This window comes from Nonomuraea sp. NPDC049309 (assembly GCF_043196965.1).
Classification (GTDB): Bacteria; Actinomycetota; Actinomycetes; order Streptosporangiales; family Streptosporangiaceae; genus Nonomuraea; species Nonomuraea fastidiosa.
Genome location: NZ_JBICSH010000004.1, coordinates 125,956 through 355,875 on the forward strand (window position 1 = coordinate 125,956; position 229,920 = coordinate 355,875).

The 229,920-nt window shown below is 71.5% G+C and carries 196 protein-coding genes, 1 tRNA gene, 1 other RNA gene and 1 pseudogene (2 of these 199 cut by a window edge); 96 read left to right on the plus strand and 103 right to left on the minus strand.

All coding sequences use genetic code 11. From position 1 onward, the window contains the following. On the plus strand, positions 1-2,732 hold the 3' portion of the coding sequence (locus ACGFIM_RS25715; RefSeq protein WP_393204443.1) for a vitamin B12-dependent ribonucleotide reductase. The gene continues 112 nt to the left of window position 1, outside the view; only the last 2,732 of its 2,844 coding nucleotides appear in the window; its start codon lies beyond the left edge, outside the window; it ends in the stop codon at positions 2,730-2,732. Positions 2,733-2,820: 88 nt separating this feature from the next. Here ACGFIM_RS25715 and ACGFIM_RS25720 read toward each other — a convergent pair whose 3' ends face one another. The 3 genes from ACGFIM_RS25720 to ACGFIM_RS25730 form a co-directional block, all read right to left on the minus strand. Beyond that, positions 2,821-3,675 (minus strand): glycerophosphodiester phosphodiesterase, encoded by an 855-nt coding sequence (locus ACGFIM_RS25720; protein WP_393204446.1) that lies wholly within the window; start codon positions 3,673-3,675, stop codon positions 2,821-2,823. Positions 3,676-4,417: 742 nt separating this feature from the next. Further along, the gene (locus ACGFIM_RS25725) at positions 4,418-4,852 is read right to left on the minus strand and encodes a pyridoxamine 5'-phosphate oxidase family protein (RefSeq protein ID WP_393204448.1); all 435 of its coding nucleotides are present in this window, start codon (positions 4,850-4,852) and stop codon (positions 4,418-4,420) included. Positions 4,853-4,922: 70 nt separating this feature from the next. Then, positions 4,923-5,324, minus strand: coding sequence for an ester cyclase (locus ACGFIM_RS25730; RefSeq protein WP_393204451.1), 402 nt, complete (start codon positions 5,322-5,324; stop codon positions 4,923-4,925). Positions 5,325-5,361: 37 nt separating this feature from the next. On the opposite strand from ACGFIM_RS25730, the gene ACGFIM_RS25735 reads away from it, so the two are divergent. Continuing rightward, on the plus strand, positions 5,362-6,573 hold the full coding sequence (locus tag ACGFIM_RS25735) for an amidohydrolase (RefSeq protein WP_393204454.1): 1,212 nt from the start codon (positions 5,362-5,364) through the stop codon (positions 6,571-6,573). Positions 6,574-6,632: 59 nt separating this feature from the next. Continuing rightward, complete coding sequence (locus ACGFIM_RS25740) at positions 6,633-7,718, plus strand: PrsW family intramembrane metalloprotease (RefSeq protein WP_393204456.1); 1,086 nt, start codon at positions 6,633-6,635, stop codon at positions 7,716-7,718. Positions 7,719-7,759: 41 nt separating this feature from the next. Here ACGFIM_RS25740 and ACGFIM_RS25745 read toward each other — a convergent pair whose 3' ends face one another. After that, positions 7,760-9,100 carry an MFS transporter gene (locus ACGFIM_RS25745; RefSeq protein ID WP_393204459.1) on the minus strand — a complete coding sequence of 447 codons (1,341 nt, stop codon included), beginning with the start codon at positions 9,098-9,100 and terminating at the stop codon, positions 7,760-7,762. A gap of 54 nt (positions 9,101-9,154) precedes the next feature. Between ACGFIM_RS25745 and ACGFIM_RS25750 the strand changes: the two genes are divergently transcribed. Further along, positions 9,155-9,739: a winged helix-turn-helix transcriptional regulator gene (locus ACGFIM_RS25750; protein WP_393204462.1), complete on the plus strand. Its 585-nt coding sequence runs from the start codon at positions 9,155-9,157 to the stop codon at positions 9,737-9,739. Continuing rightward, positions 9,708-10,328, plus strand: a complete 621-nt coding sequence (locus tag ACGFIM_RS25755) for a pyridoxamine 5'-phosphate oxidase family protein (RefSeq protein WP_393204465.1) — start codon at positions 9,708-9,710, stop codon at positions 10,326-10,328. The genes ACGFIM_RS25750 and ACGFIM_RS25755 overlap by 32 nt, the downstream gene beginning before the upstream one ends. A 254-nt stretch (positions 10,329-10,582) precedes the next feature. On the opposite strand, the gene ACGFIM_RS25760 is transcribed toward ACGFIM_RS25755, so the two are convergent. Then, a complete protein-coding gene (locus tag ACGFIM_RS25760; RefSeq protein ID WP_393204468.1) occupies positions 10,583-10,753 on the minus strand; it encodes a hypothetical protein in 171 nt (56 codons plus the stop codon). A gap of 450 nt (positions 10,754-11,203) precedes the next feature. Next, positions 11,204-11,653: a hypothetical protein gene (locus ACGFIM_RS25765; RefSeq protein ID WP_393204471.1), complete on the minus strand. Its 450-nt coding sequence runs from the start codon at positions 11,651-11,653 to the stop codon at positions 11,204-11,206. A gap of 185 nt (positions 11,654-11,838) precedes the next feature. Here ACGFIM_RS25765 and ACGFIM_RS25770 point away from each other — a divergent pair, with 185 nt between their 5' ends. Continuing rightward, positions 11,839-12,090 carry a hypothetical protein gene (locus ACGFIM_RS25770; RefSeq protein WP_364066995.1) on the plus strand — a complete coding sequence of 84 codons (252 nt, stop codon included), beginning with the start codon at positions 11,839-11,841 and terminating at the stop codon, positions 12,088-12,090. Between the two features lie 191 nt (positions 12,091-12,281). On the opposite strand, the gene ACGFIM_RS25775 is transcribed toward ACGFIM_RS25770, so the two are convergent. The 7 genes from ACGFIM_RS25775 to ACGFIM_RS25805 all read right to left on the minus strand — a co-directional run bounded on the left by ACGFIM_RS25775 (position 12,282) and on the right by ACGFIM_RS25805 (position 23,254). Continuing rightward, on the minus strand, positions 12,282-13,973 hold the full coding sequence (locus tag ACGFIM_RS25775; protein WP_393204475.1) for an ABC transporter family substrate-binding protein: 1,692 nt from the start codon (positions 13,971-13,973) through the stop codon (positions 12,282-12,284). A 30-nt stretch (positions 13,974-14,003) separates the two neighbouring features. Next, the gene (locus tag ACGFIM_RS25780; protein ID WP_393204478.1) at positions 14,004-16,034 is read right to left on the minus strand and encodes a dipeptide ABC transporter ATP-binding protein; all 2,031 of its coding nucleotides are present in this window, start codon (positions 16,032-16,034) and stop codon (positions 14,004-14,006) included. Continuing rightward, entirely contained in the window at positions 16,031-16,942 is a 912-nt protein-coding gene (locus ACGFIM_RS25785) for an ABC transporter permease (protein WP_393204481.1), read from the minus strand. Before ACGFIM_RS25785 ends, ACGFIM_RS25780 begins: the two co-directional genes overlap by 4 nt. Continuing rightward, positions 16,939-17,925, minus strand: coding sequence for an ABC transporter permease (locus ACGFIM_RS25790; protein WP_393204484.1), 987 nt, complete (start codon positions 17,923-17,925; stop codon positions 16,939-16,941). The genes ACGFIM_RS25785 and ACGFIM_RS25790 overlap by 4 nt, the downstream gene beginning before the upstream one ends. A 339-nt stretch (positions 17,926-18,264) precedes the next feature. After that, positions 18,265-20,616 carry an AAA family ATPase gene (locus ACGFIM_RS25795; RefSeq protein WP_393204487.1) on the minus strand — a complete coding sequence of 784 codons (2,352 nt, stop codon included), beginning with the start codon at positions 20,614-20,616 and terminating at the stop codon, positions 18,265-18,267. A 64-nt stretch (positions 20,617-20,680) separates the two neighbouring features. Further along, the gene (locus tag ACGFIM_RS25800) at positions 20,681-21,577 is read right to left on the minus strand and encodes a haloalkane dehalogenase (RefSeq protein WP_393204490.1); all 897 of its coding nucleotides are present in this window, start codon (positions 21,575-21,577) and stop codon (positions 20,681-20,683) included. A 15-nt stretch (positions 21,578-21,592) separates the two neighbouring features. Beyond that, complete coding sequence (locus tag ACGFIM_RS25805; protein WP_393204493.1) at positions 21,593-23,254, minus strand: hypothetical protein; 1,662 nt, start codon at positions 23,252-23,254, stop codon at positions 21,593-21,595. A 310-nt stretch (positions 23,255-23,564) separates the two neighbouring features. Between ACGFIM_RS25805 and ACGFIM_RS25810 the strand changes: the two genes are divergently transcribed. From ACGFIM_RS25810 to ACGFIM_RS25825, 4 genes are read left to right on the plus strand one after another with little or no spacing between them, the layout of a single operon-like run. After that, positions 23,565-25,094: an MFS transporter gene (locus ACGFIM_RS25810; RefSeq protein WP_393204496.1), complete on the plus strand. Its 1,530-nt coding sequence runs from the start codon at positions 23,565-23,567 to the stop codon at positions 25,092-25,094. Between the two features lie 35 nt (positions 25,095-25,129). Then, the gene (locus ACGFIM_RS25815) at positions 25,130-25,864 is read left to right on the plus strand and encodes a DoxX family protein (protein WP_393204499.1); all 735 of its coding nucleotides are present in this window, start codon (positions 25,130-25,132) and stop codon (positions 25,862-25,864) included. Between the two features lie 49 nt (positions 25,865-25,913). Beyond that, positions 25,914-26,522: a hypothetical protein gene (locus ACGFIM_RS25820; RefSeq protein WP_393204502.1), complete on the plus strand. Its 609-nt coding sequence runs from the start codon at positions 25,914-25,916 to the stop codon at positions 26,520-26,522. After that, on the plus strand, positions 26,506-27,078 hold the full coding sequence (locus tag ACGFIM_RS25825; protein ID WP_364066975.1) for an OmpA family protein: 573 nt from the start codon (positions 26,506-26,508) through the stop codon (positions 27,076-27,078). The genes ACGFIM_RS25820 and ACGFIM_RS25825 overlap by 17 nt, the downstream gene beginning before the upstream one ends. A gap of 7 nt (positions 27,079-27,085) precedes the next feature. On the opposite strand, the gene sthA is transcribed toward ACGFIM_RS25825, so the two are convergent. Then, the gene (sthA, locus tag ACGFIM_RS25830) at positions 27,086-28,495 is read right to left on the minus strand and encodes a Si-specific NAD(P)(+) transhydrogenase (protein WP_393204506.1); all 1,410 of its coding nucleotides are present in this window, start codon (positions 28,493-28,495) and stop codon (positions 27,086-27,088) included. Positions 28,496-28,555: 60 nt separating this feature from the next. On the opposite strand from sthA, the gene ACGFIM_RS25835 reads away from it, so the two are divergent. Then, positions 28,556-29,386, plus strand: coding sequence for a PhzF family phenazine biosynthesis protein (locus ACGFIM_RS25835; RefSeq protein WP_393204509.1), 831 nt, complete (start codon positions 28,556-28,558; stop codon positions 29,384-29,386). Here ACGFIM_RS25835 and ACGFIM_RS25840 read toward each other — a convergent pair. The 6 genes from ACGFIM_RS25840 to ACGFIM_RS25865 all read right to left on the minus strand — a co-directional run bounded on the left by ACGFIM_RS25840 (position 29,376) and on the right by ACGFIM_RS25865 (position 34,353). Beyond that, positions 29,376-30,251, minus strand: a complete 876-nt coding sequence (locus ACGFIM_RS25840) for a biotin-dependent carboxyltransferase family protein (RefSeq protein ID WP_393204512.1) — start codon at positions 30,249-30,251, stop codon at positions 29,376-29,378. The two genes, ACGFIM_RS25835 and ACGFIM_RS25840, sit on opposite strands and share 11 nt — an antisense overlap. Then, complete coding sequence (locus ACGFIM_RS25845) at positions 30,248-30,865, minus strand: allophanate hydrolase subunit 1 (RefSeq protein WP_393204515.1); 618 nt, start codon at positions 30,863-30,865, stop codon at positions 30,248-30,250. Before ACGFIM_RS25845 ends, ACGFIM_RS25840 begins: the two co-directional genes overlap by 4 nt. Then, positions 30,862-31,617 (minus strand): LamB/YcsF family protein, encoded by a 756-nt coding sequence (locus ACGFIM_RS25850; RefSeq protein WP_393204518.1) that lies wholly within the window; start codon positions 31,615-31,617, stop codon positions 30,862-30,864. Before ACGFIM_RS25850 ends, ACGFIM_RS25845 begins: the two co-directional genes overlap by 4 nt. 29 nt (positions 31,618-31,646) lie before the next feature. Beyond that, positions 31,647-32,417 (minus strand): thioesterase family protein, encoded by a 771-nt coding sequence (locus tag ACGFIM_RS25855; protein WP_393204520.1) that lies wholly within the window; start codon positions 32,415-32,417, stop codon positions 31,647-31,649. Positions 32,418-32,428: 11 nt separating this feature from the next. Further along, the gene (locus ACGFIM_RS25860) at positions 32,429-33,919 is read right to left on the minus strand and encodes a hypothetical protein (RefSeq protein WP_393205878.1); all 1,491 of its coding nucleotides are present in this window, start codon (positions 33,917-33,919) and stop codon (positions 32,429-32,431) included. A gap of 209 nt (positions 33,920-34,128) precedes the next feature. Further along, positions 34,129-34,353 (minus strand): hypothetical protein, encoded by a 225-nt coding sequence (locus ACGFIM_RS25865; protein ID WP_364066965.1) that lies wholly within the window; start codon positions 34,351-34,353, stop codon positions 34,129-34,131. Positions 34,354-34,507: 154 nt separating this feature from the next. On the opposite strand from ACGFIM_RS25865, the gene ACGFIM_RS25870 reads away from it, so the two are divergent. From ACGFIM_RS25870 to ACGFIM_RS25880, 3 genes are all read left to right on the plus strand, one after another. Continuing rightward, complete coding sequence (locus ACGFIM_RS25870) at positions 34,508-35,077, plus strand: HhH-GPD-type base excision DNA repair protein (protein ID WP_393204523.1); 570 nt, start codon at positions 34,508-34,510, stop codon at positions 35,075-35,077. Positions 35,078-35,332: 255 nt separating this feature from the next. Continuing rightward, positions 35,333-37,426 carry a SpoIIE family protein phosphatase gene (locus ACGFIM_RS25875; protein WP_393204526.1) on the plus strand — a complete coding sequence of 698 codons (2,094 nt, stop codon included), beginning with the start codon at positions 35,333-35,335 and terminating at the stop codon, positions 37,424-37,426. Between the two features lie 242 nt (positions 37,427-37,668). Beyond that, entirely contained in the window at positions 37,669-39,327 is a 1,659-nt protein-coding gene (locus tag ACGFIM_RS25880) for an RNA polymerase sigma factor (protein ID WP_393204529.1), read from the plus strand. Between the two features lie 510 nt (positions 39,328-39,837). Here the strand turns inward: ACGFIM_RS25880 and ACGFIM_RS25885 are convergent. After that, positions 39,838-40,578 carry a YaaA family protein gene (locus ACGFIM_RS25885; RefSeq protein WP_393204532.1) on the minus strand — a complete coding sequence of 247 codons (741 nt, stop codon included), beginning with the start codon at positions 40,576-40,578 and terminating at the stop codon, positions 39,838-39,840. Positions 40,579-40,666: 88 nt separating this feature from the next. On the opposite strand from ACGFIM_RS25885, the gene ACGFIM_RS25890 reads away from it, so the two are divergent. The 9 genes from ACGFIM_RS25890 to ACGFIM_RS25930 all read left to right on the plus strand — a co-directional run bounded on the left by ACGFIM_RS25890 (position 40,667) and on the right by ACGFIM_RS25930 (position 51,216). Then, complete coding sequence (locus ACGFIM_RS25890) at positions 40,667-41,368, plus strand: GNAT family N-acetyltransferase (protein ID WP_393204535.1); 702 nt, start codon at positions 40,667-40,669, stop codon at positions 41,366-41,368. A gap of 347 nt (positions 41,369-41,715) precedes the next feature. Next, positions 41,716-42,951: a sensor histidine kinase gene (locus ACGFIM_RS25895; protein ID WP_393204538.1), complete on the plus strand. Its 1,236-nt coding sequence runs from the start codon at positions 41,716-41,718 to the stop codon at positions 42,949-42,951. After that, positions 42,948-43,622, plus strand: coding sequence for a response regulator (locus tag ACGFIM_RS25900; protein ID WP_393204541.1), 675 nt, complete (start codon positions 42,948-42,950; stop codon positions 43,620-43,622). Before ACGFIM_RS25895 ends, ACGFIM_RS25900 begins: the two co-directional genes overlap by 4 nt. Positions 43,623-43,842: 220 nt before the next feature. Further along, positions 43,843-44,646, plus strand: coding sequence for an alpha/beta fold hydrolase (locus ACGFIM_RS25905; protein WP_393204544.1), 804 nt, complete (start codon positions 43,843-43,845; stop codon positions 44,644-44,646). A gap of 48 nt (positions 44,647-44,694) precedes the next feature. Next, positions 44,695-45,807 (plus strand): DUF3500 domain-containing protein, encoded by a 1,113-nt coding sequence (locus ACGFIM_RS25910; RefSeq protein WP_393204547.1) that lies wholly within the window; start codon positions 44,695-44,697, stop codon positions 45,805-45,807. 135 nt (positions 45,808-45,942) lie between these two features. Then, positions 45,943-47,781, plus strand: a complete 1,839-nt coding sequence (locus ACGFIM_RS25915) for a gamma-glutamyltransferase family protein (protein WP_393204550.1) — start codon at positions 45,943-45,945, stop codon at positions 47,779-47,781. Then, positions 47,778-48,602, plus strand: coding sequence for a YoaK family protein (locus ACGFIM_RS25920; RefSeq protein ID WP_393204553.1), 825 nt, complete (start codon positions 47,778-47,780; stop codon positions 48,600-48,602). Before ACGFIM_RS25915 ends, ACGFIM_RS25920 begins: the two co-directional genes overlap by 4 nt. Beyond that, the gene (locus ACGFIM_RS25925) at positions 48,599-49,999 is read left to right on the plus strand and encodes an MFS transporter (RefSeq protein WP_393204556.1); all 1,401 of its coding nucleotides are present in this window, start codon (positions 48,599-48,601) and stop codon (positions 49,997-49,999) included. The genes ACGFIM_RS25920 and ACGFIM_RS25925 overlap by 4 nt, the downstream gene beginning before the upstream one ends. Next, on the plus strand, positions 49,996-51,216 hold the full coding sequence (locus tag ACGFIM_RS25930; RefSeq protein ID WP_393204559.1) for an FAD-dependent monooxygenase: 1,221 nt from the start codon (positions 49,996-49,998) through the stop codon (positions 51,214-51,216). Before ACGFIM_RS25925 ends, ACGFIM_RS25930 begins: the two co-directional genes overlap by 4 nt. 476 nt (positions 51,217-51,692) lie before the next feature. Here the strand turns inward: ACGFIM_RS25930 and ACGFIM_RS25935 are convergent, their stop codons facing one another. Further along, positions 51,693-51,923 carry a hypothetical protein gene (locus ACGFIM_RS25935; protein WP_393204562.1) on the minus strand — a complete coding sequence of 77 codons (231 nt, stop codon included), beginning with the start codon at positions 51,921-51,923 and terminating at the stop codon, positions 51,693-51,695. A gap of 247 nt (positions 51,924-52,170) precedes the next feature. On the opposite strand from ACGFIM_RS25935, the gene ACGFIM_RS25940 reads away from it, so the two are divergent. Then, a complete protein-coding gene (locus tag ACGFIM_RS25940) occupies positions 52,171-54,237 on the plus strand; it encodes a type IIA DNA topoisomerase subunit B (protein ID WP_393204565.1) in 2,067 nt (688 codons plus the stop codon). Positions 54,238-55,382: 1,145 nt separating this feature from the next. Here the strand turns inward: ACGFIM_RS25940 and ACGFIM_RS25945 are convergent. Next, a complete protein-coding gene (locus ACGFIM_RS25945; protein ID WP_393204568.1) occupies positions 55,383-55,877 on the minus strand; it encodes a beta-class carbonic anhydrase in 495 nt (164 codons plus the stop codon). 138 nt (positions 55,878-56,015) lie between these two features. On the opposite strand from ACGFIM_RS25945, the gene ACGFIM_RS25950 reads away from it, so the two are divergent. Next, positions 56,016-56,333: a hypothetical protein gene (locus ACGFIM_RS25950; RefSeq protein ID WP_393204571.1), complete on the plus strand. Its 318-nt coding sequence runs from the start codon at positions 56,016-56,018 to the stop codon at positions 56,331-56,333. A gap of 349 nt (positions 56,334-56,682) precedes the next feature. On the opposite strand, the gene ACGFIM_RS25955 is transcribed toward ACGFIM_RS25950, so the two are convergent. After that, positions 56,683-57,246 carry a thioredoxin family protein gene (locus ACGFIM_RS25955; protein WP_393204573.1) on the minus strand — a complete coding sequence of 188 codons (564 nt, stop codon included), beginning with the start codon at positions 57,244-57,246 and terminating at the stop codon, positions 56,683-56,685. A gap of 35 nt (positions 57,247-57,281) precedes the next feature. On the opposite strand from ACGFIM_RS25955, the gene ACGFIM_RS25960 reads away from it, so the two are divergent. Beyond that, positions 57,282-57,665: a VOC family protein gene (locus ACGFIM_RS25960; RefSeq protein ID WP_393205881.1), complete on the plus strand. Its 384-nt coding sequence runs from the start codon at positions 57,282-57,284 to the stop codon at positions 57,663-57,665. Between the two features lie 124 nt (positions 57,666-57,789). On the opposite strand, the gene ACGFIM_RS25965 is transcribed toward ACGFIM_RS25960, so the two are convergent. Then, the gene (locus ACGFIM_RS25965; RefSeq protein ID WP_393204576.1) at positions 57,790-60,297 is read right to left on the minus strand and encodes a DNA topoisomerase (ATP-hydrolyzing) subunit A; all 2,508 of its coding nucleotides are present in this window, start codon (positions 60,295-60,297) and stop codon (positions 57,790-57,792) included. 509 nt (positions 60,298-60,806) lie between these two features. Between ACGFIM_RS25965 and ACGFIM_RS25970 the strand changes: the two genes are divergently transcribed. Further along, positions 60,807-62,921, plus strand: coding sequence for a RecQ family ATP-dependent DNA helicase (locus ACGFIM_RS25970; protein ID WP_393204579.1), 2,115 nt, complete (start codon positions 60,807-60,809; stop codon positions 62,919-62,921). Between the two features lie 13 nt (positions 62,922-62,934). Here ACGFIM_RS25970 and ACGFIM_RS25975 read toward each other — a convergent pair whose 3' ends face one another. Continuing rightward, positions 62,935-63,828 carry a carbohydrate kinase family protein gene (locus ACGFIM_RS25975; protein ID WP_393204582.1) on the minus strand — a complete coding sequence of 298 codons (894 nt, stop codon included), beginning with the start codon at positions 63,826-63,828 and terminating at the stop codon, positions 62,935-62,937. A 181-nt stretch (positions 63,829-64,009) separates the two neighbouring features. On the opposite strand from ACGFIM_RS25975, the gene ACGFIM_RS25980 reads away from it, so the two are divergent. The 4 genes from ACGFIM_RS25980 to ACGFIM_RS25995 all read left to right on the plus strand — a co-directional run bounded on the left by ACGFIM_RS25980 (position 64,010) and on the right by ACGFIM_RS25995 (position 69,946). Continuing rightward, positions 64,010-66,658 (plus strand): GNAT family N-acetyltransferase, encoded by a 2,649-nt coding sequence (locus ACGFIM_RS25980; RefSeq protein ID WP_393204585.1) that lies wholly within the window; start codon positions 64,010-64,012, stop codon positions 66,656-66,658. A gap of 121 nt (positions 66,659-66,779) precedes the next feature. Next, a complete protein-coding gene (locus ACGFIM_RS25985) occupies positions 66,780-67,370 on the plus strand; it encodes a DUF5998 family protein (RefSeq protein WP_364066920.1) in 591 nt (196 codons plus the stop codon). A gap of 633 nt (positions 67,371-68,003) precedes the next feature. Next, positions 68,004-69,119, plus strand: a complete 1,116-nt coding sequence (locus tag ACGFIM_RS25990; RefSeq protein WP_393204588.1) for an alkaline phosphatase family protein — start codon at positions 68,004-68,006, stop codon at positions 69,117-69,119. After that, positions 69,116-69,946, plus strand: a complete 831-nt coding sequence (locus ACGFIM_RS25995) for a sulfurtransferase (protein WP_393204591.1) — start codon at positions 69,116-69,118, stop codon at positions 69,944-69,946. The genes ACGFIM_RS25990 and ACGFIM_RS25995 overlap by 4 nt, the downstream gene beginning before the upstream one ends. A gap of 46 nt (positions 69,947-69,992) precedes the next feature. On the opposite strand, the gene ACGFIM_RS26000 is transcribed toward ACGFIM_RS25995, so the two are convergent. The 4 genes from ACGFIM_RS26000 to ACGFIM_RS26015 form a co-directional block, all read right to left on the minus strand. After that, on the minus strand, positions 69,993-72,449 hold the full coding sequence (locus ACGFIM_RS26000; RefSeq protein ID WP_393204593.1) for a CHAT domain-containing protein: 2,457 nt from the start codon (positions 72,447-72,449) through the stop codon (positions 69,993-69,995). Between the two features lie 35 nt (positions 72,450-72,484). Beyond that, positions 72,485-72,931: a hypothetical protein gene (locus ACGFIM_RS26005; RefSeq protein ID WP_393204596.1), complete on the minus strand. Its 447-nt coding sequence runs from the start codon at positions 72,929-72,931 to the stop codon at positions 72,485-72,487. After that, the gene (locus ACGFIM_RS26010) at positions 72,928-73,464 is read right to left on the minus strand and encodes an RNA polymerase sigma factor (RefSeq protein ID WP_393204599.1); all 537 of its coding nucleotides are present in this window, start codon (positions 73,462-73,464) and stop codon (positions 72,928-72,930) included. The genes ACGFIM_RS26005 and ACGFIM_RS26010 overlap by 4 nt, the downstream gene beginning before the upstream one ends. A gap of 72 nt (positions 73,465-73,536) precedes the next feature. Further along, entirely contained in the window at positions 73,537-74,565 is a 1,029-nt protein-coding gene (locus ACGFIM_RS26015) for a S8 family serine peptidase (protein ID WP_393204602.1), read from the minus strand. A gap of 174 nt (positions 74,566-74,739) precedes the next feature. On the opposite strand from ACGFIM_RS26015, the gene ACGFIM_RS26020 reads away from it, so the two are divergent. Continuing rightward, positions 74,740-75,234 carry a DUF3145 domain-containing protein gene (locus tag ACGFIM_RS26020; protein WP_364066907.1) on the plus strand — a complete coding sequence of 165 codons (495 nt, stop codon included), beginning with the start codon at positions 74,740-74,742 and terminating at the stop codon, positions 75,232-75,234. 230 nt (positions 75,235-75,464) lie between these two features. Here ACGFIM_RS26020 and ACGFIM_RS26025 read toward each other — a convergent pair whose 3' ends face one another. From ACGFIM_RS26025 to ACGFIM_RS26065, 9 genes are all read right to left on the minus strand, one after another. Then, a complete protein-coding gene (locus ACGFIM_RS26025; protein ID WP_393204606.1) occupies positions 75,465-76,889 on the minus strand; it encodes an acyl-CoA carboxylase subunit beta in 1,425 nt (474 codons plus the stop codon). Next, on the minus strand, positions 76,890-78,122 hold the full coding sequence (gene fabF, locus ACGFIM_RS26030) for a beta-ketoacyl-ACP synthase II (protein ID WP_393204610.1): 1,233 nt from the start codon (positions 78,120-78,122) through the stop codon (positions 76,890-76,892). 53 nt (positions 78,123-78,175) lie between these two features. Next, positions 78,176-78,415 (minus strand): acyl carrier protein, encoded by a 240-nt coding sequence (locus tag ACGFIM_RS26035; protein WP_364066901.1) that lies wholly within the window; start codon positions 78,413-78,415, stop codon positions 78,176-78,178. A 77-nt stretch (positions 78,416-78,492) separates the two neighbouring features. Then, a complete protein-coding gene (locus ACGFIM_RS26040; RefSeq protein ID WP_393204613.1) occupies positions 78,493-79,449 on the minus strand; it encodes a beta-ketoacyl-ACP synthase III in 957 nt (318 codons plus the stop codon). Beyond that, positions 79,446-80,342 (minus strand): ACP S-malonyltransferase, encoded by an 897-nt coding sequence (locus ACGFIM_RS26045; protein WP_393204616.1) that lies wholly within the window; start codon positions 80,340-80,342, stop codon positions 79,446-79,448. The genes ACGFIM_RS26040 and ACGFIM_RS26045 overlap by 4 nt, the downstream gene beginning before the upstream one ends. A gap of 103 nt (positions 80,343-80,445) precedes the next feature. Next, positions 80,446-81,570: a PucR family transcriptional regulator gene (locus ACGFIM_RS26050; RefSeq protein ID WP_393205884.1), complete on the minus strand. Its 1,125-nt coding sequence runs from the start codon at positions 81,568-81,570 to the stop codon at positions 80,446-80,448. 114 nt (positions 81,571-81,684) lie between these two features. Beyond that, complete coding sequence (locus ACGFIM_RS26055; protein WP_393204619.1) at positions 81,685-82,116, minus strand: DUF350 domain-containing protein; 432 nt, start codon at positions 82,114-82,116, stop codon at positions 81,685-81,687. Between the two features lie 66 nt (positions 82,117-82,182). Beyond that, positions 82,183-83,328 carry a glutathionylspermidine synthase family protein gene (locus tag ACGFIM_RS26060; protein WP_393204622.1) on the minus strand — a complete coding sequence of 382 codons (1,146 nt, stop codon included), beginning with the start codon at positions 83,326-83,328 and terminating at the stop codon, positions 82,183-82,185. 3 nt (positions 83,329-83,331) lie between these two features. Beyond that, the gene (locus ACGFIM_RS26065; protein WP_393204625.1) at positions 83,332-83,943 is read right to left on the minus strand and encodes a hypothetical protein; all 612 of its coding nucleotides are present in this window, start codon (positions 83,941-83,943) and stop codon (positions 83,332-83,334) included. 128 nt (positions 83,944-84,071) lie between these two features. Here ACGFIM_RS26065 and ACGFIM_RS26070 point away from each other — a divergent pair, with 128 nt between their 5' ends. Continuing rightward, entirely contained in the window at positions 84,072-85,094 is a 1,023-nt protein-coding gene (locus tag ACGFIM_RS26070) for a PHP domain-containing protein (RefSeq protein WP_393204628.1), read from the plus strand. A gap of 577 nt (positions 85,095-85,671) precedes the next feature. Further along, positions 85,672-86,400 carry a helix-turn-helix transcriptional regulator gene (locus ACGFIM_RS26075; RefSeq protein ID WP_393204630.1) on the plus strand — a complete coding sequence of 243 codons (729 nt, stop codon included), beginning with the start codon at positions 85,672-85,674 and terminating at the stop codon, positions 86,398-86,400. Between the two features lie 389 nt (positions 86,401-86,789). Here ACGFIM_RS26075 and ACGFIM_RS26080 read toward each other — a convergent pair whose 3' ends face one another. From ACGFIM_RS26080 to aceE, 3 genes are all read right to left on the minus strand, one after another. Next, on the minus strand, positions 86,790-87,527 hold the full coding sequence (locus ACGFIM_RS26080) for a maleylpyruvate isomerase family mycothiol-dependent enzyme (RefSeq protein WP_393204633.1): 738 nt from the start codon (positions 87,525-87,527) through the stop codon (positions 86,790-86,792). A 10-nt stretch (positions 87,528-87,537) separates the two neighbouring features. After that, positions 87,538-89,058 carry an alpha/beta hydrolase gene (locus ACGFIM_RS26085; RefSeq protein ID WP_393204636.1) on the minus strand — a complete coding sequence of 507 codons (1,521 nt, stop codon included), beginning with the start codon at positions 89,056-89,058 and terminating at the stop codon, positions 87,538-87,540. A 188-nt stretch (positions 89,059-89,246) separates the two neighbouring features. Continuing rightward, positions 89,247-91,994 (minus strand): pyruvate dehydrogenase (acetyl-transferring), homodimeric type, encoded by a 2,748-nt coding sequence (gene aceE / locus ACGFIM_RS26090; RefSeq protein WP_393204639.1) that lies wholly within the window; start codon positions 91,992-91,994, stop codon positions 89,247-89,249. 1,399 nt (positions 91,995-93,393) lie between these two features. Between aceE and ACGFIM_RS26095 the strand changes: the two genes are divergently transcribed. The 8 genes from ACGFIM_RS26095 to ACGFIM_RS26130 all read left to right on the plus strand — a co-directional run bounded on the left by ACGFIM_RS26095 (position 93,394) and on the right by ACGFIM_RS26130 (position 97,575). Then, on the plus strand, positions 93,394-93,576 hold the full coding sequence (locus ACGFIM_RS26095; RefSeq protein ID WP_393204642.1) for a DUF1918 domain-containing protein: 183 nt from the start codon (positions 93,394-93,396) through the stop codon (positions 93,574-93,576). Between the two features lie 23 nt (positions 93,577-93,599). Further along, positions 93,600-93,995: a secondary thiamine-phosphate synthase enzyme YjbQ gene (locus tag ACGFIM_RS26100; RefSeq protein WP_393205887.1), complete on the plus strand. Its 396-nt coding sequence runs from the start codon at positions 93,600-93,602 to the stop codon at positions 93,993-93,995. 117 nt (positions 93,996-94,112) lie between these two features. Beyond that, on the plus strand, positions 94,113-94,544 hold the full coding sequence (locus ACGFIM_RS26105) for a DUF3052 domain-containing protein (protein ID WP_364066875.1): 432 nt from the start codon (positions 94,113-94,115) through the stop codon (positions 94,542-94,544). Between the two features lie 35 nt (positions 94,545-94,579). Further along, positions 94,580-95,035 carry a peroxiredoxin gene (locus tag ACGFIM_RS26110; RefSeq protein WP_393204645.1) on the plus strand — a complete coding sequence of 152 codons (456 nt, stop codon included), beginning with the start codon at positions 94,580-94,582 and terminating at the stop codon, positions 95,033-95,035. Between the two features lie 84 nt (positions 95,036-95,119). Beyond that, positions 95,120-95,401, plus strand: coding sequence for a hypothetical protein (locus ACGFIM_RS26115; RefSeq protein WP_393204648.1), 282 nt, complete (start codon positions 95,120-95,122; stop codon positions 95,399-95,401). 226 nt (positions 95,402-95,627) lie between these two features. After that, positions 95,628-96,569 (plus strand): ROK family protein, encoded by a 942-nt coding sequence (locus ACGFIM_RS26120; protein WP_393204651.1) that lies wholly within the window; start codon positions 95,628-95,630, stop codon positions 96,567-96,569. 17 nt (positions 96,570-96,586) lie between these two features. Beyond that, positions 96,587-96,658: transfer RNA gene (locus ACGFIM_RS26125), tRNA-Val, on the plus strand. Positions 96,659-96,840: 182 nt separating this feature from the next. Beyond that, positions 96,841-97,575, plus strand: coding sequence for a polysaccharide deacetylase family protein (locus tag ACGFIM_RS26130; RefSeq protein ID WP_393204654.1), 735 nt, complete (start codon positions 96,841-96,843; stop codon positions 97,573-97,575). A gap of 19 nt (positions 97,576-97,594) precedes the next feature. Here the strand turns inward: ACGFIM_RS26130 and ACGFIM_RS26135 are convergent, their stop codons facing one another. After that, positions 97,595-97,855, minus strand: a complete 261-nt coding sequence (locus tag ACGFIM_RS26135; RefSeq protein WP_393204657.1) for a hypothetical protein — start codon at positions 97,853-97,855, stop codon at positions 97,595-97,597. 81 nt (positions 97,856-97,936) lie between these two features. Here ACGFIM_RS26135 and ACGFIM_RS26140 point away from each other — a divergent pair, with 81 nt between their 5' ends. Continuing rightward, on the plus strand, positions 97,937-98,392 hold the full coding sequence (locus ACGFIM_RS26140) for an NUDIX domain-containing protein (RefSeq protein ID WP_393204660.1): 456 nt from the start codon (positions 97,937-97,939) through the stop codon (positions 98,390-98,392). Positions 98,393-98,436: 44 nt separating this feature from the next. Here ACGFIM_RS26140 and ACGFIM_RS26145 read toward each other — a convergent pair whose 3' ends face one another. Continuing rightward, positions 98,437-99,150, minus strand: coding sequence for a LysR substrate-binding domain-containing protein (locus ACGFIM_RS26145; RefSeq protein ID WP_393204663.1), 714 nt, complete (start codon positions 99,148-99,150; stop codon positions 98,437-98,439). Positions 99,151-99,204: 54 nt separating this feature from the next. On the opposite strand from ACGFIM_RS26145, the gene ACGFIM_RS26150 reads away from it, so the two are divergent. Further along, positions 99,205-99,624: a DUF5997 family protein gene (locus ACGFIM_RS26150; protein ID WP_393204666.1), complete on the plus strand. Its 420-nt coding sequence runs from the start codon at positions 99,205-99,207 to the stop codon at positions 99,622-99,624. An 82-nt stretch (positions 99,625-99,706) separates the two neighbouring features. Here the strand turns inward: ACGFIM_RS26150 and ACGFIM_RS26155 are convergent, their stop codons facing one another. Both ACGFIM_RS26155 and ACGFIM_RS26160 read right to left on the minus strand, forming a co-directional pair. Beyond that, positions 99,707-100,264, minus strand: a complete 558-nt coding sequence (locus ACGFIM_RS26155; protein ID WP_393204669.1) for a 1,4-alpha-glucan branching protein — start codon at positions 100,262-100,264, stop codon at positions 99,707-99,709. Between the two features lie 9 nt (positions 100,265-100,273). Then, entirely contained in the window at positions 100,274-100,570 is a 297-nt protein-coding gene (locus ACGFIM_RS26160) for a hypothetical protein (RefSeq protein ID WP_393204672.1), read from the minus strand. Positions 100,571-100,863: 293 nt separating this feature from the next. On the opposite strand from ACGFIM_RS26160, the gene ACGFIM_RS26165 reads away from it, so the two are divergent. After that, positions 100,864-101,595, plus strand: a complete 732-nt coding sequence (locus ACGFIM_RS26165) for a hypothetical protein (protein ID WP_393204675.1) — start codon at positions 100,864-100,866, stop codon at positions 101,593-101,595. Between the two features lie 417 nt (positions 101,596-102,012). Here ACGFIM_RS26165 and ACGFIM_RS26170 read toward each other — a convergent pair whose 3' ends face one another. Next, positions 102,013-103,092 carry a hypothetical protein gene (locus ACGFIM_RS26170; protein WP_393204678.1) on the minus strand — a complete coding sequence of 360 codons (1,080 nt, stop codon included), beginning with the start codon at positions 103,090-103,092 and terminating at the stop codon, positions 102,013-102,015. Between the two features lie 401 nt (positions 103,093-103,493). Between ACGFIM_RS26170 and ACGFIM_RS26175 the strand changes: the two genes are divergently transcribed. Continuing rightward, on the plus strand, positions 103,494-103,985 hold the full coding sequence (locus ACGFIM_RS26175) for a hypothetical protein (protein WP_393204681.1): 492 nt from the start codon (positions 103,494-103,496) through the stop codon (positions 103,983-103,985). Further along, on the plus strand, positions 103,982-104,602 hold the full coding sequence (locus ACGFIM_RS26180) for a hypothetical protein (protein ID WP_393204684.1): 621 nt from the start codon (positions 103,982-103,984) through the stop codon (positions 104,600-104,602). Before ACGFIM_RS26175 ends, ACGFIM_RS26180 begins: the two co-directional genes overlap by 4 nt. A 256-nt stretch (positions 104,603-104,858) precedes the next feature. On the opposite strand, the gene ACGFIM_RS26185 is transcribed toward ACGFIM_RS26180, so the two are convergent. Then, entirely contained in the window at positions 104,859-105,836 is a 978-nt protein-coding gene (locus ACGFIM_RS26185) for an aldo/keto reductase (RefSeq protein ID WP_393204687.1), read from the minus strand. Positions 105,837-105,953: 117 nt separating this feature from the next. Between ACGFIM_RS26185 and ACGFIM_RS26190 the strand changes: the two genes are divergently transcribed. Further along, on the plus strand, positions 105,954-106,454 hold the full coding sequence (locus tag ACGFIM_RS26190) for a GNAT family N-acetyltransferase (RefSeq protein WP_393204690.1): 501 nt from the start codon (positions 105,954-105,956) through the stop codon (positions 106,452-106,454). Positions 106,455-106,519: 65 nt separating this feature from the next. Here the strand turns inward: ACGFIM_RS26190 and ACGFIM_RS26195 are convergent, their stop codons facing one another. After that, positions 106,520-106,810 (minus strand): hypothetical protein, encoded by a 291-nt coding sequence (locus tag ACGFIM_RS26195; RefSeq protein ID WP_393204693.1) that lies wholly within the window; start codon positions 106,808-106,810, stop codon positions 106,520-106,522. Between the two features lie 202 nt (positions 106,811-107,012). Here ACGFIM_RS26195 and ACGFIM_RS26200 point away from each other — a divergent pair, with 202 nt between their 5' ends. The 6 genes from ACGFIM_RS26200 to ACGFIM_RS26225 all read left to right on the plus strand — a co-directional run bounded on the left by ACGFIM_RS26200 (position 107,013) and on the right by ACGFIM_RS26225 (position 115,378). After that, complete coding sequence (locus tag ACGFIM_RS26200) at positions 107,013-108,323, plus strand: MFS transporter (RefSeq protein ID WP_393204696.1); 1,311 nt, start codon at positions 107,013-107,015, stop codon at positions 108,321-108,323. Between the two features lies 1 nt (position 108,324). Further along, positions 108,325-110,337, plus strand: a complete 2,013-nt coding sequence (locus ACGFIM_RS26205; protein ID WP_393204699.1) for a molybdopterin oxidoreductase family protein — start codon at positions 108,325-108,327, stop codon at positions 110,335-110,337. Beyond that, on the plus strand, positions 110,334-111,728 hold the full coding sequence (locus ACGFIM_RS26210) for an FAD-dependent oxidoreductase (RefSeq protein ID WP_393204702.1): 1,395 nt from the start codon (positions 110,334-110,336) through the stop codon (positions 111,726-111,728). The genes ACGFIM_RS26205 and ACGFIM_RS26210 overlap by 4 nt, the downstream gene beginning before the upstream one ends. Continuing rightward, positions 111,725-114,148 (plus strand): nitrite reductase large subunit NirB, encoded by a 2,424-nt coding sequence (gene nirB / locus ACGFIM_RS26215; protein WP_393204705.1) that lies wholly within the window; start codon positions 111,725-111,727, stop codon positions 114,146-114,148. The genes ACGFIM_RS26210 and nirB overlap by 4 nt, the downstream gene beginning before the upstream one ends. Beyond that, on the plus strand, positions 114,145-114,552 hold the full coding sequence (gene nirD / locus ACGFIM_RS26220) for a nitrite reductase small subunit NirD (RefSeq protein ID WP_393204708.1): 408 nt from the start codon (positions 114,145-114,147) through the stop codon (positions 114,550-114,552). Before nirB ends, nirD begins: the two co-directional genes overlap by 4 nt. Before the next feature lie 292 nt (positions 114,553-114,844). Continuing rightward, on the plus strand, positions 114,845-115,378 hold the full coding sequence (locus tag ACGFIM_RS26225) for a YybH family protein (protein WP_393204711.1): 534 nt from the start codon (positions 114,845-114,847) through the stop codon (positions 115,376-115,378). Positions 115,379-115,800: 422 nt separating this feature from the next. On the opposite strand, the gene ACGFIM_RS26230 is transcribed toward ACGFIM_RS26225, so the two are convergent. After that, positions 115,801-116,073: a hypothetical protein gene (locus tag ACGFIM_RS26230; protein ID WP_393204714.1), complete on the minus strand. Its 273-nt coding sequence runs from the start codon at positions 116,071-116,073 to the stop codon at positions 115,801-115,803. A 543-nt stretch (positions 116,074-116,616) separates the two neighbouring features. Here ACGFIM_RS26230 and ACGFIM_RS26235 point away from each other — a divergent pair. Next, positions 116,617-117,399, plus strand: a complete 783-nt coding sequence (locus tag ACGFIM_RS26235; protein ID WP_393204717.1) for a hypothetical protein — start codon at positions 116,617-116,619, stop codon at positions 117,397-117,399. 102 nt (positions 117,400-117,501) lie between these two features. Here the strand turns inward: ACGFIM_RS26235 and ACGFIM_RS26240 are convergent, their stop codons facing one another. Further along, on the minus strand, positions 117,502-118,161 hold the full coding sequence (locus ACGFIM_RS26240; RefSeq protein WP_393204720.1) for a FadR/GntR family transcriptional regulator: 660 nt from the start codon (positions 118,159-118,161) through the stop codon (positions 117,502-117,504). 62 nt (positions 118,162-118,223) lie between these two features. Then, positions 118,224-119,471, minus strand: a complete 1,248-nt coding sequence (locus ACGFIM_RS26245) for an ADP-ribosylglycohydrolase family protein (RefSeq protein WP_393204723.1) — start codon at positions 119,469-119,471, stop codon at positions 118,224-118,226. A 72-nt stretch (positions 119,472-119,543) separates the two neighbouring features. Between ACGFIM_RS26245 and ACGFIM_RS26250 the strand changes: the two genes are divergently transcribed. Then, the gene (locus ACGFIM_RS26250) at positions 119,544-121,466 is read left to right on the plus strand and encodes a Xaa-Pro dipeptidyl-peptidase (RefSeq protein ID WP_393204726.1); all 1,923 of its coding nucleotides are present in this window, start codon (positions 119,544-119,546) and stop codon (positions 121,464-121,466) included. Positions 121,467-121,525: 59 nt separating this feature from the next. Here ACGFIM_RS26250 and ACGFIM_RS26255 read toward each other — a convergent pair whose 3' ends face one another. From ACGFIM_RS26255 to ACGFIM_RS26275, 5 genes are all read right to left on the minus strand, one after another. Further along, entirely contained in the window at positions 121,526-123,451 is a 1,926-nt protein-coding gene (locus tag ACGFIM_RS26255; protein WP_393204729.1) for a hypothetical protein, read from the minus strand. A 66-nt stretch (positions 123,452-123,517) separates the two neighbouring features. Continuing rightward, positions 123,518-124,726, minus strand: coding sequence for an FAD-dependent oxidoreductase (locus ACGFIM_RS26260; RefSeq protein WP_393204732.1), 1,209 nt, complete (start codon positions 124,724-124,726; stop codon positions 123,518-123,520). After that, complete coding sequence (locus tag ACGFIM_RS26265) at positions 124,723-125,448, minus strand: hypothetical protein (protein ID WP_393204735.1); 726 nt, start codon at positions 125,446-125,448, stop codon at positions 124,723-124,725. The genes ACGFIM_RS26260 and ACGFIM_RS26265 overlap by 4 nt, the downstream gene beginning before the upstream one ends. A gap of 77 nt (positions 125,449-125,525) precedes the next feature. Next, entirely contained in the window at positions 125,526-125,732 is a 207-nt protein-coding gene (locus ACGFIM_RS26270) for a hypothetical protein (protein ID WP_393204738.1), read from the minus strand. A gap of 829 nt (positions 125,733-126,561) precedes the next feature. Further along, positions 126,562-127,299, minus strand: coding sequence for a hypothetical protein (locus ACGFIM_RS26275; protein WP_393204741.1), 738 nt, complete (start codon positions 127,297-127,299; stop codon positions 126,562-126,564). Positions 127,300-127,521: 222 nt separating this feature from the next. Between ACGFIM_RS26275 and ACGFIM_RS26280 the strand changes: the two genes are divergently transcribed. Further along, positions 127,522-128,784 carry a Scr1 family TA system antitoxin-like transcriptional regulator gene (locus tag ACGFIM_RS26280; RefSeq protein WP_393204744.1) on the plus strand — a complete coding sequence of 421 codons (1,263 nt, stop codon included), beginning with the start codon at positions 127,522-127,524 and terminating at the stop codon, positions 128,782-128,784. Positions 128,785-129,665: 881 nt separating this feature from the next. After that, complete coding sequence (locus tag ACGFIM_RS26285) at positions 129,666-130,490, plus strand: SAM-dependent methyltransferase (RefSeq protein ID WP_393204747.1); 825 nt, start codon at positions 129,666-129,668, stop codon at positions 130,488-130,490. A gap of 109 nt (positions 130,491-130,599) precedes the next feature. Here ACGFIM_RS26285 and ACGFIM_RS26290 read toward each other — a convergent pair whose 3' ends face one another. Next, positions 130,600-131,418 (minus strand): DUF4253 domain-containing protein, encoded by an 819-nt coding sequence (locus ACGFIM_RS26290; protein WP_393204750.1) that lies wholly within the window; start codon positions 131,416-131,418, stop codon positions 130,600-130,602. A 109-nt stretch (positions 131,419-131,527) separates the two neighbouring features. On the opposite strand from ACGFIM_RS26290, the gene ACGFIM_RS26295 reads away from it, so the two are divergent. Next, a complete protein-coding gene (locus ACGFIM_RS26295; RefSeq protein ID WP_393204753.1) occupies positions 131,528-132,106 on the plus strand; it encodes an HAD family hydrolase in 579 nt (192 codons plus the stop codon). Positions 132,107-132,470: 364 nt separating this feature from the next. Here the strand turns inward: ACGFIM_RS26295 and ACGFIM_RS26300 are convergent, their stop codons facing one another. Then, positions 132,471-133,601 carry a TIGR03118 family protein gene (locus ACGFIM_RS26300; protein ID WP_393204756.1) on the minus strand — a complete coding sequence of 377 codons (1,131 nt, stop codon included), beginning with the start codon at positions 133,599-133,601 and terminating at the stop codon, positions 132,471-132,473. A 111-nt stretch (positions 133,602-133,712) separates the two neighbouring features. On the opposite strand from ACGFIM_RS26300, the gene ppgK reads away from it, so the two are divergent. Next, positions 133,713-134,435 carry a polyphosphate--glucose phosphotransferase gene (gene ppgK / locus ACGFIM_RS26305; protein WP_393204759.1) on the plus strand — a complete coding sequence of 241 codons (723 nt, stop codon included), beginning with the start codon at positions 133,713-133,715 and terminating at the stop codon, positions 134,433-134,435. A 128-nt stretch (positions 134,436-134,563) separates the two neighbouring features. On the opposite strand, the gene ACGFIM_RS26310 is transcribed toward ppgK, so the two are convergent. Further along, complete coding sequence (locus tag ACGFIM_RS26310; RefSeq protein WP_393204762.1) at positions 134,564-134,995, minus strand: MarR family winged helix-turn-helix transcriptional regulator; 432 nt, start codon at positions 134,993-134,995, stop codon at positions 134,564-134,566. A 58-nt stretch (positions 134,996-135,053) separates the two neighbouring features. On the opposite strand from ACGFIM_RS26310, the gene ACGFIM_RS26315 reads away from it, so the two are divergent. From ACGFIM_RS26315 to ACGFIM_RS26325, 3 genes are all read left to right on the plus strand, one after another. Then, the gene (locus ACGFIM_RS26315) at positions 135,054-135,413 is read left to right on the plus strand and encodes a VOC family protein (protein WP_393204765.1); all 360 of its coding nucleotides are present in this window, start codon (positions 135,054-135,056) and stop codon (positions 135,411-135,413) included. Positions 135,414-135,591: 178 nt separating this feature from the next. Beyond that, positions 135,592-139,545 carry an ATP-dependent RNA helicase HrpA gene (hrpA, locus tag ACGFIM_RS26320; RefSeq protein ID WP_393204768.1) on the plus strand — a complete coding sequence of 1,318 codons (3,954 nt, stop codon included), beginning with the start codon at positions 135,592-135,594 and terminating at the stop codon, positions 139,543-139,545. 112 nt (positions 139,546-139,657) lie between these two features. Then, complete coding sequence (locus tag ACGFIM_RS26325; protein WP_393204771.1) at positions 139,658-140,311, plus strand: HAD family hydrolase; 654 nt, start codon at positions 139,658-139,660, stop codon at positions 140,309-140,311. 33 nt (positions 140,312-140,344) lie between these two features. Here ACGFIM_RS26325 and ACGFIM_RS26330 read toward each other — a convergent pair whose 3' ends face one another. The 7 genes from ACGFIM_RS26330 to ACGFIM_RS26360 form a co-directional block, all read right to left on the minus strand. Further along, positions 140,345-140,668, minus strand: a complete 324-nt coding sequence (locus tag ACGFIM_RS26330) for a DUF5709 domain-containing protein (RefSeq protein ID WP_393204774.1) — start codon at positions 140,666-140,668, stop codon at positions 140,345-140,347. Between the two features lie 107 nt (positions 140,669-140,775). Continuing rightward, positions 140,776-142,320 (minus strand): gamma-glutamyltransferase family protein, encoded by a 1,545-nt coding sequence (locus tag ACGFIM_RS26335; protein WP_393204777.1) that lies wholly within the window; start codon positions 142,318-142,320, stop codon positions 140,776-140,778. Between the two features lie 34 nt (positions 142,321-142,354). Further along, complete coding sequence (locus ACGFIM_RS26340) at positions 142,355-142,666, minus strand: MerR family transcriptional regulator (RefSeq protein ID WP_364066789.1); 312 nt, start codon at positions 142,664-142,666, stop codon at positions 142,355-142,357. 62 nt (positions 142,667-142,728) lie between these two features. Beyond that, positions 142,729-143,160, minus strand: coding sequence for an Hsp20/alpha crystallin family protein (locus ACGFIM_RS26345; RefSeq protein WP_393205890.1), 432 nt, complete (start codon positions 143,158-143,160; stop codon positions 142,729-142,731). A 215-nt stretch (positions 143,161-143,375) separates the two neighbouring features. Then, entirely contained in the window at positions 143,376-144,629 is a 1,254-nt protein-coding gene (locus tag ACGFIM_RS26350; protein ID WP_393204781.1) for an MFS transporter, read from the minus strand. Between the two features lie 105 nt (positions 144,630-144,734). Then, the gene (locus tag ACGFIM_RS26355; RefSeq protein WP_393204784.1) at positions 144,735-146,468 is read right to left on the minus strand and encodes an ABC transporter ATP-binding protein; all 1,734 of its coding nucleotides are present in this window, start codon (positions 146,466-146,468) and stop codon (positions 144,735-144,737) included. A 115-nt stretch (positions 146,469-146,583) separates the two neighbouring features. Continuing rightward, on the minus strand, positions 146,584-147,741 hold the full coding sequence (locus tag ACGFIM_RS26360) for a PucR family transcriptional regulator (RefSeq protein WP_393204787.1): 1,158 nt from the start codon (positions 147,739-147,741) through the stop codon (positions 146,584-146,586). A 106-nt stretch (positions 147,742-147,847) separates the two neighbouring features. On the opposite strand from ACGFIM_RS26360, the gene ACGFIM_RS26365 reads away from it, so the two are divergent. After that, positions 147,848-149,941, plus strand: a complete 2,094-nt coding sequence (locus ACGFIM_RS26365) for a M6 family metalloprotease domain-containing protein (protein ID WP_393204790.1) — start codon at positions 147,848-147,850, stop codon at positions 149,939-149,941. A gap of 61 nt (positions 149,942-150,002) precedes the next feature. Here the strand turns inward: ACGFIM_RS26365 and ACGFIM_RS26370 are convergent, their stop codons facing one another. Then, positions 150,003-150,875: a hypothetical protein gene (locus tag ACGFIM_RS26370; protein WP_393204793.1), complete on the minus strand. Its 873-nt coding sequence runs from the start codon at positions 150,873-150,875 to the stop codon at positions 150,003-150,005. 64 nt (positions 150,876-150,939) lie between these two features. Between ACGFIM_RS26370 and ACGFIM_RS26375 the strand changes: the two genes are divergently transcribed. After that, positions 150,940-151,743 carry a tyrosine-protein phosphatase gene (locus ACGFIM_RS26375; RefSeq protein WP_393204796.1) on the plus strand — a complete coding sequence of 268 codons (804 nt, stop codon included), beginning with the start codon at positions 150,940-150,942 and terminating at the stop codon, positions 151,741-151,743. Positions 151,744-151,848: 105 nt separating this feature from the next. Here the strand turns inward: ACGFIM_RS26375 and ACGFIM_RS26380 are convergent, their stop codons facing one another. From ACGFIM_RS26380 to ACGFIM_RS26395, 4 genes are all read right to left on the minus strand, one after another. Then, the gene (locus ACGFIM_RS26380) at positions 151,849-152,901 is read right to left on the minus strand and encodes a Gfo/Idh/MocA family oxidoreductase (protein ID WP_393204799.1); all 1,053 of its coding nucleotides are present in this window, start codon (positions 152,899-152,901) and stop codon (positions 151,849-151,851) included. Positions 152,902-152,946: 45 nt separating this feature from the next. Continuing rightward, positions 152,947-153,846, minus strand: a complete 900-nt coding sequence (locus tag ACGFIM_RS26385; protein WP_393204802.1) for a proteasome assembly chaperone family protein — start codon at positions 153,844-153,846, stop codon at positions 152,947-152,949. A gap of 342 nt (positions 153,847-154,188) precedes the next feature. Next, the gene (locus ACGFIM_RS26390; RefSeq protein WP_393204804.1) at positions 154,189-155,205 is read right to left on the minus strand and encodes a hypothetical protein; all 1,017 of its coding nucleotides are present in this window, start codon (positions 155,203-155,205) and stop codon (positions 154,189-154,191) included. A 143-nt stretch (positions 155,206-155,348) separates the two neighbouring features. Next, positions 155,349-157,448, minus strand: coding sequence for an ATP-binding protein (locus ACGFIM_RS26395; RefSeq protein ID WP_393204807.1), 2,100 nt, complete (start codon positions 157,446-157,448; stop codon positions 155,349-155,351). A 441-nt stretch (positions 157,449-157,889) separates the two neighbouring features. Here ACGFIM_RS26395 and ACGFIM_RS26400 point away from each other — a divergent pair, with 441 nt between their 5' ends. From ACGFIM_RS26400 to glpK, 3 genes are all read left to right on the plus strand, one after another. Continuing rightward, positions 157,890-158,333 carry a GNAT family N-acetyltransferase gene (locus ACGFIM_RS26400; RefSeq protein WP_393205893.1) on the plus strand — a complete coding sequence of 148 codons (444 nt, stop codon included), beginning with the start codon at positions 157,890-157,892 and terminating at the stop codon, positions 158,331-158,333. Between the two features lie 525 nt (positions 158,334-158,858). Then, positions 158,859-159,665, plus strand: a complete 807-nt coding sequence (locus ACGFIM_RS26405) for an MIP/aquaporin family protein (RefSeq protein WP_393204810.1) — start codon at positions 158,859-158,861, stop codon at positions 159,663-159,665. Positions 159,666-159,674: 9 nt separating this feature from the next. Beyond that, entirely contained in the window at positions 159,675-161,186 is a 1,512-nt protein-coding gene (gene glpK, locus ACGFIM_RS26410) for a glycerol kinase GlpK (RefSeq protein WP_393204813.1), read from the plus strand. A 72-nt stretch (positions 161,187-161,258) separates the two neighbouring features. Here glpK and ACGFIM_RS26415 read toward each other — a convergent pair whose 3' ends face one another. From ACGFIM_RS26415 to ACGFIM_RS26425, 3 genes are all read right to left on the minus strand, one after another. After that, positions 161,259-162,107, minus strand: coding sequence for an ABC transporter permease (locus ACGFIM_RS26415; protein ID WP_393204816.1), 849 nt, complete (start codon positions 162,105-162,107; stop codon positions 161,259-161,261). Next, positions 162,104-164,869: a CocE/NonD family hydrolase gene (locus ACGFIM_RS26420; RefSeq protein WP_393204819.1), complete on the minus strand. Its 2,766-nt coding sequence runs from the start codon at positions 164,867-164,869 to the stop codon at positions 162,104-162,106. The genes ACGFIM_RS26415 and ACGFIM_RS26420 overlap by 4 nt, the downstream gene beginning before the upstream one ends. Positions 164,870-164,972: 103 nt before the next feature. After that, a complete protein-coding gene (locus ACGFIM_RS26425) occupies positions 164,973-165,380 on the minus strand; it encodes a PaaI family thioesterase (RefSeq protein WP_393204822.1) in 408 nt (135 codons plus the stop codon). Between the two features lie 216 nt (positions 165,381-165,596). Between ACGFIM_RS26425 and ACGFIM_RS26430 the strand changes: the two genes are divergently transcribed. Both ACGFIM_RS26430 and ACGFIM_RS26435 read left to right on the plus strand, forming a co-directional pair. Further along, positions 165,597-166,400: a class I SAM-dependent methyltransferase gene (locus tag ACGFIM_RS26430; RefSeq protein WP_393204825.1), complete on the plus strand. Its 804-nt coding sequence runs from the start codon at positions 165,597-165,599 to the stop codon at positions 166,398-166,400. Positions 166,401-166,481: 81 nt separating this feature from the next. Then, the gene (locus ACGFIM_RS26435) at positions 166,482-167,666 is read left to right on the plus strand and encodes a hypothetical protein (protein WP_393204828.1); all 1,185 of its coding nucleotides are present in this window, start codon (positions 166,482-166,484) and stop codon (positions 167,664-167,666) included. Between the two features lie 10 nt (positions 167,667-167,676). Here ACGFIM_RS26435 and ACGFIM_RS26440 read toward each other — a convergent pair whose 3' ends face one another. Beyond that, complete coding sequence (locus ACGFIM_RS26440) at positions 167,677-168,711, minus strand: copper resistance D family protein (RefSeq protein WP_393204831.1); 1,035 nt, start codon at positions 168,709-168,711, stop codon at positions 167,677-167,679. Then, positions 168,708-169,361 (minus strand): copper resistance protein CopC, encoded by a 654-nt coding sequence (locus ACGFIM_RS26445; protein WP_393204834.1) that lies wholly within the window; start codon positions 169,359-169,361, stop codon positions 168,708-168,710. The genes ACGFIM_RS26440 and ACGFIM_RS26445 overlap by 4 nt, the downstream gene beginning before the upstream one ends. A 52-nt stretch (positions 169,362-169,413) precedes the next feature. Here ACGFIM_RS26445 and ACGFIM_RS26450 point away from each other — a divergent pair, with 52 nt between their 5' ends. Then, on the plus strand, positions 169,414-170,184 hold the full coding sequence (locus ACGFIM_RS26450) for a class I SAM-dependent methyltransferase (RefSeq protein ID WP_393204837.1): 771 nt from the start codon (positions 169,414-169,416) through the stop codon (positions 170,182-170,184). Between the two features lie 57 nt (positions 170,185-170,241). Here ACGFIM_RS26450 and ACGFIM_RS26455 read toward each other — a convergent pair whose 3' ends face one another. Together ACGFIM_RS26455 and ACGFIM_RS26460 are read right to left on the minus strand one after the other, a co-directional pair. Further along, positions 170,242-170,841, minus strand: coding sequence for a TetR/AcrR family transcriptional regulator (locus ACGFIM_RS26455; RefSeq protein ID WP_393204840.1), 600 nt, complete (start codon positions 170,839-170,841; stop codon positions 170,242-170,244). Between the two features lie 162 nt (positions 170,842-171,003). Beyond that, on the minus strand, positions 171,004-172,344 hold the full coding sequence (locus ACGFIM_RS26460; RefSeq protein WP_393204843.1) for an ATP-binding protein: 1,341 nt from the start codon (positions 172,342-172,344) through the stop codon (positions 171,004-171,006). A gap of 158 nt (positions 172,345-172,502) precedes the next feature. Here ACGFIM_RS26460 and ACGFIM_RS26465 point away from each other — a divergent pair, with 158 nt between their 5' ends. Genes ACGFIM_RS26465 through ACGFIM_RS26475 form a run of 3 tightly spaced genes read left to right on the plus strand, consistent with a single transcriptional unit; the run spans position 172,503 to position 176,191 of the window. Further along, positions 172,503-173,669 carry an acyl-CoA dehydrogenase family protein gene (locus ACGFIM_RS26465; RefSeq protein ID WP_393204845.1) on the plus strand — a complete coding sequence of 389 codons (1,167 nt, stop codon included), beginning with the start codon at positions 172,503-172,505 and terminating at the stop codon, positions 173,667-173,669. Further along, complete coding sequence (locus tag ACGFIM_RS26470; protein ID WP_393204848.1) at positions 173,666-174,688, plus strand: acyl-CoA dehydrogenase family protein; 1,023 nt, start codon at positions 173,666-173,668, stop codon at positions 174,686-174,688. The genes ACGFIM_RS26465 and ACGFIM_RS26470 overlap by 4 nt, the downstream gene beginning before the upstream one ends. Continuing rightward, positions 174,689-176,191 (plus strand): AMP-binding protein, encoded by a 1,503-nt coding sequence (locus tag ACGFIM_RS26475; protein WP_393204851.1) that lies wholly within the window; start codon positions 174,689-174,691, stop codon positions 176,189-176,191. It abuts the gene before it with no gap. A 307-nt stretch (positions 176,192-176,498) separates the two neighbouring features. Here ACGFIM_RS26475 and ACGFIM_RS26480 read toward each other — a convergent pair whose 3' ends face one another. The 3 genes from ACGFIM_RS26480 to ACGFIM_RS26490 form a co-directional block, all read right to left on the minus strand. After that, the gene (locus tag ACGFIM_RS26480; protein ID WP_393204854.1) at positions 176,499-177,929 is read right to left on the minus strand and encodes an Nramp family divalent metal transporter; all 1,431 of its coding nucleotides are present in this window, start codon (positions 177,927-177,929) and stop codon (positions 176,499-176,501) included. A gap of 64 nt (positions 177,930-177,993) precedes the next feature. After that, on the minus strand, positions 177,994-178,773 hold the full coding sequence (locus ACGFIM_RS26485; RefSeq protein ID WP_393204857.1) for a GNAT family N-acetyltransferase: 780 nt from the start codon (positions 178,771-178,773) through the stop codon (positions 177,994-177,996). Between the two features lie 162 nt (positions 178,774-178,935). Then, positions 178,936-179,478, minus strand: coding sequence for a DinB family protein (locus ACGFIM_RS26490; RefSeq protein ID WP_393204859.1), 543 nt, complete (start codon positions 179,476-179,478; stop codon positions 178,936-178,938). Between the two features lie 90 nt (positions 179,479-179,568). Between ACGFIM_RS26490 and ACGFIM_RS26495 the strand changes: the two genes are divergently transcribed. The 3 genes from ACGFIM_RS26495 to ACGFIM_RS26505 all read left to right on the plus strand — a co-directional run bounded on the left by ACGFIM_RS26495 (position 179,569) and on the right by ACGFIM_RS26505 (position 182,898). Beyond that, entirely contained in the window at positions 179,569-180,528 is a 960-nt protein-coding gene (locus tag ACGFIM_RS26495) for a helix-turn-helix transcriptional regulator (RefSeq protein ID WP_393204862.1), read from the plus strand. Positions 180,529-181,204: 676 nt separating this feature from the next. Next, positions 181,205-182,128 carry an alpha/beta fold hydrolase gene (locus ACGFIM_RS26500; protein ID WP_393204865.1) on the plus strand — a complete coding sequence of 308 codons (924 nt, stop codon included), beginning with the start codon at positions 181,205-181,207 and terminating at the stop codon, positions 182,126-182,128. Positions 182,129-182,274: 146 nt separating this feature from the next. Further along, positions 182,275-182,898 carry a TetR/AcrR family transcriptional regulator gene (locus tag ACGFIM_RS26505; RefSeq protein WP_393204868.1) on the plus strand — a complete coding sequence of 208 codons (624 nt, stop codon included), beginning with the start codon at positions 182,275-182,277 and terminating at the stop codon, positions 182,896-182,898. A gap of 355 nt (positions 182,899-183,253) precedes the next feature. Here the strand turns inward: ACGFIM_RS26505 and ACGFIM_RS26510 are convergent, their stop codons facing one another. The 3 genes from ACGFIM_RS26510 to ACGFIM_RS26520 form a co-directional block, all read right to left on the minus strand. Then, positions 183,254-184,357 carry a M20 family metallopeptidase gene (locus tag ACGFIM_RS26510; RefSeq protein ID WP_393204871.1) on the minus strand — a complete coding sequence of 368 codons (1,104 nt, stop codon included), beginning with the start codon at positions 184,355-184,357 and terminating at the stop codon, positions 183,254-183,256. Between the two features lie 324 nt (positions 184,358-184,681). Then, positions 184,682-185,707 carry a dipeptidase gene (locus ACGFIM_RS26515; RefSeq protein ID WP_393204874.1) on the minus strand — a complete coding sequence of 342 codons (1,026 nt, stop codon included), beginning with the start codon at positions 185,705-185,707 and terminating at the stop codon, positions 184,682-184,684. A gap of 210 nt (positions 185,708-185,917) precedes the next feature. After that, positions 185,918-187,369, minus strand: coding sequence for a flavin-containing monooxygenase (locus tag ACGFIM_RS26520; RefSeq protein WP_393204877.1), 1,452 nt, complete (start codon positions 187,367-187,369; stop codon positions 185,918-185,920). 102 nt (positions 187,370-187,471) lie between these two features. Here ACGFIM_RS26520 and ACGFIM_RS26525 point away from each other — a divergent pair, with 102 nt between their 5' ends. From ACGFIM_RS26525 to rnpB, 4 genes are all read left to right on the plus strand, one after another. Beyond that, the gene (locus ACGFIM_RS26525) at positions 187,472-188,272 is read left to right on the plus strand and encodes a Nif3-like dinuclear metal center hexameric protein (RefSeq protein WP_393204880.1); all 801 of its coding nucleotides are present in this window, start codon (positions 187,472-187,474) and stop codon (positions 188,270-188,272) included. A gap of 2 nt (positions 188,273-188,274) precedes the next feature. Next, the gene (locus ACGFIM_RS26530; RefSeq protein WP_393204883.1) at positions 188,275-189,015 is read left to right on the plus strand and encodes a zinc ribbon domain-containing protein; all 741 of its coding nucleotides are present in this window, start codon (positions 188,275-188,277) and stop codon (positions 189,013-189,015) included. Further along, on the plus strand, positions 189,012-190,277 hold the full coding sequence (locus ACGFIM_RS26535) for a bifunctional RNase H/acid phosphatase (RefSeq protein ID WP_393204886.1): 1,266 nt from the start codon (positions 189,012-189,014) through the stop codon (positions 190,275-190,277). The genes ACGFIM_RS26530 and ACGFIM_RS26535 overlap by 4 nt, the downstream gene beginning before the upstream one ends. Positions 190,278-190,368: 91 nt before the next feature. Continuing rightward, positions 190,369-190,759: RNase P RNA component class A (rnpB, locus tag ACGFIM_RS26540), an RNA gene on the plus strand. A gap of 218 nt (positions 190,760-190,977) precedes the next feature. Here the strand turns inward: rnpB and ACGFIM_RS26545 are convergent. From ACGFIM_RS26545 to ACGFIM_RS26560, 4 genes are all read right to left on the minus strand, one after another. Beyond that, on the minus strand, positions 190,978-191,625 hold the full coding sequence (locus ACGFIM_RS26545) for a class I SAM-dependent methyltransferase (protein WP_393204889.1): 648 nt from the start codon (positions 191,623-191,625) through the stop codon (positions 190,978-190,980). 222 nt (positions 191,626-191,847) lie between these two features. After that, the gene (locus ACGFIM_RS26550) at positions 191,848-194,133 is read right to left on the minus strand and encodes a SulP family inorganic anion transporter (protein WP_393204892.1); all 2,286 of its coding nucleotides are present in this window, start codon (positions 194,131-194,133) and stop codon (positions 191,848-191,850) included. Between the two features lie 78 nt (positions 194,134-194,211). Then, the gene (locus ACGFIM_RS26555; RefSeq protein ID WP_393204895.1) at positions 194,212-195,783 is read right to left on the minus strand and encodes a hypothetical protein; all 1,572 of its coding nucleotides are present in this window, start codon (positions 195,781-195,783) and stop codon (positions 194,212-194,214) included. Positions 195,784-195,982: 199 nt separating this feature from the next. Continuing rightward, on the minus strand, positions 195,983-196,558 hold the full coding sequence (locus ACGFIM_RS26560; protein WP_393204898.1) for a YbhB/YbcL family Raf kinase inhibitor-like protein: 576 nt from the start codon (positions 196,556-196,558) through the stop codon (positions 195,983-195,985). Positions 196,559-197,144: 586 nt separating this feature from the next. Here ACGFIM_RS26560 and ACGFIM_RS26565 point away from each other — a divergent pair. After that, complete coding sequence (locus ACGFIM_RS26565) at positions 197,145-197,666, plus strand: PH domain-containing protein (RefSeq protein WP_393204901.1); 522 nt, start codon at positions 197,145-197,147, stop codon at positions 197,664-197,666. Beyond that, the gene (locus ACGFIM_RS26570; protein ID WP_393204904.1) at positions 197,663-199,414 is read left to right on the plus strand and encodes a PH domain-containing protein; all 1,752 of its coding nucleotides are present in this window, start codon (positions 197,663-197,665) and stop codon (positions 199,412-199,414) included. Before ACGFIM_RS26565 ends, ACGFIM_RS26570 begins: the two co-directional genes overlap by 4 nt. A 542-nt stretch (positions 199,415-199,956) precedes the next feature. Here the strand turns inward: ACGFIM_RS26570 and sepH are convergent. Together sepH and ACGFIM_RS26580 are read right to left on the minus strand one after the other, a co-directional pair. Further along, a complete protein-coding gene (gene sepH / locus ACGFIM_RS26575; protein ID WP_393204907.1) occupies positions 199,957-202,524 on the minus strand; it encodes a septation protein SepH in 2,568 nt (855 codons plus the stop codon). A 160-nt stretch (positions 202,525-202,684) separates the two neighbouring features. Next, entirely contained in the window at positions 202,685-203,632 is a 948-nt protein-coding gene (locus ACGFIM_RS26580) for a protease inhibitor I9 family protein (protein WP_393204910.1), read from the minus strand. 113 nt (positions 203,633-203,745) lie between these two features. Between ACGFIM_RS26580 and ACGFIM_RS26585 the strand changes: the two genes are divergently transcribed. Then, positions 203,746-204,567: a hypothetical protein gene (locus tag ACGFIM_RS26585; RefSeq protein ID WP_393204913.1), complete on the plus strand. Its 822-nt coding sequence runs from the start codon at positions 203,746-203,748 to the stop codon at positions 204,565-204,567. 76 nt (positions 204,568-204,643) lie between these two features. On the opposite strand, the gene ACGFIM_RS26590 is transcribed toward ACGFIM_RS26585, so the two are convergent. Genes ACGFIM_RS26590 through ACGFIM_RS26600 form a run of 3 tightly spaced genes read right to left on the minus strand, consistent with a single transcriptional unit; the run spans position 204,644 to position 208,000 of the window. Continuing rightward, a complete protein-coding gene (locus ACGFIM_RS26590; protein WP_393204916.1) occupies positions 204,644-205,924 on the minus strand; it encodes a D-arabinono-1,4-lactone oxidase in 1,281 nt (426 codons plus the stop codon). Positions 205,925-205,969: 45 nt separating this feature from the next. Further along, positions 205,970-206,743 carry a polysaccharide deacetylase family protein gene (locus ACGFIM_RS26595; RefSeq protein WP_393204918.1) on the minus strand — a complete coding sequence of 258 codons (774 nt, stop codon included), beginning with the start codon at positions 206,741-206,743 and terminating at the stop codon, positions 205,970-205,972. Between the two features lie 54 nt (positions 206,744-206,797). Next, positions 206,798-208,000, minus strand: a complete 1,203-nt coding sequence (locus ACGFIM_RS26600) for an MFS transporter (protein ID WP_393204921.1) — start codon at positions 207,998-208,000, stop codon at positions 206,798-206,800. Positions 208,001-208,093: 93 nt separating this feature from the next. Here ACGFIM_RS26600 and ACGFIM_RS26605 point away from each other — a divergent pair, with 93 nt between their 5' ends. Next, positions 208,094-209,296, plus strand: coding sequence for a lytic transglycosylase domain-containing protein (locus tag ACGFIM_RS26605; protein ID WP_393204924.1), 1,203 nt, complete (start codon positions 208,094-208,096; stop codon positions 209,294-209,296). A 60-nt stretch (positions 209,297-209,356) separates the two neighbouring features. Here ACGFIM_RS26605 and ACGFIM_RS26610 read toward each other — a convergent pair whose 3' ends face one another. After that, positions 209,357-210,307 (minus strand): ferrochelatase, encoded by a 951-nt coding sequence (locus ACGFIM_RS26610; RefSeq protein ID WP_393204927.1) that lies wholly within the window; start codon positions 210,305-210,307, stop codon positions 209,357-209,359. Positions 210,308-210,318: 11 nt separating this feature from the next. Between ACGFIM_RS26610 and ACGFIM_RS26615 the strand changes: the two genes are divergently transcribed. Together ACGFIM_RS26615 and ACGFIM_RS26620 are read left to right on the plus strand one after the other, a co-directional pair. After that, entirely contained in the window at positions 210,319-212,340 is a 2,022-nt protein-coding gene (locus tag ACGFIM_RS26615) for a S9 family peptidase (RefSeq protein ID WP_393204930.1), read from the plus strand. After that, complete coding sequence (locus ACGFIM_RS26620; RefSeq protein ID WP_393204933.1) at positions 212,340-213,128, plus strand: inositol monophosphatase family protein; 789 nt, start codon at positions 212,340-212,342, stop codon at positions 213,126-213,128. The genes ACGFIM_RS26615 and ACGFIM_RS26620 overlap by 1 nt, the downstream gene beginning before the upstream one ends. Positions 213,129-213,188: 60 nt before the next feature. On the opposite strand, the gene ACGFIM_RS26625 is transcribed toward ACGFIM_RS26620, so the two are convergent. Continuing rightward, on the minus strand, positions 213,189-213,353 hold the full coding sequence (locus ACGFIM_RS26625; RefSeq protein WP_364067252.1) for a hypothetical protein: 165 nt from the start codon (positions 213,351-213,353) through the stop codon (positions 213,189-213,191). 264 nt (positions 213,354-213,617) lie between these two features. On the opposite strand from ACGFIM_RS26625, the gene ACGFIM_RS26630 reads away from it, so the two are divergent. From ACGFIM_RS26630 to ACGFIM_RS26645, 4 genes are all read left to right on the plus strand, one after another. After that, positions 213,618-214,271 (plus strand): response regulator transcription factor, encoded by a 654-nt coding sequence (locus tag ACGFIM_RS26630; protein WP_364067254.1) that lies wholly within the window; start codon positions 213,618-213,620, stop codon positions 214,269-214,271. Positions 214,272-214,309: 38 nt separating this feature from the next. After that, positions 214,310-215,578: a sensor histidine kinase gene (locus tag ACGFIM_RS26635; protein ID WP_393204937.1), complete on the plus strand. Its 1,269-nt coding sequence runs from the start codon at positions 214,310-214,312 to the stop codon at positions 215,576-215,578. A gap of 308 nt (positions 215,579-215,886) precedes the next feature. Beyond that, complete coding sequence (locus tag ACGFIM_RS26640) at positions 215,887-216,186, plus strand: DUF4193 domain-containing protein (RefSeq protein WP_020542847.1); 300 nt, start codon at positions 215,887-215,889, stop codon at positions 216,184-216,186. Between the two features lie 93 nt (positions 216,187-216,279). Beyond that, positions 216,280-217,107 carry a hypothetical protein gene (locus tag ACGFIM_RS26645; protein WP_393204940.1) on the plus strand — a complete coding sequence of 276 codons (828 nt, stop codon included), beginning with the start codon at positions 216,280-216,282 and terminating at the stop codon, positions 217,105-217,107. A gap of 106 nt (positions 217,108-217,213) precedes the next feature. On the opposite strand, the gene paaK is transcribed toward ACGFIM_RS26645, so the two are convergent. Next, positions 217,214-218,521, minus strand: a complete 1,308-nt coding sequence (gene paaK / locus ACGFIM_RS26650) for a phenylacetate--CoA ligase PaaK (protein ID WP_393204943.1) — start codon at positions 218,519-218,521, stop codon at positions 217,214-217,216. A gap of 10 nt (positions 218,522-218,531) precedes the next feature. Next, the gene (gene paaI / locus ACGFIM_RS26655) at positions 218,532-218,900 is read right to left on the minus strand and encodes a hydroxyphenylacetyl-CoA thioesterase PaaI (protein WP_393205896.1); all 369 of its coding nucleotides are present in this window, start codon (positions 218,898-218,900) and stop codon (positions 218,532-218,534) included. A 206-nt stretch (positions 218,901-219,106) separates the two neighbouring features. On the opposite strand from paaI, the gene ACGFIM_RS26660 reads away from it, so the two are divergent. The 3 genes from ACGFIM_RS26660 to ACGFIM_RS26670 are packed head-to-tail and all read left to right on the plus strand — an operon-like array spanning position 219,107 to position 223,041. Continuing rightward, complete coding sequence (locus tag ACGFIM_RS26660) at positions 219,107-220,054, plus strand: MBL fold metallo-hydrolase (RefSeq protein WP_393204946.1); 948 nt, start codon at positions 219,107-219,109, stop codon at positions 220,052-220,054. Further along, complete coding sequence (locus tag ACGFIM_RS26665; protein ID WP_393204949.1) at positions 220,051-221,589, plus strand: FAD-dependent monooxygenase; 1,539 nt, start codon at positions 220,051-220,053, stop codon at positions 221,587-221,589. Before ACGFIM_RS26660 ends, ACGFIM_RS26665 begins: the two co-directional genes overlap by 4 nt. 18 nt (positions 221,590-221,607) lie before the next feature. Next, positions 221,608-223,041 (plus strand): trehalose-6-phosphate synthase, encoded by a 1,434-nt coding sequence (locus tag ACGFIM_RS26670; RefSeq protein ID WP_364067268.1) that lies wholly within the window; start codon positions 221,608-221,610, stop codon positions 223,039-223,041. On the opposite strand, the gene ACGFIM_RS26675 is transcribed toward ACGFIM_RS26670, so the two are convergent. Beyond that, a complete protein-coding gene (locus ACGFIM_RS26675) occupies positions 222,974-223,258 on the minus strand; it encodes a DUF4235 domain-containing protein (RefSeq protein WP_393204952.1) in 285 nt (94 codons plus the stop codon). The genes ACGFIM_RS26670 and ACGFIM_RS26675 overlap by 68 nt on opposite strands. A 107-nt stretch (positions 223,259-223,365) precedes the next feature. Here ACGFIM_RS26675 and valS point away from each other — a divergent pair, with 107 nt between their 5' ends. Further along, entirely contained in the window at positions 223,366-225,858 is a 2,493-nt protein-coding gene (gene valS, locus ACGFIM_RS26680) for a valine--tRNA ligase (RefSeq protein ID WP_393205899.1), read from the plus strand. A gap of 53 nt (positions 225,859-225,911) precedes the next feature. On the opposite strand, the gene ACGFIM_RS26685 is transcribed toward valS, so the two are convergent. From ACGFIM_RS26685 to ACGFIM_RS26700, 4 genes and pseudogenes are all read right to left on the minus strand, one after another. Further along, on the minus strand, positions 225,912-226,271 hold the full coding sequence (locus tag ACGFIM_RS26685) for a hypothetical protein (RefSeq protein ID WP_393205948.1): 360 nt from the start codon (positions 226,269-226,271) through the stop codon (positions 225,912-225,914). A gap of 110 nt (positions 226,272-226,381) precedes the next feature. Next, positions 226,382-226,525: pseudogene (locus ACGFIM_RS26690) on the minus strand (transcriptional regulator); the annotation flags it as partial. Positions 226,526-226,593: 68 nt separating this feature from the next. Further along, positions 226,594-227,565 (minus strand): DUF6351 family protein, encoded by a 972-nt coding sequence (locus ACGFIM_RS26695; protein ID WP_393204955.1) that lies wholly within the window; start codon positions 227,563-227,565, stop codon positions 226,594-226,596. Beyond that, on the minus strand, positions 227,562-228,794 hold the full coding sequence (locus tag ACGFIM_RS26700; RefSeq protein ID WP_393204958.1) for a DUF6351 family protein: 1,233 nt from the start codon (positions 228,792-228,794) through the stop codon (positions 227,562-227,564). Before ACGFIM_RS26700 ends, ACGFIM_RS26695 begins: the two co-directional genes overlap by 4 nt. 376 nt (positions 228,795-229,170) lie before the next feature. Between ACGFIM_RS26700 and ACGFIM_RS26705 the strand changes: the two genes are divergently transcribed. Further along, positions 229,171-229,920: the 5' portion of an AI-2E family transporter gene (locus tag ACGFIM_RS26705; RefSeq protein ID WP_393204961.1), read on the plus strand. The gene runs 930 nt beyond the window's last position; the window shows 750 of its 1,680 coding nt (coding positions 1-750); its start codon is at positions 229,171-229,173; its stop codon lies beyond the right edge, outside the window.

The window sequence follows — 229,920 nt, forward strand, 5'->3', positions numbered from 1 at the left end:
AGTGGGAGCGCCGGGACGTCGTCATGACGAACTGGCGCGACGGGTCGGTCAACTTTGAGCAGCGAGGTGTCGAGTTCCCCGACTTCTGGTCGATGAACGCGACCAACATCGTGACGACCAAGTACTTCCGTGGCGCCGTGGGCACGCCGCAGCGTGAGTGGAGCCTCAAGCAGCTCATCGACCGGGTCGTCGGCGTCTACACGAAGACGGGGCTCGAGCACGGTTACTTCGCCAGCGACGAGGACGCCGAGATCTTCGACCATGAGTTGAAGTACGCGTTGGCGCACCAGATATTCGCGTTCAACTCGCCGGTGTGGTTCAACGTGGGCACGCAGTCGCCGCAGCAGGTGAGCGCGTGCTTCATCCTCTCCGTGGACGACACGATGGAGTCGATCCTGGAGTGGTACAAGGAAGAGGGTGTGATCTTCAAGGGCGGCTCCGGTTCGGGTGTGAACCTGTCGCGGATCCGTTCCTCGAAGGAGTTGCTGTCGAGCGGCGGCACGGCCAGCGGGCCGGTGTCGTTCATGCGCGGCGCCGACGCGTCGGCGGGGACGATCAAGTCCGGCGGTGCCACCCGCCGGGCCGCCAAGATGGTCGTGCTCGACGTCGATCACCCCGACATCGAGGAGTTCATTGAGACGAAGGCGCGCGAGGAGGACAAGATCCGCGCGCTGCGCGACGCCGGGTTCGACATGGACCTCGGCGGCAAGGACATCGTCTCGGTGCAGTACCAGAACGCCAACAACTCCGTCCGCGTCTCCGACGAGTTCATGCGCGCGGTGGAGAACGGCGGCGAGTTCGGCCTGCGCGCCCGCCTGACCGGTGAGGTGATCGAGAAGGTCGACGCGCGGACGCTGTTCCGCAAGATGGCCCAGGCCGCCTGGGAGTGCGCCGACCCCGGCATCCAGTACGACGACACGATCAACGACTGGCACACCACCCCCGAGACCGGCCGCATCACCGCGAGCAACCCCTGCAGCGAGTACGTCCACCTCGACAACTCCTCCTGCAACCTGGCCAGCATCAACCTGCTGAAGTTCCTGCAGGACGACGGCTCGTTCAACATCACCGACTTCGTCAAGCTGACCGAGCTGATCATCACCGCGATGGACATCTCGATCGTCTTCGCCGACTTCCCGACGGAGAAGATCGGCGAGACGACGCGGGCGTACCGGCAGCTCGGCATCGGCTACGCCAACCTCGGCGCGCTGCTGATGGCGACCGGCCACGCCTACGACTCCGACGGCGGCCGGGCGGTGGCGGCGGCGATCACGTCGCTGATGACGGGCGTGTCCTACCGGCGCAGCGCCGAGCTGGCGAGCGTGGTGGGCCCGTACGAGGGCTATGCCCGCAACGCCGAGCCGCACAAGCGGGTCATGCGCAAGCACGCGGCGGCCAACGACGACCTGCGCACGATCGGCACCATGGACGCCAAGATCCACGCCGAGGCGACGCGCCAGTGGTCGGAGTGCCTGAAGCTGGGCGAGAAGTACGGCTACCGCAACGCCCAGGCCAGCCTGCTGGCCCCCACGGGCACGATCGGCCTGATGATGGACTGCGACACGACCGGCATCGAGCCGGACCTGGCGCTGGTCAAGTTCAAGAAGCTCGTCGGCGGCGGCTCGATGCAGATCGTCAACCAGACGGTCCCGCGGGCGCTCAAGCAGCTCGGCTACCAGCAGGAGCAGATCGAGGCCATCGTCGAGTACATCGCCGAGCACGGCCACGTCGTCGACGCCCCGGGCCTGCGGCCTGAGCACTACGAGGTGTTCGACTGCGCGATGGGCGAGCGGGCGATCGCTCCCATGGGGCACGTCCGGATGATGGCGGCCACGCAGCCGTTCCTGTCCGGCGCCATCTCCAAGACCGTCAACCTGCCCGAGTCGGCCACGGTCGACGACATCGAGCAGGTCTACCTCGAGGGCTGGCGGCTCGGCCTGAAGGCTCTCGCGGTCTACCGCGACAACTGCAAGGTCGGCCAGCCGCTGTCGGCCGGCGACAGCGCGAAGAAGCAGGAGCAGAAGGCCGAGCCCGAGGTCAAGGTCGTCGAGGTCAACCGGCCGACCCGCCGCCGCATGCCCAACCAGCGGCCGAGCACGACCACCCGCTTCACAGTGGGCGGTGCGAAGGGCTACATGACCGCCTCGTCCTACCCGGATGACGGTCTCGGCGAGGTCTTCCTCAAGATGTCCAAGCAGGGCTCGACGCTGGCGGGCGTCATGGACGCCTTCTCGGTGGCGATCTCCATCGGCCTCCAGTACGGCGTGCCGCTGGAGACGTACGTCAGCAAGTTCGTCAACATGCGGTTCGAGCCGGCCGGGATGACCGACGACCCGGACATCCGCATGGCCACCTCGGTGATGGACTACATCTTCCGCAGGCTGGCCCTCGACCACCTGCCGTACGAGGAGCGGGCGGCGCTCGGCATCTTCTCGGCGGCCGAGCGGGCGGCGCAACAGCGTGGCGAGGACCCGGCGGCGCTGCAGGAGACGGTCGACCCCGAGGCGCTCGCCCAGTCGGCTCCGATCGAGTCGGCTGCCGCCGCGGCTGCCGCTGCCGCTGAGCCGAAGGTCGAGAAGGAGCCGCCGGCCGTCAAGCAGGAGCTGACGCTGGAGAGCCACCGGCGCTTCACGGCGGACGCGCCGCTCTGCATGACCTGCGGCACGAAGATGCGCCCCGCGGGCAGCTGCTACGTCTGCGAGGGCTGCGGCTCGACCAGCGGCTGCAGCTGATCTGGTGAGTGCGGCGGTCGTGTAACGAGCGCATGACAAGAGGGCCCGGATTCCGATCCGGGCCCTTTGTCGTTGCGTGGGCGGTGGCTCAGGAGTCGAGGTATGAGCGCAGCACGTCGGGCTTGTTGGAGATGATGCCGTCCACGCCGTACGTCACCATCCGCCGCATGACGTCGGGGTCGTCCACCGTCCAGGTGAAGACGTCCATGCCGAGCTTGTGGACCTGGCGGACGTACGCGGCCGTCACTTCGCCGTACGGCGGGTTGATCTGGTCGGCGAACGTGGCCAGCCCCGGCAGCTCACCGGTGGACGGTGTGCCGAGCAGCCCGATCGGCACCTGCGGCATCAGGCGCGCGAAGCGGCGCATGGAGTTCCAGTCGAACGACTGCACCACCAGCCGCCCCGGCGCCAGCCAGGAGGAGTGCCGGCGCAGCTCGGCGGCGATGCGGGCTTCGATGCCCGGGTAGAGGCCCGGGGACTTGACCTCGAGCAGCAGGCCGAGGCCCTCGCCTTGCATCTTCTCCAGCGCCTCGCCCAGCGTGGGCACGGGCTCTCCCTTGTACTTGCCGGACTTCCAGGAGCCGGCGTCGAGCTCGCGGATCTGGGCGAGGGTGAGGTCGCCGACGTTCCACGGAGCGAGGTCCGGGAAGCGGCTCTCCACGTCGGTGGTGCGGGTCAGCGTGGTGTCGTGCATCAGGACCAGGTGGTGGTCCTTGGTCTCCTGAACGTCCAGCTCGAACATGTCGGCGCCCTGGTCGGCGGCCAGGCGGAGGGCGGCGAGGGTGTTCTCCGGCGCGTACGCCGAGGCGCCGCGGTGGGCGACGGCGGTGACCGCCGCCGCGGCGCTCTCCACCTCGTTCGTCGTGGCCGCGGTGGGGGCGGAAGGGGCGAGGAAGGTGAGGGACAGTGAGGCAATGGTCAGCACGGCGAGCCGCTGAATCATGGGTCTCCTCTGGTGGGAAGAGATGACGACTCGACGGTGACAAGATCTTGTGACTTCGAGTTGAGGGGAGAGTAACCCAGCGGTGCCGCACGGATGAGCAATAAACGCGCGGATCGAAGGTAAAGAATTCGGCGGGTCGGCTGGCCTCGCGGGCGGTCCGCGCGGCATACGCCACATACTGCGCAAAGGGGTTGGGGTGGTGGGGGTGGCGTTCCGGGGGAACGGCGCACGCGGGTGTTTCCGGGTGAACGGCAACGCGCGGGTGGTTCTGCGCGAACGGCAACCCGTGGGCGGTTCTGTATGACCGGCGGCATGCGGTGGTGTTCTGTGTGGACGGCGGTGTGCGGGGCGGTTCTACGCGAACCCCGCGGCATGCGGGCGGAACGGATAGGCGTGTTGGTTCTGGGCCGACCGTGACATACGGCCGTTTCTGCTGCGAAGCCGCCTGCATGCCCCGGGCGCCGGATCATGCGCCGCGCAGCGCCGTCCCGCGCAAGCCGGGCATGCGGGACGATCCGCTGGGTGGTGGAGTGGTTCGGCGGGTGTGGCGTTCCGTGGAAGCCGGGCGTGCGGGGCGATCTGCTGGGTGGTGGAGTGGTTCGGCGGGTGTGGCGTTCCGTGGAAGCCGGGCGTTCGGGGCGATCTGCTGGGTGGTGGAGTGGTTCGGCGGGTGTGGCGTTCCGCCCGAATCGGGTGTGCGAGGCGGTCCGCTCGGACGGTGACTTTCCCGGCGAGGCGGGGGTCAGCCGACGGGGAGGGATGTTCCGTACAGGCGGGTCACGCGGATCCTGATCACGAGGCGCTGGTCCGCGACCACCTGCCGCAGGAACGCCTCCTCCCGCCCCGGCCCCGAGACGGCGGACGGCGGCTGCATGGCCAGCAGCTCCCTGCCCACCTCGTCACCCGGCTCGGTGCTCACCGGCGACAGCTCGGCCTCCCCCTCGGCCACGACGAAGGCCCTGAAGTCGTCGCTCGCGACGTACAGCGCGCAGCGCGGGTCCTTATGGAGCAGGCGCACCTTGAGGAGCCCGGCGCTGGTGGAGATCCGGATGACGCGCTGCCGGGAGTCCCAGGTGTAGGCGACGGTGGACAGGTGGGGGTGGCCACTGCTCTGGTTGGCGGCCAGCGCGCCGAAGCGGTGCGCGGCCAGGAGATCGGACAGCTGCTCGTCTCGCATGGACTGAGGCACCGGACCGTACTTCTCCGCCATTCACCGACCCATCGGCTAGATAAGAGGAAATATCACCCTATATCGAAATGCCGAGTTGCCGGCTGAAGGCCCGAAAGTCGGAGATCACCCAGTATTCGGCGAATCGCCCCTCCCGCGCCCGCAGGATGTCGTGCCCGCTGAAGGCCACCCCCGTGCCCTCGGGCGCCGTCGCCCCGGGCAGCCCGCCCCGGTAGACCCCCGCGAACGTCCACCGCGCCGCCACGAGATCGCCGTCCACGATCGGCCCCACGTCGAGGGTCAGCTGCACACCGGCGAACGGCTCGTGCGCCTGCCGCAGCGCCTCGGCGAGCCCTTCGGGCCCCGAGACGTCCATGCCGGGCCAGTGACCGATGAAATCGGGGGTGACCAGCTCGCCGGTCAGCGCGAAGTCGCCGTTCCACAGCTCCAGGAGCCATCGTCGGTACAGGTCGGCCAGCATACGTCCCCTCTACCCGGTGACCTGTAGGTTACGACTCATGAACCTCGCCATTACCAGTGGATACGTTGTGCCCGTCGACGGCGACCCCATCGACGGAGGAACCGTCCTCATCCAGGACGGCAAGATCGCCGCCGTCGGCCGCGACGTCGAGATCCCCGAAGGCACCCGCGTCGTGGACGCCGCGGGCCGCTGGGTCCTGCCCGGCTTCGTGGAGGCCCACGGCCACCTCGGCGTGCACGAGGAGGCCGAGGGCTGGGCGGGCCAGGACACCAACGAGATGACCGACCCCAACGGCGCCCGCCTGCGCGCGCTCGACGCCATCAACCCGGCCGACATGGCCTTCGGCGACGCGCTGTCCGGCGGCGTGACCACCGCCGTGATCAAGCCGGGCTCCGGCAACCCCATCGGCGGCCAGACGGTCGCGGTCAAGTGCTGGGGCAGGACGGTCGACGAGATGCTGATCAAGGAGCCGGTCAGCGTCAAGAGCGCGCTCGGCGAGAACCCCAAGCGCGTCTACGGCGACCAGAAGAAGCTGCCCTCCACCCGCCAGGGCGTCGCCGCGGTGATCCGCGACGCGTTCATGAAGGCACAGGACTACAAGGCGAGGAAGGCCGCCGCGGCGGACGAGGGCAAGCCGTTCGACCGCGATGCGACGCTGGAGACCCTGGTGCGCGTGCTCGACGGCGAGCTGCCCTGGTGCCAGCACACCCACCGTGCCGACGACATCGCCACCGCGCTGCGGCTGGCCGACGAGTTCGGCTACCGCCTGGTGATCAACCACGGCACCGAAGGCCACCTGCTGGCCGACATCCTGGCCGAGCGGAACGTCCCGGTCATCATCGGCCCGCTGTTCACCAGCCGGTCGAAGGTCGAGCTGCGGGAGCGCTCGCTGCGCAACCCCGGCATCCTCGACCGGGCCGGCGTCGAGGTGGCGATCACCACCGACCACCCCGTGGTGCCCATCCACTTCCTCGTCCACCAGGCCACGCTGGCGGTCAAGGAAGGGCTCGACCGGGCCGCCGCCCTGCGCTCGATCACCGTCAACCCGGCCCGCATCATGGGCATCGACGACCGGGTGGGCGCGCTGCGGCCGGGGCTCGACGGCGACGTGGTCATCTGGGACGGCGACCCGCTCGACGTGATGAGCCGCGCGGTGCAGGTTTTCATCGCGGGCCGGGAAGTGTATTCGTACGCAGACGGCGAATCCGTGGTGGCAGATCCTTATTACCGGGAATCGAGCGACCGTTAAGCGTGGGTGACGGCCGGGGCGCATAGCCGGTCGGGGAGACGGGAAGAGAGGGCACCACCATGACTGCTCCGCTGCTCGCCCAACGCCCCAGCAAGGCCCTGCTGATCGGGCTTGTCGCCTCCGGTCTCCTCGCGCTCATCGTGCTCGCGGTGATGCTGCACGCCGGCGGTCCCGTCGGGTTCGGCCTGTCCGCGCTGCTGGGCCTCGCACCCCTTCCGGTGCTCCTCGCGGCCGTGCTCTCGCTGGACAGGCTCGAGCCCGAGCCGAAGCTCAACCTGGCCTTCGCCTTCGCCTGGGGCGCGGGGGTGGCGATCGTGGCGGGCATCGCGCTCACGCTCGCCGGCCAGGAGCTGTTCACCAGGGCCGGCTACACCGCCGCGACCGTCCGCGACGTGGGCTCCATCGTGCTGGCCCCGGTGATCGAGGAGGCGCTGAAAGGCTCCGCTCTGCTGCTGCTCCTGCGCAGGCGCGCGGAGATCGACGGGCTGACCGACGGCATCGTGTACGCCTCCATGACCGGCCTCGGCTTCGCCACCGTCGAGAACGTCGGCTACTACCTGCTGGCCTTCGGCGAGGACGGCCCCGGCGCGGCGGTGCAGCTCTTCGTGATGCGCGGCCTGATCGACCCGCTCGGCCATCCGATCTACACCTCGATGATCGGTCTCGGCATCGCGTACGCGCTGACCCGGGGCACCGCGGGCAGGTACGCCGCCATCCCGCTCGGCTACCTGGGCGCGGTCTTCCTGCACGGGCTGTGGAACGGCGCGGCGAGCACGGGGTCGCTGAACGTGCTCGGCGGGGCCTACCTGGTGATCATGGTGGCGCTGATCGCGCTGATCGTGGTGACCGTCAACGAGCGCCGCCACCTCATCGGGAAGATGGCCTACTACCTGCCCACCTACCAGGCCACGGGGCTGATCAGCGACGCCGACCTGCGCATGCTCACCACGCTGTCCACGCGCAAGGCGGCCCGCAAGTGGGCGAGGAAGGCGGGGCTCGGCCGGGCGATGAGCGACTACCAGCACGCGGCTACCGAGCTGACCATGCTGCACATCAGGGCCGAGCGCAAGAGCATGGACCCGGCGCGCTTCGCGGCCGAGCGCGATGCGTACCTGACGGCGATGGCCAGGTCGCGCCGCTGGTGAGTGTCAGGCCCGGACGAGCGGCGCGGCGGGCGCGGGCGGCGTCAGGTCCGGACGAGCAGGACGGCGAGTGCGGTGAGGCCGGTGAGCAGGATGGCGGCCGTCACCGCGACCGCCGTGCCCTGCGACAGGCCGAAGGCCGCCACCGCGGCCGCCATGCCGGCCGCGCCCAGCGACGAGCCGATGTACCGCGCGGTGTTGTTGGCTCCCGAGCCCATGCTGACCCGGTGGGCGGGCACGCTCTCGACCGCCAGGTGGGTGATGGAGGAGTTGATCAGCCCAGAGCCCGTCCCGCTGATCGCGACGCCCGCCACGACCAGCGGCAGCGACAGCGAGGTGGCCAGGCTGAGCAGGCAGGTGTAGCCGGTCGCGCTGAGCGCCAGGCCGAGCGCGAACCGTCCGGCGGTGCGCAGGCGTACGCGGGTGGACAGCAGCGACGTGACGAAGGACATCCCGGCCCAGACCGCGAACAGCCAGGCGGTGTCCAGCGCGGTCAGCCCGTACGAGGCCTGCAGCAGCGTCGGCAGGTAGCTGAACAGCCCCACCACCGCCGTGCCCACGATCACGGCGCCGCCGGTCGCGACCAGGAACAGCGGCCGCCGGAACAGCGCCATGTCGAGCAGCGGCTCGGCCCTGCGCAGCTCGACGGCGACGAACGCGGCGATCAGCACCGCGGCCGCCCCGAACGCCTGCACCACGATGGGGCGCGACCAGCCGAGACGCCCCTCGGTCACGCCCGCGACCAGCGCGGCCAGGCCGAGAGTGAGCAGCACCACGCCGGGCACGTCCGGCCGGCGCGGCGCGGGCGCGCGCGACTCGTCGAGCGCCCTGGCCGCCAGCACGGTCAGGGCCAGCGCGGCGGCGGCCGTCAGCCAGTAGACCGCCCGCCAGCTCATCGCCGTCGCGACCAGGCCGGACAGCAGCGGTCCCGCCATCGTGCCGAGGCCGATCATGGCGCCGTACCGGCCGGTCGCCCGCACCCGGGCGGCGCCGGTGGGGAAGGCGTGCCCCACGATGCCCAGGCTGGCGGCCAGCATGGCCGCGCTCGCCCCGCCCTGCACCAGCCTGGCCAGCACGAACGTCACCACGCCTGGACTCGCCGCGGCCGGTACGCTCGCCGCGGCGAGCACCCCGCTGCCGATCACCAGCACCCTCCTGCGCCCGTAGTCGTCCGCGAGCCCGCCCGCGACCAGCAGTAACGACGACAGCCCGAGCGCGATCGAGCCGAGGATCCACACCGGCCCGGTCGGGCCGGCGTCCAGCGACCGTGCGATCTGGGGCAGCGTCACCATCGGCGAGGAGAAGTTCGTCATGGCGAGGAACGGAGCCGACGCCGCCACGGGGAGCGTCCAGCGCCGGGGAACGGCCGCCCAAGGTTCGGTCATTGAACTCACACCGCGCACCGTAACACGGTTCGATGATTGAACTAACATGGGGGCGTGGCGCTCGGTAAGGACTACGCAGGTCAGGACTGCTCGCTGGCCAGCGCGCTGGAAGTGATCGGGGAGCGGTGGACGCTGCTCGTCGTCCGCGACGCCCTGTACGGCGTGCGCCGCTTCGCGGACTTCCAGGCCCACCTCGACATCCCGAAGGCCGTGCTGTCCCAGCGCCTGTCCGCGCTGGTCGCCGCCGGCGTCCTCGAACGCCGCCGCTACCAGGACGCGCCGCCGCGCCACGAGTACGTCCTGACCCCGATGGGCCGCGAGCTGTGGCCGCCCGTGCTGGCGCTGATCGGATGGGGTGAGCGGCACCTGTCCGAGCGCGGCCCGCGCCGGCTCTTCCACCACGTGGCCTGCGGCACCCGCCTCGATCACGCTTCCCGCTGCCCGGCCTGCGACCGCACGGTCCCGCTCGAGGAGATCGAGATCCGTCCAGGCCCCGGCCTGCGCCACGACGCCAGGCAGGACCCGGTCAGTCGCGCCCTACGAACCCCACATCGGATGCTTTCTCCCATTTCTGAAAAGATTGGGGAAACCCCCGAAGGGAGATCACATGACGTGGACGGAGATCGAGTCCGAGGCTGAGCTGCGCGAGCTGCTGGGGGAGGTCAAGCCCCGGGCCGCCACCAAGGACCGGCCCCGCCTGCACCAGCGCGACCGAGAGTGGCTGGCGGCCTCGCCGTTCTGCCTGATCGCGACGTCCGACGACACGGGCGCCTGCGACGTCTCGCCCAAGGGCGACCCGGCGGGATTCGTCCACATCATCGATGACGCCACCATCGCCATACCGGACCGGCCGGGGAACCGCAGGGCCGACGGATTCCGCAACATCCTGAAAAATCCGCACGTTGGGCTGATCTTTTTGATTCCGGGGCGGAACGAGACTCTCCGCATCAACGGTCGCGCCCGGATCGTCCGCGAGGCCCCGTTCTTCGATGAGATGACCGTCAAAGGCCACCGGCCGCATCTCGCGCTCGTCGTCGAGATCGAGCAGATCTTCCACCACTGCCCCAAGGCGTTCCTGCGTTCGTCGCTGTGGAAGCCGGACACCTGGAACCCCGATGCGCTGCCGTCACACGCGCGGATCATCAAGGACGTGCAACCTGTGGAGGAGACGCTCGAAGAGCTCGAGCACTACTACGGTGAGTCGTACAAGGAGCGCCTGTACGGCTGAATCGGGGCCTGCACGGCTGAGCCGGAAAGGCGCCTGGACGGGTGATTCGGCCTGCACGGCTGATCCGGAAGGGCGCCTGGACGGGTGATTCGGCCGGTGCGGCTGATCCGGAAGGGCGCCTGTACGGCTGGATCGAAGGGTGTCTGAGCGGTAAGGCGAAGACCGCTTGGAGCAGCCTGGGCGGCTGGAGCCGCCGCCGTGCGGTCCGGGCCGGCTCTCGGCCCGGACCGCGGTGACGTCGGCGAACGGAGGTCTCAGGCGGCGGGGGTCGGCCCGCCCGGGAAACGGATGACGTTCCTGCCGGTGTAGGCGCGCAGGTCGACGACCTTGGCATCGGCAGGTGGCCTGCGACGGCGATCCGCCGACCGGATGTCGCGGATCTTGTGCCTGGCAACAGCTGGCGGCACCACCACAAGCCTCTTCATCGTGAGCCCCCCGTGATAGTCCTGTTACCTATGTTATCTACAGATACCCCCGTAAGATCGGTGTAAGGAGCAAGTCAGTAGGGAAGGCGGCGACCCGCCGGTGACCGCAGGTCGAGCTCCAGCGCCGGCCGGGGGCGCCGCTTGGCCGACTTCGTGACTCTGACGCGTTTCATGGTGTTTCCCCCTTCCGAAGCGCGTCCTTTCTCCTTGACGTCCGTGTGCCGCGCCGCGCCGGCGACGCGATGACGGCCCCTTGCTCGCCGCCATGCGCGCCAACCTAATCCGGGCTTGTCCGCTCGCTCAACGTATTTCTACGAAGACGGCAGGATCTCCTCGGCGGGTGAACGGTCGCGGCGAATGCTGATTTGTGCGAAAGCGGGGGACCGGCGCGTCTCGCGCGTCCCTCTTCCGCACCCTACCCCTGACGCGCCGCCTCATCATCCCTGGTCGTCAGCCCTGGCAGTTGCCCCACGACTTGCGGCCGCCCCACGCGGTGACGTGGTTGCCGGGGTCGCGCGTCCAGCCGCTGTAGCGCACGCACTTCCAGGCCCCGTCGAGGTGGCCGGTCTCGGCGTAGTAGCGGTAGCGCTGGACGTCCTCGCTCCGGCCGCCGCCGCGCACCTCGAGGTAGGCGCCGGTGGTCGTGCGGGCGCCTACGTAGGCGGTCTTGATGGCGGCCACGCAGTTCTTGCCGGTGCGCTTGTTGTACATCAGGTAGACGTGGCCGAACACGGCTCCGCGCGAGGTCTTCATCGCCCGATGGCCGTCCTTGACGCGGTTGAAGCCCTTGCCGCAGACGCGTTCGGGGGTGTACGCGGCCGAGGCGGCGTACGCGGGGGCGGGAACGGCGGCGATCCCGGCGGCGGCGAGCGTGGCCGCGATGATCGTTCGGGTCAGCACGAAGAGTCCTTCTGCGAGGTGAGCATGAGCAAGGACGATCTTTACTGCGCTCTGACCGAAATTTCAACCGAAACGATCGGATGCCCGGCATGCCGGAAGTGGTGGTGAACAGCCGGAATAGGAGGCGCTCTCGGGGAAGGGGGACCAGGTGACCGGGTAAGGGACCGGAGCTTGAGGGGATCACCATGGCCGTCTGCGAGACCTGCGGAAACGACTACGACATGGCCTTCGAAGTGCGCGCGCAGGGAGCGGTGCACACCTTCGACTGCTTCCAGTGCGCGATCGAGGCCATGGCGCCGATCTGCGAGCACTGCGGCACCAAGGTCATCGGGCACGGCGTGCAGTCGGGCGAGCACTGGTACTGCTGCGCCCACTGCGCCCGCCAGGAGGGCACTCAGGGCATCGTCGACCGCGTGATGGCCGGCACCGCCACCTGACCCCGCCGCGAGCCGGTCCACCTGGCCGAGGAGCGCGGCCGCATCGCCACGCCGCCCGGGGAAGGAGCCGCCGGCATGCCACGCCGCCGCGCCCGGGACGAGCGCGGCGGCGCGACGAGGCACGGCCGGAGTCAAGCGGCGGAGCTCGACGGTGGCGTCCGGCCGGAGCGCCGAAATCCGGCGGCCGGGGGTCAGGCGGTGAAGCCGATGTCCTCGTACTGGAGGTCGAAGAAGCCGCGCGCCCCCACGTTGGCCAGCGTCGCGCGGACGGCCACCATCTGCGGGCGCTGGTAGAGCGGCAGCACGTTCACCAGCGGCCAGAGCAGCTTGTCGGCCTCGTTGGTGAGCGCGCGGGCCTGCGCCGGGTCGAGGCTCTGCGCGGCCCGGCTCATCGCCTGGTCGATCTCCGGCGACCCGGACCGCCCGAAGTTCGCATTCCAGTTCTTGCCGTTCGTCGCGTTCGCGTAGATGCCGTAGCTGCTGGACACCGGGAACGGCGTCCCGATGTACGCGAACGGGGTGATGTCGAAGTTGCCGGGGATGACGTACTTGGTGAAGAAGTCGTCGCTCGGCACCGCCTTGATGGTGAGCTTCACCCCGATCTGCGCGAGCATGCTCTGCGCCAGCTCGCCCTCGGCCTTGCTGATCTGCACCCCCGACGGCACCACGAACCGCAGCTCGAGCGTCCTGCCCTGCTTCTGCCTGACCTGGCCGTTCAGCTTCCAGCCCGCCGCGTCGAGCAGCTGCTTGGCCTTCTCGGGGTCGTAGACGCCGAGCTCGCCGGCGTTGTCCTGGTAGCCCTCCTGGGTGTTCATGAAGAAGTGGTTGTTCAGCACGGTGATCGGCCAGTCGAGGCCCTGCAGGTCGGACTGCGCGATGGCCTGACGGTTGATGCCGAGCTGGATGGCCTGGCGGACCCGCACGTCGCTGAGAAGCGCGCTGGAGCCGTTGAAGGTGAAGTGCCGGAAATCGGGGCCGGCGGCCGTGCGCACCTGCGCGCCCGTGGTGGCCTTGGCCCGCGCGTAGTCGGGCGCGGACGGGCCGATGTCGATGATGTCCAGCTCGCCGTTGCCGAACGCGCTGATCAGCGAGTCCTGCTCGGAGGCACGGAAGATGATCCGGTCGAGCTTGGCCCGCCGGCCCCACCAGTTGTCGTCGCGTACCAGAGTGATCGTCTTGGCCGTCTGGTCGAACCCGCCGAACTTGAACGGGCCCGCCGTCACCGGGATCTTGTTCAGCCACGCGGTGTTGAACGACTCGGGATCGCGGTTGGTCGAGGCCGGCAGCAGCGGCCCGAACAGCGCCTGCCAGTCGCCGAACGGCCGCTCGAACGTCACCACCACCTCGTAGTCGTCCTTGCCCCGCGCGACCTTCTCGATGTCCTGATAGCCCGTGGAGGAGACGATGCGGTAATCGGGGTCGCGCCCGTTGAGCGCCTGCCACTGGGCGCGGTAGTCGGCCCACGTGATCGGCTTGCCGTCGGACCACCTGGCCTTCGGGTTGAGCCGGTACGTCACCACCTGCTTGGGCTTCTGGCTGGTCACCCGGGCGTCGAGCACGTAGTCGGTGTCGACCGAGATCTCCGCCTTCTCGTTGGAGACGAACGGCCCCGGCAGCAGCGCGTTGCTGACCACCGCGGCCATCGCGAGGTTGCCGTCGACGTGGTTCCTGTTCCACTGCGTGGGGAACTCGTTGATGCCCCAGCGCAGCGTCCCGCCGTCCTTCACCTTCTCGCGCGGCTGCGGGTTGATGTCGTACCCCTTGAGCTCCCGATCGTCCCCGGCGCCGTCCATGCCCGCGCTGTTGCCCCATTGATTGCCGCAGCCCGCCAGCAGCAGCGCAGCCGCCATGGCGGCCGACACGAGTCGACGTGATCGTTTCATCGAACGTATCCCTCCCGGATCGAGCGAGGTCTAGACGACTTCGCGCCTGTCTGCGTAGTGGCAGGCCGCCCCCTGGTCCTCGTCGCCCAGCATCCGCACCTCGGGCTCGACCTCGACGCAGAGCCTCCGCTCCGCGTCGGTCAGCTCGGCGCGGAACTTGGGGCACCTGGTGCGGAAGCGGCAGCCCGAGGGGGGATGGGCGGGGCTCGGCAGGTCTCCTTCGAGGAGGATCCGCTCGCGGGAGCGCTCGCGTACGGGGTCGGGGAGGGGGATCGCCGACAGCAGCGCCTGTGTGTACGGATGCATCGGCGCGCCGTAGACCAGCTCGACCTGCCCGATCTCGGCGATCCTGCCGAGGTACATCACGGCCACCCGGTCGGCGATGTGCCGCACCACCGCGAGGTCGTGCGCCACGAACAGGTACGACAGCCCGAGCCTGGTCCGCAGCGAGTCGAGCAGGTTGATCACCCCGGCCTGGATGGACACGTCGAGCGCGGAGACCGGCTCGTCCAGCACCAGCAGCCGGGGCTCCAGCGCGAGCGCCCTGGCGATGGCGATGCGCTGGCGCTGGCCGCCGGAGAAGTCCTGCGGGTAGCGGGCCGCGTGGGAGGGGTCGAGGCCCACGAGCGCGAGCAGCTCCCCGACCCGGCGCGCCGGATCGGGCCTGCCGTGGGTGCGCAGCGGCTCGGCCAGGATGTCGTGGACGGTCATGCGGGGGTCGAGCGAGGCCAGCGGGTCCTGGAAGACGACCTGCATGTCGCGGCGGATCTCGTTGCGCTCGGCCCTGGTGAGCCTGGCGGTGTCGTGGCCGAGCACGACGATGCGGCCCTCCTGGGGCGCGGCCAGCTCGAGTATCTGCGTCAGCGTGGTGGTCTTGCCGCTGCCCGACTCGCCGACCAGGCCGAACGTCTCGCCCTGCCGGATGTCGAAGCTGACCCCCGCCACGGCGTGCACGGTGCCCACCCGCCGCTTGAAGATCGCGCCCTTGAGCAGGGGATAGTCCTTGACCAGGTGGCGTACCTCCAGCACCGTGCGCTCGCCGCGCACCGCCAGGTGGGCGCCCTCCTCGGGGGCCGCGTGCCGGCCCGGCGGCCTGGGGTGCACCTCCTGCCAGCGGATGCACGCCGCACGGTGGCCATCGCCGACGTCGAACAGCGGCGGCTCCGCCTTCTCGCACTCGTCGATGCGCATCGGGCAGCGCGGTGCGAACGGGCAGCCGGGCGGCAGCTCACCCGGCGACGGCGGGTTGCCCTCGATGGGCGTCAGCGGCCGGCGCGCGCCCATGTCGACGCGCGGTATCGAGCCGAGCAGCCCCACCGTGTACGGCATCCGCGGCCGGTAGAACACGTCGTCCACGCCGCCCACCTCGACGGGGCGGCCCGCGTACATGACGAGCACCCGGTCGGCGAAGCCGGCCACCACCCCCAGATCGTGGGTGATCATGATGATCGCGGCGCCGGTCTTGGCCTGCGCCCGCTTGAGCACCTCCAGCACCTGCGCCTGGATGGTGACGTCGAGCGCCGTCGTCGGCTCGTCGCAAATGATCACATCGGGGTCGTTGGCGATGGCCATCGCGATCATCACGCGCTGCCGCATGCCGCCGGAGAACTCGTGGGGAAAGGCGAGGGCCCGCTCCGACGGGTGGGGGATGCCGACCAGGTCGAGCAGCTCGACGGCCTTGATCAGCGCGGTCTCCTTGCTGACCCGCTGGTGGACGCGGACGGCCTCGGCGATCTGGTCGCCCACGCGGTAGACCGGGGTGAGCGCGGACAGCGGGTCCTGGAAGACCATCGACATGGTCTTGCCGCGGAAGGAGTTGAGCGTGCGCTCGGGGGCGCCGATCAGCTCGCGGCCGTGCAGGCGGACCGAGCCGGTGACCCGCGCGCCAGGCGGCAGCAGCCCCATCACGGCGGCGGAGGTGACCGACTTGCCGGAGCCCGACTCGCCGACGATGCCGAGCACCTCGCCGGGGCGTACGGCGTAGCCGACCCCGCGCACGGCGGGCACGCCGCCGAACGACACGGTGAGGTCGCGCACCTCCAGCACGGGCTTCGCCGTCATCGCTCGCTCCGCGACGAGGAGGGGTCGAACGCGTCGCGCAGCGCGTCGCCGACGAGGTTGACCGCCAGCACCGTGATCACCAGCAGGCCGGCCACGAACCAGAACGTCCACGGCGCGTAGACCGCGGTCTTGGAGCCGTCGGCGATGAGCGTGCCGAACGACACGTCGGGCGGCTGGATGCCGAACCCGAAGTACGACAGCGAGGTCTCGGTGAGTATGGCGCTGCTGACGTTGAGCGTGGCGTCCACGATGAGCAGCGAGGACATGTTGGGGATGACGTGGCGGAAGATGATCCGCACCGGCGGCACGCCCATGTAGCGCGCGGCCTGCACGTACTCGCGCTGCTTGATCGAGATGGCCATGCCCCGCACGATCTTCGAGGTCACCATCCACAGGAACAGCGCCAGCATGATCACGAAAAGCGGCCACTGGCCCGCGCCGAACAGCGGCGACAGGATCGCGAGGATGAGGAACGCCGGCAGCACGAGCAGCAGGTCGGTCACCCAGCTCAGCGCCCGGTCAGTCCAGCCCATGAAGTAGCCGGCGAACGCGCCCACGATCGCTGCCAGCGCCGTGGACACCAGCGCCGCCAGCAGCCCCACCACCAGCGACTTCTGCATGCCGCGCAGGGTGACGGCGAAGACGTCGGCGCCCGTTTGGAGCGTTCCGAACCAGTGGCGCGCCGACGGCGGCTGCAGGAACGCGGTGAAGTCTTTGTCGGTGTACGTCCACGGGCTGAACAGCGGCCCTGCGAAGGCCAGCAGGAACATCAGCGCGAGCACCGCGAACCCGATGCGCCCCTGCGTGGAGGCGAAGAAGCGCCTGGACACCACGCGCGCCCTGGACGGCGCCCTGACGACCGTGCCGTCGGACAGCTCTTCCGCGAGCTCCTCGTCTGACAGCGTCATCCGGCCCGCACCCTCGGGTCGAGCGCGGCGTGCAGCAGATCGGCGGCCAGCGAGGCGCACAGCACGGCGACGGCGGCCAGCAGTGAGATGGCGGCGACGGTGTTGACGTCGTTGCTGAAGATCGAGTTGATGAGCTGCTCGCCCAGGCCGTGCCAGCCGAAGATCTTCTCCGTGAACGTGGCGCCGGTCAGCAGCGCGCCGAAGGTGAACGCGAAGTAGGTGACCACGGGGATCATGGCGGTGCGCAGCGCGTGGCGGGTCAGCGCCTTGCGCCTGCTCAGCCCCTTGGCCCTGGCCGTGCGGACGAAGTCGGCGCCCAGCACGTCGAGCATCATGTTGCGCTGGTAGCGGCTGAACACCGCGATCAGCCCGACCGACAGCGAGATGGTCGGCAGCACCAGGTGTTGCAGCCGGTCCGCCACCTGGCCCCAGAAGCCGGTGGTGAGCCCGTCGCTGTATTCGCCGCTGACCAGCAGCAGCGAGCGGCCGAACACGTTCTCGTTGGCCCACGACGCCACCAGGATCAGCATGTTGGCCAGCACGACCACGGGCACCGCGAGCACCAGGAACGACAGGCCGGTGGAGAGCCGGTCGAACCAGCCGTACTGGCGGACCGCGGCCAGCGCACCGGTCGCCACGCCGAGCAGGCTGCCGCACACCAGGCCGAGAATGACCAGCCGGAACGTCACGCCCATGCGGCGCTTGATGTCGTCGTTGACCGGCGCGCCCGCGACCGTCTTGCCGAAGTCGCCGCGCAGCACCCCGGACGCCCAGGTCGCGTACCGTTCGATCAGCGGCGTCTTGTCGTTGAGGTTGAGCGCCGTGAGCTGGGCGTCGACGACGGCGGGCGGCGGCTTGGGAGTGCGGTCGGCGTAGTTGGAGCGCGGGTCGAGGGCCACGGCGGCCAGGAGGTAGGCGAGACTGGCGGCCACGATCACGAGCACGGCGTAGTTGAGCAGCCTGCGGGCCAGGAACCCCGCCATCGCCCTCCCCTCCTACGCAGCCGAACGTGCCGACACGCCACCGAATGTGGCCCATCGTAGTCATATTGCTACACGAAGTGAGGTGGTGGCGCACCTGATGCGCCAAAAGAAGTCGGCCCATCGGGCCGGCGTCAGGGACCGGGGGCAGGTCCTCCAGCGCCCTGCGAAGGACGGCGCCGGGCGGCACCGGGGGAGGGGCCACAGCCTCAGAGGCGGGAGGGCGGATGTGCGGCGCCACGGGCTACGGGTGGGCGGACGAGCGGCGGTGAGGGCCACGGGCGAGGCAAGACGAGCGGCGCCGGGCGGGTATGGGCGTGTGGGCGGACGAGTGGCGCCGGGTCAGCGGCCGGCCAGTTCGTCCACGGCGGTGCGGACGTCCTCGCCGGTGATCGTGGTGAGGTCGGCGGCGCTGGCGGATCCGCCGCGCGCGGCGTGGGCGGCGAGCCGCACGTCGCGGCGCATCGCCGCGCGCTCGAACAGCGAGCGGGCGAAGCGGCCGTTGCCGAGTCCGTCGATCAGCCGCTCCTCGCACACCCAGGCGAACACCTCGTCGAGCCTGCTCAGCGCCTCCTCGTCGAAGGTGTCGCCGGCCTGCTCGGCGAGCAGCACCGCGATCTGCCGCAGCTCGGCGGGGGTGTAGCTGGGGAAGGCGACGCGCTGGTTGAAGCGGCTGGCCAGGCCGGGGTTGGTGGCGAGGAAGGCGTCCATCTCGCGCTCGTAGCCGGCCAGCACGATGACGAGCCGGTCGCGGTCGTCCTCGGCGCGCTTGAGCAGGGTCTGCACGGCCTCGGCGCCGAACGCGTCGCCGCCCTGGTAGCCGGGGTTGACCAGGCTGTAGGCCTCGTCGATGAAGAGCACGCCGCCGAGCGCCCTGTCGATCAGCTCGTTGGTCTTGATCGCGGTCGCGCCGAGGTGCTGGCCGACCAGGTCGGCGCGGTGGGCCTCGACGACGTCGGGCCTGGCCAGCAGGCCGAGCGCGGCGAAGATGCGGCCGAGCACGCGGGCGACCGTGGTCTTGCCGGTGCCGGGCGGCCCGGTGAAGACGAAGTGGCGCATCTGCTGCGGCGTGGGCAGGCCGCGCTCCTGGCGCATCCTGGCGACCTGGAGCTGGGCGGCGATGGCGTGCACCTGCCGCTTGACCGGGGCGAGGCCGGCCATCCTGTCGAGGTCGGCGAGCGCCTCCTCCAGCGTGGGCGTGGCGACGTAGCCGCGGAAGCGGGCGGTCAGCTCCTCGAACGCCTTGGTGACGTCGGCCGTGGTGGTGGTGACGAGGTCTTCGGTGGTCGGGGTGCCGCCCGCGCCGACCACGCGCACGTCGCGGGCCTGGGCGGCGGCCTCGACCAGGCTGCGCGCGAAGCGGGCGTTGCCCAGCTCGTCGACCAGGCCGCGGCGGTGGACGTCCTCGTAGAGCCCGAGCAGCACGCGCCGGGTCTCGGGCGTCATCGTGTCGCCCCTGCGCCGCTGCAGCAGCTCGGTGACCTCGACGAGCTCGGCGGGGGAGTAGCCGGGGAAGCGCACGCGGGTGGCGAACCTGCTGGCCAGGCCGGGGTTGCTGGACAGGAACGCGCTCATCTCCTGCTCGTAGCCGGCCAGGATGATGATCAGCCGGTCGCGGTCGTCCTCGGCGCGTTTGAGCAGGGTCTGCACGGCCTCGGCGCCGAACCTGTCGGGCTGCCCGTCGGATGAGTTGATCAGCGCGTACGCCTCGTCGATGAAGAGCACGCCGCCGAGCGCCCTGTCGACGAGCTCGTTGGTCTTGATCGCGGTCGCGCCCAGGAACTCGCCCACCAGGTCGGCCCGCTGCGCCTCGACGACGTAGGGGGTCTCCAGCAGGCCGAACGCGTAGAAGATCTTGGCGAGCGCGCGGGCGACGGTGGTCTTGCCGGTGCCGGGCGGGCCGACGAAGACGAAGTGCCTGGTGGGACGGCCGGTGGAGTAGCCGGCCTCGGCGCGCAGGCGGCCGGCCTCGATGGAGGCGGCGATGGAGCGCACCTGCTCTTTGACCGGCGCGAGGCCGATCATGCTCTCCAGCTCGGCGAGCGCCTCCTCGACGGAGATCTGCGGGGGAGCGGCCTGCCTGTCCTGCGGAGCCTCGGGGCGGCCCTCGCGCGCCCTGACACGGACCTGCTGCTCCTCGGCCGCGGCGGTCTCGGCCCTGACCCGGCGGGCCAGCAGGAACCGCTGTACGAGCACGGCCGCGGCGGCGGCGTACGCCACCCAGACCGCGATCGTGTCGGAGACGAGGCCGACGGCGGCGGCGAGCACCCCTGCGGGCACGAGCGCCATCAGCGTGGTCACCCACGGCGTCACCCAGCGGATCAGGTGGGCCGCCCCCGCGACGGGCAGCGACAGCGCGACCATGAGGTGCACCGTGCCCGCACCGGGCGGGAACAGCCTGCCGAACGCCTGCGGTGCCAGCGCCACCCAGCCGGCGACGACCAGCGCGGTGGCGGCGGCCCTGGGGAAGCGCATGGTCAGCGCCACGAAGGCGAGCAGCAGCAGCGCCAGGGGGAAGGTCTGCAGGAGGTCCCAGCCGAGCGCGGCACCGACGCCCATCGCGGCCACGAGCACGACCGCGTAGGCGACCCGGCGCACGGCCGGGGGAATCTGGAAATAACGCAGCCGAACCTTCTCGAACAGATCCCGCGCCACGGCCCTCCCCGCGGTCTGGGTCCTGCCGGACTCACGCATCACGCCTCCCCGGTCCGCCCCCGGTTATACCGCACCGGGCCGACGGTTGGGCGGTCCTGACACGCTAGGTGGAGGTCACGAAACGGGCGATGTGCCGGCCGAGCTCGGCACCCGCGTCTTCTTGCAGGAAGTGCCCCGCGCCCTTGATCTCGGGATGCTCCAGGCCGGAGGCGCCGCGCAGCGATCTGCGGAGAACGGGCGCCATGCCGCCGGTGATCGGATCGCTGTCGGAGAACGCCACCAGCACCGGGCGGTCGAGCGTGGTGAGGATCTGCCAGGCAGCGCGGTTGGCGGGCGCCGCGGGGTCGTCGGGCGAGGTGGGCACCAGGCCCGGCATGGCGCGCGGCCCCGCCTTGTACGACTCGTCGGGGAACGGCGCGTCGTAGGCCGCCCGTACCTGCGGCGGCAGCGTCGTCGTGCAGCCCGCCTGGATGAGCCTGGCGATGTCGAGCACGGGCGCCTTGCGCACGGTCTCCCTGAAGCGGTGCCAGACCTTGGGCATGGGATTGTCACCGGTCGGCAACCCCGTGTTGGCCGCCACGATCCTGGCCACCCTGGCGGGGTGCTCGGCGGCCAGGCGCAGCCCGATGAGGCCGCCCCAGTCCTGCCCGACGATGGTCACGCCGGTCAGGCCGAGCGCGTCGTACAGCAGTGCCCTGGTCCACTCGACGTGGCGGGCGTAGGTGTGGTCGGCCGGCTCCGCGGGCTTGTCGGAGCGGCCGAAGCCGATGAGGTCCGGCGCGATCGCCCGCAGGCCTGCCGCCGCCAGCTCGGGCATGACGTGCCGGTAGAGGAACGACCAGCTCGGCTCGCCGTGCAGCAGGACGACCGGCTCGCCGCCGGCGGGGCCGGCCTCGACGTACGCCATCCGCAGGCCGTCGCCGACCTCGGCGTAGCGCGGCTCGTAGGGGAAGTCGGGCAGTCCGGTGAAGCGCTCATCAGGGGTGCGCAGAATCCGCATAGAACAATATTCTCATCAGCGCCGCTGGTGCCGGCCGGGGAACTCGCCCACCAGCACCTCCTTGGGCGTCACCCACAGCACGTCGGAGCTCGGCTGCGCCACACCGCGCACCTCCACCCAGTACCGGCGCTGCGTCGGATCCGAGACGAACACCGCCACCCTGGGGTCCTCCTCGATGGCCCGCCACGCCTCGGTCTCGGCGATCAGCCGCAGCTCGCCCGACGAGGTGACACCGGCCACCGCGCCCGCCACCCGAGGGCCGAGCGCGTCGCCGTACGACAGCACGATGCTGCGCGCGTAGGAGAAGGTCTGGCGGACCTGCGCGTCCAGCGGAACCGAGGGCTCCGCGCCCATCGGCAGGTCGCACATGAGCAGCGCTGACCGCCACGGGCCAGAGCCGCCGCGCCACCAGGCGAGCAGGGCGCGCCCTGCGTACACCGCGGCCGTCGCGAGCAGCGCGCCGAGGCCGATCCGCCACGGCCAGGCCTGCCCCAGCAGCCCGCCCGCCGCGCACCCCGCCGCGCCCAGCACCACCAGCGCCGCGGCCGCCGGCAGGGCGCGGTCGCCGTGCCCCCGTGCCCGCAGGTAGCCCCGCACCATCGGGTACGGCACCGCCACCGCGGCCACCGCCGCCCGCGGCTCCACCGCCAGCGCGCCGCCCACCAGCGCCACCAGCACCGTCCACGTCCTGCCGAGCACGATCCACAGCAGCACGCCCGTGTTGCGCCTGGCCGTGCCCTCGGTCGCGCGCGCCGGCAGTGTCGCGGCCAGCGCAAGGAGCGGCCGCCCCCGCCACGTCTCGGCCAGCGCCCTGACCGCGGCCAGCGCCGGCCAGCTCAGCACCACGTAGCCGGCCAGCCCCGCCCAGATCGGGTCGAAAGCCGGCGGCAGGCCCGGCACCGCGCCCAGCAGCAGCCAGGCCCCGAACGCCGGGACCGCCAGGACCGCCGACACCACCGACACCCCGAGCCAGGGATCGCGGCACAGCATCGCCCTCGCGTACGCCCACGGCGCCGCCCGCCGCGCCTGCCTGACGGTCAGCGGCACCAGCAGCGCCAGCACCGCGAACCCGCCGAGCCGCGCCTGCGCGCCCCTGTCGAACAGCAGCGCGGCGGCGGCCACGGCCAGCGTGGCGATCGCGAGGAGCAGCCTGACCTGGCGCGACCACACCTCAAGCGCCCGCCTGGCCCGCCCGGTCTCGCGGTGCGCGACCGGCCACGCCGGGTCGTGATGCGCGCGCGGCGGGTCCCAGCGCACCAGCGCCAGGCCCAGGTTGACGCGCGCCTGCGGGTCGCCGGGGTCGATGGCGAGGGCCGCACGGTACGAGCGCGCGGCGCGTACGTGCTCGCCCCGCAGCAGCGCGAGGTCGCCGAGCATGACGGCGGGCGAGGGCTGCTCGGGCGCGAACTTCCGGGCGAGCGCCGCGTGCTCGACGGCCTCCTGCCAGCGGCCGGGGATGCGGCGCAGCACCGAGGCGAGGCGCAGCCTGGCCGGCCACGAGCCCGGCGAGAGCTCCACGGCGCGCCGGGCGGCGGGCAGGGCGTCGGCGTCGCGGCCGAGCCGCTCGTGGGCGAGGCTGATGAGCCGCTGCGGCCACTCGGCGGTGGGCTCGCGGTCGGCGGCGTAGCGCGCGGCGTCCAGCGCGGATTCGGGACGGCCGGCGTTCAGCCTGGTCACGGCCTCTGCGCACCATTCGCGGGAGGACCGGCCGGATGGTTCGGTGGTGCTGTCACGTCCGTCGGTCCCCACACGTCCCATGATCGGCTGTTCACCGATCGATGGATAGATCCAGACATATGGCTCTATCTCTCTAGAGAGGCCCGGCCTGGCCGTGGATCGTCCGATACCGCTATGACAAGTGCCTGACATGGCCTAAGCTGCCACGCAAGCCGAGCGCCGGAGCCACGACACCCCACCGCGGCTTCGCCGCCGTCGATCGAACAGCACGTGCGGGCCTTGTGAATCGGATCGGCCTGCAAGGAGGCCCATGACCGTCACACAGGCCGCACCCGTCGTACGCGCCGCCGACCGGGACCCCCGAGACCGCCGGTGGTCCATCCTGGTGCTGCTCTGTCTGAGCCTGCTGCTCATCACGGTCGACGCGACCGTCCTGCACATCGCGGTGCCGGCGCTGACGGCGGCGCTCGAGCCCTCCGCGGTGCAGCTCCTGTGGATCATCGACATCTACTCGCTGGTCGTCGCGCCACTGCTGATCATGTTCGGCACGCTGGGCGACAAGTACGGGCGTAAACGGCTGGTCCTGTGGGGGTTCGCGCTGTTCGGCGCGGCCTCGGCGGGCGCCGCGTTCGCCCCGACCCCGCTGGCGCTCATCCTCGCCAGGGCGCTGCTCGGCATGGGCGGCGCGATGATCATGCCGGCCACGCTCTCGCTGATCCGCCAGGTCTTCACCGACCGGCGCGAGCGGGCCATCGCGCTCGGCGTCTGGAGCGCGGTCGCCGCGGCAGGGGCCGCCGTCGGCCCGCTCATCGGCGGCGTGCTCGTCGGCATCTGGTGGGGCGCCGTCTTCCTCATCAACGTGCCGATCCTGCTGGTGCTGCTGCCCGCCGCCGTACGCCTGCTGCCCGAGTCGCGCGAGCGCCCCGACCGGCCGTGGGACGTCGCCAGCGCGATCCTGTCGGTGCTCGGCATCCTGGCCCTGGCCTTCGGGCTGAAGGAGGCGGGATCGGGCAGCCTCATGCCGATGTGGGCCGCGATGCTGGTGTTCGCGTCCGGGCTGGGGCTGCTCGCGGCGTTCGTCCACCGGCAGACGCGGCTGCGCGAGCCGTTCCTGCAGATCGGGCTCTTCAAGCGGCGGCCGTTCACCACCGGCGTCGCCGGGGTGCTGCTCGGCGTTTTCGCCCTGGTCGGGCTCCAGCTCATGCTCGCCCAGTACCTGCAGCTCGTGCTCGGCGACAGCCCCGTACGCGCGGCGCTGCGCATGCTGCCGCTGGTCGCCTCGGCCATCGCGGGCGGCCTGGCCGCCGCCCACATCCTGCCGAAGATCGGCATGCGCGCCACCATGAGCGGCGGCCTCGCCCTCGTCGCGTTCTCCCTGTCCCCCACGCTGACCTGGGGCGTGGAGCGCCATCCCGTGATGCTCGCGTGCTGCTTCATCGGCATCGGCTTCGGGGTGCAGGTGGCGCTGCTCGCCGCGTCCGACACGATCATGGCGGCGGCGCCCGAGTCGCAGGCGGGCGGCGCGGCGGCGATCGAGGAGACCGCCTACGAGCTGGGCGCCGGGCTCGGCGTGGCCGTGCTCGGCACGATCACGACCATCGTCTACGCCCCCGGGCTCCCGCCCGTACCCGGCGTGCCGGAGAGCGGCATGGACGAGGCCCGCCAGTCGCTGGCCTCGGCCGCCCACGTCGCCGAGCAGATCGGCGGCCAGACGGGCGGCGCGCTGCTCGACGCGGCCCGGTGGGCCTTCGTCAACGCCCTGCACACGACCGTCGTCGTGAGCGTCGTCCTGCTCAGCCTGACCGCCGTGCTGGTGGCCATGCTGCTCCGCCGTGATTGAGGTGTGCCATGTCCCGATCAGGGCAGACATCTACCGTGAGACAGGCGCTCCGTGACCTCGCCGCCCTGGTCGCCCGCTTAGGCGTGGGCGGGATCTTCTTCTCCAACGGCTGGGCCAAGCTCGAAGACGGCCTGAAGATCACCGGCGCGAAGTTCATGGAGCAGGGCGCGCCCGCCCCCGGCGCCTGGGCCACGGTCACCATGCTCTCCGAGCTCATCGGCGGCGCGCTGCTCATCGCGGGCCTCGCCGTCTCCATCACGGGCCTCGTGCTCTTCGCCGAGGCGCTGGCCGTCTTCCTGATCGCGCCGCCGCTCAACCCCATCACGCTCAACGAGCTGATCCTGCTCGCCGCGGCCTCGCTGCTGCTCGCCGTGGTCGGCGCCGGACGGGTGTCGGTCGATCACATGGTCGTCATCAGGCGCAGGGAGTCGGAGGCGGCCGACGAGTTCGCCGCCGACACCGAGGCCGACCGCGTGATCGCCGCGCTCAAAGGGCCGGAGACGCCCCAACCGCCCGAGCCGGCCGGCAAGCCCGCCGAGCCCGCCGCCACACCGGCGAAGGCCCGTACGTCCGACGAGCCCGCCGCCAAGGCGCCCGCGAAGGCTCCAGCCGCGGACCGGGCAGCCGACGAGGACACCGCGCCGCACCCCAGGCCGGGCGCCGCCGCCAAGGATCAGGGCGACGGCGGCGAGGGCACGCCGTCCCCCGGCGACACGCTCGTGGCCGGGCGCAAGAAGCCCGCGCCGCGCAAGAGCCGCCCCTCCGGGTGATCCCGAACCCCTGGGGTTCCAGCCCGCGCGCCATTAGACTCCCCGACACATGAGACCGATGAAGATCCTCGCCCTTGTCGCGCTGGCCGTCTCGTTAACGGGTTGCCAGGCGGGCGGGCTCTTCTCGCAGGAGCCCAAGCCGGCTGCGGCCCAGTCCGCGAACGACACGGCCGCCCAGCAGACGGCCCAGGCACGGCAGCCCGCTCAGAAGCCGGCGCAACCTGCCGCCCCGACCTCCACCGCACCGCCCGACAAGGTGCTGGCGAGCAGGGAGGGCTCGTTCGATCACGCCAAGTTCACAATCGACATCGTGCAGCTGCTGCGCCGTGAGCGCTTCGTCACCCTCACCTTCACCGCCACCGTGCTGGAGACGAGCGACCCGCTCGGCTGGCAGGTGAACAACGCCTTCGCGGCCACGCCCAGCGGGAACCCGACGATCGACGGCGTCTACCTGGTGGACGTCAAGAACGCCAAGAAGCACCTGGCGGCGGTGGACAGCGAGGGCAAGTGCGTGTGCAGCCGCATCCACGCGTTGTTCCTCAACAAGGACGAGAGCGCGGTGTTCTCGGCCACGTTCGCCGCGCCGCCGCCCGACGTGACGACCGTGGACGTGCACATCCCGAACGTGGGGACGCTGTCCGATGTTCCGATCTCTTAGCGCCGCCGCGCTGGCCCTGCTGCTCGGCGGCGCTGCCGAGCCGACCCAGCCGCCGCTCGCGGGGGAGACCCCGGTCAACGCGCCGGTCCTCGACATCGACCCCAGGACCCTCGACGTCAGCGGCAAGGTGCTCGACATCACCGAGCGGACCTCCAACCTGGACGAGTCGGTGACGAACGAGACCAGCGGCCGGCAGCGGACGATCATCGTCGCCGCCGACGTGCTGTTCGCCTTCGACAAGGCCACGCTCTCCGGCAAGGCCAAGAGCCGCCTCGACCAGGCGGCCGACGTACTGAAGAAGGAGGCGCAGGGCAAACCCGTCTCGATCGACGGCTACACCGACTCCAAGGGCTCCGACTCCTACAACCTCGACCTGTCCAAGCGGCGGGCCGAGGCGGTGCGCGACAAGCTGGCCGAGCTCGTGCCCGGCGTCCAGTTCAGCGTGGCGGGGCACGGCGAGGCCGACCCCGTCGCGCCGAACACCCTGCCGGACGGCAAGGACAACCCGGAGGGGCGCGCCAAGAACCGCCGCGTGGAGATCTCCTTCACGAAGTGAGCGGGGCTCACATGCCGGCGGTGAGGCGGGCGACCGTGCGCATCTTGTTCATCGCGTCCAGCGCCGCCACCTTGTACGACTCCGCCAGCGTCGGATAGTTGAACACCGCGTTGACCAGGTAGTCGATGGTGCCGCCGCACCCCATCACGGTCTGCCCGATGTGCACCAGCTCGGTGGCTCCCGTACCGAAGACGTGCACGCCGAGCAGCCGCCGGGTCTCGGGGGAGACCAGGAGCTTGAGCATGCCGTACGAGTCGCCGATGATCTGCCCTCTGGCCAGCTCCCGGTAGCGGGAGACGCCCACCTCGAACGGCACCTTGTCGCGGGTCAGCTCGTCCTCGGAGCGGCCGACGAAGCTGATCTCGGGGATGGTGTAGATGCCGATGGGCGGCAGCTCGGCGAGGTCGCCCGCGGGCTCGCCGCAGGCGTGCTGGGCGGCCAGCCTGCCCTGCTCCATCGAGGTCGCGGCCAGGGCGGGGAAGCCGATCACGTCGCCGACGGCGTAGATGTGCGGCACCTCGGTGACGAAGTTCTCGTCCACCTTGATCCGGCCCCGGTCGTCGGCGGTCAGCCCGGCGGCCTCCAGGCACAGCTCGGCGGTCTTGCCCTGGCGGCCCGCCGAGTACATGACGCAGTCGGCGGGAATGATCTTGCCGCTCTCCAGCAGGGTGAGCGCGCCGCGCGGCCGCCGCTCGACGGCCGCCACGTTCTCGCCGAACCTGAAGGTGACCGCGAGGTCGCGCAGGTGGTACTTCAGCGCCTCGACGATCTCCAGGTCGCAGAACTCCAGCATGCGGTCGCGCCGCTCGACCACCGTCACCTTGGTGCCGAGCGCGGCGAACATGGAGGCGTACTCGATGCCGATCACCCCGGCGCCCACCACGACCAGCGTCTCGGGGATCCGGTCGAGCCGCAGGATCGCGTCCGAGTCGATGATCGTCTTGTCGTCGAACTCGACGCTGCCGGGACGGGCCGGCGAGGTGCCGGTCGCGATCACGATCTTGTCGGCGGTGACCTTCTTCTCCTCCTGGCCCTCGCCGGTGATGCCGATCGTGTGCGGGTCGAGGAAGCGGCCGGTGCCCTGCAGCACGGTCACGTGGTTGCGGGCGAGCTGGCTGCGGATCACCTGGATCTCGCGGCCGATGACGTGCTGGGTGCGCATGCCGAGGTCGGCGACCGTGATCTCCTCCTTGACGCGGTAGCTCGCGCCGTACAGCTCGCGCTGGTTGAGCCCCGTCAGGTAGAGGACGGCCTCGCGCAGCGTCTTCGACGGGATCGTGCCCGTGTTGATGCAGACGCCGCCGATCATGTTCCGTTTCTCGACCACCGCCACGCGCCTGCCGAGTTTCGCGGCCGCGATGGCCGCCTTCTGACCGCCGGGTCCCGAGCCCAGGACCACCACATCGAAGTCCGCCACGCCGTCCAGTGTGCGGGCGGGACATCCGGCCGAAAAGCCCCTTCTGGAAGACTCCTGGGTATGGCTCGCAGATTCGCGCAGGTGGACGTCTTCTCCGACACTCCGTACCTCGGCAACGCACTCGCGGTGGTGATCGACGGCGAGGGGCTCAGCACCGAGGAGATGCAGCGCATCGCCAGGTGGACGAACCTGTCCGAGACCACCTTCCTGCTGCCGCCGGACAGCCCCGAGGCCGACTACCGGGTCCGCATCTTCACCCCCGACCAGGAGCTGCCGTTCGCCGGGCATCCCACGCTGGGCTCCTGCCACGCCTGGCTGGAGGCGGGCGGCGAGCCCCGCACGAAGGGGCAGGTGGTGCAGGAATGCACGGCCGGGCTGGTCACGCTGCGGATCACCGACGACGGCCTGGCCTTCGAGGCGCCGCCGCTGGTCCGCTCGGGCCCGGTGGACGAGGAGCTGCTCGGGCGGGTGGCCGCCGCGCTCGGGGTGGAGCGCGGCGACATCGTGGCCGCCGAGTGGGCCGACAACGGGCCCGGCTGGATCGGGGTGCTGCTGGCCGACGCCGAGCGGGTGCTCGCGCTGCGGCCCGGCACGATGCCGCAGGCGGTCGGCGTGGCGGGGCCGTACCCCGAGGGCTCGGAGTGCGCGTTCGAGGTGCGGGCGTTCTTCCCGCAGAACGGCACCACCATCGAGGACCCCGTCACCGGCAGCCTGAACGCGTCGCTGGGGCAGTGGCTGCTGGGCAGCGGGCGGGCGCGCGCCCCCTACGTCGCCTCCCAAGGCACCGTGATCGGCAGGCGGGGCCGCGTGCGCATCTCCGCCGACGAGGAGGGCCGGGTCTGGGTGGGCGGCGCGGTCACGACCTGCGTCACCGGCGGCCTCATCCGCTGAGCCGCTGCGCGAGCGCGAACCGTACCCGGTCGCCGGGCCGCAGCTGCGCGGCCACCGGCAGGTCCGCGCTCAGCACCACCGCGATCACCGGGTAGCCGCCCGTGGGCGGATGGTCGGCGAGGAACACGATCGGCTGCCCGCTCGGCGGCACCTGGATCGCCCCCGTGACCATGCCCTCGCTCGGCAGCTCGCCCTGCCTGGCCCGCGCCAGCTCCGCTCCGAGCAGCCGCACGCCCACGCGGTTGCTGTCCTGGCTCACCTCGTACGGCCGGTCGCACAGCACCTTCAGCGCGCCGGGCTCGAACCAGTCGTCGCGCGGCCCAGGCACCACCCGCAGCACGGGCGGCCGCGGCGCGGGCAGCGGCGCCTGATCGACGGTGATCATCCCGTCGGGCACGCCGACCGGCAGCACCGTGCCCGCCCGCAGCGGCGGCGGCCCCAGCCCGGACAGCGAGTCGGTCGACCTGCTGCCGAGCACCGGCTCGACCGCGATACCGCCGCGCACCGCCACGTACGTGCGCAGGCCGGCAGAAGGCAGGCCGAAGCGCAGCTCGGCGCCCGCCGGCACCCAGAACGGCGCCCCCATGCCGGGCCGCACCCGCGCCGCTTGAGGCCCGCCCGCCGCGCGCACCTCCAGCGGCGCGCCGGTCACCGCCACCCAGGCCGCGTCGGCGAAGCGCAGCCTGGCCCCGCCGAACGTCAGCTCGATCCCCGCCAGCCGCTCGGCGTTGCCGACGAGCCGGTTGCCCAGCCGCAGCGCGGGCGCGTCGGCGGCGCCCGAGCACGGCACTCCCAGATGCGCGAACCCCGGCCGCCCGAGATCCTGGACCGTCGCGTACGGTCCCGGCGCCACGACCTCGATCATGCCGCCTCGAACCGCACCCGGGTGCCGGGACGGAACAGCGACGGCGGGTCGGCCGTCACGTCCCACACCTTCACCGATGTCCGCCCGAGCAGCCGCCACCCGCCGGGCGACGCCGTCGGGTAGACCGCGGAGTACGGCCCCGCGATCGCCACCGATCCGGCGGGCACCGACGTGCGCGGCGTGTCCAGCCTGGGCATCTCCAGCACCGGATCGAGGCCGGTGAGGTAGGCGAAGCCCGGGGCGAACCCCAGCCAGCCCACCACCAGCTCGCGCCCGGTGTGCCGGGCGATCACCTCGTCGACGGAGATCCCGGCGAGCTCGGCCACCGACTCGAGGTCGGCCCCGTCGTAGACCACGGGGATCGTCACCAGCGGCCGCTCGGGCTCGTCGCCCGCCGCCGCCCTGCCGCTCTCCTCGCGCACGACCGACTCAAGGCGCGCCCGAAGCCGTCCCTGATCGGCCCCGGGCGCCACCACCAGCACCGTCTCGGGGCCCGGCACGATCTCCACCACGCCCTCGGGACGCCCGGCCCGCAGCGCCGCGTCCACGCGGTGCGACAGCTCCAGCGATCCCGTCTCCACGAGCAGCCCGTGCTCCCCGGCCGTCCTGATCACGCGAACGCCTGCAGGACCACTCCGGCGGCCAGCAGCGCGTCGCGCACCCCCTGCGCCAGCCGGACCGCGTCAGGCGTGTCTCCGTGGACGCAGATGGACCGCGCGGAGATCTGCACCGGACTGCCGTCTACGGCCGTCACAGAGCCTTCCAGGGCCATTTGGCGGGCACGTGCGGCCACCGCCTCGGCGTCGTGGACGACCGACCCGGGCTCGCGGCGCGGCACCAGCGTCCCCAGCGGCGTGTACGCCCGGTCGGCGAACGCCTCGTTGACCGTCGGCACGCCCTCCGCCGCGGCCACCTTGTGCACCACGGAGCCGGGCAGCGTCAGCACCGGCAGCGAGGGGTCGTAGTCGGCCACCGCCTCCACCACCGCCGTGGCCTGCGCCTCGTCGCGGCAGATCCGGTTGTAGAGCGCGCCGTGCGGCTTGACGTAGGAGACCCGGCCGCCCATCGCCCTGGCGATGCCGTCGACGGCGGCGAGCTGGTAGAGCACCTCCGCGCACAGCTCCTCGGGCTCGACCTCCATCTCCCTGCGCCCGAAGTGCGCGAGGTCGCGATAGGACACCTGCGCCCCGATCGCCACCCCGCGGTCCACGGCCGCCGCGCACGTGCGCCTGATCGTCACCGGGTCGCCCGCGTGGAACCCGCAGGCCACGTTCGCGCTCGTGACGATGTCCAGCAGCGCGAGGTCGTCGCCGAGCCGCCAGATGCCGAAGCCCTCGCCGAGATCGGCGTTCAGGTCGATCACCATGCCACCCACCATGCCACCCATCATGGTGGCTACGCCTGCCTCGGCGCGACGAACAGCGTCTGGCTGGCCGCGCCGATCTCCCCCATCTCGTCATAAAGGGTGCTTCTGGTGAGGCCGCGGCCGGACGGGCCGTGCACGGTCGCGGAGTCCATGCACACCCATTCCCCGGTCGCGGCGCGGAACAGCGAGATCGTCAGATCGACGTTCACGAACAGGTGGGTGCGGAAGCCGAGCGCGGCGCTGATGCCGTTGCCGCTGTCGGCGAGCAGCGCCACCCGTTCGAACGGGGCCGGCTCCTCGCCCTCCACCAGCGGCACCCGCGGCCTGGCCCACACCGTCGCCGGACCGGCCTGCACGGGGCTCCCCGCGACGAAGCGCCACTCCATCGCGCGGCCGTAGCCGAAGTCGGAGGCGATCCAGGAGTCGTCGGCCGGCACCGAGCCCGGCGGGGCGGGCGCGTCCGCGGCGCCCGTGGGGGAGGTCTCGGCGGCGCGGATCCGCCACAGGGAGGCCCTGACGTACTCGCGGCCCTCCGACGACACGCTCGCCGACAGGCACTGCACGCGCTTGCCGTCGCGTACGACGTCGGTCCGCACCTCGAGCTCGGCCACCGGAACCGGCGCGAACACGTCGGCGGCCAGCCTCGACGGCTCCAGCCCGGGGCGCGGCGCGGTCTGCGCCAGCTCGTGCGCGATCAGCGCGGCGACGGGCCCCATGTGCTGCGTGCGCGGGTCCCACGGCCCCTGGGTGTGCTCGGACGCGAGGTAGCGGCCGCGGGCGAGCCGCCGGTAGAACGCCATAGAGGAAAACTCTAGAACTCGTCGGGGATGTCCGCGATGTCGTCGAGCGCCGCCGCCAGCTCGTCGGGGTGGCCGCCGATCCGCTCGACGATCTCGATCAGGACGTGGAGCACGTCGTGGCGGTCGTGGCCGAGATCGAGCAGCCGCTGCGCCGCCTCCCAGAGCTGCGGCGGATCGCCGTCCCACAGCCGGCTCGCGATCTCCTCGTGCCAGGCCAGGTGCTCCTGGTCCATGCCCGTGTCGTGGTCGATCTCGAGTAACGTGCGGCGGTCGGCGGGGTCCGCCGGGTCGAGCCTGTCGAGCTCGATGCCGTTGTGCGTGCCCTGCAGGTAGGGGAAGGCGAAGGCCCGCCTGGCCAGCGCCGACAGGTCGCCGTCCGGCAGCAGCCGCTCCAGCAGCGCCCGGTCGAGCCCGAACGTCGTCGGGTCGCGGTAGGCCTCGGGGAACTTCCCTATCGCCTCCCACACCGCGTCGAGCGTGGCCTTCAGCCCCTGCTCGGGCAGGCCCGTGCGGCGCGCGGCGAAGCGCACCCACGCCGCCAGCACGTGCGGCATCGCCTCCTGCTCCGCCTCGCTCAGCATCACCTTGCGCGGCAGCCAGTCGAGCAGGAACGTCTCGCACTTGATCGGGCTCACCCGCAGCGGCCGGTTGAAGTCCTGGTCGCAGCCGTAGTCGATGATGTGGTCGGCGCAGCGCGAGGCCGCGGAGGGGTCGGACAGGTGCTCGGCGTCGTCGGAGGCCAGGAACTCCGCCGCCAGCATGGCCCGCCGCTCCCTGCTGTAGGGGGCCTCGCTGTGCAGCGGCGCGGGCCGCTTGCGCCCGGGGGGCAGCGCCTTCAGCCTCGCCCTGGCGAAGGCGTGGTAGGCGCTGTAGCTGTCGCTGACCGGCGGCGGCGTCTTCGGCTCCCTGGTGGCCTTCATCGCCGACTCCAGCAGCGCCCTGGCCTGGTCGGGCTCGATCTCCTCGAAGATCAGCAGCGGGTTGTCCTCCGCCTCGGCCCTGGCCTGCTCCAGCAGCTTGTCGACCTGCGAGGAGACCCAGGCGTCGCGGGCCATGCCGTTCATGTTGTAGTCGACCACCAGGACCAGCGCGTGGCGGTCGATCGGCTGGTCGCTGTCGTTCCACCGGTAGGCGAAAGTGCAGATCACGGTGTCCTGGTCGCCGTAGGCGTCGCGCGAGACGTAGCAGCCGGCCGGCTTGACCGCGCCCACCCGGTCGGCCCAGCCGGGGCGGGCCACGCCCGACTCCATCATCGCCAGCGCCGCGCCCTCGGCCTTGGCGCCCTGGCGCGCGGTGCCCAGGTAGGCCAGGCAGATCAGCAGGGTCAGCGAGGCCGGGGTGCCGGCCTTGGCGGCGTAGTCGACCAGCCCCTCCCCGAGCACCTGCTCGACGTCGCCGCCCCTGACGCGCCTGCCCCACCAGGCGCCGATCATGTCGGAGACCATCAGCTCCGCGTCGAGGGGAGTGCGTACGGCCAGTAGTTCACGAGCCGCCTGCAGCATCTCCTTGAACACGTCGTCAGGAGGAGTGCTCTCCCCGGGAACTCGTCGGTGTCGGCGCACACCCTCACTCTCTCGTATTCCGGGCGCGGACAGTACGGAGAACACGGCCCGGTGACCTCGATGTTATCGGCGATGGCGAGCGCGCAGGGACACGCCGATCAGGACACTTCGCGCCACGCCTGCCTCGTTCCGCGCGCCTCGCCCGCCTTTCAGCGGTGGCCGCGCGGCGGCGGCGCGGAGTTGACGATCGCGAGCAGGTGCTCGCGCGCGATGCGTTCCACGATCTCGGGCGTCGCCGAGATGCCCAGATGCTGCGCGCACGCGCACACGTCGGCCACGCATCGGTCGATCGTGTCCACGGGCACGGTCAGGAACTCTTCGGCCAGCCTGTGACTGACCGGCTCCCGCAGGAACCGTGTGGCCAGAGCGAGCATAGGAGTGAGATTCCTCTGGAACCCCAGGGGCAAACCCCCAGGAATGTCTGCAGGGCGACTTGCGCTCTCATTTCACCTTTTCTCGGGCGTGTGTCAAGGCTCCCTGGAGCCTGTGTTCACTTCACCCGGCGGGCTTTCATGCGAAGCTGTCTCCATGCGCATCCAGCTCGCCCAGCGGAGCGAGGCCGACGAGCTCCTCGGCCGCAGCCCGTTCGCCTTGCTCGTCGGCATGCTGCTCGACCAGCAGATCCCCATGGAGTGGGCGTTCACGGGGCCGCACACGATCTCCGAGCGGCTCGGGCACGACCTGACCGCCGAGGAGATCGCCTCCTACGACCCCGAGGCGTTCGCCGCCCTGCTCGCCGAGAAGCCGGCCGTGCATCGCTACCCCAAATCCATGGCGGCCCGCATCCAGGCGCTGGCTGCCTATATCGTCGAGCACTACGACGGAAGGCCGGAGAACATCTGGGCCGACGCAGCCGACGGTCAAGAATTGGTGAAACGACTCATGGCCCTGCCGGGATACGGCAAGCAGAAGGCCCAGATCTTTTCGGCATTGCTGGGCAAGCAGCTGGGCGTCCAGCCACCAGGCTGGCGGGAAGCAGCCGGACTCTACGGCGAGGAGGGGTCGTACCGGTCGGTGGCCGACGTGGTCGACGCCGACAGCCTGGCCCGCGTGCGGGCGGCCAAACAGGAGGCCAAGCGCGCGGCCAAGGGCCAGTAGGGGCCCAGAGGCCGTGGCGGGGATCCGCCTCGGCGATCTGGCGCTGTAACCTGATCTTGCTGCGCAATGTGGAGCGACTTTGACAGGATGCGTAGACCCTAGAGGCGACAGGGCCGCGGCGGGGGCTTCCGTCCGTACATGCCCATCGTCGATGATGTACTGCAGGATCCGGTCGCCCGGAGCTGCGCTACGCCGATACACAGTTATGGAGATGTGCCGCGTGGGAGACCCTGGCACGCGACGGAGGTGCGGACCATGAGCGCCGAGACCTCCGTTCCCCGTCCCCGGGAGTCGGATGTGGACATCTCAGACTCCGCCCTCTTCAAGGGCCTGCTGTCGGAGGCCGAGTTCGCCTTCGCGTTCTTCGACGCCGAGGGCCGCATCCAGCGGGTCAACGACGTCTTCAGCGACGTCGTCAACGTGCCCGTGGACCGCATGCTCGGCCGGCAGCCGGTCGAGGTGCTGGCCGCCGACCTCGCCCAGATCATCACGCACGCCGTGCAGGCGGTCATCGAGGGTGACGCGCCGGTCACCGAGGGTCGCGTCCGCGTGCGCACCGCCGAAGGCGACACGCGGCACTGGTCGCTGTCGTTCTCGCCGGTCCACGACGACACGGGCGAGCTGCGCGCGATCGCCCTGATCGGCCTCGACGTGACCGAGAGCCGCCAGACCGAGGAGGCGCTGCGCCGCAGCGAGGAGCGCTACCGCTCGCTCGTCGAGGCGCAGTCCCAGCTCGTCTGGATCACCTCGCCCACCGGGGCGGTGATCGAGGACGCGCCGCAGTGGCGCGCCATCACCGGCCAGGGCCTGGAGGAGTACCTCGCCAACGGCTGGCTCGACGTCGTGCACCCCGAGGAGCGGCAGCAGACCGAGGAGGCCTGGCGCGAGGCGCTGCGCGGGCGCACCATGTTCGAGTGGAACTACCGGGTGCGCACCCGGGCCAGCGGCTACCGCCACTTCGAGGTGCGGGCCGTGCCGATCATCCGCCATGGCAGGGTGGTCGAATGGGTCGGCGCCAACACCGACGTCACGCCGCAGCGCGAGGCCGAGGAGATGCGCGGCAGGCTCACCGACCAGCTCGGCGCCGCCGCCCTGCGCACCGCCCGGCTGCAGGGCGCCACGGCCATGCTGGCCGAGGCGCTGACCGTCGAGCAGGTCGTCCAGGTCATCATCGACGTCGGCCGCACCGCCCTGGCCGCCGACCGCTCCGCCGTCGCGCTGCTCGACACCGACCGCGCCGCGCTCAAGCTGATCAACGGCGAGGGCATCATGGAGGCGTCGGGCGCCACCGGCGACGAGATCCCGCTGTCGCACTCCAACGTGATGACCATGGCGGTCAACAGCCGCCGCCCGGTCTTCGCCGAGTCGCCCGAGTCGCTGAAGGCCCAGCTCCTGGAGGCGGGCGGCGACGAGGAGATGCTGGAGCAGTTCCTCGCCCAGGGCGACGAGCAGGCGTGGGTCGGCCTGCCGCTGCTGGCCGCCGGCCGGGCGCTCGGCGCGCTGCGCTTCTCCTTCACCCGCCCGCAGAAGATCTCCCAGGAGGACGGCGTCTTCCTGGAGGCGCTGGCCGGCCAGTGCGCGCTGGCGGTCGAGCGGGCCACCCTGTTCGAGCGCGAGCACCGCACCGCCGAGACGCTGCAGCGCAGCCTGCTGCCCGACCGCCTGCCGGTGGTCAAGGGCCTGGTGCTGGCCCAGCGCTTCCGCTCCGGCAGCCGCCACGTCCAGGTCGGCGGCGACTGGTACGACGCGTTCGTGCTGCAGGACGGGCGTGTCGCGGCGGTCGTCGGCGACGTCATGGGCAAGGGCGTCAAGGCGGCGGCCGGCATGGGCCGCATCCGCAACGCCATGCGGGCGCTGGCGCTGACCAACCCGCCGCCCGCGGCCGTGCTCACCGGGCTCGACCGCGTCTTCGAGGCGACCGAGGAGGAAGAGCAGGTCACCACGCTCGCCTACATGGTGGTCGAGCCGGTCACCGGCGAGGGCACGCTCGCCATGGCCGGTCATCCGCCACCCGTCCTGGTATCGCCGCAGGGCACGGCGATTCTCTGCGACGCCGAGCCCGGCACTCCGCTAGGCTGGCCGACCAGCCGTCGGCAGTTCAGGTTCGTGGTGCCGCCAGGCCACACCGCCGTGCTCTACTCCGACGGCCTCGTCGAGAACAGGAAGCGGGGGCTGGATGCGGGACTCGCAGAGCTTTGCAGTGTTGTGACCGAAGCGCCGCCGGAGGTGGTGAGCAGTCCTCACATGCTGCTGGACTTCCTGGTTGACCGGATGTTGTCTGGATATGAACAGGATGATGACGTTACCGCGCTCGCAATTCACGTCCCGCCGGCCACGAAGAGTGACTGAATGAAACAGTCATAACGGTTGCTTTCGGGTATCAGTGGCCCGCTTACGTACGCACTACTGTCTTGGTCGGCCTAGGGTGGAGGTCAACCGCCGGGAGGTGGCCGTATGGATCGCGGGGCCGTGTCACAATGCTGTGCAGGTCCGTCGCGGTCCGCACGGCCTCACCGATCTCCGAGAGAGGCAACAGCCCCCCAGCGGGCATCTGGGTCCATAGTCGCCACGCGTTCGTTCGAGAGGTGTTCGTGTCGCCTGCAAGTTCGACTCGCTCGAAGCCACAAGAGCTGAACGAGCCCGTCATTCAGCGACTGCTCGAGCGTGGGCGCTCGCAGGGTTTCCTCGAGTCTGAGGATGTCCGTCAGGCCTTCGAGGAGGCGGACATCCCCATGTCGCACGCCGCCGCGTTCTTGCGGAACCTCAGCAAAGAGGGCGTGACCGTGGTGGTGACCGCCGCGGATTCGGCTGCGCCGAAGAAGTCTCGTCCAGCAAAGCGCCGCACCGCCGCCCCCGTCAAGACCAAGACGGCGGCGGCCGCAAAAGAGCAGCAGCCCGAGACCGTGACCGCGGTCGTGGGCACCGCTGAAGCCGAGCCGGCCGCCAAGAAGGCGGCCCCTGCCAAGAAGGCCGCTCCGGCGGCGAAGAAGGCCGCGGCATCCGCCGCCGCCAAGAAGGCCGAGCCGAAGAAGAACGCTGGGCCTGCCGAGAGCAAGACCAAGGCGCCCAAGACGACCGACGTCCCGCGCGCCGACGCCGATGACGACGAGGACCTCGAGCTCGACGGCGACGTGGTGCTCGACGACCTCGAGGACATCGACGTCGACGACGAGATCGTGGCCGACGACGACGCCGAGGCCGACGCTGACGACGACGCCGACGACGACGACGCGTCCAAGGCCGCCGGGTCCGCCGAAGAGAAGAACGAGGACGAGGTCCTCATCCTCTCCGACGACGACGATGACGCGCCGGTCGCCCAGGTCGCCGCCGCCGGCGCCACCGCCGACCCGGTCAAGGACTACCTCAAGCAGATCGGCAAGGTCCCCCTGCTCAACGCCGAGCAGGAGGTCGAGCTGGCCAAGCGCATCGAGGCCGGCCTGTTCGCCGAAGAGCAGCTGGGCAGTCCCGAGGCCGAAAACCTGCCGGTCGACGTCAAGGCCGAGCTGGAGTGGATCGCCGAAGACGGCCGCCGCGCCAAGAACCACCTGCTGGAGGCCAACCTCCGGCTCGTGGTCTCGCTGGCCAAGCGCTACACCGGGCGCGGCATGCTGTTCCTCGACCTGATCCAGGAAGGCAACCTGGGCCTCATCCGGGCGGTCGAGAAGTTCGACTACACCAAGGGCTACAAGTTCTCCACGTACGCCACGTGGTGGATCCGGCAGGCGATCACGCGTGCCATGGCCGACCAGGCGCGGACCATCCGCATCCCGGTCCACATGGTCGAAGTGATCAACAAGCTGGCCCGCGTCCAGCGGCAGATGCTGCAGGACCTCGGCCGCGAGCCCACGCCGGAAGAGCTGGCCAAGGAGCTGGACATGACGCCCGAGAAGGTCGTCGAGGTCCAGAAGTACGGCCGCGAGCCCATCTCCCTCCACACCCCGCTGGGCGAGGAGGGCGACAGCGAGTTCGGCGACCTCATCGAGGACTCCGAGGCCATCGTCCCGGCCGACGCCGTCAGCTTCACGCTGCTGCAGGAGCAGCTGCACTCCGTTCTCGACACGTTGTCGGAGCGCGAGGCGGGCGTCGTGTCGATGCGGTTCGGCCTCACCGACGGTCAGCCGAAGACGCTGGACGAGATCGGCAAGGTCTACGGGGTCACCCGTGAGCGCATCCGCCAGATCGAGTCCAAGACCATGTCGAAGCTGCGTCACCCGTCCAGGTCGCAGGTCCTCCGCGACTACCTGGACTGAACCTTCCCCCGGGGCCCCGCCGGTGGTGGCCCCGCCTGGGCGTGCCAGACGCCCCGCCGGATTCCGCATCCGGCGGGGCGTTCCGGCTTTCTGGCGCCCTGGCCCGATGGCTGCCCCTTCCGGGGGTGCTGCGGCTCCGCTTCCGTGATGCCGCGGCACACCCCAGCGCGGCCGCACAGCGGCCACCCCGGTGCGGCGCGCCGCCAGGGGCGTGCCGTTCTGGTCGGCCGGCCCGCTCACTGCCGGTCGCTGCTGCGGTGAAGCGGGGCCGCGCTCCCGCTTGTCGCGCCTTGCCGCGCCAGTGCCGGACATCGCGTGGTGGGCGCCGGCGGGGAGAGGAGCCGTGCGTCGCTTTCCGCGCCGCGAAACCTCCGCGAGCAGGGGCTTCGCCGAGACGGAGTGACCCGGTCCGCGTCCACGGACCGGAAGCGGCCGCAAACCGGGAGCGGCGCGGACACGCGCGGGCCGGGGCTGCGGACGGGGTGTGGGCGCGGACGGGCCGGGGCGGGCTCAGGTGGAGACGTGCACGTCCAGGACCCAAGGGCGGGTGGGGCGGGCCGGAGCCGTCAGGTGGGTGGCGTAGCCGAGGGTGTCGAGGAGTTTGGCCAGCTCGTCGGGGGTGGACGGCTCGGCGGGCTGGTGCAGGAGCGCGCGGGCGATCTCGCCCCGGGTGGCCTTGGCCATGTGGCTGACGACCTTGCCGTCCCTGAACACGCGTACCGTCACCGAGCGCGACCCCGGCTGCCAGGCCCCCGCGTACGTGGCCGAACGCAGATCCACCACCAGCCCCGCCAGCCGGTCGAGCTCCTTGGAGATCACCGGACGCCAGAAGGCGGCGAGACCGCCGAGCGGCGGCAGGTTGACGCCCATAGACAGGCGGTAGGGCGGAATGCGGTCTGTGATCTTCACCACACCCCACAGGCCGGAGAAGATCAGCAGGCTCTCCTCGGCCCGCGCCCGCGCCTCGCCGTCCAGGGTCGCCAGGCCGAGGTTGTCGTACAGGACGCCGGTGTAGAGGGCGCCGGCGGGCAGGGTGGGCGCGGTCGCCAGCGCGAGGTTCTTGTCCAGCTCGCCTGCGAGGCCCGGCGTCAGGCCCAGCACATCGAGGGCGTCGCGGCGCTTGGAGGCGCGGACGAGAGCGTTCATCACCCGCTTGCGTGCGGAGCCGAGCGAGGGGAACGACAGCTCGCCCACGGGCGGGCCGTCGCCCTGCGGCGCCTTGCCCTCGGACGGCGGCAACAGGATCAGCACGGTCACCTAGCCTATTGGCCCTGGCAGGGGCGCCTGTCAGAAGGGGCTCCCGGCGCGCGGGCGGAAGGTGCGTCGCTAGGCTGCGCGGGTGGATTTCGATCTGCTCGTTCATCAGGCGTGGCCCGCGTACGAGGTACGGGCGTACGAGGGCTGGCTGCTGCGGTACGCCGGCGGGATCACCAAGAGGGCGAACTCCGTGCTGGCGCTGGAGCGCCCGTCCGATCTGGGGCGGGCGATCGGGGCGGCCGAGGACTTCTACCGCGAGCGCGGGCAGCGGTGCGTGTTCTCGGTGGGCCCTGGCACCATGCCGGGGCTGGACGAGGAGCTGGAACGCCGGGGATACGAGGTGGTCGATCCCACGGTCATCATGTCGGGGAGGCCCAAGGGCGAGCCCGCCCCCGAGGTCAGGATCGAGGAGCGGCCCTGGCCGGGCTGGCTGGAGACCTGGTGGTCCGTGGACGGCCGGTACGCCGCCGGCATCGTGGCGGCCGAGCGGATCTGCACCGGCGTTCCGGCCTGGTACGCCGCGTACGAGGAGGGCGGCCGGGCGCTGGCCGTCGGCCGGGCCGTCCCGCAGGGCGAGACGCTCGGCGTCTACTGCATGGCCACGCTGCCCGAGGCCCGGCGCAGGGGACTGGCGAGGACGGTGCTGCGGGCGCTGGTGGCGCACGCGGGCGGCGGCCCCGCGTACCTGGTGGTGACCGAGCGGAACGAGGGCGCGCAGACCCTCTACCGCGGCGAGGGCTTCACCGCCGCGGGCCGCTACCACTACCGCGCGGCCCCTTCCTGACCCGCACCCCCTACCCCGGTATCACCACGGTCCGGCTCCCCGGTATGACGACACGGCGGCGACCTCCCCGTTAGCCTTCGCCCCCGAGGGATCCGCAGGCCGGCAGCGAGGGGGGAGACAGGGATGCGTCCGTACGAGACGGCCCCGTCCACCGCGGGCGGTGATCCCGCCCCGATGCCGTGCGAGGTCGCGGGGCGAGGGCGGCCGCAGGCGCCGTCTCACGCCGCAGCCCACCGGCGCCCGCCGCCGCACGCGCGCCGCCGCCGGCCGGGGAGCGGCGGGAGAGAGGCAGGGGAGAGGCCGAGCCCGGCCCATGCCCGTCCGAATCCGGGTCTTAGGCTGTGTCCATGACCTCGGAGGTCACAGGTCCGCGCGCGGTGGTCGCGGGCTCGCCGCGCCGGTGGGTACGGCTGCTGCCCGCCGTCACCGCGCTCGTGCTGGGCGTCTGCCTGCTGCCGGCCACCGGCATCCTGCTCACCGAGTTCTACGACCTGATGGCCGGCGTCGGTGCCGTGCTGACCATCACGCAGATCGCGCCGCTGCTCCTCGCCGTCGTCCGGCCGCTGCCGGCCTGGGGCGTGATGTTCGCCGCCGACGTGGCCGGGGCGCTCATCCTGCGCGGCGCGGGCGTCCCCGAACACCTGATGTGGCCGTTCCCGTCCACGGTGATCATCGCCCACACCGCGGTCTGCCTCGCCCTCGGCCTGAGCGAGCGGAGCCGGACGCTGCTGCTGGTGTGGACGGCCACGGCGGTCGCGAACGTGACGCTGCTGTTCTTCGCACCGCACGGCGTCGAGGCGAGGAACCTGCTGTTCACCGTGCTCGGCGGGGCCGCCCTGCTGGTCGGCGGCGTGCTGCGGGAACGCGCCGAGGTGCGGCGCAGACTGGTCGAGCAGGAGACGATCAGCGAGGCCGAGCGCGCCCGGCGCACGCTGCTGGAGGAGCGGGCCAGGATCGCCCGGGAGCTGCACGACGTGGTGGCGCACCACATGTCCGTCATCACCGTGCAGGCCGACACCGCCGAATACCGCCTCGACCGGCTGCCGCCGGACGTGCGGGAGGAGTTCACGAGCATCGCCGCGACCGCGCGCAACTCGCTCGGCGAGATGCGGCGCCTGCTCGGCGTCCTGCGCAGCAGCGAGGAGACGCACGAGGAGCTCGCGCCCCAGCCGAGCCTGGCGCAGATCGGGCAGCTCGTGGACGCCACCGCGCGGGCGGGCGTGCCGGTGGACTTCGTCCCCTGCGACGCGGAGGTGCCCGCCGCCGTCGGGCTGTCCGCGTACCGGATCGTCCAGGAGGCTCTCGCGAACGTCGTGCGGCACGCACCGGGCGCGCGCACGCAGGTCTGCCTGTCGGTGCCGGAGCCGGTCGACGGCGCCAGGCGGCTGGACGTCCTCATCGTCAACGGCCCGCCGCCCCGGCCGCCCGCCGCGCCGCTGGAGTCGAGCAGCACCGGACACGGGCTGGTCGGCATGCGCGAGCGGGTGCGGCTGGTCGGCGGCACACTCGAGCTCGGACCGCTGCCCGGCGGCGGCTTCCGGGTGGCCGCACGGCTGCCCTTGAGCGAAGAGGACTCCACGTGACGACACGCGTCATCATCGTCGACGACCAGGCCATGGTGCGCGCCGGTTTCGCGGCGCTGCTGAACGCGCAGGGCGACATCGACGTGGTGGGCGAGGCGTCCGACGGCGCGGAGGGCGTGGAGCTGAGCCGCCGCACCCGGCCCGACGTCGTGCTGATGGACGTGCGGATGCCCGTGATGGACGGCCTGGAGGCCACCCGCCGGCTGCTTGCGCCCCCGCCGGGGGTGACCCACCGGCCGCGCGTGCTGATGCTGACCACGTTCGACGTCGATGACTACGTCTACGAGGCGCTGCGGGCCGGTGCGAGCGGCTTCCTGCTGAAGGACGCGCAGCCGGGCGACCTCGTCGCGGCGGTCCGCATCGTCGCCCAGGGCGACGCGCTGCTCGCCCCGTCCGTGACGCGCCGGCTCATCGCGGAGTTCGCCAGGCAGCGTCCTGTGGCCCGCGGCACGTCCGCGCAGCGGCTGAAAGAGCTGACGGAGCGCGAGACCGAGGTGCTGACCCTCGTGGCGCGCGGCCAGTCGAACCAGGAGATCGCCCAGACCCTGGTGCTGGCCGAGCAGACCGTCAAGACCCACGTCAGCCGCATTCTCACCAAGCTCGACCTGCGCGACCGCGCCCAGGCCGTGGTCTTCGCCTACGAATCCGGGCTGGTGACTCCGGGCGAGTAGCGCGCCCGCACGCCACCCCCTACTGCGGTATCTCCGCTTTTGGCTCCCTGGTATGACGCGGCGGGCGCGGCCGTCGCCGCAGACTCCTAGTCAACCTTTTGAGCCCATCCCCCAGGTGAACGGGGTTCTTCCACGTCTCGGCTCGAAGGTGAACGCCTGTCGCGCACCGGGCCGACGTCCGGCTCCCGCGACCTGACGCCATCACCCAGGAGGTTCCGCAGTGCCACCGCAGGACGACACGACCGCACCCGCCGACACGGAGACGAAGATCGTACGGGCGGGTGACCTCGAGGTCGGGGTCATCGAGAGCGGGTCCGGCGTGCCGCTCGTGCTCGTACACGGTGGAGAGAGCGATCGCACTCAGTTCACGGCGCTGCGGTCCCACTTCGGCCCGGGCATCCGGGTCATCTCGTACGACCAGCGCGACTCGGGCATCACCGTCAACCCGCCGCGGCCGTACACGATGTCCGATCTCGGCGACGACATCGTGGCCCTGCTGGACGCACTGGACCTGCCGAAGACGCACCTGCTGGGCACGTCGTTCGGCGGTGCCGTGGCGCAGCACGCCGCCCTGCGGCACCCCGAGCGGATCGAGTCCCTCATCCTGGTCGCCACCGTACCGAGCTGGGCCGTGCAGAGCGGGGTGGCCGCGGAGCTGCTGTCCCTCAGTTACGAGGAGCGGCAGCGCAAGGCGCTCGACCTCTTCTTCACCCCCCAGGGCCAGGGCGTGCCGGGCGACCGGATGAAGGTGCTCGTCAAGCGCACGCCCGAGCAGAACGCCCGCCGTGAACAGGTCATCCGGGAGCACGAGGTCCGTGACCGGCTGCCGGAGATCGCCATGCCCACCCTCATCATCCACGGCTCGGACGACCAGGTGGCCCCGTTCGCCGCCGCGCAGGTGATGGAGACGGAGATCCCGAACGCTCAGATGCGGGTCATCGAGGGCGGACGCCACGCGATCGCGTCGGAGTTCCCCGACACGGTCGCGCGGTGGGTGCGCGAGTTCATCGGGGTGGACTCGTGAGCACCGCCGCCGGGCCCCGGCGCGTTCCAGAACGCAAGGAGATGCAGCATGACTGACGCGGCCCGCGAGGTTGCGGACCAGATGGCCAAGGCGGCCGGGGAGTGGATCGACTCGCTGGACGCCGAGCAGCGCGCACTGGGCGTGGGACCGGTCCCGGGCGCGGGGGAGGCGTCCGAGGCCGAACGCACCCGCTGGTACTACACGCCCACCGACCACGGCGGCCTGACGTTCTCCCAGCAGCGGCCGGCCCAGTACCGCATGGCGATGCGGCTGCTCGCGAGCGGCCTGTCGGAGGCCGGGTACAACACGGTCGCCACCGTCATCGGCCTGGAGAACGTGCTCGACCGCGTCGAGGACTTCTCGGTGTACTGGGGCCGCGAGCGCTCCCGCGACCCCGGCATGTACTACCTGCGGGTCTTCGGCGAGCCCGGCGGCAGCGAGCCGTGGGGCTGGCGCTTCGGCGGCCACCACATCTCGGTGAACTTCCTCGTGATCGACGGGCGGGTGGCCGCGAGCACGCCGCTGTTCATGGGCGCGGACCCGGCCGCCTCGCCGCTGCTCGGCGGCGCGCTGCTGCGCCCGCTGGGAGCGCCCGAGGACCTGGCCGGCGAGCTGGTCCGCTCTCTGTCGCCCGACGCGGCCAGGCAGGCCATCCTGCTGCCCCGGCCGCCGTACGACGTCGTGGCGGGCAACAGCCCCAAGGTCGACGACCGCCTGATCAAGCGCCGCGAGCTGTGGCGTCCCGAGCAGAACGTGCCGGAGCGCCCCGACCAGCCGCACACCCTCCTGGACGACGAGGAGCGGCGCAAGGTGTCGCTCACGCCGCCGCTCAAGGGCGTGCCCGCATCCGAGCTCGACTCCGGGCAGCGCGAGCTGCTGCGCGCCCTGCTCGGCACCTATCTCGGCCGGGTGCAGGACGGCATCTCCCCGCTGTCGCGCTACGACGACCCGGCGCAGCTCGACGCCGTGCACTTCGCCTGGGCCGGCTCGACCGAGCCCGGCGCGCCGCACTACTACCGCCTGCACGGTCCGCGGCTGCTCATCGAGTGGACCAAGGTCCACCGGGGCGCCAACCACTCCCACGCCGTGTGGCGGGACCCGGAGACCGACTTCGGCGGCGACGTGCTCGCCGAACACCACGCCGCGCACCACGCCTCCTGATCCCCGGAGTCCCGAGCGCTCCCGAACCCCCGATCCGGCACGTGACCCCCGTCCCGCGTGTCCACCCCCCTCACGGCCTGAGCCCCCGCGCGCGCCCACGCCACGGGGCCGGGCCGGCACGTACCCCAGCCACCCGTGCCCCCGGAACGGAAGGTCACCATGGCCGGTCAGCACCACGAACCGACCGACGCACCGCCTCACCAGACCCGCCCCACGCTGCGCGGACTCTTCGGCATGGCCGCATCCACCCACTGGCTGGCCTCCGCGACCGCCCAGTCCGTGCTGGAACGCGGCGGCAACGCCTTCGACGCCGCCACGGCGGGCGCGTTCGTGCTCCACGTGGCCGAGCCCCACCTCAACGGCCCCGGCGGCGACCTCGTCGCCGTGCTGGCCACCGCCGACGACCCCGCCCCGCGCGTGCTGGCCGGCCAGGGCCACGCCCCGCGCGCCGCCACCATCGAGCACTTCCGCGCCGAAGGGCTCGACCACGTTCCGGGAGCGGGCGCCCTCGCCGCCGCCGTCCCCGGCGCCGTCGACTCCTGGCTGTGGCTGCTCACCGAGCTCGGCACCTGGGAGCTCGACGACGTCCTCGCCTACGCCATCGAGTACGCCGAGCGCGGCGTGCCCGTCGTCCCCCAGCTCGCCCGCACCCTGGCCACGGTCGAAGACCTCTTCCGCGACCACTGGCCGACCTCGTACGCGCTGTGGATGCCCGGCGGCCGCGTCCCGCACCCGTACAGCACCATCACCAACCCCGTCTACGCCCGCACCCTGCGCCGGCTGATCGCCGAAGGCACCGGGATGACGCGCAGGGCGCGGATCGAGTCCGCGCGCCGCGCCTGGCGCTCCGGGTTCGTGGCGACCGCCGTGGAGCAGGCCGCCGCCGTGCCGCACCGGCACTCGTCGGGCACCGACCACGCCGGGGTGATCACCGCCGCCGACTTCACCGACTTCGAGCCCTGGCTCGAACCCGCCGTCACCGCCTCCTTCCGGGGGATCACGGTGGCCAAGGCGGGCCTGTGGACCCAGGGGCCGGTGCTGCTGCAGGCGCTCACCATGCTCGACCACTTCGACGACGCGCGGATCGACCCGTCGACCGCCGAGGGCGTCCACACCATCACCGAGGCGCTCAAGCTGGCCATGGCCGACCGGGAGGCGTACTACGGGGACCTCGATCCGGCGGACGCCAAGAAGGTGCTGGGCCGGCTGCTGTCCCCCGAGTACGCCAAGGAACGCGCCGGGCTGATCGGGCCGGCCGCGTCCACCGAACTCCGGCCCGGCGACATCGGCGTCCGGCGGCCGTACACACCGCCTCTGGAGACGCGCCGGCCCGAGGCGCGGGCCGGCGGCGTGGGCGAGCCCACCGTGCAGCAGACCGGGGAGACCCGGGGGGACACCTGTCACATCGACGTCGTCGACCGCTGGGGCAACATCATCTCCGCCACCCCGTCCGGCGGCTGGCTGCAGTCCTCCCCGGCCATACCCGAGCTCGGCTTCGCGCTCGGCACGCGGCTGCAGATGTCGTGGCTCGACCCGGCCGCGCCCTCATGCCTCGTGCCCGGCCGCCGCCCGCGGACGACGCTGACGCCGACCCTGCTGCTGCGCGACGGCGCACCCGTGGCCGCACTCGGCACGCCCGGCGGCGACCAGCAGGACCAGTGGCAGCTCATCTACCTGGTCCGCACCCTCGCCCTCGGCATGGACCCGCAGCAGGCGATCGACGCCCCCGCGTTCCACACCACCGCCGTGCCGAGCTCGTTCTGGCCGCGCACCTGGACGCCGGGCGGGCTGGTGATCGAAGGGCGCGTGGACCTGGCGATCGTGGACGAGCTGCGCCGCAGGGGCCACGACGTCACCGTCTCGGGGCCGTGGAGCCAGGGCCGGCTCTCGGTCGTCACCCGCGACCCGGACAGCGGCGTCCTGGGCGCGGCGGCGAACCCGCGCGGCGCGCAAGGCTACGCGGTGGGCCGATGAGCGGGGCGGCGACGGTGGTGCGGCGGGTCTCGCTGCCCGGTCTGATGCTGGCGCTCACGTTCGCGACGGGCGTCGTGGACGCCGTCGGCTACCTGCGGCTCGACCAGGTGTTCGCGGGCAACATGACCGGCAACGTGGTCATCCTCGGCATGGCCGCCACCGGCACGACGGACCTGCCGGTGCTCGGCCCCGCCCTGGCCCTCGTGCTCTTCCTCGCCGGCGCGGCACTGGGCGGGCGGGTGCTGCGCACCTCCGCATCCGGCTGGGACGCCCGGTGCACGGGCCTGCTGACCGGCGTTGCGCTGATCCTGGGCCTGGCGGCGCTCGTCCTGGCCACCGTGGGGGCGGACGCCGTCACCGGCCTGCGCCCCGCGACCGCCTCTTCGCTCGCGCTGGCCATGGGGATGCAGGCGGCCACGGCCCGCCACCTGGCGGTCAAGGACGTCACCACCGTCGTCGTCACCTCCACGCTCACCGGGCTCGCCGCCGACTCCCGGCTGGGCGCCGCCCGTTCCCAAGGCGCGCTGCGGCGGGCCGCCGCCGTCGCCTGGATCATCATCGGCGCGGCGGCCGGCGCGGCGCTGTGCCAGGTGCACGAGGGCTTCGCGGTCGCGGTGGCGGCGCTCGTCGTCCTCGCCGTCAGCGTTCTCGGCCACCTTGCCGCCCGGTCCGATTCCCACCCGGTGCCGGCCACGACACGACAGGCCACCTCTCCGGCGGACGACGCCGCGTCCGCACGGCCGGTGGCGCGTACGGACAAGGGCGTCCCGCGTGCCACCGGCCCTCATCTCGCCCGGCATCAAGGGAAAGGACGCCCATGACCACACCCCCCACCGCCCCGCCGGTCCGCATGAGCAAGGCCGCCGTGGCGGCGCTCGCGATACTGGCCGTCGCCATGGGCTCGCTGGAGTCCGTCGTGGCGCCGACGCTGCCACTCCTGCAACGCGAGCTGAACATGACCCCGACCGAAGGGGCGCTGCTCAACATCGTGCTCGCCATCACCGGCGCGCTCGTCGCCCCGATCGCCGGCAAGTTCGGCGACCGCTACGGCGGCAAGCGGGTCCTGATGCTGCTGGCGGCCATCGTCGCGCTGGGCGGTCTGACCTCCGCCCTCGCGCCCAACCTGCCGGTGCTCCTGATCGGTCAGATCCTGCAAGGCGCGATGGTGGGCTCGCTGCCCCTGTCGGTCATCGTGCTGCGCAAGCACCTGCCGCAAGGCGAGGCCAAGGCCGCCATCGGGCTGGTCAGCGGCATGCTGGTCGGCGGGTCGATGGTGGGGCTGCTGGTCGCCGGACCGGTGGCGGAGTCGCTCTCCCGGCACTGGATGTTCGCGCTGCCCACCATCGTGATCATCGCGGTCACCCTGCTGACGAACAAGCTGCTGCCCGCCGACGCGCCCGGGACCTCGGACGGCTCGCGCCTCGACTGGCCCGGCCTGCTGCTGCTCTGCGGCGTCCTGTGCACCCTCATGCTCACGCTGATCCTGGCCGCCGACGCGGGCTCGCAGCCGCTTCCGTTCATCGCGCTGGTCGTCGTGCTCGCCGCCTTCGTGACCGGGTGGATCGCCGTCGAACGCCGCGCCGCCGCGCCCATGATCGACCTGCGGATGCTGGTCCGCCCCGTGGTCTGGAAGTCGTGCGTGGTGACGTTCGTGATCTGCCTCGGCACCGCGAACGGCGCCTACCTCGTGCCCCAGCTTCTCGACGTGTCGGGCGACGGATACGGCTTCGGGCTGTCCGCCACCGCGATCGGCCTCATCCTCCTGCCGGGCGCGGTCGCCTCGACGCTGGCCGGGCCGCTCGGCGGGATCGGCGAGCGGCGTTTCGGCCCGCGCACGATGACCTTCGTCTCGACCGTCATGATGGCCGTCGCCCTGCTCGGCCTGGCCGTCGCGCACGACGAGCTCTGGCAGGTCACGCTCGGCAAGGCGCTGATCGCGCTGGCCAACGGCCTGTGCGTCACGGCCATGATGACCAGCGTCGCCTCCTTCGTCGCCGAGAACGAGACCGGCATCGCCACCAGCGTCATCCTGCTGGCCCGCGTCACGGGCGGGGCCGTCGGCGGCATGCTCGGCGGCGCGCTCCTCACCGCTCAGATTCCCCCCGGCTCACACGTGCCGGCCGAGTCCGGCTTCGTCACCGGCTTCTTCATCGCAGGCATGACCGCGGCGCTGTGCCTGTTCGTCGTCCGCACTATGAACAAAGGAGTCAAGGCATGACACTCACCGATGCATCCGGCAGCGGCCGTATTTCGCCCGCCCGTAGCGTCCTGGTGTCGGGGGCCAGCATCGCGGGCCCCGCCGTGGCGTACTGGCTGAAGCGCTACGGCTTCGAGGTCACCATCGTCGAGAGGGCGCCCGCCCCGCGCGGCGGCGGCTACGCCATCGACATCCGCGGGACCGCCATCAACGTCGTCGAGCGCATGGGCCTGCTGCCCTGGCTGCGGGACGTGCAGGTCCACGTGGACCGGAGCACCTTCGTGGAGAACGACGGCGACGTGGTGGCCACCCTGAGCACGGCGGCCGTCACCGGCAGCGTCGCGGGGCGGGACCTGGAGATCCGGCGCGGCGACCTGACCGAGGCGCTGGTCTCGACGGTCCGCGACGACGTGGAGTTCATCTTCAACGACTTCATCGTCGCCCTGGACCAGACCGACCACGGGGTCGACGTCACCTTCAAGTCGGGGACCAGCCGCACCTTCGACCTGGTCGTCGCCGCGGACGGCATGCACTCGCACACCCGCGAGCTGGTCTTCGGCCCCGAGCAGCCGTTCCACCGCTACATCGGCTACTGCTTCGCCATCTACACCATCGACAACATCCTCAACCTCAAGGATGAGATCGTGATGTGGAACGATCCCGGCAGGGCCGCGGCCCTCTACGCGGCGAAAGGCGAGGTGAACGCCATGCTCACCTGGGCGCAGCCGGAGACGCCGTTCCACGCCTTCGGCGACGTGCAGGCCCAGCGCGAGCTGATCACCGAGGTCTTCTCCGGTGCCGGCTGGAAGGTGCCGGAGATGGTGGCCGCCCTGCAGAGCGCGGACGACATCTTCTTCGACGCGGTCGCGCAGATCCGCATGCCCCGCTGGACCAGCGGCCGCGTCGCGCTGGTCGGCGACTCCGCGCACGCGCCGTCGTTCCTCACCGGGCAGGGCACCAGCACGGCCCTCGTCAGCGCGTACATGCTGGCGCTCTCGCTCGCGCGCGCCAACGGGGACCACGTGGAGGCCTTCGCCGCGTACGAGCGCGACACCCGCGGCTTCGTCACCGCGAACCAGGACCTGGTGGGCACCGGCCGCGCCACCCTCATGCCGACCACCGCCGAGGAGCTGAGGAAGCGCGACGAGAGGCTGCGCAGCCTCAGCGAGCTGCCGCCCACGGAGGGCAACCCCGTGCACTCCTCGCTCGTCCTGCCCGAACCCTACGCCGGCCGGTGACCACCCCGCCTCCCGGGGCGCGCGCCGGGATCCCCGGCTCCCCGGCAGCGCCGAGCGCTCCGGGGCGGTGCCTTCCCCGTGCCGGATGCGCTCTGAGGCGAAGGCGTCGCCTTCGGCCGACGCTTGTCCGGGTGCTGGGCGTGGTCTGGGGGCGGGGCGCCGTGGCGGGCGCCAACGACGCCGCCCGCCGCAGCCGCCACCGTCCCTCGGCCGCGCCCGCCACCCGGGCCTCCCAAGCCCCGTCCCGGGCCCCCACCGGCGGCCTCCGGTCGCCCGGGACGGCTTCTCTCCTCGGCACAGGCGCGGACGAACGCGGTCGCGGACCGGGCCGCACGAGCCCGTATCCGCGCGGTCGCCGCGTGGTGACGGAGAGCACCGGGTGGCGGGCATCAGAAAGCACGACGGCGACTCCGAGCGGACCCGGAGTCGCCGTCGTGCGTTTCGCTATGTGGTTATCTCACACGACCAGCGCCCTATCAGCGCTCGTCGTTGGGGGCGGTTGCAGGGGTTTCGCTGAGCCGGGCCGACTCGTCCACGATGTCGGCGCCCTTTTCGCGCAGCGCTGCGATGTGCTGACGCCCATGGTGAGCGCAGAACAGCAGCTCCCCACCCACAGGCAGGGTCGCGCGAATGTAGGCCTGGGCGCCGCAGCGGTCGCAGCGGTCGAGGGCCGTCAGCGGCTTAACGGGGGCGAGAGCTCCAGTCACGTATCGCCTTTCGTGTCACCCTCGCCGGAGCGAGGATCTGGCGTCAGTCACTTGGAACAACATCTAACCGGACGTGGACGTTCCCAACCGCCCCCTCGCTACGCCCAGAGCGGAATGTGCCCGAAAGTAATGTCGATCAGCCCGTTGGTAACGGCAAACGAGCGGCCATGGCAAGCTTGTACGCGCGCGTGCGGCGAGAACGGTAGGCTACGCACACGTGTTCGATGACTAGGCCAGGGGAGCGGAAGTGACGCTAGTGGAGGCGGGTTACACGGCTCGTCACCTGTCGGTGCTCGAAGGTCTCGAGGCCGTCCGCAAGCGCCCGGGCATGTACATCGGGTCCACCGACAGCCGCGGGCTCATGCACTGCCTCTGGGAGATCGTGGACAACGGCGTCGACGAGGCGCTGGCCGGCTACTGCGACCGCATCGAGGTCGAGCTCTACGCCGACGGCTCGGTGGAGGTCCGCGACAACGGCCGGGGCATCCCCGTCGACATCGAGCCCAAGACCGGCCTGGCCGGCGTCGAGCTCGTCTACACCAAGCTCCACGCGGGCGGCAAGTTCGGCGGCGGCTCCTACGCCGCGTCCGGCGGCCTCCACGGCGTGGGCGCCTCCGTGGTCAACGCCCTGTCGGCGCGCCTCGACGTCGAGGTCGACCGCGACGGGCGGGTCCACGAGATCAGCTTCAGGCGCGGTGTCCCCGGCATCTTCGACGGCGACGGGCCCAAGGCCAAGTTCAAGAAGAAGTCCGGCCTGCGCGTCGGCGACACGATCCCCAAGAACGTCACCGGCACCCGCGTCCGCTTCTGGGCCGACAGGCAGATCTTCCTCCCCGACGCCGAGATCTCCCTCGACGAGATCCACGTACGCCTGCGCCAGACCGCCTTCCTCGTCCCCGGCCTGACCCTGGCCGTCTACGACAGCCGGCACGAAGAGCGCACCGAGGAGGAGTTCCGCTTCGACGGCGGCATCTCCGAGTTCGTCGAGTTCCTGGCCCGCGACGAGCCGCTCTGCGAGGTGCTGCGCCTGCAGGGCGTCGGCCACTTCCACGAGACCGTGCCCGTGCTCGACGAGCAGGGCCACATGACGCCCACCGAGGTCCAGCGCGAGCTGAGCGTCGACGTGGCGCTGCGCTGGGGCAAGGGCTACGAGTCCACCGTGCGCTCGTTCGTCAACGTCATCGCCACCCCCAAGGGCGGCACCCACCTGACGGGCTTCGAGCGCGGCCTCGTCCGTACGATCAACGAGGTGCTGCGCGAGACCCGCCTGCTCAAGAACGGCGACGACCCCGTCACCAAGGACGACATCTCCGAGGGCCTGACCGGCGTGGTCACGGTCCGGGTGCCCGAGCCGCAGTTCGAAGGGCAGACCAAGGAGGTGCTCGGCACCTCCGCCGCCACCCGCATCGTCTCCCACGTCGTCTCGCGCGAGCTGAAAGAGCTGTTCACCAACCCGCCGCGCGGCTACAAGCAGCCGCTCAGGTCGGTGCTCGAGAAGATCGTCGCCGCCGCCAAGGCCCGGATCGCCGCCCGCGAGCACCGCGACAACCAGCGGCGCAAGAGCGCGCTGGAGAACTCCGCGCTGCCCGCCAAGCTGGTCGACTGCCGCAGTGACGACGTCGACCGCAGCGAGCTGTTCATCGTCGAGGGCGACTCCGCGCTCGGCACCGCCAAGCTGGCCCGCGACTCCGAGTTCCAGGCGCTGCTGCCGATCCGCGGCAAGATCCTCAACGTCCAGAAGGCGTCCGTGAGCGACATGCTCAAGAACGCCGAGTGCGCGGCCATCATCCAGGTCGTCGGGGCCGGCTCCGGCCGGACGTTCGACATCGACTCCGCCCGCTACGGCAAGGTCATCCTCATGGCCGACGCCGATGTCGACGGCGCCCACATCCGCTGCCTCCTGCTCACCCTCTTCCACCGCTACATGCGGCCCATGGTCGAGGCCGGGCGCGTCTTCGCCGCCGTGCCGCCGCTGCACCGCATCGAGCTGATCAACCCCGGGCGCGGCAAGGAGAAGTACATCTACACCTACTCCGACGCCGAGCTGCAGAAGGTACTGCGAGACCTGGAGCGGCGCGGCAAGCGCTGGAAGGACCCGGTGCAGCGCTACAAGGGTCTGGGCGAGATGGACGCCGACCAGCTCGCCGAGACCACGATGGACCCGCGCCACCGCATCCTGCGCCGCGTCCGCATCGAAGACGCCGAGGCGGCCGAGCACATCTTCAACCTGCTGATGGGCAGCGAGGTCGCACCGCGCCGCGAGTTCATCGTCAACAGCGCGGCCGAGGTCGACCGCGACCACATCGACGCCTGACACCGGCGCGATCGACGTATCCGGCCCATCGGACCGGCCGGCTCGCCCGCGTCGGCCGGGTCGCCCGAGTCGGCTAGACCGTCTGGGGCGGCTGGATCGTCGTCTGGGTTGGCTGGGTTGCCGGGGTTGGTCGGGTTGTCCTAGTCGGTCGGATCGCTTGGGTCTGTCGGGCTGCCGGGTTGGTCACATCGTCTGGGGCGGCCAGGTCGTCTGGGTTGGCTGGGTTGCCGGGGTTGGTCGGGCTGTCCTAGTCGGTCGGATCGTCTGGGTCGGCCAGGTTGCCCGGGTCGGCTGGGCCGTCCGGTGCGATCCGGTCGGCCGGTCCGCTTAGCCACTCCGGCGCGCCAGGGCGAGCCGGGCGGCGCGACCCGGCGTGGTCCGAGGTCGCCCAGCGGGCGGGGGTGCGAGTGGCGCCACCGGTCAGCACGCCGAGCAGCTGTGGGTGCGCTCCTTCGCGCCACCCACGCCTCCCGCCTCCCGCGCCACCCACGCCTTCCGCCTCCCGCGCCTCCCGCGCGTCGTGCGCCCCGCGTCGCGTCTTCCGCGTCGTGATCTTCACGGCGCGTCTTCCGCGTTGCGCCCTCCGCGTTGTGTCTTCCGCGTCGCGCTCACCGCGTTGCGTCTTCCGTGTTGCGCCTTTCGCGTCGTGTCTTCTGTGTTGTGCTTCTTGCGCTGTGCCTTCGCGCTGCCCCCTTCGTGTCGTGCGGACGCGCGCTGCCCCTTTCGTGTCGTGCCCAGCGCGTTGCGCCCTTCGTGTGGTGCTCTTCGCGTCGGGTGTCTCGTGGTGCCCCGTCGCGGCCGGCACCTCGTCGCGCCTGCCCCGCTGCGGTGGCAGCCGGCTGGTGCCTGTCGCGGTGGGCGATCGGGCAGATTGCGGGCGGGCGCTCGCTCCGAGCGGCCTACAGCCGGGGCGGGAGGTTCTGCCGGTCCCGGCCGGAGGTGAGCGCGTCGCCGGGCCGGGTCGCGACGCTCGGCGAACCGGTTGAGCTGACCATCGGCCCGCAGGCCCGTAAGCAAGGGGGTGGGAGGGGCTCAAGAGGTCTGTGGGGCGTTTTGGGGCCCGTATGAGAGAACTTGGCCGACCCCGGCTTGTGCGGCGCGCTCGGGCCGCCTCAGGGGCGTGCCGGAGCCCTTCAGGGCGGCTGTCAGTCGGGGTACGGCGTCAGCAGGCCGGTGTGCACGTCGTAGATGGCGCCGGCCACCGGCATGTCGGCGGGCAGGAACGGCGTGCTGGCGATCCTGGTGAGGTCGTGGCGGAGGGCGGCGGCCTGGTCAGGGACGGTGTGGAACTCCAGGCTGCGGGTGTCCACCCCGTGGGCCTGCGTGAGCTCGTGGACGTCGGCGTCCGTCACCTTCGTCATGCCGCAGTCGGTGTGCGGCATCACGAGCACCCGCTCCACGCCGAGCAGGTAAACGGCCAGCACCAGAGTGCGCAGGACGTCGTCGGTGACGCGGGCGCCCGCGTTGCGCAGGATCTTGGCGTCACCGGGCTTGAGACCCAGCAGCCCGAGCGGGTCGATACGGGAGTCCATGCACGTGACCACGGCCAGCCCGCGGGCCGCACGGCCAGTCAGGTTGGAGGCGCCAAAGGTTTTGGCGAACGCGGCGTTGGCGGCGTATAGGTCGTCGAACGCACTCATGCCGCAAATAATCTCGCACTACTGAAAAGTCATGTCCGCGGGGGTGCGACTGGCCGTACTTGGCAAACGTCCCACGAAAGAGCCTCACTTTGAGTGATGATGTCGTAGCCGTACGTACGTCACCGAAGAAGGTTTGTCGTGAGTAGGTCAGAATCGCTCGCCGCGTACCTCCGTGCTCAAGCCCGGCGTCGCCTCGACCGCGTGGAGTCCAGGGACGAGGGGCGGAACGCCAGGTGCGCGCTCGCGCTCCTCGACGCCGCCGCCTACGCGGCCACCCTGCCTGACGACGACCCGCTGATAGTGATGCTCGACCAGGCCGGTTGCTTCGGCCCGCTGGGGTGCGAGGAGTTCGATCCTGGCGAGGCCGGCACCAAGGTGATCCGGCACTGGGAGGGCGGGGAGCCGCACGACCTGCTGCTCGCCCTGCCCGCCGCCATCGCCGCCGCGGCCTCCTAACAGGGCTGCTGCGCTTTCGGCACTTCCACGTCTGGTTCCGCGTCGTCGTCATACGCCGAGCCCCCGCGTTGCCGTCCTTCACCGGGCACAGCGTCGCGGGGGGCTCGGCGGTATGGGGTTTCGCCTCGCGAGGTTCGGTGGTACGGGCGGTTCCATGTCTTGCGGGGGCTCGGCGGTCACGCCCACGTGCCGGGGTGGAGGCCACACCCACATGCCGGGATGGAGCGGTTGCGGTCGCGTGCCGGGGTGGGGCGGCGTGCCCGCGTGGCGGCGTGGGGTCGTTGTGCTCGCGTGGTGGCGTGGGGCGGGCGTGCCGGTGTGAAGCGGCCGCGTGCCGGAATGAGCGGAGTCAGGCGGGCTCGTTGCCCGGCTTCCACTTGATGCCGCAGCCGATCGACGGGTTCTGCTCCTGCGGCACCGGCTTGCCCTCGAGCACGGCGTCGATGGCGGCCCGCAGCGACGCGCCGGTCACCGGCTCCTTGTTGCCCGGCCGCGCGCTGTCGAACTCGCCCCGGTAGACGAGCCGCAGGTCGGCGTCGTACAGGAAGAAGTCGGGGGTGCAGGCGGCGCGGTAGGCCTTGGCCACCTCCTGGGTCTCATCCAGCAGGTACGGGAACGTGAACCCCGCACGCTGCGCCTGCTCGGCGAGGTGTGCGGGATCGTCGTCCGGGTAATTCACGCTGTCGTTGCTGCAGATGGCGACCATCGACAACCGCGCGCCGTAGTCCTTGGCCAGCGCGCCGATGCCGTCTTCGATGCGCCGCACGTACGGGCAGTGGTTCGACAGAAAGGCGATGAGCGTGGCGGGCGCGCCTTCGAGGTCCTTCAGTGAGACGCTGCCTCCGTCGATGGCGGTCAGGTCGAAGGCGGGCGCGGGAGTGCCGAGCGGAACCATGAACGAGTTAGCAGCCATGGCATCCATTGTCATCATGGAGAGGCGGGACAGTGATGGGTGGTATCGCCGCGTTCAGGACCACCGTGGTCGATTGCCCGGACCCTAGGGGGCTGGCGGAGTTCTACTCCCGGCTGCTGGGCTGGCCGATCACCGCGGCGGACGACGAATGGGTGGTCGTCACCGACGGCGGGTCGCCGTTCCGGCTGGCGTTCCAGCTCGCCCCCGATCATGAGCCGCCGGACTGGCCGGGAGGTTCGCGCCCGCAGCAGATGCACATCGACGTGACCGTGACCGACCTGGACGAGGCCGAACGTCAGGTGCTCGCGCTGGGGGCGCGCAAGCACGAGCACCAGCCGAGCGAGGACGGCTCCTTCCGCGTGTTCCTCGACCCGGCGGGCCACCCGTTCTGCCTCTGCGCCGACTCGGCGGCCGACTGACCTGCGCGAAGCGGGCCGGGGCATCGGGACTGTGCCTGCCTGGACGAGGGGCCGGCCTCCGCACATCGCGAGAGGCCGGCCTCACGTCTCCGCGCCCGCGAGCCTCTGAGCCCCGCCTGCTCGGCTACTCCTCGCCGGATGCGGCCGTCTGCTCGGTGCCGGAGCCGCCGGGCAGAGCCTCGGGGCCGGAGGCCAGCGCGCCGCCGATGGCGCCGATGGTGTGGGTCAGGCGCACGCCGGAGCCGTCGCGGCGGCCCAGCTCGCCGGGCAGCGGCACCGGCTTGCCCACCGCCGAGACCGCCTTGGCCGGGGCCGGGCCCGCCCAGGCCAGCAGCAGGACGTCCTCGCCCTTGAGGAACCGCTGGGCGCGGACACCGCCCGTGGCGCGGCCCTTGGGCGGGAACTCGGCGTAGTCGGAGACCTTGCCGCCGCCCACCTGGGTGCCGGGCAGCGCCGTGGAGGAGCCGGCGATGGTGACCACGTGGGCGGGACGCTCGGGATCGACGGAGCCGAACCAGATCACCCGTGCGCCCTCGTCGAGCCGGATGCCGGCCATGCCGCCCGCGGGCCGGCCCTGGGGGCGTACGAGGGAGGCGGGGTAGCGCAGCAGCTGCGCGTTGGAGGTGATGAACACCAGGTCGTGTGACTCCGACACCAGCTCGACCGCGCCCACGACGCGGTCGCCCTCCTTCAGCGTGATCACTTCGAAGTCGTCGCGGTTGGCCGGATAGTCGGGCACCACGCGCTTGACCACGCCCTGGGCGGTGCCGAGCGCCAGGCCGGGACTCTCGGGATCGAGCGAGCCCAGCCCGACCACCTTCTCGTCGGGTTCGAGCGAGACGTACTCGGAGACCGGATGCCCGCCCGACAGCGACGGCGGATCGTCCGACGACGGCAAGGCGGGCAGATCGACCACCTGAATGCGGATCAACCGGCCGTGCGAGGTGATGACGCCGACCTCGCCGCGTACGGACGTGCGCACGGCGCTGACCAGCACGTCGTGGGCCGACCGCCGGCCGTCGCCGGGCAGCGGCGAGGCGTCGGCGGTGCGGGCCAGCAGGCCGGTCGAGGACAGCAGCGCCAGGCACGGGTCGTCGGCCACCTGCAGCTCGGTCACCGGGGTGCGGGTCACGCCCGGCGACTCCAGCAGCTCGGTGCGGCGCGGCGTGCCGTACTTCTTCGCGACGTCGGCCAGCTCGCTGGAGACCACCTGGCGCAGCTTGGTCTCGGAGGAGAGGATCTCGTTGAGCTTGGCGATCTCGTCGGTCAGCGTCTCCTTCTCCCGCTCCAGCTCCAGCTTGTCGTAGCGGGTCAGGCGGCGCAGCGGCGTGTCGAGGATGTAGGACGCCTGGATCTCGGTGAGGTCGAAGACCTCCATCAGGCGGGTGCGCGCCTGGGCGGAGTCGTCGCTGGAGCGGATGACCTGGATGACCTCGTCAATGTTGAGCAGCGCGATGATGAGGCCGTCGACCAGGTGGAGGCGTTCCTCGCGCTTGCGCCTGCGGAACTCCGAGCGGCGGCGCACGACGTCGAGCCGGTGGTCGACGTAGACCTGCAGCAGCTCGCGCAGCCCGAGCGTGCGGGGCTCGTCGTCGACCAGCGCGACGTTGTTGATGCCGAACGTCTCCTCCATCGGCGTGAGGCGGTAGAGCTCTTCGAGCACCGCCTCGGGGATGAAGCCGTTCTTGATCTCGATGACCAGCCGCAGGCCCTTGTGGCGGTCGGTGAGGTCCTTCAGGTCGGCGATGCCCTGCAGCTTCTTGCTGGTCACCAGCTCCTTGATCTTGGCGACCACGCGCTCGGGGCCGACGTTGTACGGCAGCTCGGTGACGACGATGCCCTTGCGGCGCGGCGTGATCTGCTCGATGGAGCACTTGGCGCGCATGCGGAACGTGCCGCGCCCGGTCTCGTACGCGTCGCGCACGCCCTGCAGGCCGATGATCTGGCCGCCGGTCGGCAGGTCGGGACCCGGCACGAACTTCATCAGCTCGTCGAGCGTCGCGTCGGGCTTCTTGATGAGGTGGCGGGCGGCGGCGACGATCTCGCCGAGGTTGTGCGGCGCCATGTTGGTGGCCATGCCGACCGCGATGCCGCTGGTGCCGTTGACCAGCAGGTTGGGGAAGGCCGACGGCAGCACGACCGGCTCGGTCTCCTGGCCGTCGTAGTTGGGCTTGAAGTCGACCGTCTCCTCGTCGATCGACTCGACCATCAGCATCGCCGCGGGGGCCAGCCGCGCCTCGGTGTAACGCATGGCGGCGGGCAGGTCGTCGGGCGAGCCGAAGTTGCCGTGGCCGTCGATGAGCGGCAGGCGCATCGAGAACGGCTGGGCCAGGCGGACCAGGGCGTCGTAGATCGCGCTGTCGCCGTGGGGGTGCAGCTTGCCCATGACGTCGCCGACGACGCGCGAGGACTTCACGTGGCCGCGGTCGGGCCGCAGGCCCATCTCGTTCATCGAGTAGAGGATGCGCCGCTGGACCGGCTTGAGGCCGTCGCGAGCGTCGGGCAGCGCCCGCTGGTAGATCACCGAGTAGGCGTACTCGAGATAGCTCCTGCGCATTTCAGAGGAGACGTCGATGTCGACGATCCGCTCCTCGAAGTCCTCGGGCGGGGGTGCTGTCGTGCGTCGGGCCATCGTATGCTGCGCGGCTGCCTCGGCCGTCGCGCCGAGGGAAAGCGCATCCTCCTTCTGTTCTTGTGCTCCAACCGTAGCCGTCAGCCCGCTGGAGAAGCGTCAGACCGGCGTGCGAGGCGGCGATGCGACCCGCCTTCCGGCGCCGCGCGCGGGCGGCGGGCCGGCGCGGCCACGCGGCCGGAAGGGGTGGGGACGTCTTCGCCTATGGCAGATGATCGCACGAGCCAGGTCGTCCGTGCCGTATCCATGGTGTCGCTCACGCTCGGGCTGCCCGGGGAGAAGATGGCGTCGACCATCATGCCGAGGCTCCGATCCTACTCGATCCGTACGAGTTATCGCAGACTTGTTCGAGCGGCGCTCTCCCTGACCGAGCAGTCGCTCGGCCTGACATCCGGTCCGCCGGACGCCGCCGCATGCACCGCGTCACGGGCGACCCCTTCCCCGAGCGCGCCGCGTCCGGGTGACGGGATCGGCGAATTCCGTCGCCCGGAGCTGGTAACAAGGGAGGCATGATTGATGCCCCCGACGCCGCGATGCTGCGGGAAGAGGCCGAAGAGCGGCTGCAGGCCCTGGCCGGCGAGCACGCCAGGCTCCGCGACGACCAGTGGGCCGCCATCAAGGCCCTGGTGCTCGACCGCCGCAGGGTGCTCGTCGTGCAGCGCACCGGCTGGGGCAAGTCGGCCGTCTACTTCGTGGCCACCGCGCTGCTGCGCGAGCTGGGCGAGGGCCCCACCGTGATCGTCTCGCCGCTGCTCGCGCTCATGCGCAACCAGATCGCCGCCGCCGAGCGCGCCGGCATCAAGGCCGTGACGATCAACTCCGCCAACCCCGAGGCGTGGGAGGAGATCTACGGCCAGGTCGCCGACGGCATGGTCGACGTGCTGCTGGTCAGCCCCGAGCGGCTCAACAACCCCGACTTCCGCGACAACGTCCTGCCCGAGCTGGCCGAGAGCGCCGGGCTCGTCGTCGTGGACGAGGCCCACTGCATCTCCGACTGGGGCCACGACTTCCGCCCCGACTACCGCCGGCTGTCCACGCTGTTCGCGCAGCTCCCGCCCGGCATCCCGGTGCTCGCCACCACCGCCACGGCCAACGCCCGCGTCACCCGCGACGTCGCCGAGCAGCTGCGCCTGCCCCCCGAGCTGCGCGGCGAGGACGACGACACGCTCGTCCTGCGCGGCCCGCTGGAGCGCGACAGCCTCCACCTGAGCGTCGTCCGGCTGCCCACCGCCGAGCAGCGGCTGGCCTGGCTCGCTCAGACGCTGCGCGAGCTGCCCGGCTCCGGCATCGTCTACACCCTCACCGTCGCCGCCGCCCACGAGATCGCCGGCTACCTGCGCGACCAGGGCTTCGAGGTGGCCGCCTACTCCGGCCAGACCGAGCCGTCCGAGCGGCTGGCCGCCGAGGAGGCGCTGCTCGGCAACAAGATCAAGGCGCTGGTCGCCACGAGCGCGCTCGGCATGGGCTTCGACAAGCCCGACCTCGGCTTCGTCGTCCACGTCGGCGCGCCGCAGTCGCCGGTCGCCTACTACCAGCAGGTCGGCAGGGCCGGGCGCGGGGTCGAGCGGGCCGAGGTCATCCTGCTGCCCGGCGCCGAAGACCGCGAGATCTGGGCGTACTTCGCCTCGCTGGCCTTCCCGCCCGAGCCCGTCGTCCGCGCCACGCTGAAGACGCTCGAGGAGCGCGGCGTCATGTCCACCCAGGCCCTGGAGTCCGCGGTCGATCTCAGCCGGGGCAGGCTGGAGATGATGCTCAAGGTGCTCGACGTCGAAGGCGCCGTACGCCGCGTCAAGGGCGGCTGGGAGGCCACCGGCGCGCCGTGGGAGTACGACACCGAGCGCTACACCCGCATCGCCGCCGAGCGCCGCGCCGAGCAGGAGGCCATGCTGGCCTACCTCACCACCACCGAGTGCCGCGAGCAGTTCCTGCGCCGCCACCTCGACGACGACACCGCCACGCCCTGCGGCCGCTGCGACAACTGCACCGGCAGGCACCGCTCCACCGAGATCGCCGCGCAGGCCGTCGAGACCGCGCGCGAGCGCCTCACCAGGCCGGGCGTCGAGATCGAGGCCCGCAGGCAGTGGCCCACCGGCATGCCCGACCTGTCCGGGCGCATCAAGCCCGAGCTGGGCGCCGAGCCCGGCAGGGCGCTCGGGCGGCTCACCGACATCGGCTGGGGCAACCGGCTGCGCGAGCTGCTCGCCGGCGACGACGCCCCCGTGCCCGACGACGTGTTCGCCGCCGTGGTCAAGGTGCTGTCGGCGTGGGAGTGGAAGGAGCGGCCCGTCGCGGTGGTCAACGTGCCGTCGGCGAGCCGGCCGAAGCTCGTACGCGGGCTGGCCGAGCGCCTCGCGCAGGTGGGGCGGCTGGCCTATCTGGGAGAGCTGGGCTACCGCGCGGGCTCGCCAGGGCGGCAGTACAACAGCGCGCAGCGGGTGCAGGCGATCAGGGCCACCCTCGCCATGCCGAAGGATCTCAGCGCCGCGATCGGGCGGTGCGGCGGGCCCGTGCTGCTGGTGGACGACCGCGTCGACACCGGCTGGACCATGACGCTGGCCGCGGCTCAGGTGCGCCACGCGGGCGCGCCCGCGGTGCTGCCGCTCGCGCTCGCCGTGACCAGCTGAGCGCAGGGGCCTTTCAGAACGGCGGGCGGGCGCCCAGGTGCAGGATCGCCTTGGACGCCAGCCTGCAGCCCGAGGCCAGCGCCTCGGCCGGGGGCTTGCCCTCCAGCCACGGCGGCAGGAACCCGGCACAGAACGCGTCACCGGCCCCCGTGCCGTCGACGACCTTCTCGACCGGCTCGGCGGCCACCCGCACGGGGTCGGGGCGGCCGTTGCTGAACCACAGCGCGCCGTCGACGCCCATCTTGATCACGACCTGCGGGAACCACGCCGTGAGCACCTTGGCCGCCGCCTCGGCCTCGTCGCGGCCGGTCAGCACCTTGGCCTGGTCGACGTTGGCGAACAGCAGCTTCGCGCCGTTGGTCCACTCGAGGAACGGCTCGGCGCCCGTACGCTCCAAAGGAGCCGCCGAGGCGCAGTCGACCGAGATCGACATCCCGGCGTGGCGCGCCATGTCGAGCGCCGCGAGCCCGGCCTCGCGCGAACCCTCGTTGATCAGCGTGTAGCCCGACAGATGCAGGTGGGAGCCCTGGGTGAACAGGTCGCGCGGCAGGTCCTCGGGCGACAGGGCGGCGTTGGCGCCGGGGTCGGACAGCATCGTGCGCTCGCCCTTGTGGGTGACCAGCACCACGCACGTGCCGGTGGGACGCTCGGGGTCCATGACGAGCCGGGCGTCGACGCCGTAGCCCATGAGTTCCATGTCGCGGTTACGACCCGTGATGTCGGCGCCTCTGCGGCCGATGAAGGCCACCTCCGCGCCCTCGACGGCCAGCCAGGACGAGATGTTCGCCCCCGAGCCTCCGCCGTGCATCGTCACGATCGCCGGGGTGTCGCTCGCCCGGGCGAGCGCATAACGGGCGCGCGCGACCGCGTCGGTCATGAGATCGCCCACCACGACGACCCGCGTCATGATGTCACCACCTTGCTGCCTACAGATCGAGCCTGGCCACGGCAAAACGCCACCGCAAAACTAACAGCTTCCGGGCTGCTCGTGGGGCGTACCCCATGACCGGGCAGGAGTCGATGCACAAGCGTTGCCCAATGGGGCCCCAGCGTCTTGACATGTGGGATCCGGGTTTACGCTCGTGTCTGTGGAGGCACAATATCCGGCCCACTGGGAGGCCGATGTCGTCCTTGCCGACGGAGGCACCGCGCACGTGCGGCCCATCAAGCCCGCCGACGCCGACCGCCTCCGTTCCTTCTACTCCCGCCTGTCCGACGAGTCGATCTACTTCCGCTTCTTCGGCCCGCGCCCCCGGCTCTCCGACCGCGAGGTCGAGCGCTTCACCAACGTCGACTACGTCAACAGGGTCGCGCTGATCGCCACCATCGGCACCGAGATGGTGGCCGTCATCCGCTACGACCGCACGGGACCCGCCGAGGCCGAGGTGGCCTTCCTCGTCGAGGACGCCCACCAGGGCAGGGGAGTGGCGTCCGTGCTGCTCGAACACCTGGCGGCCACCGCGCGCGAGCGCGGCATCGAGCGTTTCATCGCCGACGTGCTGCCCGCCAACACGCGCATGATGGGGCTGCTGCGCCAGGCCGGCTACACGGCGCAGAGCCAGTTCGAGGACGGCGTCGTACGCATGACGCTCGACCTCACCCCCACCGAGACCTCCGCCGAGGTCACCGCCGCCCGTGAGCACCGCGCCGAGTCGCGCTCGATCGCCCGGCTGCTCACCCCCGGCTCCGTCGCGGTCATCGGCGCCTCGCGCGAGCCCGGCGGCGTCGGCCAGACCGTGCTGCGCAACCTGCTGGCCGCCGACTTCTCCGGCCCCGTCTACCCCGTCCACCGAGAGGTGCGCGCGGTGGCGGGCGTGCGCGCGTACCCGAGCGTGACCGCCATCGACGACAAGGTCGATCTCGCCGTGGTCGCCGTGCCCGCCGAGGGCGTCATCGACATCGTCAAGGAATGCGCGGAAAAGGGCGTGCACGGCCTGGTCGTGGTCTCGTCCGGGTTCGGCGAGACCGGGCCCGAGGGCAGGGCCAGGCAGGACGAGCTGGCCCGCATCGCCCGCTCCTACGGCCTGCGCGTCGTCGGCCCCAACTGCCTCGGCATCGCCAACACCGACCCCGCCGTCAAGCTCAACGCCACGCTCGCCGCCACCGTCCCAGGCCGGGGCAACGTCGGCTTCTTCAGCCAGTCGGGCGCGCTCGGCACCGCGCTGCTCCAGCGGGTCGCCCAGCGCGGCATGGGCATCTCGACGTTCGTCTCGGCGGGCAACCGCGCCGACGTCTCGGGCAACGACCTGCTGCAGTACTGGGAGGAGGACGACTCCACCGAGGTCATCCTGCTCTACCTGGAGTCGCTCGGTAACCCGCGCAAGTTCACCCGGCTGGCCAGGCGCATCTCCCGGCGCAAGCCCGTCGTGGTGGTCAAGAGCGGCGGCACGCCGTCCGGCCACTCGGCCGCCGAGCTGGGCCTGCCCGACTCGGCGATCAGCTCGCTGTTCGAGCAGGCGGGGCTGATCAGGGTGGACGACCTCATCCAGCTCTTCGACGTGGGGCAGCTGCTGGCGTACCAGCCGCTGCCCGCCGGCCCGCGGGTCGCGCTCGTCACCAACTCCGACGCGCTCGGCCTGCTCGCCGCCGACGCCTGCCAGGCCGCCGGCCTCGAACCCCGCAAGCCCGTCAACCTCGGGCCCGCCGCGGGGCCCGGCGAGTACGGCGCCGCGCTCGCCGGCGAGCTGGCCTCGGACGAGGTGGACGCCGCCGTCGTCATCTACATGCCGCCGATCCCGGGCAGGACCGATGAGGTGGCCGCCGAGCTGCTGCGCGTCTCCCGAGACTCCGGCAAGCCGGTGCTCGCCACGTTCGAGGGGCATCTCGGCATGCACCCGGCGCTGCGCGTCCCCGGCGACGAAGGGCCCGCGCGCGGGTCCATCCCGTCGTACGCCGCCCCCGAGGAGGCCGTACGCGCACTCGCCCACGTCGTCCGCTACGCTCGCCGCCGCGCCCAGCCGGTGGCCCCGCCGCCCGAGCTGACCGGCATCGACACCGAGCGGGCGCGGACGCTGGTCCGCGAGACGCTGGCGGGCACCGCGCCCGAGACCCCGCCCGGCGGGTTCGCCCAGCCGGGGCCGCCCGTCGAGATCGACGCGGCCGAGCTGCTGTCCTGCTACGGGCTCGAGGTCTGGCCCGCCGAGGTCGTCCGCTCGCCCGATGAGGCGGTGGCCGCGGCCGAACGGCTCGGCTGGCCGGTCGTCGTCAAGGCGGCCGACCCCGCGGCCTCGCGGCGGGCCGGCACCGTACGCCTCGGGCTGACCGGCCCCGACATGGTCCGCCACGCCTACGCCGAGCTGGTGCGCGAGCACGCGGAGCTGGCCGTGCAGCGGATGGCGCCGCAGCCCGCGGTGCCGACCGTGGTCGGGGTGATCGAGGATCCGGCGTTCGGGCCGGTGGTGTCGTTCGGGCTGGGCGAGGTGACCGCGCGGCTCCTCGCCGACCAGAGCTTCCGCCTCGCGCCGCTCACCCGCGAGGACGCCTCCGACCTGATCCGGTCCGTACGCGCCGCGCCGCTGCTGTTCGGCCAGTACGGCTACCCGCCCGTCGCGGTGGACGCCCTGGAGGACCTGCTCGTACGCGTCGGGCGGCTCTCCCACGACCTGCCCGAGGTGGCCAGGCTCGACCTCGACCAGGTGCTCGTGGGGGAGTCGGCGGTGGTGATCCTCAGCGCCCGCGCGACCTTGCGCACCCCGGCGGGCCCGCGGCTCGACGGCGGGCCGCGCCGGCTGTCGTGATCTCACGTCAGCCCTGAGCGAAGGGGAGGGGCCGAGTGCCCGCTGATGACCCGGCAAAAGACGTTAGAGAGCGTTACATCCGGCGGGTGAGTGCACTGCCGGTCCCTGGCAGGATGGAGCCATGAGGGAAACCCGAGTCTCAGCCGCGGGCCTGCGCGACGCGATCGAGCGCAGCGGCTACTACCCCGACCTCGTCACCGATGCGGTCGAATCCGCGCTGGGCAAGGAGGCCGTGACCGCGTTCGTGGTCCACCACGAGGCGACCTTCGATCCCGCGATGGAGGTGCGCCGCCACGTCACCGTGCTGGTGCTGACCGCGACCCGGCTGCTCGTCTGCCACACCGACGAGCACCCCGCGGTGGAGGGGGTCTCGGCGTCCCACGCCTCCACCACCACCGAGGCGGTGCGGCTGAGCCGCGTCCAGTCGGTCGCCGTCACCCGTGTCGTGCCCGACCCCGCCTCCTACGTGCCCGGCGTCCCTCCTACGGAGGTGACGCTCACCATCGGCTGGGGCGCCATCTCCCACGTCGATCTCGAGCCCGCCACCTGCGGCGACGAAAACTGCGAGGCCGACCACGGCTACACCGGCGCCATCACCGCCGACGACCTGTCGCTGCGGGTCAGCGAGGCCGCCGACGGTCCCGAGGCGGTCTCCCACGTCCTCGCCTTCGCCAAGGCCCTCTCCGAAGCCACCGCCCGCGCCACCGCCTGACTCCGCCCGCGCGCATCCTCCCCACCCGCCTGAGCGCCTCCGGCCGCGCGCCTGAGTGTCTCCGGCCGCGCGCCCATCACCCGCGCCCGCTCCGCCGCGTGTCGTACCACCACCCCCGCGCGGTGCCACCCCCGCGTGGTGCCGCCTGCGGTGTTGCCTGCGCGTGGTGCCGCCCGCGCGCTGTCGCGCGCCCGGACTCGTGTGGGGTGCCCGCGCCGGTGCTTGTTCGTGCACGCGTTCACGAGCGGAGCCATGGCCGGCGCTGGTGCTCGTGCGGGAGATGCGGGGTGGTGCCCGCGCCGCGTGTCCGGGGGTGTTGCCCGCGCCGCGCCCGTGCTCGCGTCGCGCCACCCCGTGTGCCGTGCCGTCCGTGCGCGGTCGCGTGTACGCCCGTCATGCCGTTAAGGCGCCGTGCTGCCCGCGCCCCCCGCTGAGCGACGCCAGCCCGGTGAGCTACGCCAGCCCGGTGAGCGCCCCTGGCTCGCTGAGGGTGCCGGTCCGGTGCGTGGGCCGGTCTCGTGGAGTGTCGTCCCGATGAGCGCGGGGCTGGCTGGTCGTGCGGCGGAGCCTGCGCTGCTGAGGGGTGCCGCGGAGCGCCGGGTGGGTGATCGGGGCGGGGCTAGACTGAGGGGCATGCTGGTGCCCGGATACGGCGGCGCGTCGCTGGCCGACCTGCCGGGCTCCCTGCTGGCCGCGCTCGGGCTGCCGGAGCCCAACCCGCTCGGCCTCGATGCCGCCGACCGGGTGTGCCTGTTCCTGGTCGACGGTCTCGGGGCGGAGCTGCTCGACGCGCACCCCGAGCGGGCTCCGTTCCTGGCGGCGCACCGTACGTCCAGGACGCTCAGCGCCGGGTTCCCCGCCACCACCGCCACCAGCCTGTGCACCCTGGGCACCGGCCTGACGCCCGGCGAGCACGGCATGGTGGGCATGCTGCTGGCCGTGCCCGGCACCGGAGCCATGCTCAACTGCCTGCGCTGGACCTTCCCGGGCGACGAGCCGATCGACCCCGAGGCGTGGCAGCCGGCCGCCACCGTCTACCAGCGCGCCGCCGCCGCGGGCATCGAGCCGGTCTACGTCGCCCCCGCCGAGCTGGAGGGCACCGGCCTGAGCCGGGCCACCTTCCGCGGCGTGCGCCACGTGGCGGCGGACTCGGTCGAGGACCGGGTGGCGCGGGTCCACGAGGTGCTGCGTGAGCGCCGGCGTTCCCACGTCACCGTCTACTACGGCGACCTCGACGCCGCCGGCCACATGCACGGCTGGGGCAGCGACGAGTGGCTGCGGCAGCTGGAGATCGTGGACGCCATGGCGAGCCGCCTGGCCGAGGGCCTGCCGCCCGGCTCCGCCCTCTACGTCACCGCCGACCACGGCATGGTCAACGCCACCGAGAAGATCGACGCGGAGAGCGTCCCCGAGCTGGCGGAGGGGGTGGCGATGCTGGGCGGCGAGGCCAGGGCACGCCACGTCTACACCCTTCCCGGGGCCGCTGGTCAGGTGCTCGACGCCTGGCGGGAGACGCTGGGCGACAAGGCATGGGTGGTGTCGCGTGAGGAGGCGGTCGAGTCGGGCTGGTTCGGCCCCCGCGTACGCGCATCGTGGCTCGCCCGCATCGGCGACGTCGTGGCCGTCCCCCGCACCGACCTGGCCATCACCGCTCCCGGCAGGCACCCGGTCGAGGCGCGGTTCGTCGGTTACCACGGCTCGCTGACGGTCGCAGAACAGCACGTCCCGCTCTTGGAGGTACGCCCGTGACAAGCCCGCTCATCACACCCGCCGCGCTCGCGGAGCTCGCCGGCCGTGGCGAGGTCACCGTGCTCGATGTGCGCTGGCGGCTCGGCGGGCCGCCCGGCATCGAGTCCTACCGCGAGGGTCACATCCCGGGCGCCGTCTACTGCGACCTCGACACCGACCTGGCCGGCCCGCCCGGCACCGGCGGGCGGCATCCGCTGCCCGGTGCGGAGGCGTTCCAGAGCGCGATGCGGCGGCTCGGCGTCTTCGACGGCCGTCCGGTGGTCGTGTACGACGACGCGGCCGCCACGGTCGCCGCCCGCGCCTGGTGGACGCTGCGCTACTTCGGCCATCAGAACGTCCGCGTGCTCGACGGCGGCCTGCCCGCCTGGATCGCGGCCGGTCACCCGGTCACCAAGGAGGTGCCCGCGCCGGTCGAGGGCGACTTCACCGCACGGCCCGGCGGCATGCCGATGCTGTCGGCCGACGAGGCGGGCGAGCTGGCCGGGCGCGGCGTGCTGCTGGACGCCCGCGCCGCCGAGCGCTACCGCGGCGAGGTGGAGCCCGTCGATCCCGTGGCCGGGCACGTCCCCGGTGCGGTCAGCGCCCCGACCACCGACAACGTCGGCCCCGACGGGCGCTTCCTGACGCCCGATGAGCTGCGGTCGAGGTTCGCCGGGCTGGGCGTCGGCGAGGGGACGCGGGCGGGCGCGTACTGCGGCTCCGGCGTGACGGCCGCGCACGAGGTGCTGGCGATGGAGATCGCGGGCCTGCCGGCGGCGCTGTACGTCGGCTCCTGGTCCGACTGGGTCAGCGATCCGAACCGCCCCGTCGCCACCGGCACCGGCTGAGCGGCGCCTGGCTCCGCTCGGGGCGTCTGGCCTCGGAGGGCTGGGCTCAGTAGAGCGGGAAGTCGCCGGCGCCGAAGCAGACGAAGCCGGCCTCGCCGGTCTTGGCCGCCGCGCACGCCAGCGCCGCGTCGGGCGCCTGCCCGGCCGCGAGGAGCTCGTGGAAGGCGCTCATCACCGCCCGTGCCTCCTCGTCGCCAATCGGCACCATGCCGGCGATCACGCACGACGAGCCTTTCGCCAGGAACGTCCCGGGCAGGCCGAGCGGCGCGCCCTCCATGGGCGTCCGCGACATCCCGGAGTTGCACGCCGACAGCACCACCAGTCCCGGCGTCCGGGGCAGTTCAAGCAGGTCGTACGCCATGAGCGCGCCGTCCTCCAGCGTGATGCCCGATCCCAGCGGGGTGCGGGCGTGGAACGTCCCGTGCGCCGCCAGGTGGACGACGTCGGCCGTGGACAGCGCCTCCCGCACCGGCCCCACCCGCCCCTCGGTGAGCCGGCCGCCGGGGTGGCAGCCCACGACGTGGGCCACCTCGGCGCGGGCGTGCTCCAGCTCCGGCCCCGCCGCGGCCACCACCACGGGCGGACTCCCGGCCGGGCGGGCGGCCGCGTCGGCCTGCGCGTGGGCGCCGCCGCGACGGGCGGCCGCGTGCGCGTGGGCGCCGGCGCGGGTCCGCAGCCAGGCGGCGGTGCCGGCGGCCACGCTCACCGGGCGTTCGCGCAGGGCGGGCAGCGCGCCCCAGGGAAGCTTGTGCAGGGCCGCGACCGGCACGATGACGAGCGGCCGATCACCGAGGTCGGCCAGGAGAGGCCGCAGGGCGAGCTCTTCGAGCGCGACGGCGGCCGCCTCGGTGTCGTGGCGCCGGGTCGGGCGGCGCAGGGCGTACCGCAGGCGCAGGATCGCCTCGCCGACCTCCTGCAGGTCGCCGATCCGCCGCAGCAGCAGGTGCCGCTCGGTGATCACGACGGCGAGCAGCGTGCCGCGGTCGGCCACGTACTCGACCAGAGCGCCCTGCCCCAGCTCCGCCCGCACCCGGTCGGGGTCGGGGAGCGCGCTCGCGCAGGCGGGGGAGGCGACGGCCCGCCAGCGTTCCGCCCACTCGAACACGGTGCCCGCGCTGCCCTCCCGTACGGCCAGCTCCAGCCCGAACGCCGCCAGCCGCTCACCCGACCTGGCCGCGTGCGCGCGCAGCGACGGGTCGTCGAACCCCTCCACGCGCCCGCTCACCTCGGCCAGCCCGTCGCGTACGGCGGCGAAGGCCCCGGCGGGGTCGTCCAGGAGCGCCGACTTGAGCGCGAGCGCGTGCCGGCGCACCGTTCCCGGGATCAACGCGGCCCGCACCGTCTCGCAGCCCGGCGCCCGTCCGGCCGCCTCGGTGAGGTGGGTGAGCTGGTCGAGGGCCGTGCGCCGGTCGTTCAGGGCGAGCGCCGTCTCGGCCGCGACCAGCCGCAGCGCCGCCGCGACGGCGACGTGCGCGTCGCACTCCTCCAGCTCTCCGGCGCACTCGACCAGCTCCCTGAGCAGCTCGCGGGTGGCCGGCCCGAGCGCCAGCCGGGAGCGCAGCACCACCTCCCTGGCCAGCGGCAGCCACGTCGTGCGCTGCTGCGCCGCGAACTCGGCGGCGGCCTGCTCGGCCACCTGCAGGGCCCGGTGCGGGTCTCCGGTGAGCAGCTCCACCTGGGCGAGCTTCAGCCGCGCCTCGGCCAGCGCCACCAGCGCCCCCGACGCCTCCAGGTCGGGTACGGCGAGGTCCAGCATCGCCCTGGCCTCGCCCGGCTGGTTCACCGCCAGGAGGGCGTCGGCGAAGTCGGCCCGCATCGTGGCCAGCCGTTCAGGGAAGCCGAAGAGGGCGTCCTCGGCCTCGTGGTAGTGCGTGAAGGCGGCGGCGAGGTCGCCGCGGCGTACGGAGAGAAAGGGCAGGTTGGCGGCGGACAGCCGGGCGAGGTGCCGCAGCCCGGCCTCCTTGGCGATGCGCAGGCATTCGGTGAGGTCGCGCAGCGCCGCGTCCCAGTCGCCCCGGTACGAGTGGATGAGCCCCCGGTTGAGCAGCCCGCCGGCGAGGAACCTGCGGTCGTCCATCGTGCCCGGCGCGTCCGCGAGCGCCCGTATCGCGCGGTCGCAGGACGCGATGGCCTCCTGGTGACGGCCCAGCCGGGCGAGCGCGACCGCGCGCTGCGTGTCGAGCTTGGCGCGGTCGATCGGCGACAGGTACGCCCGGGCCAGGGCGGCCACGCGCAGCGCCTGGAGCGGCCGGCCGCGCTCGGTGCGTACGGTCACCAGCGACAGCCGCGCCTGCGCGACCCGCTCGGGCGGAGCGTCCGGCAGGGCGATGGCCTCCAGCAGGTGGCGTTCGGCGCTCTCCAGGTCGCCCAGCTCGCGCGCGGCCAGCGCCATCGACCGCAGCGCCACGGCCTCGGCCTCGGGACACCCCTCGCGCTGGGCGGCCTCCCTGATGGCGCCGGCGGCCCGCAGCGCGTGGTCCGGCTCGTCCAGGGAACGCGTCATCGCGTCCTCCGCCGCCTGGACGAGCGGATGAAGGGTCAGGGGCGGATGCGCACCCACGTGGTCTGTACGGGCGCGTGCCCCGGCCGGTGGCACACCACGCTCAGCCACCCGGGCGGCAGGCCCGTGGCGACGAAGTGGCCGGTGGGGGCGATGCGCCGGGTCAGGGTCAGGTGCGGGGACCGTACGTCGACGAGCGCGCCGTCGCCGGGGTAGGGGGAGATGTGACCGGCGACGTCGATGAGCCCGTCGCCCTCGGTCACCTCCAGGTCGAACGTGAGGCCGGCGGCGATGAACCGCACCAGATGGGAGCTGTCGCTGTCGCGCACGCTGCGGATCGCGGCGGACTCGGTGTGGGCGGCGGTCACGGCCATCGGGACCCGGAGCCGGTAGGCGTCACGTGCGGCGGCGGACACGTGACCCGGGATCGGGTCGTTCCCGGCGGCCAGCCGGAGGGCCGCCAGGAAGTACTCGTCGTTGATCATTGCGCTGTCTCCTGTAGTGAGAGCAGAGTGCGCAGTTTCTCCAGGCAGCGAGCCTTGGTCGGCCCGACGCTGCCGTCGGGCAGCCCGAGCCGTGACGCCACCTGCTGGTTGCCGACCTCGTACGCGACAAGTTCCAGGATCGAGCGGCAGGGTTCTTGGAGTGTGGAGACCGTCTTCCAGAGCCGGCGCCGCCCGTCGGCCTCGAGCACGGCGGCGGCCGGGTCGGGCTCGTCGACCGGCTCGGTCACGGAGACGAGAGGCGGCTCCTTGCGCTGCATGGCAAGGGCCTCGCGACGAACGGTGGTCACGAGCCAGCCGCCCACGCTCGCCGGTTCCCTGATGTCGTGCAGATGCTGCAGCAGGCGGAGCCAGGCGCCCTGGACCGCGTCTGCGGCGTCGACCGGGCTCAGGCCGCAGGCGCGGGCCACCGCCCACATGCGCGGCCCGTACCTCGCTTCGAGCTCGTCCCATGCGGCCCGGTCGCCCTTGGCCGCGGCCGCGAGCAGCTCCGCTGGATCACGCAGATCCCGCATACGGCCTCCTTCCGCCCGGCTCGGGGAGGCGATCATGCCTCCCCGTGATGGTCCGGGGACTGAGCGTAAACTCTACAGACTCGCCGGGAAGAGGACCCCCAGATCCTGAATTTGCGGGGTCGCCTCGGAGTTCAGCAGGCCATCGATCCACTGCCGTGCGGGCTCGGTCTTGGCGGCGTCGGCGATGGCTCCGGCCACCAGCGCCGTGGCGAACGACGTGCCGCTCCACGCCGCGTATCCCTCGAAGTCGCCGGTGTGCAGGTAGCTGCTGGTCAGCCAGTCGCCCCGGGCGCAGGCGTCCACCCACGTGCCGTAGCCGGAGTAGGGGGCCCGGCACAGCTGGGAGGCGTCCACGGCGGCCACGCCGACCACGAAGGGCAGGGCCGCGGGCCAGAACGGCCGGTCGGACGCGGTGTTGCCGGCGCAGGCCACGGTCACCGTGCCCACCGGCGTGGCCCCCAGCGCGGCGATGGCGTCCGACAGCAGGGGCGGTGGCCGGTCGTCGAAGGTGTAGCCGCCGAACGACAGGTTGAGCACGTGGGGCGGGCGTTCCCGCATGCGGTGCAGCGCGCGGACGACGGTCGCCTCGTCGGTCACGCCGTCGCCGTCGAGCACCCGGTGCACGCGCAGCGACACGCCCGGGGCGCGCCGGGTCAGCAATCCGGCGATGAACGTGCCGTGGCCCGCCTGCTGGCCCTCCATGGCGTCGGCATCCTGAGGGCCGAGCCTGGCGTACCAGCCGCTGCCCGCCCACCACGGGTGCTTGGCCACGCCGGTGTCGAGCAACCCCACGACGACGTCGGTGCGCGGCCGGTGATGCGGCCGGTAGCCGATCGGGGGCGTGGGGAAGGGCCGTGAGGCCGGGCCGCCGAAGAACAGCGGCTGGCCGCGGAAGACGTGGTTGGGGGAGGCGCGCAGGCCTTGGTCGCGCAGCTCGGCGGTGAGCTCGCACGGATCGACGCCGTCGGCCAGGTGGACGACGCAGACGCCGTCGGCCTCGGAGACCGCCTGGGTCCATCGGCTCGCGGCGGACAGCGCACTGCGGTCGGTCAGCACCTGACGTGGGCGGACGAACGCCTCCCCGACTGATTGGATGTCCATGAGCCGGTATCTTTCCTTGGGAGGCGACCTGTCACCCGCCACTTCCGCACCAAGTTGGTATGGCCCCCCTCTGGTGCCGAATAGCGACCGACGGTAGTCTCTCCCTAGTCACTTGTGATCATCCCGGGACGAGGCCGTTGGGGAAGGCGCACCTCGTACCGAACGGGAGGTCCGGTGTCTGCTCGTGGCGTTCTTTACGTCCACTCGGCTCAGCCCGCGCTGTGCCCTCACATCGAATGGGCAGTCGCGGGTGTCCTTGGCGTGCCCGTAGACCTGACGTGGACTCCGCAGCCCGCCGCGCCCAATGTCGTGCGGGCCCAGGCGGAGTGGGAGGGACGGCCTGGCATCGCGGCGGCCATCGCCTCCTCCCTCATGGGTTGGCAGCGCCTCAGGTTCGAGATCACCGAGGATGCCTCACCCGGGGTCGACGGCTCCCGCCATGCCTACACGCCGTCGCTCGGCCCGTTCACGGCCGTGATCGGCGCGAACGGCGACATCATGATCCCTGAAGACCGGCTGCGCACCGCGATGATGATGGCCGCGCAGGGGCGGTGCGTGCTCGAAGACGAGCTGGACAAGCTGCTGGGCCGGCCGTGGGATGAGGAGCTGGAGCCGTTCCGGTACGCCGGGGACGGCGCGCCCGTCAGGTGGCTGCACGCGGCCGTGTGATCGCGGGGGGCGAGGCGGCCGGGGTGCGAGGGAGGCTCCCCGCGCGCCCCGCCCCGCCGCCTGGCGCGTGACGAACGCCGGTCAAACGCCTGTGACACGTAGGAGAACCCTGATCAGTCTGAAGAGCGCCTGCTGCTCGTAGAGAGCGCCTGTGAAAGACGAACGAGGCCCCGCACCGTCCTTCCGGTGCGGGGCCTCGTTCGTTTCGCTTCAGAGCGGCTTGGGAGCCCTCACAGCGGGATGTTGCCGTGGGCACCCCTGGCCGGCGTGGCCTGGGCGAGCACCTTGGCGATCGCGCCGCGCGTCTCCGCGGGCTTGATCACCTCGTCGATGACGCCCAGCTCCTGGGCCCTGACCAGACCGCCGGCGAGCTGCTTGTGCTCCTCGGCCAGGCGCTGCTCCAGCTCGGCCCGCTCCTCCTCGGGGACGGCGGCGAGCTCGCGGCGCTTGAGCACGCGCACCGCGGCCACCTCGCCCATGACCGCCACCTCGGTGGTCGGCCAGGCGAAGACCTTGGTGGCGCCGAGCGCGCGGGAGTTCATCGCGATGTACGCGCCGCCGTACGCCTTCCTGGTGATCAGCGTGACCCGCGGCACCGACGCCTCGGCGAAGGCGTGCAGCAGCTTGGCGCCGCGCCGGACCACGCCGTCGTGCTCCTGGCCGACGCCGGGCAGGTAGCCGGGCACGTCCACCAGCACGACCAGCGGCACACCGAACGCATCGCACATGCGGACGAAGCGGGCGGCCTTCTCGGCGGAGGTCGCGTCGAGGCAGCCGCCGAGCCGCATCGGGTTGTTGGCGATCACGCCGACCGTGCGCCCGCCCATGCGGCCGAGCGAGGTGACGATGTTGGGCGCCCACTTGGGGTGCAGCTCCAGGCCGGGCTCGTCGAGCAGGCCGTTGACCAGCGGCTTGACGTCGTAGGCGCGGCGCGCGGACTCGGGCAGCAGGGACGAGAAGTCGACCTCGCCGATCTCTCCGAGGCGGATGCGGCCCTGGTGGCCGAGGAGCGTGGCGAGCTTGCGCGCCTTGACGAAGGCGTCGGTCTCGGTCTTGGTGACGATGTGGGCCACGCCGCTGCGCTTGGCGTGCGGCTCCGGCCCGCCGAGCGCGGCGGCGTCGACGCTCTCGCCGGTGACGCTGCGGACGACGTCGGGGCCGGTGACGAAGATGCGGCCGGTGTCGGCCAGGATGACGAGGTCGGTGAGCGCGGGACCGTAGGCGGCGCCGCCTGCGGCGGGGCCGACCACCACGGAGATCTGCGGCACGATGCCGGACGCCTTGGTCATGGCGGTGAAGACCCGGCCGACCGCGTGGAGCGACTCGACGCCCTCGGTGAGGCGGGCACCGCCGGAGTGCCAGATGCCGATGATCGGCACCCGCTCGCGGACGGCGACGTCGTAGGCGTGCACGATGTGCTCGCAGCCCTCGCCTCCCATGGCGCCGCCCTGGACGCGGGCGTCGCTGCAGAACGCGACGACGGGGACGCCCTCGACGCGGCCCGTGGCGGCCAGCGCGCCGCTGTTGTCCTGGGGCGTGATCAGCCGCAGCGAGCCCTCGTCGAGCAGCGCGGTCAGGCGGACGACGGGATCGCGGGGATCAGCGGGCTCCTGATCGGAGCCCTCGCTCACCACCCGGTTGTCGAGCACGGTCATTTAAGCCCCCTTAAAGACGACGGCCACGTTGTGACCGCCGAACCCGAACGAGTTGTTGACCGCGGCGATATCGCCGGCAGGCAGCTCGCGGTTCGCCTCGTGGACGAGGTCGACCTCGATGCCGTCGTCGAGGTCGTCGATGTTGATCGTGCGCGGGACGATCCGCTCGTGCAGCGCCTTGATGGTGAAGACCGACTCGATGCCGCCGGCTCCGCCGAGCAGGTGTCCCGTCATGGACTTGGTGGAGGTGACGAGCGGGTGGCTGCCGATGGCCTTGGCGATGGCCTGCACCTCGCCGACGTCGCCTGCCGGGGTCGAAGTGGCGTGGGCGTTGACGTGCTTGACGTCGATGCCGGAGATGTCGGCGTCCGTGAGCGCCATCGTCATCGCCATGATCTGGCCGCGGCCCTCAGGCTCCGGCTGGGTGATGTGGTGCGCGTCGGCGGAGTAGCCGACGCCCGCGCAGTAGGCGTAGATGCGCGCGCCGCGCGCCTTGGCGAACTCCTCCGACTCCAGCACGACGACGCCCGCGCCCTCGCCCAGCACGAAGCCGTCGCGAGCGCGGTCCCACGGGCGGGAGGCGCCCTCGGGGTCGTCGTTGCGGGTGGACATGGCCCGCGCGGCGGCGAAGGCGGCGATGTTGAGCCCGTGGATGGCGGCCTCGGTGCCGCCCGCCACGACCACGTCGGCGCGGCCGGCCCTGATCATGTCGAGCGCGTAGCCGATGGCCTCGGCGCCGGACGCGCAGGCCGACACCGTGGCGTGCACGCCCGCCTGGGCGCCCAGGTCGAGCCCGACCCAGGCGGCCGGGCCGTTGGGCATGAGCATCGGCACGGTGAACGGCGACAGCCGGTTCCATCCGCGCTCGCGGTAGGTGTCGTAGGCCGACAGCGTGGTGTTGATGCCGCCGATGCCGCTGGAGACCACGACGCCCAGCCGCTCGGGCGCCACCTCGGGGGCGCCGGCGTCCTGCCAGGCCTCGCGGGCGGCGACCAGGGCGAACTGCTCGCTGCGGTCGAGCCGCCGGGCCTCGGGCCGCGGCAGCACCTCGGTGGGATCGACCGCGGCCGTCCCCGCGAACTTCACGGGGACGGTGTCGACCCAGTCGGTCTCCAGGGTCTTGACGCCCGACCGACCGGCGAGGAGCGCCGACCAGGTCGAGGTGACGTCTCCACCGACGGGCGTCGTCGCGCCAAGCCCGGTGACGACGACACGTACCCGGTTCGCACTCACGTTTCGCGCTCCTTGCTGGTCAGTGATCGGTTGATCGATGAAACAATCCGAGGTCAGCCCTGGATGAAGTTGAGGACGTCCTTGACCGTCTTCAGGTTCTTGAGCTGGTCGTCGGGAATCTCGACGCCGAACTCGTCCTGGGCGGCCACGGCGATCTCGACCATGGACAGGGAGTCGATGTCGAGGTCGTCCACGAAGCTCTTCTCGGGGGTCACCTCCGAGGCCGGAATGCCGGTGATCTCGTTGATGATCTTGCCGAGGCCTTCGAGGATCTCCTGCTCGGTGGCAGCCATGTCGCTAGTTCTCCTTTGATTTCCTGGGTTCTGTACGGGCGATGCCGCACAAGTCTGGAAGGGCGAGCGGGACCCCGTCAGGGGATCTCGATCACCTGTCCGGCGTACGTCAGACCCGCGCCGAAGCCGAGCACCAGCGCCAGGCCACCCGACTGCACTTCGCCGCGCTCCAGCATGCGCGAGAGCGCGAGCGGGATGGAGGCGGCCGAGGTGTTGCCGGCGTGGACGATGTCGCGGGCGATGACGGCCTTGTCGGCGCCCAGCTTACGGGCGATCGACTCGACGATGCGCAGGTTGGCCTGGTGAGGCACGAACGCGGCGAGCTCCGACGGATCGACGCCGGCGCGCCGGCAGGCCTCGAGCGCCACCGGGTGCAGGGCGGTGGTGGCCCACCGGAAGACGGTCTGGCCCTCCTGGTGGAGGCTCTCGTTGCGGTTTTTGACGTAGATGGCGTCGGCCTTGTCGCCGGCGCTGCCCCACACGACGGGGCCGATGCCGGGCGTCTCGGCCGGGCCGACGACCGCCGCGCCGGCGCCGTCGGCGAAGATCACGGCCGTGGAGCGGTCGGTCCAGTCGACCCACTGCGACAGCTTCTCGGCGCCGATGACCAGGACGTGCTTGGCCGAGCCGCCGCGCACGGCGGCGCTCGCGGTGCCGAGCGCGTAGCAGAAGCCGGCGCAGGCGGCGTTGATGTCGAAGGCGCCGGGCGCGGTGATGCCCAGGCGGTGCGCCACGACGGCCGAGGCGTTGGGGATCTGGGTCTCCATCGTGCAGCTCGCCACGATGACGAGGTCGATGTCGTCGGGCGTCAGGCCGCTGGCCGCGAGCGCCTTGCCGCCGGCGATGGTGGCCATGTCCTCGACGGTCTCGGCGGGGGAGGCGATCCTGCGCTCCTTGATGCCGACCCGGGACTGGATCCACTCGTCGTTGGTGTCCATGGTCTTGGCCAGGTCGTCGTTGGTGACGACGTTGGCCGGCTGGTAGTGGCCGAAGGCCAGCACCCTGGCGCCGGGAACGATGTCGGGGATCTTCATGGGATCAGCTCCCTGGCCGCTTCGAGGTCGTCGGGGGTCTTCAGCGCCACGGTGCGCACGCCGCGCAGCCCGCGCTTGGCGAGGCCGGTCAGCGTGCCGCCGGGCAGCAGCTCGATCATGTCGGTCACGCCGAGCGCGGCCATGGTCTCCATGCAGGAGTCCCACCTGACGGGGCTGCTCACCTGCTTGACCAGCTTCTGCAGGAACTCGGCGCCGCTCGCGACGGCCTGGCCGTCGGCGTTGGACAGCAGCGTGACCTCGGGGTCGGCGGGCTCGACGGCCTCGGCCGCGGCGCGCAGGCTCTCGACCGCCGGTGCCATGTGGTGGGTGTGGAACGCTCCCGCCACCTTCAGCGGGATGAGGCGGGCGCGGGCCGGCGCGTCCTCCTTGAACGCGGCGAGCTGCTCGAGCGTGCCGCCCGCCACGATCTGGCCGGCGCCGTTGATGTTGGCGGGGGTCAGGCCGTGCTTTTCGATGGCCGCGAGCACGTCGGACTCGACGCCGCCGAGCACCGCGGTCATGCCGGTCTCGGTGACGGCGGCCGCCTTGGCCATGGCCTTGGCGCGCTCGCGGACGAGGGCCAGCGCCTGCTCGGGGGTGAGCACCCCGGCGAGCGCGGCGGCGGCGAACTCGCCGACGCTGTGGCCCGCCAGCACGTCGGGGCGCGCGCCGAGCACCTCGGCGGCGGCCAGCGCGGCGGCGACGAGGAGCGGCTGGGCCACGGCGGTGTCGCGGATCTCGTCGGCCCCAGCGGTGGTGCCGTAAGCGATCAGGTCGAGCTCTACGACGTCGGACCAGGCGCCGAGCCGGTCGGCGAAGCCGGGCAGCTCGAGCCAGGGAGTCAGGAAGCCCGGTGTCTGGGCACCTTGGCCCGGGGCGACGAGTACAAGCACAAAAACCACCTTGCCCTGTAGAACTTCGACACGCGGATAGAGATCCGTACGAACTTTGTCCGGGGTGATTTGTAGGTTCCCTACAGTGGGAGTTTCGGCGGCATTACGTTAGCGATCGCCATGTTTCGGCGTTTTCGGACAGCCTGCCGAGGATGAGACCCACCTGCAGAGTGAACGCCGAGCGGCCCTCGGTCGGCTGGTAACCGGTCAGCTCGGTGATCTTCTTGAGGCGGTAGCGCACGGTGTTGGGGTGGACGAACAGCAACCGCGCCGTCGCCTCCAGCGAGGTACCCTGCTCCAGGTACGTCGCCAGCGTGTCGAGCAGCGGCGTGCCGGCCAGCGGCAGATAGACGTTCTCGATGAGCTGCTGCCTGGCATCGGCGTCGCCGTCGAGCGCCCGCTCGGCCAGCAGGTCCTCGGCGTGCACCGGCCGGGGCGCGTCGGGCCAGCCGCAGGACGCCTTGAGCCCGGCCAGCGCCGCCCTGGCCGACCTGGCGGCGGCGTGCAGGTCGGGCACCTCGGGCCCGATGACGATGGGGCCCACCCCGAACCTGGACACGACCTGCTTGGCGGCGTCGTTGGCGTTGCTCGCCCCGCCCACGATCACGATCAGCCGGTCGGCCTGGACCCCGGCCAGCAGGTCCATGCCGATGCGCCGGCCCTTCTCGCGCAGGCCGTCGATGACCGCGCGCGGGTCGCCGTCGGGCGCGTTTCCGGCGATGACCACCACGGGGGAGGAGGTCCAGCCGAGCGCGGCGGCCCAGGAGTGCAGGCCGTCGTCCACCTCGCCGCGGACGAGCGCGTCGACGATCAGCGCTTCGAGCCGGGCGTCCCACGAGCCTCTGGCCTCGGCCTCGCGGGCGTAGACCTGGGCGGCGGCGAAGGCGACGTCGCGCGTGTAGCGCAGCATCGCCTGCTGGAGCTGGTCCTCGCCGCCGGGTGCGGCCAGCTCGTGGGTGCGCGCCTCGACGACCTCGACGACGACCCTGACGACGTCGACGGTCTGCTGGAGCGAGATGGAGCGCTTGAGCTCGCGCGGTGCCGTACCGAAGAACTCGATGCTGGGCGTGGGACGGTTCTCGCCGGCGTGCTGGAACCATTCGACGAACGCCGCGATGCCGGCCTGGGCCACCAGCCCCACCCACGAGCGGTCCTCCGCGCTGAGCGCGCGGAACCACGGCAGCTGCTCGTCCATGCGCGCCATCGCCGCGGTGCCGAGCGCGCCCATGGCGCGCTCGAGCCTTCGTGTGGTGTCCTCCCGGGTCCGGTCTCTCACGACTCCTAGAGTGCCAGGTCCCCCGGATGTCCGGAACGGCGGTCCGCGCCGCGGCGGGATGGCGGATCAGATGACCGCGACCGCCGTGATCAGGCCGATCGCGACGTGCGTGGTCGCGAGCAGCCGGGCGCCCGGCTGCAGCTCCGGCTCCTTGACGAGCTCCCGGACGGAGACGCCGACGACCTTGTCGAACAGCAGCATCGCCAGCGTCTGGACCACGATGCCGACCAGGCCGAACACCGCCGTCCTCGCCAGCCCTTCGGACAGCAGGCCGCCGGACGCCCAGATGGAGGCGGCCACGATGAGGCCGATCGCGATCATCGCGGAGGTGGCGAGCAGGGTGGCGTTGGGGTTGCGCTCGGAGCGGATGACCTGGCTGAGCTTGCCCGGCGTGGCCAGGTCGATCACGTAGAAGCCGATGATCATCAAGATGACGCCGACGGCGGCGTACGCGGCGATGGTGCCCGAGCCACGGGCGAGGTTCTCAAGGAGGGTCACTGCAGTTCCATTCGAACAAAGAACACGGGTCGGGACAGGTCAGTCAGCTCAGTCAGCTCGGTCGGCTCAGCCGGCGATGCGGTGCGGGACGAAGGAGGAGGTGTCGTCGGTGATGTAACCGGTCGTCTCCCTGATGCCGAGCCCGGCCGCCGCGTCGGCGACCACCCAGGCGCCCAGCACCGGCCGCTGCCCATCGAACACCGGCAGCGGCTCGAAGCCCTGATGCACGTAGCCTTCGCGGCCGTACATGCCGGGCGTCTCCTGGACGCCGTCCGGGGTCACGATGCGCATCGACGCGCCCTCCCTGCCGAGCAGCGGCTTGGAGATGAACGAGGTCAGCTCGCGCGGCCCGTCGAGGTAGGCGGGCAGCAGGTTGGGGTGGCCCGGGTTGAGCTCCCACAGCACGGCCAGCAGCGCCTTGTTGGACAGCAGCACCTTCCACAGCGGCTCGAGCCACGTGCCGTAGCGTACGGCGTGCCGGCCGAACTCGTCGGTCAGCATCCACTCCCACGGGTACAGCTTGAACGTCGAGCGCATCACGCGGCCTTCGACGTCCACGAAGCAGCGGTTGAGCGGATCCCAGCCGATGTCCTCCATGGCGATGGCCACGGTCTCGATGCCCGCCTGCTCGGCCGTCTCCTGCAGGTAGGCGACGGTCATGGCCTCCTCGCCGGTCTCGTCGGCGTTGGTGAAGGCGAAATGGGTGGGGCCGGGCGGCAGGCGCAGCTCGCGCCAGCGGTCGATGAGCCGCTCGTGCACCGAGTTCCACTGGTCGTCGCCGGGGAAGACGTCCTGCAGCCAGAACCACTGCACGACCGAGGACTCCACCAGCGACGTGGGCGTGTCGGCGTTGTACTCCAGCAGCTTGGCCGGGCCGGTGCCGTCGTAGCGCAGGTCGAAGCGGGCGTACAGGTGGTCGTCGCGGCGCTCCCACGAGCGGGCGACCGCCTCCCAGGCCCACTCGGGGATGGCGAAGTCGGCGAAGCGGCCGGTGGCGACCACGTGGTCGGCGGCCTGGAGGCACATCTGGTGCAGCTCCTCGACCTGGCTCTCCAGCTCTTCGACCTCGTCCATGGAGAAGACGTAGTGCACGGACTCGTCCCAGTACGGGCGGCTCAGCCCGGCCGGGTGGGCGGCGCGGTGATAGGCCAGGCCGTGGCCCTCGATGATCTTCTCCCAGCCCTCCCTGGGCGCGGAGTGCTCGCGGCGCATCGCTCAGCTCCCGGTGCCCCAGCCGCGGCCGCCGAAGCCGCCTCGCTGGATCGACTTGCCGCTCCTGCTGTTGATGGTCACGTTGGACGGCTTGAGCGTGGTGCCGTCCATGACCCGGTTGCCGATGCGGCGGCCGCCGTAATACCAGACGTACGCGCCGTGGGAGCCGGTGTAGGGGCGGCCGTGGCCACCGTGGTAGTCATCGTCGTCGTAGTAGCGATAGCGGGTCGAGGACCCGTCGTCGTCGCAGTAGGAGTCGTCCACGACCAGGTAGCCGTCGGCGGACGCGGAGCTCGCGGGGCTGGCCGTGAGCGGCGCCCCGCCGTCGGTCGGGGTGGGGGAGGAGCTCGCCGATGAGGTCGGGGAGGGCGTCGGGCTGGAGCTCTCACCGGAGGCCGTCGGTGTGGGGGAGGCCGTCGGGGTGGCCGTGAAGTCGCCGTAGCCGGGTGGCGGGTCGCCTTCCAGCAGAATGCAGTCGGCCGTGACCTGCTCGTCGTCGTCGACCGCCGCGCAGTAGCCCACGACCATCACCGACAGGACGCCGAGAACGGTCAACGGGATCACTTTGGACGACTTGCGTGGCGGTTGCTCGGACGCCTTCGACGGCTGTGGCATGAAACTCCTGCTTTCCTGAGCCGATCACACTAGCGGCGGCCCTTGCCCCCGATCAATGGTTCCCGGCAGATTTGCCCTGTTCAGAGTTGGTGCTCCCAGTCTTCGCCCTGCTGGGTAGGACTGGACGCATGGATCCCGTCGAGGCCCTGCGCGAGATCGCCTTTCTCCTCGAGCGCGCGGGTGAGCCCCCGTACCGCGTGCGTGCCTTTCGCCGCGCCGCCGCGGTGATCGACGAGCTGTCCCCGCAAGAGCTCGCCCGTCTCACCCGCGACGGCGGGCTCGGTGGTCTCCCCGGGATCGGGAAGGTCACCGCCCTCGTGGTCAACGAAAGTGTCAATGGTCAGGTTCCTACTTATTTGCGGCGATTGCGAGCGACTGCGGACGTTCAGCTCGACGAGGAGACCGCCCGGCTGCGGGCGGCGCTCAAAGGCGACCTGCACAGCCACTCCGACTGGTCGGACGGCGGCTCGCCGATCGAGGAGATGGCGAGGGCCGCCATGGCGCTCGGGCACGACTACTGGGCGCTGACCGACCACTCGCCGCGCCTCACCGTCGCCAAAGGGCTCTCGGCCGAGCGGCTGGAGCAGCAGCTCGACGAGGTGGCCGCGCTCAACGAGCGGCTCGCGCCGTTTCGGATCCTGACCGGCATCGAGGTGGACGTGAACCCCGACGGCTCACTCGACCAGAAGCCCGAGCTGCTCGACCGGCTGGACGTCGTGGTCGCCAGCGTGCACTCCCACCTGCGCATGGGCTCCGACGACATGACCCGGCGCATGGTCACCGCCATCGCCGATCCCCGCGTGGACGTGCTCGGCCACTGCACCGGGCGCATCGTCCAGGCCGGCGGCAGGCGCGGGGCCAGGCGGCCCGAGTCGGAGTTCGAGGCCGAGCTGGTCTTCGAGGCCTGCCGCCGGTTCGGGGTCGCGGTCGAGATCAACTCGCGGCCCGACCGGCTCGATCCGCCCAAGCGGCTGATGCGGCTGGCGTACGAGATGGGCTGCCTGTTCGCGATCGACTCCGACGCGCACGCGCCGGGGCAGCTCGACTGGCAGCGCTTCGGCTGCGAACGGGCCGCCAGATGCGGCATCGAGGCGGAGCGCATCATCAACACCTGGCCGCTCGACCGCCTCCTGGAGTGGACCCGCACCTGACCCGCACCGCCCGGCGCGGTGAACGCGCACTCGGCTCACCTGGTGTGGTGGACGTGCCCGGCTCGGCCTGGTGCGGTGGACGCGCCGGGCTCGCCTGGTGCGGTGAATGCGCCTGGCTCGCCTGGTGTGGGCGCGCACCTGGCCCGTCCGTTCCCGGCCGCGGGCGCCTGGTCGCCCGCCCTGCGCACGCCGCGCGTCTCCGCCGCCGCCTCGCCCGCTGGACCGGGCGCGCCTTCGCGCGGAAGATCCGCCTCTCGTCACGTGGAGGGAGAAGCCGGGCGGCGCTCGCCTGAAGCGCCGTGCTCCTCTTCGATGGAGGGGGCTCTGGCGGCGCGCTCCGACGAGACGGAGGTGCTTCAGGGGTGGGCGGGGTGCTCCGGTGGGACGGAGACGTTCCGGCGTAGCGGTGGCGCTTCGGGGGTGGCGGGTGCTCTGGCGGGACGGAGGCGTTCCGGCGGTTGCGGGGTGCGCTGGCGGTGGCGGTGGCGTGAGAACTCTATGGCGGCGGGGTTATCCGGGCGTCGCGAGGCCGCCGCGAGGCACGCGATTGTCGGTGGTGGCGCGTAGCGTTCCGGCTGTGAACCGTACCGACCGGCTCTACGCGCTCGTCGAAGAGCTGCGCGCCATCGCGCCCCGCTGCCGCTCGGCCCGCGAGCTGGCCGAGCGGTTCGAGGTGAGCGTGCGCACGATCGAGCGCGACATCACCGCGCTGCAGGAGTCGGGCGTGCCGATCTACGCCGAGCCTGGCCGCAAGGGCGGCTACGCCATCGACAGGAAGGTGTCGCTTCCCCCGCTCAACTTCACGCCCGCCGAGGCCGTCGCCATCGCGGTGGCGCTCAGCAGGGCGGGCGACCAGCCGTTCGGCCGCCAGGCCCGCAGCGCGTTACGCAAGGTGGTGGCCGCCATGCCGGGCCCCGAGGGCGAGCTGGCCAGAGAGCTGGCCCGCCGCGTGCTGCTCGCCAGGCCGCGCTCGGAGCCGGGTGAGGAGATCCGGCCGCTGGGCGGCGAGGGCATCTCCAGGGCCATCGAGGAGGCGCTGCTGCGCCGCCGGGTGCTCAGGCTCGACTACGCCGACGCCAAGGGCGCGCTGACCACGCGCGACGTCGAGCCCGGGGTGTTCCTGGGCGGGCGCGGCGGGTTCTGGTACCTCGTGGGGTGGTGCCGCCTGCGCGACGACGTACGCGTCTTCCGCCTCGACCGCATCGCGTCCGCCACCGTCACCGCAGAGCGCTGCCCCGACCGGCCTTTGGAGGGTTTCGCCACCGATGTGCCCGAGATGGTCGTCCACGGCACCGTGCTCGACTGATTATCCGAGAATATTGTCGAAAACACCGACATAGGGTTGTCGCCTTCGCCGGTGATCGTGGTCCTGTCCGCACCCCCGAGGAGACGACGGCGTCCATGAACCTTCATCCCAGGTGATCATCCGCTCGCCGGCCGGGGAAAAGCGCCTTCCCCGCAAGATCCCGGCTCGGCGAGCGGGCCGCCCCGCGGCACGGGGCGGGTCACCCGTCGCCCTGGACACGCCGCCGATCGCCGAGCGGCGGCGCGTCCAGGGCCCCGCCCCGGCGTCTCCGGCCGGCCTCCGAACCGGACGGCCCCGGGCGACCGCTCACGGCCACCGTGGGGCCGTCTTCTGGGCGGCGTCCGGCGGTGGTCGCCTTACAGGACGGCGTCCGGCAGCCGGCGGTCGTCCTACAGGCCGGCGGCCGACAGCCAGCGGCCGAGGAGGGCGCGGTCGCCGTGCACGGTGAGCGCGTCGGGGGAGCGGCGGTTGTAGAGCACGAGCAGCAGATCGCGGACCGGCCCGCGCAGGGCCACGTCGCCCTTGGCGTGCCCGCGCTCCCACGTGATCTTCCCGGCGGGGCCCTGCGTGATGGTCCACTCGCCGTCGGCGTCGCTCGCGTGGAGGTGGATCGTGGCCCCCTCCGCGTCGAGCTCGGCCAGCGCTTTGGTGACCCAGCGGGCCTCCGGCAGGTTGTGCAGGAGCTCCTCGATGCCGTCGATCGCGGTCTCCGCCGGGAACTCCGGCTCCACGCCGAGCGCGAGCTCGACGTCCGCCCGGTGCACCAGCAGCTCGAAGAACATCCGGCGCGGCCACCATGAGGCCCGCTTGTCCGGGCCCCACGTCCACACGGCCATCGACGGGTCGGTGGCGCGCAGCGTCTCCAGCATCTCGGCGGCTCCGGCCGCCAGCCACGCCGCGTCGCCGTGGGCGCCCTCCGGCAGCCCGGCGGGCACCTGGAACGACCAGATCCGCTCCTGCACCTGGTTGCGCAGCACGTGCACCGTCCAGCGGTGCATCTGCCCGACGTGGGTGACCACGTCGCCGACCGTCCAGCCGGGGCAGGTCGGCACCGGCACCGTCAGGTCGTCCGCCAGCGCCGCCAGCCTGGCCGTCTCGGCCTCGATCTGAGCGAGGTAATCAGTCACCGCACCTACATTAGGCGGCCGGGCAGGTCGTGCCCTCCTGCGGCATCTTGCCCTCGATCAGGTACGCGTCCACCAGACCCTGCACGCACTTGCTGCCCGACAGGTACGCCCCGTGACCCTCGCCCTCGTACGTCACCAGCGTCGCGGTCTTGAGCTGGGCCGTCAGCTTCGGCGCCCACTCGTACGGCGTGGCCGGGTCGCCCTTGCCGCCCACCACCAGGATGGGCGCGGAGCCGGTGGCGTCCACATGCCGCGCCTCGTCGCTGCCCTCGACCGGCCAGATCGAGCAGAGCCCGCCCGAGCCTTCGCTGCCGAACAGCGGCGAGATCTTCAGCGCCGCCGCCTCGGTGCGCCGCAGCGTCGCCTCGTCGGGTCGTTCCGCGGTGTCGACGCAGGTGATGGCGGGGAAGCTGGTCATCTGCGTGGAGTACTCGCCGTTCGGGTCGCGTCCGGTGTAGGAGTCGGCGAGGTAGAGCAGCGCGTCGCCGCGCCCCTTGAGCGCCTCGCTCAGCGCCCGCTCCAGGAACGGCCAGGTCAGCTCCGAGTAGAGCGCGGCGGCCACGCCGGTGGAGGCCAGGCCCTGGGTGAGCGCGCGGCCGCCCACCTGCAGCGGCTTGGTGGTGAGCTGGTTCATCAGCCGGGTGACGTTGGCGTCGGCCTCGGCCTCGGTCTTGCCGACCTCGCAGTTGCCCTCGGCCACGCACGCCTTCAGGAAGCTCTCGTACGCCTTCTGGAAGCCGCGCGTCTGGGCGATGGTGCGCTCCTCGAACGTGACCGTCGGGTCGAGCGGCGCGTCCAGCACCATGCGGCCGACGTTCTTGGGGAACAGCGTGGCGTAGACGCCGCCGAGCTGGGTGCCGTACGACATGCCGACGTAGTTGAGCTTCGGGTCGCCCACCGCCTCGCGGATGCGGTCCATGTCGCGGGCGGCGTTCACGGTGCCGACGTACGGCAGGATCTTGCCGGAGTGCTGCTGGCAGAGCGCGGCGAACTCCTTGTTGGCCGCGTCGGTCGCCCGGCGGGTCTCGTCGTTCGCGGGTAGCGTGTCGAGCGCGGTGAACCGGTCCATCTCGGCGCCGTCGCCGCAGCGCACGCCCGAGCTGCGCTCGACGCCGCGCGGGTCGAAGCTGACCAGGTCGTAGTGGGCGCGCAGCGCGGTCAGCGCCTTGGCGGCCTGGTCGAGGGTGTCCACGCCGGACGCCCCCGGCCCGCCGAAGTTGAACACCATCGAGCCCAGCTTCTTCTTGCCCGTGGCGGGCAGCTTGATCAAGGCCAGCTCGATCTTCTCGCCGTCGGGCTTGGCGTAGTCGAGGGGCACCGCGAGCTTGCCGCACCGTACGGACTTGTCCTGGGCGGCGGGAGGTTCGCCGTCGGGACGTTTGATGTCGGTGCACGGACCCCAGGCGATCGAGCCGGACCCGGCGGCGGGCGCGGGGCTGGACCCGTCACGAACCTCGGAGGCTGGCTGGGCCGGCACGGTGGAGCAACCTGCGGCCGCCAGGACCAGGGCGGCGGCGATAACGCGACGCATGACGAAACTTCCCCTCACATCTCTTCAGGGGGAAGTAGTGCCCACAATACGGCAACCTGCACCAATGGCGGGTGAGGCGGCACGCACCCCTCCTGAACGTGCCGCCTCACCCGCCCGACGGGCGGACGGCAGAAGATGACGGCGCTCCCGCGAATCATGTCTCACGGGAGCGCCGGACGCGGGACGGCTCAGACGCCCATCGACTGGGTGTCGTTGCTCTCCGCGCCGCCCGCCTCGGTGACGCCGTTCTTGAGGTGGTAGCGGGCGATGGCCTCGCGCAGCACCTCACCGTCGAGCTCGCCCCGCTTGACCAGGCTGTTCAGCACGGCCAGCGTGATCGAGGCGGCGTCGACGTGGAAGTGCCGGCGCAGCGCCGAGCGCGTGTCGGACAGGCCGAACCCGTCGGTGCCCAGCGAGGTCCAGTCGCCCGGGACCCATTGCGCGATCTGGTCCGGCACGGCCTTCATGTAGTCGCTGACGCCCACGAACGGGCCCTGCGCCTGCGACAGCACCTGCGTGACGTAGGGGACGCGGCGCTCGGCGTCGGGGTTGAGCAGGTTGTGCTCGTCGCACCTGAGCGCCTCGCGGCGCAGCTCCGACCACGACGTCGCCGACCACACCGCGGCCGACACGCCCCAGTCCTCGGCGAGCAGCCGCTGCGCCTCCATCGCCCACGGGCCGGCCACGCCGGAGGCCAGGATGTTGGCCTTGGGGCCCTCGGTCTGCGGGCCGTCGGCGAACTTGTACAGGCCCTTGAGCAGGCCCTGCACGTCGATGCCCGGCGGCTGGGCGGGCTGCAGGTAGGGCTCGTTGTAGACGGTCAGGTAGTAGAAGATGTCCTCCGGCTGGTCGCCGTACATCCGCCGCAGGCCGTCCTTGACGATGTGGGCCAGCTCGAACGCCCACGACGGGTCGTAGATGACGGCCGCCGGGTTGGTCGAGGCGAGCAGCGGCGAGTGGCCGTCCTCGTGCTGCAGGCCCTCGCCGTTGAGCGTGGTGCGGCCCGCGGTGGCGCCCAGCAGGAAGCCGCGGCCCATCTGGTCGCCCATCTGCCACATCATGTCGCCGGTGCGCTGCCAGCCGAACATCGAGTAGAAGATGTAGACCGGGATCATGTGCTCGCCGTGCGTGGCGTAGGAGGTGCCGGCCGCGATCGCCGAGGCCATCGAGCCCGACTCGCTGATGCCCTCGTGCAGGATCTGGCCCTGCACGGCCTCCTTGTACGACAGCAGCAGCTCGCGGTCCACCGCCTCGTACGTCTGCCCGTGCGGCGAGTAGATCTTCGCCGTCGGGAACATGGCGTCCATGCCGAAGGTCCGGGCCTCGTCGGGGATGATCGGCACGAACCGGTGGCCGATCTCCTTGTCGCGCATGAGGTCCTTCAGCAGCCGTACGAACGCCATCGTGGTGGCGACCTGCTGCTTGCCCGAACCCTTCTGGAAGGTGGAGTAGACGTCGTCGCCGGGCAGCTTGACCGGCTTGGCGCGGACCACCCGCTTGGGCAGCACGCCGCCGAGCGCCGCGCGGCGCTCCTTCATGTACTGGATCTCGGGGTCGTTCTCGCCCGGGTGGAAGTACGGCGGCAGGTCCGCCTCCAGGGCCGAGTCGGGGATCGGCAGGTAGAGCCGGTCCCTGAACTCCTTCAGCTCGGCCTTGGTGAGCTTCTTCATCTGGTGGGTGGCGTTGCGCGCCTCGAAGTCCTTGCCCAGCGTCCAGCCCTTGATGGTCTGGGCGAGGATCACCGTCGGCTGGCCGACGTGCTCGCGGGCCGCCTTGAACGCGGCGTAGACCTTGCGGTAGTCGTGGCCGCCGCGCGACAGCTTGCGGATGTCGTCGTCGGACAGGTGCTCGACCATCTTGCGCAGGCGCGGGTCGGAGCCGAAGAAGTGCTCGCGGATGTAGGCGCCCGACTCGACGGAGTACGTCTGGAACTGGCCGTCGGGCGTGGTGTTCATCTGGTTGACCAGTACGCCGTCCACGTCGGCCGCGAGCAGCGGGTCCCAGTCGCGGCCCCACACGACCTTGATCACGTTCCAGCCGGCGCCGCGGAAGAACGCCTCCAGCTCCTGGATGATCTTGCCGTTGCCGCGTACCGGGCCGTCCAGCCGCTGGAGGTTGCAGTTGATGACGAACGTGAGGTTGTCGAGCTCCTCGCGCGCCGCCAGGCCGATCGCGCCCAGCGACTCGGGCTCGTCCATCTCGCCGTCGCCGAGGAAGGCCCAGACGTGGCTGCGGCTGGTGTCCTTGATCTGGCGGTTGAGCAGGTAGCGGTTGAAGCGCGCCTGGTAGATCGCCGCGATCGGGCCGAGGCCCATGGAGACCGTGGGGAACTCCCAGAAGTCGGGCATCAGCCGCGGGTGCGGGTAGGAGGGCAGCCCGTGGAAGCCGTGCGACAGCTCCTGGCGGAACGCGTCGAGCTGGGCCTCGTTGAGCCGGCCCTCGAGGAAGGCGCGCGCGTAGATGCCGGGGGCCGCGTGACCTTGGAAGAAGACCTGGTCGCCGGACTCGCCGTGGTCCTTGCCGCGGAAGAAGTGGTTGAAGCCGACCTCATAGAGGGACGCGGCGGATGCGTACGTGGCGATGTGGCCGCCGACGTTGGTGCGGGCGTTGGCCCTGGACACCATGACGGCGGCGTTCCAGCGGATGTAGGCGCGGATGCGGCGCTCGATGTGCTCGTCACCCGGGAACCAGGGCTCGCGCTCCGGCGGGATCGTGTTGATGTAGTCGGTGCTGCGCAGGCCCGGCACGCCGACCTGGTGCTCGCGGGCCCGCTCCAGCATGCGCAGCATGAGATAGCGGGCTCTGGTGCGGCCTTCGGTCTTGACGACGCTGTCGAGAGACTCGAGCCACTCGTTGGTCTCGCTGGGATCGACATCAGGCAGCTGGCTGGGTAGGCCGTCGCTGATGATCGAGAATCGCTGGCGTCCGGAAGCCACTGGGTCTCGCCTTCCGAGATGGACTGATGTCTGGTCTGGGTCGCCTTCCATCCTGGTCGCTAGCCGGAGAAAACGCATCTCTACTAGCAAGTAACCAGAGTGTCCCTGCTGGCAGGGCAGCCCCTGATGGCCTAGACCACCGATGGTAGGACGAATCGCCACCAAAGGTTACATGTCGCAAGCAATTTAACAAGACCAGAAAACTCACGAAATTTCGCTCGAATCCTGGCTGCTTGTGCGATGTCTCCTCCGTAGTCTTACCCCTCCCCCTCAGGGGGGTTCTCACGCGTGAGCGGGCGAGTCTATCCGCCCGGCTCGCCTTGGCGCTCCGTGATGCTTTAAGACGCCGACCCCTGACCGGCCCTTACGCCGCAGACCTCCGGCTTTTGTGCGGCGAACCCCCGGTTTGTTGCGCTTTAGCGGAACGACCCGCCACAACCCCTCCCTCCCGAACGGCACAATCCCGCCCTACCTCCCGTCCACCCCGCCGCTCGCCCGCCTCGACGCCCGCTCGCCCGGCCTCGTCCACCCGCCTGGTCGGCCCGTCACTCGGTCAGTTCGGCGCCCGCTCGGCCGGCGGGTGACCCCACCGTCCGCGCGGTTCGGCGCCTGCCACCGCCCCTCCCTGTGGAAGGCGCCGCGTCGATGAGGGCCGCTTCCACCGCACCCGACGGGACGTAGCCCGCCTGTGTGCGGGCCTGTGTGGGTGGGGGCCCGGAGCTCGGCCGGCGCGGCGCCCGAGCAGCCGAGCGCAGGGCCGACCACCGCCGAAACCGGACAATGCCGCTGCCGGCACCCTTGCCGGGAGTGAGGCGACTTGTAAGGAGACCTCTTTATTAAGGAGACCTCCGAAGCCCCTTGGAAGAGGCGGCCGAGGAGCGCCTCCTGGTAGTACGTGCGGCCCCGCAGCGCCACTCCGCTTCGAGCAGCGCCCTTTCGGTTCGCGCAGCGCCACTCCGGTTCGGGGAGCTCGGCCCCGACCAGAGGCGACACGGCCCCGGCCCATGCACCGCGGCACCGGCTCGGGCGGCACGGCCCTGACCCGGGCGACACAGCCCGCTCCGGCGACACGGTGCCGGCTCGGGCAACGCCTGGTCTGCCAGATCCGGGGCCTGCCCTGCCCGAGCGCAGCGCCGGGCGACCGTGCTCACGACCGCACCCGGTGGTCGCGCCTGGCGGCCGAGCATCGCGCCAGATGATCGGCTCGGCCCAGGTCCGGCCTGGTGCAGGTCTGGGGCGCATCTCCGTACCCACATCGCGCCCTGTCGGCGGCGAGGGGCCCAAGGCCTACGCCCCGCTACCGTAACAATTCAGTCATGTTTTTCCATCGCCCTCCAGAAGGGGCAAAACTTAGGAATCTCGCTTTTCATCCGCCACTCCATGGACCAATGTGAGAGGTATGTTCGCGACGGTTGGTGATCGCCTCCTGGTACACGGCAATACGGTTGGTGAATTCGACAGGGGCGGCGTAATCACGGAGGTCCGGGGGCCGGACGGGGCGCCCCCGTACGTCGTGGCCTTCGACGATGGCCACACCGGGATCGTGATTCCGGGGCCCGATGCCGTGGTGGTGCCTCAGTAAGATTTCTCCGCGTGAGATCTGAAATCATCGCTGTGGCCACCGGTTCCCGGGAGACGGTGCACGACATCACGGCCCAATGCGCCGATTTCGTGCGGGCTCAGGGCGGCGACGGGTTGCTGCACGTGTTCGTGCCCCACGCCACGGCCGGGGTCGCGCTGCTCGAGCTGGGTTCGGGCAGCGACGACGACCTGCTGGCCGCCCTGCGCGATCTGCTGCCCGCCGACGATCGCTGGCGGCACGCCCACGGCTCGCGAGGTCACGGCCGGTCGCACGTCATGCCGGCGCTGATCCCGCCGTACGCCACGATCCCCGTGCTGGGCGGGCGGATGGCGCTCGGGACGTGGCAGTCGGTCGCCTTGATCGACTTGAACGTCGACAACCCGCAACGCCAGGTTCGCCTGTCGTTTTTGTCTGATTGATTCTGGCCGACCAGGGCCGTACCCGTGGCGACCGTTGACGACTGAGGGTCACAGCGTGTGGACTGTGCCGAAGCGATAAACCGCATAAGCGGGGCCACTCAAGCAGGAGGGATAAACGTGAGCGCGACCGCGGGTCAGGCGCAGGGCGAGCGCGGCCTGGCCGAACGGCTCGGCCTCAAGCCGGGTCAGGTGGTGCAGGAGATCGGTTGGGACGAGGACGTCGACGACGAGCTTCGCGAATCCATCGAAGACCTGACCGGCAACGAGCTGCTGGATGAGGACGCTGATGAAGTCGTCGACGTGGTGCTGCTGTGGTGGCGTGACGGTGACGGCGACCTCTTCGACGCTCTGACCAACGCCATGCGAGCACTCGCCGACGGTGGCCAGATCTGGCTGCTGACTCCCAAGGCCGGGCGCGAAGGCCACGTGGAGCCGAGCGACATCGGCGAGGATGCCGCCACCGCGGGTCTCTCGCAGACCAGCAGCATCTCCGCCGCGGCCGACTGGTCCGGGACCAGGCTCGTCCCGCCGAAGGGCAGCCGCCGGTAGGGGCCGGAGCGCCTGCCGTACGGCAGGATGGACCTGTGAACGCACATCCTGCCGAGGTCGGCGCCCAAGCTCCTGATTTCGAGCTACAGGACCAGCACGGCACCCCCGTGAGCCTGCGACGGTTCCGGGGCGAGAAGGTCGTGCTGGTCTTCTACCCGCTGGCGTTCAGCGGGATCTGCGGCAGCGAACTGTCCGCTCTGCGCGATCAGCCCATCGAGGGCGCGCGGTTGCTGACCGTGTCCGTCGACTCGGTCTTCGCTCTCCGCGCGTGGGCTGATCGCGAGGGCTACACGTTCCCCTTGCTCTCTGATTTCTGGCCACATGGACGGGTCGCCCAGGCGTACGGTGTCTTCGATGAGGAGAAGGGCGTCGCCCGCCGGGGGACCTTCATCATCGACGGTGAGGGCGTGATCCGGTGGTCGGTGGTCAATCCGATCTCCGAGGCGCGTGACATCGCCGACTATGTCAAGGCGCTCGCCGACATCGCTTGACGTTCAGAAGACCGTTTGAGGACATCGCCGACTTCGGAGGACACGATGCCCTGCTTCCGGTGCGGGGCCCGGCAGACGGACCCGGTGCGCGGAGCCAGCCCGTGGCAGCGCGGGGTGCGCAACGACTCCCAGGTGCTCATCTGCCCGGACTGTCAGCGGCTGCACGACCTCGATCTCGACTCCTGCACGACGTGCGGCTCCACGGCGCTGTTCTGCCGGCTGGGCGAGGTCGAGTGCAGGGGCTGCGGGGCCGTGTGGATGGCCCGATCGTCCGCCCGCCCCATCGACCCGGCCGCCGTCGCCGCGCCGCCCGGTCTGTCGGCCGAGGTGGAGGCGGCGCTCAACCGGGTACTCGGGCGCGCCTAGAAGGCCCTGTCCGGTCCTCGGCGTGTCCGTTCGGCTTCCCGGACCTCACGGCGGTTCGCGGGGCTCTGTGATGGTTTGGGCCCTGCGGCATGTACGTGCAGTTGAGCCACGGGGACGCCGGTCGGCATCCCCGTTCACCTGCCGATCTCGCCGATCTTGTCTCTGGGGCTGGACACCCTTTCCAGACATTTGCTGAGCTGCGCTATCGTCTCCTTCCGTGTCCGCAATGAGTTCGTTCGTCGTCGCGCTTGACGTCGGTGGCACGTCCATGAAGGGCGGCCTGGTCAGCGAGTCCGGCGCGGTGCTGCTGAGCGAGCGGCGCCCCACCCCTCGGACCGAGGGGCCGGAGGCGGTCGTGGCCGCGATCTCCGACTTCATCAGCCATCTGGCCGCCTCGGGCGACGGCATCCCCGCCGGCGTCGGGCTGGCCGTACCCGGGCTGGTGACCGAGGACACGGCCGTGTACGCGGCGAACCTCGGATGGCGCGACGTCCCCGCCACGGACTTCACCACCCTGGACATCCCGGTCATGCTCGGGCACGACGTCCGCACCGGTGGCCTGGCGGAGAGCATCCTCGGCGCGGGCCGTGGCGTGTCGGACTTCCTCTTCCTTCCCATCGGCACCGGTATCGCCGGCGCCTCGATCATCCGCGGCGAGGCGTACGGCGGCGCCGCCGGCTGGGCGGGCGAGATCGGCCACACCCCCGTCTTCCCCGACGGCGAACAGTGCGCGTGCGGGCAGTTCGGCTGCCTGGAGACGTACGCGTCGGCGGCCTCCGTCGGACGCCGCTACAGCCAGCGGGCCGGGGTCGAGGGCGTCAAGGCCGAGCAGGTGGTCTCCTCCGACGACCCCATCGCCATCGAGGTCTGGGACGAGGCCGTGGAGGCGCTGTCGCTGGCGCTGGCCACGTACACGCTGCTCCTGGACCCGTCCCTCATCATCCTGGGCGGCGGCCTCGCCGAGGCCGGTCCGGCCCTGTTCGATCCCGTACGCACGCGTCTGGTCAAGCGCCTGGCCTTCCGCGAGGCGCCCCCGCTCGTACCCGCCGCGCTCGGCGTCGACGCGGGCATGCTCGGCGCCGCCCTCCTCGGCTGGCGCGCCGCCGGCCGCCCCGAGCTGGGACCCGGGTGGGTGGTGGATGTGCGATCGGGCCCGTTGGTGTCGTAAGGTGTAGTGCCGATCAGGGGCGGTTAGCTCAGCGGTAGAGCACTCGCCTTACAAGCGAGGGGTCACTGGTTCGAACCCAGTACCGCCCACCTGGCGACATCAGCCCCGTCTCCACTTGAGGAAACGGGGCTTTGTGGTATGAGCGTGCCCTTGTGTCTCGGCGTCGCTCGTGGTCATCGACATGTCCTTTGAGGGACGCGCTGCGCGTGATCACGGGCTTGATGCCCGCGCTTTCGCCGGAGCCGCCTGAATTGTGGTTCCATGATCGGCCATGAGCACAGCCGGAACGACCGGGCGGAGAAGATGGCTCAGGCTTCTCGCGGCCCTTCTCGCCGTCCTCCTCCTCGGGTCGATGGGCCTGTACGAGCTGATGAACGCCCGGACGTTCCAGCTGGCGGGAGAGCTGACCCACCGCGTGGCGACCGGTGAGAAGGTCGTCGCCTTGACCTTCGACGACGGCCCTGACGAGCACGCAGCCGAGATCATCGAAGTTCTCGCCGAGCAGCGCGTTCGCGCGACGTTCTTCGTCGTCGGCTCTCAGGTCGAGGCCCGGCCGCAGGACGCGCAGGCGCTGGTCGCCGCGGGCCACCAGCTCGCCAATCACACCTACAACCATCGGCGCATGGTCTTCGTCTCCCCCGCCACCGTGGCGAGTGAAATCGAACGCACCGATGCGGCCATCCGGAGGGCCGGGCAGCGCGGCGAGATCCTGTTCCGCCCGCCGACGGGCAAGAAATTGCTGGTGCTGCCGCTCTATCTGGCAGGTGACCAGAGGCGGACGTTGATGTGGGACGTGGAGCCGGACTCGGGCAAGACGCCGACCGCAGCCGAGATCGTCACGGCCGTACGCAAGGAGGTCAGGCCGGGATCGATCATCTTGCTCCACCCCTGGTACGCCGGCGGGAGGAACACCCGCGACGCCATCAAGGGCGTGATCACCGGTCTCCGCGAGGACGGATACCGCTTCGTCACGGTCTCCGAGCTGCTCGCCTTGCGAGATCGCTGACATGGGTCCTGCCCTTGTCTCATGGCGTCAGGCCGCCGGTGCCGCCGCCCGGTCCCGGGCCCATGCCGTCCGGTACGTTCCGTGCTGCTCCCGCCTCCTCGGTGCGCTCGCCGAGGAGCCGCGTGACGTGCGCCCGGAAGGCCGCAGGGCTCGTCAGAGCGCCGGGATCGACGTCCTCGACGAACCACGGCACGGGGAAGTCGCGGTCGGCGCGGAACTCCGCCACCGCGTCCCGGAAGGACGGCGGCAACGCGGGGTCGGGGTCGATCAGCTTCGGCATGGCGACCATGGTGCCGCGACAGGGCGCGACGCCAAGCCTCGCCTCCGGGAGGCGGGCCGTCTCGGGCCGTAAGGTCGTGGTGTGGATGATCAGAGAGCCCAGGCTCGCGCTGCCGCGGGAGCGCTGTTCTTCGACGACGTCGGCCGGTTGCTGCTGGTCACGCCTACGTACAAGTCCTCTCTGGACATTCCGGGCGGGTACGTCGAGCAGGGAGAGACCCCGCACGAGGCGTGCGTCAGGGAGGTACGGGAGGAGCTGGGCATCCGGCCGGCCATCGGGCGCCTTCTCGTCGCCGACTGGGCGCCCGACTCCAGGGACGGCGACAAGGTGCTGTTCGTGTTCGACGGCGGCGTGCTGAGCGACGAACTGCTCGGGCGGATCACGTTCGCGGACGGCGAGCTGAGCGCGTACGCGTTCCACCCCGTCGAGGAGCTCGACGAGCTGCTCGTCGAACGGCTCGCCCTCCGGCTCAAGGCCGCCGTCACCGCGTACGAGCGCGGCGAGACCGCCTATCTCGAACACGGCAGGCCGGTCTAGGCGGCGGCGCGCCTCGCGGTCGCGCAAGATCAGCCCGAAGGGCGCTAACGGCGCCGGCCCCTGCGGTTGCGCGGGGGAGAGGTGCGGCGGGCGGCGGTCTTCTGGGCGGGCTTTTTCGGCTTGCGGGACTTCTCCGCCGGTGCGGTGGCGGCGGGGGTGCGGCCGCGGTGGCTGTTGACGGTGCGGCCGCGGACGACGCCGATGAAGTCCTCCATCAGGTCCGTGGTCGCGTCGGCGAGCCAGGCGAGCCCGATCTGCGACTGCGGCGCGTCCGTCACCGGCCGGTACGTGAGGTCTCTGCGGTGGTAGAGGCGGGCCAGGGACTGGGGGACGAGCACGAGCCCGGCGCCGGAGGCCACCAGCGGGATCGTCTCGGCCGTGGTGTCCGGGCGGGTGAAGGCGGGCAGGCCGGGAGGCTCCGTCCACTCCAGGGCGTCGTCGAGCGGGTGGAAGATCTCCTCGTCGGCCAGGTCGGCCAGCGTCACCTCGTCGGCGGCGGTCACCACGTGGTCCTTGGGCACCACGACCACCGTCGTCTCGATGTAGAGCGGGATGACATTGAGGCCGTCGCGGTCGACCGGCAGCCGGACGAACCCGGCGTCGGCCCCGCCCTCGCGCAGCAGCGCCAGCACCTCGGGGGTGGGCGCCATGACCAGCGTGATCGGCACGTCGGGCTGCCGCTCGGACCACACCCTGGCCCACTTCGCGGGGGTCACGCCGGGCGCGTACGCCAGCCGGAACGTCTCACCATCGGTCACCGCCACAGCGTACCGATGTCAGCGAACCCCTCCCGACTGGCTACGCTTGGCGACATGACCTCGTCCAAACCGAAGAGCATCCAGACGATGAAGCCCGAGACGGCGGCCAAGAAGCTGGGCGTGCTCTTCTCGGCGACCCCCGCCGAGTTCCGCGCGGGCGTCGTCTCCAGGGACGAGCTCAACGCGATGCAGCAGGAGCCGCCCGCCTGGCTCACCGAGCTGCGCCGCAACGGCCCGCACCCCAAGCAGGTCGTCGCCGCCAAGCTCGGCGTCTCCATCTCGGGCCTGGCCAGGGCCGGCATCACCGAGCCGCTCACCACCGCCGAGATCGAGCAGATCAAGGCGGAGCAGCCGGAGTGGCTGGAGCGCGAGCGGTCCGTCTACGCCGAGGCCCGCAAGGAAGCCGCCTGCCTGAAGCAGCAGAAGCGGGAAAAGCAGGACAAGCAGGAGAAGCGGGAAAGGCAGCGGCGTTAACCTGCCGCCCCGAACGCTCCCGCTCCGACCCCCGCCGTCTTCAGGTCGCGCTTCTCGCTTGAGGCCGTGAGTCCCGGTGGGCTCAGGTGCGCGGGTGGACGGTGACGAAGGTGCCGCGCACCTGGGTGCCGTCCGGGTCGTTCCAGACACCGGAGACGTGCCCGATCGCGTCCTGGGGGAGCGGCGCGGCGACCTGAAGGATCCGGTGCAGGCGCAGGGTCGTGCCGGGCGGGCCGGGAAGGAGCGTGCCCTCGGCGTCATCGGTGGTGTCCTTCGTGGCGATCTCCTGCGCTGCGGGGACGGTGTAGGCGCGGGTGACGGTGGGGTCGGGGGTGTCGCTGACGCTCTGGCCCTGGGCCTGGGCGCGCCCTTCCACGAACGCGATGAGCTGGGCGATCGGGACGGGATCGTGGCAGCCGTCGTGGATCCGGCGCCGTCCCAGCACCCCGCGCTCGGCCGTGCCGATGAGCGCCTGCTCGGCGCCGTCCAGCGGGGCTCCCCGATACGTCATCGGCACCAGGTACGCCGTCGCCTCCCCGCCGTAGACGTCGTTGAGCACCATGAAGTCGATGCCGACCTCTCCCTCGGGGTCGTCGTGCGCGGGACGCCGCGACCGCCCGCACCGGGGCGGTCGCGGCATGGGGCGGGGTCAGCAGGTGCTGGCGCCGTCGAAGCTGCGGACGCCGCGGGCGACCTTCGCCCAGATGGTGCCGCCGGGGCGGACCGTGCTGCAGGGGCCGTCGGTACCGCGGGCCCACACGATCTTCAGGCGCAGCGTCCTGCTGCAGTCGTTGCGGGCGTATCCGGTCTTGGTGACGGTGCCGGTGGTCTGCCAGACCACCACGCAGGACGGTGCGTTACCGGCGGGGGCCATGGCCTGGGCGGGGGCGGCGGCCGCGCCGAGGGCGCAGCACGCGGCGGCGAGGGCGGTAAGGGTCTTGCGCACGGAACGTGTCCTTCCTGATGCCGGCAGTTACCCAACGAGTAGTAATCGACCGGCTACAAGAAGTCAACGACGGGGATCATAAGGAAAGTATCCGCATATCTATACAAACCGGACAGTCAGCTATTAATCTGGCATCGCTCCAGCGGGGGCCAACTGGAGCGCAAACGTCGCAGACGCCGAGGCCCCTCCCGCCCCCGGAGGGGCCTCGCGGCCATGTCCCGGGGCCCGTCGCGCCCTGACAAGAGCCGAAAAATCGGATGAGTACCGCTCACCGCGCCTCTAGGGTTTGGTCCGTGACCAAGCTCAACCAGATCCTCGCCGTCGAGAAGGGTGTGAAGTCGGACGTCCAGCGCAAGGTGACGGACGCCTACAGCCGGATCCAGAAGGCGCCCCTGCTGTCCGGTCTCTCCCGCACGTACCAGCCGATCGACGATGAAGGCGAGCAGCTGCCGCCCGAGTCGACGCGCGTGCAGGTGCAGGCCGAGGAAGTGCTCAAGGACGTCGGTACGGCCCTCACCCGGCTCTTCGACGTGACCGCCACCAAGGACTGGGCCAACTGCGAGGCCAAGGCCGACGTGGTGGTCGACGGCGAGGTGCTGCTCGAGAACGTGCCGGTGACCTACCTGCTCTTCCTGGAGAAGCAGCTCGGCGAGGTCTACGCGTTCGTCTCCAAGCTGCCCACGCTCGACCCGGCCGAGACGTGGACGCGCGACGAGGCCACCGACACCTGGCGCACCGAACCCGTCAAGACCACCAGGACGAAGAAGGTGCCGCGCAACCACGTGCTCGCCGAGGCGACCGACAAGCATCCGGCGCAGGTGCAGGTCTACAACGAGGACGTCGTCGTGGGCTACTGGACGAAGATCGCCTTCTCCGGTGCGATGCCGCAGCGCCGGGTGAACGAGCTGCTGGCCCGCGTGCAGAAGCTGCAGGACGCGGTGAAGTACGCGCGCGAGGAGGCGAACGGCACGGAGGTCGTCGACCGTAAGATCGGTGACAAGGTGTTCGCCTACCTGTTCAGGTGAGCACTCCCCATAGACCCCCTCGCCTTCGGGCGAGGGTGCGCCAGGAGCGCAAGCTGAGGCTGAGGCCTGAAGCTGAACGGCGGTGAGTTGGGGGTTCGAGTCCTCCCCGGGGGCACATGCCCCAGGTGGCCCAAATGGTAGAGGCAACCGCCTGAAACTCAGATTCTCGCTCCAGATTCAGCATTCGCCGCCGGCGCCGGGGCGACCGAGGACGGGCTGTGATGGTGAGATGCCGGTTCGACTCCGGTTCGGGGCTCTTTCCTGCCCCGGTGGCTCAACGGTAGAGCGCACGTCATAACGACTGACCCGGTTCTCTCAAGAGACTTCGGCGCCGAATATGGCGGCATCTTCCAGGCCCCCCGGTAAGGGTAGACCGGGGGGCCACCGCCTTTTCCGGGGCGTTTTCACGCTGGGTGATCAGCGGCGGTGCAGCCGGCCGGTGGCCAGGTCCAGGAAATAGCTGCGCTCGCGGTAGGAGCTGCGCACCAGGAATCGCCCGTCTTTCGTCCAGCCCAGCACTTTCTCCAGCGTGTCGTCGCCGGGGAAGCGGAAGGTGACGGCCGACAGACGTGCGCCGGTGGCCGCGTCGTAGGTCTCCGCCTGCGCGGTGGCCCACCGGACGACGGCCAGACGGCGGCCGTCGCGGCGCAGGTGATAGCTGTCCTTGCCGCCTCCGTACGGGAGCCGCATGCGCCGCCTGCCATCGGCGTCCAGGACGCGGATCCACCGGCCTTCGCTGACGACGACGCCGGCGTCGTTGACGTCGTGGACCGCCCGCGCGCCGGGGATCGCCAGCGACGCCCAGGTGCGGGTGTCGATGATCCGCACGCCGGTCCCGGTGAGGGCGACGCGGCGGCCGTGGAAGGCGACGCCGGGCACCTCGGCGTCGGGCAGCGGGCCGGTGAGCGGGCGGGTGCCCCGCGCGTCCTGGTACGTCAGACGGCGGCTCTCCGCGTGCAGATAGACGACGGCACGCCGGTCGGGGGCGACCGCGAACGGGGCCTTCTCCGGCGCGCCGCCGGCCCTGACGACGTAGGCCGCCGCCTGCGGGAACGGCCGGCCGTTGACCTGCCAGTAGGGGCAGGGCGTCACCGCGTCCTCGAGGAACGGGCAGGTCGGGGGCTCGTACCGGCGGATGGTCCGGAACGACGCGGGCTCGGCCTCGGTCGTGCGGGGCGCCGCGACGGAGGCGGGCGGCTCGTCCCAGGGCCTCCCACCGGGGATGAGCAGGACGCTCGCCAGCACGACCGCGCTGCCCGCGAGGTGCACGTTCCTGGCCGACCACGCCCGCAGCGCCCGCGCGGCCGGGTCCTGGACCGGCGCGCGCAGCCCGCGATCGGCGAGCGTCACGACGGCCGCGACGGCGACGGCCACGGCGGCGTGGGACGCCAGGCCGGGGACGAGGCGGCCGGACAGGTCCTCCGACAGCAGCAGGTGCAGCGCCGCCGCGACGGCGGCCGCCGCGGCGGCCAGCCACGCGCGGCGGGAGACGGACACCGGATAAGCCCGCCCGTGCGGTTCCGAAGGCCGGCCTGGCCGCGTTCTCCGCAGGGCGAATGCCGTCAGCACGGGCGCCGCGCACCAACCGGTCACGAGATAGAACGGATCGCCGGTGAAACCCGCCGCGGGAACGGCCGGGATGACGCAGGCGAGCCGCCACCGGCGCAATGCCGAGAAATGCGCGATGACCTGCGGCGCATTTTCCACGGTAACGGGATAACCGCTCAGCGTGGCGAACCTCGTGAGCCTTTCCCGCGACACCGCGACGGCCGCCATGGAAATGGCGAACGCCCCCATGATCCAGATCAGCACCCGGACACGATATAAGGTTCTGCAGCGTGCATCCGGATGCTATTTGGCAGCGATTCGGCGTGGGCGATCGGCGCTATTCACGTGGGGTGGCGGTGAGCCGTTTCTGCGCGATCCTCGCCGTCGTCTTCGGCGTTTTGTCGTGGGCGGGCGCGATGGAGCCGCGGACCGAGTGGACGGCGAACGGCGGCCTGACCTACCGGGACGACCGCGGAAGGCTGATCACTTCTGTGAGCTTCGACGTGCGGAACGAGGGCGCGTTCCCGCTCACCGTCACCGGAGTGACGCTCGACGTGCCCGGCCTGCGTCTGCTGCCCGTGGACCGCGAGAGGCGTGAGGCCGCGAAGGTCGAGGTGGCCGGTTTCGAGAGGGCCTGGTTGTCCAGGACCGTGCAGGTCAGCGACTGCACGAAGGTGCCGCGCGAGCCGCGGCCGGTCCGGTTCTCCTACCGGGCGCCGCTGTGGTCGGGGGAGTCGGAGGTGGTGCCGGACGGCTGGAGGTTCACCGGGAGTGACACGCCGGTGGCCTGGCAGCGCGGCCTCGCCGTGTCGGCCTGCGATCAGGCGGTGATGGACAGGTGACGCTGACCGGGAGCCCGTCCCCGCCGCGATCCGCCCGTCCGGCCGCGCGGATCGCGGCCGGGCTGCTGCTCGCCTTCGCCGCGATCCGGGTGAACGGCTTCGACCTGCTGCTCGACCCGGTCGGCTGGGGGCTGTGCGCGTCCGGGGCGGACCGCCTGCGAGGGGGCGGCGCGGCGATGCGGGCCGCCGTCGCCATGGCCGGTCTGTCGATCGCGGTGCTGTTCGTCCTGGGAACCTCGGCCGGCGTGCTGACCGCCGTACCGGTCGTGGGCGAGGCACCGTCGCTCGCGGAGCGCGGGTCCGAGGCTGTCGTGATCGGCTCTTTGTACTCCGGGGGAGCCTTCGTCACGCTCTGGATGGTGGTGGACGCCGTGATCGTGCACGTCCGCGCGGGCGGCGACGTGGCCAGGGCCGCGTGGCTCGACGTCCTGCGCTGGGTCGTGACGGGCGCCGGCGGGCTCGCCCTGCTCGCCGCGCTCGGCTACGGAAGGCTCGCCGGGGCCGCGGTCGCCGTCGCGTTCGCGGCGCTGGCGGCGCTGGTCGTGATGCTCTTCCGCATCCGCGCGCCCGGCTCCCCGCGGAACGACTCCTCGTACAGCGGGGAAAAGGTGCTGTAGGGCACTTGCCGGGACGTGGCCACGGGACGATGGTGGAAGGAGACCCGGCCGGGGCCTGCTACCCGGCGGGAAGTCCCGCCCGGACGGCGAGATGGGTGGCGGTGACCGGCGAGGCCACCAGACCTGCCGTCGCTTGACGGCACCTCGGCCGCTCCGGGTGGGACGCGGGTCGCCGGCGGGCCCTCTCCTCGGCGCGGGACCGGAGCCTCACCGGCGCCCTCTTCCGGCGCATCGGCCCAGGACTCCCCGGTGCGTGCTACCAGCGGTGGTGGACCTGCGGGCGGATGAGCTCGTCGTAGACCTCGCGGACCGTCGCGAGCGCCGCCTCGTCCAGCGGAGGCAGGGCGTCGGCGGCGGCGTTGGCCCTGACCTGCTCCGGGTTGCGGGCACCCGGGATCACCACGGAGACACCTTCCTGGTCGAGGATCCAGCGCAGCGCGAACTGCGCCATCGTCGCCCCCGGCGGCACCAGCGGCGCCAGGCGGCGCACCGCCTCCAGGCCGGTGGCGAAGTCCACGCCCGAGAACGTCTCGCCGACGTCGAACGCCTCCCCGTGCCGGTTGAACGTGCGGTGGTCGTCGGGTGCGAACGTGGTGTTCTCGTCGTACTTGCCCGACAGCAGGCCGCTGGCCAGCGGGACGCGGGCGATGATGCCGACCCCGGCGGCGCGGGCGGCGGGCAGGACCTGTTCGAGCGGCTTGAGGCGGAAGGCGTTCAGGATGATCTGCACGGTCGCCACACCCGGCCTGGCGATCGCGGTCAGCGCCTCCTCGCAGGTCTCCACGCTCACCCCGTACGCGGCGATCTTCTTCTCCGCCACCAGCGTGTCCAGCGCGTCGAACACCGCGTCCGTCGAGTAGACCGGCGTCGGCGGGCAGTGGAGCTGCACCAGGTCGATGGTGTCCACGCCCAGGTTCTTACGGGAGCGCTCGTTCCAGGCGCGGAAGTTCTCCATCACGTAGTTCTCGGGGATCTGCTCCACCCGGCGGCCCATCTTGGTGGCCACCGTGAGGCCCGGGTGCTCCTTGGCGAAGCGGCCGACGATCTGCTCGCTGCGGCCGTCGCCGTAGACGTCCGCGGTGTCGATGAAGGTGACGCCCGCGTCCACCGCCGCTTCGAGCGTGGCGATCGCGTCGGACTCCGTCACCTGGCCCCAGTCGGCGCCGAGCTGCCAGGCTCCGAGGCCGACCACACCGACCTGGCGTCCGGTACGTCCCAATACGCGCTGTTCCATGGGTGTCTGCCTTTCTCGAACGTGACCAGCACCAGTGTCCCGGATACCGGCCACCGCAGCGCACGCCGGGGCGGGCACCGCGCGAGGCGGGGGAGCGGGGCACGTACCCTGACTGCCATGATTCGTCCCGCCACACCCGCTGACGTGCCCGAGATCGTCAGCATGATCCGCGAGCTCGCCGAGTACGAGAAGGCCGCACACGAGGTGCGGGTGACCGAGGAGCAGCTCCGCGAGACCCTCTTCTGCGACCACCCCGCGGCCTTCGCGCACATCGCCGAGCAGGACGGCGAGGTGGTGGGGTTCGCGCTGTGGTTCCTGACCTACTCCACCTGGCGCGGCGTGCACGGCATCTACTTGGAGGACCTGTACGTCCGCCCGCAGCACCGGGGCGGCGGCCACGGCAAGGCGCTGATGCGCGAGCTGGCCAGAATCTGCGCCGAACGCGGCTACGCCCGCCTGGAGTGGGCGGTCCTCGACTGGAACGAGCCGTCCATCGCCTTCTACGAGAAGCTGGGCGCGGTCAACCAGAGCGAGTGGTACCGCTACCGGCTGACCGACGAGCCGCTGCTCCGCCTGGCCGGGGAGACCGGCCGAACGAAGCCGGCCGAACGACCGTAATCACGCCGAAAAAGCGGCCACGCAGGTCACGCACAGTGACGTGACCTGCGTGACACAATCGCGGCTCAGACGCCGGCGTGCGTCCTGCTCCGCGCGCTCTCGGACTGATCGAACATGCCCATCTCGGGCTCCTCGAGCTCGCGGTGGGTCTCCTCTATCCGCAGCGCGACGCCGATCGCGAAGAAGGTCGGCGCCCACTCGCCTACGAAGATGCCCCACCGGTCGGCCCGGTCGAGCCCGGCCTTCTCGGCCTTGGTCGACACCGCCCAGCTGGCGAAGGCCAGCGCGATCGACGCCAGGCCGCACGTGTACATGTGGCCGGACTTCACGCCCATCTTGTGCAGCTGTTTGATCATGATTCCCCCCTTGTCTGAGAGCTGTTACCCCAGCAGGGGGCCGATAACCGATCATTAACATCATGTTTCGAGGGTGACGGTTGTGCGGAGCTTGTTACCGAGGTGAATCACACGTAACGGGCGCACAGCCACGCAGGGTCATCGTGCGTAATGAGCCCTTCCTACCTTGGGCATCCCCGGACGCCTAGCGTAGGAGAGGTCGATGGCGCGCTGGATCGCCGAGTGGCACCCCGATGACCCAGCCTTCTGGGAGAGCACTGGCCGGCGGGTGGCCCGCCGCAACCTGATCTTCTCGATCGCGGCCGAGCATCTCGGCTTCACCGTATGGACGCTGTGGAGCATCGTGGCGACCAAGCTCGGGTCGTACGAGTTCTCCACCGACCAGCTCTTCTGGCTGGTCGCACTGCCCAACCTGATCGGCTCCGTGCTACGGCTGCCCTACACGTTCGGCCCCGCCAGGTTCGGCGGGCGCAACTTCACCGTGGCGAGCGCGCTGCTGCTGCTCATCCCCGCGGCGTTGCTGGGCGTGGCGGTCAACAACCCGGGGACGCCGTACTGGCTCTTCCTGGTGATCGCGGCGCTGGCCGGGTTCGGCGGCGGGAACTTCGCCTCCAGCATGGCCAACATCACCTACTTCTATCCGCGCAGCAAGCAGGGCATCGCGCTCGGGCTCAACGCGGCGGGCGGCAACATCGGCGTCAGCTCGGTGCAGCTCATCATGCCGCTGGTCATCGGCTCGCTGGGGCTGGCCGCCGCCGGCTGGTTCTGGGTGCCGTTCATCGTGGCGGCCGCCGCCTGCGCGTACTTCTTCATGGACAACCTCACCAGCGCCAAGGCGAACCCGCGCGAGCAGCTCGCGGTCGCCGGCAAGGCGCAGACCTGGGTCATGTCGTTCCTCTACATCGGCACGTTCGGCTCGTTCATCGGCTACTCGACGGCCTTCCCGCTGCTCAGCCAGAGCCTCTTCCCCGACGAGCCGTACGCGGCCGTCGCCTTCGTCGGCCCGCTGCTCGGCTCGCTGGTCAGGCCGGTCGGCGGCTGGCTCGCCGACAAGTGGGGCGGCGCCCCGGTCACGCTGTGGAACTTCGCCGCGATGGGCGGCGGCGTGCTGCTGACCTGGCTGGCCGGCGCGGCGGGCTCGTTCTGGCTCTTCTTCCTCGCCTTCCAGCTGCTGTTCGTCACCTCCGGCATCGGCAACGGCTCCACGTACCGGATGATCCCGGCGATCTTCCAGGCCAAGGCCGTGGCCGAGCGCGGACCCGGCGAGGAGGCCCTGCTGCACGGCAAGCGCCAGGCCAGCGCCGCCATCGGCATCATCTCGGCGGTCGGCGCGCTCGGCGGGTTCCTCATCAACCGGGCGTTCGGGATGTCGTTCGCCGCCTCGGGCAGCCCCGCCGCCGCCTTCCTCGCCTTCGGCCTGTTCTACGCATCCTGCTTCGCCCTGACCTGGTGGTGCTACACCCGCAAGGTCGGCGTCAACGTGGTGGCGAGCCTTGCGCATGCCAGGGTCTGACGTGACCGCGACACACTGCCCGTACTGCGCGCTGCAGTGCGGCATGAAGATCGAGCCGGGGCCGGCCATCACTCCGCGCACGGACATCCCGGCCAACGCCCCCGGCTCGCTGTGCCAGAAAGGGTGGACCGCCGGTGAGCTGCTCACCAACGGCGAGCGGCTCACCACCCCGCTCCTGCACGGCGAGCCCGTGGAGTGGGACGTCGCGCTGGACCACGTGGCCGGCCGGCTGTCCGCCATACGCGCCGAGCACGGCCCCGACGCCGTGGCCGTGTTCGGCGGCGGCGGGCTGACCAACGAGAAGGCGTACTCGCTGGGCAAGTTCGCCAGGGTCGCGCTCGGCACCAGCCAGGTCGACTACAACGGCCGCTTCTGCATGTCGTCGGCCGCCGCCGCGTCCATCAGGGCGTTCGGCATGGACCGGGGCATGCCGTTCCCGATCACCGACCTGGACGAGGCCGACGTCGTCATGCTGGCCGGGGCGAACGTGGCCGAGACCATGCCGCCGTTCGTCCGCCACCTGAACGGGCCCCGCCTCATCGTCGTCGACCCGCGCCGCTCGCCGACCGCCCGCCTCGCCTGGCTGCACCTGCAGCCCACCCCCGGCACCGACCTGGCGCTCGCGCTCGGCCTGCTGCACATCGCGATCGGCGACGGGCTCGTGGACGAGGAGTACGTGGCCGCCCGCACCGCCGGGTTCGACGAGGTCCGCACCTCGCTCGCCTCCTGGTGGCCCGAGCGGGTCGAGCGGATCACCGGCGTGCCGGTGCACAAGATGCGCCAGGCGGTCAGGGCGCTCGCGGCGGTGGAGCGGGCGTACATCCTGACCGGGCGCGGCGCCGAGCAGCACGCCAAGGGCACCGACACCGTCACCGCGTTCATCAACCTGGCGCTCGCGCTCGGCCTGCCCGGCACGCGGGGCTCCGGCTACGGCTGCGTCACCGGGCAGGGCAACGGCCAGGGCGGCAGGGAGCACGGGCAGAAGGCCGACCAGCTCCCCGGCTACCGCAAGATCGACGACCCGGCCGCCCGCGCGCACGTCGCGGCCGTATGGGGCGTCTCGCCGGACGACATCCCCGGGCCCGGGCGGTCGGCGTACGAGCTGCTCGACGCGCTCGGCACCCCCGAAGGCCCCAAGGCGCTGCTGCTGTTCGGGTCGAACCCGATCATCTCGGCCCCCGCCGCCGAGCACATCGCCGAGCGCATCGGATCGCTGGACCTGCTGGTGACCTGCGACTTCGTCATGTCGGAGACCGCCGCGCTGGCCGACGTGGTCTTCCCGGTCACGCAGTGGGCCGAGGAGACCGGCACGATGACCAACCTGGAGGGCAGGGTGCTGCTGCGCCGCAGGGCGCTCACCCCGCCCCCGGGCGTGCGCAGCGACCTCGACGTCATCGCCGCGCTGGCCGCGCGGCTCGGCCACACCTTCGAGACCGAGCCGGCCAAGGTCTTCGACGAGCTGCGCCGCGCCAGCGCCGGCGGCCCCGCCGACTACTCCGGCATCACCTACGAGCGCATCGCGAACGAGACCGGCGTGTTCTGGCCGTGTCCCTCGGAGGACCACCCGGGCACGCCCCGGCCGTTCCTCGACCGCTTCGCCCACCCCGACGGCCGGGCCAGGTTCGTGCCCGTCCAGCACCGGGCCGCCGCCGAGGACATCGACGACGACTACCCCGTCTACCTGAGCACCGGCCGGGTGCTCTCCCACTACCAGAGCGGCGCGCAGACCCGCAGGATCGCGCCGCTCGTCGAGGCCGCACCCGAGCCGTACGTCGAGCTGCACCCGGACCTGGCGGAACAGCTCGACATCGCGGCGGGCGACGTCGTGCGCGTCAGCAGCAGAAGGGGCGAGAGCAAGGCCGTGGCCAGGATCAGCGACGCCATCAGGCGCGACACCGTGTTCATGCCCTTCCACTGGGAGGGCGCCAACAGGCTGACCAACCCGGCCCTGGACCCGGTGTCGCGAATGCCGGAATTCAAGGTCTGCGCCGTCAGGGTGGAGAGGGATTCATGAGGCTCGTCGTCGTGGGCAACGGGATGGCCGGGTCACGCCTGGTCAGCGAGGTACGCACGCGTGACCCGCACATGAAGATCACCGTGTTCGGCGCCGAGGAGCGGCGCCCCTACAACCGGATCCTGCTGTCCAACGTCCTGGCCGGCAGCGCCAGGCCCGATCAGGTACGCCTCGTCGACCCGGGCTGGTACGAGGCCCACGGCGTCGAGGCCGTCTTCGGCGACCCGGTCGCCCACATCGACAGGGAGACCCGGCACGTCGTCACCCGCGGCGGGCGGCGCGAGCCGTACGACCTGCTGGTCCTCGCGACCGGCAGCGACGCGATCGTGCCGCCGATCCCCGGCGTGGCGCGGGCCGTCCCCTTCCGCACGCTCGACGACTGCGAGCGCATCATGCGGGAGGCCGAGCAGGCCCGCGCGGCCGTGGTGATCGGCGGCGGGCTGCTCGGCATCGAGGCGGCCCGCGGCCTGGCCGGGCGCGGCCTGCCGGTCACGCTGCTGCACCTGGCCGGCCACCTCATGGAACGCCAGCTCGACGTGGAGGCGGGCCAGGTGCTCGGCGAGACGCTGACCGGGCTCGGCGTCGGCATCCGCACCGGCGTCAGTGCCTCGGCGGTCGAGGAGGACGGCGTCCGCCTCGACGGCGGCGAGCTGATCCCCGCCGACCTGGTCGTGCTGGCCTGCGGCGTGCGGCCGGTCACGGGCCTCGCCGCGGACGCGGGCCTCGAGGTGCGGCGCGGCATCGTCGTGGACGACGAGCTGCGCACCGACGACCCGTCGATCTTCGCGATCGGCGAGTGCGCCGAGCACGACGGCACCGTGTACGGCCTGGTCGCCCCCGCATGGGAGCAGGCCGCGGTGGCCGCCGAGGTCATCACCGGCGGCAAGGCCCTCTACCGGGGCTCCCGCCTGGTCACCCGGCTCAAGGCCAAGAGCGTCGAGCTGGCCGCGATGGGCGAGACCCAGCTCGGCGAGGAGCAGGCCGAGGTGGTGCGCTTCAGCCACCGCGCCCGCGGCACCTACCGCAAGCTCGTCATCAAGGACGGCCGCCTGGTCGGCGCGATCCTGCTGGGCGAGAGCGACGCCGTCGGCACGCTCACCCAGCTCTTCGACCGCGGCGGACCGCTCCCCGGCGACCGGGCCGGGCTGCTGTTCCCCGGGCTGGCGGCGGCCCCCGTGGCCGACAGCCCGACGCTCATGCCGGACGCGGCGACCGTCTGCCGCTGCAACAACGTGACCAAAGGCCGGATCAGGGCGTGCTGGGAGGCGGGCGCCCGCGACGTGGACGCAGTGGCGGCCGCCACCAGGGCCACCACCGGATGCGGAACCTGCCGCGACGCCGTGGAGGGCATCGTCGGCTGGCTGTGCGAGCAGGAAGGGATCTCAGTGTGAACAGGATCGTCGTCGTCGGGTACGGCCCGACCGCCCATCGGCTCGTCGAGACGCTCACGAGCAAGGGCTTTGACGGCAGCGTGACCGTCATCGGTGAGGAGCCGCGACCGGCCTACGACCGCGTCCACCTCACCTCCTACCTGTCCGGCACGTCGGCCGACGACCTCACCTACGAGGTGCCGGACGGCGTCGTCACCCGGATCGGCGCCCGGGTCACCGGCATCGACCGCGAGGCCAGGCGGGTGAGCCTGGCCGACGGCGGCACCGAGCCGTACGACGTGCTCGTGCTGGCCACCGGCTCCGTCCCGTTCGTGCCGCCGGTGCCCGGCGCCGAGCACGCCTTCGTCTACCGCACCATCGAAGACCTCGACGCCATCAGGGCCGCCGCCAAGGACGCCGAGGAGGGCGTGGTCGTCGGCGGCGGCCTGCTCGGCCTGGAGGCCGCCGACGCGCTGCGCGGGCTCGGGCTGAAGACCCACATCGTGGAGATGAGCCCCTGGCTGATGCCGCGCCAGGTCGACGAGGGCGGCGGCTCGGTGCTCAAGTCGCACATCGAAGGACTCGGCCTCACCGTGCACACCGGCGCGGGCGTCCAGGAGATCGTGCACGACGGCGGCGAGGTGACCGGCCTGCGCAAGCCCGACGGTACCGTCATCGACGCGCAGGTCGTGGTCTTCTCCGCGGGCATCAGGCCGCGCGACGAGCTGGCCAGGCAGGCCGGGCTCGAGGTCGGGCCGCGCGGCGGCATCGTGGTCGACTCCGGCATGCGCACCTCCGACCCCGCCATCTACGCCGTCGGCGAGTGCGCGCTGGCCGGTGGCATGATCTACGGCCTCGTCGGGCCCTGCAACACGATGGCCGAGGTGGCCGCCGACCGCATCATGGGCGGCACGGCCACGTTCGAGGGCGCCGACATGTCCACGAAACTCAAGCTGCTCGGCGTCGAGGTCGCCCAGTTCGGCGCCATGGACGGCGCGCTGGACGTCACCTACATGGACCCGGTGGCCGGCGTCTACAAGAAGCTGTTCATCAGCGACGACGCCCGCACCCTGCTCGGCGGCATCTGCGTCGGCGACGGCGGGCCGTACACCGCGCTGCGGCCCTTCGTGGGCAAGGAGCTGCCCGCATCGCCGTCCGACCTGCTCTTCGCCGGCGCCGGCGCGGCACTCGACCTGCCCGACGAGGCGCAGGTCTGCTCCTGCAACAACGTGTGCGCGGGCGACATCCGCACCGCCATCGCCGGCGGCGCCACCGAGGTGCCCGCCATCAAGGCGTGCACCCGGGCCGGCACCACCTGCGGCAGCTGCGTGCCGATGCTCAAGCAGCTCCTGGAGAAGTCGGGCGTCGAGGTCAGCAAGGCGCTGTGCGAGCACTTCGCGTACTCGCGGGCCGAGCTGTTCGACATCGTACGGGTGCGCGGCATCACCACCTTCTCCGAGCTGATCGCCCAGCACGGCCAGGGCAGGGGCTGCGACATCTGCAAGCCCGCCGTGGCCTCCATCCTCGCCTCCCTGCACAACGGGCACGTGCTGGAGGGCGAGCGGGCCGCGCTGCAGGACACCAACGACGCCTTCCTCGCCAACATCCAGAAGAACGGCACGTACTCGGTCGTCCCGCGCATCCCCGGCGGCGAGATCACGCCCGACAAGCTCATCGTGATCGGCGAGGTGGCCCGCGACTTCGGCCTCTACACCAAGATCACCGGCGGGCAGCGGATCGACCTGTTCGGCGCCCGCATCGAGCAGCTTCCCGAGATCTGGCGGCGGCTCGTGGACGCCGGGTTCGAGTCGGGCCACGCGTACGGCAAGGCCCTGCGTACGGTGAAGTCCTGCGTCGGCTCCACCTGGTGCCGCTACGGCGTGCAGGACTCCGTGGGCCTGGCCATCGCGCTGGAGCTGCGCTACCGCGGCCTGCGTTCGCCCCACAAGATCAAGTCGGCCGTCTCCGGCTGCGCCCGCGAGTGCGCCGAGGCCCGCTCGAAGGACTTCGGCGTCATCGCCACCGAGCAGGGCTGGAACCTGTACGTCGGCGGCAACGGCGGCTTCAAGCCCCGCCACGCCGACCTGCTCGCCAAAGACCTCAGCACAGACGAGCTGATCAGGACCATCGACCGGTTCCTGATGTTCTACATCCGCACCGCCGACCGGCTGCAGCGCACCGCCGCCTGGATCGAGTCTCTGGACGGCGGGCTCGACTACCTACGCGAGGTGATCATGGAAGACTCGCTCGGCATCTGCGCCGACCTCGACGCGCAGATGGAGCACCACATCGCCACGTACGCCGACGAATGGGCCACCACCCTGCAGGACCCCGAGAAGCTGAAGAGGTTCGTCAGCTTCGTCAACGCCCCCGGCGTGCCCGACCCGTCCATCGTCTTCGCCAGCGAGCGCGGCCAGATCAAGCCGGTGATGGCCCGATGAGCTGGACCGAGATCTGCGCCTACGACTCCATGCTCCCGGAGACCGGCGTCTGCGCCCTCGTGGAGGGCGTCCAGGTCGCGGTCTTCCGCACCTTCGACGGCGAGCTCTACGCGCTCGGCAACCTCGACCCGTTCAGCGGCGCGTACGTGCTCTCGCGCGGCATCGTCGGCACCAGGAAGGGCGAGCCGACGGTCGCCTCGCCGCTGCACAAGCAGGTGTTCTCGCTGGTGACCGGGCGGTACCTGGACGACGAGAGCGTCTCGGTGCCGACCTACCCGGTACGCGTGAACGCCTCCGGCGTCGTCGAGGTCGCCCTGAGGGCTCCGGCGCCGCCCGATTACGCGCCGGCCCCGCTGTCCGCCTCCACCTCGGCCTCCAAGGTGCCAGCGCCGGCCGGCGGGTAGACGTGAGGGCCGCGATGCCCCGCCGGGAGCACGCACCGCCGTCCTGACTCGACGCTCCCGCAGCGCTCTGCGTCCTCGCGCTGCGGGAGAGGTTCGGGGTTCGCCATGATGTGCGGCACTGAAGGCACGCTATCGGCGGACCGGTATCAGGACGGCAACGAAAGAACCTCTGACCTGTCTCTCCCGAACCCGTTAACCGGTACCGTCCGAAATACCCGCACCCGGTAAAGGTGCCGTGCGAAGTGCCTAAACCCCGCATTCGCCGTCGGGCGGCGGGGGCATCAAAGCGGCCATGAGCAAGATTTTTCAGCGCAGGGCACTCCTGCTGGCCGCGATCGTCCCCGCCCTCATGGTTGCGGGCTGCTCCGCCAACACCCAGGCCATGAAGGGGGCGGCGAGCCCCACCGAGATGGAATCCCCGGGTGCCGACACCTCTCCCGAGGAGTCGCCCGAGTCCTCGCCCGGCGACACCTCGGGCGGCGGGCAGGCGGAGACGGCCGTCCAGGGGTTCTTCGACGCGCTCAAGTCGGGTGACGTGGACCAGGTCACCGACACCTTCGCCGACGACGCGGTGGTCCTGCTCGCCGGGCAGCCCACGGCGGAGGGCAGCGAGGCGATCAAGTCGCTGTTCGAGAAGCAGCTCCAGGGCGGCAACGGCATGAAGGAGGCCACCCACACCATCGACGAGACCCGCACCGCCGGCGCGGACGACGCCATCGTCCGGGCGACGAGCAAGCAGGGCAACGACAACATGCGCGAGCTGTTCGTGCTCACGCGGGAAGGCGAGGAGTGGAAGATCTCGCAGTTCATGAACAACAAGGGCTGACGAGATCCGATCCGTGACGCCCTGAACGGGGGATTGACGAGCGCGCCGCGAGGAAACCGCCTCGCGGCGTTCGAGTGCTCACCGCAGGGCGTCGTCGCGGCGCCGTAGGAAAGGCGCCGTGGGAAAGGCGCCGCGTGAAAAGCGCCGCAGGAAAGGCGCCGTAGGAAAGGCGCTGTAGAAAGGGCGCCGCGGAAAGGCGCTGCGAAAGGCGTCTGCCGGAACGGGGGAGGCGGCGGGTCGCGCGCGACCGGCCGCCGACCGACCGCCGACCCTGCGCCAGGCACGTGGAGGCCGGTCGGCTGGGTTCTGTGCGGGGTTTGTGGGGGTCGGTCGGTTGGGTTCTGTGCGGGGTTTGTGGGGGTCGGTCGGTTGGGTTCTGTGCGGGGTTTGTGGGGGTCGGTCGGCTGGGTCCTGCGCGAGGTTCACGGGGTCGGCCGGTGGGGCCCGCGTGAGGCTCGCGGGGGTCGGCCGGGGATGCGGGGGCTGATGCGCCGCTGGTCCACCAGCGCGAGGTAGACCGCGAAGGCGCCACGAGTCCACATGTCGGCCTGCTGCGCGGTCAGGCTGATCTCCTCGCCCTCATGCGAAACGATCATGTATTTGTTCAGCGGCAGGGGCTTCCAGGCCACCAGCACGTTCTCGTAGACGAGCAGGTCGAGCATCGCGGACAGATATTCGCGTCCCGAGGCGGACACGGCGCAAGCCTCCTCGCTCCTCGCCGAATTCTCGCCCTCGCCTTTCCGCCTCCCATTGTGCGCGCCGCAACGGGGTTTCCGCGCCTGCTCTCGACGGAAATTGGCCCGCCGATCAACCCGGGCGCCGGGAACCTCCGCCGTCTGAGCGGTGTATGGGGACCGGAGGTGGTTCTCATGTGGAGAACGATGATCGCGCCGGCCGCCCTGGCGCTCGCGACGGCCCTGCTACCGGCCCCTGTCGCCGGGACGGCGTTACCGGAGTCCGCCGCCGGGACGGCGTTACCGGAGTCCGCCGCCGGGACGGCGTTACCGGAGTCCGCCGCCGGGACGACGTCCGGCGCGGCGTCCGCCGCTGAGCCGCTGAAGGCACGTGCGGGTGTTCATGACGCGGCGGGTGCTTCCGCACCGGCGGGTGCGCGTGCGGCGGGTGCGCTTGGGACGCCCGATGTGCGTGCGGTTGGTGCTTCCGCACCGATGGGCGGGCGTGCGGCGGATGCTCTTGGGACGGCGGGCCTGCGCGCGGAAACCGTCGGCGGGTGGGCGGTGACGTTGCTCGATCCCGTGCCGGACCGGTTCGAGAGCGGGCACACGTACGCGGTGGGGTTCTGGGTGCTGCAGCACGGCACCCACCCGTTCGAGGGCAAGCTGGAGCCGGTCGGGCTGCGGCTCACGCGGGCGGACGGCCGGAGCGTGACCTTCCTGGGCACGCCTCTGCCCGAGCCCGCGCACTACGCGACGTCGGTGGCGGTGCCGAAGGGGGAGTGGAAGGTCGAGGCGCTGCAGGGGTGGTTCCCGCCGTACGAGGTGGGCGTGCTCAAGGTGCCCGGTGAGCTGCGCGTCGCGCCCGTGCCCGCCGAGATGGTGCGGGGCCGGCGTACCGACGGGCTCTGGGGAGCGATCCGGCCCCCGGAGGTCGAACCCGGCGAGGTCCCGGTCCACGTCCCCGCCTCCGCCGCCGCGCTCAAGCGGGTCGCCCCTTCCGTCAAGAGCCCCGCCCCGGACGCCCAGGCCGAGGACGCCACGCCTCCTGCGACGGATTCCGGTGACAGCACGGCGGGCGAGGGCGGCGCGGCGACCACGAACGGGACTGCGACCGGTGAAAGGGCTACGGCCGGTGACGGCACGGCGAGCGTGGCGGGGGAGCGGAGTGCGGCGGGCGAGCGGAGCGCCGCCCCGGGGTCCGGGGTGCCCGCCTACAGCCTGCTGATCGCCGCCGCTGCCGGTGCCGGGCTCGCGGTGGCGGCGCTGCGGCTGGCGGCACGGCGACGGCGGCGGGAGCCGGACCCGCCCGCGGACCCCTCAGCGGACACCCTCGCCTTCCCGTGACGACCGCACCCGCGCAGGGTGGTCGCGGCGCGATGCCTCGCCGTGGCGACCACGCCTGGAATGGTCGTTCCCGCTCCCGTGACGGCCGCGACGGCGGGCGGGTCAGAGGTCTTGTTCCTGCTTGTCCAGGAGGGCGATCGAGACGGCGACGGCCTTGGTGCAGTCGCGGTTCTCGATCGCCTCCAGCAGGTCGGCGTGCCAGGGGTCCGGCTCGAAGGCCGCCTCCTCCTGGCCCCTGACGCTGTCGTGCAGCGCCTCGCTCATGCTGCGGTAGAGGTCGCCGAGCAGCGCGTTGTGCGCGGCCATCGCGACGCTGACGTGGAAGTCCACATCGGCGTCGGCGAACGCGTCGAGGTCGCTCGCCTCGGCGGCGGCGTCCCGGCGGGCCAGGGCGGCGCGCATGGCGGCCAGGTCGTCGTCGGTGCGCCGCTGTGCCGCCAGCCGGGCGGCGACGAGGTCGAGGCCGCGCCGCACGTCGATGATGTCCATCGCGGCCGCCTTGTCGAGCCGGCGCCGCAGGGCGACCTCGGACTCGTCGGTGGCGGTGACGTACGTGCCGTCGCCCTGCCGCGTGTGCAGCAGCCCGGCGTGGGCCAGGACGCGTACGGCCTCGCGCACGGACAGCCTGCTCATGCCGAGGCTCTCCGCGAGCCGGCTCTCCGACGGGATCTTGGTGCCGACGGGCCACACCCCTTCGGCGATCTCCCGGCGAAGCTCGGCGATGGCGGCGTCCACGAGTGAGGTCCGAGCGACGTTACGCATCCACGTTCTCCTCAAACGGCTGACGCCATCCACCCTAGATGCCGGAGGGGGCGGTTGGACGATCACCCCTGGACGCGGGCGAGTTCGGTGGCCAGCCGTTCGATGGTCTCGCGGCCTTCCAGCGGGCGCAGCCAGGCGGCGGGCAGGGCCGCGCGCCCGCGCAGCGCGCCGACGATGTTGCCGCAGACCGAGCCGGTCGAGTCGCTGTCGCCGGAGTGGTTGACCGACAGCAGCAGGGCGCGCTCCACGTCGGGCTCGGCCAGGGCACAGTAGACGCCGATGGCGAGGGCCTCCTCGGCCACCCAGGCGCCGCCGAGCGACTCGACCGCCTCAGGACCGGGCGCGCCCGCCGCGGCCAGGCCGAGGGCGGCGCGGAGCGCGGCGGAGGTCTCCTCATGCTTCGGGTAGCCGGCCAGCAGGCCGAGGGTGCGGCGCACGGCGGGCTCCAGCGCCTCGCCCGCCATGAGGTACGCGATGATGGCGGCGAACGCGCCCGCCGCCAGGTAGCCGGTGGGGTGGCCGTGGGTGATCTGCGCGCAGGCCGCCGAGAGCTCGAACGCCTCCCTGACCGCCCGCTCCCCGCCTTCGGGCGGCGCGATGAGGCCGAACGGCGCGGAGCGCATCACGGTGCCGCAGCCCTTGGAGTCGCGGTTCACCGGACCGGGCTCGCCCCACCGGGCCGGTCCCGGGAAGGGCCGGTGCAGGCCGGACAGGCAGGCGTTGCCGGGGGCGCGCCTGGAGTACAGCCAGCCCTCCTCGCGCAGCGACCCCGTGTGGTGCGGCAGGGAGGCAGGGGGAGGCGTCCGGTAGTCCTGGGTGTCCAGCCACCGCAGGTACGCCTGTCGCACCGCCTCCACGGTCCTTGCGTCCACGAGGCCCCCGTCCGCGGTGCCTTTGTCCGGGGTGCCCCCGTCCGCGAGACCCATGACCCCGGGACCCCTGACCGCGGGACCTCTGACCTCGGGGCCCCGGTCCGCAGGGTCCGCGTCCGCGGGGCTCGAGTCCGATGGGGCCGCGTCCGGGTGCGCGCTCCGCGCGTCGGCGGGCGTCGGCGGCGTCGCTTCGTTACGGTGAGCTGCGGATGTGGCGGCGCGGGCGGTCAGGAGGCCCTCGACGGTGAAGAGCGTCATCTGGGTGTCGTCGGTGATCAGCCCGGTCGCGCCCTGCCGGCCGTGGAGGTACCCGCTGATGCCGGCGGCGCCGTGAGTCCTGCGGATGTCCTGCAGCGACTCGAACTCGATCGGCGCTCCCAGCGCGTCACCGATCGCACCGCCCAGGAGACAGCCCAGCACCCGATCCAAGACATCCATACGTCGGATCTTGCCACCTTCCTGACCGTCTGAGACGGTGGCGCTTGTTCACCGAAGTCCCGGAGGTCACGCGTGTCACAATTACGCCCAGCCCTCTTCGCGGTCGCCCTCACCCTCGCGATCGCGACCCCGGCGCAGGCGGCGACCGGTCCGACCATCACCGTCGAGGACGGCCGTACGCAGCCGGTCTTCTCGTACGCGGACGCGATCCGCGAGCACGTATACGTCGAGTCCACCGTCGACAGCGACGCCGACGGCGCGCTGGACAGGGTCAGGGTGGACATCATCCGGCCCAAGGAGTCCGGCCCGGCGCTCAAGGTGCCGGTGATCATCGATGAGAGCCCCTACTACGACAACTCGGGTCGCGGCAATGAGGGCGAGCGGAAGGAGTACGACGCCGCCGGAAATGTCGTGAAATTCCCGCTGTTCTACGACAACTACTTCGTCCCGCGCGGCTACGCCGTCCTCAACGTCGACATGATCGGCACCACCAAGTCCGACGGCTGCCCCGACATCGGCGGCAAGGCCGACGTGCTGGGCGGCAAGGCGGTCATCGACTGGCTGAACGGCCGCGCCAAGGCCTACCGGGCCGACGGCACCCCGGCCGTGGCCGACTGGACGACCGGCAAGGCCGCCATGATCGGCAAGTCGTACGACGGGACCCTCGCCAACGCCGTCGCCGCGACCGGCGTGGAGGGCCTGAAGACCATCGTCCCGATCTCGGCGATCAGCTCCTGGTACAAGTACCAGCGCTCGAACGGCGTGATCTACAACTACGACTACGCCTCCTGGCTCGCCGGCTACATCGACACCGACCCGGCGGAGAAGTGCGCGCACGTGCGCGACAGGATGGACGCCGAGGACGGCGACGACACCGGGAACTACAACCGGTTCTGGGCCGAGCGCGACTACATCAAGGGCCTGCTCGGCGACGCCTCCAAGGTCAAGGCGAGCGTCTTCGTCGTCCACACCGTCAACGACCTCAACGTCAAGCCCGACAACTTCTCCGCCTGGTGGAAGGCGCTGGCCGACCGCAACGTGCCGCGCAAGATCTGGGTCGGGCAGACCCAGCACGTGGACCCGTTCGACTTCGAGGGCCGCAGGGGCCTGTGGGTGGACACGCTGCACCGCTGGTTCGACCACTGGCTGCTCGGCGTGCGCAACGGGATCATGAACGAGCCCCGCGCGGACGTCGAGGTGGCCCCGGCGAAGTGGATCACCCAGCGCGACTGGCCTGCGCCGCTCGCGCTCAAGGTGCCGTTGCGCCCGTCGGCCGACGGCACGCTCGGGCTCAAGCCCGCCAAGCGCAACAGCACCGCGTCCTTCACCGACGTGCGTATGAGCGAGAACGACATGGTGGCCGACGTGGGCACGGACAAGCCCGGCCGGGTCGCGTTCACCACGGGCGAGCTTCCGCTGAACCTGCGCCTGTCCGGCACGCCGACCGCCGACCTGCGGGTGAAGCTGGACAAGCCGACGGCCAACCTGACCGCGCTGCTGGTGGACTTCGGCACCGACACCCGCGTCGACTGGCGCAACAACCAGGGCATCACCACGCTCACCGAGGAGGACTGCTACGGCGAGAGCACCGCAGAGGACGACGCCTGCTACCGCAAGGTCGTCACGAACGTGGCCACCCGCCCGCTGGAGATCGTCGCCCGCGGCTGGATCGACGTGCAGAACCGCGACTCGCTCAGCGAGGCCAAGCCGCTGCCCCCGGGCACGTACGGCACGGTCAAGTGGCTGACGCTGCCGCAGGACTACACGTTCAAGAAGGGCCACCGCATCGGCCTGATCGTGGCCGGCACCGACTCCACCTACACCGGTGAGCAGGGCACCGGCGCGACCGTCACCATCGACCTGCGCAACAGCAGCGTCAGCCTGCCGTTCGTGCTCGGGAGCCCGCTGGCCGACGTGCCGAAGGACGCGACGACGTTCCGCGGCCCGGCCGATCCGGCGCTGCCGGAGCCCGAGCCCGGGTTCCACTTCTTCTAAGGATCCCTCGGGCAGGAGGCCCGCACCTGGGCCTCCTGCCCGCCTCCTGCCCGGCTCTGTCAGCCGCAGCTCGCGTCGGGGGAGGGCGTCCAGGCGACGTTCAGGGTGAGCGTGCCGCCGCCCGTCGTGGTGCCGCCGGTGGTCTCGCCGTCGCCGGTCGCGGTGCCCGCCCACTTGACGGTGATCTTCCCGCGCCGCACGTCAGGCCGGGCGTCGCAGCGCTCCAGCCGGTGGGGAACCCGGAAGCGGGTGCCCGAGACGGTGATGCCGCCGGTGCCGGTCGCGGAGACGATCTCGCAGTCGCCGGTGCACATCAGCTTGAACGATCCCGTACGCCGCTCGCCCAGCCACGCCGACGACGGCGACAGCTTGGCCACCGGCGCCGCGGGCTTCGGCAGCGCGCTCTTCCTCGGCACCGCCTTCATGCCCGACCCCGCGCCCTCACCGGCGCCTGTCCCGGACGGCTCCCGGCCGTCCGCCTCCCGCTCGACCTTGCTCTCGGGCCTGCTCGCGGGCCTGCTCGCGGCATCGGTCTCCGCGCTGGACCGGGCGGCGGCCTTGCTGAGCGCCGGCTGCTGTCCCGCCTGGCCGTTCATGATGGCCCAGATCAGCCCGGCGGCGAGCAGGCCCACGCCGGAGATCAGCGCCAGCCTGACCACGGTCCTGATCGGCGCGCCCTGCTCGGGGTCGTCGCCGGGCGGCTCGCGCCAGTACTCCTGCCACTGCCCGCCGTCCCCGCCGGGCGGCTGGACGAAGTTCGCCACCGTGATCCCGCCGTACCGGATGACCGGTGCCTCGTGGCGCACGCCGTTGCTCTCGCCCTTGAGCGCGGTGCTGTAGACGAGCTTGTCGCCGTTGACGCCGCCACGGAACGGCCTGGTGCGGCTCGGTGGCGTGAACGGATGCCGCCACCGCACCGCCGGCGCCGCGCCGGGCTCATCGGGGACGTGAGCGGTGGCATCGGGTCCGGCGTCGGGTCTGGCATCAGTGCCGGCATCGGAACCGGTGTCCGTGTCGTACTCGGCGTACGTGGGGGCGGCCAGCGGCATCGGCAGCCGGGGCGCGGGCGGCTTCGTGATGCCCTCCAGCGGCAGTCGCGCCGCGGGTATGGTCGGGGGCTCCTGGTCGGCGGCGGCCGCGCCCGCCGCCGACCAGGGCTCTCCCGGGGTCGCCGTCGTGGGGCCGGCGACCCGGGCGGACGGCATGGCGCCGGCGACCGGTGGAGACTGCGACGACATCTCCACCAGTGTGCGTGCCTGCACCGGGAAGCCGTCGGCCCGCCAGAGAGGTCCCTCGCCGGGCAACGGCTGCGCGGACGCCAGCCGGTTGGGAAGCGTGCCGGGCAATGTGGCGATGGGCAGGCGGCGCAGCAGCGCGGCCGCCGTCATCGTCCTGGGCGCGGCCCGGCAGATCGCGCACGATGGGATGTGCCGGCCGATCCTGGCCCTGGCCCGGCGGCCCGGCGCGGCGACCCACGCCTCCATCCGGGCGGCCAGGTCGGGGCAGCCGCCGCGGGAGCGGGCCGCGATGATCGCGGCGAACCACTCCTCCAGGCCGGCCGCGGCCCTCGCGACGATGCCGTGCACCTCGGCCGCGGGCAGCTCGAAGATCACCGCCAGCTCGGCGTCGGACAGGCCGTGCCGTACCGAGAGGTCGAGCAGCTCGCGCTGCGGCCGCTCCAGCGACAGCAGGGCCTCGGGCAGCAGCTCCGACATGCGTCCTGGACGCGACCACGAGCCGATGCTCGCCGGTGTCGCCACGAACGCCCGGTGCGCGCGGGCCACCGCGTACAGCCAGGGGCGGCGCAGGGCGGGGTCCACCACGCGGTCCGCGTACAGGTGCGCCGTGATCGCGGCGCCGGCCACGGCCTGCTCGGCGTCGCCCGCGGCGAGCTCGGTGCGGCAGTAGTCGTAGAGCCGGGCGCCGTGCGTGTCGCACAGGTCACGGATGGCCTGGCGAGCGTCGTCCGGCAGAGTTCGCCACATCCGGTGTCACCTCCTCGATTTGGTACGCGGGCTCCATTCGGTACGCGGGCGGGCGGCGTCCAAGCGTCAGGCCCTCCCCACGGCTTTGGGCACGGCGTTCTGGATCGGTTTCACGGGGTGCGGCACCGGGTCGAGCAGCGACGCCTGCGCCAGGTAGGCGCGGGTGGCGTCGGGGTCGCCCGCGATGGCCCGCAGCCCGGCCATGGCCGCTTCGAGCCTGGCACTGTCACGTTCCCGCACGCCGGCGGGGCGCGTCTCGCCGCGCGGTATCACCCGGTGCATGAGCACCGAGCGGCGCCGCCACGCCCACGCCTCCAGCGCGGCCGCGGGCGCGTACCCGCCGATCACCGCCGCGATCACCTTGGCGGCCTCGGCGGCGTCGTGGATGCCCGCGTTCATGTTGAGCCCGCCGATGGTGGAGGTCGAGTGCGCCGCGTCCCCCACGAACAGCACCCGCCCGCACCGGTACGAGGTCAGCACCCCGCGCGAGAGCTGGAACCGGTCGGCCCCCGTCACCCTGATGGGCTCGGTGGCGCCCGGCAGGGACCGGCGGACCAGCAGCGACAGGTTCGACGGCGACAGCGGCTCGTGCGCCTCGCACGGCATCTTGAAGATGATCCGCCAGTGGTCGGGCAGCGCGAGCAGCGTGCACGACTGCTGCACGTCGCGTACGTACGTCAGCGGCGCCAGGCTCGGCAGCAGCCGGTCCAGCGGCGCGTCGGTGAAGACCCGCAGCGCCTGGGCCGTGCAGGTGTTGCGGGGGAACGGCAGGCCGAGCGCGGCCCGCACCGTGCTGTGCGCGCCGTCGGCGGCGATCATGTACCGGGCCCGCGTCCAGGTGTGGCCGACGCGGACCCGGATGCCCGTGCCGCCCTCGGCGACGCCGTCCACCTGGGAGCCGAAGCGCACGTCCACGTTGGGGTAGACGTTGAGCGCCGCGAGCAGCAGGGGGGTCAGTACGCTCTGGTCGGCGTGAATCCTGAAGGGGTGCTTGGTCAGGCCGTCGAGCCGGTTCATGCCCATCTCGGCGAGCACGAGCCCCGACCTGTCGCGCCACTGCACCCGGTCCACCACCCGGCCGCTGGCGACCAGCCGGGCGGCCACGCCGAGGTCGGCGAGCAGGTCGAGGGTGGCGGGGTGGAAGGTGCAGGCGCGCGGCTGCCTGGGCAGCGCGCTCTCCCGCTCCAGCACGGTGACCGGGATGCCGGCCCTGGCCAGGGAGAGCGCGGCGGTCAGCCCGGCCGGCCCGGCTCCGGCGACGATGACGCCGTTCATGCCCTGCCTCCCGTGTGCGCCACCCTCCGCACGACCGTCCTGCGGTGGGGGAGCGGGCTGAACGTCACCTGCCGCCCGAACGCCCTGGACAGCGACCACCAGGCCACGGCGAGGTTGGTGGTGAGCAGCCTGCGCTCGTTGCCGCTGGTCAGCGGCCCGAGCACGGGCAGGGTCGGCAGGCCGGTGCCGGTGAACAGCAGCGCCGCGTCCTCCGGCGGCTCGGCCGACTCGACCTGGGCGATCAGCTCCTCGGGGGTGACCGCGTACGAGGAGTAGCCGTCTCTCGCGCGGATCTGCACGACCTGCGTGACGGTGACGCCGGCGGCCTTCCAGAACCGCTCGGCGAGATCGGTCACCCACGGCTCGTACGGCGAGACCAGCACGATGTCGCTCACGCCGAGGTGGTCGAGCGCTTCGCGGGTAGCCATCGTCGCCGAGGCGACCGGCAGCTTCGTCGCCGCCGTCAGCTCCATGCACTGGGCGCGGTCCTCGTCGGGGCCCAGCAGGTAGCGGGGCTCCGTGCAGGCCATGACCAGCGCGTCCAGCCGCAGGCCGCCGAAGGCGCGCGCCATCGCGGGCAGCGCGGCGTTGTAGCTCTCCAGGCGGTCGGTCAGCGACGGCAGCGGGCTGATGGGGAGGCGGGTGACGTACATGTCGGCACGCGAGCCGAACAGCCGGGTGAGTTCCGGCTCGGCGGAGGGGTTCTCCGGCGCGACGATCACGCCGATCCTGCCGCGGCTCACAGCGTGCCCCGGACGGTGCGCATGGTCTTCCTCCTGTGCGGGAAGGCGAGAAACGGTCACGAGGCGCGGTGCCGGAGCGCCTGGTCGATCTCGGTGATGGCCTCGACGGACACCTGCCGGATGCGGCGCAGCCGGTGCACGGTGCGCGCCTGCGGAGGCGGGCCTGCCCGGTCCTCGTCGCCGTGGGGCGGCGGCGGGCCCGGCCTCATGCTCCGCGGGTGCATCTCGTGCGGTTGTGACCTGCGCGTTTCGTCGGTGAGCATGGGCGCTCCTGATCTATAGCGGGGGTCCTGGTCGGTTGCGGGCGAGGTCGTGGGCCTGCGGGCGGGCGCGGCCGCGTGCCGCGTACCCGGCCGGAGGCGGCGCGCCGTGCGGCGAGGAGCCGGCGCGGGACCGCCGGCCCCTCCTCCGCCGCGCGCTGAGATCGTCGTCCGGTCTCACGTCCCGCCGCCACGGCGACCCGCACCAGCGCCGTGGCGGCGAGCAGAACGGCGGCCGGCGAGGCGGCCGAGGGCCCGTGCCCTGGCTCTGCCGCCCGCCGGGACGGCCGGTCGATCGGCTCTGTGGCGCCCGCCCTGCCGATCGATCCGCCGATGCCGTGAAGGTGAAGCCGGCCCCTGGCGCTACCCCTCGAGTCGGCCAGCACGCCAGCCGCTACCGCGCTGGCCGACAGCACCGCGCCGACTGAGTCGGGCACGTGCCGCACGGTGCCGGAGGGGCGGGGAAGCGCCGGGGCCGGCGCTGGATGCGCTGCCACCGTTCCCGCACTGTCGGCGTACGGGTCCGGCAGGCCGCGCGCGGCCCGCACCCTCCCGTCGCCTGATGGCAGCGCCGGCATTCCGGCGCCTGCGCTCGTGCGCACCGGCGCGCCGCCATACGGCGGCCTGCCGGTCGAGTGAGCGCCGGTGTACGGCGCGAGCGAGGCGGAGAACCGCGCCGCGGCGCCGATGTCGGGACGGGACCCGCGAGGACGCCGCGCGTCGCCGCGGAACCCGTCAGGACGGAAGTCATCCGAACGGGGCCGCCCTCCCCGCCGTCCCGGCCGGGGCGCGGCCGTGATGACCGTGGCCGCGCCCGCGCCTCGTGTGGTCGTCATCGGGCCGTCACCGCTCTTTCGGCCACGTTCGGGACGCTGACGCAGACCATGCGCTCCGTCAGCCCGGCACCGTGTGCCGCCAGGCGGGGCCCGGCCGTCCGCGTACGCACCGGTCCCGCACCACCGGCGACCGTACGCGCGACCTTCGAGGCCAGGACGAGGTGCTCGCCGCAGCGCCGGGCCACCTTGGCCTCGAGGCCGGCCACCTGGGCCAGCCTCAGCCGCAGCGGCTCCAGCGACGACCGGCGTTCGAGCCCTTCGAGGTCGGCCAGCCGGGCGGGCCAGCGCAGCGCCTCGGCGCAGCGGGCCTCGACCTCGGCGGGCACGTCCTGCGCAGGATGCCCGTCGTGGCACAGCCGGGTGGCGAGCATGACGGCGGTGAACGCCGTCTTGTCGAAGTCGGCCAGCCGTCCCTTGAGGGCCGCGCCCAGCATCCTGACGCGGTGGCTCAGGCAGACCGCACTCCACCCGAGCAACAGCAGCCGTTCCGGTCCCGTCTCCGTGTGCCAGCCGGCCAGCCGCAGCTCGCGGGCCATCCGGTGGTAGTAGCGCCAGCGGTGACGGGGGCTGTCCAGCCAGACCTGGAGACCGCCCAGCGGCAGCTCGGCGACATGGACCTCGTCGCCTGCGTCAGGCCCGGCCACGCGGGCGCAGATGCGGCGCACCGCCTGTTCCTGCCCGGCGGAGACCGGATCTTCCAGGAACCGGGAACCATCCCGGCGCTCCATGGTCATGTCCGGCCACCTCCTTGCCTGGGGAACTCTCCAGTACCCGTGGCTGTTAAGCCACAGTTACCACGCGCTTCTGATGGTCCGCTTATATGGTGGGCTATGTCAACTCACAGTTTGCGAATAAGTTGATACCTCATCGCGTGGCAGAGCTTGCCCGCATGGCAGGGGACACCGGGCCCCGCGTCCCTTACGCTGGAAAAGTTCACGGGCGGTAGGAGGTGCGCCGTGGCGAACTTCGCCGAGCGGCTCGATCTCGCGCTGACCAAGCGCGGCTACACGGGCGCGCAGGTCGCCGCCGCCCTGACGGAGGCCGGCATCCCGATCACGCGCGCCTACATCAGCCAGCTGCGCACCGGCAAGCAGACCAACCCCACCCTCCAGGTGCTCAGGGCGCTGGCCTCGTGCCTGCAGGTGAGCGTGGGCTGGCTGGTCGGTGACGACTACCTCGAATCGGGCTCGGTCGAGGACCTGCAACTGCGGGCCGCCTCACTCGGGCTGGCCGCGTCCGGGCTGTCGGAGAGCTCGCTCGAAGTGCTGCGCGGCGTGGTCGAGCTGGCGCGCAAGGCCGAGGGCCTGCCGGAGGAGCCCGAGCGCGAGCGCACCGCCGACATCCCCGACGCGGTCGCGCCGCTGAGCGATCCGCAGCGCCGGGCGCTCGGCAAGCGGCTGCACGGCCTGCGCACGTCCGCCGGGCTCTCGGTCGAGCAGGTCGAGACCGCGCTCGGCAAGGGCGCCGCGGCGATCCCCGCCATCGAGGAGGGCCGCATCGCGCCCGCGCCCATCACGGTCGAGCGCCTGCTCACCCTCTACGGCGTCACCGCGCCGCCCATCCGCGAGTACGTCCTGAGCCTGGCCAGGGGCGAGCGCGAGGCCGCCTGGTACGACGCCCAGTCGGTGCCGGTCTGGCTGGCCACCGGGTACGCGCTCGAACAGCGCGCCACCGTGATCCGCAGCTACCACACCCAGTTCGTCCCGCCGCTGCTGCAGACCGAGGAGTATGCGCGGGCCGCCATCACCGTGGCCGGCCCCGCCATCTACGGCCAGCAGACCATCGACGAGGCCGTGGCGCTCGTCATGGCGCGGCAGGAGGCGCTGCCCCGCGACAACGGGCTGGTGCTGTGGGCGGTGATCGACGAGAGCGTGCTGACCCGCTCGATCGTCGGCCGGCACGTCCAGCTGCGCCAGCTCGACGTGCTCCTCGAACACGCCAAGCGGCCCAACGTCTCGCTGCACGTGGTGCCGATGGACGATCCCGTGTACGTGCCGCGCACCGGGCCGTTCACGATCTGGCGCTTCGCCGAGGCGTACGAGCCGGACATCGCCTGCGCTCACGGCATCGAGTCCGACACGCTGATCAGCGACGCGGCCGCGGTGGAGGTCTACCACCAGGCGTTCACCAAGCTGTCGGTGACGACGACCACCCGGGACGAGACGTTCGAGCTGCTCAACCAGCATCGCGAAAGGCTTTCGCGTTCGCTCGGCAAATGAGCTCCCCGTCACTTCGACGACGGCGGATCGCCGTTTTCCGTCTGCCGGAAAAAATCCGCCCCGGTCTGCGCGGAATCGCGCCGGCGGGTGTCGTTGCCGCCCTTTGCGGTCGTTTTCGGTCGGCTGCGCTCTCGGCCGCGAGATCGTTCGTGAGCGGCCGCGCTCCCGTCCCTTGAGGTCGTTTTCGGCGGGACCGCTTCCGGGGCCGTGTGATCGTTTTCGGCGGACTCGCCGTCCGTCCGCGTGATCGTTTCGGGTGGGCTCGCTGTCTGCTCGTGTGAGCGTTTGTGGTGGGCTCGCTGTCCGTCCGTGTGAGCGCTTGTGGTGGGCTTGCCGTCTGCCCGCGTGATTGCTTGCGGTGGCTCCCCGTCCGTCCGCGTGAGCGTTCGTCGCCGCGTGGCGGCCGTGCCTTATGGCCGCTCCCGCTCCCGCTTTCGAGATCGGTTCGACGGCCGAGCGCGCCTCCGCTTCGAAGACGTTCGAGGCCGGCTGCGCGCTCTCTGCCTGCGCGGACTTGTCGCCGGCGGAGCGCTCTCCTCGCTTCCTGAGGCCGTTCATGGGCGGCCGCGCTTTCGCCTCCGAGATCGTTCGCGTCCGGACCCGTCCCATTCCGAAAGATCTTATGGGCGGCTCTGGTTCCCGCTCGGGAGGTCGTTATGGCCGGCCCTGGTTCTCGTCCGGGAGATCGTTATGGGTGGATCCCCTTCCCGTCCGGGAGATCGTTCATGCCTGGACGAGGTAACTGACATATACCCAAAACCAATAGTTTTCGCGGTTGTTTTTCCCGGTGTGCGGGGGATCATAAGGCTTGGGTCATCGAGTGGGGTCCGTAAGGACAACTTTCTCCGAGATTGTGGGCGAGGGGAAAGGGGCAACACTCAATGCGTCAGCGTGCCATCCGAAATCTGGCGAAGCTGGAGCTGACCCAAGCGAGAGTCACCCGGATTCTCGACGCCGCGGCCGGCGGGAAGAACCATTTCTCGGCCGATCGTGACGTCGTGCGGCGCTACGACCAGGCCGCGCCCGTCACCACCACGGCCGCCCGTGCCGTGCTGCGGTTCCTGACCCGGGTGGTCCACCACCTGGCGCTCCAGGGAGTGGACCAGTTCGTGATCGTCGGCAGCGGCGTGCCCAGCGGCCTGCCGCCGGGCCGGCAGCTGCACGACGTCGCGCGCAGGAACCCGACCGGGTTCGTGCCGCGCGTCGTCTACGTCGAGAACGACCCGATGGTGCTCGCCGGCGCGCGCGCCACCATCGAGCCCATCACCGACTGCGTCCGCGTCGTCGAAGGCGACCTCAGCGAGATCGACGAGGTGCTCGACGACCGCGTGATGCAGACGTTCCTCGACTGGGACCGGCCCATGGCCGTGCTGCTGCTGTCGGCCTACAGCCTCAACGACGACGAGTACTTCCACTACGTGATCAAACGCATCCGCCAGGTCGTGCCCGAGCGGAGCTATCTGACGCTGGTGCAGACCACGTTCGACGCCATACCCGCCGAGCTGCTGCCGGCCATCCACGACCTGGTGGCGATGACGCTGCCGGGGCACGCCGTACGCACCCGGGAGGAGGTCAAGGGGCTGCTCGAAGGGCTGAAGCTGGTCGAGCCGGGGCTGGTGTGGGTCCCGGACTGGCGGCCCGACGCCCTGGAGGACTGCGAGCCCGGCGCGTCCGGCACGTACGGGGCCGTCGCGCACATCCCGTGACCGCGGGCGGCGGGGCCGGACGAGACCCGGCCCCCGCGCGAGCCGCCCCCTGAAGCGGCGCGCGGCCGCACCAGCGGGCGCTAAGGACCCGCGGCCCGCCCGGTGGGGCTCAGTCCCACCAGAACGACCAGGCGTGTCCCCCGATGATCTGCTCGGCGTACCCCTGCAGGTCGCCCGGCCCCTGGACCACGTTGTCAGGACAGAACGTCCAGTGCTCGGCCGCCACGTGCAGCGCGTGCTCGTGATCGACGGGCGGCGCCGCCACGCTCAGGTCGAGCGTGTTGAACCCGACGCTCACCACGCGCGCCCCGAAGCGGTCCTCCCAGCTCCGCACGACCGCGGCCATCGGCACCATCCACTCGTTGTGGTGCAGCGCCCCCTGCCAGCCCATGACGGCCAGCGCGTCGGCGCCTCGGTCGGCCGCGACCAGCCCCAGCGGCATCCCCTTGGCCGCCAGCTCGCCCGCCAGCCACTCGGCCACCGCCTCGGGATCGGCCCGCAGCTTGCCGGGCGGTGCGGGGCCCGGACAGATCGCGCCGAACGGCTCGATCTCCGACAGCGCCTCAGGCGGCATCTGCGCCACCCACTCCTCCCACACCTCGGCCATGAAGCCCTCGGCGGTGAAGTGGTCGATCTGGCGGGGATCGTCCGGCACGACCTGCCCGACCCCCCATGGCTGCGCCGACTCGTCCAGCAGCAGCGGCCACAGGCCGCTGTGCGGGTGCCATTCGCGCAGCAGCGCCCAGTCGGCGCCGGTCGCATGGTCATCGCTCATCCAGAACGCCGGTCGCGATGCCTTGCCCTGCCCGGTGTAGCCGGGGTCCGGCCAGACGACGTCGCCGGGAGGCAGCGTGACGGGCAGCCTCCTCCCTCTGCCGCCGTCGGCGAACAGCTGGCACAGCTCGCGTGGCAGCTGATGATCGCTCATGCCCTACCGTTCCGATACCGAATGCCGTCTCGGAGATGGTAGTGCGGCCGGTCGCCTCGGCACCTGCGGCGGGGGCGGGGGTTGCGCGCACCCGGCAGAATGGTGGGCTGTGATCCCCTTCGACGCGGTTCTCACCGACTTCGACGGCGTGCTGCGCCACTTCGACCACGCTGCCCAGGCCGAGATCGAGGCCCGTTACGGCCTGCCGATCATCAAGACGGCCTTCGACCCTGAGCTGATCATGCCGGCGACGCTGGGCCTGCGCACCGAGGCCGAATGGGCCGAGTCGATCGCGGTGGCCCTGGGCGGCGACGAGCGTGCCCGGCAGGCGGTGGCCGAGTTCATCGGGATCAGATTCTGGGTGGACGAGCAGGTCAGGGAGCTGCTGGCCCGGGTGCAGGCGCACGTGCCCGTGGTCATCGTGACCAACGCCATGGACACCCTGGAGTCGCACATCGACATGCTCGGGCTCACGTACTTCGCCGACGCCGTGGTCAGCAGCGCCAGGGTCGGCGTGGCCAAGCCCGACCGGCGCATCTACGAGATCGCCGCCGAGCAGGCGGGCGCCGCGCCTGAGCGCTGCCTGTTCGTGGACGACCGGCTGCAGAACGTCGAGGCGGCCAGGGCGCTCGGCATGACCGGCGTCCACTACCGCACGTTCGACGACCTGGCCGCAGTGCTGGGGTGAACCGGGCCGGTCTTGCATCGGGCCGGTCCGCATCAGGCCGGTCTGCATCGGGCTGGGTCGGATCGAGCGGGATGGCGGCGCCGGAATGAACCGGGCCGGTCCGCATCGGGCCGGTCCGCATCGGGCCGGGTCGGATCGGGTGGGGTCGGATCGGGTGGGGTCGGATCGGGTGGGGATGAGCGGCGCGGTATGGAATCGGGCCGGGATGAGTGGGGTGGGGCGCCGCGCGATCGGGCGCCAGGAGTGAGCGGGCGTCTCCGGCGCGGCTCGCGCCGTCCGCGCCGGAGACCTTCCGGCCGCCCTCCCGGCCCTGGAGTCGGGCTGCGCCCCTCGCCGGGCTGGAGGGACGGCGGCCGAGCGCCGGTCAGTACCCGCCGTAGGGATTCTGGGAGGGGGGCCGGGTGGCCGGGGCGCTCGTCTTCGGGGCCGACGGCTTCGGCGCCGCGGCCGCCCCGTTCGAGCCGACCTTCGTGCCCTTCGGGGCGATCACTCCGATCAGGCCGTGCTTGGTGCCGTCGATGCCGGCGGAGAACCACAGGGCCTTCTCGCCACCGGTCGCCGCGGTGCCGGGCTCCAGGTCCCACAGGCCGGGCAGCACGATCGGCTTGCCCGCGGAGTCGCGCAGCGCGCCGAGGTGGCGGCCCCCCTTGTACGCGTGCACGGTGCCGTCGCCGAAGTTGCCGACGAGCAGCGCGCCCGCGTACTCGCCCCAGCCCTTGGGCGCGGCGCTCAGGCCCCAGGGCGCGTTGAGCCCGACGCGGGAGATGCGCCCGGTGAGCCGCCCGTTCGCGTTGAACCGGCTGACGAAGCCCTTGCCGTTGCCGAAGACCGGCTTGCCGGTCTTCGCGTCGCGCAGGGCGTAGGCGACCCAGATGTTGCCGTTGACCACCGCCACGTTGTAGGCCTTGTAGCCCTTGGGCAGCGCCGAGTCCCTGAACTGCCAGCGCGCCAGCTTGATCCGCCGGAAGTCCTTGTCGAAGGCGTGGATGCGCCCACTGGCGAAGTCGGCCGCCAGCAGGAACGCCTCGTCCTCGGTCCGGACGAGCTCCAGTCCCTTGTAGTCGGCGCCGCGGGTGAAGGCCGCGATGATCGCGTTGGCCGGGTCGGCCTCCGCGTTCCAGCCGGTGATGGCGCCGCTCGGGCTGGAGAAGATGAACGTGGCCGGCTTGCCTTTGACGGTGAAGCCGTCGCCGGGGTTGAACACCTGGCCGGTCGGGGCTCCTCCGGGGATCGCCACCTCCGTCTTCTCCTTCTTGCCGGTGCCGGAGTAGACGGTGGCGGTGCCGGTCCCGGTGTTCGAGACCCACAGAGTCTTGCCCATGGCCAGGCCCCACGGGTTGACGACCTTGGGGTCGGTGACAGGGGCTTTGCCCTTGACGTCCGACACAAGGTTGATGACGTCGAAACGCGTCCTGGTGGTGGCGTGTGCGGGAGTGGTGAGAGTCGCTCCCAGAACGACCGCAACAGCGCAGAGTGTGATGATGCGTGGCCGCATCCGGTGCCTCCTAATGAGCGCTTGTGACGCGAGATACGTGGGCGACGGGTGGCGGGTTCAGCCGGACCGAAAAGGGGAGTTCGCAGCCGTCCTGACGGGGAGAGGAAAAGCATGAAAGTCTTGGGCATCGACATCGGCGGTTCCGGAATCAAAGGCGCGCCGGTCGACACGGAGACCGGTGAGCTGGTCGAGGAGCGGCTGCGCATTCCCACGCCGGAGCCGTCGGGGCCGGACCCCGTCGCCGGAGTGGTGAGCGCGATCAAGGAACATTTCGACTGGAAAGGTCCCGTCGGTGTGACCTTTCCCGGCGTCGTCGTCGGGGGCGTGGTGCGCTCGGCGGCCAACATCGACCGCTCGTGGATCGGCGTGGACGCGGCCCGCCTCTTCGGCGGTGCGACCGTGCTCAACGACGCCGACGCGGCGGGCCTGGCCGAGATGCGCTTCGGCGAGGGGCGCGGGCGGCAGGGGACGGTGCTGGTGCTGACGTTCGGCACCGGCATCGGCAGCGCGCTGTTCACCGACGGGGTGCTGGTGCCCAACACCGAGCTGGGGCATCTGGAGCTGCGCGGCAAGGACGCCGAGCACCGCGCGTCCGCCAGGGCGCGCGAGGAGCACGACCTGAGCTGGGAGAAGTGGGCGGGGCGGGTGGAGGAGTATCTGCGGCACGTCGAGATGCTGTTCTCGCCCTCGCTGTTCATCATCGGGGGCGGCGTCAGCAGGAAGGCCGAGAAGTTCCTGCCGCACGTGAAGATCGACACGCCCGTCGTGCCCGCCGGCCTGCAGAACCAGGCCGGCATCATCGGCGCCGCCCACGCGGCCGCCGCCCGCGCGTAGCCGCGGCAGCGCCCTGCCGCCGCGCATCCGTCGCCGTGCCGGGACCGCTCGAGCCCGGTCCGCCGCGCATCCGTCGCGCGCCGGGACCGCTTGAGCCCGGCCGCGCGTAGCCGCGAGCGTCCGGCGCGTCAGCCTCCCAGGGCCTCGGCCATCTCGGCGAGGCGGCGCGCCAGCGCCTCCGCCTCCTCCGCGGTCATGGGGGAGTTCATCCGCTGCTCGACGGCCGTCACGTCGGCCCTGGCCGCCTCCAGGCGCCGCCGCCCCTCCTCGGTGAGCCGGGCGGGCAGCGCCCGGCCCGACGGGGCCGTCGCGGGCCGCTCGACGAGCCCGGCCTCCTGCAGGTTCTGCAGCAGCACGTTCATCGACTGCCGGGTGACGAACGTGCCGCGCGCCAGCTCGGCGTTCGACATGCCGGGCCGCTGCCGGAGCAGCTCCAGGCACGAGTACTGCGGGGTGGTCAGCCCGTGGACGCGCAACACGTCGTCCATGGCCGCCCGCAGGGCCGCCTGCACCCGCTTGAGCTGGTAACCCACGCTGATCTCGAGGTCCTCTTGCGCCATGTCAACATTCTGACATACAGTCTCTATGTCAAAGTCCTGACATCGCAGAGGAGACACCATGACCGCCACCGGCATCGACTTCGTCGCCCTCCAGGTCCGCGACCTCGGCAAGGCCGCCGAGTTCTACGAGAGCCGCCTCGGCCTCAAGCGCGCGCCCTCCGCCCCGCCCGGCGCCGTGGTCTTCGCCACCGAGCCCGTCCCCTTCGCCGTGCGCGAGCCGCTCCCCGGCGTCGAGCTGCCCGAACGCCCCGGCGTCGGCGCCGTCCTGTGGTTCGCCGCCGACGATTCCCAGAAGCTGCACGACGAGCTGAAGGAGGCCGGAGTGCCGATCGTGGCGCCGCCCGCGGACAGCCCGTTCGGGCGCGTGTTCAGCTTCGCCGACCCCGACGGCTACGTGATCACCGTGCACAGCCGCTAGTCATGCCGTCGCACCGCGACACGCCATCGGACCCACTCCCGAGATCGTCCTCAGCCGGGCACCGAGATCCACCGGACAGGCCCTGGGACGGCGATATATGGGATGCGCGCGGCGGGCGCGTGGGGCAGCATGGACGGTTGGCTCCCGTGACGCGGGGCTCAAATATCCTGAAAGCAGTATGGGAACGCCTTCGTTGTCCTCGCCGTCTTCGCCTTCTCGCCCGTCCCGCCCTTCCCCTCAGGACCGACCGGCCCGTCCTGACCGGGCGGCCCGGCCTGCGGGGCCCGTCGCGGAGATCCAGTCACGCCTGCCCGAGCTCATGCCGCGCGACCAGCGGCGGCTGCGGCGCAGGCTCGACGGCATGCGCCGGGTGCGCTCCCGCGAGGCGCGCGACAAGATCGCCGCCGAGATCCTGGCCGACGTGGAGCGTGCCGAGCGGCGCCTCGAACGCCGCCGCGCGGCCGTGCCGGCGGTGACCTACCCGGAGAACCTTCCGGTCTCGCAGCGCAAGGACGACATCCTCGCCGCGATCCGCGACAACCAGGTCGTGATCATCGCCGGCGAGACGGGCTCCGGCAAGACCACCCAGATCCCCAAGATCTGCCTGGAGCTCGGGCGGGGCGTACGCGGTGTGATCGGCCACACCCAGCCCCGCCGCATCGCCGCCCGCACGGTCGCCGAGCGCGTCGCGGAAGAGCTCGGCACCGGGCTGGGCGAGGTGGTCGGCTACAAGGTCCGCTTCACCGACCAGGCGAGCGACCGCACCCTCGTCAAGCTGATGACCGACGGCATCCTGCTGGCCGAGCTGCAGAACGACCGCATGCTCGACCAGTACGACACGCTGATCATCGACGAGGCCCACGAGCGCAGCCTCAACATCGACTTCATCCTGGGCTACCTGAAACAGCTGCTGCCCAAGCGCCCCGACCTCAAGGTCATCATCACCAGCGCCACCATCGACCCCGAGCGCTTCTCCCGCCACTTCGACGACGCGCCCATCATCGAGGTCTCCGGCCGCACGTACCCGGTCGAGGTGCGCTACCGCCCGCTCGGCGAGGACGACGACCAGACGCAGGGCATCGTCGACGCCTGCCGCGAGCTGATCGGCGAGGGCCCCGGCGACATCCTGGTGTTCCTGTCCGGCGAGCGGGAGATCCGCGACGCCGCCGACGCCCTGAGCAAGGCCGAGTTCCGCAACACCGAGGTGCTGCCGCTCTACGCCCGGCTGAGCGCCGCCGAGCAGCACCGCGTCTTCCAGCCCCACACCGGCCGCCGCATCGTGCTGGCCACCAACGTCGCCGAGACGTCCCTGACCGTGCCCGGCATCAAGTACGTCGTCGACCCCGGGTACGCGCGCATCTCCCGCTACAGCCACCGCACGAAGGTGCAGCGGCTGCCGATCGAGCCGATCTCGCAGGCCAGCGCCAACCAGCGCAAGGGCCGCTCCGGCCGTACGTCCGAGGGCATCTGCATCCGCCTGTACGAGGAGGAGGACTTCCTCAACAGGCCGGAGTTCACCGACCCCGAGATCCTGCGCACCAACCTCGCCTCCGTCATCCTGCAGATGACCTCCATCGGGCTGGGCGACATCGAGGCGTTCCCGTTCGTCGAGCCGCCGGACCGCCGCCAGGTCAAGGACGGCATCAACCTCCTGCACGAGCTGGGCGCGTTCGACGCCGACAACAAGCTCACCCCGATCGGCCGCAGGCTCGCCCAGCTCCCGGTGGACCCGCGCCTCGGCCGCATGGTGCTGGAGGCGGAGAAGAACGGCTGCCTGCGCGAGGTCATGGTGATCGCCGCCGCGCTGTCCATCCAGGACCCGCGCGAGCGCCCCGCCGACAAGCAGCAGCAGGCCGACGAGAAGCACCGCCGCTTCGCCGACCCCGAGTCGGACTTCATGACCTACGTCAACCTGTGGAACTACCTGCGGGACAAGCAGAAGGAGCTGTCCTCGAGCGCGTTCCGCCGGCTGTGCAAGGCCGAGTTCCTCAACTACCTGCGCGTGCGCGAGTGGCAGGACATCTACAGCCAGCTCCGCCAGACGCTCGGCGTACAGCCCAACAGCCGGCCCGCCGACCCGCAGCAGATCCACGCCTCGCTGCTGGTCGGCCTGCTGTCCCACATCGGAGTCAAGGACGTGCTGGACAAGCAGCGCGACCAGGGCGGCCGGCGGCCGATCCAGGAGTACATCGGCGCGCGCAACGCCCGCTTCGCCATCTTCCCCGGCTCCGCGCTGGCCAAGAAGCAGCCGCAGTGGGTCATGTCGGCCGAGCTCGTCGAGACCTCGCGCCTGTGGGCCAGGGTCAACGCCAAGATCGAGCCCGAGTGGGTCGAGCCGCTCGCCCAGCACCTGGTCAAGCGCACCTACTCCGAGCCCCACTGGGAGAAGAAACAGGGCGCGGTGATCGCCCTGGAGAAGGTCACCCTGTACGGCGTGCCGCTCGTCGTCGGCCGCAAGGTCAACTACGGCCGCATCGACCCCGACCTGTCGCGCGAGCTGTTCATCAGGCACGCGCTGGTCGAGGGCGACTGGGACACCCACCACAAGTTCCTCAAGGAGAACCGCCGGCTGCTCGGCGAGGTCGAGGAGCTGGAGAACCGCGCCCGCCGCCGCGACATCCTCGTGGACGACGAGACGCTCTTCGACTTCTACGACCAGCGGGTGCCCGCCGACGTCGTCTCGGCCCGCCACTTCGACGCCTGGTGGAAGAAGGCGAGCAAGGAGCAGCCCGACCTGCTCACGTTCTCGCCGGAGATGCTGGTCAACGAGGGCGCCGACGTCAGCGCCCGCGACTACCCCGATACCTGGAAGCAGCTCGGCCAGCGGATGAAGCTGACCTACCAGTTCGAGCCCGGGGCCGACGCCGACGGCGTCACCGTCCACGTGCCGCTGGCGCTGCTCAACCAGATCACCTCCGACGGCTTCGACTGGCAGATCCCCGGACTGCGCGAAGAGCTGATCACCGCGCTGATCCGGTCGCTGCCGAAGAACCTGCGGCGCAACTTCGTGCCCGCGCCCAACTACGCCAAGCAGGTGCTGGCCGGGGTCAAGCCGGGCGGCGAGCCGCTGCTGGAAGCCGTCGAGCGCGAGCTGTTCAAGCTCACCGGGGTACGCGTGCCGCGCGACGCGTGGCAGCTCGACCAGGTGCCCGACCACCTGCGCATCACGTACCGGGTGATCGACGAGAAGCGGCGCACGGTGGCCGAGGGCAAGGACCTCGACGAGCTCAAGCGCCGCCTGGCCCCGCGCCTGCGCGAGACGCTCTCCCAGGCCGGCGACGACCTGGAGCAGACCGGCCTGCGCACGTGGAGCTTCGGCACCCTGCCCAAGGTGTTCGAGCAGGGCCGCATGAAGGGCTATCCGGCGCTCGTGGACGCCGGCGACTCCGTCTCCATCAAGATCTTCGAGACCGAGGCGGAGCAGCGCCGCTCCCACTGGCCCGGCGTGCGCCGCCTGCTCCTGCTCAACGTCACCAACCCCGCCAAGGCCCTGCTCGGCGGCCTGTCCAACCAGGCCAAGCTGGCCCTGTCGCGCAGCCCGCACGGCGGCGCGGTGGCGCTGTTCAACGACGTGATCAACGCGGCCGTCGACAAGCTCATGCTGGAGGCGGGCGGCGCCGTCTGGGAACCGGACGCCTACGACCGCCTCTACCAGCACGTGCGCGCCGACCTCTACGACACCGCGAGCGACGTGCTGGCCAAGGTCGAGCAGATCCTCAGCGTCTGGCACGAGGCGGGGGTCCGGCTCGACGGCCTGCGCCCGAGCGCCGCCACCGACGACGTGCGCGACCAGCTCGCAAGGCTCGTCTACCCCGGCTTCGTCACCGCCACCGGCTACCGCAGGCTGCCCGACGTGCTGCGCTACCTGCGCGCCATCGACCGGCGCCTCACCAAGCTGCCCGAGGACCCGTGGCGCGACGAGGAGTGGATGGACCGCGTTCACAAGGTCGAGGACGACTACGACGAGCTGCTGGACAAGCTGCCCCCGGCGCGGCGTGACGACCCCGACGTGGTGGAGATCCGATGGATGATCGAGGAGCTGCGGGTGAGCTTCTTCGCCCAGACCCTCGGCACCCCCACGCCCGTCTCGGAGAAGCGCATCGCCAAGGCGATGGACCGGCTGCTGCCCTGAGCGCTCGCGCGGTCGCCGGTACCCCCGGCGCGTGAGAGAATCGGCCCTTGCGTCGATTGTCCGGTTCGCTGGGGTCGGCGGCGCTTCACGTGACTCGGGCTTGGGGGCAAAGATGATCAGAACGGTGGTGTTCGACGTCGGCGAGACGCTGATCAGCGAGACCCGCATCTGGCACCGCTGGGCCGAGCGGCTGGGCGTCACGCCTTTCGAGCTCATGGGCGCCCTGGGCGGGATGGCGGCCATGGACCGGCCGCACACCGACGCCTTCCACCTCGTACGCCCCGGCGTCGACCTCGCCGCCGAGGCGGCGGCCTGGGAGCGCGACGACCCCGACGGCCTGCGCAACCACTTCGACGCCGACGATCTCTACCCCGACGTCCGCGAGGCGCTGGCGGCCATCAGGGCGGCGGGATACCAGGTGATCATCGCCGGCAACCAGCCGCGCCGGGCCTACGACGCGCTCGTGGCCATGGACCTGCCGGCCGACTCCGTCCACACCTCCGACGGCTGGGGCGTGGCCAAGCCGGACGCGGGCTTCTTCGCCAAGGTCACCGAGGTCGCGGGGTGCGCGCCCGGCGAGATCCTGTACGTAGGGGACCGGCTGGACAACGACGTGCTGCCGGCCGCGAAGGCGGGCATGCGCACCGCCCTGCTGCGCCGCGGCCCCTGGGGCCACCTGCACGCCGAACGGCCGCAGGCGAGGGCCGCCGACGCCATCATCGGCGACCTGCGTGCCGTCCTGCCCGCCCTGCGCGACCTCGCCTAGATCGCGCAGCGAGCGCGGGCAGGCCGGCGCGGGTCAGCTGAGGTCGTCCTCCGAGTCGATGCGCAGCGCCCGCTCCTCGGGCGACACGTCATCGGTGTCGCCGACGTACAGCGTGGCGATCTCCTCGTCGTCCAGGTCGGGGCCGAGCCCCTCGTCCGGCTGGGTCAGCCGGTGTTTGGGGCGCGGCCCGCGCAGCCGCTCGGGCGCCTCGCGCCGCAGGCGCTCGTCGAGCGTGTCGTGATGCCGAGGGTCGTCTTCGACGATCTCATGTCGGAATCCGAGGTCGTCGGTCCACTCCTCGACCTCGATCTCCTGCTCGTCGGCCAGACCGAAGCGATCCGGCGGCAGCTCCGTCATACGACTACCCCTACCCTCTGGACGGGCCGGAATCCTGGGATCCGGCCTTGTTCGAAAGCCTGGGCCGGCTCCTGGCGACCCTGTAGCGGCATCCGCTACCCGAGGGCTCAGCGTCCAATCGCGGATCCGACCCGCGAGCGCGGGTCGGCGGCGCCCGCGAGCATGCCGTCCTCCCGCACGTCGATGAGGTGGGCGTGGCCGAACGAGCCGCCGTAGGGGAGCGCCGCCACCCGGTGGCCGAGCGCCGCGAGCCCGTCGGACCAGCCCGCGCCCTCCTCCAGGTCGAGCACGGCGTCGTCGGGCGCGTCCCAGGTGTCGAAGCCGGTGCCGCCGGTGCCGAGCCGCCAGCGCGGCGCGGCGATGGCGGAGCCCGGCTCCTCGCCGTGGCGCAGCAGCCGGGTGATGACCTGGAGCAGGATCTGCGGCTGCGCGTCGCCGCCCATGGTGCCCACGACGGACCTGAGCGTGCCGTCGGGGCGCGTGATGAGCGCCGGGGTCAGCGTGTGGGGCGGCCGGCGGCCGGGGCCGTACTCGGCGGGATGACCGGGCTTGAGGGAGAAACCGATGCCGCGGTTGTGGAGATTGATCCCCGTACGGGGCTCGAACAGCATGCTCCCGAACCCGGCCGCGTTCGACTGGATGAGCGAGACGCCCATGCCGTTTCCGTCGATCGCGCACAGGTACGTCGTGTCACCGGGCTGCGCGGGCGCGGTGAGCCGCAGCCTGGACCGGGAGTCGATACGCGCCCGCCGCCGGTCGATCTCGGCCGGGTCGAGCAGGTCCTTGGCGTCCTCGTGCAGCACGTCGAGCCGGTCGTGCCCGGCGATCCTGGCCGATTCGGCGAGCAGGTGGGCCCAGACGGGGTGGGCGGGCGATGCGGGCAGATCGAGGCCCTCGGCGATGGCGAGGGACATCAGCAGCAGATAGCCCTGCGAGTTGGGCGGCATCGAGTAGACGTCGTGGCCGTACGCGCGGGTCTTCAGCGGCTCCACCCAGTCGGCGCCGGGCAGCGCCAGGTCGGCCTCGATGTACTCGCCGGCCCCGAGCTCGAGCAGGCCCTGACCGAACTCGCCGAGGTAGAAGCCCTTGCGGCCGCGTTCGGCGACGGCCTTGAGCGCGCGGGCCACGCCGGGCCGGGTGACGCGGTCGCCCGCGGCGCGTACGGAGGCGAAGTCGCCGCCGCCGGGCCTCCGGGCGGCGCTCGCCGCGCCCGCGAGCATCAGCGGCGAGGCGGGGAACCCGGCATCGGCCAGCCGGATCGCGGGCGCCAGCAGCTCGGCCATGGGCAGCCTCGCGTACCTGGCGTGGAGCGCGACCCAGCCGTCCACGCACCCTGGCACGGTGACGGATCTGATGTCGTGCAGGTGGGGCATACGGGTGTGGCCCTCGGCCCGCAGGCGGGCGGGATCGGCACCGGATCCGGCCCGTCCTGAGGCGTTCAGCGCGGTGACGGTCGCACCGTCGTGGACGAGGGCGAACAGGTCGCCGCCGAGCCCGCACATGTGGGGGGCGACGACCGCGAGCACGGCGTTGGCGGCGATCGCCGCGTCGGCGGCGGAGCCGCCGCGCTCCAGCATCGCCAGCCCGGCCGCCGATGCCAGGTGGTCGACGCTGCACACCATGCCGGATGGCGCGTATCTCGTGTTGTGCACGGCACGAGCGTACGCGCCTTCGTCACGCCCGACGTCACTCCTTCTCGCGCAGCCGCGCCTTGGTCTCCTCGAGCTCCTGGCGCAGAGCGGCGATCTCCCGCTCCAGCTCCAGGATGCGGCGGATGGCGATGAGCGTCATGCCTTCCTCGGCCATGCGGGTGACGTGCTGGACGATGAGGATGTCGCGTCGCGAGTAACGCCGCTGGCCGCCGCTCGACCGGCTCGGCTTGATCACGTCGTGCTGGTCGAGCCGGCGCAGGAAGGCGTGCTGCACCTTCAGCATCTCCGCCACCTGCCCGAGCGAGTAGAGAGGCGCGTGCTCGTCGTCGAGGGGCAGGTCCGGCATGTCATCTCCTCACGTGGTCGGGGGCGGGGCGGTCCGAGGAAGCCCGCCCCCCGGACCGCGTGTCAGGCCCTGATGGCCTTGGGCTCGCCGCGCTGGATCGCTACCTTACGCGGCTTCGCCCGCTCCAGAACGGGGATGCGCACGGTCAGAACGCCGTTCGCGTAACCCGCGTCGATCTTGTCGCTGTCGAGGTGCTCCGACAGGTAGACACGCCGCGTGAACGTGCCCATCGACCGCTCGTGCACGAAGAGCCGGGCGTCGTCGGGCACCTGCTCCTCGCGGCGGGCGGTGACGCTGAGGACGCCGCGGTCCACGGTCACGTCGATCGAGTCGGGGTCGACGCCGGGCAGGTCGAAGCGGAGAATCACGTCGTCGTCGCGGCGCACGCCGTCCATCGGCATGATCGCGCCGTCACCGTTGAAGGCCTGCCGGGCGATGCGGTTGAACTGGCGCTCGAACTCCTGCAGGAACGGGTCGATCGAGGTCAGCAACATTTCCACGTCCCTCCCTTGTTGGTTGTGAGCCTGTAGCTAACCTCCAACTTCAGTTATAGGTTAGCTGTGCATCCGTTCGCAACCAAATCGGGTAAAAACCTATTCCCGGCGAGGTCAGACGCTCGTCAAGCCGGAGTCGTCGGCGCCCGGGAGGAGGGGCGAGGCCGGGCGCTCGTCAAGCCGGGGCCGTCCGCGCCCGGGAGGAGGGGGGTGGGTCAGGCGTTCTCCCAGCCGGGCCGGAGCCGGATCGCCTGCCTGACCGTGCGGCCGGAGAGCCGGGCCAGCGCCACCGCCGCGAGCAGGGCGGCCGACAGGCACGCCACGCCGCCGATCTCCAGCGCCACGCGCGGGCCGAGCGTGTCGCTCAGCCCGCCGAGCAGCGGCCCGCCCAGCGCGCCCGCGGCGGAGCTGACGATGGACAGCGCCGCGATGACCCGGCCGCGCATCTCGTCGGGGCTGTCGAGCTGGGCACGCGCGGAGACGGTGGTGTCCAGCGCCACCGCACCGGCCGCGATCGGCACCATCATGGCGGCGAACGTCCACAGCGACGGCATCAGCCCGCTCAGCGCCTGGGCCAGCCCGGTCGCGAACGCCAGGACCAGCAGCAGGCGGAGCGTCAGCTGGGTCCTGGTGGCGGCCAGGAAGCCGCCGAGCACCGTGCCGACGGCGAAGACCGTGGACAGCAGCCCGTAGCCGCCCGCACCGGAGGCGAGCGGGCCGGCGCTCATGGCGGCCATGGTGACCTGGTAGTTGCGCCCCACGCTGCCCGAGACGAACCAGAGTGCGAGCACCACCAGCAGCCACGGCGTGCGCAGCACGTACCGCAGGCCGTCGAGTACGGAGCCGCTGTCCCGGCCGGCGGCGGCCAGCTTGTGGAACTCCCGGGAGCGCATGGCCAGCACGGCCGCGATCACCGCGAAGAAGGTGGCGGCGTTGGCCACGAACACGCCGCCCTCGCCGATGACCGGCAGCAGCGCGCCCGCAAGGCTCATCCCGAGGATGCGCCCCGCCGAGTTGAGTATCGAGCCGAGCGCCATCGCGTTCGGCAGGTCGGCGGGCGGCACCACCTCGGCGGCGAACCGGCCGAGCGCGGGCCCGCCGAGCGCGTTGACCACGCCGCCCGCCAGTGCCACGGCGTAGATGGGCAGTACCGAGGTGGTCCCGCTCAGCGTGATCGCCGCGAGCACGGCGGCGAGCGCGGCCTGCGCGAGCTGCGCGGCGATCACGACGGGCCTGCCGGGCAGGCGGTCGGCCAGCGCGCCGCCCCACATGCCGAGCAGCAGCGTCGGCAGCGCCTGCATGACGAGGCTGAGCCCCACGCTGGTCGCCGACCCTGTCAGGGTGAGGATGAGCCAGTTCACCCCCAGCACCTGCATCCAGGTGCCGGTGACGGAGACGAGATCCGCCCCCGCCCAGAGCCGGTAGTTGTGGTGGCGCAGAGCCCTGAACGTGGAGGAGGTCGAAGACACGAAGAATCCTTGCCGTACGGAAGCACCGAGGGGGATGAACACGCGCCTCCGCGACACGGATTCCGGTCTGACCGTAATGTGAGGGATGCCACGTTTAAAACGTGGTCAGACGAGTTCGGCGGGCTGGTCCCTGCTCACCAGGGCCGCATAGTGCCCGCCGCGGGCGATCAGCTCGTCGTGGGTGCCGCGCTCCACGATCCGCCCCCGGTCGAGCACCACGATCTGGTCGGCGTCGCGCACCGTGGACAGGCGATGGGCGATGGTGATCGTCGTACGCCCCTCGGCCAGCGCGTCCAGCGCCTCCTGCACGGCCTTCTCCGTCTGCGTGTCCAGCGCGCTGGTGGCCTCGTCCAGCACCAGGATCGGCGGGTCGCGCAGGATCGTGCGGGCGATGGCCAGGCGCTGCTTCTCGCCGCCGGAGAAACGGTAGCCGCGCTCGCCCACCACTGTGTCGTAGCCGTCGGGCAGCGCGGCGATGTGGTCGTGGATGCGCGCCGCCCGCGCCGCCGCCTCCAGCTCCTCGTCGGTGGCCGACGGGCGGGCGAAGCGCAGGTTGTCGGCGACGGAGGCGTGGAACAGGTACGTCTCCTGCGAGACCACCCCCACGGTCGCGCTGAGCGTCTCGAACGTCAGCTCCCGCACGTCCACGCCGTCGATGGTGACCCGGCCGGCGGTGACGTCGTACAGGCGGGGCAGCAGGTAGCTCAGCGTGGTCTTGCCCGAGCCCGTCTCGCCCACGATGGCCAGCGACGAGCCCGCGGGCACCGTCAGGTCGATGCCGGTGAGCGTGGGCGCGTCGCCGTACGAGAAGTCCACCTGCTCGAAGCGGACCTCGCCGCGCACGTCCGCCAGCTCCCGCGTGCCGGGACGGATGTCCACCGGCAGGTCGAGATACTCGAAGATGCGCCCGAACAGCGCCAGCGAGGTCTGCACCTCGACGCCGAGCCGCAGCAGCGACACCATCGGCCGGAACAGGCTCGTCTGCAGCGTCGTGAACGCCACCAGCGTGCCCACCGAGATCGCCTCCGTGTGCCCGGCGGCCCAGTAGATGGTGGCGGGCATGGCGGCCATCACGAGCTGGATGGACGCCTGCCGCCAGCGCCCCGCCATGCTGGTGGCGACGCCCAGCTCGGCCAGCTCGTGCGAGGACCTGGCGAAGCGCTCGGTCAGCTCCGCGGCGCGGCCCATCGTGCGCCCGAGCAGGATGCCGCTGATCGACAGCGACTCCTGCACCATCGAGGCGATGCCGGCGAGCTTGCGCTGCCGTTCGGAGGTGATGCGCTTGCGCTCGGCGCCGACCTTGCGGCTGATCCACACGAACACCGGCAGCAGCGCGAGGGAGAGCAGCGTCAGCCGCCAGTCGAGCGCGGCCATGGCGACGACCGTGGCGATCACCGTGGTCAGGTTGGAGACGAGCGAGGCGGCCGTCGAGGTGACGACGGCCTGCATGCCGCCGATGTCGTTGGCGATGCGCGACTGCACCTCGCCCGTCCTGGTGCGGGTGAAGAACGCCAGCGACATGCGCTGCAGGTGGGCGTAGACGGAGACGCGCAGGTCGTGCATGACCCGCTGGCCCACGGTGGTGGACACCAGCGTCTGCAGCACGTCGAACACCGTCGTCGTGATCGCGACGAGGATCATGCCGAGCGCGAGCAGCGTGAGCAGCCCGGCGTCCCTGTCCGGGATCGCGACGTCGAGCACCTCGCGCAGCAGGAACGGCGAGGCCAGCCCCACCAGGGAGGAGAGCAGGATGAGCAGGGCCACGACGGCCAGGCGGCCGCGGTAGGGGCCGAACAGCCCGATGATGCGCCCGATCGGCGCGCGCGGTTCCTCCGCCAAATTGGAGCCTCCTTCGCAGACGGCCATCCCCCACAGAGGGTAGGTGTGGCCGGCCGCCGGGCCGCGCGCGGGCGCGCGCTCAGGAGGGCCCGGGCAGGCCCGACGCCCGGCCGGGTCAGGACCGGTCCGGCGGGTTCTTCGGCTGGTAGCGGCCGGACAGGCGGGCCAGCTTCAGGCTGAGGTGCAGCGCCAGCCGCTCGCCGCCGTCCTTCAGGTCGGTGCGCGCCAGCTCCTCCACCCGCTGCAGCCGGTAGTAGAGCGAGGTCCTGTGCAGCCGCAGCGCCCGCGAGGTCGCCACCGCGCTGCCCGCGAGATCCAGGTACGTCTCCAGCGTCTCCAGCAGCGGCAGGTACTGCTCGTCGGCGAGCAGCCCTTCGAGCCCGGGATGCAGCTCCTGACCGGGCAGGCGGGTGAGCATCCGGTAGACGCCGAGCCTGGCCCACTCCGCGGTCGGCCCGAGCCCCGGCACCCTGGCCGCCACCTCGGCCGCGCGTCTGGCCTCCCGGTACGACTCCGCCGCCTGCGCGAGCTCCGGCCTGGACCGCCCGATCCCGACCACCACCGGCACCGGCATGGCCGCGTGCAGCTCGTCGGCCGGCACCGGCGGCCCCGCCGTGAGCAGCACCCCATGGTCGTAGCGCACCAGGTGCAGCGGGTGGTGCCCGCCCAGCCTCCGCCGCAGCGCCAGCAGACCCTGCTCCAGGGCGAGCCGGAGCGCGTCGTCCGGCTCGGCCGTACGCGGCCTGGCCACCTGCACGGTCACCGGCTGCGCCTGCGGGAACGCGCCGGCCTCGATGAGCTGCCTGGCCGCGTCCTCCTCGCCGAGCAGCAGTCCCGTCACCGCCTCCAGCTCCCGCTGCGAGGCGAGGTCGCCGGCCAGGCTCTCGTGGAATAAGGCCAGCGCCAGCCCCGGCGCCGCGCGGGCGGCCTCGGCGACGTCGGCGTCGGGCATGGGCGGTTCGGCGTCGATGAACCACAGGAAGCCGAGCAGGCCGTCGGCGTGCCGTACGGGGACGCAGACCCGCGGCAGCAGCCCCAGCTGCGGCGCGCCCGGGGTACGCAGCGGCTCGGTGGCCTCGTTGATCCCCGCGGTGCGCAGCCACTGCCGCACCTCGGGCACGGTGTGGCGGAGCAGGATCGAGTCGCGGCGGACGTCGTCCATGGCGCCGTTCTGCTCGCTGTAGGCGACGACCCGCTGGTGGCGGTCCTCCAGGAGCAGGGGGCGCCCGAGACGCGTGGCGAGCTCGTCCACGGCCCGCTGAAGATCCGCCACTATGGCACCTTTACCTGTGTTTTTCATCAAATGACGGAAATGTCACTACAAGTCTTCCCTACAACTGCTCGGTGATCTCCGTCAACAGTCTCTATACGGTCATGCCGTGAACGCCCCGAAGAAGCTGCTGAAGGGTCTCCTGGCGGCCATCGTGCTGTTTCCGGTGAGCCTGGTGGCGACCCCTGCTTCCGCAGCACCCCCTGAGAACCCGGAACATCCCTGGCGGCGCGATCACTGGCCGCAGACCCAGCCCTGGCAACTCGACCAGCCCATGGACGCCGGTGAGCGGGCCCTGCGCAAGGCGCCGGACAGCGGCCTCAAGCCCATCGACCCGCAGAACTGGAAGAACCCCGACAACATGACGTGGGCGGACTACAAGAAACCGCCCGGCACGAAGTGGAACGACCCGAAGGTCAAGGGGTCGCAGCGCACCTTCAAGGGCGCGCTCGTGCTGCTCGACTACCCCAACCAGCCGTTCGTGGTGACCCAGCCGCAGAACTCGACGGTGTACGGCAACCCGAGCGCCGAGGCCCACGACATCCCGCGTGAGAAGGTCGCCAAGTTCTACGAGGACTTCCTCAACACCCCGAACGCCCTCAACAAGGGGCACACCATCCACGAGTACTGGATGGAGGACTCCGGCGGCCGCATCGGCGTGGAGCTGACCGGGTTCGGCCCGTACATGATGCCGGGCAAGGACCACGAGTACGCGATGGAGTACCAGCGCGAGTCGTGCCCGGCCGGCGACACCTGCAACAAGAACCTGCGCGCCGACGGCAACGCCGCCTGGATCGCCGACGTCGGCCAGGAGGTGGCCGACCAGTTCGACTTCATCTTCTACCTCAGCGCCGGGCAGGACGAGTCGGCCACCTGGCAGGAGTTCGGGATGATGAAGTTCCCGACCAAGGAGGACGTCACCGACGAGTGGGGCCCGCCGGACGACGCGCTGCCCAACTGGTCGCCCACCCGCTACGTCGAGTGGACCTCCTGGCAGGCCGGCTCCAACTTCTGGCCCAACGCCCGCTTCGGCATCGACTCGGTGCAGGCCGAGAGCTCCGGCATGGCGACGTTCGCCCACGAGCTGAGCCACATCATGGGCATCGGCGACAACTACAACAACCCGTACGGGCAGCCGCCGCGGCGCTCGTACACCGGCATCTGGGAGATGCTGAGCCGCGGCAGCTTCAACGGCCCCGGAGGCCCGCACTCGCGCTGGCTGATCCCGCCGGTCGCGGGCGCGTCCATGGGCTCCCAGCACATGCTCCGCAACAAGATCAAGCTGAACATGGTGGACGAGGCGAACGTGCTGCGGCTCAGCCGCGAGGCGCTCGCCGAGTCCGGCCTGGTCACCGCCACGGTGACGGCGCGCGTGGTCAAGCCGGGCAAGAACGAGCTGTCCGGCATCAACATCGCGATGGACCAGGACCACAGCAGCTGCGACAGCACCGATCCGCTGTGCGACGGCGGCGGCTACGACAACTACACCGTCGAGGTCGTGGACCGCATGGGCAGCGACTCGTTCACCCCCGACTCCGGTGTCCTGCTGGCCAAGACCAAGGACGAGGACCGGGCGCCGTTCGAGTGGGTGATCGACGCCAACCCGCAGGACATCGGCATGACCGACTACGTGCTGCCCGACGGCACCAAGGTCCCGATCACCATCGGCGACTACCGCCAGCTCTCCGACGCCCTCTTCCACGCCGGCACCGACTCCGGCAGCGAGTACGAGTACGTCGACGAGGCCAACCGGCTGCACTTCTACATCATCGACGTGCACCGCAACCGCGAGGGCGAGCTGTCCTACACGGTCGCGATCCGCTCGCTCGACGGCGCGGGACCGCAGCGGCGCGGGGTCAAGCTGCTGCCCTCGGTCGGCCTGCCGTCCGGCAAGAACGTCTCCACCTGCACGTTCCCGCTGATCAACACCGGTAAGAAGGCCCCGGCGCGCGGGCGGCACCCCGAGGACGTCAGCGCCTACCTCAACGCCGACGTCTACCGGCTCAAGGCCGAGGTCCAGGGCAAGGGCTGGAGCGTCCGCCTGCCGAACGCGCTGGCCTCCGTGGAGTTCGGCAAGCAGAAGCCGGTCAGCGTGGACGCCGTGCGCGACGGCGGCGCTCACGTGGCCAAGGTCAAGCTCACGGCCACGTCCGAGAGCGACCCGGCCAAGACGATGACGGCCACCTGCACCGTCATCGGCTGACCCGGTTCGTCAAGACGGCGGTGGGGCGCGGCCGGCGCGGGCCGTGCCCCACCGTTCCACGCTAGGTCAGGGGCGAGCGGAGCAGCTCGCCCGCCGCCTGCCTGGCCTCCATGATGCTCTCCTCGAAGAGCTTGCGGACGTGACCGGCCTGGTCCGACAGCTCCCTCATACGTTCGTGCGCCAGCTCGTCGCGCACGGTCTCCGCCAGCAGCTGCTGGTACTCCGGCGTCTTGGCGGCGAGCTTCTCCAGCCGCTGGTGCGTGCGGTACGCCTTGTCCGCCTTGATCACCTGCTTGGCGTACTTCTCCAGGTGGCGTACCCGCCGGGTCAGCGACGTCCAGGCCGCATCCAGCGCGCTCGTGTACGGCCGGAACGCCTCCTCCATGTCCGGCGGCAGCTCGCGCGGCATCAGCTTGCGCTGCTCGGCGTGCATCGACGACAACCGCCGCAGCCGCTGCGCGATCTGCCACAGCTCCTCCGGCAGCGACACCTGGTTGTCCACGCTGTCGATCAGCCGCTCCTTGTGCACGGCGGAGTTCATGATGGCATCCACGGCGTTCTGTGCCCTGCGCAGCAGCATCTGGCACGGATGATCGAGGTCCTCGGGCAGGACGTAGTGCTCGGCGTGCGCTCTGGCCAGCTGTAGTCTCCGCCTGGTCGTGCGGTAGGCGCCGTCCGTCGCCAGCCACCTGAGCAGCACGATGACGCCGGCCCCCACGCCCATGACGAACAGCGGCGGGCTCCCGGTGATCATGAAAAGCAGCAGGAGGAGGGCCGGGAGGACGAACAACACGGCCGGATTGTGCGTGGTGTCCATGCGCGCACCGTTACGAGCCTGGCGGAGGATGTGCAGGTTCGACCGGAGCTCGGCCGAGACCTCGGGGCGCAGCGATGGATCGATCACCAGCCGTGGAGGCAGAGCTCGTGGATCCATACGTTCATGCTGCGTTATGAATCTCGAATTCGCTGCATTCTCGAGGACATATAGGGTCGTGATCGTGAGCGAGACGACGAGGTGGATCGACCTTGAAGGCGCGGTCAACGCGCGTGATCTGGGCGGACTGCCCACGACTGACGGCGGCCGCACCCGGCGCGGGCGCCTCTACCGCGCCGACAACCTCCAGGCACTCACCCCCGCCGACGTGACGCTCCTCGTCGGCGAGCTCAACCTGCGGCACGTGGTCGATCTGCGCTCGACCGCCGAGGTGCGGCTCGAAGGCCCCGGCCCGCTGACCCGGGTGCCGGAGGTGCGCCACCACCACCTGACGCTCTTCGCCGAGGGCGGCCGGCACACCGACGTCGACGCGGACACCACCCCCGACCGGATCGACGGCGAGCGGGTGCTGCCCTGGGCGGACCGGGTGCTCGACGAGGAGCTGCGGGTCACCGGGTTCTACTTCGGCTACCTGCGCGACCGGCCCGACGCCGTGGTGGCCGCGCTGCGGGCGATGTCGCTCGACGACGGGGCCGCGCTGGTGCACTGCGCGGCGGGCAAGGACCGCACCGGCGTGGTGTCGGCACTCGCCCTGGAGGTCGCGGGCGTCACCAGGGAGGCCATCGTCGAGGACTACGTGGCCACGGGGGAGCGGATCGAGCTGATACTCAAGCGGCTGCGCAGCAGCGACACGTACCGGGACGACCTCGACTCGCGGCCCTCCGACGATCACATGCCGCGCGCCCGCTACATCGAGCAGTTCTTCGGCGTGCTCGACGACCGTTTCGGCGGTCCGATGGGGTGGCTGGCCGCCAACGGCTGGACCGACGCCGACACGGCGGCCCTCCGCGCCCGCCTGCGCGACTGACGGCCGAGCGCCTTCCTGCGGCGGATCGTTTTTCTGCGGCGGGCCGTTTTCCGCGGCGGATCGTTTTCTGTGGCGGTGGGTCGTTTCTCGGCGGCGGGGCCGGGCTCAGTCCAGGGTCACGACGACGCCTTCTGAGGCCGAGCGACGGGCCGCCTCGATGACGGTCAGCGCCTCCACGGCGCTGCGCGGGTCCACCGGAGGCGCGCCGCCGTCGCGCAGCGCCGCCACCACCAGCCGGTAGAAGTCCAGGTACGCCCCCGGCTCCGTCCGCACGACGCGCCGCTCGGCGGCGGGCTGGTCCTCGGTGCCCAGCACGCCCCAGCGCTCCTCCACGTCCTCGCCGAAGCCCGGCGCATCGGGCGACATCCCGGCCCGCAGCCGCTCCTCCTGCACGTCCATGCCGTACTTGACGAAGCCGGACGCCGAGCCGAGCACCCGGAACCTGGGCCCGAACCTGGCGGCCATGGAGCTGGCCCACAGATGCGACCGCGCCCCGTTCGCATGCGTCAGCGCGATGAACGTGTCGTCGTCGGCCGCCACCCCTTCGCGCCGCACGTCGCTCTCGCAGTAGACCGCGCGTACCGGGCCGAGCAGCTGCAGCGCCTGGTCGATCAGGTGGCTGCCGAGGTCGTAGAGCAGCCCGGGAGCCTCGTCGGGGCCGCCGCTCTCGCGCCAGCCGCCCTTCGGCACCGGACGCCAGCGTTCGAAGCGCGACTCGAACCGCAGCACCCGGCCCAGCGCCCCCTCCTCGACCAGGTGGCGCACGGTGCGGAAGTCGCCGTCCCAGCGGCGGTTCTGGAACACGGTGAGCATGCGGCCGCGCTCCTCGGCCAGGCGGACCAGCTCGCGCCCCTCGTCGGCGGTCCTGGCCAGCGGTTTGTCCACGACCACCGGCAGGCCCTCGCCGAGCGCGGCCGCGGCCGTCGAAGCGTGGGTGCGGTTGGGGGAGGCGACCACGACGAGGTCGCAGCGGCCCCACAGCCCCTGGACGTCGTCCACGGCGGCGGCCCCGTACTTCGCGGCCACCTCGGCCCGGCGATCGGGGTTCCTGGTCACCACCGCGGCCAGGGACAGACCGGGGGTGGCGTGGATCAGCGGGGCGTGGAAATAAGCGCCCGCCGTGCCGTAGCCGACGAGGCCGACGCGGATCTCGCTCATCGGCCCAGGGTAACCGCCGCCCTCCCGCCCGCCCTGGAACGCCCGCTACTCCTCGTCACGCTCGGCCAGGAAACGCTCGAACTGGGCGGCCAGCTCGTCGCCGGTGGGCATCGGCGTGGCCTCCGCCAGCAGGTTCTCCTTCTGGGCGCCCGCGGCGAACGCGTCGTACTGCTGCTCGAGACCGATGATCGCGGTGGACAGCTCGGCGGAGGCCCGGATCTGCTCCTCGATCTCCGTCGTCGTACGCCGGGCCGCCTCGTGCAGCTTCTCCATCGGGAAGACCAGCCCCGTGCCGCGCGTCACCGCCTCGAGCGCCGTCACGGCGGCGGTCGGGTACTCGGCCTGCGACAGGTAGTGCGGCACGTGCACGGCGTAGCCCACGGCGTCGTGGCCCTTGGCGCCCAGCCGCAGCTCCAGAAGGGCCGCCACGCTGCCGGGCACCTGCACGCGGCCGAACACGCTGGCCTGCGAGGAGATCAGCTCCGGCCGGCTGGCGTGCGCGGTGACGCCGAGCGGCCTGGTGTGCGGCACGGCCATGGGGATGCCATGCATGGTCACCAGCTTGCTCACGTTCAGCCGCTCGACCAGCTCGCCCACGGCCTTGGCGAACAGCTCCCACTCCCGGTCGGGCTCCGGTCCGTTCATAATCAGGAACGGGGTGCCGGTCGCGTCCTCGGCGGCGTGCACGGCCAGCTCGGGACTCTCCCAGTCCACCCACCGGTCGGTGTCGAACGTCATGATGGGACGCCGCGACCGGTAGTCGAGCAGCCGGTCCACGTCGAACCTCGCCACGACCCGGTGCTCCAGCTCGGCCAGCAGGTGGCCCAGCGCGAGGCGTCCGGCACCGCCCGCGTCGACGAAGCCGTCGAAGTGGTACAGCAAGACCGGATCATGCAGCTCGGGCGCGTCGTCTGCGAGCTCGTAGAGATCCTTCGGGTCGAACACGGTTGGACAGCCTTTCCCTAGGTACTCTTCACCAGAACCTACGGCGGGACAGAACGATTCCGTGCACGGCACCCTATCGGGACGAACCGGTTGGTATGGACGAAGGACCCGAAGGCGTAGGCGTCTTGGGCGACGCCGATCTACCTGGTCAGAGCCGCCGGTATCGCGATCACGGTACGCGTATGCCGCGGGCGTGGTTCGGCCGACGGCGAAGGTGACACTTTGCTGGCCATCGTCGGTTCATGGCGATCACGCCCGCAGCGCCCATTGAGAGGGGCACCGACGCCATGCGGGTGTTCCCTGGCCGCGGGCGCCGCCCGCATGGTCGTCAGTGGGATCGAGCTAGTCGGCCAGCTCGCGATGGAAGCCGGTGACCTGGCCGCGCAGCACCGGATCGGCGAACCGGCGCGTCTCCTTGGCCCAGTCGAGGTAGCCGCGCATCCAGTTCTCGAGCCCCATCACGCAGCGGAGGGTGCCGCGCCGGCGGTTCTCGTCGGTGCCGAGTTCGTCGAAGGTGCGCTGGAGGTCGGCCTTGGCCGCTTCGAAGACGCGTATGCGCTCGGAGATCTTGTCGTTGACCATTTCCACGGCGACCTGCAGAGGGCAGTTCAGGGCTTTCCAATACACGATGACGAGATTGTGGAATTCCCCTTGCATCAGCTCGCGCCTTAAGCCGATCAGGTCGTTGGTGCAGACGACGACGTGACCTGCCTCGTGGACGAGCGTGCGGTACGCGGTCGAGGCGCGGATGTCGTCGGGCACCTCGAACTGCTCGGCGAGTTCGATGATGTCGAACGAGGGCGGGACGTAGGCGATGTTGAGCTTGTGCTCGACGTAACTGTCGGGGTCGGGGACCTCGCCCCTTGTCCGGTTATCGACCTCCCACTGGGCGGTTTCGAAGCAGTCCTGGAGATGGGTCGCGAAACGGTGCCACCACTGTGCGCTGGCGTGCAGGAGCATGCGCTCACGGATATCGGCCAGCCCGTGGAGTATCGGGCCCGCGGAGGCGTGCAGCGGCTCGCCGTCCAGCACGGCACGGAACTTGTCCGCCATGCGCCGTGCCAGGTCGGGATCCGAGCCCACCTCGGCCAGCTCGAACTGGTCGTCGTAGACGTGGAACCAGCTGTTGAGGTCGGCGGCCAGCGCCAGGGCCGGCACCGACGCCTCCGGGTAGAGCCGGGCGACGAGCCGGGAGTACGACTCCCCTGCGAAGCGTGCGGCAGCGGTCTCGTCAGCGACGAGTTTCAGCCGTCGAGCCCAGGAGATGGTGTGCTCCGCTGCGATGGCCTCAAAGGGGTTGATCCTTGAAGGATATGGGATGGAAGGGGTGGGTAGCGATACGTGCGGCATTTCGGGCATAGGTGCGCAGCCTCCCCGTGGGAACAGTGGCAAATGGCCCTTGTTGGGGCAGATGTCGTTCCCGTGGGCCTACCCGACGCCGAATTTTCCCAATCATTTGGGTAATTACGGGTAAGGATGAGGAAGGTTATGGACTGGACGATTTAGCTGTCATATGGATCCTCTTGTGTGGCTGCGACCGCTTGGTCCAGATCGAGCGCTGCGCCCGCCTCGAATGCCAATTTGTAACGGTCCTCGCCGAGCAGCCTCTTGCACTCTTTGACACATCTGTCGTGGTCTGCCGTGAGGAACGGGGCGCCGAGCATGGGCAGGCCGGAGGCGCGCCAGTTCTGGTGCAGCGCGCCGAGCACCATCGCGGCCCGCTCCGCCTGACCCTGAGACGAATAGATCTTCGCGATCGTCTCGAGTGTCATGAGCGTGCCGACGGTGTCGTGGAAGTAGCGCTTGATGCGCAGCGCCTCCTGGGCGGTCGCCAGCGCCTCGTCCAGCCGGTTCATCGCCATCATCGGCAGCGACAACGCCCAGTGCGCGTACGAGCTCACCCACAGCTCCCCGCGCTCGCGGCAGACCTGCAGGCAGTCCCGCAACAGCGACTCGGCCTCGTTGAGGTCCCCTTGCTCGGTGAGCACGATGGACAGCTCCACGATGGCGGGGAGCAGGCCAGGGTTGAGCTCCTTATTGTCGGTGTTGAACTCGATCGCCACGCCGAGCAGGGCGCTCGCCTTCTGCAGGTCGCCCTGCAGCATCGCCGCCGTGCCCTGCATCTTGGAACCGAGGATCACGGCGCGGGAGTCGCCCACCTGGACGGCCTCGACGCTGCATGCCTCCGCCGTCTCCCGTGCGCCCACGCTGTCGCCCTGGGCGCTGCGCACGTACGACAGCACCCATAGCGCCTTGCACCGCTCCTTGCTGGGCGTCGGATTGGCCTCAAGGGCGCGTTCGAGGTAGAGGCGGCCTTCGCGGGCGAAGCCGCAGCACACCCACATGAACCACAGCGACGACAGCAAAGTGAGCGCGAGCGGCTCCTTGCCCGGCGTGGACAGCGCGTGCTCCAGCGCGAGGCGGATGTTGTCGTGCTCCTGCCGCATGCGGACGAACCAGTAGATCTGCCGCGGCCCCGACCAGGCGTCCTCGCTGCGCTGCGCCAGGCTCAGGTAGTACTCCAGGTGGCGCTGGCGCAGCTGCTGGGTCTGGCCCAGCTTCTCCAGCCACTCCTCGCCGTACTCGGCCAGCGTGTCGATCAGCTTGTAGCGCACGCCCGCGTGGTTGCTCCTGATGAGCAGGATCGACTTCTCCACCAGGCCCGTCACCAGGTCGGTGATGTCCTCCGACGGCAGCCGGCCGTCGGAGCAGACGAAACGGGCCGCCTCCAGCTCGAAGTCGCCGGCGAACACCGACAGCCGCGCCCACAGCAGCCGCTCGGCGGGCTCGCACAGCTCGTGGCTCCAGCCGATCGCCGCGCGCAGCGTCTGATGCCGCGGCAGCGCCGTACGGCTCGCGCCCGCCAGCAGGCTGAACCGGTCGGCCAGTAAAGCGAGGATCTGCTCGACCGACAGCGCGCGCAGCCGCACCGCCGCCAGCTCGATCGCGAGCGGGATGCCGTCGAGCCTGCGGCACAGCTCCGCCACCGCGCCGATGTTCTCCTCGTCCAGCACGAAGTCGGGCATGCTCGCGCTCGCGCGGGCCGCGAACAGCTGCACCGACTCGTTGGTGAACAGGCTCTCCGCCGGGTCGTCGCCCGGCACCTGCAGTGGCGGCACCGGCACGACGTGCTCGTACGGCAGGTGCAGCGACTGGCGGCTGGTGGCCAGCACCTTCAGGTTGGGCGCCGCCTCCAGCAGCTCGTGCACCAGCTCGGCGCAGCCCTGCACCAGGTGCTCGCACGTGTCGATGATGAGCAGCATGTCGCGCTCGCCCACCCACTCCGACAGCGACTCCGACTCCGCCCGCGAGGACTGGTCGGCGATGCCGAGCGCCGAGGCGATCGTGTGCTTGACCATGCCCGCGTCCTGCAACCGGGCGAGGTCGGCGAACCACACGCCATCGGGGTACTGGGCGCGCACCTGGTGCGCCAAGCGCAGCACCGTGCGCGACTTGCCCACACCTCCGATGCCGGTCACGGTCACCAAGCGTGACTCGCTGAGGTGCCGTTTGAGGTTGGCGAGGAGACGTGTCCTGCCGATGAAGCTGGTCAGCTCCGCCGGTAGATTGCCTTCTCGCCGCCAGCCTGTCGGGGTGGCCATGAGCAGCCTCACGGGGGGATCGGCGACACCTGCCTACGCATCGTACCGCTGACCTCGCGAACTGTCCTTGATCCCGACGACACATCGGGGATGGGTTTGTACGCCTCGGTAGCATGTACGTCGTGAAGGATTTCCTACCCGAGCAGACCTTGGACGACACCGACATCGGCTGGGGCGACTGGCGCGAGGCCGACGACGACTCCTTCTACCTGGAGAACCGGCCCCCGCACTGGGACTGACCGGGTGACCTCCGCCGACCGCGCTCCCGGGGCCGACCGGCCGGGCTCCGGTGATCACGTGTACGAGGCCGACCGGCCGGGCTCTGGCCACCGCGTGTCCGGAACCGGACAGGTGCGCACCGACGGCTCCGTGTTCAGGGACGACCGGCCGGGCTCCGGCGGCCGCGTGTCCGGAACCGGCCAAGAGCGCTCCGGCGACTGGGTGCTGCGCTCCGCCAGGCCCGCCGACTACGACGCCATCGCCGCCGTGGTCGACGACTGGTGGGGCCGGCCGGTACGCGCCTCGCTGCCCCGGCTCTTCCTCGACCACTTCCACGCCACCAGCCTCATCGCCGAACGCCCCGGCTCCGGCGACCTGGCCGGCTTCCTCATCGGGTTCCCGTCGCCGTCGCTGCCCGGCGAGGCGTACATCCACTTCGTCGGCGTCCACCCCGAGGCCCGGCGGAGCGGCCTGGCACGCACCCTGTACGAGAGCTTCTTCGCCCTCGCCCGCGACCACGGGCGGCGGGTCGTCCGCGCGATCACCGCGCCCGCCAACACGGCGTCCATCGCCTTCCACCGCAGGATGGGCTTCACCGTCTCCGGCCCGGTGCCCGGCTACAACGGCCCCGGCACCAGCCTGATCACCTTCACCCGCCCCCTCTGACGGTTCCCCCGCCCACGTCCATCGTCCACCCGCCGCGCCGCCCGGCGAGAAGAGCCGGGGGTTACGGCAGGGCGTCGTACGGCGGGGAGCGTCGTGCTCGCCTGGGCCACGACAGGGCGCCGTGCGCCGGGCGAACGTGGTGCTCGCGGGAGGCGTCGCGCGGCGGGGTGACCGTGCCTGCCTGACTGCCCGAACCGGCAGCGCCGACGCGGACCCTTCGCCCCCGCGCACCGGGCAGACGGGGAAACCGTCGAGCGCCCCACGCCAGAGGGGGACTTCGCCGGATGCCCCACATCAGACGGAAAACCACCGCAAACCCCATGCCAGACGGGGAAACCACCGCATACTCCACGTCAGACGGGCGATCCGCCGAGTCAGGCGGAAATCCGCCGGCTACCCCACGTACGGACAACGCGGCGACCCCGGACACCGGACGACAATCACTTTGCGCAACTTATCCACCACTTTCCGTATGCGTTGATCGTTGATCGGGAAAGTCCTCGATCACGGCAAGGAGGTGGTTCGGTGGCGCATATCCTCACCCGGCGGAAGCTGACCGGCGAGCTCATCGCGGAGTTCCTCGGCACGATGGTGCTCATCCTGTTCGGCTGCGGCGTCGTCGCGCAGGTCATCGCCGCCGAGCTGGGCGACCACGACAGCATCGCGTGGGCCTGGGGCATCGGCGTGACGCTCGGCGTGTACGTCGCGGGCCGGACCACGGGAGCCCACATCAACCCGGCCGTGACCTTGGGGTTCGCCCTGTTCAGGGGGTTCCCGTGGCCGAAGGTGCTGCCGTACGCGCTCGCGCAGACGCTCGGCGCGTTCGTCGCCGCGCTCATCGTGCGCTGGAACTACAGCGAAGTGCTGGCCATGGCCGACCCCGGACACACGATCAAGACCCAGATCGTCTTCTCCACCCTGCCCGGCAATGGCACCCTGCCGGTGTCCATGTGGGGCGGGCTGCGCGACCAGGTCATCGGCACCGCCATCTTGCTGTTCGTCGTCTTCGCGCTCTCCGACGTGCTCAACATGGCGCCGGGAGCGAACATGGGGCCGTTCCTCATCGGCCTGCTCGTCGTCGGCATCGGCATGTCGTTCGGCACCGACGCCGGATACGCCATCAACCCCGCCCGTGACTTCGGCCCCCGCCTGGCCAGCTGGCTCACCGGCTACGACGGGGCCTGGCGAGATCAGTACGGGGACCCGTACTGGTGGGTCCCCATCGTCGGCCCGCTGGTCGGCGGAGCGCTCGGCACGGCCCTCTACCAGCTGTGCATCGCCCGTTTCCTGCCGCAGGGCGAGGATCGCGACACCGTCAAGCCGTCAGATTGAGAGTGAGCCATGCCTGATTTCGTCGGCGCGGTGGATCAGGGCACCACCAGCACCCGCTTCATGATCTTCGATCACAACGGCGCCGAGTACGCCAAGTACCAGCTCGAACACGAGCAGATCCTGCCCCAGGCCGGCTGGGTCGAGCACAACCCCATCGAGATCTGGGAGAGGACCGCGGCCGTCATCCAGACCACCCTCCAGCGCGCCGGCCTGCATTTCGACGACCTGGCCGCGCTCGGCGTCACCAACCAGCGGGAGACCACCGTGGTGTGGAACCCGCGTACCGGCCGCCCTTACTGCAACGCCATCGTCTGGCAGGACACCCGCACCGACCGCATCGCCGCCGCGCTCGAAAGCGACGGCCGCGGGCAGGTCATCCGCGACAAGACGGGGCTGCGGCCGGACGCGTACTTCTCCGGCGGCAAGATCCAGTGGATCCTCGAGAACGTGGACGGCGTCCGCGAGGCCGTCGACCGCGGCGAGGCCGTCTTCGGCAACACCGACACCTGGACCCTGTGGAACCTCACGGGCGGCGTCAACGGCGGCGTGCACATCACCGACGTCACCAACGCCAGCCGCACCATGCTGATGGATCTCGACACGCTCGACTGGGACGACGAGCTGCTGTCGTTCTTCGGCATTCCACGCCGGATGCTGCCCGAGATCCGCCCCTCCTCCGACCCCGCCACCTACGGCGTCACCTTCCAGCACGGCCCGCTCGGCGGCGAAGTACCCATCACCGCCATACTCGGCGACCAGCAGGCCGCCACCGTCGGCCAGGTCTGCTTCGCGCCCGGCGAGGCCAAGAACACCTACGGCACCGGCAACTTCCTGCTGCTCAACACCGGCACCTCCCGCGTACGCTCGGAAAGCGGCCTGCTCACCACCGTCGCCTACAAGTTCGGCGACCAGCCCGCCGTCTACGCGCTCGAAGGCTCCATCGCCGTGACGGGCTCCGCCGTGCAGTGGCTGCGCGACCAGCTGCACATCATCACCTCCGCCCCGCAGAGCGAGACGCTGGCGCGGCAGGTGCCCGACAACGGCGGCGTGTACTTCGTGCCGGCCTTCTCCGGGCTGTTCGCGCCGTACTGGCGGGCCGACGCGCGCGGCGCCATCGTCGGCCTGTCCCGCTTCAACACCGACGCCCACATCGCCCGCGCGACCCTGGAGGCCATCTGCTACCAGACCCGCGACGTGGTCGAGGCGATGCAGCGCGACTCCGGGGTGGTCCTGGACGTCCTCAGGGTGGACGGCGGCGTCACCGCCAACGACCTGTGCATGCAGCTCCAGGCCGACATCCTCGGCGTCCCCGTCAGCCGCCCCACGGTCTCCGAGACGACCGCCCTGGGCGCCGCGTACGCGGCCGGCCTCGCCGTCGGCTACTGGCGGGACACCGACGAACTCCGTACCCACTGGGCGGAGGACCGCCGCTGGGAGCCGACGTGGACGGAGGAACAGCGCGAACAGGGCTACGCCGGCTGGAAAAAGGCCGTGACGAAGTCCTTCGGCTGGCTCGGCTGACGGAGGTAGGGCCGATCACGTTGCCCGGCCGGCCCACCTGGCAAGGGCTGGGCCGGCTCACGGCGTCCGGTGTCAGCTCACGACGTCCTTCGTGCGGAAGCGGCGGAAGGCGATCGCGATCAGGATGGCCGCGTACGTGATCGACACCGATGCGCCCTTGGCCATGCCGCTCCAGTCGAGCTCCGGCGCCAGCGCATCGAGCCAGGCGTTGTTCCAGAACGTCGGCAGGAACTCGCGCAGCGACCCCAGCGCCTCGACCGCCTGCAGGATCGTGCACACGATCCACAGTCCGACCGCCCCGCCCACGGCGCCGAGCGGGGAGTCGGTCATGGTGGACAGCAGGAACGCCAGGGCGGCCACCACGAGCTGGCTGACCAGGGCGTACCCGATCACGATGCCGAACCGGGGCAGGACGTCGAGCGCCGGTATGACCTCACCGGTGCCGGGCACCTGGATGTCGTCCCAGCCGAACGCCAGCGTGCCGGCGATCAGCGCCATCAGCGGCAGGCAGATCACCGCGGCGGCCGCGTAGCCGAGCGCGACGATCAGCTTCTGGCGCAGCAGCCGGTCGCGGGGGATCGGCGCGGCCAGCAGGTAGCGCAGCGACGACCAGTTGGCCTCGCTGGCCACGGTGTCGCCGCAGAACAGCGCCACCGCCACCACCAGCAGGAAGTTGGCGGAGACCGACAGGGCGAAGGCGGTGAAGTTGAGGCCGCTTTCGGTGGCGAGGTCGGAGATGCGCAGCGACGCCTGCCCCTGCCCGCTCGACTGCGGCCCGAACTGAAACGCGATCACCAGGATCCACGGCAGCGCGAGCAGCAGCCCGAACATGCCGATGGTGCGCCGCCGCTTGAACTGCCTGACGATCTCGACCCGCAGCGGCAGCGTGCGGCGGGGCGCGTAACCGGTCGCGGCGGTCATGACTTGTCTCCGATGAGGTCGAGGAACACGTCTTCCAGGCGCGGCCCGTGCCCGTTGCCGGTCGCGGCCGAGCTGAGCAGCCGCGACACGGGGCCGGTCGAGACCAGCCGACCGCGCCGCATCACCACGACGTGGCTACAGCTCTGCTCGACCTCCGCCAGCAGGTGGCTGGAGACGATCACGGTACGGCCGTCGCGCGCGTAGCGCTTGAGCACCTCCCGCATCTCGCGGATCTGGGGTGGGTCGAGCCCGTTGGTGGGTTCGTCGAGCACGAGCAGGTCGGGCAGGCCGAGCATCGCCTGGGCGATGGCGAGGCGCTGCCGCATGCCCTGCGAGTAGGTGCGTACGGCCCGCTCCAGCGCCTTGCCGAGCCCGGCGATCTCCAGGGCCTCGTCGAAGTGGGCGTCGGCGACGGGCCTGCCGGTGGCCGCCCAGTAGAGCTCGATGTTGTCGCGGCCGGACAGGTGGGGCAGGAAGCCGGGACCTTCGACGAACGAACCCAGCCTGGACAGCACGGGCGCGCCCGGCGTCACGCGCTCGCCGAAGATGCGGATCTCCCCGGCGTCGGGCTGGATGAGGCCCATCATCATCCGCATCGTGGTCGTCTTGCCCGCGCCGTTGGGGCCGAGCAGGCCCAGCACCTGGCCCTTCTCGACGCGGAACGACAGGTCGTCGACGGCCAGCTCACCGTTGCGGTACGCCTTGGTCAGCCCGCTGATCTCCAGCGGCACCTCAGAAGCGCCCGCCTGATGGTAGGCGGCGGTGTCACCGGAGCCGGCGGCCTCGTGCGCCTTGTCGTGCACCTTGTCGTGCACCTTGTCGTGTGCCTGCTCGCCGTCGCCGTTCACGACGACCACGCGCTCGGAGGACGAGCCGTTCTGGCCGGCCGTCGCCGTGGCGTCCGCGCCGATGGTGGTGCTCACCGTGCCGGGTGCCGGGTCCGTGGCGGCGGGCCGGGCGCTCTTGCCGGTGGGGGCGGGGCGGCGGCGGGATGAGGTGCGGCCCGTCGCCAGGATGACGGCGGCCACCACCACGGCGGCCAGCGGCATCGCCCACACCCACCAGGCGACCCCGGTCGGCGCGGCGGCCAGCGTGCGGACGGTGGGGATCGTCACCGTGGGGGCGGCCAGCTCGACCTGGTAGGCGGCCGGCCGGTCCGGCGTCGCGTAGCCCATGTCGGTCGTCGTCACGACCAGGCGCAGGCGGTGGCCGACGGCGAAGCGGTGGTCGACGGCCGGCAGCGTGACCGTCGCCTCGGCGCTGTCCGAGCCCTCGGGGATGGAGATCCGGAACGGCGCCACCAGCCCGGCGGGCAGCGTGGGCGGCTGGGCGGCGTCGGCGACGTCGTACAGCTTGGCGAACAGCGTCACATCGCCCGAGCCCCGCACCCTGACCTTGACCGCCGGGCTGCCGGTGAGCTGGAGCGGGGCGGTGAGCGGCTGAGACTCGAAGGCGGCGCTCTGGCCCGGCATGTCGATGGACACGCCGCCGCCCTGTCCGCCCAGCAGGCCTCCGATGCCGGGAACGCTGGAGATGGAGGCGGGCGAGCCGCCCGGCGGGTTGACGATGTTCTGGGCGGGGCCCGCGAGCCGGACCGCGGTGGTGTCGGTGCCGGTCAGGCCGGGGTAGGAGCCGGCCTCGGGATGGAGGAGGATGCGCTGGCGGGTGCCGGGGTCGCGCCCGCCGTCACGGGTCACGGTGAACGCGCTCACCGGCGGCGCGGAGTCGCCGGAGCCCTCGCCCTTGAGGTAGCGGGCGAACCAGGCCGTGGTCTGCTCGAACAGCCAGTCGGCCTCGCCGTTGCCGCCGTCGTGGCCGCCGTCGAACCAGGCGATGCTCACCGGCGTGCCGGCGCTCGCGATGGCGTTGGCGTTGGCGTCGGCGTGGCTGATCGGGAACAGCGAGTCGCGCTGCCCCTGAAGAAGCAGGGTCGGGGCCTTGATCTGCCCGGCCACCGTGATGGGGCTGGACTTGCGCAGCAGCTCCACCGCCTCGGGCGTGGCCCGGCCGTCGGTGGCGACCTTCTGGTAGACGTCACAGATCTCGGGCAGGAACCGGCCGCAGCGCGCCTGCTCGGGCGTCAGCGGCGCGGCGGCCTCGCGGCGGCCGAGCAGCGACGCGGCGTCGAGCGAGACGCCCTGGCCGAAGAAGATGCCGGCCCACATGCGCTTGAAGACCCCGTCGGTCCCGCCGGCCTGCCCCTGCCCGGCGGCGTTGGGGAACAGCGCGTCCGCCAGGTCGGACCAGGTGATCTGCGGGACGATCGCGTCGACGCGCGTGTCGTAGGCCGCCGTCATCAGCGCGATGGCGCCGCCGTAGGAGCCGCCCGCGATGCCCACGCGCGGGTCGCCCGCCGCGTCGAGCTGCACGTCGGGCCGCTCGGCGAGCCAGTCGATGAGCTGCTTGACGTCTTTGACCTCGTAGTCGGGCGAGTTGAGCGCGATCTGGCCGCCGGATCGGCCGAAGCCGCGCGCCGACCACGTGAGCACGCCGTAGCCCTGCTGGGCGAGGCGGATCGCCTGGTCGCGCATGCTCTGCTTGCTGCCGCCGAACCCGTGGGCGAGCATGACGACGGGAGCCTTCCCGCCGCCGGGCGGAGGAAAGAACGTCGTGTCGAGCTGGACCCGCTGGTCGTCAGCCGGTCCGTCGACGACGGTTATCTGCTGGTCCTGGCCCCGCACGTGGGGCGCCGACGGCCATACGAGCCATGTCGCCACCCCAATGAGGGCGAGTGCCACTACCAGAGCGGCCACACGCTTCATGTGGTGAGCCTACTTTCCGCACCTGAGAGATCCCTGAGACGGCGGCCGCACGGGCGCACGCCGAGGGACGAAACAGCAGATCAGGGGGTCTTCGCGACGGATGTCACGCCAGGAGCGCGTAGACCGTCGTCGCCTGGGCGGCGATCTCCGGACGGCCGTCGGGGCGCATGGTGACGTCGGCGAAGGCCAGCGTGCGCCCCAGCTTGGTCAGGCGCACGTCGACCAGCAGGTCCGTGCCGGCCACCGGCCGCTGGAACGTGGTGGACTGCTGCACGGTCGTCATCGGCACGAACCCGCCGCGCGCCGCCGAGATCGCGACGACCGTGGCCGTGTCGGCGGCGGCCATCATGGCCTGGCCGCACAGCCCGCCGCCCTCTCTGGCCAGGTCGCCGGACCAGGGGAGACGCACGATCGCGTGGCGCTCGCCGACCTCCTCCACGCGCAACCCGAGCTGACGGATCCAGGGGGCGAAGTAGTCCTGGAGGATCGCCTCTGCTTCTTCTGAAGTCACGCGGTCATCATGCACGCTGGACGGGACCGGCGGGCCGCCTCGCGCCCGACCTGTGGACAAGCGGCACCGCCCCTGCCCCGACCGCTTCGGCAGCGCCCGTACCCTCACGACCACGTGAGCTTCGGTCTCGGTGCGCACCTGGACCGCGCCCAGCTCCGCGCGGCCGCGCCGAAAATGCGGCGACTCGCCGCACCCCGGCCTCCTACCATCGGGCCTGTGACCGACTACCTGAGCATCAACAGGGACAACTGGAACGCGCGCGTCGACATCCACGTGGCCAGCGACTTCTACGACGTCGAGGGTTTCATGAAGGGGCGCAACGCGCTGCGCGCGTTCGAGATCGAGGAGGTGGGCGAGGTCGCCGGGCGCAGCCTGGTGCACCTGCAGTGCCACTTCGGCCTCGACACGCTCTCGTGGGCCAGGCTGGGCGCGCAGGTGACCGGTCTCGACTTCTCCGAGCCCGCGATCGAGCACGCCCGGCGCATCGCCGCGGAGTGCGGCATCCCGGCGAGGTTCGTCACGGCCGACGTGTACGACGCCCCCGAGGCGCTCGGCACCACGTACGACATCGTCTACACCGGCACCGGCGCTCTCGTCTGGCTGCCCGACGTCGGCCGCTGGGCCGAGACCGTCGCCAAGCTGCTGAAGCCCGGCGGATTCCTCTATCTCGCCGAGTTCCACCCGATCACGGAGGTGTTCGACGACGAGACCGGCACCGCCGTCACGTACGACTACTTCGACAAAGGGCCCCACATCTGGTCGGACCCGCACACCTACACCGGCGGCGTGCACGAGAGCCCGACGTCGGTGCAGTTCAGGCACGGCCTGGGCGAGATCGTCACGGCCCTCGCGAACGCCGGTCTGCGCCTTGAGTTCCTGCACGAGCACGAGTACACGCTGTTCCGCCGCTACCACGCGCTCACCGAGCGCGACGGCGCCTACCGGACGCCGGAGGGCAAGCCGAGGGTGCCGCTGATGTTCTCGCTGCGCGCCTGCGCACCCCCGGCGGCAGGGCGCTGATCTCGTACGTCGTTCGCTCAAGCGGCCCGAAATCCTCGGCCGGTCACGGCTTTTCGGACGCCTGACCGTAAGATTTCCGCCGTGAAGTCTCCAGCATCGCTCAAGAAGGCAGCCGCCTGGGCCGCGCCCTACTGGACCCGCGGCGAGGCGGGCCGCGACACACCGCACGACCTGTTCCGGGTGCTCTACTTCGGCTGGCTGGTGGCGCTCACGCTCAAGCTGCTCGGTTCGGCCTGGGACGTCTCCTGGCACTTCAAGTGGCTGCGCGACGACCTGGCGCCCCCGCACCTGCTCAACTCCGTCGGCACCGCCCTCGTCGTCGCCCTGACCGTGATCCACGGCTACACCGGCTACGGCGTGGACAAGGCGGCGCTCAGGCTCATCCAGTGGGGCACCGGCGTCTTCCTCGTCGCGGTGCCCCTCGACCTGATCAACCACCGCATCAACGGGCTCGACATCACCTCGTGGAGCCCGTCCCACATGATGCTGTACGCGGGGACGTTCCTCATGATCGCGGGCGTGATCCGCGGCTGGTACAGGGGAGCCCCGCCCGGCCGCGAGCGGACGGTCGTGCTGGGCGCGTTCTTCGCGTTCTTCCTGGAGAACGTGCACTTCCCCGAGCAGCATCAGGAGTACGGCGTGCTCTCGCTCGGCGCGTGGGACAACGGCGCGACCTACGCCGAGCCGATCCTGCTGCAGTTCGCCGCCGACCAGATGCAGCGGCCGGTCGACCGGGAGATGATGGCCGGGTTCACGCTGCCCGTGCCCGACTACGTCTACCCGGTCTACGCGGTGATCGCCGGGCTTGCGGTGCTGGTGCTGGCCAGGCGGCTGATCGGCCGCTTCGGGGCCGCCACGCTCGTCGCGGCGGCCTACGTCGGGTTCAGGACCGTCATCTGGCCGCTGCTGACCTTCACCGGCTTCCCGCCTTCGGCCATCCCGTTCTTCCTGATCGCGGCCGGGCTGCTGGTGGACGTGGCGTTCCTGGTGCGGTGGCCGTACGTGCGGGCGGTGCTGGGGGCGGCGATCGCGACGGCCGCCGCGTACGGCGCGCTGGCCGTGCAGAGCGCGGCCATGGGCTCCGTCTACGGCGCGATCAAGGGCCAGGAGGGGCTGCTCGGTGCGCCCCCGCTCGCCACGTCGTCGGCGGTGTGGGCCGGGATCGGCCTGCTCGTCGCCTGGCTCGCGATCGAGGCCGTCATGAGCCGGCGGAACGTGCCCGCCGGCTCCCCGGCCCCGGTGGTGGCGGCGCCCGCCACCACCTGAGCGGCGGCGGTCAGGCGATCGAGGAGCGGGTGATCGCCACCGCCACCCCGTACGCCAGGCCCATCACGCTCACCTCGGCCACCGTCCACCCGATCAGGGCGGTGGCCTGTCCTTTCCTGATGGCCGGCAGCAGCCGGAACCGGATGTGCGCGGCCAGCGGCACCAGCAGCGCCACCAGCGCCGCCTTGGCCACCACCAGCAGCCCGTAGTCGCTGGTCACGATCGCTTCCGGCAGGGTGACGCCGGGCGTGAGCGCCATCGTGCCGAGGCCCGTGATCAGCCCCGACAGCGAGACCAGCAGCAGGCAGATGGTGGCGATCTTGGAGAACTTGGGCAGCGCCAGGGCCAGCAGGTCGTGGTGGCGGGCGAGGAACGCGACCGTGACGATCAGGCCGCCCGTCCACGCCGCCGCGCCCATCACGTGGACCTCCATCGAGATCATGATGGGGTCGTGCCAGATCGAGTTCACCGCGTGGCCGGTGACCGGGATCGGCAGCAGCCCGAACAGCGCCACGATGATCCGCAGCTCCACCGGCACCTTCTCGCCGAACCGCACCGCCATCAGCCCGATCCCGGCCGCCGCCAGCGCGCACGCGGCACTGAACAGCAGGCCCTGCCCCGTGCCGACGCTGTCGACGTAGTCGGCGATCATCCCGAACGTCGGCACGACCCCGGGGTTCAGCTCGGCGGTCTGGAAGACGATGGTGAGCAGCGCGCAGATCGCCCACGCCCACGCGGCCGTCACGGCCAGCGGGCGCACCCGCTGCAGCACCGGCTCGGTACGCTCCGGCGCGTCGAAGCCGAGCAGCTTGGGCAGCAGGCTGAGCCCGACCAGGGCCACGGCGGCGATGTCGAGCAGCGCCCGCACGACGGGCAGGCCGATCGCCACGACGGGGCCCGGCATGGGGATGCCCGGCACGGACTCCTGCGCGGTCAGCGAGCTGGCCGCCACGGCGGCGGCGACCGCGCACACCCCGAACGCGCCGGCCGGCAGCCGCCCGCCGGTCCCGCGCGTCTGCGGCAGCGGGGGAGCAGCGACACTCACGCCTGCGCCCCCTCGCCGGAACGCCCACCGGTCCCAGCCCCGGCCCCTGCGCCGCTTCCTGCGCCCGCGTCGCTGTCGCCTGCGGTGCCTGCCGCGGGGGCTGCGGGCGCCGCGGGTGCGGCGGGGGCCGAGCGGCGTAGCGCGACGACGGTGCCTATGGCGAGCACGACCAGCGCCCCCAGCACCCACACCACGGCCATCCCGGCGCCGCCGTTGGCGGCCGCCTCGGCGGCGGCCGCGTCGGAGCCGGGCTCCTGCGCGGCGGGCTGCGTGGCGGGCGCGGCGGCGCCTCCGGCCGTCACGGTGAACCCGATCTTCCCGGTGACCGGGTGCCCGTCGGCCGACAGGATGCGGTAGCCGACCGTGTACGACCCGGCGGGCAACGGCTTGACCTGCACGGTGACGCGTTCAGCCGCGACGACGGCGGCGCCGTCAGCCCACGAGCCGCCGTCGGCGGACGTGACGCCCACCTGCGCGTACCCCTGACGCACCGCCTGGTCGAACACCAGCGTGACCCGTTCTGGAGGGGCGGAGAGCGTGGCCCCGTCCTTGGGATCGCTGCTGATCAGCACGTTGTGCGCCCGCGCCGGCGACCAGAGCAGCCCGGTCGCGGCGACGGCGAGCAGCAGGACCGTGAGTAGCCGCCTCACAGATCGCAACCTTCCATCGAACCTCGTCATGAACCCGTATATGGTCCCATCCATGGCGGACCTGTTCGGCGGCGCGGCCCCCTACTACGCGCGATACCGCTTCCGCCACCCGGAGCCGGCGATCGAGCATCTGGCGGCGGCGTTCGGGGCGGACAGCACGGTGCTCGACCTCGGCTGCGGCCCGGGCACGGTCGCGATCCCGCTGGCCGGGCGGGTGCGCGAGGTCCTGGCCGTCGATCCCGACGAGGGCATGCTGGCGGAGGGCAGGCGCCTGGCGGCGCGGTCGCCGAACGTGCGCTGGATCGCCGGCGACTCCGAGCGGCTGCGGGAGCTGCCCGCGTTCGACCACGTGGTGATGGGACGGTCGTTCCACTGGATGGACCGGCGGGCGGTGCTCGCCGAGCTGGACGCGCTGCTGCCGCCGGGCGGCGTGGTGGCGCTGGTGGGACCGGCGGTGGACCAGCCCGAGCTGCCGTGGGAGCCGGTGATGTGCCGCGTGCGGGACGCGTTCGGGATCAACACGTTCACGGCGCGCAACAGCTATCAGGCGACCGGCGTGCCGCACGAGGCCGTGCTCGCGGCATCGCCGTTCAACGTGCTCGGCAGGGCGCGATTCGAGCAGCGGCTGACGTACGACGTGGCGGCCGTGGTCGGCCTGCAGCTGTCGTACTCCTACACCGCGCCCGCCCGCCTCGGCGACCGGGCCGGCGCCTTCACCGAGGCGGCCAGGCAGGCGTTGCTCGCGGACCGGCCGTCCGGCACGTGGGAGGTGACGACGGTCACCGAGGTGCTGACGGCGCGGCGTCCGCCCAGATCCCCATGAGTCTCGGTCGAGATCAGCGGGGCTCGTGGTGGACGTACACCGGAACGCGGGGGAGGGTCACAGGTTTTCCGCGGACACCCCCAGCTCCATCGCCGCCGCCGTACGGATGAGCACGTTGACCCGGCGCCGTGACAGCACCTTGGGATGCAGGTGCGTCTGCACCGCCAGCCCGTCGATCAGGGCGAACAGCCGCCACGTGGTCGCGTCGGGGTCCTCGCACTCGAAGTCGCCGCTGGCCACGCCCGCCTCGATGATCGTGCGCATCAGCGTGCGGCCCCTGGCGTCGATGCGCCGCGAGATCTCCTCGAGCTCGCTGCTGCGCATGGCCTCGGACCAGGCGTCGATCCACAGCCGCCAGCCCTCCGTGGGGATCGCCGGCGAGCAGAGCCTGAGCAGGGAGCGCAAGCGTTCCAGTGGCGTGCCCGAGGAGCGCTCGACATCGGCGAGCGCGTCCAGATGCACGCGCGCGGCATAGCCGAATGCCTGCGCGAACAGCCGCTCCTTGGTCTCGAAGTGGTAGAAGAGCAGGGCCTGGCTGACTCCGGCGGCCCTGGCGATGTCCAGGGTCCTGGTGTGGCCGAAACCTTGCTCCGCGATCACCTCGCAGGCCGTCTTCAGCAAATCCTCGCGCCGTAATCGGCTGAAACCAGTTGTCACAGCGAGTAACTCTAACTTCTGATCACTAGTATTTATAGGACAAAACGGGCGTCAGTCCTTCTGGTTATGTGAAGCCCCGGCATGTCTCAGATGTCCCGTTCATCGCGATCATGGTAGCCATCGCACTAGAACGACTTTCGGTGGGGGTCGCAACAAATTCCGTCAGGCGTTACTTCTTGGCATTCTGAGTACGAAACGGGCGCCCCTGTCGGAGTCCTCGATGCGCAGCGTCCCGTGGTGCTTCTCGGCGATCTCCCGCGCGATCGGCAGGCCGAGGCCCGTGCCTCCGGCGTCCCGGTTGCGGGCCGCGTCCAGGCGCAGGAAGCGCCGGAACACCCGCTCGCGGTCCTCGGGTGCGATGCCCGCGCCGTCGTCGAGCACCTCCATCACCGCCTGCCCGCCCTCTGCCCGCACGGTGACGGTGATCGTGCTCTCGGCGTGCCGCTCGGCATTGTCCAGCAGGTTCGTCAGCAGGCGCGCCAGCCGGTGCCGGTCGCCGGTGACCACCACGCCCGGCTGCAGCGAGGTAGCCACCTGCTTCGAGCGCGGCCTCGCGGTCTCGGCGGCGACCAGCTCGCCCAGGTCCACCGGCTCCAGGGCGCCGGGCTCGCCCGCGTCCAGCCGGGCCAGCGTGAGCAGGTCGCCGACGATGCGCTGCAGCCGCTCGAGGCTCGCCAGCAGCTTCGACGCGGTCTCGCGCCAGTCGTTGTCGTCGGGGTCGAGCAGCGCCATCTCCAGCTCGGTCCGCATGGCCGTGATCGGGCTGCGCAGGTCGTGCGAGGCGTCGGAGACGAAGCGGCGCTGCTGGTCGAGCGCGGCCTCCAGGCGTTCGAGCGTCCGGTTCGCGGTCACGGCCAGACCCCTGATCTCGTCGGCGGTCTCCGGTACGGGCAGCCGCAGCGAGCCGTCGCCCGCGGTGATCTCGGCCAGCCGCTCGGTGAGGTCCTGGACGGGGGCCAGCGTCCGCGCCACCACCCGCGAGACGCCGAACCAGGTCAGCGCCACCAGCGTCACCGTGAACAGGAGGAGGAACGCGATCGCGGCCGGGCTGATGTACCAGGGAGGCAGCGGGCCGAAGGCGTAGACGAGCCAGTCGCCCCCCTTCTCGTACACGCGGAAGGCCACCAGGACTTCGCAGCGGTCGCCGAACTCGGGCCGGTCGCAGATCGTGGCGACGCGGGTGGCCTGGTCGCGCGCGGGGACGATCTGGCTCAGGCGCGGCGATCCGGCCAGGTTCGGCGTCGATGAGACCACCCGCCCGGCGGCGTCCACCACCTGGAGCCCGTCGAGGTCCATCGTGGTCACGCGGGGCAGCCGGTCGTCCTTGATGAGGTGCACCACCCGCAGCGCGCTGCTGAGGACCTCGCGGGTCCTGATGTCCACGATCGTGCTGCGCGTCGCCCAGAGCAGCAGCGCCGCCACGCCGGCGCAGAGCAGTGCCATGGCCGCGGCGGCGAGCGTCGCCAGCTGCGTGCGTATGGACCGGCCCGGCCGTGTGATCACTCCCATCCCCCTGGAGGTCAGGGGACCACATCAGGCGGCGTCGCCTCGAATCACCGGAGATTCCATGACGAATCCGGCGGGCAGGCACTAGAGCAATGCTCTATGCGTGCCGTGGCGAGCTGATTAGAGTAAGTGAGCACTGATGCCAAGGAGTCGATGTGAACCTTGCTGAGTATCGGCGTGCGGCCCGCCAGTGGCTGCAGGAGAACGCACCGTCCGGCGGCCACCCGGAAGCGGAGGCCATCCCCCGCGCCAAGGAGTTCATGGCCAAGCTGTACGACGCCGGCTACTCCGGCATCAGCTGGCCCAAGGAGTGGGGCGGACAGGGCCTGACCCAGGCGGAGGAGCGGGCCTTCGCCGAGGAGGCCCGCGACTTCGCCCTGCCCACCTATGTCTTCTCGATCGGCCTCGGCATGACCGGGCCCACGATCCTCGACCGCGGCAGCGACGCCCAGCGCGCGCGGTTCATCCGCCCGCTGCTGCGCGGCGAGGAGATCTGGTGCCAGCTCTTCTCCGAGCCGGGCGCCGGCAGCGACGTGGCCGGCCTGCAGACCAGGGCCGTACGCGACGGCGACCACTGGGTCGTCGACGGCCAGAAGGTGTGGACGTCCGTCGCCCGGTACGCCGACTGGGGCCTGCTGCTCGCCCGCACCGACGTGGAGCAGCCCAAGCACAGGGGCCTGACCATGTTCGCGGTGGACATGCACCACCCGGGCGTGACCGTCAGGCCGCTGAAGGACATGTCGGGCCGGGCCAACTTCAACGAGGTCTTCTTCGAAGCCGTCACGATCCCCGACGAGCACCGCATCGGCGAGGTCAACGACGGCTGGAGCGTCGCCGTCACGACGCTGCTGCACGAGCGGCTGTCGATCTCGGCGGGCGTCGGCATGAGCGGGCAGAAGGAGGACCCCACCGCGCTCGAGGCGCTGCGCCACCAGGTCGACACCTCCGACCCGCTGGTCCGCGACGAGCTCGTCGAGCTGCACATCCGCAGCCGCGCCCTGGAGCTGTTCAACGAGCGGCTGGCCCAGGAGACCAAGGCGGGGGTCTTCCCCGGCGCCCGCGGCAGCGCCGCCAAGCTGCTGCTCGCCGAGCTGACCCAGTTCCGTGCCGACCTCGCCACCCGGCTCGCCGGCCCCGAGGCCGCGCTGGCCGGCCACCCCCTGGCCCGCGCGATCTCCATGGCGCCCGGCATGGCGCTGGGCGGCGGCACCAACGAGATCATGCGCAACATCATCGGTGACCGCGTGCTCGGCCTGCCGCCGGAGCCGCGCGTCGACAAGAACGTGCCGTTCAAGGACCTGAAGGTGGGGACGCAGGGGTGAAGCTCGTACTCAGCGCCGAACAGCAGGAGCTGCGCGCGGCCGTACGCGCCTTCCTCAGCGCCGCATCGCCGGTGTCCAAGGCCCGCGAGGGCTACGACCCGCAGGTGTACGCGCGGCTGAGCGGCGAGCTCGGCCTGCCCGGCCTGATCGTCCCCGAGGAGTACGGCGGCGCCGGCGCCGGGCTCACCGAGCTGGCCGTCGCGCTGGAGGAGACCGGCGCGGCCCTGCTGCCGGGACCGTTCCTCGCCACCGCGTTCGCCGCCATCACGCTGCGCCAGGTGCCCGACAAGGAACTGCTCACCGGCATCGCCGAGGGCCGCATCGCCGCCACCGTGCACCCGAGCGAGGTCGCCTACGACGGCTCCGCCGCCACCGGCCGGCTCGGCCAGGTGCTCTCCGGCATGGAGGCGGACGTGCTCGTCGTGCCCGCCTCCGGCCCGGACGGCCTCGTGCTGCTGGCCGTCGAGCTGGCCGGGCCCGGCGTGAGCAGGAGCCCGCTGGAGACGCTCGACATCACCCGCGGCCAGGCCGAGGTGGTGCTCGACGGCGCCCCCGCCCGGCTGCTCGGGCCCGCCCCCGAGACGGGGATCTTCGACCGGATGTGCGTGGCGCTGGCCGCCGAGCAGCTCGGCGTGATGCGCGCCGCGCTCGACGCCATCGTGGCCTACGCCAAGATCCGGGTCGCGTTCGGCCGCTACATCGGCTCCTACCAGGGCGTCAAGCACAAGCTCGCCGACATGCACGCCAAGCTCGAACAGGCCGAGTCGATCGTCAGGTACGCCGCGTGGGCCGCCGACGAGTCGCCCGCCGACCTGCCCGAGGCCGCCGCGCTCGCCCAGGCGTACGTCGGCCGCGCCTGCTTCGAGGTGGCCCGCGACCACCTGCTGCTGCACGGCGGCATCGGCTACACCTGGGAGCACGACGCCCACCTGTTCTACAAGCGGGCCAAGGCCGACGAGGTGCTGCTCGGCCCGCCCCGGATCCACCGCGCCAGGCTCGCAGAACTACTGGAGCTCTAGATGGACATCAGCGGGCTGCCCGGCTTCTACGCCATCGCCGCCGCCGACCCCGGCCGCCTCGCCGTGATCGACGCCGACGGCACGCGGACCACGTACGGCGACCTGCTCGCCCGCGTCAACCAGGTCTCGCACGGCCTGCGCGAGCGCGGCCTCGCCACCGGCGACGTCGCCGCGGGCGTCCTGCCCAACGGCATCGACGCCCTGATCATGGTCATGGCGACCGCCCAGATCGGGCTCTACTACGTGCCGATCAACTGGCACCTGACCGCCACGGAGATCGCGTACATCCTCAAAGACTGCGACGCCAAGGTCGTCGTCACCGGGCCCGAGCACGCCGTGCCCGGCGGCGAGATCGGCACCGGTGGGCTCGCCGAAGGGCAGTCCACCGCCGCGCCGGACGGCCGCACCGCCGGAGCCGTCATGTGGTACACCTCCGGCACCACCGGCTTCCCCAAAGGCGTGCAGCGCCCGCTGCCCGGCAAGGAGCCCGAGGCGACGCTGCCGCTGCACATCTGGTTCATCGGCGAGGTCGTCGACCTCAAGCCGGGCGACGCGCGCCACCTGGTCACCTCGCCGATGTACCACTCGGCGCCCTGCGCGCACGCCCAGCTCGCGCTGCATCTCGGGCACACCGTGGTCATCGCGCCCCGCTTCGACCCGGCAGGGACCCTGAAACTGATCGAACGCCACCGCATCGAGAACGCGATGATGGTGCCGACCATGTTCCACCGCATGCTGCAGCTGCCCGGCGAGGTCAAGGCCCGATACGACCTGTCCAGCCTGCGGCAGGTCGTCCACACCGCCGCCGCCTGTCCCGTGGCGGTCAAGAAGCAGATCATGGAGTGGTGGGGGCCGGTCCTGTACGAGTACTACGGCTCCACCGAGTCCTCCATCGCCTTCGCCGTCAAACCCCACGAGTGGCTGGCCCGCCCCGGCACCGTCGGGCGGCCGGTGCCGACGTTCGAGGCGAAGATCTGCGACGAGTCCGGCGACGAGCTGCCGCCCGGCGAGCCCGGCCTGGTGTACGTCAAGTCCGGCATCGGCACGTTCGAATACCGCAAGGACCCGGCCAAGACGGCCGCCACCAAGCTGGGGGAGCGGGGGGAGTGGTACACCCCCGGCGACATCGGCTACCTCGACGAGGACGGCTACCTGTTCCTGTGCGACCGGCGTACCGACATGATCGTCTCAGGCGGCGTGAACATCTACCCCGCCGAGATCGAGGCGGCGCTGCTCGAACACCCCGCGGTGGCCGACGTGGCCGTCATCGGAGCGCCCGACGAGGAGTGGGGGCACAACGTGGTCGCCCTCGTCCAGCCCGCCCCGGGCGTCGAGGCGGGGCCCGCGCTGACGGCCGAGCTGCTGGAGCACTGCGGGCCGCGCATCGCCAGGTTCAAGCACCCGAAGGTGATCGAGTATCGCGAGGCGCTGCCGCGGACGCCGACAGGGAAGCTGTCGCGCTCGAAGGTGCGCGAGGACTACCTGGCCTCCCGATCCCCCTGACCGGGGCCTGTCACTCGGCATCTCCACGACGGTCTCCACCCCGGCGACGGCCCGCTCGGCGTACGCGCCCCCGCCGGGCGGCTGCACGGCCACCCGCCTGCCCAGCCATCCGGCGTCCACCCCGTCGCCCGCGGGCACGACCCGCCCGGCCACCCCGGTGCCCGGCCCACCTGGAGCACCTGGGGCCGCCGTACTTCGTCACTTCTACGACTCGCATGCGGCGAGTCTGCTGCCTCGATCTCGCTTGAGGTCAACCGCCGGCGTGCGCGGCGGCCGTTCGCCGCGCACGCCGCGGGTCGAGCAGCCGTCAGCCGAACAGGCTCTGCGCCTGCTGGAAGGCCACGATCACGGTCAGCGTGCCGAAGAACAGCACCGACCAGATCAGCGCGCCCAGCCGGTACGAGCGCACCTTGAGCGCCTCGGGCAGCGCCTTGCGGTTGAGGATGATCAGCAGGATCGAGTACACGAACATCATCACGGCCGCGAAGCACGCCGAGAACACCAGCAGGATCAGCGGCTGGTCCAGGCCCGCCAGCAGGATCACGGTGCCGAACAGCGCCAGCGCCCACACCACGATGAAGTAGACGCGGTTGACGGAGATCGGCTTGTCGCGCAGGTAGACGGTCTTGATCGTGTCGGAGGCCAGCCGCGAGGTGTAGTCGACGATGCCCATCGCCGAGGCGAACAGCGCCAGCGCGCCGATCACCCAGAACAGGATGCCGAACCACGGCCCGACGACGTCCTGCAGCACCTCGCCCTCGGCCTGCAGGAACGCGATGCTGTTCTCCAGCCCCGGCTTACCGAACACCGTCGAGTACGCCAGCATCGACATGAGCGCGATCGTCGCGAACGACACGACCGCGAACGTCCACGCCTGCTCCACGTTCGCAAAGCGCCACCAGTTCTTCCAGCGCGCCAGGTTCTCCTTGGTCGGCGCGAACTGGAAGCCGGTCGACGAGACCGCTTCCTCCTGACCGGTGACCGGGCTGACCAGGCGCGGCACGTACAGGCCCATGCCGAAGCCCTTGTCGCGGATCCAGTTGCTCTGGCACAGGTTCTGGCCGCCGCCCGCGCCCGCGTACGCGATGGCGCCCATGAGCACGGCGAAGTCCAGCGGCGGCACCGGGAACCGGGCGTCCACCGTCAGGCCCCGGCCGAGCTGCACCCAGCTCTCGGCGTTGATCGCGACCACGATGCCCACCACGATCAGCGTCGCGACCAGGGCGATCTTCACGAAGATCACCTTTTCCAGCGCCGTGTAGATCACCGGCGCCAGCGTCAGCCCGAGCGCGATCACGATCAGCATGGCGATCGCGATGTAGCGCACCGAGCCCTCACCCGTGCCGGTCAGGTACGTCACCATCGTCGCGGACGTGGTCACCCAGCCCGGCCAGAGGTTCGAGCACAACGTCATGATCACGAAGACCAGGCCCCAGTGCTTCCACATCCGGCTGAATCCGGTCAGCGCCGTCTCGCCGGTGGCCAGCGTGTAGCGCTCGATCTCCATGTTGAGGAACCACTGGGTGATGATGCCGATCGCGGCACCCCAGATGAAGACGAGACCGACCTGGGAGGCGATGTACGGCCACAGGATGAACTCGCCCGACGCCAGCCCGACACCGGCGCCCACCAGGCCGGGGCCGATGATGCGCCAGGTGGAGCGCGGCGGTTCGGGAAGGTCGCGGACTTCGACGGTGGGCAGGACTCGCGAAGGAACGGTGGGAGTGAATTCCGACATGCGGATCTCCTTGTTCGGCATTCCTGCCGTCACATTACAGAGGCATATAACGGCTGTGGAATACCTAAGTAATCGACACGACATATTCTCCGCGAGTGGTGAAACCCACCACAAGTCCCCCCTGGGCCATGGCCCCGCCCAGCGCCTCCCGCATCGCCCGCCGCCACGCGCGGGCCGCGTACGCGTTGTCCCGGCGCAGCCGCTCGATGTCGCGCGGCGTACCGACGAGGAGGGTGCCGCTCCGCGGGGGCGTTCCGGGCTCGAGCACCGGCTCCCCGTTGGGGCCCTCCCACAGCCGCACGGCCGCCTCCCTCGGCTCGTGCTCCGTCTCCACGTCTTCCGTGAGGTGCCAGACCGCCATGAGCCGGTCCGACTCGTCCCCCTCGTTGATCGCATCGGCCATCACACCGTAGAAGTCCGGCAGGTACTCCTCGGGGCGGGCGCCCAGCTTCACCAGGTTGAAGTACGCGTTCCTGCGTACGAGGGGGTCGAACGTCCATGTGATCCGCTCCAGCCCCCGCTCCAGGCACCACCACCGCTGGTGCGCCTTGAGCGCGTACCCGATGCCCCGCCCCACCACGGCGCCCGTCACATGCGAGTGCAGCGCCCGCCCCGCCGCCCGGAAGCCGACGGACGCCCCCACCAGCTCGTCACCCGCGTACGCGCCCGCCACATAGTTGCCGGTGTGCGCGAACCCCGCCATCAGCTCCACCGTCGCCGGCACGTTCGTCGGCCCCGGCCGCCAGATCTCGTCGAAGAGCCGGTAGACCTGCTCGAACTCGCCGATCTCGCGCAGCTCCCTGACCACCACCCCGGCCCTGGCCGCCGCCTCTTCGTGCTCCATGCCTTCATTTACGCACGTCACCGGTTCCCGCCCGCACCCGGCACCGGGCTGCGGGCGGCGGGGCCCGCCCGGCGAGCACGGTTCACGGCGGCCCGCTCTGACGACCCCCGACGGTCCGCCCCGACGGTCCGCCCCGACGGTGGCGGCGCCCCCGCAGCCCTCTCACCCCATGGTCCTCGCGCCGTCGAGGGACTCGCGGATGATGTCGGCGTGACCCGCGTGCTGGGTCGTCTCGGCGATGATGTGCAGGATCACCCGGCGTGCCGACCGGCGAGCCCCCGGCTCGTTCCACGGAGCCTCCGGCAGCGAGTGGCTGACGTCGAGGTCCGGCAGCGTGGCGACCACCTCGTCCGTCCTGCGGGCCACCTCCTCGTAGGCCGCCAGCACCCCGGCCAGCGTCTCATCGGGCAGGAGCCGGAACTCGGCGGCCCGCCGGGCGAAGTCCTCCTCGGTCATGTCGGTGAAGTTCTTCATGGCCGAGGTGCCGTTCAGGATGAAGTCCACCCAGGCCCGCTCCATCGACGTCACGTGCTTGATCAGGCCGCCGAGGCACAGCTCGCTGGCGGTCGTACGGGCGCGGGCCTGCTCGTCGGTGAGGTCGCGGGTGGTGTACCGCAGGAAATGGCGGGCCTGCGCCAGCTCGGCCAGCAGGTCGGCGCGCTCGCCGGTCAGCTCGGGCGTGCTGCTCAGTGTCTCAACGGTCATGGGTGATGCCCTTCTTCTCGGTCGCTTCCCCTCCACGATGGTCTCCATTGCGGCCACTTTCCGTCCTCAATGACGCGGAGAATGGAGAACATGGCGAACACCAGCACCCGGACATTGCGACTGCTCTCCCTCCTGCAGACCCACCGCTACTGGCCGGGCAGGGAGCTGGCGGAACGGCTCGGCGTGTCGCCCCGCACCCTCCGCAGGGACATCGACCGCCTCCGCGAGCTGGGCTACCCGGTGCAGGCGCAGCGCGGCGTGGACGGCGGCTACCAGCTCGCCGCCGGCGCGGCGCTGCCGCCCCTGGTGATCGACGACGAGGAGGCGGTCGCCCTGGCCGTGGGCCTGCAGGCCGCCGCGCAGAACCCGGTGGAGGGCATCGCGGAGTCGTCCGTACGGGTGCTGGCGAAGGTCGTCCAGGTGATGCCGGTACGTCTGCGCCGCCGCATCGACGCGCTGCGCGCCATGACCGTCTCCGCCGGCTGGGGCAACCCCGCCAGAGCCGCCGCAGACCCCGCCGTCCTCACCACCGTCGCCCTCGCCTGCCGCGACAGCGAACGCATCCGCTTCTCCTACACCGCCGCCGGCGGCAACAAGACCGAGCGGAACGTCGAGCCGCACCGCCTGGTGTCGCTCGGCCACCGCTGGTACCTCGTCGCCTACGACCTCACCCGCCACGACTGGCGCAGCTTCCGCGTCGACCGGATGTCCGCCCCGGAGAGCACCGGCGCCCGCTTCCGCCCCCGCGAGCTGCCCACCGCCGACGCCGCCGAGTTCGTCCAGGCCGGCCTCGACACCATGCAGCCGCAGACGTACCGGACGAAAGCCCTGGTCTACGCCCCGGCCGACGAGGTGCGGGCGCGCATCGGCCGGTGGGCCACCGTCGAGGAGGCCGAAGGCGGGCACTGCCTCGTCCACATGGGCACCGACGACCTCGACTGGCCGATCATGGCCCTCGGCAGCCTCGAAGCCGACTTCCGCATCATCAGCCCGCCCGAACTCCTCACCCGCATCCACGCCTGGGGCGCCCGCTTCACCCGCGCCCAGTGACCCTGGCCGTGAATCTGAGCCGTCCCCTGTTCCTCCTGGGACCGCTCCGACCAGACCTCAGCCCTCTCGCCGACACGCCGTCCAAGGCCCGCACCCCACCACCGACACCCTGTGACCGAAGAAGCACCCGCCCACCCACTCCGGACGGAGACTCGCCCGGCCGCTCGCCCCTGACACGCATCGGGTGGAGGTTCGCCTGGCCGCTCGCTCCTGACACGCATCGGGTGGGGGTTCGCCCGGTCGCCTGTCCTTGCCGCGCTCCGGATGGAGATGCGCCTGGCCACTGGCCCCTGACACGCATCGGGCGAGGAGGAACCCGGCAGCCCATCCCGAACACGTACCGGATGGAGAAGAGCCCGGCCGCCCGCTGCCTGCCCGCTCCGGTCGGAACATCTGCCGGCGCCACCCTCGCCGCATTACGGCCGGAGGCGACCCGCAACCGCGCAAAGCCGAAGCGCGGAGCCTCAACCGCTTGCGGCGGCTTACAGCAACGGATCGCCGAGACCACCCTCCTCGAACCCGCAGGAGAACGGCTCAGCCCGCAGAAGCGCTGTTCACCTCCCAGGAGAGCTGCTCCCCGAAGAGCCGCCGAGAGACCACCCACCGAGCCGAGCAGGAGCCGAGCCGAGCACGTCTGTCTACGTCGTAGACTCAGACTACGGTGTAGACACATGACATGAGGAGACCAGGGAGCACCATGGCGATCAAGTCGATGGGGTTGGTTGAAGTGCCCGGAGCCCGGCTGCATGTGGAGCGTGCGGGCGACGGCCCCGCGCTGCTGCTGATCCCAGGCGGAGGAGGCGACGCCGCCATGTACGCGGACGTCATGGAGCCGCTGTCGCGCACGTTCACCGTGATCACCTACGACCGGCGCGGCAACTCGCGCAGCCCGTTCACCCGCCCGGACGCCTCGATCACACCCGCGACCCAGGCGGACGACGCGGCCGCCGTCCTCGACCACCACAGCCTCGACCGCGCCTACGTCTTCGGCAGCAGCGGCGGCGCGATCATCGCCCTCGAGATGGTGATCAGGCACCAAGACCGCCTGCTGGGCGCCGTCGTGCACGAGGCACCGCTGATCCAGCTCCTGCCCGCCGGCTCCGCGGAGCGCCGGGAGATCGACCACATCGCCCGGCTCAGCCAAAAAGGGCACCTGATGCGAGCGTACGCGGCCTTCGGCGCGATGACCCTGCCCGACCCGCCGCGCATCTTCCTGTCGCCCGCCGGCCAGACCGCCATCGCCGCCGGAACCCGCCTCATGCTCGCCGCCGACGCCCTGACCCGGAAGGTCACCGGCCGCGCCCCTGACCCGATGACCCGCCAGCTCCACAACGCCGACCTGCTGCTGCGCCGCGAACTGCCCGCCTTCTGCTACGACTACCGGCCCGACCTGACCGCCCTGGCCGCCGCCACGGCTCCGTGGTGCCTGGCCGCCGGGCGCGACAGCGCCGGCAAGCCGTACCACGCCGCCGTCCGCCTGCTGTCGGAACGCCTTGGCGTACCCTGCCATGAGTTCCCCGGCGGCCACGTCCCGTACATGCAGCACCCGGAGGAATTCACCGCGACACTCAGCGCCGTCCTGGAGGGTTTCGCACCATGACGACCGACCCCAAAGCACCGGCCCCCCGAACGCAGAGCTCTCAGGCGCCGAGTCCTCAACCACCGACTTCTCACGTCCAGCGTTCTCAGGCTCCGGCTTCTCGTACGCGGGGGTCCCAAGCACCAGGTCTCAAGACGGCGGGCGAGGTGCCCGAGCCGCCCACCCGGCCCAGGCTCACCCGCGAATATCTCGCCACCGCCGCGCTCGCCCTGATCGACGCCCACGGCCTGCGCAAGTTCTCCATGCGCAAGCTCGGCACCGCCGTCGGCTTCGACCCCATGGCCGTCTACCGCTACTACGACGACCAGGAGGCGCTCTTCGACGGCGTGGCCGAGGCGATGTTCGACGAGATCGAGGTGGACACCCTGCCCTGGGACGGCCCTTGGCGGGAACTCGCCCGCGAATACTGCCTGCGCCTGCGCGACACCCTCCTGCGCCATCCCCACGCGGTCCAGGTGTTCGCGACCCGGCCGGTACGCTCGCCCGCCTCCATCGACACCGGCGTCAAAATGCTGAGCAAGCTCCAGGCCGAGGGCATCCCTCCGGCGCAGGCCCTCCGCCTTACCCGCTGCCTGCGCGAGTTCACCGTCGGCCATGCCCTCGCCATCGCCGTCACCAAGCTCGGCGGGGAACGCCGCAGCCGCAAACCCGAGCCCGGCAGCCCCGACTACAACCTCCTCGCCGAAGCCGCCGACGCCACCACCCTCGACGACCACTTCGAACCCGGCCTCACCGCCCTCCTGAACGGCTTCGCCCACACCCCTTCCTGAGACCACAGCCGCGCCTCGCCCCTCAGGGCCGTCGTGTGACTCGTTGGGCCGCTGCAGGCTTCGCCCCCTGGAACCCCGCTCTGGAATGGCCCGCCGGGATGCTTTGGGGGTGGTCCGCTGGGTCGCCGCCGGGCGGCCTTCACCGGCGTACCCGGCCGGCTTCACCACCACCACCACCTCTGAGTGCCTACACCGGTGCACTTGACGGGTTCTATCGCCGCTGTGACGTTCCAGCGCTCGTGAGCGCCTCCATCAGCGCTCTGAACGGCCATCCATTGGAGTGTCTCAACGGCCTCCACTGGCGCGTCTGGCCGGCTCCACCGGCGGCGAGCCGGTCACCTTGCGAAGCGGCTGCTCAGCGGACCGCCTCGATCAAAGCGCGGAGGAGGGCTGTGCGGCCGGGGAGCTCCGACACCAGGACGTGCTCGTGGTCCGCGTGCGCCCCGCCGCCCACCGCGCCCAGTCCGTCGAGGGTGGGGCAGCCCACGCCTGCTGTGAAGTTGCCGTCGGAGGCGCCGCCCACCGAAGCCGAGGTCAGGGGCGGCAGGCCGAGCTCCGCGGCCAGCTCCTGGGCGCGGGCGAAGAGCGCGGCCGACATGGACGCTTCGAGCGGCGGCCGGTTGGGCCCGCCGACGATTTCCAGGCGGGTGCCGGGCAGGACGGGCCGCAGGGCGCGCATCGCCGCGTCGACCCGCTCCTGCTCGGCCACCTCGGCGACCCGTACGTCCACCCCGACCGACGCGAAGGCGGGAACGGTGTTGAGCGTCGCACCGCCCGACAGGACCGTCGGCGTCACGGTCGTCGCGCCCGTGCCCAGCCCGGCGATGGCCAGGATCTGGTGGGCCAGCTCGACGCCCGCGTTGGCCCCCTTCTCCGGCTCCAGCCCGGCGTGCGCCGCCTTGCCGTGGACGTTGACGGTGTACATCGACGTGCCTTTCCTGGACGTCTTCAGTGCCCCGCCGTCGGCGCTCGCCTCCATGACGAACGCGGCGGCCAGCCCCCGCGCGGTGTCCTGGATCAGCCGCGACGACGTGATGGAGCCGACCTCCTCGTCCCCGGTGATGAGCAGCGTGATGCCGTCGAGCGAGTCGAGCCCGGCCAGCGCGTGGAACGTCTGCACCAGCCCCGCCTTCATGTCGAACACGCCCGGTCCCCTGGCCACTCCGTCGACCACCGACCAGGGGTGGGTGGCGAGGCTGCCCATCGGCCAGACCGTGTCGTGGTGGCCGAGCAGCAGCACCTTGGGCGTGCCGAACGACCAGCGCAGGTGGGTGACGCCGTCGATCACCAGGAACTCGGGCGCGCTGCCCAGGTGGCGGGTGCCCATCGCGGCCACCACCTTGGCGCTGCGGGCCACGGCCTCCAGGTCGCTGGAGAACGACTCGCAGCAGACCAGCTCCTCGAGGTCGGCCAGCATGCCGGCGAGCTCAGGAAAGGTGGTGTGGTGGTGGTCGGTCATGCCGATGGTCCCCCGTCGAACGTGGTCGTGGTGGCGGAAACGGTCACGCGAATGCCCCGCTTGGTCGCCCCAGCAGCCGGGTCGCGTCGGGTGTCCCGCTTGGTCGTGTCGGCAGCCTGATGACGTCGGGCGTCCTGCTTAGTCGGGTTGGGGGCCTGCTCGTGCTGGCCGTTCCGCTTGGTCGGGCTGGGCGCTTGTTCGGGTCGGGCGTCCTGCCTGGTCGGGTCGGCGATCTGGTGGCGTCGGGCGTGGCGCTTGGTCGTGGTGGAAGCCGGGGCGCGTCTTGCGCGGGTCGCGCGGCTGCCGTACGTGTGTGGGCCCGCATCAGAGCAGTTCCCCGAACAGGCGCCGCACATTGCCGCCGATGATCTGCATGACGTCCTTCTCCGGCAGGCCGCGCGCCAGCAGTCCCTCGGTCACCATGGGCAGCCCGGTGGGACCCTCCAGGCCCGGGATCGCCTTCTTCGGGTCGACACCCCTGGTGTGGACGTCTTCGCAGCACGGCGGCGTCAGGTCGTCCATGACCTCGCGGATGAAGTCGGGCCCGAGCCCCACGTGGTCGATGCCGGCGACGGAGACGATGTGCTCGATGTGGTCGAGCAGCCGGTCGAGCGTCATGTCCTCCTCGCGCTCGGCGAGGAACGGGGCGAAGAAGTTGACGCAGATGACGCCCCCGTTGGCGGCGATGGCGCGGAGCTGGTCGTCGGTGAGGTTGCGGTGGTGGTCGCGCAGGGCGCGGGCGGAGGAGTGGGTGGCGATGACCGGCCTGGTGGCCAGCTCGAGCACGTGGGCGACGCCGGAGGCGCCGAGGTGGGAGACGTCGAAGATGATGCCGAGCCGCTCGATCTCCCGCAGCGCCTCGACGCCGTGAGAGGTGAGCCGGCTGCCGGTGTCGTCTTCGCCGCTGCCGTCGGCCAGGGGAGTGCGGCCGAAGTGGGCGATCGACGCCACCCGGACGCCCAGGCGGTGCATGGTGGAGATCAGCTCGACGTTGGCGTCAATGCCGGGCATGCTCTCCATCGCCAGCACGAGCGCGATCTTGCCTGCGTCGAGCGCCCGGTCGATGTCGCCGGCGTCGAGGCAGAGGCTCACGTGGTCGGGGTTTCCCTCGGCCAGCACGTGAGCGCACTCGATCATGCGCAGCGTCTGACGCAGCGCGCCCTCGGGACGGTATTGGTCGTCGATGAAGACCGGCAGCACCTGAAGGTCGACCCCGCCGTCCTGGAGCTGCGGCAGCCATCGCTCACGGAAGAACGAGGCCCACTGCTGCGGCGGCCGTGCGGAGACCGCCATGAGAAGGTCGTTGTGAGTGTCGGCCACGACGGCGCGCTGGTGCAGGGGAAGCGTCATGCTTAGGACGTTATCGCGAGCCCGTGACCTGCACCATCGTGCTCCGGTCCGATCTTTGGCGTCCGATCCTGGTCTGACGCACAACGGGGGAGGTCCTACCCGGCTCTGACGGCCGCCGGCGGGGCCGGCCGGGCGGCGTCGATGGTGACCGCGCGCCTCCTGCCCGGCTTCGGTGGCGGCTCGGCTGGGTGGGTGCCGGCCGGGCGGGTCCTACCCTGCTCCGACGGGCCGGTACGCGGGCTCCGGCGGCCTGGCGGTCAGCCTGCGGTACAGCGTGGTGGGCCCCGGCCAGTTGTTCGTCACGCGCCCGTCGGGCGTCTTGTACCAGCTCCGGCAGCCCGCGCCCCACACCATCGTGCTCATGGCCGCATCCAGCTGCCGCCGCCAGGCGGCCATCGCCTCGGGCCGCACCTCGATGGGCCCTGACCTGCCGAGGTACGGCAGACACGCCATGATGTGCGCCACCTGGCACTCGATCATGAAGACGATGGAGTTGTGCCCGAGGTTGGTGTTGGGCCCGTACAGCATGAAGAGGTTGGGGAAGCCCGGCACGGAGATGCCGAGGTACGCCTCCGCGCCGTCCTTCCACCGCTCGTGCAGCGAGCGCCCCTCGCGCCCGATCACCTCGATCGGCGTCAGGAACTCGGTGCTCTTGAAACCGGTGGCGTACACGATGGTGTCCACCTCGTACGTGCCCGCACCGGTCTCGACGCCCTTGGGGGTGATGCGCGCGATGGGATCGGTCACCAGCGACACGTTCGGCCTGGTCAGCGCCGGATAGAAGGAGCTGTCGATGATCACCCGCTTGCAGCCGGGCGGGTAGCCGGGGGTGAGCTTGGCCCGCAGCTCGGGGTCGGGCACCTGGTCGCGCAGGTGGCGCAGCGCCCGCTGCCTGAGCAGCCCCTCGCTCCAGCCGCGTGCCAGCGCCGGGTAGAGGGTGCTCTCGGCGTACCGGTAGATCCATTCGCGGTACGCCCGCTGCAACCCGGGCACGAAGCGGAACGCCAGCCGCGCGACCGGCCCGAACACGGCGTCCGGCTTGGGGATCACCCAGTTGGGCGTGCGCTGGAAGAGGTACAGGTGCGCGGCCCGCTCCGCGACCCGCGGCACGAGCTGGGCCGCCGACGAACCGGTGCCGATCACCGCGACGCGCCTGCCGGTGAGATCGTGGTCGTGGTTCCAGCGGGCAGAGTGGAAGGCGACCCCCGCGAAGTCGTCCATGCCGGAGATGTCCGGCAGGCTGGGCCGGTTGAGCTGCCCCACCGCCATGACGACCACGTCGAACGTCTCCGTACGCTCGCCTTCCGCCGACGACGTGGTGACGTGCCAGGCGCCGTCCGCGAAGACCGCCCGCCGCACCTCCGTCCGTAACCGGATTTTCCGCCTGACGTCGTATTTATCGGCGCAGTGGTGGAGATAGCCGAGGATTTCCGGCTGCTCGGGGTAGCGCCGCGTCCAGCTCGAGTACTTTTCGAATGAGTACGAATACAGATGCGAGGGAATGTCGCACCCCGCCCCGGGATAGGTGTTGTCCCGCCACGTGCCGCCGAGATCGTCCGCCTTCTCGAAGACGCTGAACGTGCGGATCCCGGCCTTCTCCAGCCGGATCGCCATGCACAGCCCGCCGAAACCCGCTCCGATGATCGCGACGCGTGGCGCCATGCCCGTCCTCCGCAAGTCAGGATCCACTTACATTACGCCGAACGCCGCCGCCGCGACACCCCTCGATCTCCCGCGTACCGGTAGTCTGCGCAGGTGGCTGCTGTGACGTTGAATGACGTGATCGGAGTGCTCGAGGCGGCCTATCCGCCCGCCCGGGCCGAGTCGTGGGACGCGGTGGGGCTGGTCAGCGGAGATCCGGCGCAGGAGGTGCGGCGGGTGCTGTTCGCGGTCGACCCGGTCGCCGCCGTGGCCGACGAGGCGCTGGAGTGGGGCGCCGACCTGATCGTCACCCACCACCCCCTCTACCTGCGCGGCACCACCACCGTGGCCACCACCACGCCCAAGGGCCGCCTCGTCCACACCCTGATCAAGAACGACATCGCCCTCTACACCGCACACACCAACGCCGACGTGGCCAACCCCGGCGTCTCCGACGCCCTGGCCAGGGCGGTCGGGCTCACCGGTGACCTCGTGCCGCTCCAGCCGTTCCCCGACGACCCGTGGCGCGGGCTCGGCCGCATCGGCGAGCCGCCCGGGGAGACGACGCTGGAGGAGTTCGCCGAACGCGTGGCCAAGGGCCTGCCCCGCACGTCGTGGGGCATCCGCGTGGCCGGCGACCCCGCGCGCCCCGTGCGGCGCGTCGCGGTCAGCGGGGGAGCGGGCGACTCCCTGCTGGGCGCGGCCAGGGCCGCGGGCGTCGACGTCTTCCTCACCGCCGACCTGCGCCACCACCCCGCCAGCGAGTTCGTGGAGGCGGGCGGCCCCGCGCTGATCGACGCCGCGCACTGGGCGACCGAGTGGCCCTGGCTCGACAGCGCGGCGTCCATCCTGCGCGAGAGTGGCGTTAACGTTGAAACGCGTGTCTCCGCCACGGTCACCGATGCTTGGACAAGAGGATATTGATCATGAAAGCAGCCCCTGAGGCACAGAAGCGACTGCTCGACCTGGCAGAGCTCGACACCACGCTTGACCGGCTGGCCCATCGCCGCCGCACCTTGCCCGAGCTGGCCGAGATCGACGAGCGCTCCAAGCAGTACGCCAGGCTCGTCACCCAGGTGATCGAGGCCGAGACCGAGGCGGGCGACCTGGCACGCGAGCAGGCCAAGGCCGAAAGCGACGTCGATGCCGTACGCACCCGTGCCGAGCGCGACCAGAAGCGCCTCGACTCCGGGGCCGTCACCTCGCCGCGCGACCTCGCGAGCCTGCAGTCCGAGATCGCCTCGCTGCACAAGCGGCAGGGCGACCTGGAAGAGGTCGTTCTCGAGATCATGGAACGCCGCGAGGCCGCCGACACCAAGGTCACCGACCTGATCGCCCAGCGCGAGCAGGTCAAGGCCGAGCTGGCGGCCGCCGAGGAGCGCCGCGACGCCGCGCTCGCCGAGATCGAGAAGGAGGTGGCCGAGGTCCAGGGCCGCCGCGCGACCGTCGCCGGCGACATCCCCGCCGACCTGCTCAAGCTCTACGAGAAGCTCAGGGAGCAGTACGGCATCGGCGCGGCCATGCTGCGCGGCGGCCGGTGCCAGGGCTGCAAGGTGGCGCTGTCCATCGCCGAGATGAACGCCATCAAGGCCGCCCCCCACGACGAGGTGCTCCGGTGCGAGGAGTGCCGCCGCATCCTCGTCCGCACCGCAGAGTCGGGCCTGTGACCTCCTACATCGTCGAGGCCGACGGCGGCTCGCGCGGCAACCCGGGCCCGGCCGGTTACGGCGCGGTCGTCAAAGACGCCTCCGACGGGCAGGTCCTGGCGGAGGCGGCCGAGGCGATCGGCGTCACGACCAACAACGTCGCCGAGTACCGCGGGCTGATCGCCGGCCTGCGCGCCGCGCTCGACCTGGGCGGCGAAGGCGCGGAGGTGGCCGTACGCATGGACTCCAAGCTCGTCATCGAGCAGATGGCGGGCCGCTGGAAGATCAAGAACGAGGGCCTGCGCCCGCTGGCCGCCGAGGCGGGCGCGCTGGTCAGGCGGCTGCGGGTGACCGAGTGGACGTGGATCCCGCGCGAGCGCAACCAGCACGCCGACCGCCTGGCCAACGAGGCCATGGACGCCGCCGCCCAGGGCCTTGCGTGGAAGGCGGGCGGCGCCGCGCCCGGTTCAGCGGGGGCATCGAGTACGGCCGCGCCGTCGGTGCCGTCGGCGCCGCCGGTGCCGAAGCAGACCGACCTCCTCGATGCGGGCGACGTCGCCGAGCTGTCCGCCCCCACGGCCTCCGTCGCCACGGCCCAGCAGGCCCGGCAGCCGACGGCCCGGCGCACGGGCGAGGGCACCGGCACCGGCTGGGCCCCGCCCACCCGCGTCGCCACCTCGCTGCTCCTGCTCCGCCACGGCGAGACCGAGCTGTCCGTCGAACGCCGCTTCTCCGGCCGCGGCGACGCCGAGCTGACGGCGAGCGGCCTGGCCCAGGCGTCGGCGGCGGCCGAGCGGCTGGCGCGGGAGCCGTACCGGCTGGACGTCATCGTCTCCTCGCCGCTGAAGCGCGCCCGCCAGACCGCGCAGGCGGTCGCCGAGCGGACGGGCCTCGACGTGGAGGTGTGGGACGACCTCAGGGAGGCCGACTTCGGCGCGTGGGAGGGCCACACGTTCACAGAGGTCCAGCGCCGCTGGCCCGCCGAGCTGAACGCCTGGCTCTCCGACCCCGATGCGGCCCCGCCTGGCGGCGAGAGCTTCGCGGAGACGGCCCGCCGCGTGCGGGCGGCCAGAGAGCGCCTGATCGAGCGGTACGAGGGCCGCACCGTGCTCGCGGTCTCCCACGTCACGCCGATCAAGATGCTCCTCCAGGACGCGCTCACAGCCCCGCTGCAGGCCATCTACCGGATGCACCTCGACCTGGCGTGCCTGTCGCTGATCGAGTACTACGCCGACGGCCCCGCCGTCGTGAAGGGCTTCAACGACACGGCCCACCTCCGCTGACCTCGCCCGGGGCCCGGCACGGCCCCGGGCATAAGCGATCACATCTCGCCGTTGACGGTGGATGACCGAGGGTTTGATACCCTCCTGCAGACGAGTCGGCCGGGCGGCCGCGTCGGGCCTGCGGGCCCGCCGAGGAAGGTCCGGGCTCCACAGGGCAGGGTGGTCGGTAACACCGACCCGGGGTGACCCGCGGGAAAGTGCCACAGAAAGCAGACCGCCTTCCGGTCTCGGCCGGAAGGTAAGGGTGAAAGGGTGGTGTAAGAGACCACCAGCGCCTGCGGTGACGCAGGCGGCTCGGTAAACCCCACCCGGAGCAAGGTCAAGAAGGGACTCCCTTCGGGGTGTCCCGCGCGCGACGCTTGAGGGTTGCCCGCCCGAGTCGCGCGGGTAGACCGCTTGAGGCCGCCGGCAACGGCGGTCCTAGATGGATGGCCGCCCCTTCGCAAGAAGGACAGAACCCGGCCTACAGGCCGACTCGTCCCCCATCCCTTCTTCCTCTGCCTTACGGCGAAAGCCTCGGTGTCTTCCCCGGGCCTGCGGCGAAAGCCTCGGCCGCCCATGCCGAGGCTCGGCGCTGGTGCTTGGCCCGTGGCGGTCGTGGGTGTCTTCGTGGCGGCTGACGGGCCGTGGGCGACGAGGCGGCCGGCCGGGCGGCTGGTGACTCAGGGGTATCCGCCGTGGGCCGACCCGCCGCCGCAGGTCAGCGCTTCAGTACGGCGGCGCCGAGGATGTGGGTGTGGGGTGGGACCGGCGGGTTCGGGGCGAAGCGGAAGCGGTCGATCCAGGCCACCTCGAAGCCGGCCCGCTCGATCTCCGCCAGCGTGTCGCGGTTGGGGTGGCAGCCGCCGGCCGCGCGGCGCCAGGCGGGGGTGATCAGGTCCTGGAGGACGGCGATCGGGCGGCGCGGGGAGCGTACGTGCTCGTAGAAGTGCAGGCGGCCGCCGGGGGCGAGCACCCGTACGATCTCCGCGAGCGCGCTCCGCTGCTCCGGCACCGAGCACAGGACGAGCGAGACGACGGCGGCGTCCATCGTGTCGTCATCGGCCGGGAGGGCGCCCGCGTGGCCGGGCACCACGGACACCGGCACCGGCGCCGACCGCGCCTGCTCGGCCGCGTGGGCGCGCAGCGTGTCGTCCGGCTCCACCGCCACCACCTCCGTGACGGCGGGCGGGTAGTGGGGGAAGTTGCGGCCGTTCCCCGCGCCGATCTCGATCACCCGCCCCTGGAGGCCGGCCAGCAGGCGGCGGCGGTGCTCGTACGCACCGCGCCGGTCGGCCAGCTCGGAAACCCGCACGTACGCCTGGGCGAAGCGGGGATGCTGGAACTCGGTGCGAGACGTAGTAGCCATGTGTCCAGCATGCCCCGTATGCGCCGATGAGGGGCGGAGACGGCTCTGACACAGCGGCGAGGGGCGGAGGCGGCCGCCCTGCCATCCGGCAGCGGCGAGGGGCGGAGGCGGCCGCCCTGCCACCCAACGGCGGCCGCGTCCGCCCCTCCGGCCCCTGGGAGCCAGGACCGGCGTGGCGAGGAACGCCGTGGGCATCGGGCGGCCCTCGCCGGCACCGCGACCTCAACCCCGCCCGGCGTGCCCGGTCTGTGGAGGATCACTCAGAACCTGGCTCGTCGCGTGCTCGGCGGTCACGAGCCTGCGGGAGGGCTCGTCCGCGTACGGTGTGACGGGCCGCAGCGGCGGCACCTTGTGGACGCGCGCCGAGCCGATGTCGAAGTACAGCCCGACCAGCTCCAGCTTGCCCGCCCTGACCTGCTCGTCGATCTTCCGGTAGGTGCGCAGGTTCTCCAGCTGCTGCTGCACGTTCACCCGGCACAGCACGTCCAGCGCCCCGCTGTGCAGCCGGTCGCCCTCGCGCTCGATGAACGTGGCCAGGCTGTGGTACCCGTGCCGCAGCCACCGCCGCAGCCCCGGCAGGCTGCCCGCCTTCACGCCGGCGCTCAGGATGCCCGCCATCGCCCCGCAGCCCGAGTGCCCGCACACGGTGATGGTGCGGACGTTGAGCACCTGCGTGGCGTACTCGATGGCGGCCACCACCGAGTCGTCGTGCGGCTCCGCGCCCCTGCGCGGGACGAGGTTGCCGATGTTGCGCACGGTGAACAGGTCGCCGGGCCCGCTCGCGGTGATCAGGCTGGGCACGATCCTGGAGTCGGCGCAGGTGATGAACAGGTGCGAGGGCTGCTGCTTGCGCGCCAGCTCGGTGAAGATCGGGCGCACGAGCGGCGCCGTACGCCGGTGGAACTCCCGCGCCCCCGCGGTGAGCTGGCACTCGTCCCCCGCGTCGTCGGGCGGCGCGGACGCGGGGCGGCGCCGGTGCGCCCACGGCAGCCACGACCGGTCGGGCGCCTTCAGCGGCGACCTCTTCGGCAGCGTACGGCCGCCGCTCGCGGCCAGCGTGTACCACTCGTCGTGCAGCTCGTCGATGTCCACGGTGCCGCCCAGGCGCTCGTGGTCGAGACGCCAGGAGTGCAGGGCCTCGAAGGCGGCGTTGTCCATGAAGTCGATGTTCAGGTCGAGGTCCACATGGGTGCCGGCGGGGACGGCCCGCAGCTCGTGGGTCAGCCTCGGCACGCCGAGGAACGTCAGCGACCCCGAGATCGTCACCCGCAGCCGCCCGTCGCGCTCCTCGCTCTTGAGCACCGTCAGCATGGTGAGGCGGCGCAGCGCCAGCAGCGCGGCCAGCGCCAGCCCCGCCAGCACGCCTTCGGCGAGCCCGAGCAGGATGACCCCCAACATCGTCACGACGTACACCGGCACCTCGCCGTGCCCGTGCACCTTCTTGATATGGCCGAGGTTCACCATCTGGACGCCGATGGAGACCAGCAACGCCGCGAGCGCCTCCAGCGGGATCAGCGTGATCGTCCAGCCGAAGCCGAACGCGAACACCAGCACCCACACCCCGTGCAGGATCGCCGACCATCGGGTGCGCCCGCCCGCCTGCACGTTCGCGCGGCTGCGCACGATCACCCCGGCGATCGGGAGCCCGCCGAGCGCGCCGGAGACCATGTTGGCCACGCCCTGACCGGTCAGCTCCTGGTCGAGATCGGCCCTGCGGCCGGTGTGCATGCCGTCCACGGCCACGCAGCACAGCAGCGACTCGCAGCCCGCGAGCAGCGCCACCAGCAGCACCGCGCCCACCACCACGTGCCAGTCGCCCTGCGGCAGCACCGGGAACGCCCATTCGGTCATGCTGCCGGACAGATCGACCCGCGTCACGTCCCAGCCGAACGCCCACGCCGTGACCGCCGCCACGAACAGCGCCGCCAGCGGCGCGGGCACCGCCTTGACCCGCCGGGGCAGCCGCGTCCACAGGGCGAGCACCAGGATCGTGAGCACGCCGACCGCGACCTTGTGGCCGTGCAGGTTCGCGATCTGGCCGGGCAGCTCCACCAGGTTGGCCACGGCCGACCGCTGGGAGCTGCCGCCGAGCACGATGTGCAGCTGCGCGAGAGCGATGATCACACCGACGGCGGCGAGCATGCCGTGGATCACCGCGGGCGAGACCACCAGCGCCGCCCTGGCCGCCTTGAACACCCCCAGCACCAGCTGCACGGCCCCCGCCAGCAGGGTGATCATGCAGGTGGCCCGCCAGCCGTAGGTGTGGACGAGATCCACGACCACCAGCGACAGGCCCGCGGCCGGGCCGCTCACCTGTACCGCGGATCCGCCCAGGGCGCCCGCCACGATCCCGCCGACCACCGCGGCGATCAGACCGGCGACGAGAGGCGCCCCCGAGGCCATCGCGATGCCCAGGGACAGGGGCACCGCGACGAGGAAGACCACGAGCGAGGCCGGCACGTCGTGGCGGAGGGTGCTCGGCCAGCTACTCTTCGTGTCGCGGAACATGGAGCAAACCCTAGTGCTCCGTCGCCCCTGCTTGAGAAGGGCGTCACGCTGGTTTTACGGATTAATGAGTACGAAAGATCACCGGTAGTAATCGTGCGGAAGATCCTGATCGGGGTTCGCCCTGCGGTGGCTGCCGCTCCTGCGCCCCCTGCTGTAGGAGGAGCGGCCGGTCTCCGAAGACGGAGGCTCGGGCCATGAGGCGGAGGCGGGGCTGGTGGTGATGTCGCCCGTCTCGTACGCGCCCATCGCGAACGGCGACGCGGGCTGCGCGGGAGGCGGCGTCGGCGCGGACAGCACGTCGTAGTTGGAGACCGCACGGCCGGGCACGGTCGGGGTGCCGCCGGCGGGGGAGGGGCCGGTGAGCGGGTCGGAGTCGTCGGCCACGGCGTAGCCGGAGCTCACCTCGTACGTGGCGGGGTAGGACGAGCGGGACGCGGGCTGCTCGAACGCCGGCCAGGAGGTCCCGCCGCCGTAGGACGCGCCGCTGCTCGGCGCGGGGTCGTCGAGGATGTCGGGCGAGGGCGATACGGGCCACGAGCCGGACGCGGTGCTCGCCGCCGGCCTGGAGGCGCCGCTGCCGTAGCCGGTGCCGAGCGGGTCGGGCGTGTCGCCGTACGCGGGGAACGGATCGCTCGTCGGCGCCCCGTGGATCGGCGCGGCGGGCGTGGCCGGGAAGCTGCCGCTGGAGGTGGGGCCGGCCGCGGGGAACGAGCCGCTGCCGGTCGCCGCGGGGGTGGCGGGATAGGAACCGCCGGCCGTGCTGCTCGCGCCGTAGCCGCCGGTGGCGGACTGGTTGGACGAGACGCCGCTGGAGGCCACGGGAGCGGGCCTGGTGGGCGGCTCGGGGGGCGTGGGGGCGGGCACGGGCTGGGCGCCCGGGCCGAGGATGCTCATCACGTCGGCGGTCGGCGCGGCGAACGTCACGGTGCGCTGGTCGGCGAGCTCGGCCTGGCTGGGGACGCGCTTCTGCGGCTCGACGAGGTCGGCGAGGTTGGCGGCGGCGGGCTGGCGCTGCGTAGAGGACTGGCGCTGCGAGGGGGACTGGCGCTGGGAGGAGGGCTGGCGCTGAGGGAGGGGAGCCTGAACGGTGGTCGCGTCGGGGTCGGCGGAGGCGGTGGCGGGCTGCGGCCTGGCCGGGCGGGAACGCTTGGCGGGGCGCTCGCCGGACCGTCCGGAGGGACGTGCGGCCGGTCTGTCGGCCTGGGCGGCGGTGCGCTGCTCGCGCTCGGAGGTGCGCTCTGTGGGGCGGTCGGCGGAACGCGAGGAAGAGGAGGAGGCCTTCCTTGCGGCGACGGTGCCCCCGGCACCGAAACCGCCCTCTTCCGCCTCGCTGCGGATGCTGGCCCAAAACTCCTCGTCATCGTCGTCGTTGACCGGGTTGCCCCATTCGTCGACGCCACGACGGCCACGCTGCCCGGTGCGCACCGGCTTCTGCTTCGGCGCGTCGATCGGGCTGAAGTCGGGGCTGAAGTTGGTCATCCGCGGTTCGTGCTTGGCGAACTCGTCCGTGGAGCGCGTCTTGGTCTTCTCCTCTTTCTCGGCCATCTCCTTCAGCCGTTCCGGAGGAAGCGAGCTCTCCCTGCGGTTCATCGAACGCATGCCCAGTGCCACGACGACGAGCACGAGGAGCACGACAGCGACCAAGCTCACTACGACCGCGATCATTGCACCACCCTCAAAGCCATGGCCTCTCTCTGGCGCCGGTGAGATCGCGCGGCCATCGACGCGATCTGCCCCCTTTGATCACCAGCGCCTAACGATTGGATCTGATTGTGTCGGACCGGTATGAGAGTTGTCACACCCTACGTGAAGAATTGGTACACCGGCACTACATGCCGTGTTCGGGGTCTCACTCGATGCCCACCGCCGTCAGCCGCCCTCGGGCGATCGTCTTGTTGGCGATCTCCTTCAAGATCTGGGGAAGCTCCGGGCCCTCGTCGAGCTCGACCCGGTCGTCCAGCGTGTAGACGGTGAACCGGTAGCTCGCCTTCGTGTCGCAAGGCGGCTCGTAACCCTCGCGACCGCTGGTCACCTTCGCCTGGCCGGAGCCTTCCGGCGGGTCGGCCGCGGCGTTGGGGCCCAGCTCGGTCGTGGTCGCCGGGATGTTGTAGATCACCCAGTGCACGGCGGAGTCCGACCCGGTGTGGCTGTCGACCACGATCGCGATCGACCTCGCCTCGGACAGCGGCTGGCTCGACCAGCGCAGCGGCGGGCTGCCCTGGTCGCCCTTGCAGGAGTATTCGCTGGGCAGCGGCTTGCCCTCGCGCAGCTCAGGACTCGTGACGTTGATCTCGGCGATGTCCTTCGCCTGGGATCTGCCGATGAAGCCGAGGCTGCCGCAACCTGACAAGGCGAACGCGACACCTACCGCCGTCACGATGGCGGCGGCGCGTCGCACGCGTGATGCCGTGGTACACAGCCCCATGCCGGACGATGCTACGCGGCTCTCGGCGGTGCGCAGACCGTTTCTCGATGGTCCGTGCTCGGTAAAGGATCCGAAAACAGCCATATTGACGGCATCCGGGTAGTGAAGTTGGCCACATGAGAGGGGTGCGAGGGGCCTCCTGGGAATGCGGAGGTTGGAGTGACGAAAGCTCCCCTACCTGCACATATGCCTTTTTGTCGGATGACCGGAAGATAGTCCGTTAACCACCATAAAGGGGACATCGGTGTCGGGGTGGACGGCGGGCCGAAAAACCAGGTGTGCCAGCTCGTACGACAGGGTAACGGAGCCGCTTCGTTGCGCGATCACCGGGACTTCCGGACGGCGGCTGGCCACGTTGCGTGAGGCGATCGCGCAGTGGTGCGGTCACGCGCATGCCGGGCCTGGCTTGGCACGAACGTGGCCGCCGCCGACGTGGCCAGGCTCGACAGCCTGCGGCCGGCCGCCATCGAGCATGGCATCGCCCCGGCCGCCCGCCGAACCCGACACGCCGATCCGGGCGGCGACGCAGGTCGGCAACGGGCACGCGAGCCGATCTCCTGCCCGGTTCGCACCCTAAGCTGGGCTTGTGACGTCAACAGGCCCGCTGCGGGATCCGGCGAACCGCGTCTCGCCCAAGGCCATCCGGCTGTGGCTGCTCGAATCGCTGGTCGCCGCGGTGCTCTTCGTGGGCGGTGCACTGCTGGTGTCGACCTGGGTCGGCGGGAGCGGGTGGCCGTGGGTGCCCGAATGGCTCGCCGGCTCCCCGTGGCTGCTGCCGCTCGCGGTCGCGGTCGTCGTGCTGCCCTTCCTCGCGGCCGAGCCGTTCGTACGGTACGCCGTGCACCGCTGGGAGCTGTCAGGCGACGTCGTCTACGCCAGGTCGGGCTTCCTGACCAGGGAGTGGGTGTTCGTGCCGGTGAGCCGCATCCAGACGGTCGACAAGGGGCAAGGCTGGTTCGAGCGCATGCTCGGGCTGGCGACCCTGGAGATCCGCACGGCCTCGCACGCCGGCTCGTCCACCATCCAGGGCCTCGACTTCCACGTGGCGGCCCAGCTCGCCGAACAGCTCGCGCACCGGGCCGAACAGCTCAGGGACGACGCCACATGACCGGCCCACACCCCGCCCCGGACGACGACCCGAGGGACACGGAACGGCCGGCCACCCCACCTGCGCCGGACGCCGGCGGCCATCCCGCGGACGGAGGCCATCCGCCGGGACCCGGTGCGTGGAGCCATCCCGCAGGACCGCCGCCGCACCCCGGTGCCTGGAGCCACCAGGCCGGGCCGCCGCCCCCGTACGGACCGGAGGGCGGGCCGTACTCAGGACAGGGCCAGGGGCGCGCTCCCTATCCGGGCCAGGAGCGCGGGCCGTGGCAGGGGCCGGGGCGGGCGGCGCAGCGGCTCAGCCCCAAGGTGCTGCTCATCGACCCCGTACGCACCCTCCCGTCCCTCCTCCTCCCGCTGGTGGGCGTGCTGTTCGTCGGCGGTTTCTCGGCCAGGTCGTACGCCTTCGCGGCGACGGGCGTCATCGCGGCCGTGGTCTTCTCGGTCGTCAAGTGGGCCACGTTCACGTACGAGATCGCCGGCGACCGCCTGGAGACCAAGCGCTCGCTGATCAGCCGCTCGATCCGCACCATCCCCCTGGAACGCATCCGCGGCGTGGACATCAGCACCCCGCCCATGCACCGGCTGCTCGGCCTGGCCGTACTCAAGATCGACACGGGAGCGAGCGGCGACGAGGAGGAGGCCAAGCTCGCCGGCGTCACCCTCGAAGAGGCGGAACGCCTGAAGGCCGTGCTCCTGCGCCGCGCGGCCCCGCCCGCCCCCGGCGCCGTCCAAGCCCAGGCGCACGAGCCCGCACCGCCCGCAGAACGCACGATCATCAGCGTGCCCCGCCGATGGCTGCTGTACGGGCCGCTGTCCGGCGCGTACCTGCTGACCCCGTTCGCCTTCGCGGGAGGTGCCGTGGGGCTGGCCTTCCAATGGGGCGACGAGCTGGGCTTCGGCAGGGACGCCGCCTGGAGCGCGGGGCAGTGGCTGTGGGAGCACCCGTACCTGCTGCTCGCCGTCGCGGCGCTGCTCGTGGTGGCGATGCCGTTCGCGGGCGGCCTCATGTACGCGGTCTTCAACTGGGACTTCCGCCTCATGCGCCGCGCCGGCTACCTGGTGGCCGAGCGCGGGCTGATCAACCGGCGCAGCGTGTCTCTGGAGTCCCGGCGCGTACGCGGCTACGAGATCGTGGACGGCCTGGCCGAACGCTGGGCGGGCGTCGTACGCGTCTGGGCCATCGTGACCGGGCTCGGCGACTCCGAGACGCGCGGACAGCTCCTGCCCGACGTGCCGCGCGAGGTCGCCTTCCAGGTCGCCGGCGACGCCATCGGCCCCTACCGGGGCGACCTGCGCCCGCATCCTCCGGTGGCGCGGCAGCGCCGCCTCTTCCGCGCGATCGCCCCGTGGGCGGCGGCGGCCCTGGCGAGCGTGGCCGGCGTCTGGCTCACCGGGACGATGATCTGGTGGGTCGTCCTCGTCATGACCGTCCTGCTCGCCGTCGCCGGCGTCCCGCTCGGCCTCGACCGGTACGCCTCGCTCGGGCACGGCTACGACGGGCGGCGGCTGTCCGTACGATCGGGGTCGCTGCGCCGCGCCCAGGCCGTGGTCGAACGCCGCGCGGTGGTGGGCTGGCGGCTGCGCCAGACCTGGTTCCAGCGCCGCGCCGGGGTGCTCACGCTGATCGCCGGAGTCGGGGCGGGCAAGGGCGGCTACTCGGCCGTTGACGTGTCCATGGCTCAGGCGGTCGGCTTCGCCGGCGAGGTCACCCCGGAATGGCTCGCCCCCTTCCTCACCCGGAACCGCTGACCGTACGTGCGCGGGGCCGCTTGCGGCGGTGAACCCTGGGCTGCTCCGGGGCGGGGGACGCGACAGAGACCGTGACGTCGGGGCTCTCAACGGCCGCACTCGCTCCTGACGCCGTCTCGGTGGTTCGGGTCGGGCGCGTGACACTGCTGGATGAGCGACGCCGGTGGCGGATGGGCTCGGTGTGGGGCTGGTGCGCGGCTCCTGGCGGGTGTGTGGATCGGGGCGCGTGGCGCTGCCGGGCGAGTGGGCTCGGCGCGGGCGCCTGTGCGCGGCTCCTGGCGGGCGAGCGCGGCTCGGGCGCCGGCGCATGGGTGGTCTCGGCGGGTGCGCGGAACGGCGCGGGGCCCGGGCGGGTGCTCGGGCGCGTGGGTTCGGGCTGGCCGCTGCGTGCGCACCGTGTGTGGTCGTGGCGCGACGGCGGTGTCACCGGGGCCGCGACGGCGGTGTTCGTCGGTGGAAGTGTGTGCAGGCGGTAGTGGGAGGGTTTCCCCTTGCCTGGTGAACGCTTCCTGGCGACGAACGGGCGGCGGGCTCCGGCCCGGTCAGTCCTGGCGGCGGGCGCCGAACATGATCTCGTCCCACGTCGGCACGGACGCGCGGCGGCCGCGCGACTTGCGACGCCCGGCGGGCTTCGGCGCGGGCGCGGGCGTGGGCGCAGGCACCGGGACGGCCGGCTCCCCCTTGCCGTCGTCCTTGCCCGTCCGCGCCGCGGGGACCGCCGGAGGGGCGGGCTTCGGCTTGGGAGCGGGACGCGGCTTCGGCTCCGGGGCGGGCGCGGGCGCCTTCTTCTCGTGGTCGGTGCCTGCCTGCTCGGCGGCCGCCGCCGGCTGCTCCTGAGCCGGTGCGGGCGCGGGGACCGTCGCCTTGCCGGACGAGGCCGGCTCCTCCGCAGCGGAGGACTGCTCCTGCTCGGTCTTCGCCGGCTCGGCCGCCGCGGCCACGTCCGCGTCGGTGGTGGCAGTCGCGGCCGCTGCGGTCGCGTCCTTGTCCGTAGCGGCAGGCGCGGCCGCTGCGGCCGCGTTCGCTTCGGCGCCGGCGGGCTCGGCTGCGTCCGCTTCGGCGCTGGCGGTCTCGGCCGTGTCCGTTCCGGCGTCAGCGGTCTCGGCTGTGGCGGCTGCGTCCGTGCCGGTGGCGGCGGGCGCGGCTGTTGCGGTCGCGTCCGTTCCGGCCGGGGTGGGCTCGGCCTTCGTGGCAGTGGCGTCGGTGGCCGCTTCCTGGGCCTTGTCCGCCGCCGCGCCGTCCCCGGCTTCGGCGGGGGTGGTGGTGGCCGTGGTCTCGGGCCGGGTGGCGGCGCTCGCGGCCTCGGCACCGGCCTGGACGCCGGCGGTGCCCTCGGCCTTGGACTCGGCGACTCCGGAGGGCTCGGCGGCGGTGGGCTCGGCGGTGGTCGGCTCGGCGGCAGTGGGCTCGGTAGCGGCGGCGGCCTCGGTCGTCGTCGCGCCCGTCTGGGCCACGGCCGGCGTCTCCTCGGCACCGGCCACCGGCTGTTCGGCGGCCGCCGGGGAGGTGCCCGTCTGCGGCGTGTCAGCCGTGGTGGCGCTGGTCTGCGGCGTGTCAGCCGTGGTGGCGCTGGTCTGCGGCGTGTCGGCTGCGGTGGCGCTGGTCTGCGAGGTGCCGGTCGTGGCAGCGCTGGTCTGCGCCGCGGACGCCTCGGGCTCGGACGTGGTCTTGGCCTCGGCGGCGGGCTGCGGTGCGGCCGCGTGGCCGGTGCCCGGCTGGGACGTCTGTCCCGTGGCGACCTCGGCGGTGGTGGCGGGGGTCTGGGACGGGGCGGCCTGCTGAGCGGGTGCGGTGGCGGCTGGAGAGCCGGATGACGCGGCGGCGGGCGAGTGCCGCGGCGTGACGGGCTCGGTGCCGGGTGCGCGGTCGGCCGGGCGGGCCGGCTCTGTGCCGGCTGCGGGCTCGGCGGGCCGGGCCGGCTCTGTGCCGGAGGACGCGTCGGTGCCGGACGTGCGGTCGGCCGGGGCGTAGATGGAGGCCCCGGCGTCGCGGCCCGAGCTGAAGTCGGGCAGCCACGGCGAAGACCCGCCGCGGCGGGTCGAGCTCTCACCGGGGCGGGCGTGGCCGGTCTCGCGGGCGGACTCGGGACGTGCGGGGTCGCGCGTGGGCGGGTGGAACGGCTCGCGGGCGGCCGGCCCGGGACGCGAGGAGTCGCGGGTCAGCGGGTCGAAAGGCCCGGGACGCGGTGTCTCGCGGGCGGGGTCGAGCGGCCTGGGACGCGAGGTGTCGCGGGCGTGATCGAAGTCGGCCGGGTCGAAGGGGCCGGGACGCGAGGTGTCGCGGGCGGCGTCGGATCCAGGGGCGGCGGTGGACTCGTCGTCACGGGCGCCGCTTTCGGACTCGTCCTGACGGGACGAGTCGGGGTCGCCCGAGCGTCCGGGCGGCTCGTAGCCCACGGCGGGCTCTTCGGCGGGCTCGCGCCGCAGCGGGAACGGCACCGTCTCGGACGACAGCGGCGGCACCGGCTGCAGCTTGGCCACCCGCGGCGTGAACGGCGTCACCGTGGTGTCCTCGACCACGGGCGGCTCGGGGTCGAAGTCGGCGGAGGACAGGCGCAGAGCCTCGTCGTCGTGGGGGGTCACGTGGCGCTTGCGAGGGTCGAAAAGCCACTCGGCATGGCGGGTGTGTCCGTTCCAGACGTAGCCGAGCTTGACCCGCCACAGGCCGTCGTCGCGCTTGGCGCTGTCCCAGTCGATCTCGTCGGTGGGCACGCCGCGCCGGGTGAGGCGCTCGGCCACGAGGTCGCCGAGCGTGGGCCCGGGCGCGGACTCTCCCGGCATGCGCACGGCGACCCGCTGCGCCTGCTGGGCGACGTATTCGCGTTCCTGGAGCACCGGCCCCTCGAACCAGCGGACACGCTCGACCGGGATCCCGGCGGTCGCGGCTATCTCCTCCGCCGTCTCTCCGGCGCGGATGCGGGCCTGGATCTCCTTGGGACGCAACGGGCTCTCCACTTCGATCTCGTACTGGCCGAGACGGGAGAAGTTGCCGCGGACGGCAGCACGGAGCCGGTCGTCCACGGGGAGCGTGAAGCGCGTCCCTCTCCCGGCAGTCGCCAGGACGAGGTAAGTGCCGTCCTCACTCACCGCGACGAGTCGGAGCTCCTGCATGCGAGTCCCTTCGTCAGCGTCGCCATTCTTCCCCCGGACCCTTGAGTCTCTCGCGTGTGCCGGTTGCCTGCCAGCACCGTACCCGGCATGTCCGAACATCGCCTTCCTGGGATAGCCCAAGGGCGATGTGACGCCGGTCACATTTGTGGAGTCCATTCCTCTAGAGCCCGCCATCGCGCATGAGGAGGTTATGCGGCCGCGAAGGGTTCTGGCGAATCGCACCCCGGGCCTTCCTGCAGCCGAGCTCGTCGGCCAGGGCGGCCGGTCCTGAATTGGGATGAAGTGCCAGGTGGCGGGCGGCGACTCCGGCCAGGTGCGGGGCGCGGGCGGAGTACGCGAGCCCGTCGTCGGTCACTTGGCAGGCACGGGTGTCGGAGGCCCCTATCACGAACATGCCGGAGCGGGACAGCGACCGCGCCGCCCTGGTGAGGGCGGGGGAGTCGGCGCCGTCGATGGCCAGGGCGGTGACAGAGGGGCCGCGGGCGTGCCGGTGTATCCAGTCGAGCCCGGCGAGGACGTCGGACAGGGTGCCGGTGCCCGCGCAGCCGAGCACGCGTACGGAGGCGATGCCGGCCTCGGGCGCGGCGCGGTGGGCACGGGCGGCGACGCGGGTGCCGTGGCCCCGGCAGTCGCGCCCGGTGCCGCCGGTGGCGTCGAACGCCCGCCAGGCCCGATCGTCGAAGCGGGCGTGGCGGACCTTGACGCCGCTGTCCACGACGTACACCGTGGTGCCGTCGCCGCCGTTCGCGGCGGGGGCGCGCCGGGCGGGCCTGCGGGTGGCCAGGGCGTGGATCTCGCGATCGGGCTCGATCGTCTGTACGCGCGGGTCGGCGCGCAGCTCGGCGAGTTCCGATGGCGTCAGGAAGGTGGCGAGGCCGGGCAGCGCCGAGGTGTAGTAGCGGCGTACCCGCCAGCGCACCTCGCCGACGAGGTCGCGCGCGGCCGCGCGGTCGCGGGCCGTGACGACGTAGGGGCGGGCGGGCTCCTGCGGCACGTCGCGCAGGGCGAGTCCGGAGGCGGGCGTCATGGCCAAGGGAACGGCGGTCGTGGCTGCCGTTGCCACGGCCGCGGCGAGGTACACGGAGGGCAGGCCGAGTCGTCGGGGCACGATTTACAAGGGTGCCTGTCACGCAGCTCACAGGAACATCAGGACACGCAGTCGCGTCTATTCACGAGACAGCTCTTTACCTGACGCTTGGCGAGAGAGGACTGATCCGGGGGATGAGCGGCGAGCGGCCGAAGTTCGAGCTGAGCCTGCCGCAGATCCTCGGCAGCGCCCTGGCCGCGGTGACGGCGGCCGTGGCCGCGTCGTACCTCGGTGTGGCCGGCACGGTGATCGGGGCCGCTGTCGTGAGCGTGTCGAGCACCGTGGGCACGGCTGTTTACACCCACTACCTGAAGCGCACGGGGGAACGGGTCAAGCAGCGCACGCTGGCCGCCAGAGAGGACCCCGCCAAAGAGGACCCCGCCAGAGAAGACAAAGAGGACGGAGAAGACGGGGAGCGCACGGATGCCGACGAGCGGCGCGCACGCCGCAGGCCGCCGTGGGTGAAGGCGGGGGCAGCGGCCGCGGTCGTGTTCGGGGTCAGCATGGGGAGCATCCTCATCTACCAGGCGCTCACCGATCAGACGGTGCACGAGCAGATCACCGGCAAGAAACCGGCGCAGGCGCAGCAGGCGCGCCAGGAGCTGCGGCACGAGCGGCGGCCTCGTGAGACCGGGTTCGCGCCGCCCGCCTACGTCTCCACGCGCACGCCCGAGCACACCCCGTCTCCTGAGCCGTCCGCCACGCCCACGCCGGACGCCACGAAGCAGCCGTCCACGAAGCCGAGCGCCAGGCCCACCCCGAGGCCGGAGCCGTCCAGGAGCGAGTCCGGCAGCGATTCCGGCGCCGTGCACCCGTCGGAGGCGCCGAGCACGCCGTCGCGCGACGGCGGGCCTCCTCTGGAGGCCGAGGAGCCGCAGGCCCCGGCCGCGCCGTCGGCCCCGCAGGGGCAGGAGGACGAGGCGGCCGGGCAGGACCGCGCCCAACCGCCCTCCTGATCCGGCTCGGCCACGGCCGCCCCTGCCGGAAACGCGGGCCGTCCTCTCCGGGAGCGCCACGCACTCACACGAGCGGTCAGGGGCCGAGGACCGTGTCCAGGTAGGCGTTGGTGAAGAGCCGGTCGGGGTCGAGGCGGTCGCGCAGCGCCACGAAGTCAGCGAATTTCGGGTACGCCTGCGCCAGGTACGCGGCGTCCCGCGTGTGCAGCTTGCCCCAGTGGGGCCGCCCGCCGAGCCTGGTCATGATCTCCTCGGCGCCGGCGAAGTAGGCGGGGTTGGGCGTCGGCCGGTAGACGTGGCAGGCGATGTACGCGGTCGCGCGCCCGTACGCGGTGGACAGCCACGCGTCGCTCGGCGGCGTCACCCGCACCTCCACCGGGAAGCCGATCTTCCAGTCCATCCGGTCGATGAGGTCGCGGAGCTCGCGCAGCGCCTGGCCGAGCCGCTCGCGCGGGATGGCGTACTCCATCTCCAGGAAGCGCACGTCGCGCCGCGCCGTGAGCTGCTTGTACGAGGCGTCGACCGATGAGGAGTCGCCGAGCGCCGCCGCGCTGACGGCGTTGATGCGCGGGATGAGGCCGGGCAGCCGGGCGCCGAGCGCGCAGGCGGCGCCGAACAGCGTGTTCTCCAGGAAGACGTTGTCCAGCCAGCGGCGGAACGCGCCGGGCGGCCGTGGCGGGCCGGGGCTGCGGTTGTTGGTCTTGACCAGGCAGGCGTCGGTGTGCGGCAGCCAGTAGAAGTCGAGGTGCTCGTTCTGCGAGGTCAGCTCGTCGAGCGAGCCGAGTATGTCGCTGAGCGCGAGCTTGCGCCGCCGGTTGTGCAGCAGGAACGCCGGTTCGACGCGGAAGGTGACGCTGGTGAGTATGCCGAGCGCGCCGAGGCCGACGCGGGCGGCGTCGAAGAGGTCGTCGCCGGGGGAGACGGTGGCGAGCGTGCCGTCGGCGAGCACCATCTCCAGCCCGGCGATCTGGTCGGCGAGCCCGCCGCTGTCGCGTCCCGTGCCGTGGGTGCCGGTCTGTACGGCTCCCGCCACCGTCTGCTCGGTGATGTCGCCCATGTTGGCCAGGGCGAGGCCGCGTTCTGCGAGCAGTTCGTTGAACACGCGCAAGGGGGTGCCGGCCCGCACGGTCACCCGGTCGCCCGCGACGGACTCGATTCCGGTGAGCGCGTCGGGGCGGAGCATGATGCCGTCGGTGAGGGCCACCCCGGTGAAGGAGTGGCCCGTTCCCACCATGCGGACGCGGCGGCCGGAGCCTGCGGCGTCGCGTACGGCGCGGGCGACCTCCTCGGCGGAGGCCGGCACGCGGACTTCCGCCGGGGTGCCCGTCTGGTTGCGCGCCCAGTTGACGAAGGCCATGAGCACCCTCCAGCGAAAGATCGTCCGGTCAGACGCGAACGATACTCACTGCTCCCAGCCCTCGGGAAGCGGGAACGCGTCACCGGGCTCGAGCTTCTGGTCCTTGATCACCTCGGAGACCGTGACCAGGTGGTAGCCCTTGTTCTGCAGGGTCTTGATGAGCGCCGGCATCCCGTCGACGGTCTGCTTGACCCAGTCGTGCATCAGGATGATGCCGTTCTGCTGGGCCACCGCCAGCGTCTGCTTCTGGATGGCCTTGACGTTCTTGGAGCTCCAGTCCTTCGAGCCGGCCGTCCACAGGATGATCGGCATGCCGAACTCGGTGGCGATGTCGGAGACCTGCAGGTCGGTGAGGCCGTACGGCGGGCGCAGCAGCTTGGGCTCGACGCCTGCGGCCTTCTTCACCGCGTCCTGCGTCTTCTTGATCTCGTTGCGGATCTTCCCGGCGTCGCTCTTGGTGAAGTCGGGGTGGCTGTAGCTGTGGTTGCCGAGCTCGTGGCCCTCGGCGACCATGCGCTTGACGAACTGCGGGCGGGCCTTCACGTACTGGCCCTCGAGGAAGAACGTCGCCTTGGCGTCGTACTTCTTCAGCGTGTCGAGCAGCTTGCCCGCGTACTGGCCGGGCCCGTCGTCGAAGGTCAGCGCGAGGCACTTGACCTGGGAGCAGTCGACCGGCTTCCGCGTCTTCGCCGCCTTCTTGGCGGTCGTGGTCTTGGTCCCCTTGGCGGGAGCGGAGGTCGCCTCGGCGATGGCCGGCGCCGGGGCGAGAGTTACGCAAACAGCCGCGATTGCTAGAAGTGAACTCAATTGTCGGGACATGACTAGTGCTTCCAGATTGTTGGGTGTTGCGAGGGATCTCCCGACCGTAGCGGATCAGCTCTCAGCGGGTGAAGCGGCCCCGGGAACTCTCAGCAAACCCGAACCACCGATCCCGATGATCACCGCGACGACGGCCGCGGCCACGGAGAAGCCGTACGCGGCGGAGGCGCCGTACGCCTCGGTGAGCCGCCCGCCCGCCCACGAGCCGGCCGACACGCCGAACCCGATCGCCGTCGAGATCCACGCCATGCCCTCGGTGAGCAGCGACTGCGGCACCAGCCGCTCGGTGAGCGAAAAGCACGTGATGAGCGTGGGCGAGATGGCGAAACCGGCGAGGAACAGGGCGGCGGCCATGACCCAGGGATGGCCGATGAACATGATCGGCACCAGCCCCACGGCGAACAGCGCGAGCGCCCTGACGAACCTGGCGCGCAGCGAGATCCGCCAGCGGCGCGAGCCGAACCACAGCCCCGACACCATCGACCCGCCGGCGAACGCCGCCAGCAGGAAGCCCGCCGCGCCCTTGACCCCGTGCTCGTCGGCGAACGCCACCGTGATCAGGTCGACCGAGCCGAAGATCGCGCCGAGCGCCAGCGCGACGGCCGCGAGCACGGTCACCCCGGGGATGAGGATCGGCGTCCCCGACCCCGACTTCAGCTCCTGCACGGGCGGCTGCGTGCCGCGCTGCGCGGCCAGCGCCAGGCAGCCGCCCAGCATGCACAGCAGCGCCACGATCAGCCCGGCGTACGGGTTCACGGCGGTCGCGAGCACCGTGACCAGCGCGGGCCCGGTGACGAAGACCACCTCGTCGGCCACCGACTCGAACGCGAACGCGGTGTGCAGGCGCCCTGAGCCGCCGTGGATGACCGACCAGCGGGCCCGCACCATCGAGCCGATCGACAGCGACGTGGCGCCCACGACCAGGCCGGAGACGTAGTAGGTCCAGGCGGGCAGCCCTGAGCCGGCGGAGATCATGAGCGCGGCCAGCGCGATCGCGTTCAGCACCGCGAACGGCGGGATCACCCGGCCCTGGCCGAACCGGTCCACCAGCCTCCCGGACAGAGGGGCGGCCACGGCGAAGGCGAGGTTGGTGGTCGCGGCGACCGCGCCGGCGGTGGCGTACGACCGGGTAAGCGTGGAGATCAGGAGGATGATCCCGATGCCGAGCATCGACATCGGCATCCGGCCGATGAGCCCGGCCAGGACGAACGCTTTGACCCCGGGCCTTTCGAACAACCCCCGGTAAGGCCCGACCACGCCGTTTCCCCCTTACTTACCCAGGCTAACCATTGCGCACTGTATGTCCGGATGGCAAGTGATTTGGCGGCGGGGTGAGTTAACGTGTCCCGAGTGTCCGGTCTTCCCAGCTTCCGCGCGGTCATGCTCATGGTCGCCGCCGTGCTCGTGGTCACCGCCGCGGCCGCGGGCGTCGTGATCGCCCTGGATCAGGATCTGGTCGGCACCACCCGGGGAACCGCCCAGGAGCCTCCACGCAGGCCCCGCCCCCAGCAGACGGCGCAGACCCCCGCGCCCCGCCTCGACCAGATCGTGCCCACCGCCGAGCCGGTCAAGGACTTCGGCGAGGGCGGGCCCAGCGTCACCGTGACGCCGCCCCGGGTGCTCGCCGTCGCCGCGGGCACCGTGCCCAAGCAGACCAGGTTCCGGCTGGGCGAGCTGGCCCACGTGCAGAAGGTGATCGTGGTGGACGCCGGCGCCGTCAAGGTGTCGGGCACGCCGCTGAACCTGCTGGCCGTCAACCCCGCCGAGTTCCGCTCCTGGACCCCGCAGCCGGTCGCCGACCAGCCCGCCGTGTGGAGCGCGCTGGCCAGGGGCGAGCTGGTGGCCGACGCGGCGGCGGTGAAGAAGTTCGGCATGATCCTCGGCGCCTACTACCAGGTGGACGGCGGACCGAGGCTGCGCGTGGCCGCATCCGCGAGCCTCGGCCTGCTCGGCGTGGACGGCATCATCAGCGCCGACCTCGGCAGGTCGCTCGGGTTCGCGCAGGGCGTGGCCGTGCTGCTGCACGGCAAGGAGGGCAAGATCAGCCAGGCGGGCGTGCGGAAGCTGCTCGGCAAGGGCAGCCAGGTCGTCCTGCTCGACGCCGCCGCCCGTACGGCGAAGCAACAGCAACAGCAGCAGAGCAGGCCCGCCGAGCAGCAGGTCACCGTCGGCCGCCCGCGCAGCTACCTGGAGCTGTACAAGGCCTCCGCCACCCGCTGCCCCGGCCTGTCATGGACGGTGCTCGCCGCCATCGGCCAGGTGGAGAGCGGGCACGGGCGCAACAACGGGCCGTCGAGCGCGGGCGCGCTCGGGCCGATGCAGTTCATGCCCGCCACCTGGGAGCACTACGGCGTGGACGGCGACGGCGACGGCAAGAAGGACATCTGGAGCCCGTACGACGCCGTGCCCGCCGCGGCCGACTACCTGTGCGCCAACAAGGCGGGCCAGGGCGGCGAGCGGCTGCGCAAGGCGATCTGGTTCTACAACCACTCGTGGGACTACGTGAACAAGGTCCTCGCGATCGCCGACGCCTACGCCAAGACCTACGCCTGACCCCTACGCTTGACCCCGGCGCCCGGCGGCTAAATGCCCGGCGCGCCCGCCCGATGAGCGCTACGCCTGCGGGCGCCTGCGCGGCGGCGGGCAGCAGGTCAGCGGGCAGGGCACCGGCTCCGGCTCCTCCATCAGCTCGCGCACCATCTGGACGAAACGCGGGTGCGTGCCTGCCGTCGCCGCCCGCTCCATGGGCAGCTTCAGCTCGGCCGCCACCTGCCGGGCCTCGGTGTCGAGGTCGTAGACGACCTCCATGTGGTCGGAGACGAAGCCGATCGGCACCAGCACCACCGAGCGCGCGTCCGTCTTGCGCAGGTAGTCGCAGACGTCCGGCTCCAGCCACGGCACCTGCGGCGGGCCGCTGCGCGACTGCCACACCAGGTCCCACGGCTCGGTGCGGCCCAGCGCCCGGTTGACCAGCTCGGCGCTCCTGCGCAGCTGCGCCTCGTACAGGCCGCCCTCGGGGCCCGCGGTCTCGGCCATGGAGACGGGGATGCTGTGGGCGGTGAAGACCAGCCTGGCGTCGTCGCGGCCGAGCCGTTCGAGTGCGGCCCTGGTGTGGTCGGCCATCGCCGCCACGAACCCGGGGTGGTCGCCGTAGTGGCGCATCTTGACCAGCTCGGGGCCGCCCTCGATGGAGATCCGCTTGATGTCCTCGTAGTACTGGCGGCAGCTCGAGTAGCCGGCGAACGCCGACGTGGCGAACACCGCGGCCTTGCGCACGCCGTCGGCCTTCATCTGCCGCACGGTGTCCTCGCCGAACGGATGCCAGTTGCGGTTGCCCCAGTAGACCGGCACGTCCACGACCTGGCGCAGCGCCTCGACCAGGTCGCGGTTCTGCTGGTTGATCGGGCTGACCCCGCCGAAGCTCTGGTAGTGCTCGGCCACTTCGAGCAGGCGCTCGCGCGGCACGCCGCGGCCGCGCACGACGTTCTCCAGGAACGGCATCACGTCGTCCGGACCCTCGGGACCGCCGAACGACAGGACCAGCAAGGCGTCGTAAATTCCCACGTGACAACACTATGCGGGTGTGTCGGCGGTCCAGGCCGCGAGGTAGGTTCGGACGGGTGAGCGCATTCAACGACATACGCGACTATGTGGCCATCCCCCGAGTTCTCTCGCTCAAGCTTTCCCCCGACGGGTCCCGCCTGGTCTCGACCGTCCAGTCCCTGAACCCCGACGGCAAGTCGTTCGGCACCGCGCTCTGGGCGATCCCCGTGGACGGCGAGCCGTACCGGCTGACCCGGTCGGCCAAGGGCGAGTCGGCCGCCGTCTTCACCGCGGACGGAGACCTGCTGTTCACCTCCGCCCGCCCCGACCCCACCGAGAAGGACTCCACCGACGAGGTGCCCGCCCTGTGGCTGCTGCCCCGCGCCGGCGGCGAGGCCCGCCAGGTGGCGAGCAGGCCGGGCGGCATCGGCGCCGTGCGCACGGCGGGCGACGTGGTCGTCTTCGTCTCCGACGTGCTCGACGGCGAGGAGTCGGCCGACGCCGCCAAGCGCAAGGCCCGCAAGGACGCCGGGATCAGCGCCATCCTGCACGAGAACTACCCGGTGCGGTACTGGGACCACGACCTCGGCCCCGGCCGGCCCCGCCTGTTCGCCGGCAGGCTCGGCGCCGACCGGCTCGAAGACGTCCGCGACCTCACCCCCGACGCGGGTGACGCGCTGCGCGAGTGCGACTTCGAGCTGACCCCCGACGGCGCGTCCGTCGTCGTGACCTGGCGGCAGTACCTGCCCAAGGGAGACACCCGCACGGATCTGGTGGTCATCGACGTCGCGACCGGCGAACGCCGCGTGCTGCTCAGCGACGCAGACGCCGACTTCCAGGGCCCGCTCGCCGTCTCGCCCGACGGCACCAAGGTCGCCTGCAACCGCGACCGCAAGACCGGCTACGACGTGTCGGCGCGCTCCGAGCTGTGGATCGCCGACCTCGCCACCGGGCAGGGCCGCGCGTACGCGCCCGACCTGTTCCCCATGGACGTCGCCTGGGCACCCGACTCCTCGGCCGTCTACCTCGTCGCCGACCACCAGGGCCGCCGCCCGGTCTTCCGCGTGCCGCTCGACGGCGAGGCCACCGGGCTCACCGGCGACGACGCCGCGTACCTGCACGTCAACCCGTCGCCCGACGGGCGCTTCGTCTACGCCCTGCACAGCGGCATCGCGCTCGCCCCCGGCCCGGCCAGGATCGACGCCGCCACCGGCGAGGTCACCGACCTGCCCTCGCCCGCGCCGCGCCCCGAGGTGCCCGGCACGCTCACCGAGGTCACCGCCACCGCCGACGACGGCGCCACCATCCGCGGCTGGCTCGCCCTGCCCGAGTCCGCCTCGGCCACGGACCCGGCCCCGCTGGTGATGTTCATCCACGGCGGCCCGCTCGGCTCGTGGAACGACTGGCAGTGGCGCTGGCAGGCGTGGATCCTCGCCCAGCACGGCTACGCCGTCCTCCTGCCCGACCCCTGCATGTCCACCGGCTACGGCCAGGAGATGATCGACAGGGGCTGGGGCAACTGGGGCCCGCGCACCCAGGCCGACCTCGACGCGATCGTGGACGCCACCATCGCCAGGGACGACATCGACGCCACCCGCACCGCCGCGATGGGCGGCTCCTTCGGCGGCTACATGGCCAACTGGCTCGCCGGGCACACCGACCGTTACAAGGCCATCGTCACCCACGCCTCGCTGTGGTACCTCGACCAGTTCTCCGGCACCACCGACTTCGCCGCGTACTGGCAGCGGGAGTTCGGCGAGCCCGGCGGCGAGCGCTACCAGCTGCTGTCGCCGCACAGGTCGCTCGACCGCATCACCACCCCGATGCTCGTCATCCACGGCGACAAGGACTACCGGGTGCCGATCGGCGAGGCGCTGCGGCTGTGGTGGGACCTGCGCCGCACCGAGGTGGACGCGAAGTTCCTGTACTTCCCGGACGAGAACCACTGGATACTCAAGCCGGGCAACATCGTCGCCTGGTACGAGACCGTGCTCGCGTTCCTCGGCCACCACGTGCTCGGCCAGGAGTGGAAGCGACCGGAGTCGGTGGCCTGATGACGGACTTCCTGAGGCTCGCCGAGGAGATCGCCCGCGAGGCCGGCGAGATGCTGCTCGCCAAGCGGCCCACGATGTCCCGCGAGGTCGAGACCAAGTCAAGCCCCACCGACGTGGTCACCGCCCTGGACAAGGCGTCGGAGGCGCTCATCCGCGAGCGCATCGCGGCCGCGCGGCCCGGCGACCGCATCCTCGGCGAAGAGCAGGGGGAGGCGCCCGGCGAGTCCGACGTGCGGTGGATCGTCGACCCCATCGACGGCACCGTCAACTTCCTGTACGGCCTGCCCGACTGGGCGGTGTCGATCGCCGTCGAGGTGGCGGGCGAGATCGTGGCCGGCGTGGTGAACGTGCCGGCGCGCGGCGAGGTCTACACCGCCGCGCGCGGCGAGGGCGCCTTCCTCGGCGGCGAGCGGCTGCACTGCAACACCGGGGTGCCGCTGGAGCAGGCGCTGATCGGCACCGGCTTCGGCTACGCCAAGGCCCGCCGCCAGGTGCAGGGCGAGGTGGTGGCCAAGGTGCTGCCGCGCGTCCGCGACATCCGGCGCGGCGGCTCGTGCGCCATCGACATCTGCTCGGTGGCCGCGGGCCGGCTGGACGGCTACTACGAGCGCGGCGTCAACAAGTGGGACTTCGCGGCCGCCGGTCTCGTGGCCACCGAGTCCGGCGCCAGGATCGGCGGGCTGCACGGCGCGCCGATCAGCCCCGAGTTCGCGCTGTGCGCCGCTCCCGGGCTGTTCGAGGACCTGCACGACCTGCTGGCCTCGCTCGACCCGCTGCGCGACGCCTGAGCCGCCGAGCCGGGCACGCGAAACGGCCGGAGCCATGGGGCTCCGGCCGTTTCGCTTCGGCTAGCGGGGCAGTGGGATGCCGTGATCGTCGGCCAGGCGCCGCAGGTCCTCGATCTCGGCGGTGAGGGTGTCGGCGAGGTAGTCGTCGCCGGCGCTGCGGGCCTCCCGCAGGTTCTTGTAAGCCTGGTCGAGGCGGTGTTCGATCGTGGTGGTGAACTCGCCCATCTCACCTACTCTCCGGGGGTCCGTTCCGTGCAAGGGCGAAGCATTGCCATCGTGGGCTGATGCCCGGGCAATGGGTGTCCCGCTGGCATACCCCAGGTCCTCGCCTTCTGAAACATGAATTTCACCAAGCTTCCGTAAGGCGGCCGCACGCCGGCCCTGCCGCGCCCCGCCCGTGGTCCAGAGCGGCCGGAACATGCCTTACCGTGCGCTTATCGAGGCTGTGGCCAGAATGAGTGACCGGAATGGGAGAGAGGTGTACCGAGCGTGCGCGTGCTGGTGGTTGAGGACGAGAAGGTGCTGGCCGACGCGATCGCGACGGGGTTGCGGCGCGAGGCCATGGCGGTCGACGTCGCCTACGACGGCGGCGGGGCGCTGGAGCGTACCTCTTACATCGACTACGACGTGATCGTGCTGGACCGCGACCTGCCGGTCGTGCACGGCGACGAGGTGTGCCGCAGGCTGGTGGAGCAGCGCACGGCCTCGCGCATCCTCATGCTGACCGCCTCCGGCGACGTGGACGACAAGGTGGAGGGCCTCGGCCTGGGCGCCGACGACTACCTGGCCAAGCCGTTCGTGTTCATCGAGCTGGTGGCCCGGGTGCGCGCGCTCGGCCGCCGCTCCGCCCCCGCGCTGCCGCCCGTGCTCGAGCGGGCCGGCATCCGGCTCGACCCCGGCAAGCGGCTGGTGGAGCGCGACGGCAGGGAGGTCGTGCTGACCAAGAAGGAGTTCGCGGTGCTCGAGGAGCTGATGCGGGCCGAGGGCGCCGTGGTCAGCCAGGAGGACCTGCTCGACAAGGCATGGGACGAGAACATCGATCCCTTCACGAACGTCGTCCGGGTGACCATGATGACGCTGCGCAAGAAGCTGGGCGAGCCTCAGGTGATCGAGACCGTGCCCGGGGTTGGGTACAAGTTGTGACGGACAGGCCAGAGCGTGAAACGGCTCCGACGCATCCCATGATCAGCCCGCATTCCGAGCGAAAGGCGACGCGCGTACAGGAGACGCCGCCGCCCCCGACGGGTCCGCCGGTGTGGGACGGCCCCCCTCCGCCCGCGCAGGCGCTCCATCAGCGCTCCACCATGGAACGTGTGAAGGAGCTTCCCGGCAAGGTCAGCATCCGGTGGCGCCTGACCCTCACCTACGGCGCCCTGGTGTTCGCCGCCGCCGTGGCGTTGCTGCTGTCGATGTACGCCATCATCGGCAACGCCATCAGCGAGGCGTGGCCGGCCATCGACCTCGGGCTCGACCCCTTCTCCGACGCGCGCCTGCAGCAGCGCTGGCAGCAGTTCCAGCAGATGGCCATCGACAAGGCCCGCGACGCGCTGCTGTACAGCTCCGTCATGGCGCTGGCGGGCGTGGGCATCCTCGCGCTCATCATCGGCTACTTCGTGGCCGACCGGACGCTGAAGCCCGTCGCGCAGATGACCGCGACGGCCCGGAAGCTCTCGGAGAGCACGCTGGCACACCAGCGCATCGCGCTCGAAGGCCCCAACGACGAGCTGAAGGAGCTGGCCGACACCTTCGACGCCATGCTGACCCGGCTCAACGTCGCCTTCGACACCCAGCGAAGGTTCGTGGCCAACGCCTCCCACGAATTGCGCACGCCGCTCACCATCAACAGGACGGTCCTGGAGATCGCGCTTTCCGATCCGCAGGCGTCCGAGGACCTCAAAGCGCTCGGCCGTACCCTCCTCGAGGTCAACGCGCGTAACGAGAAGCTCATCGAGGGCCTGCTGCTGCTCGCCAGGAGTGAACGCGAACTCGCGGTGCGCAAACCGCTGGACGTCAAGGAGGTCGCGCAGTCGGCGGTCGAACAGGTCACGCCGTTCGCCGAGGAACACGGTGTGAGCGTCGTCACCGATCTGGTCAGCGCGCCTACCGTGGGCGATCCGGTGCTCCTGGAGCGGTCGGTGAGCAACCTGCTCGAGAACGCGGTGAAGTACAACATTCCCGAAAGCGGAAAAGTCTGGATCCGCACGGGAATGGTGGACGGGGCCTTGGTTGTTCAGGTGGCCAACACGGGGCAGCACGTCCCCGCGTACGAGGTGAACAGCCTGTTCGAGCCGTTCAGGAGGCTCCATGCGGATCGGGTGGATTCGGCCAAGGGCGCCGGTCTCGGGTTGTCCATCGTCCGCGCGGTCGTGCAGGCCCACGGCGGGAATGTCGCCGCCGTGCCGCGCGACGGCGGGGGGCTTGTCGTGACCATTCGGCTACCGTCGCGCTGACGCGGAGACGTTCCCGGTGCGTTCGTCCGCGTGTTGTCGCAAGGGGGCGTCTCGTTCTCGCCGTACATGTGGTTGGATGTGCCGTCGAACACGGTGGTGCATGACGCCAAGGCTGTGGGTTTCGCCATATTTGGCTAACCATTGCCGACGGCAGCAGGCCCTGACGTGTTGGGAGGTTCGTCGTCCGTTTCCTCGGGGTACCGATGGGAAATCTCCCCGACGGAACGGGCACAAGATGGGCTTCCTGGACGTTAGAAGACGCGCGACGAGCGCGAAGACATATGGATGAGGGGGATGGAGTAAGCACAATGGCTACCGACTACGACAGCCCGCGCAAGACAGACGACGACCTGGGTGAAGACAGCCTCCAGGAGCTGCAGGCGCGGCGCACCGACAAGTCGTCCGGCAGCATCGACATCGATGAGACCGACCTGGCGGAGTCGCTCGAACTGCCCGGTGCCGACCTGTCGAACGAAGAGCTCTCCCTGCGGGTGATCCCCCGTCAGGCGGACGAGTTCACCTGCTCACGCTGCTTCCTGGTGCACCACCGCAGCCAGCTGGCCTCCGAGAAGAACGGCCAGCAGGTCTGCCGGGAGTGCGCCGCCTGACCACTGGAGCGACCGAGCTTCCGGGTAAGGGGACCGAGGACCACGACAGCCCACGAACCCGAGCGATCGCGACGTCAGTTACGGAGGCAACGCGTGGCCGAACCGGAGAAAGACCGCCAACCGGACGATGAGGTCGCCGGCCCCGACCGCGAGGTCGGCGAGCTCGTCGGCAGGCTCACCGCTCCGGGTGAGCTCGAGCCGGCCGAGCGGCGCAGGCTGCTCGGCCGACTCGCGCAGAAGCTCAGCCAAGGAGCGAAGCGGGCCCGCGCCACCGGCGCCGGCCGCGGCCGCTGGCTGGCCGACGTCTTCCTCAACATCGCGCCGCGCATCCCGATCAGGGACCTGCACACGCTTTCCGAGCATCATCACGGCCTGACCGGCGAACAGCTCGCCGACGACCTGGTGCGCACCGCACAGAAGGCCACGATGACGGTAGGCGCCATCGGCGGAGCACTGGCCGCGGCCGAGTTCGCCGCGCCGCCCCTCCTGCTCTCCGCCCCCGCGCAGCTCGTCGCCGAGACGATCGTCGTCGCGGCCATCGAGGTCAAGCTGCTGGCCGAGCTGCACGAGGTCTACGGCGTCCACGTCCAGGGCTCGGGCACCCAGCGTGCCATCGCCTTCACCGCCGCCTGGGCCAAGCAGCGCGGCATCGACCCCCTCGCGCCCGCGTCCGTCTCCCTGGCGCTCGGCGCGGCCACCAAGACGGCCCTGCGCAACCGCCTCATGCGCACGCTCGGCCGCCATCTCAGCACGTTCGGGCCGTTCCTCACCGGTGCCGTCGCCGGCGGGACGCTCAACCGCATGGCCACGAAGAAACTCGGCGAGGCCATCCGCGCCGACCTGCGCATCAAGGCCCCGCTACCCGAGGCCCCCGCGCCGAAGCCCGTACGCGGCGGGCCGCGCGGCGAGCTGGAGTCCTAGCGCGCGGCCGGTCCCACAACCGGCCTCACACCCCGCCTCGAATCTGGCGTCACATCCGGCCGCCCAGCAGCGGCTTCAGGCGCGGCGCCCCTCTCATCCGGCGGCCTCAGCCGCGGCGCTCGTCGATGACGCGCTTGAGCTTGCCCACCGACCGCTCCAGCGTCTCGGGGTCCACCACCTCGACCTCGACGCTCACGCCCACGGTCTCCTTGACGGCCCTGCGCAGCGCCCGCGCCGCCGCCTCGCGCCCCTCCGCGAACCCGGGCCGCGCCTCGACCCTGACCGTCATCACGTCGAGCCGTTCCGGACGGGTGAGCCTGAGCTGGAAGTGCGGCGACAGGCCCTCGATCCCGAGCACGATCTCCTCGATCTGGGTGGGGAAGACGTTCACGCCGCGCAGGATGATCATGTCGTCGGTGCGGCCCGTCACCTTCTCCATGCGGCGGAACGCGGGCCGCGCGGTGCCGGGCAGCAGCCGGGTCAGGTCGCGGGTGCGGTAGCGGATGACCGGCATGGCCTCCTTGGTGAGGGTGGTGAAGACCAGCTCGCCCTTCTCGCCGGGCTCCACCGGCTCGCCGGTGAACGGGTCGATGATCTCGGGATAGAAGTGGTCCTCCCAGACGTGCAGCCCGTCCTTGGTCTCGACGCACTCGTTGGCCACGCCGGGGCCGATCACCTCCGACAGGCCGTAGACGTCCACCGCGTCGAGGTCGAAGGCGTCCTCGATCTCGGCGCGCATCTTCTCCGTCCACGGCTCGGCGCCGAAGATGCCGACCCGCAGCGAGGTGGCGCGGGGGTCGAGCCCCTGGTTCGCGAACTCGTCCAGCAGGGCCAGCATGTACGACGGCGTCACCATGATGACGTCGGGCTTGAAGTCCTCGATGAGCCGCACCTGCCGGGGCGTCATGCCGCCGGAGACCGGCACCACCGTGCAGCCCAGCCGCTCGGCGCCGTAGTGCGCGCCCAGCCCGCCGGTGAACAGGCCGTAGCCGTAGGCCACGTGCACGATGTCGCCCGGCCGGCCGCCGGAGGCGCGGATCGAGCGGGCCATCACCTCCGACCACACGTCCAGGTCGCGCTTGGTGTAGCCGACCACGGTGGCGCGCCCGGTGGTGCCGCTGGAGGCGTGGATCCGCGCCACCTGCTCGCGGGGCACCGCGAACATGCCGAACGGGTAGCTGCGCCGCAGGTCCTCCTTCGTGGTGAAGGGGAACTTGGCCAGGTCGGCGAGCTCCTTGCAGTCGTTCGGATGCACGCCCGCCGCGTCGAACTTCTCCCGGTAGAGGGGGACGTTGCGATAGGCGTGGTCGAGGGTGTGCCGCAGGCGTTCGAGCTGCAGCGCCGTCAGCTCGTCGCGGGAGACGCGCTCGATGGGGTCGAGCTCGTCGGGTGCGGGGGGTCGTCCCAGTCTCATGTCGGCCGTCTCACTTCAGTTCCCGGCTCCGGCCGCGGAACTCCGCGACCACCTGACCGTCGGGCCTGCGCACGGTGACGTCGTAGACGCCGTTGCGGCCGTAGCGCGTGCGCTCCTCCGCCTCGGCGATCAGTACGTCGCCCGCGTGTGCCGGGGAGACGAAGGTGATCTCCGCCCCCGCCGCCACCGTGACCGGCCCATGGCTGTTGCACGCGCACGCGAACGCGGTGTCGGCCAGCAGGAAGACGTAGCCGCCGTGGCAGATGCCGTGCCCGTTGACCATCTGCGGGGTCACCGTCATGCGGCACACCGCCCGGCCCTCGCCCAGCTCCTCCGGCACGATGCCCAGGGCGGCTGATGCGGTGTCCGCGTCCATCATGCGGCGCGCACTATCCACAACGGTCTCCCTTGTCAACTGACCGAATGTTCGGTAAACCAATCACCGGCGGGACGCGCCTGTCAAGAGCCACCACGCGTGCCCCGGGACAGCCGGGGCGCGAGCGGGAAGAGACTCCTAGGAGCGTGCACGCCGCACCGGACCGACCCGGCCGGAAGCGGTGGTGCCCTGAGCGGGAGGAGACAGCGATGGCGAAGCCGTTCGCCTCGTCGGCGGACCTCGGCGAGAAGCGGCAGTCCCTGGAGATCCTGGCGGACGGCGTGTACGCGCTCACCGCCGAAGGCGACCCCAACGTGGGAGCCATCGAGGGCGAGGACTTCCTCGTCTGCTTCGAGGCCATGGCCACGCCGGTGGCCGCCCGCCGGTGGCTGGCCAGGCTGCGCGAGCACACGGACAAGCCGATCAGGTACCTCGTGCTCTCCCACTACCACGCGGTCAGGGTGCTCGGCGCCTCCGCTTTCGGGGCCGACGTGATCGTCGCGCACGAGAAGACCCGCGAGCTGATCGCCGAGCGCGGCGAGCAGGACTGGGCCAGCGAGTACGCGAGGATGCCCCGCCTGTTCGAAGAGCCCGGCTCGATCCCCGGCCTGACCTGGCCGACGGCGACCTTCAGCGACCGCTTCACCATCGACCTGGGCGGCGGGCGCGGCGACCTGGTCCTGCAGTACTGCGGGCGCGGCCACACCGAGGGCGACCTGGTGGCCTGGCTGCCCGAGCGGCGCGTGCTGTTCGCCGGCGACCTGGTGGAGTCGCAGGCCGCCCTCTACACCGGCGACGCGTTCCACCGCGACTGGGCCTCGTCCACGCTCGACCGGGTGGCCTCGTTCGGGGCCGAGACGCTGGTCGGCGGCAGGGGAGCGGTGGCGCACGGCAAGGACGCCGTTGCGGCGGCCATCGGCCAGACCCGCGACTTCCTGACCGTCATGATGCGCGAGGTGAGCGCCGCCGGGTCGGTGAAGGAGGCGTTCGAGCGCACGCACAAGGCGCTCGCGCCCCGCTACGGCTCCTGGCCGATCTTCGAGCACTGCCTGCCGTTCAACGTCTCGCGGCTGTGGGACGAGCTGCACGGTGTCGAACGGCCCCGCATCTGGACCGCCGAGCGCGACCGGCAGGTCTGGGACGAACTCCAGTCATGAGCGCCGACCCGCAGGTCATCGTGATCGGCGCGGGCCCGGTCGGGCAGACCGCCGCGCTGCTGCTGGCCCGCTGGGGCGTTCAGGTGCTGGTGCTGGACCAGCGGCCTGGGCGGGGGAGCGGCGGGTCGAAGTCGATCTGCCAGCAGCGCGACGTGCTCGACATCTGGGCCGCCGCGGGGGCGCCGCAGATCGCCGAGGAGGGGCTGGCCTGGACCACCGCCCGCACCTACTACCGCGACCGCGAGCTGTTCTCCTGGACGTTCGAGCGCGAGGGGCCGCTGCCGCCGTGCGTGAACATCTCCCAGACCCGCACCGAGCAGATCCTCGACGCCGCGATCGCCGCCCAGCCGCTCATCGAGGTGCGCTGGGGGCACGAGGTGACCGGGCTGACCCAGGACGCCACCGGCGTCACCGTCCACTGCGGGCAGCGGCGGCTGCGCGCGCCGTACGTGCTGGCCTGCGCGGGCGCGCGGGGCCAGGCGGTGCGCGCGGCGCTCGGCGTGGAGTTCACCGGGGAGACCTTCGACGACCAGTTCCTGATCTGCGACATCAAGGCCGATCTGCCGGGCTGGGAGAACGAGCGCCGCTTCTACTTCGACCCCGTGTGGAACCCGGGGCGTCAGGTGCTCATCCACCCGTGCCCCGGGGGCACGTACCGGATCGACTGGCAGATCGCGCCCGACTTCGTCCCCACCGACGCCGACATCGCGCGGAAGATCCGGCAGATCATCGGCGACCGCCCGTACGAGCTGCTGTGGCACAGCACCTACCGCTTCCACGCCCGCCTGGCCTCCTGCATGCGGGTCGGCCGGGTGCTGCTGGCCGGCGACTGCGCGCACCTGGTGGCGCCGTTCGGGGCGCGCGGGCTCAACTCCGGGGTGCCGGACGCCGAGAACGCCGCGTGGAAGCTCGCCTTCGTGCTCAACGGCTGGGCGGGGGACGAGCTGCTGGAGTCCTACCACCTGGAGCGGCACGCCGCCGCGCGGGAGAACCTCGAGGTCACCGGCGCCACCATGCGCTTTCTCGTGCCGAGGACCGTGGAGGAGCGCATGCGGCGGCGGGCCGCGCTGGAGGGCGGGCGCGTGGAGGAGATCGACTCCGGCCGTTTCGCCGAGCCCTTCTGGTACGTGGACTCACCGCTGACCACGCCCGAGCCCTTCCGCCCGTTCGCGGGCCGGCCGCCGAAGGGCAGGTCGTGCCCGCCGGTGCCCGGCGTGATCCTGCCGGATATGGCGCTGCCGGGCGGCAGACTACGCGAGATCACCCGAGACGGATTTCTCGTGCTATTGGGTGATATGTGCAATTCGAGTTTGTTTGCGCAGGTCTTGGGCAAGGTCATTACGGCGCCGCTCGCCGTTCGCGGGCTCGCGGAGATCGATGGGACTGGCTCGCTCGCTGAGAGGCTCGGCGCCGGGCCGGATGAAGCATGGATCATCAGGCCCGACTCCCACATCGCCGCGATCCTCCCCCAGGCGGGCCCGGAGCAGGTAGCGGCCGCTGTTAGCCGCGCGCTAGGCGGCTTTCCTGACATATGACCCCATAGGAGGACTGCGTTGACTGGCCGTAGCTCGTTTCTGATCGTCGCGAACCGATTGCCGGTGGACCGCACGATCGAACCCGACGGAACGGCCTCGTGGCGCAGGAGTCCTGGCGGGCTCGTCACCGCGATCGCGCCGGTGATGCAGCGCCGCCACGGAGCCTGGGCCGGCTGGCACGGTGCACCGGACGAGAAGCTCGAACCCTTCCAGCAGGACGGGATGAACCTCATCCCCATCCCGCTGTCCGCCCGCGAGGTGGAGCTGTACTACGAGGGCTTCTCGAACGCCACTTTGTGGCCGCTCTACCACGACGTCGTGGCGACGCCTGTCTTCGACAGGCAGATGTGGGAGGCGTACCAGTCCGTCAACCAGCGCTTCGCCGAGGCCGCCGCGGAGGCGGCCGAGGAGGGCGCCGTCGTCTGGGTGCAGGACTACCAGCTCCAGCTCGTGCCCGCCATGCTGCGCCGTTTGCGGCCCGACCTGCGCATCGGGTTCTTCTTGCACATCCCCTTCCCGCCCACCGAGCTGTTCTGGCGGCTGCCCTGGCGCAAGGACATCGTCGAAGGATTGCTCGGCGCCGACCTCGTGGGCTTCCAGCTGCCCGGCGGCGCGTCGAACTTCCGCCGGCTGTGCCGCCGGCTGCTCGGGCTGCCGTACAAGGGCAATGAGATCTTTCTGGACGACCGTATCGTCACCACGCAGGCGTTCCCGATCTCGGTGGACTTCGCCCACCTCGACGCGCTCGTCCGCGAGCCGCACATCGTGGCCAGGGCCAAGGAGATCAGGATCGAGCTGGGCGAGCCCGAGCACGTGCTGCTCGGCGTGGACCGCCTCGACTACACCAAGGGCATCGGCCAGCGCCTCGAAGGCTTCGGCGAGCTGCTGAAGGACGGGCGGCTGCGGCCGGGCGAGGCGGTGTTCGTGCAGATCGCCACGCCCAGCAGGGAACGCGTGGACGAGTACCGCAAGCTCCGCGACGACATCGAGCTGCAGGTCGGGCGGATCAACGGCGAGCACGCCCAGCTCGGCTACCAGCCCATCTGGTACTTCCACCAGTCCTACAACCAGGAGGAGCTGGCCGCGCTCTACCTCGCCGCCGACGTCATGGTCGTCACGCCCCTGCGCGACGGGATGAACCTCGTCGCCAAGGAGTACATCTCCTGCCACCACGACCTGCAGGGCGCGCTGGTGCTGAGCGAGTTCACCGGAGCGGCCGACGAGCTGCGGCAGTCGTACCTCGTCAACCCCTACGACGTGGAGGACATCAAGCGGCAGCTGCTGAACGCCATGCGGGCCACGCCGCACGAGCTGGCCCGGCGGATGCGGACGATGCGCCGCCGGGTCGCCACCTACGACGTGGACCGCTGGGCGAACGAGTTCCTCACTGCCCTGGAGTCACCTGCTTCAGCGACTTCCACGCGTCGTAGCGCTTCTTGGCGGTCCGGTTGACCACGATCTGGGCCACCGACATGCCCACCCCCATGACGACGGCGTAGCCGATCGCCTCGCCGAGGCCGACCTCGGGTGACTCGGTGTCGACGGGCGGCTCCTTGCCGGTCGCCTTCGTCCAGGCGAAACCCAGGACCTTGCGGGCCGCCCACGCCGTCACCAGACCCACCAGGCCGCCGATCACGCGCCAGGCGATATCTGGCTTCTCCTCCGCCATGTCGCTCTCCCTTCCCCTTTGTAACGAACACTAGTCTCTACCGCTTGCCGGGCCGCGAAGCCGTACCATAAGGAGGCATGACTCAACAGCGACTACGCCGTCCCTCCATGCCCCAAAAGCCGACTCTCGACGGCTTGGAGCAGGTATGGGTAGCTCGCTGGGACGAAGAGGGCACATACCGCTTCGACCGGTCCGCCTCGCGTGAGCAGATCTACGCGATCGACACGCCGCCCCCGACCGTGTCGGGCTCGCTGCACATCGGTCACATCTTCTCCTACACCCACACCGACATCATGGCGCGCTACCAGCGCATGCTCGGCAAGTCGGTGTTCTACCCGATCGGCTGGGACGACAACGGCCTGCCGACCGAGCGCCGGGTGCAGAACGTCTACGGCGTGCGCTGCGACCCGTCACTGCCCTACGACCCTGACTTCGTGCCGCCGGAAAAGCCCGGCAAGCGGGAGATCTCCATCTCCCGGCGCAACTTCGTGGAGCTGTGCCACAAGCTGACCGCCATCGACGAGCAGGCGTTCGAAGAGGTGTGGAAGCGCATCGGCCTGTCGGTCGACTGGTCGCTGCTCTACACCACGATCAGCGACGAGGCACGGGCGGTCTCGCAGCGGGCGTTCCTGCGCAACCTGCTGCGCGGCGAGGCCTACCTCGCCGAGGCTCCCACGCTGTGGGACGTCACCTTCCGCACCGCGGTCGCCCAGGCCGAGCTGGAGGACCGCGAGTGGCCCGGCGCGTTCCACAAGATCTCCTTCTACGGCGAGAAGGGCTCGGTCTACATCGAGACCACCCGGCCGGAGCTGATCCCCGCCTGCGTGGCGCTGGTGGCCCATCCCGACGACGAGCGTTACAAGGACCTGTTCGGCACCTCCGTGCTGACCCCGATCTTCGGTGTCGAGGTGCCGGTGCTCGCCCACCGCCTGGCCGAGCCCGACAAGGGCACCGGCATCGCGATGATCTGCACCTTCGGCGACGTCACCGACGTCACCTGGTGGCGCGAGCTGCACCTGCCCACCCGCCCGGTCATCGGCTGGGACGGCCGGCTGCTGCCCGAGCCGCCAGAGGGCGTCGACCCGGGGCCGTACAAGGAGCTGGCCGGCAAGACCGTCCACAGCGCCCGCGAGCGCATCGTCGAGATGCTGCGCGAGTCGGGCGACCTGGAGGGCGAGCCCAGGCCGGTCAAGCGCACGGTGAAGTTCTACGAGCGCGGCGACAAGCCCCTTGAGATCGTCACCACCCGCCAGTGGTACATCCGCAACGGCGGGCGCGACGAGGAGCTGCGCCGCCGGCTGCTGGAGCGCGGCCGCGAGCTCCGCTGGCACCCGCCGCACATGCGGGTCCGCTACGACAACTGGGTCGAAGGGCTCACCAGCGACTGGCTGATCTCCCGCCAGCGCTTCTTCGGCGTGCCCTTCCCGGTGTGGTACCCGATCGACGAGAACGGCCAGCCCGTCCACGACGCGCCGATCCTGCCCACCGAGGACATGCTGCCCGTCGACCCGTCCTCCGACGTGCCGCCCGGCTACACCGAGGAGCAGCGCGGCGTGCCCGGCGGGTTCATGGCCGACCCCGACGTCATGGACACCTGGGCCACCTCGTCGCTCACCCCGCAGATCGCCGGGCGCTGGGGCACCGACGACGACCTGTTCAAGCGGGTCTTCCCCGCCGACCTGCGGCCCCAGGCCCACGAGATCATCCGCACCTGGCTGTTCTCGACGGTGGTGAGGTCCCACTACGAGTTCGACCAGGTGCCCTGGAGCGACGTGGCCATCTCGGGGTGGATCCTCGACCCCGACCGCAAGAAGATGTCCAAGTCCAAGGGCAACGTCGTCACACCGCTCGACCTGCTCGACAAGCACGGCTCCGACGCGGTGCGCTACTGGGCGGCCAACGGCCGCTACGGCGTCGACACCGCCTTCGACCCCGGGCAGCTCAAGATCGGGCGGCGGCTCGCCATCAAGATCCTCAACGCCTCGAAGTTCGTGCTCGGCCTGGCCGACAGCGACGGCGAGGTCACCGAGCCGCTCGACCTGTCGATGCTCGCGGCGCTGGCCGACACCGTGCGCGAGGCCACCGAGGCGTTCGAGTCCTACGACCACACCAGGGCCATCGAAGTCGTCGAACGCTTCTTCTGGGCCTTCTGCGACGACTACCTGGAGCTGGTCAAGGCGCGGGCGTACGAGTCGGGTCCCGCCACCGCGTCGGCGCACGCGGCGCTGCGGCAGGCGCTCGACGTGCTGCTGCGGCTGTTCGCGCCGTTCCTGCCGTTCGTCACCGAAGAGGTCTGGTCGTGGTGGCGCGAAGGCTCGGTCCACCGCGCCTCCTGGCCGGTCGCCGAGCGCGGCACCGGCGACCCCGCCGTGCTGGCCGTCGCCTCCGACGTGCTGGCGCAGGTGCGCAAGGCCAAGTCCGAGGCCAAGCTGTCGATGCGCGCCGAGGTGTCGCGGCTGTCGGTGTGGACGCCCGACGTCGAGCTGCTCAAGCAGGCCCAGGACGACGTGTGCGCGGCGGGCAACGTCGAGGAGTTCGTCCTCGACCACGGCGAGCAGCTCAAGGTCGAGGTGGACCTGGCAGCACCCGAGCCCGCCTGACGACGCTCTGACGGACGCCTCGAAGATCGGTGCGGTCCGTCTTGAGGGCCGTCTCAGGTCCCGGTCGCCTCGAAGGACGTCTCCGGCCCCGGCCCGGCTTCTCGCCGGCCGGGGCCGGGGTTTTCGGTGCCGTCTTTGGCGGCGTCCCTGGTGACGTCTCTGGTCACGTCCCTGTGGACCGCGATGAAGAGCGAGTAGGCCGCGCCGTCCGCCGGTGGCGGACGGTCGCGGAAGTCCTCGATCACCTCGCGCAGCCGCCGCCACAGCTCCTGCCGGCCCTCCTCGGTGAGCCTGACTCCGAGCCTGGCGAACTCGCCCTCCGACACGTCGACCAGCCGCACCTCCTCAAGGAACGCGCCGAGCATGGCGCGTTCGCACCGGTCACGCCGCTCTCGCAGACGTCCATCTCCCACGTCTTGCCGGTGGTGCGGTAGGGGATCTCCGTCGAGCCGCGCGGGCCCGGGCGGCGGGGCTCGGCCGCCAGGAACCCCGTCTCCACGAGCTTGCGCACGTGATGCAGCGTCGTGGCGGGGTGCGCGCCGAGACGGCCCGCGATCTCCTTGTTGGTCAGCGCCTCGTCCAGGCAGAGCCGCAGGATGCGCAGGCGCGTCGCGGAGGCCAGCGCGCGGGCCTCCGTCTCGGTGGCGGGGCGGCGTTGGGTGGCCATGGCAGGTCACTCTATTACCGGGTGACTCTCCGCCTATCCCTCCACACCTGAGTGAAGCCGGCATTCCGCTAGCGGTAGTCGCACACCCCCGTCGGGAAGATCTGCTTCAGCCTCGCCCGCTGCTCGGCGGTGGGCTTCCAGGAGCCGTACAGGCCCTTCGCGATCGCCCGCTCGACCGGCTGCAGGCGGCACGTGAAGACGCCGCCCTCGATCGGGCCGCCCGCGACCGTGCGCGAGGTGCCGTACAGGGGGAAACGCTCGGTGCACGCGCCGGGAGCGCGGCGGTCGAGCACGCCGTCCCAGACATGCGGACCCGCGGCGATCTCGGTGCCGTCGGTGGCGAAGCAGCGGTCCACGGCCTTGGGCGGCCTGTTGCCGATCACGCCGCGCGACGGATGCCTGCGGATGTTCGCCATCCACTCGTCGATCACCTTGAGCGCCTCAGGCGTCTGGTCGAACTCGGGTCCGTCAGGACGCGCGTCGGTGAACCAGATCACCTGGTTGCCCGCCTGTCCGTCGTGGTTCAGCATGCGCTTCCTGGCCGCGAACGACTGGTGCGCGTTGTGCATGTCCAGCTCGTCCTCCAGGTAGTGACGCCAGTCGATCACCGGGATGTCGATGTCGCCGCCGAACACCAGGCCGCTGCGGAGCACGTTCCTGATCGCCACCGGGTCGCCGGTGCGGCGCGGCGCCGGGTCGCCCTGGTGGGCGTTGCGCGCGCTCCACGGGTCGACGTCGGCGGGACAGGCCGAGGGCACGAACGGGCAGCCCTCCTGCCCCATGTCCTTCGCCTCCTTCCACGAGCCCACGTGCGCGTTGAGGTCCAGGAACTCCTCCGGCGTCAGCACGCCGTCCCTGAGCGCCTTCAGCCCGTACTGGACGCCCACGTTGTCCCAGGCCGAACGGGCGTAGCCGTGCTCGTCCACGCCGTACACGGTGCGCAGGTCGTCCCAGTGCGTCCACTGCACGGTGTCCTTCACGCCCGGCGGGTCCATGCGCTCCCACTCGGGATCGTTGTTCGAGGTCCACAGCGGGTTCATGGTGAGGGGGTCAGGCCGCGCCAGCCGTTGACGCACTCGTCGGAGCCGGGCTCTCCGGTGTACGGGTTCGCGACCGTGTCGCTCGCGTTCATGCCGATCAGCGCCGTGCGGTCGTCCCACTTCGCCCAGCGCGGACGGGCGTCCATGTAGCGTTCGAGCAGCTCGCAGTCGCCCACGTGGATGGTCTGGGTGACCATGTCCGGATACGAGTACTGCGGGATCGCCGCGTCGATGATCCTGGTGCCGTGGTTCTGGGCGTAGATGTACTGCTGGATCGCACCGCCCGACGCGCCCACGCCCACCGTGTAGAGCGGCGGGCCGTAGCGCTCGATGAAGCGCTCCTTGACCATCAGGGCCGTCTCGCCGCCCAGGATCAGGTTGTAGTGCGTGCTCGTTCGGGTCCCGGACGAGTACATGATCGCGTAGCCCTGGCCGAGCTGGTAGGCGTCCAGCGCGCCGCCGCCGATCGTGCCCTGGTCGTGGCCGATCGCCACACCGCCGTCGAACCGGTAGATCGCCCGGCCCGTCCAGCCGTCCTCCAGCATCGCGATCGAGTACAGGAAGCGGTTGATGACGCCGCGCTCGCGCTTGACGACGAAGTCGACCGTGCGGCCGTCAGGCAGCGTCGTCGTCGCCATGTCGGCGGGCCGCTCCGCGGGCATCGGCTTGAACGTGCCGTCCGTCGAGCGGTACAGCCGGTCGGTCACCGTCGGCGCGAAGCAGTCCTTGCTCCAGCCGCCCTCGACCCGCATGCCCTGGCCGTCCTGGTTGTCGGCGACGGGCGGGCCGAGGCCGCTGCGCTCCGTCTTGCATAAGAACGGGTACTGGTGCGGGCCCGAGAAGATCGGGCCCTCGATGGGGTGGTTGCGTAAGCGGATGCTCGTGCGGTGGCGGCCCGCGACGGCCGTGATCGTGTTCTCCCCGATCCGCAGGCCGGTCACCAGGCCCGTACGGCTCGTGCCGGTACGGGCGAACGCCGCCGTGACGTCCTCCCCGTTGCGCAGCACCCTGACCTTCGTGTCTCCGTGCACCCTGATGAGGGCGTCACCGCCGCTCACCTGGTCGGGGCGGCTGGACAGCACCTCCAGGACCGGCCGGGCGTCGTCGCCCGCCGGCCTCGTGGTGCCGGAGGCGGGGGTGACGGCGGGAGCGGAGGTGGGGGTGGAGGCGGAGGCCGGGGTGGCGGCGAGGCAGGACGCGAGCATGGCGAGGATCACCGGAGCCTTCATGGTCACGACGGTGACACGGCCCCGTCCGGTTGCACAGACCCGATCTTCCCGGCGTGAGGGCCGGGCTCGGGCGCTCGGGGCGCTGGCGGTGCGCCGCGTGCCGCGCGGCCGGCCGCTGGGGCCGGAGACGGTCGTGTGCGCACGTGTGCCGGGGAGCCGGTGGTGTGGTGCGTGTCGCGTGGTCGTGCATGGTGTCGTGTCGGTCGTGGGTGGGCGTGCGTGCCGGGAAACTGGTTCGTGTGCCGCGTGTCGCGCGGTGGCGCAATCGGGCCGTGACCGATGGGGCCGTGGCGGCGTTCCGCGGGCGGATTTCGCTGATAGCGGTGGTGGCGATATCCGCGCGCGTCACGGGCCCGGACATGCCAGTCTGGAACACGTGCTGACCGACCGCCCCACCAAGCTCGTGCCGCCCGTGCTGGCCAGGATGGCCGCATGGTCCGGTTGCCTGATCCTCGTCGGCGTGGTCGTCTACTTCATCGTCCAGGTCATAGCACGCCTGGCGTTCGTGGCGCTGCCCGTGGCGATCGCGCTTCTGCTGACCGCGTTGCTGTTCCCGCTCACCAAGAGCCTGCGCAACGCCGGCATGCGGCCCATTTACGCCACCTGGCTCACCATGCTGGTCGCCCTCGCCGTGCTCGTCGGCACAGGATGGCTGGTCGGAGCGCGGGCGAGCGAGGAGTTCCCCGGCCTGGTCAGCCAGGTCCAGGAGACCGCGAGGACCGTACAGGAGTGGCTGATCACCGGGCCGCTCCACCTCGAAGAGGCGCAGATCACCGACTACGTCGACGAGATCGCCGCCATGGTCAACGAGCAGCGCACCGCCATCACCGGCACCGTGCTGTCCGCGGGCGCGGTCGCCGTCGAGGTGCTCGCGTCCATCGTGCTGCTGCTGTTCGTGACGTTCTTCCTGCTCAAGGACGGCGACCGCATCTGGGTCTGGTTCCTTAAGGCGTTCGGCTCGGTGGCGCCCAGGGTCGATCGCGCCGGCCGGGCCGCCTGGACCACGCTCTCGCACTACGTCCAAGGCACCGTCGCGGTGGCCGCCGTGCACGGGCTCATCATGGGCGTCGTGCTCGCCGGCATGGGCGTGCCGCTGTGGGCGCCGCTCGCGGTGATCATCTTCTTC

Coding starts and splice junctions, on each gene's coding strand:
- ACGFIM_RS25720 (WP_393204446.1), bottom strand. CDS start 3,675: ATGATTCAGCGGCTCGCCGTGCTGACCATTGCCTCACTGTCCCTCACC.
- ACGFIM_RS25725 (WP_393204448.1), bottom strand. CDS start 4,852: ATGCGAGACGAGCAGCTGTCCGATCTCCTGGCCGCGCACCGCTTCGGC.
- ACGFIM_RS25730 (WP_393204451.1), bottom strand. CDS start 5,324: ATGCTGGCCGACCTGTACCGACGATGGCTCCTGGAGCTGTGGAACGGC.
- ACGFIM_RS25735 (WP_393204454.1), top strand. CDS start 5,362: ATGAACCTCGCCATTACCAGTGGATACGTTGTGCCCGTCGACGGCGAC.
- ACGFIM_RS25740 (WP_393204456.1), top strand. CDS start 6,633: ATGACTGCTCCGCTGCTCGCCCAACGCCCCAGCAAGGCCCTGCTGATC.
- ACGFIM_RS25745 (WP_393204459.1), bottom strand. CDS start 9,100: ATGACCGAACCTTGGGCGGCCGTTCCCCGGCGCTGGACGCTCCCCGTG.
- ACGFIM_RS25755 (WP_393204465.1), top strand. CDS start 9,708: ATGACGTGGACGGAGATCGAGTCCGAGGCTGAGCTGCGCGAGCTGCTG.
- ACGFIM_RS25760 (WP_393204468.1), bottom strand. CDS start 10,753: ATGAAGAGGCTTGTGGTGGTGCCGCCAGCTGTTGCCAGGCACAAGATC.
- ACGFIM_RS25770 (WP_364066995.1), top strand. CDS start 11,839: ATGGCCGTCTGCGAGACCTGCGGAAACGACTACGACATGGCCTTCGAA.
- ACGFIM_RS25775 (WP_393204475.1), bottom strand. CDS start 13,973: ATGAAACGATCACGTCGACTCGTGTCGGCCGCCATGGCGGCTGCGCTG.
- ACGFIM_RS25780 (WP_393204478.1), bottom strand. CDS start 16,034: ATGACGGCGAAGCCCGTGCTGGAGGTGCGCGACCTCACCGTGTCGTTC.
- ACGFIM_RS25785 (WP_393204481.1), bottom strand. CDS start 16,942: ATGACGCTGTCAGACGAGGAGCTCGCGGAAGAGCTGTCCGACGGCACG.
- ACGFIM_RS25790 (WP_393204484.1), bottom strand. CDS start 17,925: ATGGCGGGGTTCCTGGCCCGCAGGCTGCTCAACTACGCCGTGCTCGTG.
- ACGFIM_RS25795 (WP_393204487.1), bottom strand. CDS start 20,616: ATGCGTGAGTCCGGCAGGACCCAGACCGCGGGGAGGGCCGTGGCGCGG.
- ACGFIM_RS25800 (WP_393204490.1), bottom strand. CDS start 21,577: ATGCGGATTCTGCGCACCCCTGATGAGCGCTTCACCGGACTGCCCGAC.
- ACGFIM_RS25810 (WP_393204496.1), top strand. CDS start 23,565: ATGACCGTCACACAGGCCGCACCCGTCGTACGCGCCGCCGACCGGGAC.
- ACGFIM_RS25820 (WP_393204502.1), top strand. CDS start 25,914: ATGAGACCGATGAAGATCCTCGCCCTTGTCGCGCTGGCCGTCTCGTTA.
- ACGFIM_RS25825 (WP_364066975.1), top strand. CDS start 26,506: ATGTTCCGATCTCTTAGCGCCGCCGCGCTGGCCCTGCTGCTCGGCGGC.
- ACGFIM_RS25835 (WP_393204509.1), top strand. CDS start 28,556: ATGGCTCGCAGATTCGCGCAGGTGGACGTCTTCTCCGACACTCCGTAC.
- ACGFIM_RS25840 (WP_393204512.1), bottom strand. CDS start 30,251: ATGATCGAGGTCGTGGCGCCGGGACCGTACGCGACGGTCCAGGATCTC.
- ACGFIM_RS25850 (WP_393204518.1), bottom strand. CDS start 31,617: ATGGTGATCGACCTGAACGCCGATCTCGGCGAGGGCTTCGGCATCTGG.
- ACGFIM_RS25855 (WP_393204520.1), bottom strand. CDS start 32,417: ATGGCGTTCTACCGGCGGCTCGCCCGCGGCCGCTACCTCGCGTCCGAG.
- ACGFIM_RS25860 (WP_393205878.1), bottom strand. CDS start 33,919: ATGCTGCAGGCGGCTCGTGAACTACTGGCCGTACGCACTCCCCTCGAC.
- ACGFIM_RS25865 (WP_364066965.1), bottom strand. CDS start 34,353: ATGCTCGCTCTGGCCACACGGTTCCTGCGGGAGCCGGTCAGTCACAGG.
- ACGFIM_RS25870 (WP_393204523.1), top strand. CDS start 34,508: ATGCGCATCCAGCTCGCCCAGCGGAGCGAGGCCGACGAGCTCCTCGGC.
- ACGFIM_RS25875 (WP_393204526.1), top strand. CDS start 35,333: ATGAGCGCCGAGACCTCCGTTCCCCGTCCCCGGGAGTCGGATGTGGAC.
- ACGFIM_RS25895 (WP_393204538.1), top strand. CDS start 41,716: ATGACCTCGGAGGTCACAGGTCCGCGCGCGGTGGTCGCGGGCTCGCCG.
- ACGFIM_RS25910 (WP_393204547.1), top strand. CDS start 44,695: ATGACTGACGCGGCCCGCGAGGTTGCGGACCAGATGGCCAAGGCGGCC.
- ACGFIM_RS25920 (WP_393204553.1), top strand. CDS start 47,778: ATGAGCGGGGCGGCGACGGTGGTGCGGCGGGTCTCGCTGCCCGGTCTG.
- ACGFIM_RS25925 (WP_393204556.1), top strand. CDS start 48,599: ATGACCACACCCCCCACCGCCCCGCCGGTCCGCATGAGCAAGGCCGCC.
- ACGFIM_RS25930 (WP_393204559.1), top strand. CDS start 49,996: ATGACACTCACCGATGCATCCGGCAGCGGCCGTATTTCGCCCGCCCGT.
- ACGFIM_RS25945 (WP_393204568.1), bottom strand. CDS start 55,877: ATGAGTGCGTTCGACGACCTATACGCCGCCAACGCCGCGTTCGCCAAA.
- ACGFIM_RS25955 (WP_393204573.1), bottom strand. CDS start 57,246: ATGGCTGCTAACTCGTTCATGGTTCCGCTCGGCACTCCCGCGCCCGCC.
- ACGFIM_RS25960 (WP_393205881.1), top strand. CDS start 57,282: ATGGGTGGTATCGCCGCGTTCAGGACCACCGTGGTCGATTGCCCGGAC.
- ACGFIM_RS25965 (WP_393204576.1), bottom strand. CDS start 60,297: ATGGCCCGACGCACGACAGCACCCCCGCCCGAGGACTTCGAGGAGCGG.
- ACGFIM_RS25970 (WP_393204579.1), top strand. CDS start 60,807: ATGATTGATGCCCCCGACGCCGCGATGCTGCGGGAAGAGGCCGAAGAG.
- ACGFIM_RS25975 (WP_393204582.1), bottom strand. CDS start 63,828: ATGACGCGGGTCGTCGTGGTGGGCGATCTCATGACCGACGCGGTCGCG.
- ACGFIM_RS25985 (WP_364066920.1), top strand. CDS start 66,780: ATGAGGGAAACCCGAGTCTCAGCCGCGGGCCTGCGCGACGCGATCGAG.
- ACGFIM_RS25990 (WP_393204588.1), top strand. CDS start 68,004: ATGCTGGTGCCCGGATACGGCGGCGCGTCGCTGGCCGACCTGCCGGGC.
- ACGFIM_RS26000 (WP_393204593.1), bottom strand. CDS start 72,449: ATGACGCGTTCCCTGGACGAGCCGGACCACGCGCTGCGGGCCGCCGGC.
- ACGFIM_RS26005 (WP_393204596.1), bottom strand. CDS start 72,931: ATGATCAACGACGAGTACTTCCTGGCGGCCCTCCGGCTGGCCGCCGGG.
- ACGFIM_RS26010 (WP_393204599.1), bottom strand. CDS start 73,464: ATGCGGGATCTGCGTGATCCAGCGGAGCTGCTCGCGGCCGCGGCCAAG.
- ACGFIM_RS26015 (WP_393204602.1), bottom strand. CDS start 74,565: ATGGACATCCAATCAGTCGGGGAGGCGTTCGTCCGCCCACGTCAGGTG.
- ACGFIM_RS26025 (WP_393204606.1), bottom strand. CDS start 76,889: ATGACCGTGCTCGACAACCGGGTGGTGAGCGAGGGCTCCGATCAGGAG.
- ACGFIM_RS26035 (WP_364066901.1), bottom strand. CDS start 78,415: ATGGCTGCCACCGAGCAGGAGATCCTCGAAGGCCTCGGCAAGATCATC.
- ACGFIM_RS26040 (WP_393204613.1), bottom strand. CDS start 79,449: ATGAAGATCCCCGACATCGTTCCCGGCGCCAGGGTGCTGGCCTTCGGC.
- ACGFIM_RS26050 (WP_393205884.1), bottom strand. CDS start 81,570: ATGGGCGCGCTCGGCACCGCGGCGATGGCGCGCATGGACGAGCAGCTG.
- ACGFIM_RS26060 (WP_393204622.1), bottom strand. CDS start 83,328: ATGCGCCGCGAGCACTCCGCGCCCAGGGAGGGCTGGGAGAAGATCATC.
- ACGFIM_RS26065 (WP_393204625.1), bottom strand. CDS start 83,943: ATGCCACAGCCGTCGAAGGCGTCCGAGCAACCGCCACGCAAGTCGTCC.
- ACGFIM_RS26070 (WP_393204628.1), top strand. CDS start 84,072: ATGGATCCCGTCGAGGCCCTGCGCGAGATCGCCTTTCTCCTCGAGCGC.
- ACGFIM_RS26085 (WP_393204636.1), bottom strand. CDS start 89,058: ATGCGTCGCGTTATCGCCGCCGCCCTGGTCCTGGCGGCCGCAGGTTGC.
- ACGFIM_RS26095 (WP_393204642.1), top strand. CDS start 93,394: ATGTTCGCGACGGTTGGTGATCGCCTCCTGGTACACGGCAATACGGTT.
- ACGFIM_RS26120 (WP_393204651.1), top strand. CDS start 95,628: ATGAGTTCGTTCGTCGTCGCGCTTGACGTCGGTGGCACGTCCATGAAG.
- ACGFIM_RS26130 (WP_393204654.1), top strand. CDS start 96,841: ATGAGCACAGCCGGAACGACCGGGCGGAGAAGATGGCTCAGGCTTCTC.
- ACGFIM_RS26135 (WP_393204657.1), bottom strand. CDS start 97,855: ATGCCGAAGCTGATCGACCCCGACCCCGCGTTGCCGCCGTCCTTCCGG.
- ACGFIM_RS26150 (WP_393204666.1), top strand. CDS start 99,205: ATGACCTCGTCCAAACCGAAGAGCATCCAGACGATGAAGCCCGAGACG.
- ACGFIM_RS26155 (WP_393204669.1), bottom strand. CDS start 100,264: ATGCCGCGACCGCCCCGGTGCGGGCGGTCGCGGCGTCCCGCGCACGAC.
- ACGFIM_RS26185 (WP_393204687.1), bottom strand. CDS start 105,836: ATGGAACAGCGCGTATTGGGACGTACCGGACGCCAGGTCGGTGTGGTC.
- ACGFIM_RS26190 (WP_393204690.1), top strand. CDS start 105,954: ATGATTCGTCCCGCCACACCCGCTGACGTGCCCGAGATCGTCAGCATG.
- ACGFIM_RS26195 (WP_393204693.1), bottom strand. CDS start 106,810: ATGATCAAACAGCTGCACAAGATGGGCGTGAAGTCCGGCCACATGTAC.
- ACGFIM_RS26200 (WP_393204696.1), top strand. CDS start 107,013: ATGGCGCGCTGGATCGCCGAGTGGCACCCCGATGACCCAGCCTTCTGG.
- ACGFIM_RS26210 (WP_393204702.1), top strand. CDS start 110,334: ATGAGGCTCGTCGTCGTGGGCAACGGGATGGCCGGGTCACGCCTGGTC.
- nirD (WP_393204708.1), top strand. CDS start 114,145: ATGAGCTGGACCGAGATCTGCGCCTACGACTCCATGCTCCCGGAGACC.
- ACGFIM_RS26225 (WP_393204711.1), top strand. CDS start 114,845: ATGAGCAAGATTTTTCAGCGCAGGGCACTCCTGCTGGCCGCGATCGTC.
- ACGFIM_RS26240 (WP_393204720.1), bottom strand. CDS start 118,161: ATGCGTAACGTCGCTCGGACCTCACTCGTGGACGCCGCCATCGCCGAG.
- ACGFIM_RS26245 (WP_393204723.1), bottom strand. CDS start 119,471: ATGGATGTCTTGGATCGGGTGCTGGGCTGTCTCCTGGGCGGTGCGATC.
- ACGFIM_RS26255 (WP_393204729.1), bottom strand. CDS start 123,451: ATGTGGCGAACTCTGCCGGACGACGCTCGCCAGGCCATCCGTGACCTG.
- ACGFIM_RS26260 (WP_393204732.1), bottom strand. CDS start 124,726: ATGAACGGCGTCATCGTCGCCGGAGCCGGGCCGGCCGGGCTGACCGCC.
- ACGFIM_RS26270 (WP_393204738.1), bottom strand. CDS start 125,732: ATGCTCACCGACGAAACGCGCAGGTCACAACCGCACGAGATGCACCCG.
- ACGFIM_RS26275 (WP_393204741.1), bottom strand. CDS start 127,299: ATGACCATGGAGCGCCGGGATGGTTCCCGGTTCCTGGAAGATCCGGTC.
- ACGFIM_RS26285 (WP_393204747.1), top strand. CDS start 129,666: ATGCGTCAGCGTGCCATCCGAAATCTGGCGAAGCTGGAGCTGACCCAA.
- ACGFIM_RS26290 (WP_393204750.1), bottom strand. CDS start 131,418: ATGAGCGATCATCAGCTGCCACGCGAGCTGTGCCAGCTGTTCGCCGAC.
- ACGFIM_RS26300 (WP_393204756.1), bottom strand. CDS start 133,601: ATGCGGCCACGCATCATCACACTCTGCGCTGTTGCGGTCGTTCTGGGA.
- ppgK (WP_393204759.1), top strand. CDS start 133,713: ATGAAAGTCTTGGGCATCGACATCGGCGGTTCCGGAATCAAAGGCGCG.
- ACGFIM_RS26310 (WP_393204762.1), bottom strand. CDS start 134,995: ATGGCGCAAGAGGACCTCGAGATCAGCGTGGGTTACCAGCTCAAGCGG.
- ACGFIM_RS26315 (WP_393204765.1), top strand. CDS start 135,054: ATGACCGCCACCGGCATCGACTTCGTCGCCCTCCAGGTCCGCGACCTC.
- hrpA (WP_393204768.1), top strand. CDS start 135,592: ATGGGAACGCCTTCGTTGTCCTCGCCGTCTTCGCCTTCTCGCCCGTCC.
- ACGFIM_RS26325 (WP_393204771.1), top strand. CDS start 139,658: ATGATCAGAACGGTGGTGTTCGACGTCGGCGAGACGCTGATCAGCGAG.
- ACGFIM_RS26330 (WP_393204774.1), bottom strand. CDS start 140,668: ATGACGGAGCTGCCGCCGGATCGCTTCGGTCTGGCCGACGAGCAGGAG.
- ACGFIM_RS26340 (WP_364066789.1), bottom strand. CDS start 142,666: ATGCCGGACCTGCCCCTCGACGACGAGCACGCGCCTCTCTACTCGCTC.
- ACGFIM_RS26345 (WP_393205890.1), bottom strand. CDS start 143,160: ATGTTGCTGACCTCGATCGACCCGTTCCTGCAGGAGTTCGAGCGCCAG.
- ACGFIM_RS26370 (WP_393204793.1), bottom strand. CDS start 150,875: ATGGATCCACGAGCTCTGCCTCCACGGCTGGTGATCGATCCATCGCTG.
- ACGFIM_RS26380 (WP_393204799.1), bottom strand. CDS start 152,901: ATGAGCGAGATCCGCGTCGGCCTCGTCGGCTACGGCACGGCGGGCGCT.
- ACGFIM_RS26390 (WP_393204804.1), bottom strand. CDS start 155,205: ATGCCCGAAATGCCGCACGTATCGCTACCCACCCCTTCCATCCCATAT.
- ACGFIM_RS26395 (WP_393204807.1), bottom strand. CDS start 157,448: ATGGCCACCCCGACAGGCTGGCGGCGAGAAGGCAATCTACCGGCGGAG.
- glpK (WP_393204813.1), top strand. CDS start 159,675: ATGCCTGATTTCGTCGGCGCGGTGGATCAGGGCACCACCAGCACCCGC.
- ACGFIM_RS26415 (WP_393204816.1), bottom strand. CDS start 162,107: ATGACCGCCGCGACCGGTTACGCGCCCCGCCGCACGCTGCCGCTGCGG.
- ACGFIM_RS26420 (WP_393204819.1), bottom strand. CDS start 164,869: ATGAAGCGTGTGGCCGCTCTGGTAGTGGCACTCGCCCTCATTGGGGTG.
- ACGFIM_RS26450 (WP_393204837.1), top strand. CDS start 169,414: ATGGCGGACCTGTTCGGCGGCGCGGCCCCCTACTACGCGCGATACCGC.
- ACGFIM_RS26475 (WP_393204851.1), top strand. CDS start 174,689: ATGGACATCAGCGGGCTGCCCGGCTTCTACGCCATCGCCGCCGCCGAC.
- ACGFIM_RS26480 (WP_393204854.1), bottom strand. CDS start 177,929: ATGTCGGAATTCACTCCCACCGTTCCTTCGCGAGTCCTGCCCACCGTC.
- ACGFIM_RS26485 (WP_393204857.1), bottom strand. CDS start 178,773: ATGGAGCACGAAGAGGCGGCGGCCAGGGCCGGGGTGGTGGTCAGGGAG.
- ACGFIM_RS26490 (WP_393204859.1), bottom strand. CDS start 179,478: ATGACCGTTGAGACACTGAGCAGCACGCCCGAGCTGACCGGCGAGCGC.
- ACGFIM_RS26495 (WP_393204862.1), top strand. CDS start 179,569: ATGGCGAACACCAGCACCCGGACATTGCGACTGCTCTCCCTCCTGCAG.
- ACGFIM_RS26500 (WP_393204865.1), top strand. CDS start 181,205: ATGAGGAGACCAGGGAGCACCATGGCGATCAAGTCGATGGGGTTGGTT.
- ACGFIM_RS26510 (WP_393204871.1), bottom strand. CDS start 184,357: ATGACCGACCACCACCACACCACCTTTCCTGAGCTCGCCGGCATGCTG.
- ACGFIM_RS26515 (WP_393204874.1), bottom strand. CDS start 185,707: ATGACGCTTCCCCTGCACCAGCGCGCCGTCGTGGCCGACACTCACAAC.
- ACGFIM_RS26520 (WP_393204877.1), bottom strand. CDS start 187,369: ATGGCGCCACGCGTCGCGATCATCGGAGCGGGTTTCGGCGGGCTGTGC.
- ACGFIM_RS26530 (WP_393204883.1), top strand. CDS start 188,275: ATGAAAGCAGCCCCTGAGGCACAGAAGCGACTGCTCGACCTGGCAGAG.
- ACGFIM_RS26545 (WP_393204889.1), bottom strand. CDS start 191,625: ATGGCTACTACGTCTCGCACCGAGTTCCAGCATCCCCGCTTCGCCCAG.
- ACGFIM_RS26550 (WP_393204892.1), bottom strand. CDS start 194,133: ATGTTCCGCGACACGAAGAGTAGCTGGCCGAGCACCCTCCGCCACGAC.
- ACGFIM_RS26560 (WP_393204898.1), bottom strand. CDS start 196,558: ATGGGGCTGTGTACCACGGCATCACGCGTGCGACGCGCCGCCGCCATC.
- ACGFIM_RS26570 (WP_393204904.1), top strand. CDS start 197,663: ATGACCGGCCCACACCCCGCCCCGGACGACGACCCGAGGGACACGGAA.
- sepH (WP_393204907.1), bottom strand. CDS start 202,524: ATGCAGGAGCTCCGACTCGTCGCGGTGAGTGAGGACGGCACTTACCTC.
- ACGFIM_RS26585 (WP_393204913.1), top strand. CDS start 203,746: ATGAGCGGCGAGCGGCCGAAGTTCGAGCTGAGCCTGCCGCAGATCCTC.
- ACGFIM_RS26590 (WP_393204916.1), bottom strand. CDS start 205,924: ATGGCCTTCGTCAACTGGGCGCGCAACCAGACGGGCACCCCGGCGGAA.
- ACGFIM_RS26595 (WP_393204918.1), bottom strand. CDS start 206,743: ATGTCCCGACAATTGAGTTCACTTCTAGCAATCGCGGCTGTTTGCGTA.
- ACGFIM_RS26615 (WP_393204930.1), top strand. CDS start 210,319: ATGCGGGTGTGTCGGCGGTCCAGGCCGCGAGGTAGGTTCGGACGGGTG.
- ACGFIM_RS26620 (WP_393204933.1), top strand. CDS start 212,340: ATGACGGACTTCCTGAGGCTCGCCGAGGAGATCGCCCGCGAGGCCGGC.
- ACGFIM_RS26625 (WP_364067252.1), bottom strand. CDS start 213,353: ATGGGCGAGTTCACCACCACGATCGAACACCGCCTCGACCAGGCTTAC.
- ACGFIM_RS26635 (WP_393204937.1), top strand. CDS start 214,310: ATGATCAGCCCGCATTCCGAGCGAAAGGCGACGCGCGTACAGGAGACG.
- ACGFIM_RS26640 (WP_020542847.1), top strand. CDS start 215,887: ATGGCTACCGACTACGACAGCCCGCGCAAGACAGACGACGACCTGGGT.
- paaK (WP_393204943.1), bottom strand. CDS start 218,521: ATGAGACTGGGACGACCCCCCGCACCCGACGAGCTCGACCCCATCGAG.
- paaI (WP_393205896.1), bottom strand. CDS start 218,900: ATGATGGACGCGGACACCGCATCAGCCGCCCTGGGCATCGTGCCGGAG.
- ACGFIM_RS26660 (WP_393204946.1), top strand. CDS start 219,107: ATGGCGAAGCCGTTCGCCTCGTCGGCGGACCTCGGCGAGAAGCGGCAG.
- ACGFIM_RS26665 (WP_393204949.1), top strand. CDS start 220,051: ATGAGCGCCGACCCGCAGGTCATCGTGATCGGCGCGGGCCCGGTCGGG.
- ACGFIM_RS26675 (WP_393204952.1), bottom strand. CDS start 223,258: ATGGCGGAGGAGAAGCCAGATATCGCCTGGCGCGTGATCGGCGGCCTG.
- valS (WP_393205899.1), top strand. CDS start 223,366: ATGCCCCAAAAGCCGACTCTCGACGGCTTGGAGCAGGTATGGGTAGCT.
- ACGFIM_RS26695 (WP_393204955.1), bottom strand. CDS start 227,565: ATGAACCCGCTGTGGACCTCGAACAACGATCCCGAGTGGGAGCGCATG.
- ACGFIM_RS26700 (WP_393204958.1), bottom strand. CDS start 228,794: ATGAAGGCTCCGGTGATCCTCGCCATGCTCGCGTCCTGCCTCGCCGCC.